The organism is Vibrio sp. M60_M70, from assembly GCF_037162085.1.
GTDB classification, from domain to species: Bacteria; Pseudomonadota; Gammaproteobacteria; order Enterobacterales; family Vibrionaceae; genus Vibrio; species Vibrio diabolicus.
Genome location: NZ_JARLUL010000001.1, coordinates 2,133,846 through 2,364,531 on the forward strand (window position 1 = coordinate 2,133,846; position 230,686 = coordinate 2,364,531).

The window sequence follows — 230,686 nt, forward strand, 5'->3', positions numbered from 1 at the left end:
TGAAAGCTTGTACCACTTTCTACAGTAAACAGCTGAGGTTGTTCCAATAGAATAGGCTTTTCAACGTATTGTTTAGCCTGTGAAATTATATAAAAAACAGCTGCTGCGCCTATCACTGCGATCAGCACAACAAAAGCCAACAGTTTTTTAATCACGTAGTTAAATTCCCTTGCAGTCGTTGAGTCAATTTTCCTATCGGAAATATAGTCTTAGAGTTAGATGCCACTATGCTGCGAATTGGTGCGACACCTAATATTGAGTTACACATGAAAGCCTCGTCTGCGCTCAGCAAATCTGGAAGTATAAAACGCCCCTCGATGACTTCAATATGACTTACTTTTAGTAACTCAAGCACCTTACGACGCATTACGCCCGCAACGCCAGATAAGGTCAGTTCCGGTGTAAATACTTTATTACCTTTAACCCAAAAAAGGTTGGCCATTGTAGTTTCAATGACATGGTTTTGCACATTTAACGTTATTGCATCTGCAAACTCGGTATCGTCGATTTCAGCCTTGGCGAGAATCTGCTCTAAACGGTTGTTGTGCTTGTGTCCAGCAAGTAAAGGTTGGATCCCGAGACGAGTCTCACAAACGCCCAAATCCACGCCTTTTTCTTGCCAAGAAGAGTAATGAGAAGGAAACGCAAAATTGGAGATCGTCACGATAGGGCCTTCAATCCCATTAGGACTATACCCTCGCCCACCAATACCACGGCTAACGTGAATTTTCACCCCCGCTTGTGCGTCAGATAAAGCCGCTTTGCTTGCCCAATCATGCACAACTTGCCAGTCAGGGGAAGAGATCTTCAATGCGTCAAGGCAGGACTTCATACGCTCAATGTGTTCTTGCCAGTAAACCAACTCTCCGTTTTGGGTCAGGATGGTGGTAAAACCTCCATCGCCGTATTGGAATGAGCGATCACCCAGTTCTACATGCGTTTGTGGAACTCCATTTACCCAAAACATTCGCGTACCTTCAAATTAGCAGACAACAAATAAAACAAAACGGCTCAATGCTAAGCATCGAGCCGTTAGAATACAAGTTTCGCTTATCTAAATAAGGTTAGATAGTGTTACTCAGCGAACTTTTTGAAGATCAAAGAACCGTTTGTACCACCAAAGCCAAACGAGTTACAGATAGCGTATTCCATACCTTCAACTTTGCGCGCAGTGTGTGGCACAAGGTCGATGTCTAGACCTTCTTCTGGATCATCAAGGTTAATCGTTGGTGGAACGATTTGGTCAACCAAAGACATAACCGTGATAATTGCTTCAACAGAGCCTGCTGCACCTAATAGGTGACCAGTCATAGACTTAGTTGATGATACAAGTACTTGCTTCGCACCTTCTTCACCAAGAGCACGTTTCACGCCCTTGATTTCTGCAACGTCACCAGCAGGAGTAGATGTACCGTGAGCATTCACATAACCTACTTGGGTGCCTGTGATGTTGGCGTCACGCATTGCCGCTTCCATCGCAAGTGCACCACCCGAGCCATCTTCGCTTGGAGAAGTCATGTGGTAAGCATCGCCAGACATACCAAAACCAACCAGTTCTGCGTAAATCTTCGCGCCACGTGCTTTCGCGTGTTCGTACTCTTCAAGCACCATCATGCCAGCACCATCGCCTAGAACAAAGCCATCACGGCCTTTATCCCATGGACGAGACGCTTTTTGAGGTTCTTCATTACGAGTAGATAGCGCTTTAGCTGCACCGAAGCCAGCCATGCCAAGAGGCGTAGACGCTTTTTCTGCGCCACCAGCAACCATCGCATCTGCATCGCCGTACGCAATCATTCGTGCAGCATGACCGATGTTATGTAGGCCAGTAGTACATGCTGTAGAAATCGCGATATTTGGACCACGAAGACCACGCATGATAGATAGGTTACCTGCAACCATATTTACGATGGTCGAAGGAACAAAAAATGGGCTAACTTTGCGAGGGCCTTTTTCTACTAATGCAGTGTGACCTGTTTCGATCAGATCTAGACCGCCAATGCCTGAGCCGATAGCAACACCAACTCGAGCCGCATTTTCTTCGGTAATTTGTAAGCCAGAGTTATCAAGAGCTTGAATACCCGCTGCAATGCCGTACTGGATGAAAAGATCCATCTTACGAGCATCTTTTTTAGACATGTACTCTGTGCAATCGAAATCTTTAACAAGACCTGCAAAACGAGTTGAGAAGTTCGTAGCATCAAAGTGCTCGATATTCACGATACCACTTTGACCTTCTAGCAGGGCTTTCCAAGATGATTCTACTGTGTTGCCTACCGGTGACAACATACCCATGCCAGTGACAACTACACGACGCTTGGACACGATATAATTCTCCGGGAATTGAATATTTCTATGAGAGGATAGAAGAAGTTAGAAAGAACACAGGCGGTCTAGGAGACCGCCTGGGAGAGCTAATTACTGAGCGCTGTTTACGTAGTCGATTGCAGCTTGAACAGTAGTGATCTTCTCAGCTTCTTCGTCAGGAATCTCAGTGTCGAATTCCTCTTCTAGAGCCATAACTAGTTCTACAGTGTCTAGAGAATCAGCACCTAGATCGTCAACGAAAGAAGCTTCGTTTTTAACTTCTGCTTCGTCTACACCTAGCTGTTCAACAATGATTTTCTTTACGCGTTCTTCGATGTTGCTCATTTTTCTTTTCCTTTACAGATTTCGCCTAATGCGATGATTCCGTAGTTTATTCGAACTATTGAAAGTTGCAAGGGGGTCCTTGCTGGTCAAACCACAAAATTAGCGAATTTAACCGAATTTCAATACATTTTTGACTTAAATCATGCACAAATCTTGCGCATAAGCATGACAAGTTCATGACAGTTAACTGCAACTATAGGCTATTTTTCACAATGTAAAATAGCTTATTTTGCACAAACTGTCTCATTAAACCATGTACATGCCACCATTTACATGCAAAGTTTCACCAGTAATGTACGCCGCTTCAGGAGAAGCAAGGAAAACTACTGCTGATGCAATTTCACGTGGGTCACCTAAACGACCAGCTGGTACGTTCGACAACGTTGCCGCACGTTGCTCATCATTTAGTGCCTTTGTCATGTCAGTTTCGATGAAACCAGGGGCAACAGTGTTCACTGTTACACCACGAGACGCAACTTCACGAGCCATTGATTTAGTAAAACCAATCACGCCCGCTTTCGCTGCTGCGTAGTTAGTTTGACCTGCGTTACCCATGGTACCAACAACCGAGCCTACGTTGATGATACGACCCGCACGTTTTTTCATCATGCCGCGTAAAACCGCTTTAGACATGCGGTAGATAGGCGTTAGGTTGGTATCGATGATGTCGTTCCACTCATCATCTTTCATACGCATCAATAGGTTGTCACGAGTAATACCAGCGTTATTCACCAGAATATCGATCACACCAAATTCTTCGTTGATCGTTTTTAGTGTCGCTTCGATAGACTCGACATCGGTCACGTTAAGAGCTAGACCTTTACCGTTATCACCAAGATACTCGCTGATAGCAGCTGCGCCACTTTCAGAAGTAGCCGTACCGATAACCGTCGCACCGCGCTCTACAAGAAGTTCCGCGATCGCGCGGCCAATACCACGGCTTGCGCCGGTAACTAGCGCGATCTTACCTTCTAGATTCATCATGTTGTGTTTCCTTTTCTTATCGCAAGTTTTATCGCTTGATGGATTACTTCGCCGCGTCTAGCGACGCAACATCATTCACTGCTGCTGCAGTTAGCGTTTTCACGATACGTTTTGTTAGACCTGTTAAAACCTTACCAGGACCAAGCTCAAGAAGCTGTTCTACCCCTTGCTCGTGCATAAGCTCGACTGTTTCAGTCCAGCGAACTGGGCTATGTAGCTGACGAACAAGCGCATCTTTGATTTTTGCAGGATCTGTCTCAGCGACCACATCAACGTTGTTGATAACTGGAAGCTGTGGTGAGTTAAATTCGATAGACTCAAGAGCTACTGCAAGTTTTTCCGCTGCTGGCTTCATAAGCGCACAGTGTGATGGAACTGAAACAGGAAGAGGAAGCGCACGTTTCGCACCAGCTTCTTTACATAGCGCTCCCGCACGCTCTACTGCGTCTTTGCTACCCGCGATAACTACCTGACCAGGCGAGTTAAAGTTTACTGGAGAGACCACTTCACCTTGCGCTGCGTCTTCACACGCTTTTGCAATCGCATCATCAGCCAAACCGATAATCGCGAACATAGCGCCAGTACCTGCTGGTACCGCCTCTTGCATTAGCTTACCGCGTAATTCAACCAGCTTGATTGCTTCTTTAAAGTCAATGACACCCGCACATACAAGTGCTGAATACTCACCTAGGCTGTGACCGGCTAGGTTTGCTGGTTGCTCTAAACCGAGCTCCTGCCATACACGCCAGATTGCAACAGATGAAGCTAGCAAAGCTGGTTGAGTGCGGAAAGTCTCGTTTAAATCTTCTGCAGGTCCATTTTGAACAAGCGCCCATAGATCGTAACCTAGTGCGTCAGATGCTTCTGCAAATGTTTGTTTTACTACGTCATATTGTTCGCCTAGTTCTGCAAGCATACCTACAGCTTGAGAACCTTGACCTGGAAATACGATAGCAAACTTGCTCATGTTGTTTTCCTTTAAGCAAAGTAAAAAGAAATAAGATGCACCAAGTGCACCTTAAATTTTGAATTCTCGTGAAACTTAGAACTTCACCAGAGCAGAGCCCCAAGTGAAACCGCCACCAAACGCCTCTAGCAATAAAGTCTGCCCGCGTTTAATGCGACCATCGCGCACAGCTTCATCCAGCGCAGACGGTACTGTCGCCGCAGAAGTGTTCCCGTGTCGGTCTAATGTCACTACGACTTGGTCTAAAGACATTGAAAGCTTTTTCGCTGTTGCCGAAATAATTCGATAGTTCGCTTGATGCGGTACTAGCCAGTCTAGTTCAGACTTATGCATGTTGTTGGCTTCAAGCGTATCTTTTACTAGTTTCGATAACTGAGTGACAGCGACTTTGAATACTTCGTTACCTGCCATATGAAGCCATTTGTCAGCATCTTGACCACGCTCAGGTACAGGTAGGCTTAGTAGCTCACCGAATTGACCATCCGAGTATATGTGGGTAGAAATAATACCTGGCTCTTGGCTAGCGCCTACGACAACGGCTCCAGCACCATCACCAAATAGGATAATGGTTGAACGGTCTGTCGGATCACACGTTTTAGACAAAGCATCTGAACCAATAACAAGTACGTTTTTACACATACCCGATTTAATATGTTGGTCTGCAACAGATAATGCGTACACAAAACCAGAACAAGCAGCGGCTAAGTCAAAAGCTGGACAACCTTTAATGCCAAGCTTTGCCTGCACCTGACACGCAGATGAAGGGAAAGTATGGCTACTGCTCGTTGTGGCTACGATAATCAGGTCGATATCGTTTTTATCAATACCCGCCATATCGATAGCGTTTTCAGCTGCGTAGAATGCCATGTCCGCTACAGTCTCATTTTCTGCAGCAATTCGACGCTCTTTAATACCCGTGCGAGCAACGATCCACTCATCACTTGTATCTACCATTTTCTCTAGATCTGCGTTTGTACGCACCTGAGATGGCAGGTAGCTGCCAGTACCTAAAATTTTGCTATACATGAAGACTAATAATGCCTCTCGAGTAAAACCGCTTCCAAACGATCGCTAATACGGCTTGGTACTTGTCGTTTGACCTCGTGTACTGCCTCGCCAAGTGCATTGACAATCGCAGATACATCCGCACTTCCATGGCTTTTTATGACAATGCCGCGCAATCCTAGCAAACTTGCGCCGTTATACTGGTCGGGGTTCAGTGTTTTTAGTTCATTAAATAGCCGAGAAAACAACTTTCTAGCAATCCAACCCTTTATCGTTGACGCCATCATACTGGTTTTAATTTTTTCGATAAAAAGTTGAGCTGTTCCCTCACTGGCTTTTAAGCATACGTTGCCGACAAACCCATCACATACAATGACGTCTGCAACATCATGCAAAATTTGATTACCTTCAATATAACCAACAAAGTTAATCGCGTCGGTCTGAGAAAGCATTTCTGCGCAACGTTTGACTAAATCGTTACCTTTAATCTCTTCTGCGCCAATATTGAGTACAGCAACGCGAGGAGGACAACCTAAGTGTTCTTCTGCTAATGCACTGCCCATTACAGCAAATTGGAACAAACTATCAGCATCGCACGATACATTCGCACCTAGATCTAGCATCCAAGTCCGCTTTCCAGTAATCGTCGGTAAAGCTGAAACTAAAGCAGGACGTTCAATACCAGGAAGTAACTTAAGAATGAAACGCGATAGTGCCATTAATGCACCGGTGTTGCCACCACTAACACAAGCATCCGCCTTCTGCTCAGAAACCAAATCGATAGCCATACGCATGGAACTATTTTGGCTATTACGTAGTGCCAATGAAGGTTTTTCTGAGTTCGAGATAACTTTCTCACTATGAAGAATAGTCAAGCGGGAACTGGTCGAGGTACCGAGTTGAAATAATTGAGACGTGATCAGAGATTGATCACCTATAAGAATCACTTTTAGCTCTGGGAAATGAGACAGTGCCTGCACGGCGGCAGGCACTGTTACGCGTGGACCGAAATCCCCGCCCATTGCATCAAGTGCAACGGTAATACTTTGCAAAGGTTCAACCTTACTTGTTGATAACCTTTTGACCACGGTAGTAACCTTCAGCAGTTACGTTGTGGCGTAGGTGAGTTTCACCAGAAGTCGCGTCTACAGATAGAGCAGCTGTAGTTAGCGCATCGTGTGAACGACGCATACCGCGCTTAGAACGAGTTTTACGGTTTTTCTGTACGGCCATTGACCCTACTCCTATACTATTGGGTTAAAAACCTGAAGAAGAATCGGTTACCACACCTATTACTTTTTCAGACTTTTCAAAACGTCGAATGGATTCGGTTTTTCTTCCTCAATTTCTTCAGGAATCTCACCAAAAACCATGTTATTTGAATCAACGCTACAATCCGCTTCATCGTGCATCGCAATTTGAGGTAATGCTAAGATGAACTCGTCTTCAACCAGTTGTATAAGGTCTAATTCACCATATTCATTTAGATCTACCAAATCATAAATTTCTGGTGCTTCCTGTTCCGTTTTCTCACCGTAGTAAGGAGTAGAAAGGAATTCGACTTCGCACTCATGTGCGAATACCTCATTACAACGCTGACACTCTAAATCGACTTCGATGTTAGCTTTACCAGAGATAACAACGAGTCGCTGTTCATCCATCCCAAATGACAATGAGACTTCTGCGTCGCGTTTTACGCCTTCAGTTGTTTCCGCTAAGCGCTTGAAAAGACTAGCTTGGATGATTCCATCGTAATCTAATCGTTTCTGTGCAGCTTTCGCTGGGTCAACCGTTCGCGGTATTTTTACCTTTTGCATAGGGCGCGAATATTATCTTCCAAATCAAAATTAGTCAAAGAAAAAGGCAAAAAAGTTGTACTTTTTTACGCTTAACATACAGAGCATTAGCCAGAATCATTTTTGATCGATTATCCTATCGGAAATGCTCCCACGAATTGTAATTCAAAATGAAAAATTACCAACTGGTTTTAGCTTCAACCTCCCCTTTTCGTAAACAACTGCTTGAAAAGCTTTCACTACCGTTCATTTGTTTATCACCTGATTGCGATGAAACACCGTTTGACCAGGAAACGCCTCTTGAACTGGTGCAAAGATTGGCCCAAGAGAAAGCAACATCTTGCCAGACGGATAAAGCAAGTTTAGTTATCGGCAGTGACCAGGTTTGTGTCATTAATGGTGAAATCGTTGGCAAACCTTTAAATAGAGACAACGCAATAAATCAACTTTTGTCTCAAAGTGGAAAAGTCATCACTTTCTATACTGGTCTTGCGGTACATAACACCGTCACAAACCATACAGAAGTCGGCTTTGATTCTTTCGAAGTACACTTTAGAGATTTGACGCTTGAACAAATCGAGCGCTACGTCGACAGGGAAGAACCTTTTTACTGCGCAGGCAGCTTTAAAAGCGAAGGAATGGGAATTTGTTTGTTTAACAAATTAGTGGGGAAAGACCCGAACACACTTGTCGGACTACCATTGATTGATTTGATTGATATGTTGCATGTTCAAGGACTCGATGTCCTTTGACCAAAATATGATAAAAGGGAGCCACAGGCTCCCTTCTTGCATCCGCGAGGAAAACATGGTTACGCGTTTCTTAAACCCGCCAACACTTTTTCTAGCTTCGGTTCCATCGGTGCGTTGATTTCCATCCACTCATCATTTGATGGGTGTTGGAACTTGATGTTTGCCGCGTGTAGGAACAAACGATCTAAACCAACTTGACCTGTGTAAGCATCAAAGCGGCGGTCACCGTAGCGATCATCCCAAGCGATTGGGTGGCCCGTATATTGTGTATGAACTCGGATTTGGTGAGTTCGACCAGTAATCGGACTCGCTTGAATCAATGTTGCTTGTTCAAACTTTTCCAAAATCTTAAAACGCGTTTCAGACGGCTTACCGTTAGGGTTAACACGAACAATACTGTTCACTTCGTTTTTAAGCAGTGGCGCGTTCACAACCTTACAACTGCTTTTCCATTGTCCCATGACAAGAGCTAAGTAAAACTTCTTCACTGTCTTTTCACGAAACTGGGCTTGCAAGTGACGAAGTGCAGAACGCTTCTTAGCAACCAGCAAGATACCTGAAGTATCACGGTCAATACGATGCACAAGTTCAAGAAAGCGAGCTTGAGGACGCAGAGCTCTAAGCGCTTCAATCGCGCCAAACTTTAAGCCACTGCCACCATGCACAGCGGTACCAGATGGTTTGTTTAGAATCAACATATGATCATCTTCGAAGATGATCATATCTTCCAACTCTGCGACTTTGTTTAGTTTCGTACTTGGCGCAACATCGTCATCTTTTTTCTCGACTGTCACCGGTGGAATACGAACGAGATCGCCTGCTTTTAACTTGTACTCTGCTTTTATACGCTTTTTATTTACACGTACTTCGCCCTTACGCACGATTCGGTAAATCATGCTTTTAGGGATGTCTTTTAATTGGTTGCGCAAAAAATTATCAATGCGCTGACCCGCCATATCTTCGTCAATGTCGACGAACTGGACTTTTGTTCTTATTTCGCTCATGGGCGGTATTGTAAACTCAATTTCGCGCGACTTCACATTATTCTTGTCGTAAAAGAAACACTTGATAGTACAAACTGGTCTAAATTTCGCCAAGCTTTTGTTTAAATTATTAAAACTCTCAATCGAGTTCTCAATTTGTTTTCTGTCTTGATCAGTTTACACATCTCAATTGCTTATGAAACAGCCAGTTATAAATTAGAAATTTTGAGTTTAGCGGCAAATTTTCTATCGTTTGCGTGAAAGCAGATTGCTGATAGCCACGCGCACTGCTATAGTTCACAGCTGCTAAGGAAGGTTTGGTTACATTTTATTCATTACCAATCATTTATCCTCAAGCAATGTGAGTAGATCGTTGAAGGTCGAGTGCAGCATTGGCGTGAGACACATCGAATTCAACACTCTTGCCACCCTACTCCTCGCATATTCACGTTGAGTACCTACCGCCCAAATAGCGGGTCACAAGTCTACGTTTCCAACAGAAACCACAAGAGGCTTGTGATGACTGAAGTGCCCGAGAGCATCCCCTTCCAGCCGGGAGGCTGCAAAATACAAGCCATGGGATCAGGCACCGTGAAAGAGCGAAAAAACAGTGGCAAGTCGACAAGAAAGATATAAAAGAAAAGACAACGAGAATTTTCAATGAAAAGAATGTTAATTAACGCAACTCAAAAAGAAGAGTTGCGTGTCGCTCTGGTTGATGGCCAGCGACTTTTCGATCTTGATATCGAGAGTCCAGGTCATGAATCTAAAAAAGCGAATATCTACAAAGGACGTATCACACGTATCGAACCAAGCTTAGAAGCCGCATTTGTTGATTACGGCGCCGAGCGTCACGGTTTCCTCCCTCTCAAAGAAATTGCCCGCGAATATTTCCCTGAAGGTTACACCTACCAAGGTCGTCCAAGCATCAAAGAAGTGCTAACGGAAGGCCAAGAAGTTATCGTTCAAGTGGAAAAAGAAGAACGTGGAAGCAAGGGCGCAGCTCTTACTACTTTCATTTCTCTTGCTGGTAGTTACCTTGTTCTTATGCCTAACAACCCTCGTGCTGGCGGTATTTCTCGCCGAATCGAAGGTGACGAGCGTACTCAACTAAAAGCCGCATTAAGTACTTTGGAACTGCCTCAGGGCATGGGCCTAATCGTACGTACTGCTGGCGTTGGCAAGAGTGCTGAAGAACTTGAGTGGGATTTGAATGTACTACTTAACCACTGGGGTGCAATCAAAGGTGCAGCGGACTCTAACCCTGCTCCATTCTTAATCCACCAAGAAAGTAACGTTATCGTTCGTGCAATCCGTGACTATTTACGTCGTGATATTGGCGAAATCTTAATTGACAGCAACACCATCTACGAACGTGCAAAAGAGCACATTCAATTGGTGCGCCCTGATTTCCTTAACCGCGTTAAGAAATATGAAGGCGAAGTTCCACTATTCAGCCACTACCAAATCGAAAGCCAAATTGAATCAGCTTTCCAACGTGAAGTGCGTCTGCCATCTGGTGGTTCTATTGTTATTGACCCAACCGAAGCACTAACGTCTATCGATATCAACTCTGCTCGTGCAACCAAGGGCGGCGATATTGAAGAAACAGCTCTAAACACGAACCTAGAAGCAGCCGACGAAATTGCTCGCCAGTTACGTCTACGTGACTTGGGTGGCTTAGTGGTTATCGACTTTATCGATATGACACCTGTTCGCCACCAACGAGAAGTAGAAAACCGTCTACGTGAAGCCGTTCGTCTTGATCGCGCTCGTGTACAAATCGGTCGTATTTCTCGCTTTGGTTTGTTGGAGATGTCACGTCAACGTTTAAGCCCTTCTCTAGCAGAAGCAAGCCACCACATCTGTCCTCGCTGTAGCGGTACTGGAGTCGTTCGCGACAACGAATCTCTAGCACTTTCTGTACTTCGTTTAATCGAAGAGGAAGCACTGAAAGACAATACAGCGCAAGTTCTCGCAGTTGTACCTGTGCCAATCGCTTCTTACTTGTTGAACGAAAAACGTCGTTCAGTTAACCATATCGAACGCATTCAAGAAGTGAAGATTACGGTTGTTCCAAACTCTGACATGGAAACGCCGCACTTCGAAGTTATCCGTGTTCGTGAAGGTGAAGAGTTCGATCTGATTTCTTACCTACTTCCTAAAAAACTGGAAGCAATGAAAGAAGCGGAAGGTAAAGAGCCAGCGGAAGTTGACGTAAAACCTAAACGAATCGAAGAACCTGTTCTTAAAGGCTTTGCGGCTCCTTCTCAAACGGCACCTGCACCAGCAGCTAAACCTGCCCCTGAGGCGAAGAAGAAAGAACAAAAAGTTGAACAAGAAGAAAAACCTGGACTGTTCAGCCGTTTGTTTAAAGCACTTGGTAGTTTCCTATTCGGCGGTTCTGAAGAAGTAAAAGAAGAACCGAAACCTCAGGAAGAGAAAAAGCCAAATCGCGATAATCGACGCAACAAACGTGATCGCAATGATCGTCGTCGCAATAACAACCAACGCGATAATCGTGAGAACCGCGACAATCGTGATAACCGTGATAACCGACGTCGTCGTAAGCCTCGTGATGAGCAAGCGAATGAGCAAAACGAAGCTCAACAACAAACCAATAAACAGCAAAACCGCAACCAAAAGCGTAAGCCTAAAACTCAACAAGCAGATAAAGCCCAAGAGCAAAAAGCAAATGCAAAAGTAGCGGAAAAAGGCCTGCAGCTAGCGGCAGAAGCTCGAACTGAAACAAAACCAGAAGAGAGCAAACCAAAGCAACAAAACGCGAAAGCAGAAAAAGTGAAGGAGCGTCGTCAACGTCGCAAACTGAACAAGTCTGTACGCGTTAAAGACCAAGAAGCGGTTGAGAAGAAAGCAGAAGAAACGGCGGTTAAGACTCAAGAAACGGTTGAAACCAAAGTTGAGAAGCAAACAGAAGCAGCGGTAGAAGCACAACAAGACAACAAGCAAGCAGAGTCTAAGCAACGTCGTAACCGTCGTTCGCCACGTCACCTGCGTGCAAGCGGCCAGCGCCGTCGCCGTGGTCGCGATCGCCGTCCTAACCCGTTCCGCCTGCGTAAAGGTGGTGTAGCTTCTCCTGAGATGGCTATGGGTAAAGTAATGCCACGCTACATTCCGAAACCTGCACCTAAGAAAGAAGAGCAAGTTAAGGAAGAAGCAGTAGCAGTACCTACAATGCAAGGTGGTTTTGCTTGCCCAGAGATGGCTATGGGTAAAGTGATTATTCGCCGCGAGCAACCTGTTGTAACAGAAGCGCCAGTTGTTGAATCAAAGGTTCAAGAAACAGTTGAAGCGAAAGTGGAAGCTCCAGTAGTAGAAGCACCTGTTGTGGAAGCAGTAATCGCAGAAAAAGCTGAATCGGCAGTAGTAGAAACAGCTTCGGTAGAGCCTATCGTTGAAACTCCTGCAACTGAACATGCTGAACCGGTTGATGCCATTGTAGAAACGGCACCAGCTGAAGAGCCTGTCGTTGAAGCGGCAAAAGAGGTTGCAGCCGAAGCGCCAGTAGCTAAACCAGAGCCTAAAGTCGAAGCCATTAAAGTTGCGGCTAAGCTAAACGCTAGCGCACCGATGACGAAAGCACCTGGCCCTCAAGAGCTACGCGAAATCACTGTTGCAGCAGCACCGTTCAAAACCGAACGTTACCAAGCTAAAGGTGCGGGTAGCCAAGTGGCTAAAAACCGCGCATCGGCAGAGATGACAAAGCCTAACTTTAACTAGGCTAAATCATTACGTTCAACTGCTTAACGGCATAAATAAATTAAAGGCTACCATCTGGTAGCCTTTTTTATCTTCATATTTGCCCAATAAATTGTTCATATAAATACCAATTCGTGATCACATTTGTACGCCATTATTCGTATCATTCTTGAACTTAATCACACTTTTCGGTAGCATGCGCCGACTCAAGTTTTCGACACCATTCTGATGCTGCTCTTTTAATACTACGGTTTACACTGCAATGCTTGATTAGAAATCAACCACTCAGTGGCTTGTGCAAATACGAATATGTGTCGGGTTTAACTCATTGCAAAGAGAACTTAAAAACAAACATGTTCGAATTTCCCCAATTTTCTAAGCACTCCGTAAAAAATGATGTGCTATCAGGCTTAACCGTTGCGCTAGCATTGGTTCCTGAAGCTGTCGCATTTGCGTTCGTCGCAGGCGTAGATCCGATGGTCGGTCTTTACGCTGCATTCATCGTTGGTCTTATTACTTCCATTTTCGGTGGTCGTCCCGGCATGATCTCTGGTGCAACAGGTGCCATGGCAGTCGTAATGGTTTCGCTTGTCGCGACTCACGGTGTCCAGTACCTATTCGCAGCCATCATGCTCGCTGGTATACTTCAAATTGCCGCTGGTATGTTTAAATTGGGTAAGTTCATCCGTATCGTGCCTCACCCTGTGATGATTGGTTTTGTGAACGGTCTGGCTATTGTTATCTTCCTAGCTCAGTTGGGTCAGTTTAAAGCGCCAGATATCAACGGCATGCTTACTTGGCTACCACAAGACCAAATGCTGCTAATGCTTGGTTTGGTTGCGCTAACTATGGCAATCATTCACTTTCTACCAAAAATCACAACGGCTGTACCCTCTTCACTTGTTGCAATCGTAACGGTGACTGCTTTAGTGGTTGGTTTGGATCTGGAAACTCGCACTGTTGTTGACTTCCTGCGTACAATGTCTGGTGATGAAGCGGCAACACTCGCAGGTTCACTGCCGACCTTCTCTATTCCGGCGGTGCCATTTACGCTAGAAACTCTACAAATCATTCTTCCATACGCGATCATTCTAGCGGCCATTGGTCTAATTGAATCTCTGCTAACGCTGACAGTTTTAGATGAGATGACGAACACTCGTGGTCAATCTAACCGCGAATGTATAGGTCAAGGTATGGCAAACATGACGTGTTCTGTGTTTGGCGCGATGGGTGGTTGTGCAATGATTGGTCAGTCGATGATCAACGTAAACTCAGGTGGTCGCGGCCGTCTATCTGGTATCGTTGCGGCTATCGCTCTATTGATGTTTATCTTATTCGCTTCTTCGCTAATTGAAATGATCCCACTCGCTGCTCTGGTTGGTGTGATGTTCATGGTTGTCATTGGTACATTCGAATGGGCAACATTTAAGCTAGCACGCCGCGTACCGAAGCAAGACTTCTTCGTTATTGTTCTTGTGACCGTTGTTACTGTTCTTACTGACCTTGCTGTTGCCGTAGCGGTTGGTGTTATCGTTTCTGCATTAATGTTTGCATGGCAACACGCTAAGCACATCTATGCCGACACGTGCTTAAACGAGGAAGGTTCAAAAGAGTACAAGATTCACGGTCCTATTTTCTTTGGTTCTGCCGCTAACTTCTTGGAGTTGTTTAACGCGCCTGAAGATCCAAAAGATGTGATTGTCGATTTTGCAGACTCTCGCGTGACTGATCACTCTGCAATTGAAGCGATTGAAACACTAGCAGAGCGTTACAATGCTCAAGGTAAAACGCTGCACCTTCGTCACCTAAGCCCAGATTGTCGTAAACTTTTGGACAAAGCTGGCAGCTTGGTTGAAATTAACGTGAAGGAAGACCCAAGCTACAAAGTCGCAACCGACATACTAGCGGGTTAACACGAATAAAAAGGGATGAGCTCAGCTCATCCCTTTTTCTATTGTCTTCAAGCCCGGCGATTATAGCTTCTTCAAAATCGCATCTGATGCCTCTTCGATTAAATCAAGCACCAGTTCAAAGCCATCTTCTCCACCATAATATGGATCAGGGACTTCGTCGTAACCTGACCCAGAATGACTTAAAAATAACGATACTTTGTGTCGATACTTCAACGGACAAATATCCAATAAATCGGCCAAATTTGCTTTATCCGCGGCTAATATAAGGTCAAACTTGTCAAAGTCATCAATGGTGACTTGGCGCGCTTGCATTCCTTTAAAAGAATAACCTCGCAGCTTTCCTGCTGCCGTCGCTCTTGAATCCGGCCGGTTTCCTGCGTGATAGCCAATTGTACCTGCCGAATCAACCTCTACTTCAACGCCTAGTTTTTGAGCTTTCGCTCTTAACACTGCCTCTCCAGTTGGTGACCGACAAATGTTTCCCATACAAACAACAAGTATTTTCTTCATTTTATTCCCTGAATTATCGGTGGTTTTTCTTCACGATATGTTGGTCTATCATAGCGAGATAAATCAATGAACCCAAATTAGCTTGGGCACAGCACGAAAAGGAATTGAAGGAAGTATTATGTCTATCGAAGAAAATAAAGAAGCACGCCATAAGGCTCGCCAACAAAAAGTCAAAGAACAGGTAGACGCAAAAATTGCTGCTGCTCAAGAGGAAAAAGGTCTGCTACTGATCATTACCGGAAATGGTAAAGGTAAATCGACATCAGGATTCGGTACGATCGCACGCGCAGTGGGTCATGGTTTGAATTGTGCTGTCGCGCAGTTTATTAAAGGTACTTGGGACAACGGTGAGCGCAACCTACTTGAGAAACTCGGCGTTGAATTCCAAGTAATGGCGACCGGCTTTACATGGGAAACTCAAAACAAAGCCGCTGATACCGAAGCAGCGCAAGGCGTATGGCAAGAATGTAAGCGCATGCTCAAAGATGAATCTATCGATGTGGTTCTTTTTGACGAGCTGACGTACATGGTGAGCTACGGCTACATTGATTTAGACGATGTCGTTGAAGCGCTGAACAACCGCCCTAAAATGCAGTCGGTTGTCATTACTGGTCGTGGCGCTCATCGCACTCTGATTGAAATGGCTGATACCGTTTCTGAAGTGAAGAATGTAAAGCATGCATTTGAGTCAGGCGTCAAAGCGCTGAAAGGTGTCGACTGGTAAAGCTCACCAGCAGAATTAAAAAAGGGTTGGCTAATGCCAACCCTTTTTGCTTTGGCTCGAATCTAATTGAATAGATTCTTTATCAAACCATCGACTGCTTCTTTGGTTTTTTCGTCTTTGATCTTGTCCGTTAGCTTCTCTACGCCACGATCGATTTCTTTCTGAGCTTTCTGCTTCAGAACATCATCGAATACGAGCTTGAATTTAGGATCCGCCCACTTACCAGACACATTGATTGGAATCGTGATATCTTTCAGCTCATCTATATCTTTGCCGCCTTGGCCTTCTAGGCTGCCTACAACTGACGTGCTAATAGTAAAGTCGACAGTTTCATTGATGTAGTTTGCGGTGCCTTTACCACGAACACGTAGCAATGGAGACTGAGCTTGCATATTATCCGTTGATACGACACCTTTATTGAGCTTCAATGTCGCCGTCATCGCACTAAAATCTGTTTTCTTAACTTCATTGGTGCCTTCGACTTTTTGCCCTTTAAATTTCGCGTAGTTTTCACGAATCAATTGAGCAACGTTGATGCCATTTACCGCACCGTCAGCAAAATTGATAACAACCGTACCAGAAAGATTCTTCTTGATACCGGTAGGCGTTAGACTCTTACCGGTAACATTCACATCAATGTTACCCGTCCCTTCAAGCTTGTCGTTATCAGCGACATCAATAAGTAACGGTTGAACTTTCACGCCTTTGATTGACTTTTTCACACTGTAAGTCGCTGGTGACTTGCGTGCATCTAACTTTGCTGTCGCTGAGATTGTGCCTTGGTACAGCTTCGAACTAAATGAAGTAAGCTCAAATACGCCACGATTTACAGTGAAGCTCGTTTTTACCGCTTCCATCTTCGCATTTGCCGCTTTGAATTTGTCGATGGTAATGTCACCCTTTACATCTAACGTTTTCAACGCAGACAAATCAGGCTCAACCTCAGACCCAGCTGGAGCACTCTCGCCACCAGAAGCAGGCTTATTACCTTCAGCAGCTTGCTTATCTAACCCTAAGAACTCATCAAGATCGATATTTGGGCTATGGAGAGCAAAGCGTACTTTAGGAATATCACCGAGTGTCACATCTGCCTTACCATCTAAGGCGATAGCATTCGCTGTTAACTTCTCTAGGACAAAACTCAGGTGGTTTTTCGTTAGGTCGAAAGACAGATCAGACACCATGTCGACTTTCATCGGTGACTGAGGTAATGCATCACCCTCAAAAGTCGATTTAAGAGTTAACTTATCCAACTGCACGTTGCTAATAGCCTTGTCTACACTAAGTTGACCAGCACCCTGCATATCTAACTTCATACCACCAGCGTCGCCCTTCATGGCATAAGTCAGGTTATTTACTTTATCGAATTCAAACGTATCTAAACCGATCGTTGCCGATTCGATCTTATTGGCAGGGTCAGAGTATGTCGCATCAAAGTTGATGTTCTTTAGCGCGTAATTTGCCAAACCTTTTTCTAGCCTAAAGTCGGCCTGACCTTTCGCTGTGAACTTTTGGTCATTCATTTCGCCCTTCACGCCAAAATCAGCCGTTGTCCAGTTGTCAAAAGCGAATTCGGAAAGGTTTAATGAGATATCATAAAGTTTGGTGTAACTACCGGCTTGCTTATCCTGCATTTCTAATGAGCCATTAGAAACCGTAACACCAGCAAGATTAATGCTCCAATCAGAGCCAGAAGGCTGCGTTTCACCATTTTGCGTAGGCGCAGTATCGCTCGCTTGCTCTGCTTGTTGTGTTTGGGCTTTCGTCAATGCATCAATATTCTTGCTGCCATCTTTCTTGGTTTCGATATAGAACTCAGCCCCATCAAGCGTGACGTTTCCAATTTCAAGCTGTTGACTAAAAAGTGGCATGACAGAGATATCTACACCAACGGTATCAACTTTGAATAAATTGGGTTTACTAAAGCCTTGTGGGTTTCGCAATTCTGTATGTCCCAACTCAAAGCCGATCGATGGGAAAAATTGCCAACTGATATCTCCTTCAATCACTAGCTCTAAACCGGTTTGCTTTTGCGCTTGCTCAACAATAAGGGGCTTAAACTGGTTAGGATTGACGAAGATGGTTAACGCTAAAATTGCGACCAAAATGACCACAATCGGTATTGCTAGAATTAAGAGCAGTTTCTTCATTTGTTTTTCCTTGCTCGAGTGTTTTTACAATTATAAGCGCAGACTCCATTTACCGCTGACAGTTCCACAAAAGCGTGAAAAATGTCTGGTTTTAACCTGCAACTGACTAATTTAAAAACAAAAAAAGAAGTGGCACTTAAGGTGCCACTTCTTCTCTTAAAAATAAAGCGATATAGCCGTCTAAAGGCTTAAGCTTTCAAAAGTCTTGCAATGTGAGCTTTTAATACATCGATTGCGATACGGTTTTTACCACCGCGAGGAACAATAATGTCCGCATATTGCTTAGAAGGTTCGATAAACTGCATGAACATCGGACGTACTGTTTGTTGATACTGCTTAAGAACAGATTCCATAGTTCGGCCTCGTTCTTCCACGTCACGCTTAACACGACGAAGTAAGCAAATATCTAACGGTGTATCCATAAATACTGTCGCGTGCATCAAATCACGAAGACGAGGGTCAGTAAGAAGAAGGATGCCTTCTAGAATGATCACCTTTTTAGGCGTCATTGTAGTCGTGTTACTTGTTCTTGTGTGTTCAGTGTAGCTGTACTCAGGTACTTCTACTGCTTCACCACGTACCAATTTTTCAAGGTGCTCACACAGTAGGTCGTGGTCCAACGCACTCGGGTGATCGTAGTTCGTCTTTACTCGCTCTTCCATGCTTAGGTGGCTTTGGTCGTTGTAGTAGCAATCTTCCGTGATGACACCGATTTGATGATCGCCTACTTTCGCGCGAAGCTCATTATAAATAGTGCTCGCGATCAGACTTTTTCCAGAAGCAGAAGCGCCAGCAATACCTACGATGACGCATTGATTATTATCAGACATTAGTTTGCACCCGATGATGATTTCTAGTCACATAAAAAGATAAACTGCCTGATTATAGGGAGTTCACCCCATAGTTACTAGCTGGAATTAGGGTTTAGTCATAAGTTTCTGCCTGCTCAGAGGATTAACCTCCGAGCAAACGTTAAAATGTGCAATTATCAACCAATAGGCATAGTAAACTTAGTTCACCATTGTAAAGCTAATCGCATCTGGTTTTGCTTTGCCTTGCCAAAACATCGTGCTACATACGCGATCGGCAAGCTGCTTGTAATACCCTGCATGCTCACTTTCTGGGCGCCTTGCTACTGTTGGCACGCCAGCGTCAATATCTTCTCGCATAGAGATATGAAGCGGAATTTGTCCTAGCAGTGCTAAGCCAAACTCTTGCGACATTTTTTCTGCACCACCCATGCCAAAAATATGCTCTTTCGCGCCACATTGACTACAAATGTGATAACTCATGTTTTCCACAACACCGATAACCGGGACATGGACTTTGTTAAACATTGCCGCTCCCTTTCTTGCATCGGCAAGCGCCAAGTCTTGCGGTGTCGTGACTAACACACTACCTGTCACCGGAATCTGTTGTGACAACGTCAACTGTATATCACCCGTACCTGGCGGCATATCAATCACCAAATAATCTAAATCGGGCCAGTCTGTTTCCGTTAATAACTGCGACAACGCTTTTGAAGCCATTGGACCGCGCCATATTGCCGCTTCTGATTTGTCCACTAAATAGCCGATAGAGTGAGTATAGATGCCGTGAGCGAAAATGGGCTCCATCCACTTGCCATCACGAACTTCTGGTTTTGCATCTTCTTGCCCCAACATCATAGGTACAGACGGGCCATAGATATCCGCATCCAACAATCCCACTTTCGCCCCAGATTGAGCAATCGCCAACGCTAAGTTAACCGCAGTCGTTGATTTACCGACCCCACCTTTCGCAGAACTAACGGCAATGATGTTCTTAACACCTTTAACCGGATTGGCCACTTGAGTTTCTAATGCTTTAACTCCAAGGCGAATATTGAATGGGAATTCAGGCACTTTATCTGCGGTTTGTTGCTGTTTAATCCAGTCATGCAATATGGTTTGAAGCTCATTACTTGCGAATGGTAACGTTATCTCAACAGAACCTTGTGCCGTAATCGAAATTGCGCCATGAATATCTGCCCAATTTTCCACCAACTGTGGATGCTGGAATTGGTTAAACCAGTGACAAAAATCTTGTTTTGAAGTGAACTGATGCATAAGTCCTCCTTTTAGATGTCATGCTAACACCGTCCTGCCTCAACCAGAACCCCAAAAAAACTAAGGCATTCCGCAGTTTGACACCTTGGAGTTAGTGAGTTCATGGGGTAGTATTATCCATCAAAATTTATTTATACCTATCAAGAAAAGCGAATATTAAGTATGGCAAACGATCCAAGAAACTTTCCGTCAAGGAAAATGCTGGTAACTTGTGCCCTTCCGTACGCTAACGGTTCGATCCACCTTGGTCATATGCTTGAGCATATCCAAGCGGACATTTGGGTTCGTTACCAACGCCTACGCGGCAACACTGTAAACTTCATCTGTGCTGACGATGCTCACGGCACGCCAATCATGCTTAAAGCGCAACAGATGGGTATTACTCCTGAAGAAATGATTGCCGCAGTTAGCGAAGAGCACCAGAAAGACTTTGCTGGCTTTGATATCAGCTTTGATAACTACCACAGCACACACTCAGATGAGAACCGTGAGCTAGCGTCACACATTTATCTTGAGCTGAAGAAAAACGGCTTTATCTCTAGCCGCACTATCTCTCAGCTGTTCGACCCAGAAAAAGAGATGTTCTTACCGGACCGTTTCGTAAAAGGTACGTGTCCAAAATGTAAGTCAGAAGACCAGTACGGTGACAACTGTGACAACTGTGGCGAGACTTACAGCCCAACAGAACTGATCAATCCTAAATCTGCGGTTTCTGGTGCGACGCCAGTAATGAAAGATTCTGAGCACTTCTTCTTCGACCTGCCTCAGTTTGAAAGCATGCTAAAAGAGTGGACTCGCTCTGGCTCGCTACAAGCTGAAACCGCGAACAAGATGCAAGAATGGTTCGAATCTGGTTTGCAGCAATGGGATATCTCACGTGATGCGCCATACTTTGGCTTCGAAATCCCAGGAGAGAAGAACAAATTCTTCTACGTATGGCTAGACGCACCTATCGGCTACATGGGCTCTTTCAAAAACCTATGTGACAAGCGCGACGACCTAGATTTCGACGAGTACTGGAAAAAAGACAGCTCAGCAGAGCTGTACCACTTCATCGGTAAAGACATCGTTTACTTCCACAGCCTATTTTGGCCAGCAATGCTAGAAGGTTCTGGCTTCCGCAAGCCTAACAACGTATTCGTACACGGTTACGTAACCGTAAACGGCGCGAAAATGTCTAAGTCTAAAGGTACTTTCGTAAAAGCAAGCACTTACCTAGAGCACCTAGACCCTGAGTGTCTACGTTACTACTACGCTGCGAAGCTAAACAGCCGTATCGACGATCTAGATCTTAACCTTGAAGACTTCACTCAGCGCGTAAACGCTGACGTTGTTAACAAGATCGTTAACCTGGCATCTCGTAACGCAGGTTTCATCGCAAAACGTTTTGAAGGCAAACTGTCTGACAACTTTGCAGAGCCTGAGCTTTACAACGAATTTGTTGCTGCGGCTGACCGTATCGCTGAGCTTTACGAAACACGTGAATTTGGTCGTGCAATCCGTGAAATCACTGCACTGGCAGACAAAGCTAACCAATACGTTGATGAAAAAGCACCGTGGGTTGTAGCAAAAGAAGAAGGCAAAGATCAGGAGCTACAAGACATCTGTTCTGTCGGTATCAACCTGTTCCGTGTACTGATGACTTACCTGAAACCAGTGATGCCTGCACTTGCTGCACGTACTGAAGCATTCCTAAACCAAGAGCTGACTTGGGAAAACATCGCTGCGCCACTAACAGGCCACGAGATCACTAAGTTCAAAGCACTGTTCAACCGTATTGATCCGAAGAATGTTGAAGCGATGATCGAAGCATCTAAAGAAGATGCGGCGGCAGAAATGGCGGCGAAAGAGAAAGCAGAAGCGGAAAAGAACAAGGCTAGCCAAACTGAGCTAGACAAAGAGCCAATCGCTGAAGAGATTGAGTTCGACGCTTTTGCAGCAGTAGATATGCGTATCGCTCGTATCATCTCTTGTGAAGAAGTGCCAAAAGCAAACAAACTGCTTAAGTTCCAACTGGACATCGGTGGTGAAACTCGTCAAGTGTTCTCTGGCATCAAGTCAGCGTACAAACCTGAAGAGCTAGAAGGCAAACTAACGGTAATGGTAGCAAACCTAAAACCTCGTAAGATGAAGTTTGGTATGTCAGAAGGCATGATCCTAGCAGCGGGCCCTGGTGGCAGCGACTTATGGATTCTTGAGCCACACGAAGGCGCTCAACCTGGCATGCGCGTAATGTAATGCTCTTCGCATAATAGAAAGGCTTAACTATTTCAGTTAAGCCTTTTTTACAACAAGATAAAATTACTTAATGCAACCTATACTCTTCCGGTCCCCAAGTAATGGTCGCGCCACACACAAGGAAAAGTACAAAACTGATGCTTACAACATACGCAAGTATTCTATCAAACGTTGTTGCGTATTTTAGTATTAGTTGGTCATCCACTAGTGATAATTTGACTGGCTTTCCTCGTATCAATACTGATGCGTACATGGGAAATCTAAAACCCCACCCATTTCTGTCCCAACCAATAGGGTCATGACCATCCCGCAACATTTTTTTCTCAATCCGCTTTACCGATACACGAATGAAAAGCAAAGTACTAACTAACCAAGTACATCCGATAATCATATTTGCAATATCAAAATAAGACACGTTGCTCCCTTTATCAGGATTTGGCTTTTCAACTAGACTTGTATTCACCGTTCTACAGAGCCCTGCGCTTAACTGGTTTTCACTCTGTACTCTTCAGGCCCCAACCCCATTACTGCTCCCAAAGCAAGTGCCATCACGAAGCTTATTGTGACAATATACGCAAGCACTCGGTCAAAGACTGTCGCGTACTTTAGAATAAGTTTGTCTTCTACCAGCGATACTTTCGCAGGTTTACCTCGCATCAACACTGAGGCGTACATGGGAAATCTAAAACCCCACCCATTTCTGTCCCAGCCAATTGGATCATGACCATCCTGCAATATTTTTGTCTCAATCCGCTTTGCTGATACACGAATAAAAACCAATGTGCTCAGTAACCATGTCCAACCAACAATCATCACTATAAGATCGAAACAAAACACAATTACTCCTTTAAAACCAATTTACTTTAGAGCTAGTTTCATAGGTTTTTTCTGCTAAACCTTGCCCAAACCAATCACCCATTTTTGCAGCCGCATAACCAGCCCCTAAACCAACACCTATTAATACGACTACTCCAAATGGGCCAGCAGCTAAAGCGATTCCCATTCCAGATGCAATCACTTTGGATGTGGTCCAAACGCCAGCAGCGTTGCTCGCACCAAACCCAGCAACTTCCATTGCCGCTCTTTTTTCCAATTTTCTCCGTTATTCTTGGCATTTCGAACATTGTTAAAGCGAACACCAGCATCAATCATGATGATCTTTTTACCTACAATACTAGAGCTTTGTTCAAGAACTCGAATTGAGCGGATGTTAGCTATAGATGTTAAATGTAACTAAGTTATATCCCTACCGCTTCGCGCGATATTGACAGCCCTATTCGGGTTGCTCCAAATGTTACCGCGGCTACTTTTAATTCACCCTGCATAATGGGCAAGCTCTTTTGTAAATTTTGCATTCAAAGAACTATGAGCTTCTTTAACTCTATATCCAAGCTTCACAAGCTCCTTTTTCTGCGCACCACTTCGTGACACTGTCCGTACATCTAGTAAGGCGTTTTGATATTTGAGCAAAGCTTTCCCGAAATTACTCAATCTGACTTACTTTTCATTAACCGCCGTAGCGGCAGCACCTACTGCAGTATACTCATCGATTTCCCCCCCATAGTATGATTAGTAGCATCTAAAAAAGGCTTAATCTCTTTTTCATAGAGGAGGGCTACCGCTTGTAAGTTTTCATCGCCAAACTCACTTGTTAGATTGGCTACATTTCTTTTGGTTTCTTGTGACCAACTTTTTACAGTATCAAGAGCACAAGCTATATCAGGTCTCTCGCTACGCAACTTAGCTATGTTGATCACAGAGCCTTCGTTCAGTATGAAAGGAGTACCTGCGGGAATAAAACTACCAAATATATGTGGGTTGTCCTTACGAAACTGAAGGTACCTATCCTCATCATTTGTATCGATAGGGAGCGTTATCTTTGAGTGAGTACTGAAGCATAGGTCGAATTTATTAGACAAATTAATTACCTCGAACAATCAACAAAATAGACAACTTATATCATATGAAGTGTCCGAGTATTTTAATTTCTAAACATTGTGACTTGAATCAGACTACAAAAAGTAAGCAATATGTAACTCACAAAGAATAACGCGTACACCAAGCATCGACACCGAATAATCAACCATATTCACAAATTTGGTGAATCCATGCACCAATAACGACCGTCCCAAAAGAACATTTAATATAACCAATTGTTTTAATTTAATTTTTGTTTGGCATCAAAACTGCAAACCTTCCTTGCTAGGTCCAAACACTAACAAGGCGTTGGTTATGTTTGTTTTGATTTCCACATTATTATCTATCGCTATTTTAGCCGGAATATATCACTTATCTTCTAAACGAGAGCAGCAACACGCGCGTAAATATCAGCTGTTAACATTATTGAGAGATGTTGTTCATCTGCTGAGACGCCATCGAGCCGCGACGCACTACTCACTTCAATTTCAACAAAATAACGAACAAGAATTAGAAGTCCTTCATAACGATCTCACCAACAAACTGCATCTTTTGGTCGAAACCTCACGCTTTGAAAATAAACCCATGTATCGCGTGCTGCAGATCAAAGTAGGAAAACTGCTTGAACAATGGAACGATCACAGCGTTGCAAGGAACCAGATGGAGCATGGTAAGTTAATTCGTCATTGCTTGTTCTTGATGGATGAAGTCACGATTGCTTGGTTAGCGGTAGAACAACGAGATGATCTACATAATGAGTACCACATGAACTGGCAAAACATCATGGATAGCTTAGAAACCCTGACTCAATTGAGAATTAGCATTCAAGACTTGGGAGAGCAAGGGGGAATGAGCGTTTCAAAAATTACGCATCGGTTATGACACGTAAGCTAAATCAATTAGCAGTTATCGCTCCGCTTAGTATCGTTTCTCCTGCTTCCACACGCTCAATACAGACGTTAAATAACTATGTGACAGGAAGTCATGTCGATTTAACAGAAGCAGAGCTTTATGGAGTCACATCAGACTTATCGTTGACCATCTTCAATACTTACGACCACGTCCTTTCAGACATCGTTGAAGCATTGTATCTACCGTTGCCCAAGCTCTCTGTAGCAAGATAAGCTCTATACAGTGCCGTGCCAATTGTCACAACAGGAACGTAACTGGTATCTATAGGTAAAAACAAAAAACCGCAGACCTTAGGTTCTGCGGTTTTTCATTCATCTAACTTCTCAGCGCTTAGCTGTCATCTTCTGTGAAGTTCGTTGGTAATTGCTTTTTCATCTCGTTCCAGATTAGCGCGCTTTCCATACCATAGTGACGAATCACAACTGGCAGTTGTTCACGCTGACCACTTTCACAAGTTTCTAGCAACTGATGGTAAAACTTCAGCGCTAGCTCACGAGAAGCTGGGTTTGAGAAGTAATAGCTACCAACGCGATCATAGAGCTTCTTCAAGCCATTAAAAATCAAACCGTAAATCTGATTCCCTGAATGGAATGCTAGGCGTTGGAACAACATGTAGTCGTAAAAGTTGAACGTTTTAGCAATCAAGATTTCTTGACGCTTCGCTTCATCTTTCTCGTTGTCTTCTTTCACGTTCTGTAAGACTTTCTCAGCATAAGGTGAAGAAGCGATGAAATCGTCCCAAGAAGCAGCATTCATTAAAGCTTCACAAGATTCAATTACATTCTTGATGGTGCGCTCAGAGTTCTCTTTATTTGCTTTAAATGCATAACGCATAAAGATAGGGCTGATGTTGGTACGTGCTGCAAGCAAATCTTCTACAATGTTTGTTGCGTTATCTACGTCCAACGTCATCAACGTATCCAAAATATGCAGACCAGAGGTCTCCATAAATTGGTTTACCTTCGTTGGTTTACCGTGTTGGATTGTTAACCAACCATCACGGGCTAGTCGTTGAAGAACCTCTCGTAAAGTCGTTCGAGTAACACCAATTAGCTCAGACAGCTCGCGTTCAGCAGGTAAAATAGAGCCAGGAGGAAAACGGCCGTTCCAAATGCTCTCGATAATATATTTTTCTGCGAATCCCGCAGGGCTTTTCGCCTTTATGACCATTCTACTTTTTATCCAATATTGATTTCTGAGGGTCGATACTACTCATCATACCACTACTTAACGGTTTGAGAAAATTTACGATCAATAATTGAAACGATTCTACAATATAGAGTTAATACTCTATATTTTATGTCAATCTAGGACGGTCTGACGTGCGAGTGAAAGCGGTAAAATCTGAATTTTCGTTTAATTAAACAGCTCACAAATTGCGGAGAAATAAAGACAACTGCGTCACAATTTTATATTCAAAATATGAAAAATTACTTTGTATATCACAGTTAATATTCTTTCTTAATTTGCCTTTTCTCGTCACTGACCGTCATTTAAAATCCAAGAGGATTTTTTTGAGCCTTTCATGATATAGTAACGCCGTTTTGATCGCGTTATTACATTTAAAAAGTCATTTTAGTCGGTAGCATCACGTTTTGTTATTGACTAATAAATGCCTGAGTGTAGAGTTTGCGGTCGAAAGTGAGCGGTGCTTGAGTTCAGGGGAAGTAACTTGGCAAGACTGCAATAAACAAAGGATTGTTGTTTTACTAAGTTATTGTTTTAAAAGACTAGTTAATAAGTTTAACAAACAGATACTTAAGCACTATTGTAGTGTCTATTCATAATTTTGTTATAAAGAGAATTATCATGCCGATATCGCTCGGAAACGCTTTTATCAAGAACTTTCTTGGTAAAGCGCCTGATTGGTACAAAGTTGCCATTATAGCCTTCTTAATAATTAACCCGATTGTATTCTTCCTAATAAACCCATTTGTTGCGGGGTGGTTGCTGGTTGCTGAATTTATTTTCACGCTTGCAATGGCATTAAAATGCTACCCATTACAACCTGGTGGTTTACTTGCTATTGAAGCCATCGCTATCGGCATGACTAGCCCTGCGCAAGTTAAGCACGAGTTGGTGGCAAATATTGAAGTATTACTGCTTCTGGTATTTATGGTTGCGGGCATCTACTTCATGAAGCATTTATTGCTGTTCATTTTTACCAAAATTTTACTTGGTATTCGCTCCAAAACCCTTCTATCACTTGCGTTTTGCTTTGCCGCTGCATTTTTATCTGCGTTTTTGGATGCTTTGACGGTTATCGCCGTTGTTATCAGTGTGGCGATCGGTTTCTACTCTATCTACCACAAAGTGGCGTCAGGTAACCCGATTGGTGACCATGACCACACACAAGATGACACGATCACTGAGCTAACGCGTGATGACTTAGAAAATTACCGCGCCTTTTTACGCTCATTGTTGATGCACGCTGGTGTAGGTACTGCGTTAGGTGGCGTAACCACTATGGTGGGTGAACCTCAGAACTTAATTATTGCAGACCAAGCGGGTTGGTTATTTGGTGAATTCCTAATCCGTATGTCTCCAGTGACGCTACCCGTATTTTTCTGCGGTCTCATCACTTGTGCTCTAGTCGAAAAGCTTAAAGTGTTTGGCTACGGTGCAAAACTTCCTAACAACGTTCGTCAAATCCTCGTTGACTTTGACAATGAAGAGCGCAAAACGCGTACCAATCAAGACGTTGCAAAGCTATGGGTTCAAGGGCTTATTGCTGTTTGGTTGATCGTGGCATTAGCCTTGCATTTGGCAGCGGTAGGCTTAATTGGTCTTTCAGTGATCATCTTAGCGACGGCTTTCACTGGCGTCATTGAAGAGCATTCCATGGGTAAAGCGTTTGAAGAGGCTCTGCCTTTCACTGCACTACTTGCGGTATTTTTCTCGATCGTTGCGGTAATCATCGACCAAGAGTTGTTTAAACCAGTTATCGACGCGGTGCTTGCCGTTGAAGATAAAGGCACTCAGTTAGCTTTGTTCTATGTCGCGAATGGCTTACTATCAATGGTGTCGGATAACGTATTCGTCGGTACGGTTTACATCAATGAAGTAAAAACAGCACTCATTGAGGGTCTCATTACTCGCGAGCAGTTCGACTTACTGGCAGTTGCTATCAACACTGGTACTAACCTACCATCTGTTGCTACGCCAAACGGTCAAGCAGCATTCCTATTCCTACTCACCTCGGCTCTCGCTCCATTAATTCGTCTGTCTTACGGTCGAATGGTTATCATGGCGCTGCCTTACACCATCGTTCTTGCGATTGTCGGGCTAATGGGCATTATGTTCTTCCTAGAGCCTGCAACGGCTTCTTTCTACGATGCAGGCTGGATTTTACCTCATAGTGGTGATCTGACTCCCGTAGTCTCTGGCGGTCACTAAAATTTGAGTTGATTAGGAAACTTATCCACGTTAAAAAGCTCTGAGTATTCAGAGCTTTTTCTATTTCAGACAGGAACAAAAACGTGACTATTTTAAATTCACTTAACCAGTTTTCGAAGGGACGCTTATCGTGGCTGCTGCTTCTGCTATTCGTCGTTTTCTTTGAAGCATGTGCCCTCTATTTTCAGCACGTCATGATGCTTGCACCATGTGTCATGTGTATCTACGAACGAGTCGCGATGATGGGAGTGGGTGTCGCTGCAATCGTTGGTCTTATGGCACCAAATAACCCAGTTTTCCGTTGGCTAGGTTTGATTGGCTGGGGATTAAGCTCTTACAAAGGACTGTTGCTTGCTCAGCAGCACGTTGATTATCAGTTTAACCCATCACCATTCGCGACTTGTGATTTATTCGTAACATTCCCTAGCTGGGCTCCGCTTAATCAGTGGGCTCCTTGGATATTCGAAGCATACGGTGATTGCTCGAAGATTGTTTGGCAATTCCTCGATTTATCAATGCCACAATGGTTAGTAGTTATTTTCGCGGGCAATTTAATTGCTTTAGCATTAATTGTGATCGCACAATTCTTCCCAGCAAGACGCACTAATCCGATTCGTTAATCCTTCCGAGAAATGATAACGAAAAAAGCCGACCAGATGGTCGGCTTTTTACTGAGTAAACATCGCGGCTATTTAACTTAACCACGTTAACTCAACCACGTGATTGACCACAACACTGCTTGAACTTTTTGCCGCTCTCACAAGGACAAGGATCATTGCGCCCGATACCTTTGAATGGGTTTAGGCTTTGAGCCTTATTGCCTACCATCAACTCATCCGCGCCTAACGCCACTTCACCGACCATCAAATCAAGCTGGTCGATCAAGTCTGCTAGAGCAGGAGGCGTTTCAATACCGGCGTCGCGCATCTGTTGCTGCGTTGCCGACTCATCGATAGCCAGCATCAAAGTGGTCAGTAATGCTTGTAGCATACGCTGCAATCCATCATTGAGCTCAACGTCTTGCCATTGTTCTTCAATCATTGGCCAAACAGACATAAAGCCTTCGGCAAAATCAGCAAGTTGTTCAGGTTCTTTGCCTGTTAGCTCTAGCACGGAATATTCGTTTCGTTGAATTCGGTTGTGCTGCTTGTGAATTTGCTCTTCTACTGCCGGTTGAATCGCTTTGAATCCTTCACCTAATAGCGGCTCTAACCACTTTTCAGGAGCGAGTGGTTTTGTCGTCAGATTAGCAGCGAGCACTGCGCCTTCGATAAATAGGCAAGATTCATCGATGTGAATTTCGCCTTTCTCAATCAATGTGTATTGCATGACATCTGGTTTCCCATAAATTTGGCGGCATTATACCTCAGAGCATAAAAGCACGTAACCGGGAGTTGCGAGTTTGACTGTATTGAGTGCTTTGAGTCTTTTAATGACAAACTTAGCTGACATCGCTACAATCGCCCTCCTTTTTATCACCAAACTGTATTAGGTAAACTATGCGAGTTGTACTAGGCCCAATGGAAGGCGTTTTAGACCATTTGATGCGCCAAATCCTGACCGAGATAAACGACTATGACCTATGTGTTACGGAATTTGTTCGAGTCATCGACCAGTTATTGCCCGATCATGTATTTCACCGTTTATGCCCGGAGCTGTTGCAAGGTTCTCAAACCGCATCAGGTGTGCCAGTACATGTGCAATTGTTAGGACAAGAACCAAACTGGATGGCTGAGAACGCAATTAAAGCGGCGAGCCTAGGCGCCAGAGGCATCGACATAAATTTTGGTTGCCCAGCCAAAATGGTCAATAAAAGTAAGGGTGGTGCTGCTCTACTTCAGCATCCTGAGCTAATTCACCGTGTGGTTAAAGCTTGTCGAGAAGCTGTTCCAGAGGCTATTCCTGTGACCGCAAAAATTCGTCTTGGCTGGGAAAACCCTGAAGATTGCTTTGAAATTGTTGATGCCATTCAATCTGCTGGTGCAAATGAACTCACCGTTCACGCTCGGACTAAGCAGGGTGGTTACAAAGCGTCTGAGATAAAATGGGATTACATCAACCAAATTCGCGAACGTTTTGATATTCCGCTTATTGCGAATGGCGAAATTTGGAATTATGAAGATGGTCAACGTTGCATTGAAACGACTGGCGTTGACTCTTTGATGGTGTGCCGCGGCGCTTTCAATATCCCTAACTTGGGCAACATGGTAAAACACAACCACCAGCCAATGTCATGGCCCGAGGTGGTTGAGCTACTGATCTACTACTCCAAGTTTGAGATGAAAGGCGACAAAGGCTTGTACTATCCAAACCGCGTAAAACAATGGTTCTCTTACTTACGTCAGGCCTATCCTGAAGCAAAAGATCTATTCAGAGAAATCCGAACGTTTAACAAAGCCGCGCCGATTGTTGAGCATATTCAACGTTATCGTGATGAGTTAAATTCTCAGGTTGCATAAAATCTGAGCATTGCAAAGGGCGAACTGCTCGCCCTTTAAGCGCTTAGATCTTCGTAGCAAATCTTATTTTTGCCTGTACTCTTGGCTTGATATAACTTTTCATCCGCCGCTTTAAATAACTCATCAAAGCTTTCCACTCGGTTCTCTTTACTGAACACCACACCGCCAGAGATCGTAAAGCCTTCTTTAGTCACGCGTGTCGAGCGTTCGTCTATGGCTTTTTTTACCCGCTCTAAAATTAGCTTAATGCCTTCCGAGTCTTCGTCGTAAATCGCCAACACAAACTCTTCGCCACCAAATCTTGAGGCGACATCTGTGTGGCGAATATTTTCACGTATACATTTTGCAACTAGCTGAATCGCAGAATCGCCGACATCATGACCATAGGTATCATTGATCTTCTTGAAGTTATCAATATCGAACACTGCTAATGCAACCTGTTTTTTCGTCATCTTATTGCGCCACACGGTTTGCATTCCTCGACGGTTCAACAAGCTCGTCATCGGATCTCTGGCGGCGAGATCTTTAAAATAACGTCGCTCACTATGCATATTCACATAGAACAATACGACTGTGCTCAAAACGTAAATAGAGATCGCAACAATAAGGCTGTATTTTTCGAACACCGCTAGGTTCTTAGCTTCATCCCAAAGGTTGTACTCGTAATACATGCTGTGATTCGCACTCAATCGCTCTAACTCGACTGGTTTGATTCGTGTACTGTTTGAAGGAATGGATTGTAAATTGGAAACCAAATGAAACTTACCAACAAGACCTAGCGACGAAGCCATCAACGCATTGACATCAAAATCAATGGACAGCACACCTTGATGCCTCCCTTTTTCGTAAACAGGCACCGTCATACTAATGATTTGACCTTCCATCGAATCCAACATCGGCCCAGGTCCGGCCAATGTGATGTTCACTTTATCTTGTGCGGTTTTTTGCCAAAATGGGCGCGCTTTTAGCGTTGACCAAAGCTCTCTAGTGAAGTTTTTCGCGTACGTGTCAGGAGACGAAATGACGTAACCACGCTTATCGATGTAATGAATACCAACGATATGGGATTCAATATCGTGCAGAAAAGACAATGACGGTGCAAAACCCGCCTTTTGTTCAGCTAATCGGTTAATCGTTGAACCTTGCTGACATAAGCTTTCATCGCCCACAATCATGTAATCAAGATCAACCGCAGGTAACCCCTCACTGTAGACACTCTCTAGCAACAAGACGTCTATCGGCCAAATATAACAAAGCCCCTTTTTGACTAAAGAATTGTGCTCTTCAGACAATGGGTTAGCGTAATTCGTATAGTTAGTAAAACTATAATCTAAGGCGGTGAGGACTTTAATACCACGGGACATGGCACGATCAATACGTGCATACTCAGAATCAATATAGCGATTGACCGCATCGTAGTAGTTTTTTGTCGTAACAAGCAAAACCACTACAAATAATGCGAGGGGAAAAAAGATGACAAATGAGAGACTAAATCGCCTTTGGTTAACCATTGAGTACCATGTATGTGAAAGGTAGATCGTCTCTTATCAAACAATGGGATTACGCTATCTTATCAACTGGCAATGCGTAGTGCGTAGTGCGCATTGCCAGATAATCAGATAACCAACAAATGTGTACGCATTGTAGGAGACTGTTTATATATTAAAGAAGTTTAATCAATATAGAATGTAGTGTCACTTCAGTTGCCACAATTTGAAGCTCTGTGCAGGTATATTGACAGAAAGATGACCCTTATAATCAATAAGTTCGCGTACATCCAGAAGTGACGAAAGATGGGTAGCCTCCAAACCAAGTTGCCACAGAGGCAAGTCAATTGAACACTCATCGCCACTTAGATTCATCACAACAACGATCGCTTCACTTCCAAGTACGCGCGCATAAGCCAGCACGTTGGTATCACAATGCAGCCATTGAATACTACCAGACTGTAAAGACTTGTACTGTTTACGTATCGAAATCCATTGCTTGTAAATCGACAGCCATGCTGAGTTTTCGATTTCATTCCAAGGGAAACAGCGACGATTATCCGGGTCCAGCCCTCCCTCTAGTCCGACTTCACTCCCATAGTAAATACAAGGTGTACCGACGTATGTCATGAGCAGAGCAAGTGCGATGTTCATTTTACGCTTATCACCATCAACCAGTGTGATAAAACGAGCAGTATCATGACTATCGAGTTGATTTAGCTGCGATAGCTGATTCGAAAATGGAATTTTTGCTCTGGCTTCGTCCAACCATGCTTTAAACTCCAAACCATCAATGTTGATTGGTTCATACATAATATCTTGCTGCGCGATAAAAGCTCGAACTGGATGAGCAAAACCGTAGTAGTTCATCGCCCCATCCTCTTGATCACCTTGCAACCACTGCGTTGCTTCAAAAAAGTGCTCACCTAGCACATAGGCATTCGGATTGACTGACTTCGTCGCATGACGAAACGCTTCAACATAACGAGCATTGTTTTTTGCTCCCTCTCCTTCGCCAAGCATATGAATGACATCAAACCGCCAGCCATCAACCAAGTACGGTGGCTTCAGCCAATACTTGATGACAGACTCTTCACTTTGGTAGATATAGTCGCGCACATGTTCATTTTCAAAGTTCAGAACCGGTAAGTTACCAATGCCTTTCCAACCAATGTAGTGGTTGGTTTCGCCTTCGAAAAAGTAGTAATCGCGGAACTTTGACTGCGGATTGCCATACGCCCCTTCTCCTTTTTGTTGGATATCAAACCAAGGATGATGGACTGACGTGTGGTTAAACACCGCGTCTAAGACAATCTTCATATTCTTAACACGGATTTTCTCACACAGTTCAGCAAACTGATCATTGGTGCCGAACATAGGGTCAACAGTGAAGTAATCCGTAGTGTCGTATTTGTGGTTACTTGGTGAAGAAAAAATCGGATTAAAATAAAGCGCAGTAACGCCGAGCTGTTCAAGATAGTCCAACTTTTGTTCCACACCTTTGAGATCGCCGCCAAAAAACTCTCTTGCTCCTGTATTTTTGTGAGACCCCACCGCTTCTCCCCACGATTTAATGATCGCTTCTGAATCATGCTGAGCATAAGCTTTACGAATGTCAGATTCACTTTTACTAGCAAAAAAACGGTCAGGAAAGATTTGATAGAACACTTGCTCTTGGACCCAGCTTGGTGGTTGATGGTTTACATTCAACTTAAAGTGGAACTCTTTGGGTGGAATACGCTTTTGTACGCCTCGTGCATCGAGCCAGTATTGTTGTCCGTCTTTGAGGAGCTTCAACACATAATGTGTGACATCTCGATCTCGATTTGGTCGGAACGATGCTTCCCATAGTAACAATTCCCCAGTTGTTCCAATTTGAGCCATGTCGACCAGATATTCTTCATTGTCCGGCTCAAGACGCACATATACGGAATCAAAATCCAATGTCTCGGTTTTCAGTCTGACTGTGACTTGCTCGTGATTAAAAGCTAAACCATCAATGGTTTGACTATGAAAAATAAATGGCAGGTTCATTATGGGCACTCCTCGTCATTGGATATGCCACTATGTTATTGAAGAATGAGAGACAAGAAATCCTCCTTGCGAGTTGACATATAAGCCAATTTTCCCAAGGAGGATCACACTTAGTAGGCGTAGTGACTTGTCGATACCGCTTAGTTCAACAAGAGACTGTCATCTGCAAGCTCTTCACCACGCACTTTGGAGAACATATCCAACAAGTCTGGTACCTGCATGTTAGCGCGCTGCTCTCCAGCCACATCAAGCACAATTTCACCTTGGTGAAGCATTACGGTCCTATCGCCACATGCTAATGCGTCTTTCATCGAATGCGTCACCATCATCACGGTTAAATCGAACTCATCGACAATACGTTTAGTTAAGTCGATAACAAACGCCGCCATACGAGGATCAAGCGCAGCCGTGTGTTCATCAAGCAGTAACAACTTACTCTCCGATAACGTCGCCATCACAAGGCTAACAGCTTGTCGTTGTCCACCGGACAGTAAGCCAATGCTATCGCCCAGACGATCTTCTAAGCCAAGCCCTAGGATGCTAATTCGCTCTTGGAACAGCTTGCGACGTTTAGTTGAAAGCGCCAAACCCCAACTGCGTTTTTTACCACGCATGTACGCTAAAGCCATGTTCTCTTCTATCGTTAGCTCTCCACAGGTTCCGGCCAATGGATCTTGAAACACTCGTGCGCATTGCGTCGCACGCTGGGCTACCGTCTGCTTGGTGACGTCTTTGCCATCAATGATCACCTGACCACCTATCATCGGCGTCTCACCTGTCACCGCACCAAGCAACGTCGATTTTCCTGCGCCATTAGAACCAATCACGGTAAGAAATTGATGCTCTGGAACCTCTAAAGAGACGCCTTTCAATGCACGATTTTCTAAAATCGTCCCTGGGTTGAACGTGACCTGAATGTTATTAAGTTCAATCATAACGCCTCCCCCGAACCATTTTTTGATGCCGCTTGTTTAGCATCGGTAACGCGTTGTTTCGCTCTCATGCTCTGTTTTAATTTTGGAGCAATAAGCGCGACAGCCACCAATACTGCGGTGACAAGGTTGAGGTCTGATGCTTGCAAACCAAACATGCCAGAGCTCAAAGCGAAAGCTACAGCAAGACGATAAAGCACCGAACCGATGATGACAGCAAATACCGCAACCCAAATTTTTCGCCCCGGAATGAGGGTCTGGCCCAAAATCACAGCAGCCAAACCAACCACAATGGTGCCCACGCCAGAGGTCACATCTGCAAAGCTGTTCGTTTGTGCAAACAACGCGCCTGCGAATCCGACAAAACCGTTAGATAAAGCCAACCCAAAGTAGGTATAAAAACCAGTGCTCGCCCCTTGCGCAGAAACCATACGCGCATTAACGCCCGTGGCCCGTAAACCAAGACCAAAGTCGCTGTTCAGCAGGCGAATGACAAAGAAAGCGGACAAAAGAACTAAGACCCCAACAACCAGAGGACGAATGAACATCGGATCGCCCAAGGCTTCAAACGGAGTGAGAATCGTATCCTCTCCAAGCAACGCCATATTAGGTTTGCCCATAATACGAATATTGATTGAAAATGCCGCGATCATGGTAAGAATGGAAGCTAACAGGTGCAAAATACCACACCGAACAGCCAGAAAAGCGGTTACCCACCCCGTCATACTACCAGCTATCATCGCCATTATTGTCGCAAGCCAAGGATTAATACCTGCGACAATCGCCGTTGCAGCCACCGCAGCTCCCATTGGAAAGCTGCCATCCACACTCAAATCGGGGAAATCGAGAACACGAAATGTAAGATACACACCCAAGGCAACTAGGCCATAAATTAAGCCAATTTCGAGTGCGCCAAAAAAAGCAAATGCAGACATAACTGCTCCTTTCTGCATGTTCAGGCTGACGAATACCAACCTGAACTTAAGACTTCTAACGTATACTCCCATTCTTCTCTAGCAGAATGCTCTACACGAGAAGTCCGGCGAGTATCAATTTTGGGGCAAGCCTCTATCAACAGACGTGACGGCCCTAACCCCAAAAAAGAGCGTTACTTATTGCATGCTTGTCGCACGTTCAACCACAGAACTTGGCAGCTTGATACCGAGCTTAGATGCCGCGCTTTCATTAATTACGAGGTCAGAGCCCGTCGCGACTTTTACATCCAATTTGCCTGGTTCTTGACCATCAAGAATCGCCGCCACGTAATCAGCGGTTTGCACACCAACCTGGTAGTAGTCAAAACCTAAGCCTGCAATTGCTCCTTTTTCGACATATGACGTCGCACCACCAAATACAGGTTTTTTCGCTTGATTCGCTGCCACAATCATCCCTTCAATCGCGCTTGCAACTGTATTGTCTGTTGGGGCGTAAAGAATGTCTGATTTCGCTGCAATCGCTTGAGTCGCAGACTGAACATCAGCACTTTTTAGTGCGGTCGCTTCAACCACTTGTATGCCTTTTGCTTCTGCGCTTTCTTTTAGCAGTTCAACCAAAGTCACGGCATTAGCTTCACCGGGATTAAATACAACCCCGATGCTTTTCACCTGAGGGAGAATTTCTTGGATGAGGTCGACATGCTGAGCAACGGGTGAAAGATCAGACAGGCCAGTTACGTTTTTGCCTGGTTGTTCCATCGACTTAACCAATTTCGCACCGACCGGATCTGTTACCGCAGTAAAGACAACAGGAATAGAGCGCGTTGCCGACACCAAGGCTTGTGCCGAAGGCGTCGCGATACCCACTAACACATCAGGATTTTCGCCGACATACTGACGGGCAATTTGCACTGCAATCGCAGGGTTACCCTGTGCGGTCTTATAATCAAATTCTAGATTTTTGCCTTCTTCGTAGCCTTTCGCTTTTAAACCATCAAGCAATCCTTGACGCGTCGCGTCTAACGCGGGGTGTTCGACAATTTGTGAAACTGCAACGGTTGCAGTGGCGGCCAGTACATTGGCAGAAGAGAAAATAGCAGTAGCAGATAGAACGGCAGTGGCTAATAAACGTTTCGTTTTCATCATAACTCCTTGATGTGACTTCGTCCTTGTTTCGCGAGCATTCAACATGAATATCGACTCGTGAATTCAAATGTTTGAAGGGGGTAATGTTGTGTTCGTATAACTGTGCACTTCTTGCGCATCTTGTTTTTATTATTACTACTAAGTCTTAGTAAAGAAAAGAAAGATTTAACACTAAAGCAACATTTGTGATCGGGGGACTTCTTCATCCGGAAAGAATCTTTGGTAAACAAAGCTTCGCTCGCTTCATCAACGACCGTCAAAGTAGGTAATAGAGGCAGGATCAAAAATGGAGCGGCTAGTGCACACTCCATTTCAAACAATTTAAATTAGAACCAACGCTCTAGTGACGATTTATCGAGCTGGCGAAACGCTCGGTTCAGTATTATCGCAAGCTCTTTATAACGAGGGCGAGCTTTAACAGGCTCTAGTGCAAAACCTGTTTCCACAATTTTTTGATGCAGCTCCCGATACCAAGATGCCAGAGAAGGCGGCAGTTTCGTGTTGGATCGAGCACCAAGCCACCAAATCCCTTGGAGTGGCAAGCTAATCGCAAACAAGGCGACAACAATAGACTGAGGTAACGCGTGGTAATTGTTGAATGCCATTTGAGTGAGTACGCTGATCGCAGCGACGGCTGGCATGACTTTAATGCCAAAGCGAGTCGCCTTAATGATACGCTGTTCCGGAAATATGGCGCTTAGCTCTTTACGAACCGGCCAGATCTCCATGTAATTCTGGCCATCTTTCAGGCTATGGATCAATCCGACTTTATTACTCATACCGCTCTCTCACTAAAAAATAGTTGAACATTTCAACTGAAGGTACAAAAAATTGATGAAAGTTAATATTCTTTCAAATTTTTTTTGTTATCATTGCTTATTATCGCTATCCTTTGCAGACCCTCAATCTCATTGTTGCTGTTATTTACAATTTAAGCAACTCCGAGATATCTATCTGCACGGATCGCATCATAGTGATGGATGGGTTCATCACTATTTTCTTTATATGGAATTAGAACAATTTTTGACCAGGATTAGTACGCAGCCTTCTGGGTATCGGCTATTCTTGTGATTAATTTTTCATTCTTTAACTGATTTTTTATCAGACGAATAACAGGTAGTCATACATGTCTAAGCTAGTTTTAGTTTTAAACTGCGGTAGTTCTTCTCTTAAATTTGCCGTTGTTGATGCCGAGAACGGCGACGAGCACTTATCAGGTCTTGCTGAGTGTCTTCACCTTCCTGAAGCTCGCATCAAGTGGAAACTTGATGGCAAGCACGAAGCTCAACTAGGCAATGGTGCAGCTCACGAAGAAGCACTAGCGTTTATGGTAGAAACTATTCTTGCTTCTAAGCCAGAGCTTAAAGCTAACCTAGGCGCAATCGGTCACCGTATCGTTCACGGCGGCGAGCAGTTCACTCAATCTGCACTAATCACTGATGAAGTTCTAAAAGGTATTCAAGACGCTGCAACATTTGCACCTCTTCACAACCCTGCTCACATCATCGGTATCGAAGCGGCTAAGAAAAACTTCCCAGAGCTGAAAAACGTTGCTGTATTTGACACTGCGTTCCACCAAACTATGCCTGAAGAGTCTTACCTATACGCTCTTCCATACAACCTATACAAAGAACACGGTATCCGTCGTTATGGTATGCACGGTACTTCTCACTTGTTCATCACTCGTGAAGTTGCTGGCCTACTAAATAAACCAGTTGAAGAAGTAAACATCATCAACTGCCACCTAGGTAACGGCGCGTCTGTATGTGCAATCAAGAACGGTCAATCTGTAGACACTTCTATGGGTCTTACTCCACTTGAAGGTCTAGTAATGGGTACTCGCTGTGGCGACATCGACCCTGCGATCATCTTCCACCTGCACGACGCTCTAGGTTACTCTGTTGATCAAATCAACACGATGCTAACTAAAGAGTCTGGTCTTCAAGGTCTAACTGAAGTGACTTCTGATTGTCGTTTCGTTGAAGACAACTACGGTGAGAAAGAAGAAGCAACACGCGCAATGGACGTGTTCTGCCACCGTCTAGCTAAGTACGTAGCTGGCTACACTGCTTCAATGGACGGTCGTCTAGACGCAATCACTTTCACTGGCGGTATCGGCGAGAACTCTGGCCCTATCCGTGAAATGGTTCTAAACCGTCTTGGCATCTTCGGTATCGAAGTAGATAGCGAAGCTAACCTTAAAGCTCGCTTCGGCGGCGAAGGCGTTATCACGACTGAAAACAGCCGTATCCCTGCAATGGTTATCTCTACTAACGAAGAGCTAGTCATCGCTGAAGACACTGCACGCCTGACAGGTCTTTAATTGAATTACTGGCTAGCCACTCGGCTAGCCAGATTTTCATTCAAACGAATTTCTTAGGGGCTCAACTCCTATTCTTCGAGCTTCATGGAATAAGAGTTGAGCTTTTATCCCCCAAATAGCTAAAGGTACTCTACGAATGTCTCGTACTATTATGCTTATCCCTACTAGCGCAGGCGTTGGCCTAACAAGCGTTAGCATGGGTGTTCTTCGCGCTATGGAGCGTAAAGGCGTTAAAGTTTCTTTCTACAAGCCAATCTGTCAGCCACGTTCAGGTGGTGATCAGCCAGATCTGACTTCAACTATCGTTGGCCACAACAGCGATATGAAGATCGGTGAACCAATGGCGATGTCTGTTGCTGAAAGCCTAATCGGTAACGACAACATGGACGAGCTGCTAGAAACCGTTGTTGAACGTTACAACCAAATCAACAAAGACGCAGACGTTACGCTAATCGAAGGTCTTGTACCTACTCGTAAGCACCCATTTGCAAACCAAGTAAACGCGGAAATCGCGGCAACACTTGGTGCAGAAATCGTGCTAGTTGCGACTCCAGGTACTGATAACCCAGCGCAACTGAAAGAGCGTATCGAAGTAGCATGTTCTAACTTCGGCGGCACTAAGAACAAAAACATCTCTGGCGTTATCATCAACAAGCTAAACGCTCCTGTTGACGAAGCTGGCCGTACTCGCCCTGACCTATCTGAAATCTTTGACGATGCAGATAGCGCGAAACAAAACGAATTGAAAGTGATGGAAATCTTCAACACTTCTCCAATTCGTGTACTAGGTTGCGTGCCATGGAGCATTGATCTGATTGCGACTCGTGCAATCGACATGGCTAAGCACCTGAAAGCAGATATCATCAACGAAGGTGACATCAACACTCGTCGCATCAAGAGCATCACTTTCTGTGCACGTTCTCTGCCAAACATGATTGAGCATTTCAAACCTGGCTCTCTACTTGTTACTTCTGCAGACCGTCCTGATGTTATCGTTGCTGCTTCTCTTGCTGCAATGAACGGTGTGGATATTGGTGCTGTACTGCTAACTGGCGGTTACGACATCCCTCGCGAAATCGAAGGTCTATGTAAACCAGCGTTCGACACTGGTCTACCTATCTTCAAAGCACAAGGTAACACTTGGCAGACATCTCTAAACCTACAGAGCTTCAGCATCGAAGTACCTGCAGACGATAAAGAGCGTATCGAGTTCATCAACGAGCACGTTGCTGGTCACATCGACGGTAACTGGATCGAGTCAATGACTGAAGGTACTCAGAAGTCTCGTCGTCTAAGCCCACCAGCGTTCCGTTACCAGCTAACTGAACTTGCTCGTAAAGCAGGCAAGCGTATCGTTCTTCCAGAAGGTGACGAACCTCGTACTGTTAAAGCGGCAGCAATCTGTGCTGAACGCGGTATTGCAGACTGTGTGCTTCTAGGTAACCCAGATGAAATCCGTCGCGTAGCAGCTCAACAAGGCGTTGAGCTAGGTACTGGCGTAACCATCATCGATGCCGATGCTGTTCGTGAAAACTACGTTGCTCGTCTAGTTGAGCTGCGCGGTGCGAAAGGCATGACTGAAGTTGTGGCTCGTGAGAAGCTACAAGATTCAGTATTCCTAGGCACAATGATGCTTGAGAACGACGAAGTTGACGGCCTAGTTTCTGGTGCTGTTCATACTACGGCGAACACTATCGTTCCTCCGTTCCAAATCATCAAGACTGCACCAAATGCGTCTATCGTATCTTCAGTATTCTTCATGCTTTTGCCTGATCAAGTACTGGTTTACGGTGACTGTGCGATCAACCCAGATCCAACCGCTGAACAGCTTGCTGAAATCGCTATCCAATCTGCTGACTCTGCAGCAGCATTCGGTATCGACCCTCGCGTTGCTATGATCTCTTACTCTACTGGTGAATCTGGTAAGGGTGCAGACGTTGATAAAGTACGTGAAGCAACTCGCATCGCGAAAGAGAAGCGTCCTGATCTAGTGATCGACGGTCCTCTGCAGTACGACGCAGCTATCATGGAAAACGTGGCAGCGTCTAAAGCGCCTAACTCTCCAGTAGCAGGTAAAGCGACAGTATTCGTATTCCCAGACCTAAACACGGGTAACACGACTTACAAAGCGGTACAACGTTCAGCTGACCTAGTTTCTATCGGTCCAATGCTGCAAGGTATGCGCAAGCCTGTAAACGACTTGTCTCGTGGCGCGCTAGTAGACGATATCGTGTACACAATCGCTCTAACAGCAATCCAAGCAGACCAAGAAGCTAAATAATCGCTTCTGACATCTAGTTGGACAACTATCCAAAGCCCTCGATTCGTCGAGGGCTTTTTCTATTGTTGGCCACACAGCAAAGAGGCTATTAGCAATAGCACTAATACGCTCTTACGAATACAGCGCCATAAATACCCCAGCCCCAACCACAACACAACCTGTCATCACTGGTGCGATTCGGCGCCAAAGCTTCTTATCCCCTATCGCGATGACCATCCCCATTTTCACAATGGTATTAACCGAAGCGGCAATCAAAATGCCTAACGCAGCAGTGGTCACGCTTAATGTTTGCGTACTTTGACGTCCGAGGGTTAACGAGATCGCATCAACGTCAGTAATCCCTGATAAAGCAGAAAGGATCAACACACCCGCGTTGCCGAACCAGTCAGACAAAGCATGAGCAAGCAGCATAATCACCGCCAACACGAGGCCAAAGAACAGTGCCGACTGCAAAGCAAGAGGGTTCGTTTGCTTATTTGATTGCTCAATCTGCTCAACTTCACTTCTGCGCCAAATCCACCATGCCGGAATGTACAGCGCAACCATCATCGCCATCACAATTGGCCAAAGCAGTTTCACTAATTGTGGATTGATAACAGACAGTACGATAAGTAAACGAGGGAACATGGTTCCGCAGCTCAAAAGAATACCACTAGCGAGTAACGGGCTGATGCTCGCTTGCTCACGAGAAAGATGGGAAAACTGCAACGTTAATGCTGTCGAAGAGCTAAGCCCCGCAAATACAGACGTAAACAAAATACCTCGCTTCGCCCCGCCGATCTTTATCGCAAAATAACCGACAAACGAGATACTAGCGATCAGCACAACCATCCACCAAATCTCATACGGGTTAAGTGCATTCCAAGGGCCGTAAGATTGATTTGGTAACAGTGGTAACATGACTATCGAGATAAGTAATAAACGCAGTGCTGCGTCTAACTCATACTCTTGCAGTTTTTGTAGCGCTTGATGTAGCTCTCTTTTGTTATCGAGCACTACCGCGGTTATGACGGCCGCTGCTGCTGCCAAAACAGCCTCACCCGACACGGCAAGGTTACCCAGAACAAACACCACCATGATACTAACCACGCCAGTGATGCTCACATCTCCGCTCTTTTTCTGCTGTATAACAAAAGCGATGCAAGTGAGGATGACTAAAGCGATAAGCGCAAAACCAATGAGTAAAGGTGAATAGATGTTGGCGAGAATACCAACTAAACCACCGAGTAAACCGACTAAAGAAAAAGTACGAATGCCCGCGACACGACTGCCTTCTACGCTATTGCGCATCACCCAGCCACGTTGGGTGCCAACAATTGCCCCCAGTAATAGAGCAATAAGCAGATTCCAAATTAGATGCTCGCCACTGACAAACTCATTGATATCCATGCATCACCCCCGTTAAAAAGCGGTTGTTATATCATTAGTTTATTTCAATATGGGTAAGAAGCTGTGACGATGAGAGGATAATCAGAAAATGGCCCCGGCTCCCGGCTTACCATTGCGTCTTATAATTTCATTATTCTTTTACCTACCACCAAAACGTAATAGAACGAAGCGATCCTCCCTGTTCAATTTATCAGCATTATTTACATTCATTATTTACATTTCAACTGAACTTTCTTACTAGAACTACGTAACGAAGATGGACCGCTATTAAGCAAACTCACACATAAGTAAGGAATACATATGAACAACTCCATCAACAACTCACTGCTAAAGCTTGGTTTAGCTGCATTTCTGTTCAGTTTTTCTTCATTCAGCTTTTCTGCCCCAAGCATTAAAGGCGTTGATCAAGATATGTCCGGAGGAACGGTAACCGCAAAAATGACTCATGCTGACGACAACGGATGGATGGTAGTCCACCGAACAGACGAATCAATGAAGCCTGGCCCTGTTATCGGCTATGCCCCACTAAAGATGGGACAGAATGAGAACGTGAATGCAATTTTGATGGAACCGGTTGAGTCTGGGGACATGCTGATGCTAATGGTCCACGGAGAAAAAGGGGGAATGAAGACTGGCGTATTTGAATATACACTAGGAGCCAAAGAAGATGGCCCTGTAAAAGTCGACGGAAAACTAGTGATGGACGTCGTACGCGCTAAGTAGACGAGCGCACACTTAAGAGTCACTCTCCTGCTCCTAGTATTTAGTTGGCATCAAAGTACTTAACGACATTGCTAACCGTTAAGTACTTTTTCATTTCTGATAGAGGCAGCAAACTAGCCAATTATTTCTCTTCCATGAGGAGAGTTTAAGTCTAAATCAGGCCCTTTGGGTACGACTTGCGTCGGGTTAATACCAGTGTGGCTGAAATAATAGTGACGTTTAATATGGTAGAAATCCGTGGTTTCTTCGACGCCTTCGACTTGATACAACTCTTTTAAGTATCCTTGAATATTCTCGTAGTCTGCGATGCGCTGCTTGTTACATTTGAAGTGACCCACATACACGACATCGAAACGGATCAGAGTCGTAAACAAACGCCAATCAGCCTCAGTAATCGTATTCCCTGCTAAATAACGATGAGTCGCTAGGTGCGAATCGATTTTATCTAGCGCAGCAAATAAAGAATCGAATGCTTCTTCATATGCCTCTTGCGTGGTCGCAAAACCACAGCGATACACTCCATTATTGACGTTTGGATAAACAAAATCGTTCCACTCGTCAATAACATGCTTTAGCTGTTCTGGATAATAGTCATCGTGGTTTCCTGTTAACGCATTGAACTCCGAGTTAAACATACGAATAATTTCTGACGACTCATTCGACACTATCGTATTGGTCTTTTTATCCCAAAGCACAGGCACAGTTACACGGCCTGTGTAATCTGGTTTGGCCTGCGTGTAGATTTGGTGCATACGAGTGTGACCAAATAGTGGCTCAGGAAGCCCCATTTGCCAGCCTTGGCTTAACATATCAGGGCAAACAACCGTGACATCAATATGGGGTTCTAAGCCTTTCAGCTTTCGGAAGATGAGCGTTCGGTGTGCCCAAGGACAAGCAAGAGAGACATACAAATGGTATCGACCAGACTCTGGTTTAAACTCCGCATCAGGTTCGTTTTTAACCCAGTTACGGAATCCAGCATCTTCACGCACAAATTTGCCACCATTTGATTTTGTGTCATACCAGACGTCATGCCAAACACCTTCGACCAACTTACCCATGATTGCGCTCCTCTCATTCTGTTTATGTCTATATTAGCGTTTCCTATCAAACAGAAAATCACTGAACTTAGGACATCATGTTCAAGAAATTCGAATGTATAAATCAGATGCATAAAAAAAGCGCGACCCGATGAAGGTGTCGCGCTTAAGCCCGTCACAGGCTGAATTTATACACTAACGTGCAAACAAGATACCGCGTGAACGTCGTTACCTTGAATCGTTGGCTTCGTCTTCGCACACTCTTCGGTTGCTTGTGGGCAACGAGTGCGGAACACACAACCCGATGGTGGGCTGATCGGCGAAGGAAGGTCGCCTTCCAGCATTTGGATTTTCTTACTGCGTTCAATGTTCGGGTCCGGAATCGGAACCGCTGACATCAATGCGCGTGTATATGGGTGCTTAGGATCAGCAAACAGCGCCTCCGCCTCACCGAGCTCGACAGCATTACCCAAGTACATGACCAAAACACGATCTGAGATATGTTTAACCACTGACAAGTCATGCGCAATGAATACCAGAGAAAGGCCTAGTTCTTTTTGAATCTCTTTAAGCAGGTTAACAACCTGAGCTTGAATAGATACATCAAGCGCCGATACTGGCTCGTCACAAATGATCATCTTAGGCTTAAGGATAAGCGCACGCGCAATCCCGATACGCTGACACTGACCACCCGAGAACTCGTGTGGGTAACGGTTAATAACGTTAGGTAATAGGCCAACTTTCGCCATCATCTCTTTAACGCGGTCTTTCACTTCCTGCTTAGACAGTTCTGGGTAGAACGTTTCAAGAGGCTCAGCAATAATGTCGCCAACCGTCATACGTGGGTTAAGAGATGCCAAAGGATCTTGGAAAATCATTTGGATTTCTTTACGCGTTTCACGACGTTGGACGTCTTTCATCTTAGTTAGATCTTGACCCAACCAAACTACTTCTCCATCCGTCGCTTCAACAAGACCGATGATGGCGCGCGCAAACGTCGATTTACCACAACCTGACTCACCTACTACACCAAGCGTTTCCCCTTCGTATAGTCGAACGTTCACCCCATCAACCGCTTTTAGGCTTGAAGGCTTTGACCAAGGCCATGCCGATTTTGACGCAATGCTGAAGTGAACTTTCAGCTCTGAAATGTCCAGAATTAGCTTTTTATCTACTGCGTTCATTTGTTCCAAGCCTCCCATTCAGAAAAACATGCGCGCTGACGGCCATCACCAAATGGAGTCAGAATTGGCGCTTCACGCTTACAACGATCCATCACTCGGTGACAACGCTCTTGATAAGGGCAGCCCGGTGGTAGACGAAGCAAGTTTGGTGGATTACCAGGAATGGTTGGCAGAATTTCACCTTCCGTATCAAGGCGAGGGATCGCTTTCAACAGACCCTCTGCATAAGGGTGGCTTGGATTATAGAAGATTTCGTTTACGTTGCCGTACTCCATCGTACGACCTGCATACATCACCAGCACTTTGTCACACGAACCTGCAACAACACCAAGGTCGTGCGTGATCATGATGATCGCCGTGTTGAACTCGTCTTTAAGCTCATTAAGCAGGTCCATGATCTGTGCTTGAACCGTCACATCAAGTGCTGTTGTTGGCTCATCGGCAATAAGCAGTTTAGGACGACATAACAACGCCATCGCGATCATTACACGCTGACGCATACCGCCTGAAAACTCATGCGGGTACATCGTGATACGCTTACGCGCTTCAGGGATTTTCACCGCTTCCAGCATGCGTACTGATTCTTCAAATGCTTCCGCTTTGCCCATGCCTTTATGCAGCATAAGCACTTCCATCAACTGGTCACTTACCTTCATGTAAGGGTTCAGCGATGTCATTGGGTCTTGGAAGATCATTGCGATCTGTTCAGCGCGAACTTTGTTCAGTTCTTTTTCTGGTAAGTTTAAGATTTCTTTGCCTTCAAACTTTGCGCTACCAGAGATAATACCGTTTTTAGCCAAAAGACCCATGATTGCGAATACGGTTTGAGATTTACCTGACCCCGACTCTCCAACGATACCTAAGGTTTCGCCTTGGGTGAGAGAGAAGTTCAAATCGTTTACTGCGGTTACGATACCATCTTGCGTGGTAAATTCGACGCGCAGATCTTTGACATCTAATAAGCTCATCATTGCTTCCTTAATCTTATCTTTTAATTATCTGTCTTTTGGATCCAGCGCATCGCGCAGGCCGTCACCAACGTAGTTGAAGCAGAATAGCGTCACAACCATGAACACTGCTGGGAATGCCAGCTGCCAGATTGCTACTTCCATTGTCTGTGCACCTTCTTGTAGAAGAGCGCCCCAACTTGTCATTGGTTCCTGGACACCAAGACCAAGGAATGATAAGAATGACTCCGTCAGGATCATGCTCGGGATAAGCAGCGTAGAGTAAACCGCTACGATACCCAGTACGTTCGGCACGATATGACGAGTGATAATTTTCCAGTTGCTAACACCACACACATGTGCAGCTTCGATGAACTCTTTGCTACGTAAGCTGAGTGTCTGACCACGTACGATACGCGCCATATCTAGCCATGCGATAGCACCAATCGCGACAAAGATCAGCATGATGTTACGACCGAAGAATGTCACAAGTACGATAACTAGGAACATAAACGGTACCGCGTACAAAATCTCTAGAATACGCATCATCACACGGTCAACTTTACCGCCGATAAAACCAGATGCTGCGCCGTAGAGCGTACCAATCAGTACCGCTACAAATGCGCCCATAACACCCACCATTAAAGAAATACGCCCCCCAATTAGCGTACGCACGTATAAATCACGGCCTAGGCTGTCAGTACCAAACCAATGGTCAGCATTCGGTGCAATGTGCATCGCGTACCAGTCAGTATCATCAAAGGTGTGCGGTGCGATCATTGGCAGAATAATCACCGCCAACGTCATTAGAACAAGAAGGAATAAGCTCACCATTGCCGCTTTGTTGCGCATAAAACGGATACGAGCATCTTGCCAAAGACTGCGACCTTCAATCTCCAAGTTTTCGGAGAATTTCTCAATCGCTTCTAGGTTTTCTTTTTTCGTTAACATAACCAAACGTCCCTGTTAGTAGCGAATTTTCGGGTCAATCATTGCAAGTAGAATATCTACAACCGCGTTGAATAAAATGAATAGGAAACCAATCAGGATGGTTACACCCATTACTAGCGAGTAGTCACGGTTAAACGCAGCATTAACGAATAGCTTACCAATACCTGGTAGACCAAAAATGGTTTCGATAACAACAGAACCGGTGATGATACCTACGAAAGCAGGACCCATGTAAGAAACAACAGGGAGAAGTGCCGGCTTAAGAGCGTGCTTGATGATAATGTAACGGTAGCTTAGACCTTTAGCACGAGCCGTACGAATAAAGTTACTGTTTAGGGTTTCGATCATCGAACCACGCGTAATACGAGCGAAAGTTGCAACATACAGTAGTGACATACCAATGACAGGAAGCACTAAATACTGCCAGCTACCATCTTGCCAACCGCCCGCAGGGAAGATATTCCAGTGAAGCGAGAACAGATAGATAAGAGCAGGTGCCAATACAAAAGAAGGCATTACCACACCGAGCATCGCTGTCGACATGATGGTGTAATCAATCCAAGTATTCTGCTTGAGCGCAGCAATGGTACCGACGGTAACCCCCATAATCAGGGTAAAGATAAAGGCGATGAAGCCCACTTTAGCCGAAACAGGTAAGGCAACCGCGATCAGCTCGTTAACCGAGTAATCAAGGTATTTAAATGACGGCCCGAAATCCCCTTGGATAACATTGGTCAAATACGTAGTGTATTGTTCAAATACAGGTTTATCCAAGCCATATTTAGCTTCGATATTTGCCATTACTTCGGGTGGCAATGGACGCTCTGTCGAGAAAGGGTTTCCCGGTGCAAAGCGCATAAGAAAGAAAGATACGGTGATCAAAACCAACATTGTTGGGATCGCCTCAAATATCCTTTTTGCGATGAATTTAAGCATAAACTCACTCTTTCAGTCTGTGACAGTTAAATTAAAGAAGTCGTCCAATTCTTTTGGACTAAAGATAGGCGCTACATGCAATTTCTCACATGTAGAGCCTCATTTTTATAGTTCTATCGAGTTACGAATTACTCTGTGATGTAGAGATCTTTAGAGTAAATCTTGTCTTCCGCGTTATTGACTGGGAAGCCACCAACTTTCGGTGATAGTAGACGTGATTTCACGTACTGGTAGATAGGTGCGATTGGCATATCTTTTGCCATCAACTTCTCTGCTTCTAGGTAAAGCGCTTGACGCTCTTCGTCAGAAGTTGAAGCAAATGCTTTGTTCATGATTGCATCGTACTCTTTGCTGTCGTAGTGAATACCACCAGTAGTGTTATTACTCATCATCAGCGTTAGGAAAGATGAAGCTTCGTTGTAGTCGCCACACCAACCTGCACGAGCAACCTCAAAGTTGCCAGAATCTTTGGTAGATAGGTAAGTTTTCCACTCTTGGTTTTCTAGCGTAACGTCTAGACCAAGCGTCTTCTTCCACATTGAACCCAGTGCAACCGCAAGTTTCTTGTGGTTCTCTGACGTGTTGTATAGAAGGTTAAATTCAAGAGGGTTGTCTGCGCCGTAACCCGCTTCTTCCAATAGACGCGCCGCTTCAGCGTTACGCTCTTCTTGCGTCATTTTGCCGTATGCAGGGATTTCTGGGTTGAAACCCGCCGTGATTTCAGGCGTTAGGAAATAAGCTGGCTTTTGACCCTGTGCTAGGATCGCATCAGTCACGATATTACGGTCAATCGCATAAGAAATCGCTTTACGTACGCGAACATCATCAAACGGCTTTTTCTTCGTGTTGAAGATGTAGTAGTAAGTACACAAGTTACCCGATACAGACACGTCTTCTGGATGCTCTTGCTTCAAACGCTTGAAGTGCTCTGTAGGCAGTTCATTCGTGAAGTCAATTTCACCTGCTAGGAAGCGGTTCATTTCCGCTACTTGGTTTTCGATTGGCAGGAAAGTAACTTGATCAAGCGTCGTGTTTTCGTTGTCCCAGTATTGTTCGTTACGTTTTAGAACTAAACGCTCGTTTACAACCCAGTTGTCAACAACATAAGCACCGTTACCTACAAAGTTCTCAGGCTTCGTCCATTGATCGCCGAACTTTTCAACGGTTGCTTGGTGAACAGGCTTCACTGTTGTGTGGCCCATCATCATCACAAAGTATGGTACAGCAGTGTCTAGCTCAACCACTAACGTGTGGTCGTCAACCGCTTTAACACCCAACTCACTCTTGTCTTTTTTACCCGCAACAATGTCTTTTGCGTTCTTCATCTTGGTGTATTCCATGTACCAAGCGTATGGAGAAGCGGTTGCTGGGTCGACTGCGCGTTGGAAGCTGTATACAAAATCACCTGCAGTAACAGGATCACCGTTAGACCATTTTGCGTCTTCACGTAGGTGGAAAGTGTATGTTTTGTTGTCTTCAGTTTCCCAAGATTCTGCAACACCAGGGATAGTGTTACCGTCCGCATCTTGGTTTACTAGGCCTTCAAGAAGATCGCGAATCACGTGGGATTCTGGAACACCTTGAGATTTATGAGGGTCTATTGTCGCAACTTCTGTACCGTTACCACGCACCAATTCTTGAACAGCAGCAAGTTTTGGCTCTTTAGAATCAGATTTAGCTTCAGGGGCTGGAGCCGGAGCAGGCTCAGCAGCTTGTTTCTCTACAGGCTTTTCGCCACAACCAGCTAAAGCGAGAGAAAGACCAGCACCAATAAATAAAGCGCGCGTGATTTTATTCTTATACATGCGTAAAACTCCAAATTTTTTCGTTAGCATCCATGACTTCTTTGTAAGGGCCTGGAACGGTCAGAGTTTTAGATTTTTTTAGTGCATTTTCTGAGCACAAAAGCCTAAAACCTTACAAAGACTGCGGCACACATTAGCAATCATTGAAGTAATTTGCCATAAAAATGTAGCAAAAAAACCAATAATCCTGACTAAACCACACATATCTAGCAGTAAACTCTAATCAAAAAGTATTCACCAGCCAAATGGAGACCAGAAGCGACATTCCACAGACAAAACTTTCGATTAATCTACATTTAAACCATTTGATAGCATCTTATGCTAGATATTTACATATTATTTAACATTTATGACAAATGAAGTCTAACAAATAATTGTTTATATATTGGGCTAAAAACTTTTATTGTGAAGAATATCACCAGAGCGAGTACGGGTTGTGTTGAAGTCAAATGAGCAGAATTATGAAGATAAGTACAAAAAAAGCTAAGTGCCATTGACACTTAGCTTTTTTCACTAGAATGAGGAGTGGGTTCTATTTTTCCCAACGCCGTGCAGCTTGGTGATCAGTATCGCGCGACTCAATCCAACGATCTTCATTCGTCGTGCGTTCTTTCTTCCAAAATGGTGCTTTGGTTTTCAAGTAGTCCATAATGAACTCGCAAGCATCAAATGCTGCTCCGCGGTGTGCACTTGAAACACCAACAAAGACGATTTGATCACCACTATCCATGTCACCAACGCGATGAATCACGCGTACGCCCAATAATGGCCAACGTGATTCAGCTTGATCGCAAATGTCGCTCAAGCTCTTCTCAGTCATGCCTGGGTAGTGTTCCAAGTGCAAACCAACAACATTATCGCCAAGGTTCATATCTCGAACTTTACCAATGAATGTTACGACAGCACCAGCAGCCGTACCTTCGGATAAACGTTGATATTCGTGATCAACGGAAAAGTCTTCAACTTGTACAGAGACGCGTGGGTCCATCTTAACCTCCGGTTACCGGTGGGAAAAATGCAACTTCATCCCCCGATTTTACTTCGGTATCAAGTGGGACAATAGATTGATTAACAGCAGCAAGTAGCTTTCCTGGCTCTAAAGCCAAATCCCACTTACCATTTTTATCAGCGCCCTCTTCCACGAGATGTGCGCGAATCGCTTCAACCGTTTCAAATTGATCATCTAATTCGACACTGTCGATACCAATCAGCTCACGAGTCTGAGCAAAAAAAAGTACTTTAATCATGATTCCGCCTTGAAGTGTCCAGATTTTCCACCCGTCTTTTCTAGGAGACGAACTTGACCGATAACCATGTCTTTTTGCACCGCTTTACACATATCGTAAATCGTCAGTGCAGCAACAGAAGCCGCCGTGAGCGCTTCCATTTCTACGCCCGTTTTACCTGCAAGCTTACAAACAGATTCAATACGAACTTTGTTTTCTGACTCAATAGCCTCCAACTGAACTTCGACTTTAGAAAGCAGCAGAGGATGACAAAGTGGAATCAAATCCCACGTTTTCTTTGCAGCTTGGATACCAGCAATTCGAGCCGTCGCGAACACATCACCTTTATGATGCTGCCCGGAAACAATCAGTTGCAAGGTTTCTGGGGCCATGTGAACAAATGCTTCTGCACGTGCTTCACGAACCGTTTCAGCTTTTGCAGACACGTCGACCATGTTGGCTTCGCCAGACGCGTTGATATGGGTAAATTGAGTCATTGTTTTTCCTTCGCTTTTAGGAAAGGTTATACAGATAGGTGCGGCATGAAGTTACAAGGGCGATGGCTTGCATCTAACTGCTGCTTGATGATCTTCGTCCAGCCAGTGCGGCACGCGCCTGTTGAACCAGGCATTGCGAAGATAACTGTATGGTTAGCAAAACCTGCAATTGCACGCGATTGGATCGTTGACGTACCAATTTCTTCGTAAGACACCATGCGGAATAACTCACCAAAACCTTCTACTTCTTTATCAAACAGAGGCTTCAGCGCTTCTGGCGTGCTGTCACGTGACGTGAACCCTGTACCACCAGTAATCATGATCGCTTGGACATTGTCGTCCGCAATCCACTGAGAAACAATTGCGCGAATTTTGTACATGTCATCAATAACAATTTGCTTATCGACAACATTGTGACCCGCTTCTTGAGCGTGTTCAACAAGGTAGCGACCAGAGGTATCGTTTTCTTCGGTACGAGTGTCAGATACCGTTAGAACGGCAATATTTGCAGGTTGAAATTTGCTTTCAGCGTGACCCATGTGTTCACCTATTCTCTTTTAACTTTGATACGTTTGGTATCGATTCTAGAAAAGCGAGGGAAAGCTAGCCTATAAATAAGCTTTCCCTACAAAATTTGAGTTGATTTAGCCGCCGATAGACGCCAGATGCGGCGTCATACCCGTATTACCATCGTGCAAGAAGTGGCTCACCGACTTAGTTTGTAACTGCGATTGGATGCGTTCAATAAGCTCACTTTCTTGCTCATCACGTTCCAGTAGATCACGCAGTTCTACACCGTGGTCTCCAAACAAACACAGATGCAGCTTACCCATCGCAGAGACGCGTAGTCGGTTGCAGCTCTCACAAAAGTCTTTTTCATAAGGCATGATCAGGCCAATTTCACCCTTGTAATCTGGATGAACAAACACTTGCGCGGGGCCGTCATTATGAGAGCGCACTTTAAGCAGCCAACCGTTTGCAATCAACTGATTACGAATTGCTACGCCTGACACATGATGCTTATTGAATAAATCATCCATCTCACCCGTTTGCATCAATTCGATGAAGCGCAGTTGGATTGGACGATCTTTTATCCAGTTAAGAAACGCTGGCAGCTCGTGATGGTTCAGATCTTTCATCAACACCACATTAACTTTGACTTGCTCATAACCAACTTCAAACGCGCGCTCGATACCATTCATCACCTCAGTGAACTTATTTTCACCCGTGATTTGATGGAACATGCGCGGATCAAGGCTGTCCACGCTGACGTTGATGTGAGTTAAGCCCGCTTCACGCCAGTCTGCGACTTGCTTCGCCATGCGGTAACCATTGGTCGTCGTTGCAACTTTTTGGATACCAGGCGTCGTCGCCACTGAGTGGATAATGTCGGTAAAATCTTTGCGTAAACTTGGTTCACCGCCAGTAATGCGCACTTTTGACGTGCCACAATCAGCAAACGCTTTTACGACCCGTTTGATTTCAGGAAGAGATAAAAAAGACGAGTTTTTATTGCCCGAAGGCTTATAGCCATCAGGAAGGCAATAGGTACATTTGAAATTACATACGTCGGTCACAGACAGACGCAAGTAATAGAACTTACGATGAAATTTGTCTTCGAATTGTTGCGCCACGGAACACCTTTCCAAACACGGGAGGCATGGCCATTTCCAATCATGCCCTTGTGACAGTACGCCACTGGCTCAAAACGCTTATCCTCGGACTTAGCAATAGTGAGCTCGGAGTTATGGCAACCAGAGATATGAAACCTCTGATAGCTTTGCGGTGTAAAATACTTAATATTTGTACTGGAATCCAGACTTGAGTGATAAAAAACTCTCTAGAGACACAATTTACCGCTAAGTGAGTACCTTTCAAGCACTCCTTAAGATAAATTGTAGCCGTTTTTTAAAAGATTATTAGAAGAACGTAATGAATATCTACACGGATAAAAAAGTGGTCGCTGTTGGCGGTGGTCATGGCTTAGGTCGAATGTTGGCCGCACTACGGGATTTTGGCGGCAATGCAACTGGCATTGTCGCCACAACAGACAATGGTGGCTCAACAGGAAGAATTCGTCACTGCCAAGGTGGAATCGCCTGGGGCGACACACGGAACTGCATTAATCAGCTGATCACAGAGCCGTCGATCAGTTCAATGATGTTTGAATATCGCTTCAAAGGTACTGGCGAGCTTGATGGTCATAACCTCGGTAACTTGATGCTTACGGCGCTCGATAACTTATCGGTCAGACCGTTAGATGCCATCAATCTGATTCGAAACATGTTAAAAGTCGACGTTAACATTCTTCCTATGTCTGAACACCCTTCCGATCTTTCCGCGTTATCCGTGGATGGAAAATGGGTCACGGGAGAAACGAATGTAGACGAGATGGACACCGATTTACGTCGTCTCGATCTATCACCAGAAGTTCCTGCAACTAAAGAAGCAGTGACTGCACTGGCAGAAGCAGACGCTATTATTCTTGGTCCTGGCAGCTTTTTAACCAGCATCATGCCTCCTTTGCTGTTGCCTGAGCTCGGCAAAGCCATTGCCGCCAATGAGAAAGCAAAAGTCATTTTCGTTGCCAACTTGAGCCCGGAGTACGGCCCAGCCGGACGAATGACCATGGCACAAAAATTAGAATGGTGTGAACGTGCCTGCCAAGGTAGGAAGATAGACGTGGTTCTAGCAGAGGAAACCGAGCAAGAAGTCTTGAGCCAGTGGAATGTAGTGACGGAATCGTTAGCTTCGTCGAACCGAGATTGGCGTCACGACCGAGATAAACTCAAGCTCGCTATTGAAAGCCAGCTAAGGCTTTCAATTTAAAAAAACGCCCTCTAAAGCTAGGGGATGGCTTCAAGTTTACTCGCTGTCAGCAATGAAAAAACCCTTCACTTACGTGAAGGGTTTTGTGTAAGAACCTCATCAGAACAACGCATTACTGCTGCCAATCACGATAAGCGTCGCGTGTTTCGTGCAAAAGATCGAACATCGTTTTTAACTCGTCTGACTCTTCAGCTAACTCACCTGCTTTGGCTTTTTTATCTATCGACATCGCCAATTGACAAAGACGGTCTGCTCCAAAGCTCGCTGCACTGCTTTTTAACGCGTGACTGATTTCTTTTAGGTAACGCAATCGCTCTGTCCCTTGAAACTGAGATAAATTCTCGATGTAGGTATCCATCTCCCCTAAGAAAATATCGAGTAAAACAGGAACATTATCACTACCAATCTCCATCGACAGTTCATCGATTTTTTGCTGATTTAATACATTCACACTCATACTTTTTGCCGCTCTTCCTTGCCATTCCAAGCCTGTAACTTGCGGTAAATCGTCGACGGACTGACATCAAGGTATCCCGCCGCTCGGGGGATATTGCCATCACACGCTTCAATCGCTTGCTCTATCGCCATTTTTTCTGTCATCCACAACGGCATAATCTCAGACGCAGTCATCACTTTCGGCTCAATAAATTTCGCCACAGAAGACGGACGGTCAAGCGGTTGATTCAGCGGTGGCGGTAACATATCCAACGTGATTTCTTTACCGTTGTTTAGAACAACGATATTGCGCAGCACGTTTTGTAACTGACGAACGTTGCCTGGCCACTCATAGCTATTAAATCGGTCGATTACATCAGGCGCAAAACGCACGAAGCTTTTTCCTTCCTCGTGCGACATATAGCCTAACAGTGAGTATGCAATTTCAATGACATCTTCACCTCGTTCACGTAAAGGCGGCAAATGCAAAGGAATGACATACAAACGATAGTACAAATCTTCACGGAATCGACCTTCTTGTACCTCTTTCCATGGATCACGGTTAGTTGCACAAACAAAGCGAACATCCACGCTCTTCATTTTTGATGAGCCCACTTTTTGGAACGTGCCGGTTTGAATAAATCGTAGCAATTTGGTTTGCAAATCTAAATCCATCTCACACAATTCATCAAGGAAAAGTGTGCCACCATCCGCTAATTCCGCTGCACCCTGACGATCATTTGCTGCACCGGTAAAAGCACCTTTCACGTGACCAAACAGTTCACTCTCAATCAAATCTTTTGGAATTGCAGCACAGTTAATCGCAATAAAAGGCTTGTCACCACGCTTGCTTGCCGCATGGATTGCCTCGGCACATACCTCTTTACCCGTACCACTTTCACCAGTGATGAAGATACTCGCTTTACTGCTCGCTGCTGAATCAATCGTGCGGTAAACCTGTTGCATAGTTTGGCTGCTGCCAATAAAGCCTTGATAGCTTTGATTGCCCGGGTTATCAGCCTCGTTTTTTAACTTAGTCGCTTTACGAATCGCATTGTTAACCGTGACACGTAAACGGTCTGCTTCACACGGTTTGATCAAAAAGTCTTGAGAGCCATGACGCATTGCTTCTACCGCGGTATCGATAGAACCGTGAGCGGTCATAAAAATAATAGGTACGTCTGGATGACTCTTTTTTACAGCGTGTAAAACGTCCATCCCCGTCATATCTGGCAGACGAAGATCGAGCAGAATAAGATCTGGAATTCTATGGTTGAGACTTTCAATGGCATCCCTACCTGTACCGACAATATTGATATCTATACCAAGCGGTGTCAGGTATGAGCGGTACAGTGCCGCAACAGATGCGGTATCCTCAACCATTAAAAGGTAACGAGATTTAGGACCTTCAGATTTTTGTTGCATAACCTAGCTAATATTTTGTTGTGTTTTAAACAATAATCGCATTACGCTTTGCATTTTGCAAATAACATTAGCTAAATTATGGGTAAGAGAAAGGATTCAAAAATAATATCAATTATTTAAAAAATGGCATAAACCATGCTGATAGTTTAGTGACCCCTCGGGTCACCTAGCCAACTGACGTTGTTAGTGAACGAGATGTTCACAAAACAAGCCAATAGACCCGACTGCCTATTGGCTTCTTTTTTTGCAAGCAATCTAAAACACTTGGCTAAGCTAGATCATTAAGCTTATTTTTAACTATTTGCGATGAACTGCGCTCTTAGTTTTTCAATCTCGTCACGCTTTTGCGCCGCCAATTCAAACTCTAAATCTTGCGCGTGCTGATACATTGCCGCCTCAAGTCGACTGATTTCTTTTTCCAACTGTTGAGGAGACATGACCTCGTATGTTTGCGAAGGCTCCGCCACTTTCGACAACGGTACCTGTTTAGTATTACGCTGACGTTTAGACTTGGTAATATCGCCCAATTCCATAATATCTTTGATATTTCGTTTGAGCGCTTGCGGCGAAATGCCCATTTCTTCGTTGTACGCTTTCTGCTTCTCGCGGCGGCGGTTGGTTTCATCCATCGCCTTTTTCATGGAGTTGGTGATTCGGTCAGCATACAAAATCGCCTTACCTTCAAGATTTCGCGCAGCACGACCAATGGTCTGAATCAGTGAACGCTCGGAGCGCAAGAAGCCCTCTTTATCTGCATCCAATATTGCAACCAGCGAAACTTCAGGCATGTCCAAGCCTTCTCGTAGCAAGTTAATTCCCACCAGCACGTCAAACTCGCCAAGACGAAGATCGCGGATGATCTCCACACGTTCTACGGTATCAATATCTGAATGTAAGTAACGTACCCTAACATCATGTTCGTGCAAGTACTCGGTGAGATCTTCGGCCATTCGTTTAGTCAATGTTGTCACTAGAACTCGCTCATCTTTAGCAGAACGGAGGCGAATTTCAGACAACAAGTCGTCTACTTGGGTCGCCACTGGGCGAACTTCCAATTCTGGGTCAAGCAAGCCTGTTGGACGAACAACTTGATCCGCTACATCACCAGCCGATTTTTCTAGTTCATAATTTCCTGGCGTCGCAGAGACAAAAATCGTCTGCGGTGCTAACGCTTCAAACTCTTCAAACTTGAGGGGACGATTATCTAACGCAGAAGGTAAGCGAAAACCAAACTCTACCAGCGTTTCTTTACGAGAGCGGTCACCTTTATACATGGCACCAATCTGCGGCACCGTCACGTGGGATTCATCGATGATCAACAAACCGTCATGAGGCAAGTAATCAAACAATGTCGGTGGCGGCTCGCCTTCCGATCGTCCGCTGAGATAACGAGAATAGTTTTCGATACCTGAGCAAAAACCTAACTCATTCATCATCTCGATATCGAATTGAGTCCGCTGGCTAATACGCTGTTCTTCCAGTAGCTTGTTGTTATCTAGAAGCTGTTTTTTGCGTACTTCTAATTCAACCTTAATATTTTCAATCGCTTCAAGAATACGATCTCTTGGTGTCACGTAGTGCGTCTTAGGATAAATGGTGTAGCGTGGTAAATCTCGCTGTTTCACCACACCAGTCAATGGATCAAAAACACTTATGCAGTCAATTTCATCATCAAACATTTCGACACGAACTGCGTCTTGGTCAGATTCCGCTGGAAAGATATCAATCACTTCGCCACGAACCCGAAACTGTCCTCGCTCAAATGCCACGTCATTTCTCGAATATTGTAACTCTGCCAAACGTCGTAGCATGTCCCGTTGATCAATCACGTCACCACGACGTAAATGCAACATCATTTGCAAGTAAGATTCTGGGTCACCCAAACCATAGATAGCAGAAACAGACGCAACGATAATCGCGTCTTTACGTTCCAATAGTGCTTTCGTTGCGGAAAGGCGCATTTGCTCTATGTGAGCGTTAACCGATGCGTCTTTTTCAATGAAAGTATCCGTCGTCGGGACATAAGCTTCAGGCTGGTAGTAATCGTAGTAGGAAACAAAGTACTCCACCGCATTATTGGGAAAGAATGATTTCATCTCGCCATATAATTGCGCTGCGAGCGTTTTGTTTGGAGCAAGTAATATTGCAGGTCGTTGGGCTTGAGCGATAACATTCGCTAGTGTGAACGTTTTACCCGATCCCGTTACCCCCAATAGTGTTTGATGTGCCAGTCCAGCATCGAGCCCCTCAAGCAGCTGCTTGATCGCTCCCGGCTGGTCACCCGATGCCTGATAATCGGAGACCAATTCATAGACTTTACTCATACCCTTCCTCAACTTTACTGCGCTTTGGCTGTATATATATACACCTTGGCCAATGAAATCTACGTCTATTGAAAATTTACCCACCATTGTTAATAAATTTTCTTGTTTGTCTAGAATGCTGTAGCCATACAAAACCTACTCTGATATAGTACTTCGCCCTAGCTGAAGAGCCACACCCATTCTTCACATTGCAGTTTCCACAACTTTTCCCCAAAAATTGGCCTAAACACTCTTTATCCCCAAAAGCTAGATTTTTATCCACCTTGAATACATTTTGCTTAACATCAATAAATCTATGTTTTAATTGCATATTCTCTGTATAACTCTGATTAAAAATTCACTAAATAAAAACCAGGTTGCATATAAAAGATCTTTACTCAGATCTCATCAACATAGTTATCCACAAAATTAGTGGATAAGTAACCTCACCCCTTTGCTGACAAGCAGTACAGAAAAGTAAAGCCCTTCCCTCAATATTTTTTGCTAAAAATGTATTTTTTTACTGTTGACAGTAGTTTGTGTAGCCCGTCGCGCGGTTTGAAAAACAAAACCGCACAAAATAAAAAACATAGCCGTTTTCAATTTGCGCGGTTTATAGTTGGAGCTGTATCTCAGCACTCAGCTGCAGGAGCTGAATTTAAACACCTGCTTTTACTAAGTTAACTACATTAACTAGGTTGTTTTCCCGTTGTGGTTTAACGTCTTTATATCCATTTTTACCATAAAAGCGGATAGTTATTTCCTCGTAGTTAGCATTGGCAATTTTCTCAGCCTGTTCGACCGAAATAACATCTCTAACCGTTTCAATCTTTTCATGCTCTTGAGCAGCATCATTCCAAGTACCAACATAACTGTTCTTGGTGCCTGAGATTTTCGCTACCATATCTTTGCCGACATAAATTTCTGCGCTATCAGAGAAGTTCCACGTTCCATACAATGTAACGTTAAAGACTTCCGCTATAATTTGGTTACTGTTACTAACCCAAGTAAATTCTATAGTTCGGGACTCAATACCACTCAAGGCGAACATGATGTTCTGGTCATTTGCGGTTGCTTGAACATTATCTTTTAATTGGTCGTAAACACAGGTTATTTGCTCACAGTTAGCCTTTAGCGCTTGCTCTGATAAACCACTACTCACACTCATTTGTTTGTAGTCATTTGAAGCACACCCAGCCAAGGCTGCCACAGCTATTAGAAGGGTTGTTTTTTTCATTGTTATCTCTGAATAATTTGATGATTAATTGTTTTTTTAATGCGTATATGCAACTACGCATCATCAAAATATCATACTTTTATTAAATAAACCGTAAAGGCGCAACAAAGAACGTCTTTACCATCTCGCCTATACGTTTCCTCTTAAGGACGTAACTTACTCCCACCACGTAACTCCTTCCGCAGGCGGGGTATTGTTATCGTCTTTAAACATATCAGCCACGTAGTTCGTCGCCTTAACGCTGCATTTAGTTTGCTCGTTGTTGATGTTGGGTGTTATCGAGGTAATCACCGCTGGCTCTGAATAGCGGGTCGCATCACCAAAAAGCCACAATGGACGCTCTATTTGTCCCGTAAGATTTGGGATAAAGTCCAGCTGGCCATCGAGCATCACCACCCTGTTACTGACCTTAGTCGCGACAAAAGGCCCGTTGCCCGTGCCATCATGGCGTCGAACGGTCATATAGTGAGCTTCACCCTCTGTCCATTCTAACTCCCGATCCACGGTAATTTGAGCCACTAATTCATCGTTGCTATTGCGGACCACCTGCCAGTCGACTACCTCACCGAACTGGCCAAAGTTTGGAAGGTCATCACACAACTCCGCATAGTCCAGATAGGTACTGTTGAGCGCGTCCATTTCCGTCGTGAACGAGTAATTGATTTTTTCACCCTGAGTGCGACGCAGCATGCGCATGCCAATGCGCCAGGCGCGCGTTCTTGAGGTGACGCCTTTGGTCAGCTCCAATTCTCCCCATTTACTGATCGCGTTCTTATCGCCTAGCCAGCACTTGACGCTGCTGGTTGTCCAGTCGGTCGGGTCCATGTAATACACTATTAACCCCTCGTTCTGGTCGGGATCATACAGTGTGGTGGTGATGGTTAAACCTTCACCCTGCATGACGTCCGGCGTGTAGACATGACCTGCGCTGGTTTTCTCAAACAGGCGCTTAGGCAGAATTTTGCCAATGTCGAAACAAAACTCAGCCATACCAGACTGCAGGACCGTTTTTAATGCCGAGTAGATGGTTCCGTCATCAACAAAGCCACCGTCGAAATATTCCTCGTTTGGCGACCACACGTTGTCGTGCATCCAAAGTAGTTCATCCATATCGATGTCATCATCCGACCCGCCAGACTGGTGCACGATATAGCGCACGGCTGGGGCAATATCTCGGGTAGCGTATAGCTCTTCAGTCCAGCCGCCCGCCCCATCGGGTACCGGCAGTTTTCGGGTTTGCAATACCTTGAACTTGTTGGTGGCCGATGAGGAAAGGTTGGAATCGGAACGAATCGAGATGGCCAGCGTGGTGCTGGTCTCGTAGCTGCTCGCCGTTGGCAGTTTACTCTTTAAACGCATCCACTGCAGTTTGTCCAGGTACTTGGTGTCATCATACGATTTTGTTTTCCTGACCAGCATCACCTCGGGGCGTATCGGGCTTGGTAGCGTGATCGGGTGAGTTTGGCCAACCTGGTCGAAACTCTTATCGGTATAGGTGAACGGGAACACCTGCCAGGTATCGAGTTCTCCTACATCGGCATCGCGTACCCAAACTTCCCAGTCCACCGTGTGATTTTGCAACCGGCCTTTCTTGTCGTATCGTCCCCATCCAGAACTGCGCAGCATGTCAATTTCGATATAATCGGTGGTGTATCCTTCAGGGCATCCAACATAAGGGCCCAGCTGGTAATCGGGCAGCGTGTCGCTGGTTACATCCAGTGAGATACCGCTCGTATACGTTCCGCCAATAAAGCCGGTCCAATCTTCATCCCCGACGCGCTTCACCGTCATCTGATAATTAGCGTCGGTAGAAACGACTTCGTAAAGACCATCATCCGTGCTGGTTGTGGTGATCTTAATTGTTACACTTGGCGCGGGCGTTAGGTCGGTAACGTCATTACCTTCCAGATCTTTGAAAGTCAGCTCCGTGTCTGACAGAGGCACAGCCAAATAAGTCGAATCATTCGAGCCTGCGCCAGATAGCTGAACCTCCTGATTGACGCTAAGGACGCTAAAACCTTTTCCGATAATCTTATCCGGCAGGGGTTCCCCTGTCGTGCCATCGTTACCGCTGTCAACAATCTCCACAATGTCATCAATTAGGACCGATGTGGATGAAATGCCAGTAATCGTAAACGTGGTACCGGCTTCCCATTCTAAGTTTTTGTTCTTCCAGTAATAGGTGGTCTCTCGGTCGCCATCACCGTAATAACTTGTGCGTAAAAAGCGATCCTGAACAAGCACCGTTTTTTCACTCAGAATAACGGACTTATCATCTTCAGCGCTTACGGTTACTGAGGCGATAGGGCCGATAAAATCCAGACCACTGGAGCTGTCCGTCCCGCCGACCTCTTCAGCGGTGTAGATGTTCTTATGGGCCTCATGAGTCGTGACATCCTCACCAGGGCTAAACAATTGCCAGTTCGCGTCGTCACTCAGGCGACTGATTGGCGTGCCAGCTATGGTTAATCCGGTTGAAGATATCTGATAATGCCCTTCACCAACGTGCAACATTAACGCAAGGACCTGTTCATTATCATCGTTGTAATACTTATACGGGCTGCAAAGGTAACTCGGCACGGACTGGTGACGGCCAAACCACTCAGGGCGGACACCCATTAATTCCGCCTTGTTCACCTGGACGTTAATGTCATAGATGTTCTTTCCGGTGGGTACCGTCGAGGAATTGGAGCCCAGCTGGTTCATGTTGTTCATGGTGTAAACGGAATACGCCGCGGTCAGCGCCGCGACTGCGATATACGCCCATGAGACCGGATCAAGTCCTTTGGGTGGGATCACAACATCAATGGTGTCACTGTCCATCAACACCCTGTAGCCCCAGTCTTTCGGGTTAAATGCCTGGCCATTAATCGTGGCTACAAAGCGAGGCGTTTTTAACTTATGCCCTGTTGGCCCTTTATCCCAGCCAGGGACATGACGGTCGAGATAGGCTTTGAATGTGAGTTCATGAATAGGGTTTTCTTCTCGAACTGTCACATCGGCAGCGTCAGGATAAACAATCAGGGTGGCCATCTTGGTCTTTCCATTGGTAATACTTGGTAACAGGCGCGAGCATTTCAAACATGCTGCGCCGGTGGATAGTGGTTTTGCTGCTGTTGTCATAAGCGTGAATGATGCGACGGTCAGGCAGCACAAATCCGGTATGAACCCAAAGGCGGCCTTTGTATTGTGCCGCCAACGCCAATGGCTGAAAATTGCATTCATCAACGCAATCATGCAGGGACCAGGCTGCACGCTGGGTAACCAGAACATCTTTATGGCTGAGCGCGGGAAACTCCGGCATTAAAATGCCATTGAATTGATCATTCAGCCAACGAACAGCGCCGTAGCAATCCCAACCATCTAGATCGCGACCGCCTGGCAAATAAGGGACACGCAGCGCTGTGCTGATAATTTCCTCTGCGTTCATAGAAAACCTTTTGATTCGTTACGAGATGGTCGCCAGTCCAGGGGCGTACTCAACGGTAAATCGAGGACGCGGCCAAGCGCTATTGCTGAGATAGCCGATACCAGCAGAAACCGAACAATTGGTGCGCGTGGTCGCCGCTTTGGTTGCTTTGAATTTTATCGGTTTGGAAGCGGGCGCCGTTAGGTCCGAAGCCATGTACTCGCGCAAGGTAATATACACATCCGCGCCAGCTTGGCGCGCCGCCTCTATCATCTGACGCGCTTCACCGGTGATGTTATCGAGACCAAATTGCAGCTCCATTTCCGCGCCGGAGGCGGACTTAGGCAAGTTCACTGACAACCCATACGCCTCGAAAGTCACCAGTCTGGCATCTTCGAGGGCGGCAGTAACATCCTCAAACGCCGAAACCAGATAACGAGTTTCAAAGGCGGTTGAGGATAATTGCAGGGTGATCAGTTTGTCGTCAGGTCCAGCACTGGCGTGATATTGTTTTAGGGCTTGAGACATAGGTTAAATCTCGTTTTAAGAATGGACTGGCTCATGATTGCCATGGCGATTCGCTACGCGTCATCTGCATCGGTGGCGCTGCGAATGCTAGATAATAGTTGAAACACCATCAGATACATTACCGTAGGTAATTTCATTGGCTTTCATTACAGGATATCGACACCAATAGCAGAGAAGTAGTTGAGCATCTGATAGTGAATTCGATTGATTTCCTCATCAGACAATAAACGGTTGTATACAAGGATCGCATTACAGTGTGATTTGTAATCTTCATTACTGGTTGAAGAGCCTATAAAGAGATTACCATCAACCATTCTAAGCGCAGTTTTAGCAGGCTGGGAGGTCGTTTGATTGAGGCCAGGCACTTGCAATGACACCCCATTAATATCACGCTTACCGACATACATTGTGGGTTTTGTCGCATCCAAAAAAATCGCAGGTGTCTGAACTTGCGAACCGTCACCGTCATCTTTAGCGTACATCATCGCTTTTCCTGACTGAGCATAAAGTGACAGTGAGTCGGCAAATCGACCAACAAAGTGGGTATTGGTTGAGGCGCTTGGCAGTATCTTACCTATGTAAATCATCGTAATTGATGGGACATCAGCATCTTTCACTGGTATCTCAACCTGATCGTTCAGGTTGTCAATCGTGACCCCGTACGGGTCAAATTCTAATGTCCCAGTGACTTCAAGCGCGCTACCCGTAAGCGTATTTGCTCGCTGATCAAACGTATAGGCAGCAAGAAGCCCATTTGAATCAACAGGAATAAATTTTGGTAAATTTGGATTGTCAAAATCCGCATTGTTCAATTGAATTACAGTCGTCACAATTACACCTCGGCTTTAAATGCGATCAAATAGTTATGAAGGTCATAGCGTTGACCTGAAATAGTTACGTATTCATGTTCAGTGGCGGTATCACGCACACAGCCAATATGATTTTCTCCGTAGACAATCGTGGCTCTGGCTGCATTTCTAGACAGTTCGATCCGAATGGTATCGCCAGCAACCGACACACTAGTAACCGGCACATCATCACCATCATTTACACGGAATCCTGCATGAACCTCATCCGGCTCAATAACAATGGGTGGGTTTGGGACATGCAGTTTAATGCTGATAATCCGACCTGAACGGCTAATCGATATAGGACTTAACGGGCGCCATTTGACTTTATCGATCATGACTCGCTTCCAAGCCTTACCCATGTAAGCGCCAAGTAATTTCGAACCGACATTCGATAGGTGGATCATGTCTTCAGCGAACTGAAGGTGATACGTTGGCGTGGCCAAAAAGATAAGCGGGTCCAGTTCAGTGGCTAACATCTGCCCATCAGGTACACCATACTGATTTTCAAGCAATGTCAGGCGTGGGGCTGTCTGGTAGGTTATCAATGGCAAATCCGCACTCTGAGAATCTCGCTGAGATTGGATGTCATGGCGCAACTGAACCAACTTATCCGCATAATCTTTAGTGTCTGGAGACCGCGAGGCGTTGTTTTCTCCTTGCACCCAAAAGACACCACCGAGAGACACACCCACTTCGTCAAGTTTGGCGACATCCTCACCTTGACTAAGCATGGTGGAAAGACGGTTGAAATGCACCGTTCCCTTGGAAAGCTCCTCAATCGTCTTTGAACCCTGACCACATCCCCCCATAAGAAAAGTCGGGGGCGCGATGCCATTTTCACGCTGCACAAGGTCCGTGATCATTTCTAGAATTCCCGCCTGGGGCGTTTCCCTGTCTTGATTACCTTCTTGATATGGCACTATCGGATGATATGCTTCCATATCTGTTAAGTTTGTTGCGAACGAGCCGTAGCCAAACATGTAGTGTTGCTGGCTTGGTGCTGTTGATAGAGCAGGTTCAGCCTCAACACCAATAGATAGCGACTGGCCATACATAGCTAACTGAGTGAAATCTGCAAACGGTGGCAAATCCAAATGAGACGGTGTGAGCATTCGATTAACTCTGACACTGTCAACGCTTTGGTTTGGCGCGTCATCTTTGATTAGTTCAGGGATCTCGACACGTCCATCTGACAATATTTTTAAGGCAACGTTACCTCGCTTATCGACAATGACTAGACTCTCACCACCATTTTCTGCTTTGAAATCAACATTCGCAAACCCCACATCCCCTTCGCTGGATATTTTAAATAGCAACTGAGAGAGCTTGTTGATAAAGACCAAATCACCTTCGTCTGATGGCGAAGAAAAGTTTAACCCCGCGTAATCCACGCTGCCCGATGAGGTAATAGCAAAAGCCAACTGAGCAAACCGGTCAATGATGGCCAACTCAACATCGCTATCCGACTCGGTGTGACCCAGCCCAGCTTTCGCTATTTCTAATAGCGTTTTTTTATTTAACTCGTTGATAAGAACACTAGTATCGTAGGATGACTTTTCCCAGGCAGAGTCAGCCCAACCGTAAAGACCGTTATATTCCTCTGTTGGATCGCGCCACACTTTAGCTAATGGATAAAAACCATTAGCATCAGCGGTTGGTACATGGGTATCCATCAAAGCTTTGGTTTCAAACACAATGGCTGAATCAACCAAAGCCTGAACCGCCGCCCATTTATCATCAATGTCTTTAGCGATTGACTGAATAGATTCACCGTTATAGTTGGTGTTGGCACTGGTGTCCTGGCTCAGTTTGACTTTTAGTGCTTCCACCGCTTCTTCAAAATCGGCTAATAAATCCGGAAAACTGGACATTAAGGTAACTCCATCATGGTGGTTTCTAGTTGAGCAATCAGTTCAACAAAGGTGTTCGGGGCCAGCATAGTGTCCAGCAGAATGCCTTCATCAAGTTGTGGCACTTTCTTGATCTGCACTGTTGCTGTGTACTCCCAGAACTTGGCATTGACTGGTTTGCGCTTGTCTCTAGGGTCCTGGGTGATTAAAACTTCGCATTGCTGCAGGTCATCGCTGAACGGCGTTTTAATATCCATTAAAAACCAGCGACCGAGCAGCCAGTTATCCAGAGCCGATTCAAATAAATTTGCCATGCTGGTTTTCATCTTCCAGGTGGCTTTCATTTCAGATGGCCGGTTCGGTAGCTTTCTGGCGCGCTTTCGTCCAGTACTAAACTCGGTGACCAATACGCCCGTGGACTGGTTCAGGCTCATATCGGAGAGCAGTGGTCGCGGTAACCCTTCAGGGTAAGAGAACTTAGCCGCCATATTGCTGTATCCTGTATCGGGTTTGCATGACCTGAGCGGTTTGCGTGGATGACGATTGCATTAGCTTCGCGACCTTGATATCTAAGGTGGTCATGTCACCATCACTGGACTGCTCCACAGTACCGGCACGAGAAGCATCCTCAACCAGATTGAGGGTAAGGTATAAATCACTTCCAACATTGTTAGTCGATCTATTATCAGAACGGTCAACGCCAGAGACATTGACTGCTACCGCATTGTCGTTCGCCGCAGGTGCGCCAGCAGATGCAGTCATCGCAGCTCCCATCATGGCTTTCATCTGCTGCATCATGTCGACCATCCAGCGAAAGTTATCGGCCTGAGTTGGGTTGAGTACCATCTCGTTTGCTTTGAGTAGCCAAGTACCTTCGTTTTCTCTTGGTACAAGGTTAATACCGTCATGGGCTTGGCCTAGAATTCCACTAAAAGCCAGTGCTGATACCGACGCAGCCATAGGAGCAGTGGCAGTTAGTGCTAATGACATTGCTCCTGGAGCCATTAATGGACCAGTAATTGGTATTGCAGCAGTAGAGGCGTAGGCGTTTAAACCAGCCATCAGCGACATAGCCTGCGCTTGCGTCGACACGGCCATAGCACTCGCAGTCGCCGTTTCCATACCAACAAGTTTTTGCACCAACTGATAAGCAAGCCACTCTGATGCCATACGACCTAAGGCATTAACAAAGCTTCGGCTCATGCCATCAGCTAAATTAGTCATGGCATCACCCAGATTCTCAGAGTCAAACAACATTCGCTCGAAAGCTGTTCCCATCCCTGAAGAAAAGCTATCTATCGTGTTTGCGGCCAACTGGTCGACATTCATCAGATTGCTTTGCATTGACTCAAGATAACGCTCCCAAAAGCCTTGGTTATCTTCTTCTCGTTGTGCTTGAATCTCGTTTTCTATTTCTCGTAATCGAGTTTGGTGATCGGCTTCCGCGATCTCCTGCTGTAGTCGATACTCTTGTTTCAGCTCAGATAGTGTTTCTTGGTTGTTTTGTGCATGAGTAACCGCTTTTTGATAGTGAGCTTCCATATCTTCCAAGCGAGCCTGATAGGCATATTGCTCCTGGATAACCGCCCTATTTTCGTAATCAGCTTCAATCGCTAGCCTTTGCAACCAAGCATTCTCTAATTCGTCGGTTTGAGCGTAAAACGCATCAATTGCGGCAGTGTCTTTTTTGTCCTTTTTAGTCGTTTCTTTAGCGTCAAGCGATTGCGCTTCAAGCATTAGCTTTTTAGCTAACTCTTCGTTGATGCCTTTTAGGGAGCCATGTTCCAACTCGTACTTAAGCTTTGCTGCGTGGGTCGTTTGGCCATAAAGTGCATTTTGCTTCTGCAGGTTGGCAAGCATCTTATTGGCAGATTCGGTTACCTTCTCGTCTTGAAGATCTTCGGGGTCAGGCTTATCGAGTGGTCGAGTTCGAATTTCGTCGAGTTCTTCTTCAAGACTGATAATCTCTTTACGTAGCTGGCTTTCTTCGCTTCTTAACTCCGCAAGCTGCTTGTTGCGTTGTTCTATTTTATTCGTGCCGCGCTGATTATTGAGCGTCTCAATTTTTAGTTGAACTTCAGTAAGCTTGGCCATGCGCTCGGCCATACCTTGATTAAGTCTCTTGGCTTCGAGCTTATCCATTTGACCAAGCAAGGATTCAATACTTTCGGAGAAACGCCCTGTTTCGTCTGCAGCATCTGAATTGGACAACGCAAAATAACCGATAGCCCCTGCCGCCATCATGGCAATACCAGCCGGGCCACCCAATATTCCTAATAACGCAGAGCCAGCACGACTCGCAACATTCAGACGGCTTTGTGCAGCGGCAAGCGCACCTGTCGTCGTCACCAGACGCTGACGAGCTGCAGTTAATTGAGACTCTGCCCCGATAGCGCGAAATTTTTGGTTATTCGATTGGCGTAGCGTTTCAAGGTAACGAACTTCAATTTGCTGTTTAGCTGCAAGCGATTTCAACTCAGCATAGTTGGCCTGTTCTTGTTTGTGAGTTGCCGCAATAGCTTGAAGTTTTGCTGTTGTGAGTACATAGACGGCAGCTGCACCTCGGCCCATCGCAGCAGACATGGACACACCCACAATCATGGTTACCAGGTCAGCATTTTCTGCGAGTAACGTTAATGCGCCTGCACTGCTTTCTGCGAATACGGTGAAGGAATCAGAAATAGGTTGCTCAAACGCGACGACGGCCTGTTGGTAAGCACGGGCCATTTCTGCCGATTTCGCACTAACGTTGTCTGCCGTTCTGGCGGCTGCGCCATCGTATTGTTCAAGCGCCTGAACCAGTAACTCACCAAACTGCTTACTGCTCATTTTCCCGGAGTTAACCATCTCACGCAGTCCGCCAACGGTGGTGTTGGCTGCTTGGGCGATTTTGATCAACAAATCCGGCATTGGTTCAGTGACCTGGTTAAACTCCTCAGCTCTAACCGTGCCACTTGCCATGGCTTGCTGTAAGCCATACATCACATTGCCGAGGTTTTCACTGCTGGCACCGTTCGCACTGGCGGCATTACTCATGCCTTCAAAGAGAGCGATGGTTTGCTCGTGTGAAATCAGACCACCGTTTTCGAGTGCAAGTAAGCGAGCGTATGTGCCTGACAACGTATCAAGCGTTTTATTGTGTTCATCAGCGACTTGATTGAGGTACTGCTCCGTTTCAATCCATTCTTGTTGGCCGCCAACGAGGGCGGTGATTTGAGTGCGGATATCTTGATACTGAGCTAGTGAGTCTTTGGCTTGCTGGGCAGCAAATAGAGCAGAGAACCCACCGGCTAAACCGAGCACCTGATTTTTCAGGCTCCCAAGTTCTCCGGTGAGCTTATCGGATTCTCGACTAAGGCCCGATAGCTTGCTTTGTGTTTTACCCGCATCTCCACCGAGCTGATCAACGGCAACGCCAGCTTGTTTTACCTGACCGATAAACTGCTTGTTTTCAGCGTCAAAGCGCAGGGTGAATTTAAGATCATTGTTCACGTTGGTTCAGCTCCTCGGCCAAGGTTCGGGCGATCACTTTGAGCTTCTGATATTGCTCTGGAGAGTAAGTAGAGTCGGACAACTCCATATCGGCTTTAACGGCCAGCACATCCATACCCAGACATGCGGTGCCGTTAAACTTGAGAAAACCAGGAATGGAAATCCACCACTGCACCACTTCTAGGTGCTCTTCCCAAAGTTCAATGGGTTCGTCGTGGGCGTCCTGAACATTCTGAACGCCCCACAGTGCTAGCTCTTCTTCCCAGCTGTCTTCATCTCTTTTGGTGGCATTACGGCGGCGCATCAACGTGCGCACCGCCTCTATGAGTTTTTTCAGCTGCCTGCCCTGAGTTGGCCTGCAAGTAAGCATCGACAACCGCTTTGATAAAAGCAGGATCGCCCAGCAAGATATCGAGATTCTCTTCACTGAACGTCATCACCTCGCCGTCTGCGTCACCAATACCAGACCAGCCTTTAACGACCTGCTTAACGTTCTCTTTGAAATAGCGCAAGACTTTGTCACTTTTGTCGACATCGAGCAGGAGTAAATCGAGCGTAATGTTGTGGGTTTCAACCTTGCCGTCATCGACGGCCACCGATACCTTGGCAGGCCAGTTTTTAACAAGGCGTTCCTTTTGAACTTTAAACATGGAGTGCTCCTTTAAACAGTCAGTTAAATGCGTTTAAACGGTGTTTAACGCGTGGTGATTAAGTCCACATTGCCAATTGGAATAAGTGGAATCGATAAGGTTTGAGTGCCATCTTGCTCACCATACGTTGGGCGGCCTAATTGCACTTTTGAACTGGACCACTCGACCTGGTTACCTACCGGACCATTGGCAAACGTAATGCTGTGCGTTGCCCCTGCCTCTGCTTTGGCGAACGCATCCCACGTTGTCTGGTCTGGTGCTTCAATAACGATGGTTCCCGTTGGTGCGTAATCCGTAATAATGATTTCTTCGTGCCCAACGTACTCCTGATACACCACCGAGTTTGCCTGGTCATATTCGAGGCTAATCATCTTGAGTGGCGTACCATCAATGGCGAACGAGGAGTTTTGCACACCAATCTTGAGTGGGGTCTGCCAGACATCGAAGTTCGCCGCAGGTAATACGGCACTTTCAACCGGGCTAAACAGACCGCTGAAGGTGAACTTGATACCACCGAAGTTTTTCGCCTGGGCAGTGATGGACATCGAACCTCGAGCGCCCGTGACTTTATGCAGCGCACCAGACTGGTAGAAATACAAGGTGAGGGATTTAGTCGAGTCTTCATCAATCACATAACGACATTCCGCGACATCGGTCTCGGTCTTACGCAAACATGCTGATAGTAAGTCTGCATAAGGTGCAGCTGCAGCGACAGCACTGCTCGCTGACAAGTCGACAGTGAACTCCACCGTGACATACAGCTCTGTCACAATCTGTTGTGAGTTACCAAGCTGGCCGTTGTCATATTCCAGTGATTGCGATTCACCAGCCATCGGTGTGATGGAGAACTCACGCCCAAGCAAATATTGAGGAGAACCAGCAGCAATGGCATCAACGCCATAGGTGGATTCCACAGCAAAGGCGAGAATTTTCTTTCGTTCTTTACGAGCCATAACGATTCTGATCCTCTGTGTATTCAGTAATAAATTGGTCGAACCAATCTGCCCGACCATTCGAGATGCCCATGAGTCGCCCTGGTCCTAACCAGAAAGGCTCATATTCATCATCCGGTGTCCAACCAAACAGACGCTGGCGCAGTTCTTTTCGCAGCGGCTGCCAGTCAATGGGTTTGCTGTTGGTGCTTTTGGTGACGATAACCACGCCGACCGTGGCTACGCAGTCTTGAAGGTAAAGCCCACTGCCACGCACATCCGGCTTAGGGCTGTCACTGACCAAAAACACAAACAAGGCTGGCGTTCTTAGCAGCGCAGACTTCTTCTCATGAAGCTGAGTGAGCGAATCAATCTCTTTCACATCGATCCAAGGTGGCTTGCCGTCACTTTGGTCTTTAAGCCGCTCAATGGTGAGTTGAATTAAATCGCTGTCCATCAGATAAAGCCCTTGCTGTTTTCGCGAGAGAAGACACTGCCAGATGAAACCATCTGCGCGGTACTTGTCGGCGCTGGGCGCTCACTATTGGCATTAATCCCCAGTTGCACTTTGCCGTTACCCACTTGTTTCAGGTATTCAATCGCATCTCGATAGCGCTTGGTGACTTGGTGCTCATCGCCCAGTTGGTCGTCATACAAGAAGTAGCGAGCCAAATCGCAAGCCATGCGCAGCAAGATGGAAGGCACGCTAGACAATGGCAGTTGATAGCGGCCTCCAATGTAACCATCAATAGTGGCACTCGCGTCGACAATGGCTTGGTCAAGAACGGCATCGACAATGGCACCTGTGCTACCGTCCTTATCCGTTAGCTCAATCAACTCTTCGATACTGAAGCGAGTGATCATGTCGTCGCGAGTGCAGTACTTCATCGGTTACTCACCTTTCTCTTCGTCGTCAGGCTGACCATCAAGGTTTGCTTCATTTGCCTGGAAGGTTTCCCAGGCTTCGTCGCGCTCTGCAGCAGACACTTTGGTTTGCATCAGTTCACTCAGCGCTTCCGTGGTTGGCTTACCGCTTGTAGTGAAATGCTCAGTGTTGCTTGGGTCGAGTCGCTGGATGGCTTCGACTAAATTGGCAGGAAGAGCGCTATCGCCCAGGTTGCCGTCGGATTGGTTACCACCCGTTGGCTCATTAAGCGAGGCACTTGAAAGCGCATCTTCAGCCAAAGTGACTTTAAGTCGTGGATCGGCCTTAAGCTGAGCCAATTGAGTTTGGGTAATGGAATCAGGTTTGAGGGTGTTTTCCCCTTTAGAAAACGCCATACCTGCACGGCGATAGCCTGTATGTGCGTGACAGATGACACTAACCAAAGAGGCGATAAGAGTTTTTTCAGCCATGACATAAGCTCTCCATAATTCAATGACAAAAGGAAAGCTGGCAAAGGTGACTAAGCCAGCTTAAATCTGACTTACGGCAACCAAGGCACCACAAGCACTTCCACCGCTTTGAAGTTGGTGTTGCTTTCACCTTGTGCTTTGTTTTCCGCTTCAACGACTTTCTTCGCCGCACTGCGATTCGATGGACCAACAATCAACAGGTTCGGCATGATGCCCAGTGGACGGCCTTTGTCGGACTTAAAGCCCATCATGGTTTCCATCGCGGTATCGAAGTTCGCGTCCGTTAAATCCGCTTTAGAGGCAAATGCCTGCTGCCAGAACCCAAAGCCCCAGTTACCGCGAGCATCCACTCCGTACAGGAACTCATCCATCATGTAGACGTGATCACTGTTGGAAGCATCGGTCTTGTTATTCAGGTTGTAGTCTTTGCGCTGCTGATAAATCAGAGGTTTCAGAGGGCGCGTAGTATCCAACAGGAACCATGCTTCTCCAGCGCCTGCCTGCATGTTAGAGACTGAAGCTTCTTGACCTTCATCCCCTACTGGGTGGTCAGTATCGAAGAAGTTCTGGCCGTCGTAACATAGGTTGTCAAAACCAGCCAACAGCAATGCAAAGGTCATTTCATCTGGGTGCGTCGCTGCTGCGTAGCCCATGTCCTGGAACTTCGGCATCAACACGCCATAGGTATCGTCTTCTACGTACTCACGACCAATGGCTTCTGTACCTTCGAACTTTTTGTTCGCCAAGGTGTAGCCATGCGCTTTCATACGGTTGATTTGACGCTCACCAATCCACTCACGCAGGCGGGTAAATTCACCTAGCCAGGCATAAGTTTCCACGGCTGTGGTTGACGGCACTAACGTGGCGATTTTCGGCCAAAGTTGGGTATAGGTTTGTCGACCAATCTGGAAGTTGGTCTTTACCGCCGTATAGAGAACGCTGAGATTCGCTCCGCTTGTTTTCATCTTTCTCTCCTGAGAACTAATTCACTAAAGGATCACGCGTTAAGCGCTATACCACTGCAGGTTGCACCCACACCAAATCGCCATCGACTTCACTCACCACACCCGCTGTTGCGCGTGACGCGGTAGCGGCATCAATGGACACGCTGTTTTCCGTACTGAAGTACACGGTGGTGCCAACGTGGCTGTCATCGATGTCGCCCGAGTTAAGCAATGCGATTTGTTGCTTCTCGACTTCGACTTTCAATTCACCATCAGCGCCAGCGCTGTTGTCGGCGTTAAACGTGGCGATACCAGCAAACTTGGACGTACCATCTGCGCTAGCAAACGGTACAGCTAAGCCTGCTGTGAGAAACACTGGAGTGCAGGCCATCACCACGGCAGCTGCCGCTAGTGGGTAGGCACCTTTTAAACCTGAACGACGTGCGAAAACTGAGCTCATTTATGCTTCCTCTTGCTTGGTGGCGAGGTACTGCTCTTTGGTTAAGCCAGTGGCTTTGAGCACCGCCAATTCGGTTTCAGTTAGGTCATCTTTATTGACCTGATCTTGAGGTGGCTTTTTGCCTTGGGTTTGAGTGGCTTTTAATGCCGCGATAGCTGGACGTGCCTCAATCATCGCTTTGAGGGACGCGACACCTTGCTGCTCACCAAACTGGATTAAATATTCGGTTTCAGCTTCAACGACTTTGCCTTCTTGCTTGGCGGTATCAATCAATGAGCTGATGCTGGTTTGGTCTGTGCCAGCTTTTAGAACAGCCAGCTCGCCAACCACACCGTTATAGGCATCAATCGGGACGTACTTGGACAAATCGACTTTGCCATCTTGCGCAGAGAGCGTTGCCACTTTCGTTTCCAGACCATCGACCTTATCGGCTTTTGTCTGCAGCGCATCGATGGCCGATAACGCCGCCGTTGCCATTTCATCAGTGAGTTCGCCGTCGACCGTGATACCCAGTCGGGCTAACAGCTTTTTGAGTGCTTCGTTCACGAATGCATCCTCCGTTTCGCCATAGAGATTTACGTCTACTCCGTTCTTAGAGAGACGCACATTGAAATCCGCTGCCAGCGCTGCGACCGATTCCATCTTGGTAATACCAGGATCGTTGGTGATGGCTGCCATACGTAAATAGAGAGGTTTGCCCGATTTGTCGTAAGGGAAAACTGCCGAGAGAAACGCATACTCTTTCTCGTCAATCATTGACTGGGCTTTGGATGTCCATTCCGGACGGATGTAGATACCTTGACCTTCACGCCACTCAATATCGGTAGAGGCGGTTAGCCAGGCTGCAGCAGGGGCTCTTTTTCCTGTCTGTTCGACATAAAGGGTTTGGTGGTCATAATCGACCAGGACCTTATCGCGAAGCGCTTTAGTCGCTGCGATAAAAGCTTGTGCACCATCAGCATCTAAATGCCAGTGACCGTCTGCAGTATCAGAAGGTCGACCATCCGGCGCTTTGAACTTGCCAGCTGGCAGCAGTTGATACCAACCATCATCATGCGTTGATAAATCGGCAGTCAGTATCGCTAACGGCTCATTGCCCTTGTTGGCAGAGAGTACCGCTTGTGCGATTGGGTGAGGTGTAAAGGTATGTGTTTTCATGCCCTCCATAGTGAAGGGCATGCGGGGTTAGTTGAGATTCACGGGGGTTGTTGTATTAGTCTTGCTCGTCCGGCTCAGGAACTCTAGCTTCCAATACCGTTGCATGTGAAATCTCATTGTCTTTGCTCTTAGCTGATACAACTAAATTAATAGGAGTCTTGCTCCACTCGCCATACTGCAGTGCTTTGATGTATTTAGAATCCAACGAGTAATCTTGTACCTTAGCGTTGAACTCCTCTTTTGTTTCAATGTTTCTGAGACGAACCTTAAATGTTTCAGGGTCGGTAGAGTCCACTGTCAAGATTCTAAAACGAGCGTTAAATGCAACATCAATGGATTTGCGTCGAGCATTTTTTGCTAGCTCTGCTGCCATTTCTCCGTCAACAGAAATACCTTGTATTGTTGAAGACGCGGTAGTACCAAGCTCTTTGATTAATGCGGCTTTAGTGTCGTCAGCTACTTTGGACACATTACTTACAGCGTTATTGCTCAGCATCACTTGAGTTAGCAAACGAGTACGTTCCGTTTCTTGCTCTGACATAAACTGCTGGGATTTTAACATCTCTCGCGTTTCTTCAGACTTAACTTCATTCTCACGAGTCTGACGTCGGTTTTCTAAATACGCCGCATAAGAAGTCTTACCAGCCCAAATCAACCCAAGGCTTACCAGCGTTATAGCTAATGTTGTTGGATCCATTTTATCGATCACCTTCGTTCCAATGTTCGTCAATAAAGATTGTAAATCGACACCCGTTGTCGTGCTGCCACCTTCGACCTTGACTTTAATCTCTAGCTCTTCACGTTCTGTCTTAGTTAAAACGTTAGTATTTGGTGTTCCATATTTGACCAAACAGTATGAGCGATTGATGCCTTTTTGAAGCTCTAAAAAGCCTTTCATTAACGAGGGAGTTAGAGACGAATCAAATTTGCTGCCCTTAATATACAAACTTAAATAGGGCCAACCATCGAAGCGGATGGTATCTTTCTCTAAATCGATGCCGTGATCAATAATTTTCTGAAGGTACTCGAAAGCATCGTCTTCATTCTTAATGACGTATTCCATTGCCAACCTATTGCTTTTCTTAGTTTAAGATTTAATTCTAACTTTATGATGGACGGATAATCTAAATAAAAAAAGCAATATGATTCACACTTCTACTAAATCGCGGCACTCACAAACAACCACGCCCTGTTTAAACCATGTTTAAATTCGTTTAATTTCAATTTTAGACTACTCATATGAGGCATTGCACCAATTATGCCGTTAACGCGCTTAGAATCGCTTACAGCGCGTTTTAGTCTTGGAGTAAAAAGTCAGACAGGATGTCGTAGATTTCGGCTTTATCATCATCGTCCACACCTAACCAGGGACGGGCAGGAATCGCAGCATTGGCAGGTCGCATATCTTCACTGCCACCAAAGTGGTGAATAGCGCCGTATTCGGTCGGTGTACCAAAGAACAGGTTAGAGCCGGTGGCAATGTAGCTGAGGTTACCACTTAAGATACTGTTCAGGGTTAAGATATCGTTTTGGCGCTTGGGCTTTCTGGCTTGGTAGTCTGGAGATAACGGTGCCCACGGCTCACCATCTGGGCTAACCTGATCACGAAAGCGTTGGTCGTGGCTGAGCAGTAGCATTTCACCAATGTCTTGAAAGGCAGGTAGCAGGCTGCTGCCCTGCTTTAAAAGCTGATTAAAGCGACGCTGTAGCTTTTGGCTCTCTTCAAACTTAAGGGTGTAATTCACACCAGCCATTAGATTTCACCCATCGAAAGCAAAACGTACTGCTCATAAACTTCTGGATCAGCCTGGCTAATCAATACCGTGTATAAATCACCAATACGATTCGCCTCTTCGCCTTTTGCTTTGGATAGCAGCGCATCGTACTGCTGAAGGTTTTCAAGAGTCACTGGCGGTCTGGTGAGTTCGAGTGCTTGTTCGTAGATATTCATAATATAACTTTAAATCGCCTTGTTAACCGTGTCTGTAATGAAGCTAAAGATTTCTGGATAGCTGTCATTTAGTGCCTCTGGCGCAAACAGCCATACTACAAAGTGCTCCGCAAACCATTCAAACTCATTCTGCTCGGAATACTGAGTAATGCCATAAGCGACAGGTGCTGCAGGTGAACCGGCTTTAAAGTGGATTTGGTGGCCCATCTCATGCGCCCAGGTATTCACCACCCTTGCCGAATCGCCATACATCGCTTTCACTATAGTAGACAAACTGTATTGCTGGCTTGTTGCACTCAGAACCATGGCGCGTTCCATGGCTTCTCTTAGTTGCTCTGCCGTGACTCGCTTTAGCGTATCTGTGCTCTTCGCTTTTACCACCACATGGTTCCAGTGCTTACTGGTAAAGCCATTGGTGCGAGTTGCATTGCGATGAAAGAAGTTCAGAATTGGCGCTCTTTGCCCTGACTGCAGATACTCTTCAATCGGTTCGACAAGTGACCGGCCTTTCGCCTTTCCAGATAGTTCGCTCTGTTTGAGTACCAGGGTTTTGACTTCATGCTTGCTTAGAAACTCAGTAAAGGCCGTGAGCTGTGGGCTTGCTGTTTGCTCCAGAACGCGGCTGATTTCCGAAGCATTAACACCTTTAATGGTAGAAAAAGTACTTTCGACTGATCGCGTTGGTAAGCGCTCTTCAAGAGGTGGCTTGGCCTGAACGAGCGTTTTAGCCTTCTCGGTTAACTCTGCGCTGGACTTGGGTGTGTAGTCAAAGCCTGGATCAACACCTTTCGGTACTCGATGCACTTCACCAGTGACTTTATCCACCCAATCATAATGTTCAATCTTTGGTGCCTGGCTTACCTCAAGGCCAAGGCGCTCCAAGGTTCGCTTGCTGGCGGTAAGCTTTTTGCACTTACAACCGAAGCCGTTAATTGGAGTGTGCGTCTTCCACCACGGGTCATCCAATGGCAGCACCATGTTGTTCCAGGAAAGGTGATCGTGTCGCGGGTGCTCAGAGCCGGAATGTTTATAGATGCCATACGGACGGCGATGTTTAATTTGTTCGATTTGTTGCTCACGGCCAGCGGTGTAGCTTTGGCGAAGGTTGGTTTCATAAATGACCTGGCTACGCCAATTCGCATGGCCGTTATGCTCCCAACCATACTTGGCAACAATGTGTTTAAACTCGCTTTTAAACCAGTTTAAACTCTTGCCTTCACTAATGGCTTTATCGACCGCTGAGCGAAAATCTGCCAGCAAATCGTCTTTCATCGCGCCTGCGACGATAAAGCTGCGGTCGTGGGCTTGCTTCCACATATCCGCCCAACGCTCAGTGGGCACATTGACCTTATTGCGAAAGTAGGCAATCTGCTCTTCGAATGGGAGCGAGTCGTAGTTAGCTATCCCGACCATTATTCACTCCACTTTTCTCTGTATTGCTCTATGAATTCCTTTTCAAAGCTTGAGCGCCAGCCACAACAAGGACACTCGAACTGCCCTTGCTTAAACAATGTTCTTGGCATCACACTACACTTGTGGTTACCACAATACGGAGAATAGTTACGTTGAGTCATGAGGTTATCCCTTACAATAGACACTACTTCCCATCCTCCACATCATTGATACCTGCCAGCTCTGCTGCAGCCATGGCCTGTGCCATCATTTCACCCAACTCATCGATACTGATTTGCCCCTGTAAACCAAGGATGTCGTCGCGCAGCTGCTTGAGCGATGTGGCGTTTTCTACTAACTCACGTACCGGCTCAATCATGCCTTCCAACAAGGTTGCGGACTGGCTGTGTAGATTGGCGAGCTGGTCATCGACGACATCTTTATCTGACTGAGCTTTTAGCGCGGCTTGATTGGTGGCCTTGCCTGGAGCATTTGGCTCTGGTGGTGTTGATGCTGATACACTTAGTACTGCTTCGCCATCTTTCGCCATTGGGATTTGGGTTTTATCGTGTGCCCACTGCAGTGGAACTCGCATACCAAGACCAACCAAGCCAGGTAACGAATCGGATAGATGCTTCAAATCTTCCGGCTCGGTTAGGTCAAACTCGAAGCGAGGCATGCGGCGTTGGTGCTGATAACTCTTACCGTTTAACGCATAAAGTGGATACACCACATCACGAGTCAGCGTGGCCGCGAGTCTGGTCAAATCAAAGTCGCGGATCTCTTCTCTTACTTCGTTGTGCACATTACCCAGCGCATTGGTACTGCTCTTGCCATCGGCCTGAGAGGTCAACGTACCGCCTAGAATCGCTTTGGATTGCGATTTCTCACACCAACTTATCATCGCCATAAACGGATCAGATTGCCCATCTGCCGCGTTTTGGAAATCAATATCCATGCCTTTAGGAATGATGCCACCAGCGTTATGGCCAATGCTCATGACAGCGCGCATCAGCGTGGCTTTCTCTGGCTCAGTTGCGCCCTCTGGATATTTACCCAGACGGATTGGTAAGCCATAAATCTCAAGGAACTCGGCCAAATCGCGCACACTGTAGTTCTTAAACAAGAACGGCCATGCCAGCACACGCACTAAGCCACGACGCGTAAGGTAACCAGATTTCGCTTTAGCGGTATGGCGTATCCAGCCAAACGGCTGCAACTCAGCACCCTCATGGCTTCCGTCTCGTAAGCGCAGTTGGTTACGGTCGTCAGGGTGAGTTTTGAACCAGGAAGGATCGCGATGATGCACGTTTTGGATATAGTGCACTCCACCTTCATATTCCCAATCCAGCTCAATGTTGGAAAAGCTCTTTAATGTCGCGTCACTCAGATCAAAAATGGCATCTTCAAGCCAGGTCGCATCTTCCAATATTTCCTGAATCAATTCGGCATCGGCTTTTTCTTGGGCTGTGGCGTTACGTGGTGGTTTGATATTCCAGTCCATACCCTGCAGCGCCATACGACGCTTACCTAATTCGCTTTGGATATGGGCGTCTTTCTCTTCCATATCTTCCGCTAATTCACACTGCGCTTTTAAATCACCTTGCTCCGCATCGCGCATCAGTCGAGCCAGTTTAGCCGGTGTTAAACCAGAAGACGGATGGTCTGCAAATTCACGATGCAGCGTTGCCAGCTTGGCATCTGTTTTGGTTTGTGGCTCATCAAGCACATCCATCTCAATAGGACGGCCCCATAAGTCCACGATATTTGATTGTCGTTTAGCCATAAGTAATCCTTGCCTGTTTGCTACCAGGCACCACGCTCAAAGGCATGGTAGTCGTCATAGTCATCGTCGTTAGAATTGGGGATCGGAGTAAATTCGATGGCACTGCCTTCCATCCAGCTGGCGCGAACGGCCATGGCAAGCGCAACCGCAAAGTCACCGTGGCGCTGTTTGCCGTCCTGGCCTTTGGTCTTGCCTTTGTCGATTTTCGGCACACCGTTTACTACCTGGATATGGCAAAGGTCGCCTTTGACATCTTCATTACGAGGCAGCTCTATGTTCTGGCTCTCGAATTCGGCTTTCAGTTTCGGCATCCATTCTCGATACCAAGGGTCATTGAGTGAGACCTGATCAACCATCTCTGTCCCGTAGCGGAGTGCTGCTGCTTCTGCTAAGTAGCCACCGTTACCTGTCGCATCGAACGCCATACCACGCTTACGAGGCAGACGGTCCAACAGATAAAACATCACCTGACGCTGGGCGTCATAGGTCATGTTGCGAAGTTCGATATAGAAAGGAACGTACTTGGTCAGGTCACGACGCTCACCTAATGGAACAAAGTCTGACAAGTCACCACGGCGTGCAAAGTCTTCCCCAAACGAGAAACGATGCTGGGGATTGAGCTTGTCCAGCTCTGGCTGTAATACGGTTTCATTCCAGTGCTGCACAAACAGATTTCGCGCACTCTCCGGCCACTCCATGAAGTTCTTGGGCGCTTCAATCTCAAGGCATGGCGCACCGCTCTTCATCGCAGCATCGATAAGAACGATAGGCACATACTGCCCACTGGAGGCTTTCGGTACACAGTAGTACTCTTCGAGCGCATCATCTTCGGTGGCAGTATCTTTGAGTAGGTTCGCTTTCCACTCGTCTTCTTTTTCTTGGGTCCACTCAACCTTTTGGATCTGACAAATTCGCTGATACAAACCTTCCGCACAGGCGTCATCGAGCGTGATGGTGTGCACGCTATAGCGTTTTTTCCCTGCCCGGCTGTCTTGAATAAGTTGGTTAAATAGGTTGTTTACGCCGTTGTGGGTGGAGATTAAGCGGACTTTTGCACCCCACATGGTCAGAGCCAGTGCGGCTTTTAACACTTCGGCTAAGCGATCATGAAACGCTGCCTCATCGATAATAACCGTGCCCTGCATACCACGCAGGTTGGATGGGTTACTTGATAGCGCCTGAACTTTAAAGCCTGATTCGAAGTAGATGACAAAGGTAAGGATGTCTTTGTCTTCATCACTCAGAACATCTTCCTGCACTTCGCCTGCGGCTTTATCGAACATCTTGGCCCACATGGCGACAGCATCAATGAACTCTCGCGCCATCTCTTTGTTCGAGCCAACGTAAAATACGTTAGAGCCGCCATCGGTCTTGCTTGTGCCTGCCGTTAATGCCGAGTCTGCCGCTTCCGCAAAAGTTAAACCTGTACGGCGAGACTTCTCCGCAATCTTGAGCACTGAGTCATCTTGAATCCAACGCTTTTGGTAACCGAGCAGCAACTCATCTGGATCAAACTCAATCAGAATCCCTTTGGTTGCTTCGTTGAGTTCTGGCAGGTTGGCAATGGTCATTATTCAATCCCCAGCAATTCGGCTTTGAGCATCTTGACAGTATCGCTTGTCATGCCTGCTTTCTTCGCAACCGCCTCAGCTTTGTCGGCAGCTTCAGTAAAGGCTTGCTTGCGGATCTCCTGCTCTAACTTCACGCTGCCCGTTTGTGCTTCTTGCAGACGTTTAATCGCGAGAGCCAGCTGCCCCATCGTTTTAGGATCGATAGGTTTATTTTCCTCAAGCTTGTCCATCTGAAATTCAAAGATGTGTGACTTGCCAATCTCAATCAGAGCGCGGGAAATATCGGTTTGGGGCATCTCACCAAACTGGCCTACCCACTGCTTGGTCAGCTCTTGTGCCTGGGCGTAACGCTCCATCCCTTTGCGAAAGGACTGGGCATAGCGGCTCATCGCATTGCGCTTGATGTATTCAGGGTCTTCGGATAATCCTTTCTGATCGATTTCATCATTAATCAGCGTACGGATACGCTCCTGACTCATTCGGCCATCACGCAACAGCATGTTTAACTGGCTTTTAAGTTCATCAGGCAGTTGGTCAATTTTACTGACGCGGTGCTTAGTGTGTTTCTTTGAATCGCTCATAAAGCCCTCTTAAACGACGAGTAAACGATGACAACGCCGGGCGAATAATCGGGCGACAGCGAATGTAATAACGAAACTTCACGTATTGGAACGCGGTATAAGACGCCACCCACAGCAAGTAAATCTTCATTGGTTCTGACATAGACACACCTACTGTTTATGGACTTGGACGTTTCACACCAGGATGAACCGCTTGCCCTGTGGCAATATCAATTCCACGCTGTTTGATTGTGGCGACTAAGGTGCCATTGATGTCTTTGGTAGAGATTAAGCCTTGCTCTTCGAGCCAGTAGATTTCGGCGCGAACGGTATCGCGACTGACCAGATGACCATACGCATCCAAGCTGTGGTCGAGCACACTGTCATTGGCGGTGTAGCCCACCGATTCATTGAGAATGCGCAGCATCACCAGCCGTCGGTCTTGCTGCAGAAGTTCAGCCATTGCCATTGTTTCTTTCCTTTAGTTCGTTTTCGAGTAGCAACTGAGCCAGATGGTTAACGGGTTTAAGCTCAGCCCTGAGTTCTCGGATTTCTGCCTTTGCATCAGAGAGTTCGATGCGCAGCTGGGTTACTTCTTCATGACCAGGTAAGGCATCCACTTTCGCGTGCATGGCTGTCATTTCCTGCCTGACTGCAATCAGGTCTTCGGTTTTGGCGTAGGTCTTTTTGAGCACAAACACCACGATGATCCAGCCAAGCGTGATGCCGCTCATCACCCAAGGGGTAAAGGTTCGGATTAGCTCCAACGATTCAGGCTTCACGGTGCCTCCATTTCAGCCAGGCATTCCACGCAGTGCGTCGCGTCCGGCTTAATCGCTAATCGCGCTTTCGGAATTGGCTCCAGGCATTCAGCGCAAATCACTACATCCGCAATTTTCTTTTGAATGCCCCGACCACGCTGCGTTCTCGCGTTATTGATACACCGCTCCAACTCGCTGTGTTGCTTCTCGACCGACTTGTCGATCCAATCGCTCATTGAGTCAGCCCTTTATCTTTCTCACGGTGGCGTAAGCCCATGTAAGTCGCACCCAGTGCAAACAGAATGCTGGCAACTGTGAGATCGGGAGAGTCATTCGTGATGACGTAATAACTGCCCGCGCAGGTACTAATGAGCGCTATGAGTGGACGGGTGACACGAACAACCCAATGCTGGGCGTTGTCACCACTTTGAATGGTGTTTTGTGTGGTTTTATGTTCAGCCTGACGGTCTTCTGCTGCGATGCGCTGGCGTTCGGTGAGTTCTTTTTCAAACTGGATACGCAACGTGCCAAGTTCTTTTTGTTGCTCTGGAGGGAGCGCATCTAGAACGTGACGAACGGCCGCTTGTTTTGACTCCACGTTGGTAAATTCACGGTGAGCAACTTCTACAGCATCCGCAACTTTGTCAGCCGCGTTGTTGCCCCCAAGCAACGCAGAAATGCCACGAATGGCGGCAGGGCCGACCTGTAAAGCCAGTGCAGCTATTGTTGAAAGTGACATGAGCGTATCTCCCTGAGTTTATCTAACGGGCTTGACGAACGTGGTGCTTTCACCAGGCCCAAATGGATGTGAATGTCGGCTGACGTAATGCTCTTCCAACCGCGATTAAAATAGGATTGCAAGGTGGCATCGTGACTGTGTAACGGTGGACGTGATGGCACAGCAGCGTTGTTGTGTTGAGCTTGCTCTTCAGCCTCTAGCCGTTTTTCTCGCCCACGTTGATATGACCAATCCCAATTGCGCCCCATGTTGCACCTACGACTTAATGATCAGCTTGGCTGGCTTGCCACCCAGCTTGTGCATGAGATGATTGAAGGCTGAGCGAGAATCGAGTACTGCCCACTGATTGCGGCCTTGTTTGTCTTTAAGGACTCCGAAATCAAACCCCACACCGATACAGCCCTGCAGTTGGTCAACTCGGTTCGCCACATGGATAAGGATGTGAGTGCGTTGAGATGGTCCCCAGATAGTGACGCCTTGCTCTTCGCCATCTAGGGCGTAGCATTTGCCGAACTTAGGACTCTGGTGAGGCACCAGGTCATAGTGACCATCAGGAACGCAAGAGATCATGGGCGCGTTGTCCTTCCACGGGCGCTCAATGGTTTTACAGATTTCATTGCCAAACTCATCACACAGCACACCAAAGGTGCCGTGTTCAAAGCCTCGACGATGAAGAACTAAAGTTTGTGGGCTTTCAGGCATGCTCATATCCTCACGAATTGCATAGATTCCGTTGATTGTTATGAACATTTTGATTGGGGTTGGTGCGGAGCAGGAATTCACCCGCAACAATGGAGAGTTGAAAAAAGATCAGGTAAAAAAACGCCCCCAGAGTTGGAGGCGTTGGTTATTCAAATAGGCTGAATTGACGGCGCTGGATTTCTACTTGTCTCATCCTGGCAATGATTTCGTAGATGGTTTTGCTGGTCAGGTGGTGACGTTTGGCTAACTGCGGAACGTTACGGCCATTGAACTCGTTGAAAATCTCCATATCGCGGATTTGCTGCTTGAGTTTGTCACCACGTGGCAAGTACACCTGCATGCCGCCCATGTATTCACCAATGCTCATCACCACTTTTAACGGTAAGTCAGGGGTTTCAATGCCAGCTTGCTTGAGCTCGTTGGCCACAACACCATGCAGTTCCAAAAGCATTGCAGGCCAAGCTGCACTGCCTTCTGGTAAGTCACCAATATGGTCTAGCACCTTGCTATCGATTTCTTCGTCACTGAACATTTCTCGTTGAGCCATCTTCACACCCTCCCACTTCATATGGGAAGTATGAAACAGTGAAAATGATCCTCAAGAGGAAGTTACGTGTGAAAAGATCATCAAAGGTTATTTTAGTTAACCATCTTTGTCGGCCTTCTTGTCCTCAATTAGTTTTAGCTCGGATTTATCCTGAAGTTGATGATACGACTCGTTGAGTTGCTTAATTGACTCTTCATTAAAAGTCTCATCATTACTGGCAAGACACTGCATGGTTCCCCCTTGAGCATTGAACTTGTACATTTCTTTAATCGCACGAGCTAGTTCGTTCTTAGCTTCTGGGTTTTTAATTAGTTTTTTTGCCAGCAAAGTTTCGATAACCCTTTCAACGATCCGCTGCTCTTCTGCCTCAATATTATTCTTAGCTTCTTCAACAAATTGGTTGTAAATATCATTTGATACTGAGTTTTTCAGCCCCTTGACTTGCTTTAATTTGATGGTCAGGTCCGTTACAGAAATAGCTAAGTCAGTGAATGATTTTAACGCTTCAAAAACTATTTTCATCGCTGCTGCACCAGCAACTAGGTCTATGATAAAAGACCCTCTATCAGCATTCACTACTTCAAAAGTTTCCGGGGATTCTCCTATGGACATAGAGAACCCCCTTGCAATCATGTTCCAACTCTTAGCCCAATGATTAAACTCCACTAGGTTATTGATAGTTGCTTCATTATGGAACGTAATACGAGTTAATACCTTTCCTTCTGGTACTTCTAAAGGCAATAACGTCTTGCTATCAATAACTACAGGTAGTTGACTATTAATTTGACTAAACGCAGCATTAGCTTTTTGTAATATTTTTATATAACTGTCTAGGGTTGTAAGAACATAATTGGGATCGTCTTCGGCCATCGAAAACAAAAGCTCAAAATGACTAAATGCATTCTCTGTCACTATTGAACTCAAGTTGAGATGGTTTAGGCAACGCCTTTGATTTGATGTCAGGCCACTATAATCGATTTGCTCTAGCAAACCTTTCAATTCGGAAAGCCTTGTTTGTATGTGTGGTTTATACGACTTAGAATTTTTTTGCGCTTGTATATTTTTAGTAACGGTAACTACGTTGGACAGAGTAGTATTCAAGTTCAAACTACTCACGTTTTCCAAATACCACTTCGACAAAGTATATAATTCATCAATTTGCATGTTTCAATCTCCATGTAGCTCTTCCAGTAGACATACCAAGTACTCAAGAGCTAATCACTAATTTACTAAACTCTAATCCCACAACTCTTCAACGCAGCAGCCAAGGATTCGTCCAACTCATACTTTCCTGTTGTACCTGAGTTTGTCACACCTTCAGTGCGGTAAATGATTGTCTTACCTTGCAGCATTTCATTGAGAATTGATCTGGCTTTGTCGCCAGTCGTCGCGGTATAGGGCTGGAACATTTGGTTAGTTGCCTGTTTTGAGGTCTCGATAGCAGACTTAACAATTTGTTGTTGGTCTTCAGGCAGGTTTTCGTAGTAGCTGCTCATCGAGGTGAAGTCGAGACTCTTGTCTACTGGCGTCTCTGAATTAGTGATTGTCCAAGCTTTGTTGCTATCAATTCGCAGTTGTACCGTGCCAACCGGAACTTGGTATTTACCGCCGCTCATAACACCAACTCGCAGTTCTCCATCCACTTGCTCAACAAATGGATACAGCTTACCAACCTCAGTGTAAACACTATTACTCGTATAGACAGAACCGACCGTCACTTTACAGCGAGATTCATCGGTAAACTCATCAATTGAACTATCTGCGACCCAATGGACGCTTGGTGAGGTTGCACATGCAGATAAGAATACAGGCAAAAGTAATATTGACTTTTTCATTAAAACACATCCATTTGAATAGTAACCGAATGCATAGTAACTGATTTGAGCGTGACAATAGAACGCGTTCCAAGAAAACAAGAATTCAACCACAAAAAAACCACTCCGAAGAGTGGTTTGGGTAAAAGGTAGATGCATTTTTAAGGTTGCCACCTAAGTTCCTTTAATCGACTAGCAATAGAGCTTTCCTTACCTAACGGGTCTTGTCCTGCCTTAAGCATGCGTTCTGCCTGTTCAAAGTACCAAGCTGAACCATCATCTTTTGTCTGATTCACTTGCGGCCCTGATTGCTTGCCATCTGGAGAGCCACCTAAACGCGTGGCTGCAGACTGATAGACCTGCTTTAGGTAGTTGTGGTTTGCCAAGGGTTTTGAATCGCTATAGCTAAAACGTTTTTCATGAATCTTGCTTACCGTTTCCGCTAAGGCCGACGCCAGGACGTGGTCTGCTCGATACTTCTCCAAGACTTCTCGCAACAGCTTCACCGCGCGCGCATTGGATAAATCCTGCTTGGCCGGACGAAACAGCCCCAAGTAACTCAACATAGGTTTGGCGACAAAATCTGGCAACTTTGCCACCTCTCCCAAAAGCTCTCGACCTGCATCATCCTGAACCAGCGCTTCTAAGTGCAGGTTGGCATGACAGACAGGACATCTCGATAACTTCATTCAACTTCCCCTGTACCTAATGATTTTATTCTTTTAGCCCTTGGTAATGGTGTGTTTCGCCAATCTCCACAATGCCGATCAAGGTAAGCTATCGCTTCTTCCTCCGTTTTACTTCCATGGGTTCGGACGTGCTTAATAAGCTCCTTGGCCTTGCGATTCAAATTGCTCACTCGGCCTCCTTGCGTAAATTCAGCATCCAGTTGTAATGCTCGGCAATAGCGTCATAACCCATGGGTTTGTTGGTGCGCTCATTCCACGGAACGGTCCAACCTTTATCTTTCATCTCGTCAATCATTACACGACGGTGCCAGCGTTTGAGTGCTTCTAGTACCTGTGTGGCATGGTCTTCATCACACCAGGCAATGCAGTCCACTTTGTCTTTTTGATTTTTGAGGATGCGCTGAGTGTATTTATCCAGCGCACTTTCAGAGCGGTCACGAACGAAGCCATGGATTGCCATCGAGATCCAAACAGCGCGGCACTTATCAATAATGGTGTTTTTCGACTTACCTGACTTAGGGCTTAAACGCTTTTTAAATGGTGTTTTACCTTTAGGTAAACTGCGTTTAAATCCTTTGGCTTCTAGTGCTGAAAGTACTTGTTCCAGCTCTTTGATGTTCATTTTGCTGCAGGAAGCTTTGCCTGTTTCGCTTTCCAACAGCAGGCGGTAAACATCGTCCTCCAGAGCCAGTTCGCGCTTGGCGACGTGAATGATTTGAATAAGGCGGTTGCGTTGGTTCATGCTTTGCCCTCCCTACGAGAGCGCCAAATCATGCGCCTAAGCACCCCATTGATGTAATTTGATGCCTTCTGAGCAAGGTCATATTTTGCTCCGCGGCGACGATTTATATAAAAAGCGGTATTGAGGTATGGATTACGCTCTCTAGAGTCAATGACAACATGCCTTTCACTCCAAGGTTGGCTATTCGATTTGTACATCTACAAAGCCTCCAACTTTTTACTTTCTTGTCCTGGAACACCATGATTGAGCACTACGTTCTTTGATTCTTTGAAGCCTTGGTATCGAGCTTCGTTACCTTTCTGTCCTGCACTTTTAGCCGCTCTAACATTTGCTTTTTCAAGGCTTGTGGATTTTTTAAAGCTTTCGATCTGAAGCTTCTCATCATCGCTTAAGGAAAAAGCTTCAACTTTTTTATAAACACCGATGACCCACCCCTCACAGAACTGATCGGCACGAATTGTCTTATTCGCCTTTTTCATCCTCTTGCTCAACGTAGACATAAATTCTTTACGTGCAGCCGTAAGTTGACGCTCAAGGACGGTGTACACATAGCCTGCAATCTCTGGGCGTTGATCGTGGCCAATAAAGACCATCTCCATACGTGTAAATGTTGGCTGAAAATACCCATCACAACCAAAGGCCAACTTAACTACGTTAAACAGCCCCGATAGGTAAGCAGGCGGTGTCTGTATTCTCAATTGAGAAGTAATGATCTCATCACAAACGCCATTCAACTCAGGATTGTCAGCGCCAATGTTGTGCTCAATCATGAGCTTTTGAGCGCGAGACAATGCTAGAGATGCTTCATGCGGGTTTGAGGATTTCGCGAGGCGAAGCAGTTTTTTAATCTTATCCAAAACTTTGTCGTTCATTACTCATCCTCCAAACTAACCAATTAAATGATCAACAGACACGCAGCCACGCACACCTGTCACCTTTACTACGACTTCACCGCTGACAACCCAAGGTTCGCTACAGACTTCTACCGTTTTGAAGTTATCTACCCCTCTAATTGGGTAGTATTTCACTAGCTTTCCTATTGGGAACTTTCGTTTTGCTATTTCAATTTTCATGTTTGATTCCTAAATTTTGGGTAAAAAAATCCCCGCGATAGCGGGGATATACATCTGTTGGCTACCGTTCTAAGTGCTCTATGGCATCACTGGTTGGGGCGGACCATCGCCCTTGAACCCATCGCAGAGCGGCTATCACACCATCTTCATAGGTATCGTCTGGGTATCCCGTTCCTTCGATTTCAATCAGTGTCTGCGCTAGGTCGATTTCTTTCTCGACGGCCTCTTGGTCATGAGGGCTGGTAAACTGTGTCATGCTGCCTCCTTCTCGTAACGCCAAGCCCACTTCTGACAAAACTGAGAGCGGCTTTCTGCCCAGTGACGGTTCTCTGGCTTAACTGCATAGTTTGCTGCTACCTGCCAGGCAAAAGCGGCGTCCTTGAGGTAGCCTACTCTTTCTAAACTGACAGCATGCTTGGCATAGTCTGGATAACTACTCTTTTCCTTTATCATTGAGTCCTTCCTTAGAGCTTTGAGATATCGAGGGGAAACTGCTTGTACTGGCCGTTCTCCTGACGCTCATAAATACGCAGGTAAGCACTGGTTCCCGTGACTTGTACTGAATCAGCAATCGCTTCCATGGCTTCCATCCAGTCAGGCTCATCGATATTGAGTGAGCGTAAAGAGAGCACGGAGTTCAAATCAATGTGGCCTTGCTTGTTGACTCGAAACGCATGCTCCACCAGCGCTTTAATGTGATCATTTGCGCCTTCTGACCAACGACTGATACAGCTGTCAATCTTGCTCTTCGCCACTTGAATACGCTCATCAAATACGCGGTGCTCACCCACAGCGCGCATCAACTTGTACTTGCCATCAAACGACAGCAACGAAACGTTGCCTTTGGTACCGCCATACTTCACGTCGTATTCTTCTGCAGACAGGTCAACAAAATCACGAATCTGGCTCATTGCTATGGCTTTGAATTCAGCTAATGCTTGTTGAGCGGCCTTGGCCTTCTCCACGATTCCAGTGACCAAATCATCACGTAAGATATCAATATCTTTAACCTGTGATTCAGGCACTAACGTGCCGTTCGCTTTTAGGCGATAGCCTTCTGGTACTGCTACTTCTGACATTTGGTAATTCCTTGTGGTTTAGCGCATTCAGGAAGCGCAAGTAAGATTCTTTCGGTGAGCTTTTCAGCCAGTTGGTTAATGCCGCTGCAGTCACCTTCGTTGGTGATAACCGCATAACGCACTTTGTCGTTTTCTGTATCCAGCGATACATCGATAACCACTTGAGCACTTAATGCAGTCGACATGGCAGATCCCCTTGCTTCCAGTTCACGGTGCAACCATCAACCTGCAGTGTGTAAACCGTGGAATAAACGCCCTTTAAAAACTGTTTAATCTCGATGGCTTTAGCTTTCATTTCAGGCGTTGGCTGTTCGATATTAATAATCACGCCGCGTGGTGTTTTCATTGCTACTACTACTTTGCAACCGTAGTGGCGAAGCTTCTTGATAACGTGGGAAGCCTGTCTTTCTTGGTTGCTGATTGTGTTCGTTGTAATGGTCATAAAGTCACCTTCCTTGTGAACCAGTTTCCTCCTTTATATAGGAGGAAGCTGATTCACTTCGGTTATTGTTTTGGCTATTTTTTATACTTCGATGCCCAAAGTAGCTGGTTGTATTTGGCTGCGAGTTTTATTAACTCCGCCTCCAGCAATTCGTTTAAGCGAAGCGAGTTGCCTTTTGCTTCTCTCTTCAAAAACGCCAATTGGTTATCTAGGTTGTATATGTCGTTTTCTTCCGAAACTACGCTGATAGCTTTAGTGTTGGTGGTTTGCTCCAATTTCGAATGAGGACAACCTGAACGACAAGCCTTGTACAACCGTACTCGCTCCCTGTTGGACGAAGAAAACGGACGCTGCTGGTTATCTGCACACTCGTGTATTGGAATGTCACCTTTGACAGGACAAGTCACTGTCCGTGTCAGGTACATACCCTCAACTTTAATTCGGATATCCTCCACGGAACCTGGATAAACACCCCGAAGTGTTTGGCTGAGTTTAGATGTACTAATCCCCAGTTCCTTAGCAACTTTGTTCTGAGAGTTACCAGGCTTTTCTATCTCTGCTTTTAACGCATCCAACCAAGTTTTTTCACTCATCAGGTTTCCTCCTGAAAAGGAAAGAAGCGCCCTTTAATCATCACTCCATCGGCCGTAATTTCTGGACATGTGCTACTCAAGTTAGCGTTCAAGCGGTAAAGCTCTCCGTCTGGGCCATTAACCTTGCGGATGATCTTCGCTTTCATCAACGGACGTAAAAAATTGCGTCCTGTTGATAGAGCAGCTGAAGACGTCGCGCATAAGTCATGAAGAGAAAAGACTTTGAGTACTCGACATGAATTCCATAACCGTTGATTTACTTTGGGGCGATTCGGTCTTTTCTTTTTTAAGAACCGATTAGGAATTGGACTAGAATCGACAACGCGATATCGATTCTTTAAAAGGCTTGGCCCTTTATCCACTAACTCCACTCGCCCTAACTCAACTAGCATTGAAATAAGGCTCTTGGTTCTTGAATTGTTTAACTCTACTGCCTGCACTATCTGCATCCCGGTGAACTCTTTTCCGCCGAGCTGCTTGATATACGACCAAGCAAGCTGTCGCTCTGTCATAACACCCTCGCTAAACTCTCATACCGTGGAAAGGCTGATCGCCCCACGCATCGAGCGTGACAAGATCGAGGTCATTAGCGACTGCTAGAGATTCAATTTTTTGCAGACCAATAGTGATTCGACGTAGCTCACCACCAGTCGCCATACGGAGGTGCTCTAATAAGTCATCCTCAACTTGAATATCATGCTCAAGCAGAGATTCAGCCATGGTTCTGACGTCACTAATGTCGGCAGGTTTGAATTCCACCCATTCAGAAATACGGTTGTAAAACTGTTTATGGCTGCTAATACGACGTGCAATTTGGTCCATCCCGATGAGGATGATTGGTACCTCAGTACCATCATATAAATCACGAATGGTTTCGAGCAGGCGCTTGTCATTCATCAAGTAATCCGCTTCATCAATGAACAAAGGGCGCTCGTGCATACTCATCTGCTCAATGATGAAATCTACGTTTTTGCTGATACGGTGCATTGGCTGTGCGCCAAGTTCTTCAACAATTCGTTGCAGCAAGCTGCTTGTCGAATCATGCGCTCGGGTACTGACATAAATGCCATTGACCTGATTGTAGAGGTAGGTTGTTGTTGTGGTCTTTCCTAGCCCGCTGGGTCCATGCAGCAAACCGATACCAGGAACGCCATATGAGCGTTGTAACAACATCTCTAATGCGATCTGTGTAGCAAGAAGGTTTTTAACTGGTGCAACTACTGGTTTCATTGCTAAACTCCTTTATAGCACTTTTAAGTTTGAACTTTTACTGACGGTGTTTATATGGCGCATCATGCTTGGCGGCGGTGCGCCATAATATTTTCAATAGCCTTACGGCTGAATTTGTTCTCTGGGTTCTTCAAATACTTCGTTAAAAACTCCTCCTCTTTTTCAGTTAACTCACGTTCAAGAGATTGACTGGCAATGTATTTCGCCTTCTCATGAATGTTTCTGATTGCCATGCCTTTCTGTTCTCGAACCTGTTCTTCTTGTTGAATTAGGTGCTGCCTTGCTATCTCTAAGCGCTCCAGCTCATCTTCACTTCGAGAGGTGTCTTTCTGCTTCGCTTTGTTGGCTTTTGATAGTGCGCCTAATACTTGGTTGTCTACCGTTTCAGCTGGTAGGTCCAAACCTGCCAGGTTGTTTTTGGCTTTATCAGCAGCCAGAGATTCAGCGTATTGAGTGTCAATACCGAACTCACTCTGCAGACGCTTCGCGCTCCTACGGAAGTTGCTAATTTCTTTGTTGAACTTCTTACGAGCGGCTCTGAACGCTTCAGGTGAAATGCTCTTACCGACCAACTCATCGTTAACCGCTTCAACGTAAGTACCGATGTCTTCCAACGAGTAAAGCGTTGCGGAACCAACATCAGATGGGTCCAAAAATACTCGTACTTTTTTGCGGTCCCAGTCTGGATTCATTAGCTCTGGAGCTGTGTACCTAACTGACTGTGCTTTCACTCCACCGCGTACTACGGTTGCTTCACCAACAAAGTTGAGTAGAAGGTCGATACTGTGCGGGTCTGAAAGTTTTCTTGGTTTGTAGCCACTAGATACATAACGGTTAAATGGCGTATCACCTTTAAGCCCTTCGTGCGCAGTGTGGTTGTATCGATGCTCTAGCCAATCGTTCATCACCTCCTCTAATTGAGCAGGTGTTAATGCCAACTCTAACGCTTCTCTTTCTAGCTTCTTCTTGCCTTCACCAATTCTCTGAGCAAAAGCTTTTGCTGCTTCAATCTGCTGTCTATCAGAGACACTGTGACCAATGTAGCCAGGCAGTAGCTCAAATAGAGCTCGGCTTAGCGTCCCGAAAAAGCGCTCGACGTATGGCTTTTCCCAACCAGAGAACGGGTTTGCTCTCGACTGGTCCAAATCCAGCATCTGCATTACCGTACTTACTCGATTCGAAACGTAGTCAGACCCGTTATCGGTACGAGCGACACCACCAGGGTTAAGGATGCCCCAATCGAGGATACATTTACGCAGTAGCAGACAAATGCCTTCTGACGATGATGTAGGAGCAAGCAATAGTTTCACTCTGCGGCTGTAGACATCAATCGCAGCAATGATGCTGTGTCTAACCAGCTTGCCATCTACGTTTAACTGAACGTCTGTTGGTGTACTATCGAACTCCCAGCAATCATTAGGAGCTGAGATCCATGGGTACATTTTCCCGTATAGAGGTCGATGCTTGTTGTTGTATGCATCGGGGTTGGTCAAGTTGGTAAACTTCGCCCCATTACCCGCAAGCCACTTATCTCGCCAACGGCAAACAGAGCTGGCCGAAGGAATATTCCAATGCGGGAACGCAGACGACTTTTCCTTTAGCATTCTGTGCATCACATTTGGTCGCTTCGCTAAGTGAGGTTTGTTAGTAATCAGCGCAATTAGGTAATTTTGAATTTCTGGTTGTTGCTCGATAAGCCCTGATTTTTTATTGGACTCATACTTACCAGCTAAACGTGCAATACCTTCCTGCTCTAACTGCTTTTTCCAACGGCGCAACGTACTAAAACTGACTTGAGATACCTCTCTTAGAATCCAGTTATCCAGTTCAAGCAGCCCGCTGTTGTATGCATTAACGAACTCGTGCTCTCCTGCAACTAAGTTGTTGGCCAGTTTGAATGGTTCCAGAAACATAGCTCTCAACTCTACAATCCGTGCTCTGGCGTTAGCTCGGTTCTGCTGAGACTCAGGCAAGCTATTTAAGGCAATAGCTGACTTCATTCTCGCTTGACGAGTCGAAGCAACAGACTGCTTCTCACCACCTTCGAATAATGCAACGTCTTTTACGGCTTCTTGTGTGGCTTTATCAGACTTAGCCAACTTAGAAACCATCATTTTTTGCAGGTAAGATCTGGTTTCTAGTGGTAGTGAAGATATGTGATATTCACTGCCCTTACCTTTGGTACGCTTCTGAGATTTCCATAGCTCCTTCTGTGCTTTTGTTCTTACATTCCTATCGGTACTAGGTAACCCTGGTAGCCCAGCTAGCTCAGTTGGAGTAAACCATTCCTTATTCATGCGGACCTCCAACCAAATCATGCCCAATCGTTTCAGACAGCTTTTTCATAATATTCATGTAAATTCTGCCCTTAATTTTCTTTTGGGATTCCGGTGCATGTATTTGAATACACTTCTGCACCGTCCTAGGCGAGTAACCCTGCTCGATAGCCCAACTGCGACAGCTATAACCTTTGCGGATTAAAGCTGCATGTATGTCTCTTGCAGTGACTATATCCATGCTTTCAGTTACACTCTTGTTCTCGTTCGCACTGCGAACTCTTAATTAAAACGAACCACAGTACGCACTGCGCACTGTGGTAATGATAATAGTGCGTACCGGAGTTAATTTCAACACCAAAGTACGCATCCGTTTCAATTAATGCGATCTTTAGCTATTAAAGAAATATATATCTTTGATTTGATTGGATATTTTTAAAAACGGATCTTCACATGACAAAACGGATCGATGATCCGATTCAGCCAGAAGGAATCGGATCGGTAGCTGTGCGCCTGGAACAATTGATTGGCGAAGAAAGCTTACGCCAGTTCGCAAAGCGTACTGAAGTAACAGAAGGAGCTTTAAGAAAGATACTTAAAGGCTCGATACCCAACCTTGAAACAGCATTTAAGATAGCCTCAGCCTGTGGTGTATCTATTGATTGGTTGGCAACAGGCAAAGAAAGCAGTCAAGATGGAAAAGTAGCTGAGGCTACTCCAGTTAAACCTTCTCCTATCAATCCAGTGGAAGTGTTTGAAGAGGAGTTTTGCTTAGTCCCAGGCTTCCATATCCAGGTTTCAGCTGGTAATGGGTGTGATGCATTTGACCAGGAACCTAAGCGCTGGCTGGCTTTCAGAAAGAAATACCTTAAGTTCAAGAGATTAAACCCTGAGCGCTGTGCTGTTGTGTTCGTGAGAGGCGACTCAATGGCCGACACGATCACGGACAATGATTCATTGTTGGTTGATAGGGATTCAACAACCCCTATTGACGGCAAAATATACGTGGTTCGCCTGGGTGATGAGCTTTATGCCAAAAGAATCCAGAAAAGCTATGACGGCTCACTGACTCTTATCAGTGACAACAAGGATTACGCTCCAATCGAAGTACCAAAGGACAAGCTAGATCAGCTGTGCATCGTAGGACGTGTGGTTCAGAGAGCTACGGACATTTAAATGAGCTTTAAACGCCAAATCGGATGCTCTTTATCAATTTGAGCGTTTTCTCATTTTTTGCGCTAACTAGGAAAATTTCAGCAGATTTTTTTCATTTCTAGTGGATTTTGTTTTTTCGAGCTGATAGTATCCTCAGCCGTTGAAAGACGTGGCCTTCCGACTTATTTCGGCCAAATCCTATCTATTCCTTATGTTTTTCATATTAGATGGTAGGTTACAGTTTGGCTGCTCGGTAAGATTCGTCCCGCTTTCAAGCAAAGCAATTCCTCCTTAGCTCAGTTGGTAGAGCGACGGACTGTTAATCCGCAGGTCGCTGGTTCGAGCCCAGCAGGAGGAGCCAAATTCCAGAAAAGCCGTGTTGCAAGACACGGCTTTTTTCGTTTTGAAATAAAAAACTTCTTTCACCATCAATATCTCAAGTGACGACTTAAAATTACTCGCTAAATGTAATTCCCGCCTTCTGAGCAAAAGATTCTTTGAGGAAAGACAGCACCAGCGTCTTTGTAAAATCCATTCAGCAAGCTGTTCAATTTCTTATTGATTCATCAAAATACCTCACATAGACGACTATTTTTCCATCGTGTATGTAAAACCACATCGTTCACTGGTTGTTATTGGTGTCACAAAACACGATAATATCAAGATCGGATTTTAAGAACGTAATAACTATGACCGAATATGTTTTGTTGTTGGTCGGCACTGTGCTGGTGAACAACTTTGTACTGGTGAAGTTTTTGGGCCTCTGTCCTTTTATGGGTGTGTCCAAAAAACTGGAAACAGCAATAGGTATGGGCTTAGCGACAACTTTTGTGCTAACGCTCGCGTCAGTGTGTGCGTATTTAGTGGAAAGCTACATTCTTCGTCCACTGGGTATTGAGTACCTTCGAACCATGAGTTTTATTTTGGTGATAGCCGTTGTGGTGCAGTTCACCGAAATGGTTGTGCACAAAACAAGTCCAACACTTTATCGCTTGCTTGGTATTTTCTTACCACTGATCACTACAAACTGCGCGGTATTAGGCGTCGCGCTTCTTAATATTAATGAGAACCATAACTTTATCGAATCGATTATCTACGGCTTCGGCGCCGCTGTTGGTTTCTCATTGGTGTTGATACTTTTTGCATCCATGCGTGAGCGCATAGCTGCCGCCGACGTACCAGTGCCTTTTAAAGGTGCATCGATTGCAATGATTACAGCGGGTTTAATGTCACTAGCCTTTATGGGCTTTACAGGTTTGGTGAAGTAAACAATGAGTACGATTTTAATTGCGATCATCGCGTTAGCAGTTCTTGCTGCGATTTTCGGCGCGATACTTGGTTTTGCTTCTATTCGCTTCAAAGTCGAGGCAGACCCAATTGTGGATCAAATCGACGCAATCTTACCTCAAACTCAATGCGGTCAATGTGGCTATCCTGGTTGCCGCCCTTATGCTGAAGCGATTGCAAATGGCGACCACATCAACAAATGTCCACCTGGCGGTCAGGCAACAATCGAAAAGCTCGCCGACTTAATGGGTGTTGAGCCAGAAGAATCTGCGCACGATCTCGACAACAAAATTCCAACCGTTGCGTTTATCCATGAAGATATGTGCATTGGCTGTACTAAGTGTATTCAAGCGTGTCCAGTGGATGCAATTGTAGGCGGTACAAAAGCGGTCCATACCGTAATTAAAGACGAATGTACGGGGTGTGACTTATGTGTTGCACCATGTCCAACTGATTGTATTGAAATGATTCCTGTGGCAACCACCACGGAAAGCTGGAAGTGGCAACTTAACTCCATTCCAGTACTCAACATTACGGATGCTGCCGACGATGCAGCGAACGTGAAAGATTCAATTAAGTAAGGTTTCGCATGTTGTCTTTGATTGAACAAATTCGTACAGGCTCGCTTTGGGATTTCCCTGGTGGTGTGCATCCGGCAGAAAACAAAAAGCAGTCCAACAAAACTGAGCTCGTTCACGCGGCTATCCCATCAGAAATTGTATTACCGCTAAAACAGCACATTGGTAAGGCTGGTAACTTATTGGTTGCCGAAGGTGACCACGTATTAAAAGGTCAGCCATTAACGCAATCCGAAACTGGTTTTACCGTTCCAGTGCATGCTCCTACATCGGGTACGATCACCGCAATTGAGCCTAGAACCGTTGCTCACCCTTCAGGTCTGAGTGAACTCTGTGCGGTCATCACACCTGATGGTAACGATACATGGTGTGACAGAAAACCCGTAGCGGATTACAAACAAGAAACACCTGACGCACTGATCGATATTATTCGTCTCGCAGGCATTTCAGGTATGGGTGGCGCAGGTTTCCCTACCGCAAAAAAATCCAATCAGGTTTTGCTCGCACAGAGATTCTTATCGTCAACGCAGCTGAGTGTGAGCCATACATCACATCTGATGACAAGCTCATGCAAGAGCATGCCGAGGAGCTCATCCAAGGTATCGAGATTGTCGAACATATCCTGACACCAAAGCTCACGATTATTGGTATTGAAGATAACAAACCAGAGGCAATCAAAGCGTTAGAAGCTGCGGCTCTAAACAAAGATATAGTTATTCGCGTTATCCCGACTAAATACCCTTCTGGTGGTGAAAAACAGCTGATCAAAATTTTGACCAATAAAGAAGTACCAAGCGGCGCAATCCCAGCCGATATTGGTATTTTGGTTCAAAATGTCGGTTCTCTTTACTCAATCAAACGCGCAATCATCGATGGTGAACCGATGATAAAACGCGTGGTGACTCTCACCGGTAAAACATTCAAACAACCACGCAATGTTTGGGCATTATTAGGTACACCAGTACAAGCGTTATTGGATGAGTTTGGCTATAAAGCCGATAAAAAGTTACAACGTTTAATCATGGGTGGACCAATGATGGGCTTCACCCTTCCCCACTCTCAAGTGCCGATTACCAAGACAGCAAACTGTATCCTTGCCCCGACTCGTCGTGAGATCTCTCCACACCAACATGAGATGGAATGTATTCGCTGTAGCCAATGTGCTGAAGCTTGCCCTGCTTCACTACTACCTCAGCAACTGCAATGGCATGCAAAAGCTGAAGAGTATGACAAACTCGAAGAACTAAACCTAAAGGATTGTATCGAGTGCGGTGCTTGCGCGTTTGTGTGTCCAAGTGAAATTCCTCTCGTACAGTACTACCGCCAAGCAAAAGCGGAAATTCGCACCAGAGCACAAGAAGCGGAAGCTGCGGAGCGAGCGAAGCTGCGTTTTGAAGAGAAGAAAGCGCGTATGGAGCGCGAAAAAGCAGAACGTGAAAATCGCTTTAAGAAAGCAGCCGATCAGCGCCGTAAAGACATGAAATCTTCTGGTGGTGATGATGCGATTGCAGCAGCGATCGCACGAGTGAAAGCTCAGAAGACAGAAACAACAGAAAAAGCAGAGCCAGCCGTGAAACCTGCCGTCGCTGCAGCCATTGCCAAAGCGAAGGCAAAACAGGCCGCAGCCGCTAAAGCAGGCTCTAGTGAACCTGATAACTCAGAAATGGCAAAACTGCGCGAAGAACGCAAACGTCTAGCCCGCGAACGTAAAGCACAAAAAGAACAAGGCGAAACGCCAGATAACAACGCTGATGATAAGAAATCGGCAGTTGCAGCAGCCATCGCCCGAGCTAAAGCGAAAAAAGCACAACAAGAAAATTCAACTGAATCTGTAGAATCAGAAACGTCTGCACAGCAAGACGGCGATCCGAAAAAAGCCGCGGTTGCTGCTGCGATTGCACGTGCCAAAGCGCGTAAAGCGAAGCAAGCAGACTCAACTGAAGCGGAAGAAGCTGAAGCACCTGCTGAGCAAACCGACGATCCGAAGAAAGCCGCGGTTGCTGCTGCCATTGCACGTGCCAAAGCACGTAAAGCGAAACAAGCAGACTCAACTGAAGCGGAAGAAGCTGAAGCACCTGCCGAGCAAACTGACGATCCGAAAAAAGCCGCCGTGGCTGCTGCGATTGCACGTGCCAAAGCGCGTAAAGCGAAGCAAGCAGACTCAACTGAAGCGGTAGAAGCAGAAGCACCTGCTGAGCAAACCGACGATCCGAAAAAAGCCGCAGTTGCCGCTGCAATTGCTCGAGCCAAAGCGCACAAAGCGAAACAAGCAGACTCAACTGAAGCGGAAAAAGCTGAAGCACCTGCCGAGCAAACCGAAGATCCGAAAAAAGCCGCCGTGGCTGCTGCCATTGCACGTGCCAAAGCGCGTAAAGCTAAGCAAGAAACGCAAACAGAGCCTGTTGAAGAAGCAACTTCCGAAGAACCAGAAGTGGATCCGAAGAAAGCCGCGGTTGCCGCAGCAATTGCGCGCGCGAAAGCTCGTAAAGCGCAACAAGCAGACTCAACTGAAGCGAAAGAAGCTGAAGCACCTGCCGAGCAAACCGAAGATCCGAAAAAAGCGGCTGTTGCTGCGGCTATTGCGCGTGCCAAAGCGCGTAAAGCTAAGCAAGAAGAACCAGCCGAAACGGTAGAAGCTGAAACGCCTGCTGAACAAACTGAAGATCCGAAAAAAGCGGCTGTCGCTGCTGCTATTGCGCGCGCGAAGGCTCGCAAAGCGCAGCAAGAAGCTAATAAAAATAATACTGAGGAGAACGAGTAGTGTCGTTTTTTATTGCCAGTTCACCGCATACCCACAGCCGTCGTAGTACACCTGACTTAATGAAATGGGTGGCACTTTGTGCTCTCCCAGGTTTAGCGGCTCAGACCTACTTCTTTGGGTGGGGAACGCTTATTCAGCTGATTTTTGCCATCGCAGTCGCTGTATCACTTGAAGCCTTAGTTATGGTCTTCCGTAAACGTTCGCCGATGCGAGCACTACGTGATAACAGTGCGATCGTTACCGCTTGGTTATTAGCCGTGGCTATCCCACCATGGTCTCCGTGGTGGATTATGGTGATCGGACTTATTTTCGCGATCGTAATCGCTAAACACCTATATGGTGGCCTTGGTCAAAACTTATTCAATCCTGCCATGGTCGCTTATGTGGTCTTGTTGATCTCATTCCCAGTGCAAATGACGAGTTGGAGTGCCCCGACGTCACTCATACCTGATCACGTAAATTTTGCAGATACACTCTCTTTAATTTTTACGGGCTATGATTACGACGGCTTATCGCTTCAGCAAGTTCGAACGGGGGTTGACGGTGTGACAATGGCGACGCCACTTGATGCATTTAAGACCGGCATTCATACAGGTGCAACCCCAAGCGAAGTACTGTCGCAGCCAATATTCGATGGATTAGCTGGCATTGGTTGGCAATGGGTAAATCTTGCCTACTTACTTGGTGGTTTAGTGATGATCAAAAAACGCATCATCCAATGGTATATCCCCGTAGGTTTCCTAGCGAGCCTGACGCTATTTAGCGTCGTGTTCAGCTTGCTGACCCCAGGGGAAACTGCGTCGCCAATCTTCCACTTGTTATCAGGTGCAACCATGCTTGGCGCATTCTTTATTGCAACCGATCCCGTGTCGGCGTCTACCACCGTTAAAGGACGTTTGATCTTTGGCGCGCTTATTGGTGCTTTGGTCTTTATCATTCGCAGTTGGGGCGGCTTCCCTGATGGTGTTGCATTCGCAGTGTTACTTGCAAATATGTGTGTGCCACTGATCGATTACTACACCAAACCTAGAACTTACGGTCACTGAGGTAAACATGTTAACCGCTATTAGAAAAAATGGTCTGACACTTGCGATCTTTGCCTGTGCAACAACCGGATTAGTCGCCTTTACTCAGTACCTAACAAAAGACCAAATCAAGATACAAGAACAACAACAATTGCTTTCTGTTTTGAATCAAGTCATTCCAGAAAACATGCATGACAACGCACTCACGCAAGCCTGCACTATGGTCACGTCACCAGAACTGGGGACATTGCGTGCGATGCCAGCCTACCTCGCCACGAAGAATGGTGAACCGACAGCAATCGCAATAGAATCCATCGCGCCAGATGGCTACAATGGTGAGATAAAAGTTATTACTGGGATTGACAATCAGGGCAATATTTTGGGGACACGCGTCTTAAGCCATCAAGAAACACCTGGCCTGGGCGACAAAATTGATCTTCGTGTCACCGACTGGATCCTGAGCTTTACGGGCAAACAAGTCACGGAAAGTAACTGGAACTCATGGAAAGTTCGTAAAGATGGTGGTGATTTCGATCAATTTACTGGTGCAACGATCACGCCTAGAGCCGTCGTAAAAGTGGTGCGAAATACCGTTAACTACGTAAACCAGTCTCGTGAAGACATTCTTAGCCAGCCTTTGGGCTGTGAAGGAGAGCAGTAATGAGTGAAAATAAATTGCTGATGAAAAACGGTATGTGGAGCAATAACCCTGCTCTCGTACAACTGCTGGGCTTATGTCCACTGTTAGCGGTTTCTTCCACGATCACCAATGCCTTAGGTCTTGGTATTGCAACCTTATTAGTGCTGGTCGGCTCCAACGTCACGGTTTCTCTTATTCGTAATTACGTACCAAAAGAGATCCGCATTCCTGTGTTCGTGATGATCATTGCCTCTCTCGTTACCTGTGTTCAGTTATTGATGAATGCCTATGCGTATGGTTTATACCTATCTCTTGGTATCTTTATTCCTCTGATTGTAACGAACTGCATCATTATTGGTCGAGCTGAAGCATATGCTTCAAAAAATGATGTTGCGCCTGCAGCATTAGACGGTTTATGGATGGGGCTTGGTATGACAAGCGTTTTGGTCGTGCTAGGTGCCATGCGTGAGTTAATTGGTAATGGCACGCTATTCGACGGGGCAGATCTGCTATTAGGAGACTGGGCATCCGCTCTCCGCATTCAAGTTTTCCAATTTGACAACAGCTTTCTGCTAGCGCTTCTTCCACCCGGTGCATTTATCGGTGTTGGTCTGTTGATAGCGCTTAAAAATGTCATCGATAATTCAGTCCAGGCACGTCAACCAAAAGAAGAAAAACCAACCATAGAACGTGCTCGCGTCACCAACGCATAACAAAATAAGGCTCTGTCATAGGAGCCTTTTTCATAAACCGCAGAGACGGTATTGGAAGTCAGCAATGAACAAAATAAAAAGAATCGAAATTCTTGAGCGATTACGAGAAAACAATCCGAATCCTCAAACTGAGCTTAACTGGAGCTCCCCTTTTGAGCTGCTAATCGCGGTATTACTATCAGCGCAAGCAACCGATGTAAGTGTCAATAAAGCCACCGACAAGCTTTTCCCTGTCGCTAATACACCGAAAAGTATTCTCGATTTGGGAGTTGATGGCTTAAAAGAATACATAAAGACCATCGGCTTATTTAACTCAAAAGCAGAAAACACTATCAAGACTTGTAAGATCTTGTTGGAAAAACACAATGGTGAAGTTCCTGAAGATCGTGCAGCGTTAGAAGCGCTACCAGGCGTAGGTCGCAAGACCGCAAACGTCGTGCTCAACACCGCTTTTGGTTGGCCAACCATTGCCGTCGATACGCACATTTATCGCGTGTCGAATCGTACTAAGTTTGCAATGGGCAAAACGGTTGATGATGTCGAGCAAAAGCTATTAAAAGTTGTGCCAAAAGAGTTCAAACTCGATGTGCACCACTGGCTCATTCTTCATGGCCGCTACACGTGCTTGGCGAGAAAGCCTCGCTGCGGTAGCTGCATTATTGAAGATTTGTGCGAATATAAAGAGAAAGTATATCCAGATAGCTAACGCTATTTGAAAATCAAAGCTAGGAGCAAAAAATGTCAAATGGTCGAATTCTCCACACTATGCTTCGCGTAGGTGATCTAGACAAATCCATCAAGTTTTACACTGAAGTTATGGGCATGCAGTTGCTTCGTACGAACGAGAATAAAGAGTACGAATACACACTGGCGTTTCTTGGTTACGGTGACGAATCCCAAGGTGCTGTGATCGAGCTAACTTACAACTGGGGTAAAACTGAATATGACCTAGGTACTGCTTTTGGTCATATCGCCATTGGTGTTGATGATATCTACACAACTTGCGACGCTATCAAAGCGGCGGGCGGTAATGTGACGCGTGAACCAGGTCCAGTAAAAGGCGGCAGCACGCACATTGCATTCGTAAAAGACCCAGATGGTTATATGATTGAGCTTATCCAAAACAAGCAAGCTTCAGCAGGTCTTGAAGGCTAAGTAGCACTTCTGATAATTACTTGTGCTGCAAGTTGAACATCTATTACAGGCAGGTCTGCGATCTGCCTGTCCTTTTATAAACAAAACACTTTACTTGATAATAATTATCGTTTAGATTTGTTCGCAACTTCGATATGCGGGATTACGATAATGATCAGTGAATGGGAAAAACACACACTTCTAGCCGATACGGCACTTCAACTAGATGACCCTGTTCGCAGCATTCTTCATTACCAGCAAGCCCTAAGCCTGAGTGAAGATATTAGCGAATGTGTGGAAATTGAAGCAGACGAGCGATTATTAATTTCTGTGATTTCTTGTCATAACTTAGCTCAGTTCTGGCGTTGGGCCGGAGACACTGACTATGAACTCAAATACCTTCAGCTGGCTTCAGAGAAAGTCTTAACACTCATCCCACAATGCCCAAATAAAGAATGTGCAAGCTTTATCGACTCAATAGGATGTTGCACTAAAGCATTAATAGACTTCATGAAACGTCATCCTAATCCGGCTATTGCCAAACAGGTTGAAAAAATAGATACCGCAACCAATTGCGAAGTCATTGCCAAATTCCGATTAAACTAACATCCAAATTATACAGCCGGAATCACCGAAAGGTACTTGGCAAAATCCCATTAAAATATTATTAACAACGTCAGTAAATCAAAAACGCCGAAGCTTTGAGCTTCGGCGTTTTTATATGCATTAGACTTGGGTTCGCCCTAGAGATATTACGACTCGGCGGTTTTTGTCTTTTCCTATTGGTGAGCCATTATCTGCAATAGGACGACGCTTGCCGTACCCTTGCACTTGAATTCGATCTTCCGGTAGCCCTAGAGACTGAAAATAATCACGAAGTGACTCTGCACGTCGCTCAGATAAACTTTGGCTCGCACTTTTGCCATCGGTTGAATCGGTGTACGTCGCCACCAGCACGAGATCGATATCTTGATTATGTCGGATATAATCTGCAATTTGTGATAAACGCTTTTTGGAAGCCTTGGTTAACTGATCGCCTTGTCTTTCGTAGTGCAAAATCGTAAAGGCAATGTCTTCAAAACTGTATTTCAATAAATTGGAAATACAGTCGCTAAACGCGTTGTACTTATTTTGAAACAGCACGGATGACAATGCGACTTCAATTCTCTGATCTCGGCTCTGCCAATCCTGATAACTAAAGGTCGGATAACGCCCTTTTTCCAGCTCAGACAAAATGCCCCATGCTGTTTGCCCTCCGACATAACCATCAAACTGTTTAAAAAACTTTAGGTTTGTAATTCGATCGGCGTGTTCACCTGGTCGCCAAGGTGGCGGCATAGAGATGAGACTGACGTTACGTGTTTCTCCCATCGGACGACGCATTTTTAACTCAAAGTCTAAATTGATTTTTTTATTCGCACGAGATGAAAATACCGCATCTCCAAAACTTGGAATAGGGTGAACAAGTTGGCATTCTAACGGTGTGTTGACCACCATTTCCCATTGAGATTGCTGTGGAGTGGCAACATAACGTTTGCCCATCACAGCAAAACTGCTTGTGCTAAACAACGAAAATACAACGCCACTAGTAATCAGCCATTTCTTCATCTAAGTACTGTCTCTTAAACGGCAGTCTGTTGCCGTCAATTTGAATCAATAAAACCACTTCACCTGGCATGCAAAAACCTCGCCAACGTGCGAAATATCGTGATATTACGATTAACGTTAATCATGGTAACTCAATCACCCGAAATGCGATCGAGCGTATTGATGAGATGCAAAATAGAATTCCGTTTTTCTCCTAAATTGCGGTTTTTCTCGTCGGTATAATCTGCAATAATGCAGCCTTCGTCACACAAAAATAAGCCGACATGACAATAGAAAATGAAGCTCTGACCTTGAAAAAACGCTTTCGTGGTTATTTCCCTGTGGTAGTAGACGTTGAGACCGCAGGTTTCAATGCTCAAACTGATGCACTTTTAGAAATTTGCGCCGTTACGTTAAAAATGGACGAAGATGGCGTGTTGCATCCAGCCTCCACCATTCATTTTCATGTTGAGCCATTTGAGGGCGCTAACTTAGAAAAAGAAGCGCTAGAATTCAATGGTATTCGTGACCCATATAGCCCTCTTCGTGGTGCAGTTTCTGAGCAAGAAGCGTTAAAAGAGATTTATAAACTTATTCGCAAAGAACAAAAAGCCGCAGATTGCTCGCGCGCAATTATGGTTGCCCATAACGCAGCATTCGACTTAGGTTTTGTAAATGCAGCCAATGAGCGCTGTAAACTAAAAAGAGTCCCTTTTCATCCCTTTGCTACTTTTGACACGGCAACATTGAGTGGCCTTGCTTATGGTCAAACGGTTCTCGCGAAAGCATGCAAAACGGCCGGGATGGAATTCGATAATCGTGAAGCACACTCAGCGCTTTACGATACACAAAAAACAGCAGAATTATTCTGCGGTATTGTCAACAAATGGAAGGCCCTCGGCGGTTGGCCGCTTGTTGACGAAGAATAATAAGTAAACACAACATATTAGGAAAAGTATGAATCCTGTCGTTATATCAGTGTGCGTCATGCTCGTGTTAGCATTGATGCGCGTAAACGTGGTGGTTGCCCTCACGTTTAGTGCCATCGTTGGTGGCCTTGTCGCAGGCATGAGCCTTGGAGACACAGTTGCCGCGTTCGAAAGTGGTTTAGGTGGCGGTGCGACTATCGCTCTAAGCTACGCAATGTTAGGTACTTTCGCCGTTGCTATCTCTAAATCTGGCATCACGGATCTACTGGCAAAAAGTGTTATCAAGCGCTTAAATGGTAAAGAAAACTCGGCGTCAACTACCGGGTTAAAGTACGCGGTGTTAGTCGCGCTCGTTCTTGTCACTATGTCATCTCAGAACGTAATTCCGGTCCATATCGCCTTTATTCCAATTTTGATTCCACCTCTTTTGGGCGTATTCGCGAAACTTAAGCTCGATCGACGTTTGGTCGCGTGTGTTCTTACTTTTGGTTTGATCACACCTTACATGATCTTACCTGTTGGTTTCGGCGGTATTTTCTTAAACAACATTCTATTAAAGAACCTACATGACAACGGTTTGGAAAACGTGGTTGCAAGCCAAGTTCCAACGGCAATGTTACTGCCAGGTGCTGGTATGTTGTTTGGTCTATTGCTGGCGATCTTTGTTAGCTACCGTAAACCGCGCATCTACGAAGAAACGGAGTTGACTGTCGTTCACGAGACAGATCATGCTATCAATAAAAAGCACATCTTGGTGGCCGCTCTTGGCATTGTCGCCGCATTGGGTGTTCAGCTTTACACTGGCTCAATGATTATTGGTGCTCTAGCTGGCTTTATGGTGTTTACTTTTGGCGGTGTGATTGCTTGGAAAGAAACGCACGATGTCTTCACAAAAGGCGTGCATATGATGGCTATGATTGGTTTCATCATGATCGCTGCCGCAGGTTTTGCTGCGGTAATGAAGCAAACAGGTGGCGTTGAGACATTAGTACAGTCTCTCTCTACCAGCATTGGTGATAATAAGCCGCTTGCGGCGCTATTAATGCTAATTGTTGGTCTGTTGGTAACAATGGGTATCGGTTCATCGTTTTCAACCATTCCAATCTTGGCGACAATCTACGTTCCACTCGCGTTGGCATTTGGTTTTTCGCCAATGGCAACAATAGCGCTAGTTGGTACTGCTGCCGCTTTGGGTGATGCTGGTTCTCCAGCGTCCGACTCTACGTTAGGCCCTACATCTGGTCTAAATGCCGACGGTCAGCATGAGCACATTTGGGAAACGGTTGTTCCAACCTTTATCCACTACAACATCCCACTGATCATCTTTGGTTGGATTGCTGCAATGGTGCTTTAGTACCGTTGTTTGATGGATATACTTAGTTACGAAAAAGCCGCTCATTGAGCGGCTTTTTGTTATTTGAAATCGCGATTATTGCGCTGGCATATTGTCAATAATACGCTCACGTATCAGTTTCAAGGTAGGCTCTGTTGACAGATAATCCACGGCAATCGGGAAATAAGCGTCGTTAATTTGAAGAACCAAGCTAGGGTAAGAATCCACGCCTAGGCTCTTTGCAAGACTCAGTTGATCTTGGAACACACCTTCTAAGAAAGAACCGTCCATATCGTTCTTGAACTGCTGAACATTCAAACCAATTTCTTTAGCTAGCTGCAAGTGAGTTGCTTCTTCATGGGGAGGCATCGCACGTAAGTAATACGCATGTTGAATCGCTTCTAGCATCTGCTCATAAGAATCTTGAAAGCCCGCTGCGATAACTGCGCGACAAGATTGGTAAGTGCTTCTTACTGGCGTACAAAGCTTCCAGAAATCGTAGTTAAACTTGGTGCCCAACTGACGCTCAATCTGCTTCCAAATACCTTCGAGTTTTTGTTGCATCTCTGGTGGCATCGGCAAACTAGTATCTGGCGCAAGACCACCCACCACATACTCAAACTGAATAACGCCTGGCAGTTGCTGTTTCAATTTATCAAGCGTCGGTTTGTAACCCCAACACCAACTGCACATTGGGTCATGCACGTAGTAAAGCTTTATATCCACTTTAATAATTAAACCTTTAAAATCATTTAGTTAAATCAAACAAAAACATTAAGTGGCGATGAAGTGGCGACACATTTAAATCTAATTGCTTGGTTTGGACTTCGAAGTTAAGAAGCTGTCCGACAAATCCGGCAAAGAAGCAGGCTTTGGCTCTTCTCACGCACTCCCCACGAAAACAGCAATTTCTTACTGTTAACTTCAAAGTCATTTCAAAATCTCAAAGTAATTATACAGTCTCATAAATTGAAAAACTTATTTATCTTGGCAATTCGCCTTCAAGCCAATCTATACAAGGCTTCGTAAGCATCACCATTGATCGCCCCTTTCTTCTTTTGATCGTCTTCATTTATGACGAAAAACACACTCACCCTATGATTTTCAAACACTTACTAATTACTACCTGATCTTTCCAGATCATTAAAATTGCAATTTCCTGAAAATCTTTTCAACTTTTGAAATCTATAAAACGGCCCCAGTAGCGATTTTTAGAGGTCTGCGGGATTCTCGAACCCCGCTATGGCTAAGGCTTCGCTTGATACCGAGCGTGCCACACGGGTAGGCATATTTCGACATTTGAGAATTGCGAAAAAACCAAGTCGAATAGCTACGTATTGCATTAGGCACGATCCCCTCGCTCGGAGATGGCCTTCATTTCTAAACCCGCTTGTCGCCGAATATCTTGCCAAAGACGAATGTTTGAGTTTTGCTGGCACTCTTGCCCTTCGACTGGGTTCTGTTGGTACTTGCTGATGTTCAGCGCAGCAACGTTCTGTATGTGTAAAGCTTCTTCTAGGGTGTTTAGTTCAATCGTTATCATGTGGAAATATCCTTACTATTCTCTGGAGTTAACTCAGTCCAGGAACCGGTGCACCACTGGCGATGAAATCCACGCTCATACTTAGTAATGGCGTGATGCCCGTTGTGCGACTTTCAAGATCAGAAATAAGCGCGACCAGATTGCTGATACTGCAATGCGCCTTGTCGATGATGGTTTGCTTGTGTGAACGGCTAATGCGGCTGCTTCCGCTATGTTCCAGCGCCATGCGAGATAGATCGCCAGAGTGCACCGCGCTTTCGAGCGCCCGCTTGATGAAGGTTTCTTCACTCGCTTCACTTGGGATATGCGCCATCACCACACCAAGGCCAAGCAAAAGGATATTAAGAATGGTATAGTTGCCACTCGCTTTGGTTATCAGCACAAGTTCTACGTTGGTTAGAATGTGCGGCTGCTCTGGGTTGAGCTTATTGCGCAGCATAGTGGCATTCATTCCTATGGCTTTTGCTAACTTGGTCATGTTCTCCGAGTTCGCAAATGCACAACACGCTTCGTTAAATGCCTTTTGTTTAGAGCCACGGAATTCGCACATTGAGTCAATTTCGTTCATAGCGAATACTCAATTGAAGAAATACGGTACGAAAACGAAACCCCAACCAAGGATGTTTAGCCACCAAGGACAATGCTCTTTGGTTGGAGTTAAGGAAGATAAGCGCATGATCACCTACCCCAAGTTTTCCATTGCTTCTCGTGTAGCAATTTCAAGTAACGCCACCATGTTGATAAGCGGTGTTTCTTTACCTTTTGCTTTAGTTTTAATAGGTAAGCGACCATCTGCTACCCAATCCATGATGGTGCGCTTTGGCATACCAGAGAACTGGGAATATTGGTCATACGTCATGAAAGGTGTATTTAGGACTACTTGATATGAAAGCATAATGCTATCCTTGTAAGTTATTGATTGTTTATATTCGGGTGATTGAGTTGCAGCTCGCGCCCGATTTCATCTGGAATTATTAATCGCACATGAAACCCTGTCAATTCCCAATTCAACCGCCCAAGTACGTTGGCGGGAAAGAAGTTATCGAAAGGTTGATGCAGGCCACGAATACCAGCTCCAACCAAGCGTTAGCTGATGCCTTTGGTTTACCTAAATCAACCGTTGGCACGTGGCGACATAGAAACTTAGTCCCGTACGAAATTGTAATTCGATTGCATTTGGAAACAGGAATCTCTATAAAATGGCTAACACTTGGCCAGGGTGAGCCATATGAAAGCCCAAGTGAGCACACTCATATTTCAAAGAAAAACGAAACTAAACAGATTTTCGATGCCGACTGTTTTCGAATAGAGGAAGGAAAACTAGTTAACCAAGGGAGTCTTGCTTTGGATAAAGCGATGCTTGATGAACTTGGTGTTGTCAATGTAATGGCAATAAAAGGCGAGTCCGCTACCTATTTCGTAAACAAAGAATCTCGGCAGGCAGTAAGCGGCACGTACCTAGTCGACATGGATGGCCTGTTCTCCCTAAACGAAATTCAACGCTTACCAGGCAAGAAACTAGCGATCAGCTTTAATGGCTCCACTCTAACGGTTGAGGAAGATGAAGTAAGAGTTGTGGGTAGAGTTGCGTTGGTGATGGAGAGGAAGTGATGGAGAATGTGATAACTCGACATATCGAGTTATTGACGATTTAAAGTCATATCAATAAGGTTGCTAAATGACAAAAATAATAGTTGACGACTCTTTAGATAAAGTAATCGATTCATATAAAGAGCTCATTGAAATTATCAAAGCAATAGATTTTGAACAAAAAAATCATGTTACTTCACAACTAAATGATCTATTAAAAAAACTTGAAGTTAATATTCTTACAATAGAAGATGAGTGGTCGTTGGCAAGTAAGAAGTTTTTCAAAGCTATAATAGACTCTATATCAATACTGACTAATATATATGTTCTACCAGAGAGCAGCGGTTTAAAATTTAACACCGATTTAATATTAGATAGTGAAACCATAAATAGAGATCTTCTCGATAAAAAAGTACAAGCGCTGTTACTGGCAATAAAGTCATATGGTATTGTCTTCACCGTTGAAGGTATTGATATGCTTGGTAACGATGTTACTAAGTTAATAAAAAGTGAAGAAATCACCGTAAAGAAAGTGGCCTCTTTTCAAGAAGATATTGATAAGTTAAAAGATACAAACCTCCAAGAGATAGAAAATAAAGCTAAAGAGATTGAAGAAATCATATCTAATAGAATAGTCGAGTCCGATCACCAAATCGTTCAAAAAATAAACAACAACACAAATGAGGCGACAAAAAAATTAGATAATTTATCTAAACAATTCACAGAGAGTTATAGTACCTGGTCAAATAAGCTTTCCGAAGAACGTGAAGAAATCATATTTAAAGCAGAGATGGAAATTAGTAAACTACAAGCTAAAATTGAAAGCTTATCCTTCGTACTAGAAAGCAACATAAGAAAAGAAGTCAATTCGTTTGCAAACCAGAAGAAGAAGCTCACTGATATATTGGGCTCACTAAGCGAATTTCGTCGTTCTAAATCTGACATAGATCAAGCAGAGAAAGAAAAGAAAACTGCAAACCAATTTCGATGGCTTGGTTTATTTATGATGCTGCTTCCCTTAGCGGCATTTATTCTTTTCTTTGTTGGTTTTACGGCTAACAATAATGGTGTTTCATCTCTTACATTCGTATTCCCAGACGAAGTGACAGGCTACTTCCTTCGGTTTCTAACTATAATTTTATTTAGTTCGCCTTCTGTATATCTTCTCAAAGAGTCAGCTTACCACCGAGGTCAAGAAAGACACTACAGAGAACGGGGGCTACAGCTAGCTTCTATCGGTCCATACCTTGAAGAATTCACGCCAGAAAAGCGTATAGAGGCCAAGCAGCAGCTTATGGATAATTTTTATAGGCATAATGAAGGGAAAGCCGATACTAGTAATGTTCCCGATTTTATCAAGAACATGAATGAAGCGGTTAAGTTGGCGCATGCGATAAAAACACCGTCAGCAAATGAGCCAAGCAAGAAAGAACAAACGAATACCGTTAACGGTTAAATAATTATTTTTAGGTTCCGAGACTCGGAGCGTATTTGTTAATAAATAGCTCAACAATTCAGATGAGTGTAAAGGTTGTCGGTAGAGTTGCGCTAGAAATTATAAAAAATGATGTAAATGATAAAAAGCTAGGTTCAGAAGAATGGATAAAAGTGTATTTGATTTTGAATTAAAACAACCAGTATCGGTCTGGAACAGAGAAGTCTCAATAGACTTTAAGGAATTTTTCACTGCTCTAGGTAAGAGCGTTGTGTCAGGTGTATTTCTTGACTACAAGGGGGTATGCGAAAACCTTGTAGATAGTGCGAAATCTGCTGGACTCACTGAACAGCCGGCGCCTGTACTTGCATGGGAGTTGATTAACGTCGCTCTTTTAAAATCAATTTCAGAACTCGTCTGCGAGTCAAAAGAGTTGTTCGAAGAAGTTGAAAACTCGAGTAGCAATGCAGAAGAAATAGCACAGATACTATTTGCTGCAATCAAAAATCATAAAGTCGCCATCAATAGTGAATTCTTTGATAAGCCTCAAGAGCTAGAGCTTCTCGATAAGCTGGAGCAACCAATCACAGATTGGCTAAGACTTCTTGGTATACCACAAGCCTCAAGTTACGCGATATATCTTCGCTTAAAAGATAGATTCGCAATGAACTTACATTCCGAATGGGTTTCAGAACCAGCTAAATATGCAGCAATTGAAGAAGCATTAGTAAGCCCATTTTTAACTGCTAACCAAGAAATCAGAAACTGGACAAGGTACAAACTTTGGCTTCAACAAGAAGCAAACAAGCCCGTATTTTCTGAAGCGTTTGGTTTGCAGCAAGTATATATTCCTCTTAGAGGCTATTACAATACAACGGAGTGCCTTTCCGATGAAGAACTCGATAACGAATTAGTAAACATCAGTTCATCGAAAAAACTAGTTGTAGATATGCATAAAGAAATCTCCAGATGGGTTTTTGACGGCGATATAGATGACCCTCTTAAGGTTATAAGTGGTGGGCCAGGTTCTGGGAAATCTTCATTCGCGAAGATTTTAGCGGCTCAGATAGCAAAAGAAACACCAGAATTACCAGTTCTGTTTATACCGCTGCATCACTTTGATATCGATGGAGATTTAAATGAAGCGGTAGATAAATTTATCGTTGGTGACAGATACCTAACTTCTAACCCACTCGATAGTAGCAATGGATGCTCTAGACTCCTGGTGATTTTTGATGGATTAGATGAACTGTCAATGCGAGGGAAGGCGGCTGCGGACTCCGCCAAAGCTTTCGTAGAAGAAGTGCTCAACCAGTTCAATCGCTATAATGCCCAAGGGCACAAAAGACAAGCTATTATTACTGGCCGAGATATGGCAGTACAATCATCTTCGGTTAAGCTTAGAAAACCTAAGCAAGTACTTCATCTGCTACCATACTTTATAGAAAAAACTGGCGATTATCTTGACCCTGACAAGCTCCTTAACAATGACCAAAGAAATGATTGGTGGGTTAAATATGGTTGTGCGAAAGGACTCGACTACCACGAGTATCCTGCTCAACTTAATACACAAAAGTTAGACCCGATTACAACAGAACCTCTTCTAAACTATCTAGTCGCTCTAACGTTCGAAGGTGGCCGAGTAGACTTTTCCAATGACGTCACATTAAATACTATTTACAATGATTTATTGGAAGCTGTTCACAACCGACAGTGGGATCACGGCAATCATAAAAGTATCGATCATTTAGAAAAAAAGATTTTTTGAGAATATTGGAAGAAATTGCGCTGGCTGTTTGGCATGGTCACGGCAGGACGGCTACCTCCACCAGTATTTTCAACGCATGTGAAAACGCTAAACTAACACCCCATCTAGATAAATTTCAAGAAGGTTCAAAAAAAGGTATTTCAAGGCTACTTACAGCGTTTTATTTCCGCGAAAGTGACGCATCTTTAGGTACTGACAATTCATTCGAGTTTACTCATAAGAGCTTCGGAGAGTATTTGATTTCAAAACGGATTGTGCGTCAGCTGGGTGTGACGTGCCAACTTCTTATGCAGCATGATGAAGAACCTGACCTTGGAAAGGATGAAACTGAACTTTTGTTAAAATGGACGGAAATTTGTGGTCCCAACCCTATAGATGAATACATTTACGAATTTTTGAAGAATGAGGTCATAAGCAAGGGAGAAATACGCTTTGAGTGGTTTTCCTATTTGAATAGGTTAATAGAGTTTGCATTAACTAAAGGAATCCCCGTTGATAAAGTACCTAAGCTCAGCTTTGATGAAATGAAGCGATACTCCGATAATGCGTTGGAATCTCTATTCATTTTGCAACATTTTTGCAAGATTGGAATTGATAAACAAAAATCAATTTTACGTTTACGCGCCAAGAAACGCGACTCTTTCAATAGAGTTAGCGAACTGTTAACCTCACTTCTAAATATAAATAGTTCTAGAATGCGTCAAGCTTTACTTAGTTCACTGACTGGCTGTGACTTTTCTTTTCTTCAGCTTAATCAACAACACCTTTCGAGAGCTAACATATCCATGTCTATCTTCGATCGGACATCTATGAACTATACGTATGCTAATGGTTTAACTGCCAAGGACTGCAGTTTTATCTCAGCTTATATGACCGGTTCCGTCTTGGACAGAGGCGACTTTACTGGTAGTAATTTTAGAAACGCTCATCTGAGAGAATCTAAACTGAGGAAATGTAATATTAGTTTCGCCGATTTCAGCGAAACTAATCTGGAGAATTCCCAGTTTGTTGAAGTCACCGCTCGCGAAACGAATTTCTCGAATTCTCAAGCTGTATATATCAATTTAGCATTTTCAGACCTTCGACACGCAAAGTTTTACAAGTCAAACCTAACTGGAGCAGATCTAAGTAATGCTGACTTACGTGGTGCCGACCTAACGGGTGCCCGGATTGAAGGAATAAAGCTTGCTGGCGTGATAGTTGATGAGAATACAATTCTTGATGTCGATACTAAAGGTTTAACAAAATCAACACTAATGAAATTAGAAAAACTAAAAGAGAAGCAAAAATCACTCAAAAGTTAATGCGGCCTTTTTGTGTCCCCCACTAAGAAGGTTAAAACTTGCAAGGGAACACATCTTAGTCGACGCGCATAAAAGCTCCGTTATTCGGGGCTTTACTTTAATAACAAGCTGACTGCTCAAATAAGAAATGACACTTGAACTAGATAAAGCCGGACGAATCACTAGATTGATAACAATCTCTAAGCCTCTCACTACAACCCACATCAATGATGCTGTGGATGTTTTCGATAGCTTGAATGGACAAATTGATTCCTATCTCCCGTCCACTGGTTACGATTTACTAGTTAACGGTAAACGTTATCCTCCTAAAACTATTTTTGGCTTAGCGCTGAGTAACCTACTAGGTGAACCTGTGCTCTCTAGCCACTTTACTGGGGGAGCAGGCAGTGACTGCTTTAAGGTACTGGAAAGGTTAGGCTTTGATATCGTACCTAAGCCAAGGCCATCAAATGGTGATGGTCTAGTGCTTTATCAAAAATACTCTCGTCAACAACTCAACGATATCTTTGACCCTGACATGAAATTCTCAACAGGCTCGGGCCGTTGGGGTGGTACCGGATCGTTCCTCATACGCCACGTGAAAACGATTTTACCTTTATTGTTACCTTAGAAGATAAAAAGACCTACGAAGATTATTTGACCCAAGATGGCGTCATCTTTTGGGAGTCACAAGAAAGACATGATCATAGTAGTGAATGGATAAAGTCTTTTTGCACACACGATGAAAACATCAATACAATCTATCTGTTTATGCGTGTGGCTAATACTGATGACTATACCTTTTTTGGGCCGCTCTCTTTCAAACACTGTGACGAAAATACGCAATACCCTGTCCATTTCCAGTGGACATTACTAGATTGGCCTTTGCCCGAGAGTGTACGCCAAGAGTTTGTTGACCATATCAAAGGAGATACGGTTGAAACTCCTGCGACGTTTGAGCCTCGAAATGTATCACTAACTCAAACTGAACCTCCAAAGCCGCGCTCTAAGAAGCCAGCTAGTAATGGAGGTTATAAACAGGGTGAAGTCGACTGGGCCAAACGGGGGCAGAACAACCGAAAACTAGGTTCAGCTGGTGAGAAGCTCGTAATACATTATGAGATTGAACAGTTAAAAGGGCCTCGTAAGCGTCCAGATTTAGCAGATAAGGTTGAACATATTACTCTAACCGACCCCGCTGCTGGTTACGATATCCGCTCTTTTGATAAAGACGGCAACGAGACTTTTATTGAAGTCAAAACGACCCGAGGCAGTAAAGGTAGTGCCTTTTACATATCGCGAAACGAAGTCGAAGTTTCCAAATATTTAGGCGAACAATTTTTAATCTATCGTCTATATAACTTCGATTTTGATTCCGGTACCGCAGAGTTTTATTGCGAGAAAGGCTCAGTCGAAGATAACTTTGACCTCATTCCGGAGACTTACAAAGCTTACTCACGATAAAAGATGGGGGCTTCTGTCAAAGATCCCCTTCTAGCTCAAAGTCTACAACTTTATCCAAGCTGATAGCTCTGCTAACAATTCATCAGTAGGCTCAGGAGAGCAATACTCAAATAGCTTAGAACTCGAGCTAGCTCTATAACTATTGGAGCGATCGGCCTCATGCTTTTGTAGTTCAACTATTTTGTCTAGGTCCAAAACATGGCCGCCACGCTGCTTTAAACGTTGATGTATCGTTGCTTCTTCGCAAGTCACAAGCAAAATAGCGGATGGTGAAATTGCATCAAATACATCAAATGTAAGTTCGATGATTTGCTCTTCCTTATCTAGCAAACAAAAGTGCCCATCGAGTAGAACCACTTCTTCAGTCAATTGGCTAAGCCCTTTGAGTAGCGCCTGCTGGTTCTTATCAGCGGTAGAGACAAGCTTTGAACTCTCAATATAGTCCGAGTTCTGCTTAATCAAATCGCTACAGGAATAGTGAGCCCATCCAAACGTCTCTGATAGCTTTCCACACAATGTAGATTTACCTACTCCATGCACTCCTGAAACAAATATTATCTTTGACATATATCCTTCCTAACAACACTTACATCGCCCAATACTAAACCTTTACCACTAAAATGAATTTGAACCACTAAACATTTATGCAACTTATTTGTCTGCATCACTGTTTTATCTTATCAAACAAGTAAACTGTTTCTTGTATTAGTCAATTAAGTTGGTGGAATAATGGACAACCTATTAATTCAGAAATTCTCTGAAATTAACCTCGGCGATCAATTCTTTGACTCTTTGAAGAAAGGTTACTCTGAGTTTTCGGATTGGTTTAATAAAAAAGCTGATGATCAAGCACTAGTGTTATACGGCGAAGAAGGGACCATAGAAGGGTTTCTTTACTGCAAGTTCGAATCAGGTCCTGGCGATGATACTACCCCTCTTCTCCCGAATACAGAGCACATGAAAGTTGGTACTTTCAAGTTCAACCCCAAAGGTACAAGAAGAGGTGACCGTTATTTAAAAAAGATTTTTGACTATGCGCTAGCTCATCCTTCAAAGCCTAACGATATCTATGTCACAGTGTTCGAAAAAGAGCATGGGTACTTGGTAGAGTTATTTGAACGTTATGGTTTTGAGAGGTATGGGACAAAAGATAGTCAGAACGGTACTGAGTTAGTTCTTCTTCGAGATTTGAATAAGCAGTTTGGTGACATTAACAAAGACTACCCTTTTATTTACACAGAGGGCCACAAAAAGTATCTACTCAGTGTCTATCCAAAATATCACACTGTTCTATTCCCAGACTCCAAACTTCTTACAGAGTCTCCGAACATTGTACAAGATATCTCGCACTCCAATAGCATACATAAAATATATATTTGTGGTATGGATGGTGTAACGGCGATGAAGTCTGGCGATATTCTCGTAATATACCGGACGGGTGATGGACAAGGAGCCGCTGAATTCAGAGCTGTAGCAACTTCATTATGTATAGTTGAGGATGTACATACCATTGGCGATTATGATAACGAAGAGCACTTTGTTAACGAATGCGTAAAATATAGTGTCTTTACAGAAAAAGAATTAAGAGGCTTTTATAGGTGCCAGAAATACCCTTATGTCATTAAATTTACATATAACGCAGCCTTACCCAAACGTCCAATCAGACGCAAAATAGCTGATGATGCGGGTGTATCAAGAGATGACTATTGGGAGTACTGGAACTGTCAGATAGACAGTTCCAGAAAATAGTCGAAATCTCAGAGGTTAAGAAAGAGCTAATTCGGCGCTAAGTTAAGCAAAGATTTGAATTAATGTCGATGTACTTAAACGATTGAGGGGCTTTAAAGCCTCTCTCTTTTTGGTATGGGTCTATTGGATTCTCATACTTTTTGAAGTCTTTAATTTGAATTGCGTAAGCCACTTCTCTGTTTGAGAAGTACTCATCAAAGAACGACTTTTTAATACCAGATGCTGATTTGGTCTCTTCCCACAACTCCTCAGGGTGTTTGGCCAAGATTTCACCAATTGTAAACTCACCAATAATCTTACCTTCGGGCATTGTGGAATAAATCACTACAGACTCTACATCTGGCCTTTTGAAGATAGCTTTGCGGTACTCGAACAACTTCTCGCCCGAGATTATCTTTTCTACGAATTCTGGTTTGATCGACAATAACGCTTTCATGGTATAGCTCTTAATTTTTCTAGGTGCGAATATTAAACCCAAATACACATGATTTCATCAGAAAATCTGACAATGTGCGAGTTTGTACCAACTAAACATTGAACGTACCAAAATGAATGATACTGTATTAATATACAGTGTTTTTAGTAATTTATCTATGTCTATCCGCAACTTAAAAGATGGTTCAACGAAGCCCTGGCTTTGTGAATGTTATCCAAATGGTCGAACTGGTAAACGAGTTCGTAAGAGGTTCGCGACCAAAGGTGAAGCAGCCGCTTTCGAACGATTCACCATGCGAGAAGTAGACGATAAGCCCTGGCTAGGTGCTAAACCTGATCATCGCCGTTTGTCTGAGCTAGTTGCATTGTGGTTTAAGTTACATGGCAAGAATCTAAAATCCGGTGATCATACTCGCCTTCGTTTAGAAAGCATGGTTTCAGATTTAAACAACCCTATTGCTTCACATCTCAATGCGCAGCAACTCGCCTTGTACAGAGCTAGTCGCTCGAATAGAGGTGCGTATTTCGGTGATTGCGAACGCTTGTTTCGGTTTATTCCGAACACCTTAACCAGCACTTTTTCTCTTTCCCTATTTTTACTCTAAGTGTTCGGATTGCGCCAGTTTTCTCATTGATTCTCCTCCCAGTTCTATTCGATGACTATTGTGAACTAGACGATCCATTAGAGCGTCAGCGACAGTGGCGTTGCCGATCATGTTGTACCATTCTTTTACTGGTAACTGGCTGATGACGATTGTGCTGCTGTTTTGGTAACGATCTTCAAGTACTTCTAACAAGTGACCAGCATGCTCTTGAGTCAGTTTTTCCATCCCCCAGTCGTCGAGGAGTAGTAAGCCTTTCTTAGCCAGCGACTGAAGTTGTTTTTGATAACTACCATCCAGACGACCTGCGGTCAGGTCATCGAGCAAGCGAGTTAATCGGTAGTATCTGACCGTTTGCTGTTGGTCGCAGGCGCTGGTTGCCAGTGCGCAACCAAGATACGTTTTACCTGCGCCTGTTGGGCCTGTGATCAAGATGTTCTGGTGCTTGTGCAGATAGCCACCCGTTAGCAGTTCGCTCATCTGCTTGCGGTTGAGGTTTCGTCCCTCCTTGTAAATAAGTTGGCTCGGCTGAGCATCCACTCTCAGCTTGGCTTGTCGTTTCAGGCGTTGGATTTTGGTTTGATTGCGATTCAAGATTTCACTTTCCAGAAGTAGGCTTAACCTCTCCTCGAAGTCCAGCTCTGCGTAGGTGGTCAGTTGCTCTTGTTGCTGCTCTAACGCTTTCGCCGCATGACTTAAGCGCAGGGTTTTGAGTTGGTCATTCAGTGCGTTCATATCCTTTCTCCTAGTGATAACAGTTCGGGCCACGAACATTGCTGTGAACAAGGTTCGGCGTATTCGCTTTATCTTTACTCAGGTGCCCCTCACGATTGTTCTTGAGTAGATTGTTGACGAAGGTGTAATTGGGTTTTGTCAGCATCAATGCATCTTTACAGGCTTGTTCTAGGCGCGACTCGCCATAGGTTTTACTCAGATTGAGCAGCCCAAGACAGGAACGATAGGCCTGCTCTGGATGAGGTTTGGCGTTCAGCATCTTATTGACGACTTCTCGGGTGGCTGGGCCGATATTGGCTCCCCAGTTGAGCAAGCGTCCAGGCGACCACTTTTGATGTTGATGGTTACTCGGCATGTGCTCTGGTTGAGTGCTGTTTCCACGTTCCCTTTGGCTGCGTGGATGTTGAGCGATCAAGTTACCTTGGTGGTAGATCTGCACCAGACGGTTGGAGGCTTCCAGCTCGACATGGTGGCCAACCAGTTGATGGGGAACCGAGTAGTAGTGACGGCGATATTCGATGTGATAATCAGGCCCAACTTTGGCTCGCTTGGTTTCGGTATAGAGATATCGCTGTTTAGGAAGGGGCTTTAACGCGGGTTTATCGAGTTTGTCGAACAGTGCTTTGCGGCTCGCACCATACTGCTTCATCTCACGTTCGTTTAAGTCATTCATAAGCTCACGGATGGCGAGGTTCAGCTCTTTAAAGGTATGGAAGGTTTGATGGCGAAGTCGCATCATGATCCAACGTTCCACTAGGAGGACGGCATTTTCTGCTTTGGCTTTGTCTTTCGGTTTGTAGGGGCGAGCTGGCATCACGGCAGTTTGATAATGATTTGCCAGTTTTTGATAGCTTTCATTAAGCCTCGGTTCATAACGGTTAGGTTTGCTGACCGCGCTGCGTAGATTATCGGGAACCAAGAGATGGGGGACGCCACCGAAGTGCTCGAAGGCATTGGCATGCGCCTCTAACCAGTAAGACTTCCCTTGGCTGGGGAAGGCTTCCACATAGGTGTAGTTGGACGCGCCTAAGCTTGCTACGAACACTTCTGCTTCGCGCACTTCACCTGTATCAGGGTTGACCACTTGAAGCCGAGGCCCACAGTAATCGATAAACAGCTTATCACCTGCAACATGGAGCTGACGCATACTGCGCTTTTGGGTTTTGAACCAACGAGTGAAGTGCTCGCAGAACTGAGTGTAAGCGTAAGCTTGCTCTTGATATTGCTCATGGTACTCCTGCCACAATAACATCTTTGTCATGCCTTTACGTTTGAGTTCGACAGCGTACTGAGCGAAGTCTGGCATAACCTTGTCTCGACTGGCTTGCTTCGAATGATATAGGGCTTTGGTAAGGTCCGTATCACTGCAACCTTCTGGGAGAGGCCAGCCTATCTGACTTTGCTTAAAGCGAGCGACAAGCTCTGAGACTGTTGCAAGGCTGACATTGAGACAACTAGCAATACTACGGTAGGACAACCCACACTCGTACTTAAGGCGTAATATCTCTTTGATTTTGTTCATTGGAGTTCTCTTTTTAGCCATTGTCGCTTCCTTACGTTCTTGTTTAAGAAGTAAAGAATAGCGAGCTATTGATTTAAAAGAGAAAAAGGAAGGATTTCGGGCATTCCGAACGCGGTTTTCGCTATTCCGAACGCTGATTTCGGAGTTCGCTTAAAAGTGTTCGGATAATCGCGGAATGTACGTTCGGATTAAACCGAAATAGGTGTTCGGGTCATACCGAAATGGCTGTTCGGAATGCTCCGAAATACGCATAGAGGACGAGGCAAACAGCACAAAGATTTGTCTATCGCTTCTAACAATGTGGATTTCGGTTTGCTCAAAGCAATGTTCAACAAGCTGATTAAACTAGGCGAATGGAAATTGCCGAATCCGGCTGATGGTATCGAAGCAATCAAAAAGCCTCAATCCGAGCTGGCATTCCTAACCGAGCAAGAAATTCACCACTTGTTTAAAGTAGCGAGACAAAGCCCAATTGGTGACGAACTGATTAAGGTGTACAAGGTTTGTTTGGCGACTGGTGCACGAGTAGGGGAAGCCATTTATCTGAAGGGTTCTAACCTGACGAAATACCGCATTACTTACAGCAATACCAAAGGCAAACGAAACCGCACGGTGCCTATTTCTGAAGAGTTGTATCACCAGATATATAAGCCGACCAATGACCGCCTGTTCACCTGTAGTTACAACGTGGTGTATAAGTGGCTAACGATCGCCCTTCCCCATTTACCAGAAGGCCAAGCCACTCACGTTTTACGCCATACATTTGCAAGTCATTTTATGTCGAATGGCGGCAACATTCTTGTATTGAAAGAAATCCTCGGCCATCAGCATATCGATCACACGATGATTTATGCGCACTTTTCCCCAAACCATTTGAGTGATGCGGTGGGGTTTAATCCTGTGACAGTACTAGATATCTAGCCGCCATAAGTGGCGACAAAATGGCGACATACATCGTAATTAAGCGTTATTCTGCGTTAAAATTCGGACAAGATATTTTGAATAAATTAGGTAGGACAAGGGTTTACAAGGCTTCATGAGGGTTAGAGATATTACCGGATATAATAAAGCTTTATGTTCATTCCACTAACCTAAAAAGAAAAAGGAGCCAGTACGGCTCCTTCGTATTCTATCGCTAAATGTGAGTATTTACGAATTACTCAGCTTGATCTTCAGCGCGCGCTGCAGCTTCTTTGATTAGAGGCTGAAGTTCACCTTTTTGGAACATTTCTAGAATGATGTCGCAACCGCCGATAAGCTCGCCTTCAACCCATAGTTGAGGGAATGTTGGCCATTGTGCGTATTTTGGTAGCTCAGCACGGATATCTGGGTTTTGCAGAATGTCTACGTAAGCGAACTTCTCACCACATGCCATTAGAGCCTGTGACGCTTGAGAAGAGAAACCACAGCTTGGCAGTTTCGGTGATCCTTTCATGTACAGCAGGATTGAGTTTTCAGAGATCTGCTGTTTGATTTTGTCGATAGTTTCCATCGCTTCCTCATTCATGGGTTTGAACTTTGTTTATTTGCCACATTCTACTCAATAACGACAGAATAAAAACCATATAATTAATAAGGCTTAAATTCAGGTTGCTTGATGGCGAACAATTCAGCACTTCACAGCCGCTAACCCCTTAAAATATTTTCATATCGGGGTTTTAATAAAGTAAAAACTTGCTAAAATACTTAGCAAGTCAGCCTTAAAGGCTACATAGCTATAAAAAACACTGGAAGCAATCGAAAGGTCATCCTTTCAAATCAATGGAGAATCGAGTAATGGCATTTGAACTACCAGCTCTTCCTTACGCGAAAGACGCACTAGAACCACACATCTCAGCAGAGACTCTAGACTACCACCACGGTAAGCACCACAACACTTACGTTGTTAAGCTAAATGGTCTTATCCCTGGCACTGAGTTCGAAGGCAAAACTCTAGAAGAGATCATCAAGACTTCTACTGGTGGCGTATTCAACAACGCAGCGCAAATCTGGAACCACACGTTCTACTGGCACTGTCTTGCTCCAAACGCGGGCGGCGAACCAACTGGCGCAGTTGCTGACGCAATCAACGCAGCATTCGGTTCTTTCGAAGAATTCAAAGCGAAGTTTACTGATTCAGCAATCAACAACTTCGGTTCTTCATGGACTTGGCTTGTTAAGAAAGCTGACGGCTCTCTAGAGATCGTTAACACTTCTAACGCTGCTACTCCTCTAACAGAAGAAGGTACAACACCACTTCTAACTGTTGACCTGTGGGAACACGCATACTACATCGATTACCGCAACGTACGTCCTGATTACATGAACGGCTTCTGGGCACTTGTAAACTGGGACTTCGTAGCTGAGAACCTAGCGAAGTAATTTTACTTCCCCCTAAGTTCAATTTAGTCTTATTTTAAAAGCTCGCTGAACCAGCGAGCTTTTTATTTTTCGCTTAAAAACTCCAATTTAATCTCTTCTTTTTCCTAAAGTTCTTCTCAGACACGCCGTTAAAATGGCATCGAGCGAGGAACATCATGCAAATTCATACTTTAGACAAAGCGGCAATTATTAACGAACTTCAGTTCGGCAATGGTATCAACCATGCTGTCCACGAAGGACGTCGTGCTGATTTTGCACTGATTTTGTCGATGTTTTCTAACGATGTACGCGACGTTGTACCTGTAGAGGAAATCAAAGAAGTAGCCACTAGCGAAGATATACTCCGTCAACAACTTGAATTGTCAACGCCTCAAGCTCTTCGTTCTGATAGCAGCAGCTATGAGCTAGCAGCGCAGCAAGCAAAACAATTCCACGGTGCAGGTCTACCCTCAGCGAAACTGAGTCACTACTTGAAACCAGATGCCCTGACCTACTTGCCGGAAGATACGTTTAATCTTCCTGAAGACGTTTATCACAACCTATCCGGTCATGAGCGACGCAAATTGGGCGAGCGCAACAAAAACCTCATCCCAGATGCAGGGCTATGCAATCAACTAGTGACGGCTCAACGTCAGTATCAAATTCAACTGCAAGTATAGAGATCATTGTTCAACCAACAGCTTGCAGTATCCACAGTCAGAAATGTGACGCCTTACAAATTACCGAACAATAGTCCTCATCCAAAAGCGTTAGTTTGAAGTCTTTCACACTGAGCCTTTCTAATTTCAACCATGCTAATAGCACAAACCACTGGTGTATTTTTTTCACACAGGGATACAGTGAAGGTGTTATGGATATTAAAGAATCAATTATTCTCGTCACGTCTGCAGGTTCTGTTATAGGAAGGACTTGTGCTAGTCACTTTGCTCACCTTGGAGCGACGTTGATTCTTTGTGACCAAAACTCTAGCGCTCTAAAATCGAGCTATGAGCAGATTAGTGCCTTCACAGATAAAGTCTATGCGATGAATGTGTGCAGTGATAACACAACGTCCATTAACTTACTGTTTGATCAGATAGAATCGCAGCTGCGTGCGACACCAGACGTGATAGTCAATTGCTGGACGAGCTCTCCCATGCCAGGCTTGATGGCTCCCGAACCTATGAGTACTTACATTGATCACTTGTCTTCTGCAGCACGTTTCCTCTACACCTATGGCCAGGTGGGAGCCGAACGATTTCGCGCTAGAAATAAGAAAGGGGTAATTGTTAACGTCATTTCCCATGACAGCCATGAAGATTTAACGGGAGTCGAAAGCATGGCTGCTTTGGTGTCAGGTTTTACTCACAGTTGGGCAAAAGAGCTCACTCCATTTAATATTCGGGTGGGTGGCGTCATTCCTTCGGTAAACCATACAAGAGAAGAACTTAACGAAAGACACTGGGCCGAGATCCAAGATGAATTGGTTCGCAATACCGCATATATCGTATCAAATGAGTATTTTAGTGGCAGAGTGGTTGCTACAGAAATATGAATGGACAACGTGTTTGTTGCGTAAACGGATCGCTATTACTCAACTCTTTCAACAAAAAAAGCCCCAGTCAAATGACTGGGGCTTTACTTTTTCCCGGTTAAGGTTTCGTGCTAGCGAAAACCTTACTCACACGACTCTTAATTACGCGTCAGCTTTTTCTTTCTTTGCTTTAGGCGCCGCTTTCGCTGCTTCTTGGTCTGCTTTCTTCTTGATAACTGTTGTACCTTCGAAAGTTTCACCTTCAACGAATGCTTTACCGTAGTAAGAAGCCATTAACACATCTTTAAGTTCGCTAATTAGTGGGTAGCGAGGGTTCGCACCAGTACATTGGTCATCGAACGCTTCAACTGCTAGCTCATCAAGTTTCGCGATAAAGTCTGCTTCAGCTACGCCTGCCGCTTGGATAGACATTGGGATGTCTAGGTTCACTTTTAGCTCATCCAACCATGCTAGTAGACGTTCAATTTTCTGAGCAGTACGGTCACCAGCTTGGCTTAGACCTAAGTGGTCAGCAACTTCAGCGTAACGACGACGTGCTTGTGGGCGGTCGTATTGAGAGAACGCAGTTTGTTTAGTTGGGTTATCGTTCGCGTTGTAACGTACAACGTTAGAGATAAGTAATGCGTTTGCTAGGCCATGTGGAATGTGGAACTCAGCACCTAGTTTGTGCGCCATTGAGTGACAAACACCTAGGAATGCGTTAGCAAATGCCACACCAGCGATAGTTGCTGCGTTGTGTACTTTCTCACGAGCGATTGGGTCGTTAGCGCCGTTCGCGTAGCTTGAAGGTAGGTATTCTTTTAGCATCTTAAGTGCTTGTAGGGCCTGACCATCTGAGTATTCGTTCGCAAGAACAGATACGTAAGCTTCTAGAGCGTGAGTTACTGCATCGTAACCACCAAATGCTGTTAGAGACTTAGGCATGTTCATCACTAGGTTAGCATCAACGATAGCCATGTTTGGCGTGATTTCGTAGTCAGCTAGTGGGTATTTAGCGCCAGTCTTGTCGTCAGTAACAACCGCAAATGGTGTAACTTCTGAACCAGTACCTGAAGTTGTAGTGATACATACAAGCTCAGCTTTTTGACCCATTTTAGGGAACTTGTAAATACGTTTACGGATGTCCATAAAGCGCATTGCTAGTTCTTCGAAGTGAGTTTCTGGGTGCTCATACATTACCCACATGATCTTCGCAGCATCCATTGGTGAACCACCACCTAACGCTAGGATAACATCTGGTTGGTAGCTAGCCATTTGAGCCGCACCTTTCTCTACAACAGAAAGCGTTGGGTCAGCTTCAACATCGAAGAATGTTTGAACTTCCATGCCTTGAGCTTTCAGTAGGCTTACTACGTCATCTGCGTAACCGTTGTTGAATAGGAAACGGTCAGTTACTAAGAATGCGCGTTTCTTACCTTCTAGGTCGCCTAGAGCAATTGGAAGGCTACCACGACGGAAGTAGATTGACTTAGGTAGTTTATGCCACAACATGTTTTCAGCTCGCTTCGCTACAGTTTTCTTGTTGATTAGGTGTTTAGGACCTACGTTCTCAGAGATAGAGTTACCACCCCATGAACCACAACCTAGAGTTAGAGAAGGCGCAACGTTGAAGTTGTACAAGTCACCGATACCACCGTGAGTAGTCGGGATGTTGATTAGGATACGAGCTGTCTTCATCTTGTCACCGAAGTAACGGATACGGTCAGCGTTAGTATCTTGGTTAGTGTAAAGACCAGATGTGTGGCCGATACCACCAATCTCAACCATAGTTACCGCTTGAGCAACCGCGTCTTCGAAGTTGTCAGCACGGAATAGACCTAGTGTTGGAGATAGTTTCTCGTGAGCGAATGCGTCATCGTGAGACACCTTACCTAGACCTTCACCAACAAGGACTTTCGTGTCTGCTGGAACTTTAACGCCTGCCATTTCAGCGATTGCCGCTGCTGGCTGACCTACGATTTTCGCGTTTAGCGCGCCATCGATAAGAAGAACTTTACGAACTTTTTCTGCTTCTGCTTTGCTTAGTACATAAGCTTTGTGAGAAGCAAAACGCTCTTTCACTTCATCGTAAACTTCATCAACGACGATTGCAGCCTGCTCAGAAGCACATACTACGCCGTTGTCGAAAGTCTTAGACATAAGGATAGAAGCTACTGCACGTTTGATGTCAGCAGTTTCGTCGATAACAACAGGAACGTTACCTGCACCTACACCGATTGCTGGTTTACCAGAAGAGTAAGCTGCTTTAACCATGCCTGGACCACCAGTTGCAAGGATAAGCGCGATGTCATCGTGTTTCATTAGAGCGTTTGATAGCTCAACTGAAGGTTGGTCGATCCAACCGATGATGTCTTTTGGTGCACCTGCTGCTACTGCTGCATCTAGAACAAGTTTAGCTGCATCGTTAGTCGAGTTTTTCGCACGTGGGTGTGGTGAGAAGATGATACCGTTACGAGTCTTCAGAGAGATTAGAGATTTGAAGATCGCTGTAGATGTAGGGTTAGTCGTTGGTACGATACCGCAGATGATACCTACAGGTTCAGCGATAGTCATAGTACCTAGGTTGTCATCCTCTTCTAGGATGCCACACGTTTGTTCGTCTTTGTATTTGTTGTAGATAAACTCAGAAGCGAAGTGGTTCTTGATTACTTTATCTTCAACAATACCCATACCAGATTCTTCAACCGCTTGTTGAGCTAGCGGGATACGGGCTTGGTTAGCTGCAAGCGATGCTGCACGAAAGATTTTGTCTACTTGCTCTTGAGAGTAAGTAGCGAACTCTTCTTGCGCTTTCTTAACGCGAGCAATCATTGCATCTAGTTCAGCCATATTAGTTACAGGCATAGGGAATCTCCTAAAATTAACAAATATTAAAAACTTTTTACTAAGGCTATTACTTATCGTTTTTACTGTTTATCAGTCACTTAGAAAACAAACGTCTTAGTAAATTGCTTTCAGGACTGAGTATAATATTTCAGAGTGTGAAAAAAATTGACTTGGATCAGTTCTCACGACCTAAATACCACCAAAGTGGTGCCTCATCACACTAAAACGACATAACTCACTGATAAACAAATAAATTAATCTTCACTTTTTATTGAACAAAAAAGAAGCAAATAGACAAATAAATAAAAGAAACTACAACAACCTGTAAAAAAGTTTCATTTTTAGCCAACAAAATTACATGTAAGCCCAATTCCTTGTGCTACTGAGAGTATATCGAACCGAATACATCTCTCTACAAACCACCTTAGTTTTTATCAAAAGTGTGCGAATGTTAACGTTTATGTAAAACAGCACGCTTTGACAGCAACTTTATACGCAACAATTCTTTTCCAGATTAGATACACTTTATTAAAGAATTAGTTTTTCTCACTAAAACAGTAGGAAATGCGTTAGTTTTTTTCATTTCTTCCAACACAACTTTTGCCTTACATTACGCCCAAATTACCCCTTCGCCTTTTCACTAATGTGAACTTTAATGAGTACGCAACATGCAAACTTTTGAACTTGCTATCTTCTTGCAGTTTTTTCTTGGTTTGGTCGCCGCAGTAAACCCTGTTGGTATCATGCCTGTGTTTGTGTCACTAACCGGACATATGACACCAGACGAAAAGCGCAATACGGCAACCACTGCGAACGTGGCTGTTGCTATCATTCTAATCATTTCGCTCTTTGCTGGTCAGTTACTATTAGATATGTTCAGCATTTCTCTGGATTCGTTTCGTGTTGCAGGTGGGCTACTGCTGCTTAGCATCGCGTTCTCGATGATGAGCGGTAAACTGGGGGAAGATAAACAAAACAAACAGGAAAAATCAGAATACGTGAGTCGCGAGCAGATCGGTGTTGTTCCTCTTGCGATGCCGCTAATGGCAGGACCAGGCGCAATCAGTTCGACTATTGTTTACGGAGCACGCTACCCAAGCATGTTTGATACGGTAGGCATCAGCATTACAATTGGCTTGTTCTGTCTATGCTCGTGGCTGTTGTTCCGCTCTGCCCCACTGATCGTGCGATTTTTGGGCCAAACTGGTATCAACGTCATTACCCGTATCATGGGTTTGATATTAGGCGCATTGGGTATTGAGTTTATCGCCAATGGTTTACGTAACTTATTTCCAGGATTAGCCTGAGTTTCTATAAAATTGTATGATAGAGCGATTCAACAATGGATCGCTTTGTCATGACGACTGACTCTCTCAAACATACTCTTTATGTCACCATTTTTGGTACTCATACCAAAGCTGGTCGAACCTTCGATATTGCACTCATTATCGCAATTATCAGTTCTCTAATCGTACTGGTATTAGACTCAATACCATCCGTACGCGCCGAGTGGGCAAAAGAGCTGAAATACTTGGAGTACACTTTTACCGGTTTATTCACTATTGAGTATTTTCTCCGACTTTATTGCTCTCCAAAACCAGCGGCCTATGCGAAGAGCTTTTATGGCGTCGTTGATTTACTCGCGATTTTACCTACTTACTTAGCACTGTTTTTCCCTTCTGCCTCCTTTATGGGCGTAATAAGAGCACTACGAGTCATGCGAATATTCCGCATACTCAAGTTGGTCCGCTATCTTCAAGAGTCCAACATCCTCTTACGCTCTCTACTGATGGCGCGCAGAAAGATTTTTATCTTCTTTAGCTCTGTCGCCATTATGGTCACGATCTTTGGGTCACTGATTTTTGTCATTGAGGGGCCTGAAAACGGATTTACTAGTATTCCGAAAAGTATTTATTGGGCTATTGTGACCATCACAACGGTTGGATATGGCGACTTGGTACCTCAAACGGACCTCGGAAAAGGGCTTGCCTCACTCACCATGTTGTTGGGTTATTCAATTTTGGCGGTCCCTACTGGTATTTTCACAGCAGAGCTTCACCAAGAAATGCAATCGCACAAAGTATTAGTGAAGTGTCCGAACTGTTCTCACGCCGGGCACGACTCTGATGCGACTTACTGTAAACACTGTGGTAGTGAACTGGCCGATCCTGACAAACGCGTTGTTCGTGGAGAAGACGAAGCATAAAAAAGAGCTCCCTAGGGAGCTCTTTTATTTTGTCATCAAACAAAGATTGATGTGATTATGCTTTCTCAGAAAGAATAATGCGTAACGTACGACGCAATGGTTCTGCTGCGCCCCAAAGTAGTTGGTCACCAACAGTGAAAGCATTTAGGAAGTCATCACCCATTGCCATCTTACGTAGACGACCTACTGGTACGGACATAGTGCCTGTTACTTTTGCAGGTGTAAGTTCTTGCGCGGTAATATCACGATCGTTAGGAATCACTTTAACCCAGTCGTTATGAGTGGCGATGATTTCTTCGATTTCATCCATTGGGACATTTTGCTTAAGCTTGATAGTGAGTGCTTGAGAGTGACAGCGCATCGCACCAATACGGACACAAGTACCATCGATTGGCACAGGCGAGCTTTGTGAGCCCAAAATTTTGTTTGCCTCTGCGCCCGCTTTCCACTCTTCTTTACTCTGACCGTTATCACGTTTCACATCGATCCACGGAATAAGCGAGCCAGCTAGTGGTACACCGAATTTATCGGTAGGGAAAGAACCGCTGCGCATTGTGTCTGCAACTTTTTTATCAATATCTAGGATAGAGCTTGATGGGTTTGCAAGCTCGGAACTTACAGAGTCATTGATAACGCCCATTTGCGAGATCAGTTCACGCATGTTTTGCGCGCCAGCACCAGAAGCGGCTTGGTATGTCATGGCGCTTGTCCACTCAACAAGGCCTTTTTCGAATAAGCCACCTAGACCCATTAGCATTAAACTAACCGTACAGTTACCACCAACAAATGTGTTCGTGCCACCGTGGATGCCTTGTTGGATTTGCTTTAAGTTCACAGGATCAAGCGTGATGATGGAATCTTCCGCCATACGTAACGTAGATGCTGCGTCAATCCAGTAGCCTTTCCAACCGGCTTGTCGAAGTGCTGGGTAAACTTTTTCTGTGTAGCTACCACCTTGACATGTAATTACCGCATCAAGCTGTTTTAAGCTTTCAATATCATACGCGTCTTGCAGTAAGCCTGCGTCTTTTCCTAAGTTAGGAGCAGGAATACCAACTTGAGAAGTACTGTAGAATACTGGTTCGATTAGGTCGAAGTCTTTCTCTTCAACCATACGCTGCATAAGGACTGAACCAACCATACCGCGCCAACCAACTAAACCAACTCTCATCGTATTAACTCTCCATGTATTAAAAAACCTACCCCATAGTTAATTTTTCGCATCAAAATCTCAACCCCTATTTTGTAAATAAGCCTATTTTTTAACCTTTTCCTATGAAAATTCGTGTTAAACGAGATTTTTTAGTGTTTGGTTTGCGATTTCGGCCATTTTTCAAGTAGGGAAAGCCCTGTTACTCCAAATTGGTCTTACCACCCAGTGATAAAATAACACATGAAGCACAATAATTTCACATTACACAACATTTAAAACCAAAAAAGTTAAAACAAACTAACAGTTAATTTCACAAGCAAACGTTTTTGCCGACGAACATCAAGATAAAACACCAAATATTCGAAATATAATTTTTGTTAATGTATGTTATGCGCGATTACAACAAGGAGCGCCTTCCTCTATTGCTCCAAGATTGACAGAGGCACATATGAAGCAAGTTACACCACGCCTACCAAGCTTGATACAGGTATTTATCTCGCTCGGTTTATTTCTACTGCTGGCATTTTCGTTCACTGCCAAACTAGACCTACCGATCCAGCTAGCGCTGTACATCGGTTGGTTCATTATCATGATATTAGGCATTAAGCTTGGTCATCAGTACAAAGATCTGGAAAAAGCTGCGCTAAATGGCATTTCCAATGGACTTGGAGCCGTCTTAATTCTTCTTGCCGTTGGCGCGCTTGTTGGTACGTGGATCTCTGGTGGTATTGTTCCAACCATTATTTACTATGGCCTTAAAGCAATTCACCCTTCTATCTTTTTGCTCGCTACCATGATCATCTGTTCATTGACTGCGCTAGCGACTGGCACCTCTTGGGGCGCTGCTGGTACTGCTGGTATTGCGATGATGGGTATTGGCCAAGGCCTTGGCGTTCCTGCACCAATTACAGCTGGCGCAGTGCTTTCAGGTTGTTACTTCGGTGACAAAATGTCGCCTCTATCGGACTCCGTCATCCTTGCTTCATCTATGTCTAACGTTGAAGTGATGGAACATATTAAAGGCATGCTGCCGATCGCACTCATTAGCTACATTATTACAGGCATTATGTTTACTGCATTTGGTTTCCACTACGCTGGTCAAGTTGACATGAGCCAGGTAGACTCTGTAATTAAAGCGATGGAGCAGCAATTCTACATCACGCCTTACTCATTTGTTCCTGTGATCATCGTATTGTCACTTCTAGCAATGCGTATGCCTTCATTCCCAGTGATCAGTTTTGGTTCTCTGCTCGGTATTATTTGGGCAGTAATGATTCAAGATGTGGACTTCCTAACCGCGTTCAACACCGCTTGGGCTCCGTTTGCGATTTCTTCAGGCGTAGATTTCATTGACTCCATTCTTAACCGTGGCGGCATGTCTTCAATGCTTGGCTCGGTAGCAGTTATCGTATTCGGCCTTGGTTTTGGTGGTCTACTAGATAAAGTGGGTGTGTTAGAAACTATCGCTAAGCTGTTTGAAAAACGCGTTCAAAGTGCAGGTTCACTGGCAACAAGTACAATCGGTACAGCCTTTATGGGGAACGTATTTGGTTCAGCGATGTACGTTTCACTTATCCTGACACCAAAAATCTGTGCGAAGAACTACGATCGCCTAGGCTACAAACGTAAGAACTTGTCTCGTAACGCAGAGTTCGGCGGCACATTAACATCTGGTATGGTTCCATGGAGTGACAATGGTATCTACATGGCAAGTATTCTGGGTGTTGCGACACTATCTTACGCACCGTTCATGTGGCTAAGCTTTGTATGTATCATCGTGACTATCATCAGCTCCTACATGGGTTGGTTTGTTGATAAATGCGAACCAACAGCGGAAGCAGTTGAACAAGCAGAAGGTGAACTGAAGCAGCAAACCGCTTGAGTTCGCATAGATAGGAAGAATCTCTCTTCCGAGTGAAAGACAAAGAAAAAGAGCGCATTAGCGCTCTTTTTTATATCTCAACCAAACGTTAACTTTGTTTGACTTGCGTTTTCACTGCTGCACGCTTACCAAACCAATAGCCCAAGCCAAGTGGTGCAAAGAATATAACGGCAATGAACAAGATGAAGTAGATAATGGTACTTTTAACGAGCTCAATCAGCTTGGTCATCGCTAAACTGACCACTTCCTGCGAGACTCGGTCCATATCTTGAGCAAACTTCTCACGCTCATGGGCAATGATCTGCGCGATTTCTTGGCGCTCTCTGGCTACCATCAACTCTAAAGCTTGGCGCTCCTCACCCAATTGAGATAAACGCGCTTGCGTTTTTTGGTCAATATCGTCAACCAAAGGTTGTAACTCCACCGCCATTTGCTCTGCCAAATAGCGCATGTACTCTGGATTGTTATCAATAAAGTCCTTCATCGAATCAGCCGTAACTTGTAGGCTATTTAGCGCAGCATTAACTTTTTCGATGCTGGCAGAGCTATTTAATGCTAATAACTGCGCCTTCCAAGTCATAATTTTGGGGGTCTGTTCTGATACAAGGCTTAGACGATCCGAGACATCCCCTAATGCTTCTGGCATTGTACCTAGCGTAGTCACTGCCTCTTCCTCGCTAATTTGATTCGCATCTAACCACCCACGGTAAGCTGGCGTCCTGATCATACTTAAGTCCGCGAATGGATGTTGCTTAACGAACTCTGCAACAAACGCTTGTGTCTTGATGTACGCTTCTTGTTTCAACAGAGATTGAGCCAGTTTATCCACCTCTTTCGCTAAGTGAGCAGAAACTAACTTTGCCTCCTCTGTCGCAAATAGTTCATTACCAGGGCCAGTCGTAAAGAATTGATCCATCTGTAGCGTAAAAGTCCAAGTATCAATCAGTGCTGCCATTGGCGAGACTTGGTATGCTGCGGCTTGAAGACCTTCTTCAGCATTTATCTTCCAAAGCAAAATATAAGATTGATGGACTTTATCATGCGGCTCATATTGATCGTGCAATGCATCAGCAGCTTGCTCTACCTGAGCAAAAAACTGTTGCGCATACTCACGAGTCAGGAGACGCATATTAAGCTCTTGTTTGGTAAGAGGGACGGTTTGACTCTCGATTTTCACTTCTAACAGGGAGCACCCTGAAAGCATCATAACCAACCCTATCAACATCATTGAAGACAATCGACGAACGGACATGAAAGTACCTTTAACAAATTCTATGGAACAGGAATAAAGCGAACTAAGCCATATAGTTCGAGCCTTTAATACCCCAACTCTGATGATTGTAAGTCAGAGCAATATCAATCTGTTAGCGCTTCTTGTATCTTTTCACTATTGAGAACGTGGTTAGCGAAAAGTATGGTTTGCTTTAGGACATCATCTAAACGTGTCAGTTTCTCTTCCGGCACTTTTTGCCCTTGTTTAATCAACAGTTCAATATCACCCGAAATGCAGTGCAATGGCATTGCCCCTAAACTTCCCGAGACCCCTTTAAGACTATGAGCCGCTCTTTGCGCTTGCTCTTTATCCTCTTCTAATAGCCGATGCATTTTTGAACCATCGCCAGAGTGATCCTGAATAAAGACTTCAAGTAACATTCGCACCGCGCTTTCATCTCCCGATAGCGAGTCCAGCATCTTATTGATATCTATATACGGCTCACGTTCCACGACTTCCACTTGCGATATGTTCGGCTCATTAGGGCTCTGTTCGTTAACTTGGCTGCTTTGAGAGATTTCGGACTGAGCAGAAAAAACAACGTAAGACCCACCAACTTGCTCAGACTCTTTATCCTCTGCTCTTGATGGTATTAGCGGCTGAACGGTTCTTTGGGAGAAAAGCCCCCATGAAATAAGAGAAAGAAATAAACCACTGATTACTGACAACCAAGTAACAAAGGTCATCAACTTTTGTTCCAACTGGTCATTTATCGAAGTTAACTGGTTCGGGAAATCAGGATTAAGCAGTTGATTAACTAGATAGCTGCCTTGCGCCTTGGCAGATAGCGCGCTTGAAGTCTGGGCAAGTTGACGCTGAAAAGCACTTCGCTCTTGAGGAGAAAGCGTGTCCGACTCGATAAAAAGTCGGTCTAAATCACGATAAGTATCGCTATTCGTTGCTGAGTCACTAAAAATAGACTCCAAAACAAGTGCGCCTAAGCGATAGTACATTGATTGAATTTGCTCAGAGTTTTCAGCTCGGGCACGGCTCCTTCGCAACTGCTCGGCTAATGAGACTAGCTCACTGTCACTTCCTACAAAGGCTCGAGCACTTTCTAAAAATCGATCGGTCGCATAAAGCAATTGAGTAATATCTGGTGTGATTTTTCCTTCAGAAAACTCACTTTCAAGCTGTAAGCGAACTGCATAGGCTAACTGAAGTTTTAGTGAAACTTGGTCGACGTGCTTAACACGATAAGGCAGATCGAAGTTAAAAAAATGTCTGACTTCTTCGACTTTGCTTCCTAGCTCATTCACTGTTGAAATGGTTTGAATCGTTTGTTTGGCTTGCAACCAAATCCCTAGCGCTAAAACACACCATAAAACGAACCAGAACCAAACAAACCGCCTCATTCCTTCTTTTAGCTTCAGCAACACTCGCCCCTCGCATATCTCCATTAATTACAAGCATATACTATGGATGTTTCTTATTCACATAAAAAAAGAGAGCCATTGGCTCTCTTAATTTGACGATATGGTTTTAGTTGCGACTCAACTGATCTTTTAGATTTGGTGGCGTACCTTTAATCGTTAAGGTATCCGTCTCTGGGTCATAAAAAATACGCTCGCCAAGCAATAGGCTATCAAAGCTAATATTCAAGCCACCGCCAGCGCCAACAAATTTAGTCAGTTTGCGAACCGTCGCACGGTCACCTGGGAAAGATTCTTCAAGTTCGTACCCTTGCTCTTTGGTAAAATCCATAAAGCTTGTGCCATCTTGGCTTGGAGGAAGCTCTCCAGAAAGCTCTGAGATTTGAACCTCATCACCGGATTTAATTTGCTCATTGCAGTAATCGTAAACTTGTTTCTTGTACTCATTCACTTCTTGCTTTTCTAGCTTCGAATCAGCACAAAAATCATCCACCGCCTGCATTAACACTAAGTTTTGTTGTTTAGTATCTAAGCCGATGTCCGCTTGCAGGAAATCTAGGAAGAAATCCGCCACTTTACGGCCGACGCGTCCCTTGATGTATTGCAAGTAACGATTAGATTCCTTGTCAGTGTCGTAGCTCGACAAGTCAATGCGTGCCGCAATATCCATTTTGGTGATATCTAGGTAATCCGTCGCACTGATGTCCAAACCTTCGGTCACTTTTAAACTTTGGTTCATTGGTAAGATACCGATGAACAAGTAGTCCGTTGCTAAACTCTGATACTCAGCGAAAACCAAAATACCTTCATCCGCAAATGGGTACTTAATCAACTCTTCTTTCAAGCGATTTGCACTAATTTGTGAGAAGTCGTAAAAATCTCGCTCTCCTTTGCGCATTTCTTGAAGCCAAAATTGAAATTCGCTGTCTGACTGGAAAGAGCCAAAACCTTTACCAGCTTTAGAATGGAATACTCGGTGAAGCTCAGCGACTAAGTTTTCAGTAGATGCATCGTTCTCTAATGATGCTGGACGAAAGTTTACAACTAGCTCGTCCTGATCGTTTTTGCACAGTTGATGCAGAATAACGTTTGAAAGATGAAGGCTCATAGTGATTTTATCTTGCTACAAGGTTTTAGTTGATGGGCATTGTAGGTTATCATAAGCCGCTTTTACTATCATTATTAGAGTCTTTATGCCGATTACATCTAAATATACTGACGAGCAAGTAGAGAAAATTCTTGCTGAAGTAGCAACAGTTCTTGAAAAACACGCTGCTTCTCCTGAGTTGACGCTAATGATTGCCGGAAATATCGCAACCAATGTCTTAAATCAACGTGTTGCTGCTTCACAACGCAAAGCGATTGCTGAAAAATTTGCTCAGGCGCTGATGTCTTCTTTAGAAACACCAAAAACACACTAATAACGGACAATAGAACACATACATGGTAGACAGCGGAAACTCATACGGCGAACGTGTATCTCGACTGGTTGGTTGGGGTCACTGGTTTGCATTCTTCAATATCGTCGCATCGATGTTGATAGGCACACGCTACATTGTTCAGTCTCCTTGGCCCGAGACGTTACTTGGTCAGTTTTATCTGGCGGTTTCTTGGGTTGGTCACTTTGGCTTTCTAGTTTTCGCGCTTTACTTGCTCGTTCTATTCCCGTTAACGTTTATCCTGCCATCGCGGAAATTGTTCCGTTTGGTGGCAGTGATTTTCGCGACCGTTGGGCAAACCATATTATTGATTGATACCCAAGCGTATCAGTCTATCAATTTGCACTTAACTCCTGTCGTTTGGGAGTTACTATTCAGCGAAGATAAAAGTGCACTCAGTACTGATCTACAGCATCTCTTTGTTGTAATGCCGCTGATCTTCCTTATTCAGCTCGCTCTATCGGAATGGGTATGGCGAAAACAGCGCAAACTTTCTCATAAGCACGTAGGACGTCCTCTAGCAGCTGTATTTTTCCTCAGTTTTATGACCAGCCATTTGGTTTATATTTGGGCAGATGCATACTTCTACAATCCAATTACCAGTCAGCGTTCAAACTTCCCATTGTCTTACCCGATGACGGCGAAGAGTTTTATGGAAAAACATGGTCTACTTGACCGTGAGGAATACCTAAAACGCTTAGCGGAAAATGAAGGCAACGTAGAGTTAGTCAATTACCCTCTGGAAAAGCTAGAGTTTAACCGTCGAGTCAATAAGCTCAACGTGTTGATGATCAGCGTAAACAACCTGCGTGCAGACGCGCTGAATCCAGAAGAGATGCCTAACCTCTATGAGTTTGCCGAAAACAATCAGAACTTCCGTAATCATTACAGCTCAAGTAATGATACATACGGGGCCTTTGGTTTGTTTTATGGCTTACCGACCAGTTATGCATCAAGCATCAAGGCGCAAGGTGCGTCCCCAGTATTGCTTGATGTACTGAAAGATCAGGGCTACAACTTTGGTTTATTCAGTGGCAGTGGGTTTGAAGATGATCTCTACTCAGAAATTATTTTCCGCGACTTGAACTTAGCGGAAGACCTCGATGGCACGCAAGCTCATACCGATAAACAATCTATCGCAAACTGGAATACATGGTTAGCAGAGAAAGCAAGTCAGCCATGGTTTAGTTACATCGAAGTCACCACCGTTGATAATTTTGAATCGATTCCTTCAAATAATGACGAAGAAATGTCCGCAAGTGAGCGATTCAAAAAAGCTTATGAATATGCGGTGAAATCAGCGGATAAAACCGTCGCTAGTATTATTGATGAGCTTGAAAAAAATGGACTATTGACAAACACCATCGTGATTATCACTTCTAATCACGGTAGTGAGTTTAACGAAACCAATACGAACAGCTGGGGCGCAAACAGCAACTACAGCCGTTATCAGTTACAAGTTCCTATGGTAATCCAATGGCCAGGAATGTTGGCTGGTGAATTTAATCACAGCACAAGCCACTTGGACCTTTCGGTCACGTTGTTGCAGGATATGCTCGGTGTATCTTCCAACCCATATGATTACAGTAGTGGTCGTAACCTATTTGACGAAAGTCGTCGCCGTTGGATCCTAGCGGGTGACACTCGTGAGCTTGCCTTAATTACTAGCTCACAAACCACAGTGATCGATAAGTTTGGCAACTACAAGTTGTATGACAAAAATTACAAACGACTTCGAGATGATGCACCGAAGTTGCCAGTTTTGATGCAAGGTTTAACTGAGTTACAGCGTTTTTATTCTAAAAACGATTAATACCTAGCAATCCATATACTATTCAAACTCCCCTTTTTGGGGAGTTTTTGTTTATTTAAACAACACAAACCACAAATTTGCGCAGTAAACATCCAATCAGTTCAACTAGGGGTTTACAACATTTTCAAAGCCTTATATTATGCGCCTCAACAACGGAGAGATGGCTGAGTGGTTGAAAGCACCGGTCTTGAAAACCGGCATACGTTAATAGCGTATCTAGGGTTCAAATCCCTATCTCTCCGCCACATTTAGAAAAAGCCCGCTAAGAAATTAGCGGGCTTTTTCGTATATCCAGATTTGAAAAGATTTGTACAAATCCCTCCTTGAATACAAGCCAAGCAATCGCCACATTCAGAAAGAACCCATTAGAAAATTAGCGCCCTTTTCGTTCCAGTGTCCCGTTATGAATCAGGTTGATACTCACGTCTAGTTGTATTTACTTACCAACAAAAACTTCTTTAGCGGCATTAATGAGCTGTAAATGGATTGGGACGAGGTCTGAATGATTCGTTCGATATCCACCTCCGACGACAGCTGCGACAGGGATACCTCGCGATTTCATTGTTTGCATTAAAAATCTATCACGCTCTAAAATCCCTTGCGTCGACACATCAAAATATCCCAACTCATCGTCTTGATGTATATCAACACCAGCATCGTAGATAACCAAATCAGGACGATGAAGATTAAGCGCCATATCGACCACTTCCTTAAACGCTATTAAAAAGTCCTCATCACCTGTTCCTCGCACCAATGGCACATCTAGATCAGACTGAGGCTTTCTAGCCGGGAAGTTTTTGTCACAGTGGAAAGAAAGCGTGATGATATCTGGCTCATCGTGACACAAAGTTGCTGTTCCATCCCCATGGTGAACATCACTATCAATGATCAATACTTTATCGACATGTTCGACTTCGAGCGCTTGCCTGGCCGCGATCACTAAGTCATTAAATAAACAAAAACCACTGCCAAACTCTTTGTGTGCGTGGTGATACCCGCCACTCAAATGAATGGCAACACCATACTCAAGTGCTTTATTTGCGGTCAAAGCCGTGCCCGCTGCTGAAGTTAGCGTTCTGGTAATGAGAGACTCACTCCAAGGAAAACCTATTCGGCGCATCTTCGCAGCTGGCATGTTTCCATTCACAAGTAAGTCGACGTATTCCTGGTCATGAACACTTTTTACTTCCTCAACAGTTAATGCTTCTGGCTGGAAAAACTGCACGTGTTCTTTCCAGTTATCTTTCTCCATATGTACCAATACCGATTCATAGAGGTACTGGTACTTCATAATTGGGTAACGATGCCCCTCTGGCAACTCAAGTTGAGAATAAATCGGGTGGTAGATAAATGGCAGCATGAGAAATTCTTAATAACAATGGTAACGAAATAGTATCAACTTCAAGGGTTGAATAAAAAGCAATTTAATTGATAATGATTTTCAATATCAATTAAATTTAATATACATATGAATTCTACTTTCTTTGCTATTCTCGGCGCACTGTTTGGCTCTCTTTGTGCTCTGTCCCTATTTTCATCTCTCGTTGTTGGTGCGTGGTGGTTGGTTGATTTTATTGCACTTAGCTAACACAATGACTTTCAACTGAAATCAAAAAAAATAGGTGTTTGTATGAGTCAAACCGTCTTTATTACCGGAGCAAATCGCGGCATTGGCCTTAGCTTAACTGAGCTGTACCTGAAGCAAGGCCATCAAGTACACGCTACTAGCCGTTCCTTAGAGAACAGTTCTGAACTACAAACTCTAGCCTCACATTACAGCAATCTAGTTTTGCACGAACTGGATGTCACTCACTACGAACAAGTCGCTCTGCTTGCAGATAAGCTCCCCGCCATCGACTTACTCATTAACAATGCGGGATATTACGGCCCCAAGGGATATGGCTTTGGAAACACTGACGTAGAAGAATGGCGTAAAGTCTTCGAAGTAAACACCATTGCACCGTTAAAACTGGTTGAGCACTGTTACCCTCGCTTACAACAAGGCAAGATAAAAAAGATTGCTTGTATCTCATCAAAAGTGGGGAGCATGACCGAAAATACGTCCGGTGGCGGTTATATTTATCGTTCATCGAAAGCGGCGCTAAACTCGGTTGTTAAAAGCTTGAGTAATGATTTAACACCTGAAGGATTTACCGTTTTAGCGCTTCATCCTGGTTGGGTAAAAACGGCAATGGGCGGACCAAATGCATTGATAGATACGCAAACCTCCGCACAGGGCCTCGCGAACGTGATAGAGCTGAGTACACCGCAACTTTCAGGTCGATTTATTAACTACGATGGTACTGAGTTACCTTGGTAGCAGCATTAAGACACAACCATCACTAAACCAAATACCATCAAAGCCAGGCTTCATAATCGTGACTTGGTTGGCAAACATAATGTTCATCAGTGATCCACCAGCATAATTCGCGCAATCTAACTTGAATTTATCTACATCCAATCCAGACTTAGGAAAAAGTAGAACAAATAAGGAGAAAGCACGATGGCAGCAGATAGGGATTTGGTTAATTTTAGCGAAGAGCACGAACTAAATTACTGCTTGAGAAGTGCTGGTAAACGCCAAACTCAAGCGAATCGAGATACATTAGTTGACTTGGGCAACCAGGTGAAAGAGGTACTGGACAAACGCGTGTTAACTCAAGGTGAAGTAAGAGGCGCGATCCAAAACCACGGCGATCTGTTCGAGTAATCTATTTTCAAGCATGCGCGGAGTTTAATTACGCCGCGCTTGTCCTATGCCTGCTTACCTTTGGTTGCACGAGATTTAGTCGCGCCACCATTCTTTGAATAACTGCGCTTTTTACGTTTAAACGCAGGACGTTCCACCTTGGGTAGATGACGTAATGAATCAGGGATAGGCCCTGCTTTTACTTGTGCCATCAAGCTATCAATGCGTTGTTCCAGTGCTTGCATGAACGGCTGATATGCTTGATTTCTCTCTGCCATACCTTGTAACTGGTGCTCCCAATGAGCCGTCATATCAGGGTATGTTGAATCTTCTGGCAAAGCATGAATGAGACCTCTTCCCGCAGGAGAACTGAGAATTGACTTACCTTGACGCGTGAGCAGTTGGCGTTTGAACAGCGTGTCCAAAATACCAGCGCGAGTCGCTTCCGTACCTAGCCCATCAGTATCACGAAGGATTTTTTTCAGTTCTTTATCCGCAACGTAACGGGCGATCCCGGTCATCGCTTGCAACAGCGATGCTTCGGTAAAGTGCTTTGGTGGCTCGGTTTTTCGGTCTTTTATTTCCCCTTCACGACAAGTTAACACGGTGCCTTCTGGTAACGGTGGTACGGCATCAATACCTTCATCTTCCTTGTCAGTTTTGCCCATTAGCGCTTTCCAACCCGGCGAAACTAACTGACGACCTTTCGCGATAAACGTACCACCAGCGATATCGAAAACCAATTTCGCTTCTGCGTAAACCGCCGCCGGATAAAACTGCATGAGATACTGGCGCGCAATCAATTGATACACTTTCATCTCATTGCCCGAAAGCACATTCACATTAGCTTGTTTTGGTGTAGGGATAATCGCATGGTGCGCATCCACTTTTTTATCGTTCCAGGCTTTGGACTTTAATGTTAAGTCTGCTCCCTGAACGGCACCTTGCAGCTCTTTTGCGTTATTCGCAATAGCTGTTGTCACCGTCCCTGCTTGTGAGTAGTGTTCCATCGGTAAATAGCGACAATCTGAACGTGGATAAGTGATCAGCTTGTGCTTTTCATACAATGCCTGACAAGTATCTAGTACTTGTTGCGCACTCATACCATAGCGCTTCGCTGCATCGATCTGTAAAGCAGATAATGAATAAGGTAGTGGTGCGGATTGCTTGGTTTGCTTTTGTTCCGACTCCGTCACTTTCGCGGGTTGATTTGCAATGCGGTTTGCAACGTTTTCCACTAACTTACGGTTTAACACTCGCCCTTCTTCATCCTGCCAAGGCTTGCATGCCTCACTTGGCTTCCAACGAGCACGAATATCAAAAGTACCATTGGCATCTTGATACGGAATCAGAGCATGTAGGGTAAAATAGTCCTTCGGGACAAAGTTTTCGATTTCCTCATCACGACGCACCACTAAGCCAAGAACTGGCGTTTGCACTCGCCCTACCGAGAGAACACCTTGATACCCTGCTTTTTGACCAAGCAAGGTATAAGCACGAGACATGTTCATACCATACAGCCAATCAGCCCGAGAGCGAGCCAATGCAGAAACTGAAAGTGGGATAAACTCGCGATTACTGCGCATAGAACTGAGTGCGCGTTTAACCGCAGGTAAGTTCAAGTCGGAAATCAGCAAACGCTGTGTGGATTCCTTCTTGGTTTTAGATAACTTGCAATAGTCGAGAACTTCATCAACTAACAGCTGACCCTCTCGGTCTGGGTCTCCTGCATGAATGACTTCGTTAGCTTCTTTGAGCAATTTACGAATCACTGTTAATTGCTTACTTGCGCTTTTCCTCGGTCTGAGCTGCCATTGCTGCGGAACAATTGGTAAATCTGCCATATTCCACTTTTTATAACGCTCATCGTAAGCGTCAGGTTCGACTTGTTCGAGCAAATGGCCGATACACCAAGTAACGATATCCCCGTTCCCACAGCGGATGAATCCTTGATCTTTCTTTTGAGGGTTTGGCAGTGCAGCGGCAATCGCACGGCCTAAGCTTGGTTTTTCAGCAATAAACAGACGAGACATAACGTTTTGGAAATAAATATAATTAGGGCCACATTAACGAATGTAGCCCTAATAAATCAAGAAAAACTGTATAAATAAACAGTCAATTTGCCTAGATGCTCAGTTATAGAAACTCAACAAACTGAGAAAGGTCACGCTCAGGAACTTTCATCGGTGTGCAACCAGGCGTACCTAGGTACAAGAAACCAACAATCTCATCGTCGCCTTCTAAACCAAACGCTTGATGAACTTCTGGATGGAACATCCACTTACCTGAGCGCCAAAACCCTTGAAAGCCTTGCGCTACCGCTGCCATCTGCATGGATTGTACGGCACATCCCGCAGATAAGTGTTGCTCTAGTGCAGGCACTTTCTCATGTTCCGTTACTTTAGCAATCACCGTGATCACCATTGGCGCACGAAATGGCGAATTTTTCACCTTTTCGACCACCGCTTCATCACTCTTTTCAGCTTCTGCCGCTTTTACCAAGATATCTGACAGTTTTTTCAAACCATCGCCCTGTGCGATAACGAAACGCCAAGGGGTTAATCCCGCATGGTCAGGCGCACGAAGGCCTGCACGAATGATGTTCTCAAGCGCTTTACCTTCTGGTGCAGGCGCAGATAACTTCGCGATAGATCGGCGATTGAGCAAAAGATCGAGAGCGTCCATGAAAGAATCCTTATCGAATATCGTTGTTATTTTGTTTACGCCACTTTAGCACAATCTGTTCCTACGAATAACAACCGGTTTTCTGTGGGCTTGATAACGTGCTTCACTTAACATCAAACTGGATTTAATGTTAATTTATTCGCGAAATGAATAAGTTGAACATAGGCAGGTTGATGAACAAGGACAAACAAAACAGCATTTACGAAAAGATCGTTAATGACGAAGATGCCCGTGCCTGTAAGGCGATTCCTGAATCAGCTTGTCATCAAGTTCCCGGCAACTTTCTTAAAATCATTCTTGCTCAGTTTTTAACGAAGGTCGGCGATGCGTTAATCAACCCTAAAGTCACGTTGCCGTGGATACTACAAAGTCTTGGGGCACCGGTTTACTTAATTGGTTGGCTGGTTCCTATTCGTGAGTCAGGTTCCCTTATCCCACAACTTAGTATTGCGCACTATATTCGTCGCCTCCCAGTAAGAAAATGGGTCTGGGTAATTGGCAGCATCTTGCAGGCTCTTTCCATATTTGCAATCGGAGTGGTCGCATTAACTCTGACAGGAGCTGCTGCGGGTTATGGTGTAATTGCATGTCTTGTGATCTTCAGCCTCTCACGCGGTTTAAATTCCGTCGCATCAAAAGATGTATTGGGCAAAACCATCCCTAAAAACCAACGAGGTCAAGTCAACGGCTGGTCTTCAAGCGCTGCTGGCCTTGTTACACTACTTTTCGCTAGCCTTCTGGCACTAGCCTGGTTATGGGACGTAGAGCCGACGGAGCGCTTTTACAGTCTGAGTTTAGGGTTAGCGGGCGCCATATGGCTTATTGCGGCATTAGTTTATGCACGAATTAATGAGTATGCCGGTGAGGTAGACGGTGGTCGAAATGGCGTCCTCGAAGCATTTAAACAACTCGCGTTACTTAAGACAGACGTGACCTTTCGTCGATTCGTTATCACGCGGACACTATTTTTATGTTCTGCGCTGAGTGCTCCGTACTACGTTGTGCTGGCACAGCAATCTCTCGGTGGACAGCTCTGGGTGCTAGCTCTCTTTATGTTTGCGAGTGGCTTGGCCTCCTTTGTGTCAGGTCCTTTCTGGGGAAGAATGTCCGATCGCTCTAGCCGCAGTGTTATGGTCATCGGCGCAACGATGAGCGCGCTACTTGGCGTTGTTTTATTTTTTTACGATACGTGGGTCACCGCTAGCCAAAGCTTCCTATTCGTGATTCCTCTACTCTACTTTTGTGTGTGCATTGCCCACGACGGAATACGAGTCGGACGAAAAACCTACTTAGTTGATATCGCAGAAGGTGACAAGCGGACAAGCTATGTAGCCGTGAGTAACACGGTGGTTGGAATAATGCTGCTTCTAATGAGTTCTCTTGGTGTTATGTCGAACTTTTTGAGCCTTTCAGCAGTGGTGTTAGTGTTCTCTTTTATTACTCTTGCTGGCGTAGTAATGGCCAAACAACTGCCAGATATCAGTGACTAGTTCTATACAAAAAAAGCTGCGCTCAAAGCGCAGCTTTCATGGTAAACACACATTAAAAAGCTAGAGTTTTACCGCCAATTTAACACCTTGACGAATCGCACGCACAGCATCAAGTTCACCCGCATGGTCAGCTCCGCCAATGATATGAATCTTCTCTCCGAGTTCAGACCATTTATCTTCAAATGGACGAACAGACTCTTGCCCCGCACAAATGATAACTTTGTCTGCATTAAGTAACTGCGCGCTTCCGTCTACATGTATGTGCAAACCTTGATCATCAATTTTATCGTAAGACACGCCACCGACTAAATGTACGCCCCGTTTTTCAAGGGTACGTTTATGGATCCAACCTGTCGTTTTACCCGGACCTTTACCTACACGACCTTTACGACGCTGAAGCACCCAGACTTCTTTATCGCTGACCGCATCAGGGTAAGGGTATAAACCACCCGGTTGAGACATCTCTTTGTCGATTCCCCATTCATGCAACCAGTCATCCAACGTTTGTCCAACCGGCTCTGTGAGCATGGTCGCGACATCTACGCCAATACCGCCAGCACCAACGATAGCCACTTTCTCACCGACTGGCGTTTTGTCTCGAATGAGTGTTTGATAGTCGACGACTTTTTCTGGGTTCTCAATTCCATCAATATTGACTTTACGTGGCTCGACACCCGACGCCATCACGATCTCATCGTATTCTGTTAGTAGGTCATAGTTCGCTTCCGTCGATAAGTGCAGATTCACGCCTGTTTCATCAATACGATTAGCGAAATATCGTATCGTCTCTCGAAACTCTTCCTTACCAGGGATCTGCATAGCAAGACGGAACTGACCGCCGATGCGGTCGTTCTTTTCGAACAAATCAACCTTATGGCCACGTTCAGCCAGTGTAGTCGCACAAGCCAAGCCCGCAGGGCCTGCACCAACAACGGCAATGTTTTTCTTCTTAAAGGCTGGTTCAACAACAATTTCGGTTTCATAGCACGCAAGTGGGTTCACTAAGCAACTGGCGCGCTTACCTTTAAACACGTTATCTAGACACGCCTGATTACAACCAATACACGTATTAATAAGCTGCGCTTTTTCCTGTTCGGCTTTAGCAACAAAGTAAGGATCGGCCAAGAATGGGCGCGCCATCGATACCATGTCGGCATGACCTGAAGATAAAATACGTTCTGCTTCGTCTGGCGTATTTATACGGTTGCAAGTGATGATAGGAACCGAAACGTGAGGTTTAACTTTTTCCGTAACCCACGTAAACGCACCGCGTGGTACTTGAGTCGCAATGGTCGGAATTCGAGCCTCGTGCCAACCAATGCCAGTGTTAATAATCGTGACGCCAGCCTCTTCAAGCGCTTTCGCCAATTCGATAACGTCTTCAAATGTGCTGCCCTGCTCGACAAGATCCAGCATAGAGAGACGGAAAATGATGATGAACTTGTCGCCCACCGCCTTACGAACCGCTTTGACAATTTCTAGCGGAAAACGCATACGTTTTTTGTAACTGCCACCCCATTCGTCGTAACGCATGTTCGTGCGCTTACATAAGAATTGGTTTATCAGGTAACCTTCCGAGCCCATTAACTCGACGCCATCATAACCAGCAAGCTGGGCTAACTCAGCGCTGTTCGCAAAGGCATCAATGGTTTTCTTAATCTGGCGGTCGCTCATTTCACTCGGAGCAAACTTTGCAATTGGCGCTTTAATGCCAGACGCACTTTGCGAGAATGGATGCATGGCATAACGCCCAGCATGAAGAATTTGTAGGGCAATTTTGCCACCGTGCTTGTGCACCGCTTCTGTCACAACTTTGTGGGCCTTGGCATGCTTTGGCTTGCTGAACTCAGCACTCAATGGGTGCAAACGACCGCGTAAGTTCGGAGAAAAACCTCCGGTTACAATCAGTCCAACACCGCCTTTCACGCGTTCTTCATAGAAAGCCGCGAGCTTCTGTAATCCTTCTTTGTGCTCTTCTAAGCCCGTGTGCATTGATCCCATCAGGACTCGGTTTCGTAATTGTGTAAAACCGAGATCCAGTGGCTTTAATAGGTTTGGGTACATGGCAGACATCACTTAACATCCATTGTTATTATCATGGTCTGACCAGATTAAGCCCACTCAACCAAAAAATCAAACAAGCGTTTACATTTTTGTAACACCGATCAATCTCGCGTGAAAATATGCCAATTGTTGAGTGGTCGTGATAAGCTAAAAAAATGTTATCTTTTGAGATCTTAGAGATAAGAACCCATACTTTGTTAGACTCGGCGTAACTATCTCGTTATGGAGACAAGATGAAAAAACTCTTCAAATTTATTGGTTTGATATTTAAAGGGATATGGAAGAGCATCACCTTTATCAGACTCGCACTGGCAAACCTGATCTTCTTGCTGATGATTGCCGTTTTCTACTTTGCTTTTACTTATACCGGAGACGGTCAACCCGTCGTCGAAAAAGAGTCGGCATTGGTGATGAATCTTTCAGGTCCGATTGTCGAACAAAGACGCTATGTAAATCCAATGGACTCTTTTGCTGGTTCCCTTTTGGGCAATGAGTTACCGAAAGAAAACGTCCTTTTCGATATCGTTGATACTATTCGCTACGCGAAAGACGATCCTAAAGTGTCTGGATTAGTGCTAGCACTGCGAGACATGCCAGAAACAAATCTCACGAAATTACGTTACATCGCGAAAGCGTTGAACGAATTTAAAGCGTCAGGTAAACCAGTTTACGCTGTAGGTGATTTCTACAACCAAAGCCAATATTACTTGGCAAGTTACGCTGATAAAGTTTACCTGGCACCGGATGGCGGCGTATTGATTAAAGGTTACAGTGCCTATTCAATGTACTACAAAACGTTATTGGAAAAGCTTGATGTTTCTACTCATGTTTTTCGCGTAGGTACTTATAAATCCGCTGTCGAACCGTTTATTCGTGATGACATGTCCGATGCGGCGAAAGAGTCTGCAACACGTTGGGTTACTCAATTGTGGAGTGCTTTTGTTGATGACGTAACGACAAACCGAAATATTGATGCGAAAGTGCTTAACCCAACCATGGATGAGCTGATTGACGAAATGAAGTCAGTGGACGGTGATCTTGCTCAGCTCGCGGTTAAACTGGGCTTGGTTGATGAACTCGCGACACGCCAAGACATTCGCACTCTATTTGCAAAGCAGTTTGGTAGTGACGGCAAAGACAGCTACAACGCGATTGGTTACTACGACTACCTTGCAACGATTCGCCCTGATTACACACTACCTCAGCACGATATCGCCGTTGTTCTAGCCAGTGGCGCGATTATGGATGGTCAACAACCTCGTGGTACTGTCGGAGGTGACACCGTCGCAAGCTTGTTGCGTCAAGCACGCAATGATGAAAAGGTGAAAGCGGTCGTGTTGCGAGTAGATAGCCCTGGGGGTAGTGCCTTTGCCTCTGAAGTGATTCGCAACGAAGTCGAAGCACTGAAACAAGCAGGCAAGCCAGTTGTTGTATCCATGTCGAGTTTAGCCGCTTCTGGTGGTTATTGGATTTCAATGAGCGCAGACAAGATCGTTGCTCAGCCAACAACACTGACGGGTTCCATTGGTATTTTTAGTGTCATCACCACGTTTGAAAAAGGCTTTAGCAAGTTAGGCATTAATACTGATGGCGTTGGCACATCGCCGTTCTCTGGTGACGGTATTACCACTGGCCTTTCTGACGGCGCGTCTCAAGTATTCCAATTAGGTATCGAGCACGGTTATAAGCGCTTTATTTCTTTGGTTGGCGAGAATCGCGATATGTCTCTAGAGGAAGTCGACAACGTCGCTCAAGGTCGAGTTTGGACAGGACAAGACGCACTATCCTTTGGTCTTGTCGACCAGATGGGTGACTTTGATGATGCCGTAGAACTAGCGGCAAAACTGGCGAATGTGACTGATTACGGCATTTACTGGGTAGAAGAACCGCTTTCTCCCACTGAACTATTTTTACAAGAGTTCATGAAACAGGTGAAAGTCTCTCTAGGTATTGATGCAACCAGCTTGCTACCAAAAAGTCTTCAACCCGTAGCTCAACAGTTCGAACAAGACGCAAGCTTGCTACAAAGCTTTAACGATCCTAAAGGTCAATACGCATTTTGTTTGAACTGCCAAGTGCAGTAGCTTTTTCATTAATATTACAAAGGGTATCTCTACTTGAGGTGCCCTTTTTATTACGCTCAACATCTCCTCAGATGACTTTCTGATGCTGTGCGCATAGCCTCGCATCTCAAGGTTATTTAGGTATATAATCCCCGCCTCTGTTCCCCTACATGAAAGAAAAAACGATGACTAGAAAACACATCTACATCGCTTACACCGGTGGCACCATCGGAATGCAAAAATCGGATCACGGCTATGTGCCTGTTGCTGGCTTTATGGAAAAGCAACTAGCAAGCATGCCAGAGTTTCACCGTCCTGAAATGCCGGATTACACTATCCACGAATACGACCCTCTGATTGACTCATCAGATATGACGCCTGCCGACTGGCAGCAGATTGCGGATGATATTCGTGACAACTATGACAAATACGATGGTTTCGTCATCCTACATGGTACTGACACCATGGCATATACAGCATCTGCATTGTCTTTCATGCTTGAAAATCTTGGCAAGCCAGTGATTGTTACAGGTTCACAGATCCCTCTTGCGGAGCTGCGTTCTGACGGTCAAGCAAACCTATTGAATGCTCTGCATATTGCCGCAAACTACCCGATCAACGAAGTTACTTTGTTCTTCAATAATCAGTTGATGCGTGGTAACCGCAGCACAAAATCTCATGCGGACGGTTTTAATGCTTTTACTTCACCAAACCTTCCTCCACTACTGGAAGCTGGGATCAATATTCAAGTAAGCAACAGCGTAACCGTTGGTGCACAACCAGAAGGTGAGTTTAAGGTTCACAACATCACGCCACAACCAATCGGTGTGATCACCATGTATCCTGGTATATCACATGAAGTTATTCGTAATACGCTTCGTCAGCCTGTAAATGCGATGATTCTTCTGACTTTTGGTGTCGGCAACGCGCCTCAAAACCCTGAGCTACTGGGCCACCTAAAAGAAGCCTCTGAGCGCGGCGTTATTGTCGTGAACCTAACTCAATGTTTGGCAGGCAAAGTGAATATGGGCGGCTACGCCACGGGTTGTGCACTGGCAGACTCTGGAGTTATCAGCGGCTTTGACATGACGCCAGAAGCGGCACTAGCAAAACTGCATTACCTTCTAAGCCAAAACCTTTCTTACGAAGAAGTGAAAGAGAGAATGCAGCAAGTACTGCGTGGTGAGATGAGCCTGTAAATTCAAACTTACTACGATCTAAAAAGCCCAATAGAGATTGGGCTTTTTTCTTTTAAAGTCAAAGTAGTAGCGGTAAACGACACCCTGCAAAAATCAAAGGTTCACTTAATCAATGTTCGGATTGACACGAACAATGTCGCTCTCTTCTCCGCTAAATTGTTTTTTAAGTTCTTGCTTCGATTTAAAGCTGATTTCACCGCCAGCTGCAACCGTCATATGCTGCGCATCAGTATTATGTTTTGATTGATACAACATCACAGCTTGCATACACGAATCTCGCTGCTCTTTAGAAAGTGTTGTACCCTCAGGCCATCTTCCCGTTTCTACTGCATAGACTAAGCGATCATAAACTTCTGGAGTCATCGCTTGTAATAGTTGTTCTGCGTCCATAATGTACCTTCTTATTACATTCTATTTACAGAACATAACGGGTTAAGAAACTGAGTCAAGAATACGAAAATGAATTGGTGTAACGGATCACAAGCAAAGCCATGAAAAGAACACACTGGTTACTTCTCAGCCTCACAAGTCTCGCACTAACGGGGTGTTTCGAAGGTAACGTGACAACCGAAGAGTTGTGCCAAAAAACACCAGATCTGCGCTGCAAACAGCTCAATATGGATGACGGGCAATGTCGAGTTCCCAGAACAAATTTAGTATGGCATCGGTTTGAGCAATTGAAAAAACCATCAGAAGCCAACCAAATCATCGAATACGGTCTGGTCGCTGAATATAGAAAATGCTTAGAACTCGCCTCTCAGATCACACCTATTGATCAAAGTGCTCTCAAGAGACAGCGTTTTAACGCTTTGGTACACAGTATTGATGAGCTAGAACGCATCGTAAACGAGTTAAAAGGCTCAGAAGACCCCGCTACTTTGTATTTTTTGTGGTCTCAAACGGGTGACATCCAAGCTCGTCGCGCATTTTTACAAATGGAAGGCTCACCTAAGTTAAATACTGCTGAGATGCAATATGCATTAGCTACTTTCTATACTAATCGAGATGCTAAGAAAACGTTGATACTGCTGAATAAAGCGTTGTCTTTATCGGATGAAGACAACCTTAATCCGATCATTCTCAAATCAATGGCAAGCATTCATCAAGGGCTTGGAGAAAAAGAGCGCGCGTATCTGTGGGCAATGGTTGCAAAAAGATTCGACGTCCCGCTTGCTGATGAAAAGCAGCTCAAGCGTATGTTTAATTTTAGTCATGCAGAGCAATATCAGCTGCTAGATGAATTAGCTGAATCGGTGGCAAAAGCCATAGAGAGAGGGAACTACTCTCCAACAATGATACCCAAAGAGATATAAACGAAAGAACTCCCGCAATTGGCGGGAGTTTTTCTTTGGGTCAAACTACACTCTGTTTTCTACTTACAACAAATCGTATTGAAAGGATAAAACACTATCGAGCACAATTTTGTCGTTATTGTTCTGATTTGTTGAAAATTAACGACACTGAATTAACACAAAAACGCTCACCCGTGGTCTGTGGGCCATCTTCAAAAACGTGCCCTAGATGGCTATCACATGTGGCACAACGAATCTCTGTACGTACCATTCCGTGACTCAGATCTTCTAAATAGCGCACCGCTTGATCATTGATGGGCGCATCAAAACTTGGCCAACCACAGCCAGAGTCATACTTGTTATCAGAGACAAAGAGAGGGGCATTGCAACAGGTACAAGCATAAACACCCGTCTCTTTATTATGCAGTAGTTTACCGCTGAAAGGCGGTTCTGTACCTTGCTCTCGGCAGACACGAAACTCTTCTTCAGAAAGTTGCTCACGCCACTGCTCATCTGACTTCGCCACTTTTTTCCCGTTTTGTTCCACGACTTTCTGCTCCTTCTTTACTGTTTTTGGTATTGACTTTTTTAGCAAAAAACTTGCTTCTCTTAACAGTTGTAGCACATACTTTCTCACCAGGACACCATGCGTAATTAATTTGATAAGAGCACTTATCTCACCAGTTATATTACGCCAACTGGACTACAGAAGAATCAGTTAAAAGTTTAAAAAACGAACATTTGCGAAGAATTGTTAAAAAAAGCGTCGCTTTTTTTGACTTTAAACAAGTTAAGTCCGATTATCACTTGCAGATGTTTACTGGATTCTGTAATTTTACTACCAGTTATCTTTAATCAGAAATTAAGTTGTGGAGCAACTATAATGACTATCAAAGTAGGTATTAACGGTTTTGGCCGTATCGGTCGTTTCGTATTCCGTGCAGCGCAAGAGCGTGCTGACATCGAAGTTGTAGGTATCAACGACCTTATCGACGTAGATTACATGGCATACATGCTTAAGTACGACTCAACTCACGGCCGTTTCAACGGTACTGTTGAAGTTGAAGGCGGTAACCTAATCGTTAACGGTAAAACTGTACGTGTTACTGCAGAGCGCAACCCAGCGGACCTTAAATGGGACGAAATCGGTGTTGACGTTGTTGCAGAAGCAACTGGTCTTTTCCTAACTGACGAGACTGCACGTAAGCACATCGAAGCTGGCGCGAAGAAAGTTGTTCTAACTGGTCCTTCAAAAGACGCTACTCCAATGTTCGTAATGGGCGTTAACCACGCTACTTACGCTGGTCAAGACATCGTTTCTAACGCTTCTTGTACTACTAACTGTCTAGCGCCTATCGCTAAAGTTCTTAACGACAAGTTCGGTATCGAATCTGGTCTTATGACTACAGTTCACGCTACTACAGCAACTCAAAAAACTGTAGACGGTCCTTCTGCTAAAGACTGGCGCGGTGGTCGTGGTGCTTCTCAAAACATCATCCCATCTTCAACTGGTGCTGCTAAAGCTGTAGGCGTTGTTCTTCCAGAACTAAACGGCAAACTAACTGGTATGGCTTTCCGCGTACCAGCAGCTAACGTTTCTGTAGTTGACCTAACAGTTAACCTAAAAGAAGGCGCATCTTACGAAGCTATCTGTGCAGCAATGAAAGAAGCTTCTGAAGGCGAGCTAAAAGGTGTTCTAGGTTACACTGAAGATGCAGTAGTATCTCAAGACTTCATCGGTGAAGTTCAAACTTCTGTATTCGATGCTAAAGCTGGTATCGCTCTAACTGATAACTTCGTTAAAGTTGTATCTTGGTACGACAACGAAATCGGTTACTCAAACAAAGTTCTAGACCTAATCGCTCACATCTCTAAGTAATTAGATAGTTAGCAATTAGCGAATAACTTCGTTAAAGAAAAGGCGGCTCTAGAGTCGCCTTTTTTGTATCTGGAATTTGAGAGAATACCTCGGCGCTGTTGCATTGTATTTGCGACGGATGTCGAAACCCTATTTTCCCCAATGATAGGAAACAGCACATGGATTTAAAAACTCTCCCAGCTCTAACCGTGTTATCTGATAACGTTACTGTCGTTGAAATTGATCAGGTCAAAGTAGTACGTGTTATTCATGAGAAAGCGACAGCAGGCATCTCCTTACATGGTGGTCACGTTGTTTCGTTCACTCCTGCTGGTCATGAAGATTTGATTTGGATGAGCGAGAAGGCGATTTTCGACGGGAAAAAAGCCCTGCGAGGCGGCATTCCCGTTTGCTGGCCATGGTTTGGGCGTATTGCAGCACCGGCTCATGGTTTCGCACGTACTGCTGAATGGGAGCTGGTTGAACATCGCGAGAACGATAACGGCGTGATTGTTGAACTTGCTCTGTTCCCGACAGAAGAAATCCACGATATTTGGCCACATATGTTTGACGCTCGTTTGGTGGTTGAAGTTGGCGATGAGCTAAAAGTGACACTCAAAGTCATGAACATCGATGACGAAGCTTGGACCTTCTCTGGCGCGTTACATACTTACCTAAACGTTGGAGACATTAAGCAAGCACAAACGACAGGCATGGGTGCCGAGTACATTGATAGCTTGAAAGCTGATGCGGTATGCCAAGGTGGTGATGTTCTGCAACTCACAGACACCATTGATCGCGTTTACACGCAACCAGAAGCGAAAATTTTGGTAAAAGATCCGGAACTGAATCGTACATTAAGCGTGGAAAACCATGGTCATAACTCCGCGGTACTTTGGAACCCTTGGGCAGAAGGTGCACAAGGTATGGCTGATATGGCTGACGATGGTTACCAAACCATGCTGTGTGTTGAATCTACTGTTCACGCTCCAAGTATCGAGCAAGGTAAAACGCTCCAGCCAGGTGAGACTCATGAACTTGTCACTGTAATTTCAGTGCAGTAGTTATAACCAGATCAAAGGTCGGGAATACCCGACCTTTTTTGTAATAAAAGCCCCACCTAGATGGTCCTCTCTCAACTAACTTATTGGTTATCAGTCACTTTTGACTATTTCATTAATAAATATCAAAAAATTCGATCATATAAACCGATAGCATGCCGATACAAAACTCATAAATAATAAAAATATCAGGAACTGATCTATGTTAGAGAGATACCGAAATCAAAGTGTCGGATTCCAGTTAAAGCTGGTTATCACTTTGTGTCTATTCATTGCTTTCAGCAGTATTGCTGCGCTTGTTTACCGTAACGCTTCCGATGTTCTATTGGAAAGCACCCTTAAAGAGCACCAATCTAAAGTAGAGTCGATGGCTAAAACCATTGCTGGCCAATTCGATGCTTATCTGCATACCGCTAAAGTGCTCGAGTCCACTTTTCGTAATGGCTACCTTGCCGGTGTTTATGTCGAAAACTATACGGTTGATTTCATGGGGCATGAAATACCAAACATCACTCAATACAGTGAAAGCTTAATTAACGACACAAAGCTGGTCGATAGCTTCACACGTGATACCGGTGCTATCGCGACTTTATTCGCGCCTTTGGGAGATGACTTTATCCGTGTATCTACCTCACTAAAAGATCCTCAAGGTCAACGAGCAGTGGGAACCACACTAGGTCTCGACCACCCAGGTTATCAGCAACTAAAAGCTGGTCAGCCATATTACGCTCAAATAAAGTTGTACGGCGAACGCTACATTACCTATTACTCTCCAATTAAAGATGCAACAGGAAAAGTTGCAGGGTTATCGTTTATTGGTTTGCCCGTAGATCAAGCAACACAAACGCTATTCGATGCGCTAGAGGAGATTAAATGGGGCGATACTGGCTATACCATCATTGTCGACAACGACGACAACAATCTTGGTAAGTACCTACTCCATCCGACTAAAAGTGCAACCGACCCTTCAATCACAGAAGTTCGTGACTACGAGGGTAATAAGCCTTTCCATAAAATTTTTGAACAAAAGAGCGGATTAATTCTCTACCCTTACCAATTCGGCTCAACAGTCGGCGAAAAGTACTTAGTGTTTACCGAAGTACCAGGCTGGAACTGGAAACTACTGGGTGGTACGTTCATCAAAGAAGTGACCAAAGGCAGTGATACACTACTCAAACTTATCGCCATCATTTCTTCGGTAGCAGCAATCATTACTTTTGTTGTACTGACACTTTTCTTGAATCGCAGCTTACAACCTCTGACCGTTCTAAACTCCTATATGACTCGCTTGGCGGGCGGAGAGGTCAGCTTGAACGTCCCATCGTCTCGTAAGGCATCAAAAAATGAAATTACGAACCTGAATACGGGTGTCGCCAGTATGGCAAGTCAACTCAATGAACTTGTTGGTAAGATCCGTTCCACAAGCGACTTAGTAGAGAGCTACTCCAACAGCGTTGCCAATGATGCCCATAGCAATTTAACCCAAGCTGACCGCCAACAAGAAGAAGTAGAACAAGTGGTAACAGCAATCGAAGAGATGGCCTCTTCGGCTCAATCGGTTGCCCAACAAGTCGAAAGTATTGCGGAAAACGTACGCTCAGCGAATACCGATAGTCAATCTGGTCTCGCGATTGTGGAAGGCGTATGTATCGATGTTGCTCAACTTAACGATCAGTTGGATCAATCAGCAGCGGCTATCGAGCAAGTCAATCGCGATAGTGAGAGTATTCAAACCGTCACGAAGATGATTGATGAGATTGCAGAGCAAACCAACCTACTTGCGTTGAATGCAGCCATTGAAGCCGCACGAGCAGGAGAGCAAGGTCGTGGCTTCGCAGTTGTAGCAGATGAAGTGCGCACACTTGCGCACCGTACACAAAGCTCAGTTCAGGATGTAGTTGAAATTATTGAGAAGCTAAAAGGCTCTACTCATAATGCAGTTAATATGATGACTGACAGCCAACGCAGTGCCAATCAGGTCTTAGACAAAGCACAAGACGCGGGTACAGCATTAGAAGCTATCGCAGTACAAGTCCAGTCGATAGCGTCTCAAGCCGACGCCATTGCTGCGACCTCAGAAGAGCAAGCGCAAGTATCCCAAGAAATTGCTGCAAATGCCCATTCTATCAGTGAGCTAAACCGAGAAAGCCGCGACACCAGCGCGAAAACCTCGCAAAGTGCCATTGAACTGCAACAACAAGCTCGGAACTTGAAAGAGCAAGTCGACTTCTTCCACTAATACTTAATAAGAGCCGATTCCATCGGCTCTTTTTGTTTCACTTGAGACCACGCTTTTTGATAGAATTTGCCGCCCTACTTTCTGTTCGAGATCGTCATGAACTATCAATGCCCTTTATGCCACCAAGCTCTAGCGTTAAATGAAAAAACGTTTAAGTGCGAAAACAATCATCAGTTTGACTTAGCAAAAGAAGGCTACGTTAACTTGATGCCAGCGCACCACAAACGTTCTAAAGATCCTGGTGACAATAAAGAGATGATGCAAGCTCGTCGTCGATTCCTTGAGGGGAATTACTACAACCCAATGCGCCAAGAGGTTGCGCAGCTGTGTGCGAAATACACAGAGGGAACCGATCATCAATTATTAGATATTGGTTGCGGCGAGGGTTACTACACGGATCAAGTGCAGAAAACGATACAAACGCAAACGGACGATGCGACGATATATGGATTGGACATTTCAAAAGTTGCGATTCGTTATGCGGCGAAGCGCTACACACAGTGTCACTTTAGCGTCGCTTCTAGCCATCGGCTTCCTTTCGCGAATGAATCCTTAGATGCTATTTTGCGCATTTATGCCCCTTGCAAGGCAGAAGAGCTTCAGCGCGTTGTAAAAGAGAACGGTGTGGTCATCACGGTGACACCTGCAAGCCGTCACTTATACCAACTACGTGAACGCATTTATCAAGATGTTCGTCTTCACAGTGAAGAGCCAGAACATATTGAAGGATATGAATTAGAGCATCAACAACATCTTAACTATGTTATGAATTTGAAGGACGGGGCCGCATTCGATTTATTGCAAATGACGCCATTCGCATGGAAAGCAACCGATGCACTTCGTGAAGAGTTGAAGTCCGCTACACTCTATCAATGTGAGGCTGATTTTATGCTACGCGTATATCGCAAAAAGTCCACTCAGTAATAATAGTGGCAGGCAACAAACGCAAATAGTTATCATTTATATTGATTCATTGTTCAGCCTCCATTAATATCATCCGGACATTTTTGGAGGCTTTTCAATGCGCTTTTCTATTTTAAGCTTGCTCTTTGCTGGCTTACTTACTGGTTGTTCTTCTGTTCCATCAACCAACTCTGACCCTACCTCTGCGGAAGTCACTACTTTTTACGACTACCAACTTTACACCCCTTCTGGCGAACATATCGCTCTAAGCGAAATACCAAAAGAGCTGCAACAAGCAGATGTCATTCTTATTGGTGAATGGCACACACATGCTGGCGTTCATCGCTTTCAAACCGATATGCTCAAACAACTTTCATCTTATGGCCGCCCACTCGCGTTATCAATGGAACAATTTACCCGCGACAAACAACCTGTTGTTGACGCTTACCTGCGTGGGGAAATCGGTGAACAGTACTTGATGAAACAAGCCAATGCTTGGCCCAATTATGAGAGCGACTATCGCCCTCTCGTTGAGTTTGCTAAGCAGAAAAATCTCCCGGTGATTGCTGCGAATGCACCAAAGGGCATTGTCCGATGTATTGGTCGTCAGGGGATAGACTACGTTAACAAGCTCGATGATGAGCAGCGAACGTTTATTGCAGAATCCATCAACACGGCCAGTAGTCCATACAAAGAGAAGTTTATGGCATCCATGCATCATGGGAAGCCAGAACAAACCGAGAAACAGTTTGCAGCTCAAGTAACTTGGGATGAAACCATGGCAGAATCTATCGTTAACTACCTAACCGCCACACCAGGTGCCCAGGTTGTTCATGTTGCGGGCAAGTTTCATACCGAGCAAGGATTAGGTACGGCTGCATCCATCTTAAGCCGCAACCCGAGCTTAAAAGTGGTTGTAATTAGCCCAACAGATAATGTGCTTGCTGATAATACTGACTATCAGTTAGAGGTTCTTGCACCACCAGTACGGTATGTACAAGATGCTCACCGCATGGCGGCATATCAACACCTCACTAAGCGCAATAGCGATCTTCAATGTAAGTAGCTGGTCTCCAATTTAAGTTACTACCTTGTCGTTGCGCTGCATCATCACACTGCTCCGAGTTCATAGAGTGACAACGGTCTGCTTCCTGCTGGTCTATTTTTTGCTAATGATCACGAATAGAAACCAGAAGCGGCAAAAGCAGACCTGTTTTTATCCAAATAGCTTCAGAAATAGACTTTGCCGCCGATAGTAATATAACTGCTTTTTACCCGCACTCAGTGACCGAGTGTCGATGTTCCAAGGAGTATTCGATGAATCCAGTAGGAAGCACTTCTGTTAATAGCTATGCCAAACAATCTGTCGCCTCTAAGCAAACAAGTATTGCACAAGAGGAAGGCAACGCTTCGCCGCTAAAAGTCGAACACAATAAGGTGACACTGTCTACGGAGGGCAAAGCGCTCCTTGCCGCTCTGCAGCAAATCGAGCACGACAGTAAGAAAGTAGAAGCAGAAGATAAATCTGTTGGTGAAAAAGTGGAGTCCTTTACACATGGCGCACTTGGCATGGATCACCCTGACAAAATCGAGGAAGAAGACGGCTCATACTCTGCGGGTCAATACCTTTCTGCGGCCCTCACTGTCGGTGGCATCATATTAGCGTTGGTCTAATAATCGTTACGACAATAAATCCTATTTGAATAAATCACTAACTGCAGCCCATAATTTGATACGTCAAAGAACGATATGTCGTAAACGTAGGTTATATACTCCTCAATTCGACCGCTCTTATGACCTTAAAACGCATACTCGTTTATTGCTCCCTAAACTAGGTTTCTTGTGAAGGCGCTGAATGGATAACTTTAGTCCATGCTTTCAACTCCTAAGCGTAATCCAAGCCCACGTTTGTGGGCTTTCTTCTTTCTAAATTCACAAACGTTAGAGGTTGATTCACTTTTTCTACAAACCCAAGCAAAGACGACAATTTAGTTAAACTTTTATTACCGACACAAAATCGTCATAAATCATTGTTTTAATGCCAGCGCTTTTAATAAACAAGGAAAATATAATGAAGCGCTTAGTATCTCCAATCGTTACCGCAGTGGCAGCATCAACCCTCTCTTTTAATGCACTCTCGGCCGAAATCAAAAACGTTATTTTGATGATCGGCGATGGCATGGGGCCTCAACAAGTTGGTCTACTAGAGACCTACGCCAAACACGCACCTAACTCGATTTACCAAGGCGAAACTACCGCTTTGTATAAACTCGCTCAAGAAGGTGTGATTGGATCATCACTGACTAATCCAGAAGACGCGATTGTCGTCGACTCTGCGTGCTCCGCAACGATGCTAGCAACAGGAATACCTACCGCTTCTGAAGTCATTGGCATTGATAGCCAAGGCAACCACGTTGAAACCATTTTGGAAAAAGCCAAAAGCAAAGGTAAGGCTACGGGTCTCGTCTCTGATACACGTATGACTCATGCAACGCCAGCCGCATTTGCCGCTCATCAACCACACCGTTCTCTAGAAAACAGTATTGCGGCGGACATGCTAGAAACTGGCGTTGACGTGATGATGTCTGGCGGACTTCGTCATTGGATTCCAAAGTCGACAAACGACAAGGGAGAGACATACGAGCAACTTGAAAAGCTCACTGAAGGTAATGTCTACCTAAAGTCGAAACGTAAAGATGAGCGCAACTTGCTTACTGAGGCGCAAGACCAAGGTTACAACCTGGCTTTCAGCCGCGATATGCTCACACAAGCTAAAGGTGACAAATTACTTGGACTTTTTGCTTACTCGGGCATGAACGATGGTATTGCCTACAGCCAAAGCAAAAACGATCCAAAACGTACGCAGCCATCACTGGAAGAAATGACCACCAAAGCAATCGACATTCTTTCAAAAGACAAAGACGGCTTTTTCTTAATGGTTGAAGGCGGTCAAATTGACTGGGCTGGCCACAGTAACGATGCGGGTACGATGCTGCATGAAATGATCAAGTTCGACGAAGCGGTAGACTCGGTTTATGAGTGGGCAAAAGGCCGTGATGACACACTGATCATTGTTACCGCTGACCACGAGACCGGTTCTTTCGGCTTTAGTTACTCATCAGCAAACTTGCCTAAACCGCAAAAACGCGACGGCGAAGCATTCAAAAATCAAGATTACGCGCCAAACTTCAACTTTGGTCAGTTCGAAATCCTCGATGGTTTATACAACCAGAAGAAAAGCTACTACGGTATGATCAGCGAATTCCAAGCGCTTGATAAGAAAGCTCAAACACCAGAGAAGTTTGCAGAAATTGTGAATGCAAATAGCGCTTTTTCGATTACGCCTGAGCAAGCAGAACGCGTATTAGCAAGTAAACCAAATCCATACCGACTCGCTGGACACAAATACTTAAGCGAAGAGAACGTTCCGACAATCAATGACTTTGATGCGTTCTTTCCTTACAACGACCGTGGCAACTTGCTAGCTCGTGAGCATGCAACAAAGCAAAACACAGTATGGGGAACGGGTACTCATACGCATACCCCAGTCAACGTATTTGCTTGGGGGCCGGCAGAAACTATCCTTCCGGTATCAAAAATCATGCACCACTCTCAGTTAGGCGAGTACTTAAAGCAACAAATCAAATAATCGGCTTGCACTTACTTCACGACTCGTGATGTTCAAACGCTCTCGTAAGGGAGCGTTTTTTTATGCATGAAAATAGTTGACGTTTTAAACAATAAACCTCAATAATTATAGGTCTTTGATTATATGAATGAAGAAAATGTGCGAAATATTTGCTAAGCAGCCCCAAGACAACTATCAGTTCATCACCCGCTCTATCCGTATTGATGGTCACGCCACAAGTGTAAAACTTGAAGCAAGCTTTTGGACGATTCTTGAGGAAATTGCTAACGCTCAAAACATGACTGTTCCTAAGTTTATTAGTACGGTCTATCAAGAAGCGCTCGAATACAATGGTGAAGTAAACAACTTTGCCTCCCTACTCCGCTGCGCCTGTCTCACTTACGCTCGCCAGCCTAAAGAGACGATTCGTCAAGCACTGACACAACTAAACACTTAATAACAACCAACCTCTGACCAACCTACCAATAACCCTCATAGGCTATGCAACAGAGTTGTAAGCCATTGAGCATGTTCTAATTTGTCGTACTAGAGTACTACCCAGACTCCTTTTGAACTCGCTAACCTATGCGGACTATCAAGGAGTACCCATGACAAAAATGATTCACACCATGATCCGAGTCTGCGATCTGGACCGTTCTCTACAATTTTACCGCGACGTACTTGAGCTAGAAATCAAAGACCAATACATCTTTGATGGTTTTTCTCTGACCTATCTAGCCAACGAAGAAACTGGCTTTGAATTAGAGCTAACACACAATCACGATCAAACTGAGCCTTACACTCACGGCTCAGGCTACGGTCACCTTGCTGTCAGCGTAGAGGACATCGAACAAACTCACAAACGCATTAAATCTCTCGGTATTGAAGCGGGTGACATCAAAGCTTTTGATCACCAACAAAAGCATTTGGCAACGTTCTTTTTTGTGACTGATCCTGATGGTTACAAAATTGAGTTCTTACAACGCCAAGGGCGTTACCTATAACAAAAAGAGTAAACATCATGATTCACTTGACTGCTACCTTTCACGCACAACCAGGAAAAGAACAAGAACTGAAAGCAGTGCTCACCCGAGCACTTGAACCCACTCGCAATGAGGAAGGTTGTGTTCGTTATCAGTTATTCCAAGATAAAGACAATGCGTGCCACTTCGTTTTTCAAGAGCAATTTAAAGACCAACAAGCGTTCGATCTTCATGGTAAAACAGAACACTTTTCTCTTTTGATTAGCCAAATCGACAACTTGTTAGAATGCGAACCGAAATTGGCGTTCTTTAACGAACTGTAAAAACACCGCTTAATGCAAATAAAAAGGCACTCTTTACTAGAGTGCCTTTTCGTACTGTTGTGGCTGTGATTACGCGTCTTGCTTCTCTACCATGTGCAAATGCACATCTTGTTGTGGGAAAGGAATCGAAATGCCTTCTCGGTCAAAGCGCAGTTTCACTTCTTTTGTCACATCCCAATACACGTCCCAATAATCATCAGTTTTTACCCAAGGACGAACAATAAAGTCTACAGATGATGTGTTTAACGTATGCACTTTGATCATCGGCTCGGGTGTACGAAGTACTGCAGGGTGAGAAGTAATGATATCAGACAGCACTGACTCGGCTTTCAGCAAGTCATCCGCATAGCCAATGCCAAACACCATATCCACACGGCGAATGCGCTCGTGTGTGACGTTCTTAATGACATCTCCCCAAATTTTACTGTTAGGTACAATAATAATTTGGTTATCAAACGTACGGATTGTGGTGTTCACCAAGCTCATATGGCTTACCTTACCATCCACGCCACCAGCATACACAAAGTCACCAACATCAAATGGGCGGTAAATAAGCAACATCATACCCGCCGCGAAGTTGGACAAGGTGTCTTGTAAGGCGAAGCCGATAATCACACCAGCAATACCAAAACCGGTTAGGATCGGTGCTAGGTTCAATCCAAGCTGAGATAGGCCCACCATGATACCAATCACCCACACGAACTTGCCGGACATTGAGATAAAGAAATCCTGCATCAAGTGTGAGAGCTTTAAGTTTTTCGATGAAACCGCCTTGCTGACCACTTTGCGCGTTAACTTCGCGAGCCCACGAGCGATCAATAAAATCAGCGCAAATACAAACAACTGGAAAATGTGCTGCGGCGCATTTTCGGCAAACCAGTCTAGCGCAGAGTTGGACCAATGGCTCAGTATTGACCACACTACTTTGGTATTCAGCAAGTCATGGGTGATATTCCCTGTCACTTCGAAAATTTGGCGTTTGTATTCGGACGTTTCTAAACCGACTTTATCGCCAATCGAAATTAAATTGCGTAGGCTTTCTGTCGCAATATTCAGTCTTTGCTTAGTAATAAGCTGACTTAACTGCAGTGACGCTTTTTCCGATTCAGGGCTTGACGAAAGTTGAGAGCCGATGATCTCACTTTGCTGACTCAAGTACTCAATTGAGGCAGACAGCAAACGCATGCGTTTATCAACTTTATCCTTTAGTTCCGCTTCTGCGCGCTCATTTTGAGCCCCTAACTCTTTCAGCCAAGCAAGGTTTTGCCAACTTGAATCGAAGCTGACATCGAGGTAATGCTGTAACTCTCGGTAATCATTAACAAGAGCAAGTTTCTCTTCATCCTTGGCTTTATTTAAATCTTCAACGACTTTCTTTATTTTTTCCGACAGATAGTTCGTGGCGTCCTCAGAGTATTTTTCCTGCTTTTTAACCAAGGAGATCAATTTGTCGTGAGGGATAGTTTCACGTTCAATCGCTGATGCTAACTGACTTCTTAACTCTTCATTTTTTGGAACAGCTGTAGTTGAAGCGCGTCGCGCTCATCACCACTCGCTTGCGAGAGACCTTGGGATAAATCCACAATTTCTCGATTCAAGTTATCAATAGAAGTTTCGGCAGCAGAGGGCTCTGGCGTATCCTGAATATCTTTCGCATTGATGACCATAGGGGCCATCATACCGAGGATGAGCGTGAATAATGCCACCCAAGATGTCAGGCGTATTTTCTGGGGGAAATGAAACGTCATGTTTACCTCTTAGGGAACAGTTCTGATCAAAACGACCAAGAATAGAAGTGTAAAGCCTTGAAATTATATACCTAAGTTTACAACACTAAATAATAAACTGAGCAGCATTTCGTTAGTTGGGCGTCAAAGTTGAGAAACCCAATAACAAACAAGCCTTTCATTATTAGATGAAAGGCTTGTGTAAATTTAACTACGGGCGATTGGGGTGATTCAGAATATGGTCTTCCCAATCCACCACATCAATCTCGTATACCACTTTATTGCGGACACTTTCGCCCGCCGCGTGCATCGCAGATTTCGAGCCCGTAATCAACGGATGCCATTCTGGTAAAGGCTGCTTTTCAGCCAACAGGCGGTAAGCGCACGTATGCGGCAGCCAAGTAAAATCGTCGATGTCTTCGCGCGTCAGCTTGGTGCACTCTTCACCCGAAGTAAAACGATTTGCGTAATCCTTACAAGAACACGTTTTGCTATTTAGCCAGCTACAGGCCACATTGGTGTAATAGATTTCATCGGTATCTTCGTCCATTAGCTTATGCAGGCAACATTTACCACAACCATCACAGAGAGATTCCCATTCCTCTTCTGTCATCTGCTCTAACGATTTACTTTGCCAAAATGGAGTGCTCATACTTCAGGTCTCACCAAGGGAATTTAGGGGGCGATTTATACCCCTCTCGACGCAAAAGTTCAAGTTTTGAGAAGATCTCGAATCATTCACACATAACAGTAGAGATATTCAACTACTTTCGCTTTACTGTTCTATCCTTAAACAAGTTTCCATTACTCAATTGATCAAGAAGGCATTAAGGAGTTTTCATGGGTATTATTTCTTGGATTATTTTGGGCTTAATCGCCGGTGCACTCGCAAAATGGCTCATGCCAGGAAAAGATGGGGGTGGCTGGATTGCGACAATGCTACTCGGTATTGCTGGGGCGTTTGTCGGCGGCTTTCTTGGCGGTATTCTGGGTTTCGGCGGGGCAACTGGCGTAAATATCGGTAGCATAATCACCGCAACGCTAGGCGCATTTATTCTGCTGTTTGTTTACAACCGCTTCTTGAGATGATCACAACGGTTTAGAAGCCAAAAGGAGCACTCTATTGAGTGCTCCTTTTTATTTTTTTCTTAGGCGACTCTTCCAATCCACGTCAAAATGACCATAATTGCCCCTCAATTTTTAAGAGGTTTACATTATGGATTGTCGACTAGGATGCGGAGCTTGCTGTATTGCGCCAAGTATCTCTTCACCGATACCTGGAATGCCCAAGGGCAAACCAGCAGGTGTTCGTTGCGTACAACTCAACGATGATAATTTGTGTAAGCTGTTTGGTAAGCCTGAGCGCCCTAACGTTTGTCACGATTTTAAACCGTGTCCGGTTGTGTGTGGCAAAACCAACCAAGAAGCGCTCGACAACATCACTGAGCTAGAGCAACTTACTTAATCTATTCAGAGCCCCCGTTTAGTCGTTACCAAGCTCTCGTAAGTACAAGTAGATGGTATCGCGCGAAATGCCAAGATGGTTTGCAACCATTAAAACAGCATCTTTGTATTTAAAAATGCCTAAGCCGTGCAGTCGCGTCACCAGTTCACGGTTACGTTTAGAAGGCGCAATGGCTTCATTTTCCCACACTTCTGTTTGCACGGTTTCTATCGTACTGATGATGGTTTCATCGATATTACGCGCAAACGTTTCTGGTGATCGAGCGCCACCAACACAACACTCGGTGTGTTGCTGAGGCAGCATTGCCTTTAAAAACGCCTGCATCGGTGCATCCATATCTACGTTGATACACAGCAAACCAATCGGTTTGTTTTTTGGATTTCTGACAATGGTCGTAATGGAGCGCAAGGTCTTTCCGTTCGACGTTTTCGTCAGGTACGAATCAGAAACGTCCTTGCCCTCTCTTAACTTCATTCTCGCTAAGTTGGTAATTGGGGCACCTTCACTGCGTTCCGTCACGTGCCCATTTGCGATTTTGATGATTTCCGGCGCTTCGGCATCTAAGCTGTGGAGAACCACTTCAGTGTGTTCACCATACATACGTGCAATGCCATCCACGACGTTTTTCATAGAGTTCAAAATATCGAGATCACTCTTGGTGAGTTTCTTTAGTAGCAATGTTACTTCCCTTAGCAAAAACTGGAGGTTAGGCCGACATAATATCGATAATAGATTTGTCAGTATACGGCATACCGAAACGAACCATTGAGCCAACATTTCTTATCGTTTGCTCAACTTCTTCGCCTACTATACCTTGATTCTTAACACTGTGGTTACCCATCGCCATCAAATATGAGCGCACCGCCGTTGTCGACGAAGTACACACTTTCATCGCACAAGAGGACTTCGCACCATCGCACACCATACCTGAACTGTCGCTGATGACGTTTTGAATGGCGTAGCATGATTGCTCGAATGTACCACCAGCTAAATACACCAGCGCCATAGATGCCGCCGCACTGGTAACAGTGTTGCCACAAAATGCGGATAACGGTGGGTAATAAGATTTGATGTAAATAGCCCCTAAATGACTCATGATCAACGCGCGAGCCAGCTGTTCTTCGTCGTTTTGAAATGCTTCTGCGGCAACTACAACTGGCATTGTAGCGGCAATACCTTGGTTCCCACTGCCGAAATTGCTCATGGCTGGCAACGTTGCCCCTCCCATGCGAGCATCAGACGCCGCTGATGTCATCATCTGTATACGACTCATTAAGTCATTGCCCAATAAGCCTTGCTCGATGTTGCCTTTTAGCGTGCGTCCAATTTCTAGGCCGTAACCTCGGTCGATCCCCTCTTGAGCCAACAAGGTATTAAGCTCTGCAGCTTGGAGAATGAATTTGATCTCTTCAAAAGGCGCTTGAGTGGCAAACTCATAGATTTGTTTGATCGAAATATCCACACCTTCACAAACGGAAGCGGTTGCAACGCGTTGCTGTGGTGGTGCATCAAAAATCAAGTCGCCATTACGCATGATTTGGAGAATGTTGGTGTGACCGCCACTGATCGTGACCGAAACAACATCGCCACCAGAGGTGAGCGTTACGCTGCAATAAATGAATTCTTGCGTATCCATGCGCGCTACAGTTACCCGCTCTTCATCTATCAATTGTTGCGCAGCAGCGACATCCTGCTCATTAATCCGAGCCAACACTTCCAGTTCTGCTGTTGGGTCACCGGCTAATGCACCAACTGAGGCGGCAATTTTGAGGCCTATCTTGCCCGTTCCGGGTACGAAAACACCCATCGAGTTTTTAAATAGGTTGTCTGAAACACGCACCTCTATCGCATCAACATCGGATGTGCCTAACTCTTTTCTAGCAACTGCTGCCGCGTACGCAGCAGCAATGGGTTCTGTACATCCTAATGCAGGTTTCACAACTTGCTTAATGATTTGGATATATTGTGTCCATTGCTGGTTCATGCTCTGTTCTCCGTATTACTTTTTATGAGCAATCGCTTCGACTTCAATTAACACGCCAAGAGGCAAATCTTTCACTGCGAAGCAACTGCGTGCCGGACAATCTTGTTGGAAAAACTCTGCGTAGACCTTGTTAAACTCGGCAAAGTCATTAATATTCGATAGGTAACACGTTGTTTTTAAAACAGTATCGATACTGCCACCACCAGCCTCTAAAACGTACTTCAAGTTAGTAAGAGATTGATGACTTTGTGCATTGATGCCGCCTTCAACTACTTTTCCTGTTGCCTTATCAACGGGTAATTGGCCAGAAGTAAAAATCAAATCGCCATAGCTAGTGCCATGTGAATAAGGTCCGATAGCAGCAGGCGCGTGTTCAGATGAAATCAATTTTTTCATTTTTAAATCCTCACATAAATTTTATTTTTTATTAAGAAGTTTCTAATTTAACTTCCGTATTAGCGTTATTTTTTCAATTAAATATGAATCAAACAACTAGATCAGATCACAAAATTCGTTAAAAACTCCAATTTATTTGAATTTATTCACCAAGATCTCAAATTTATCTGAATTTTCCACAAAAAAATTGTTGATATACATTTTCTCAATTAAATTTGAGAAAAATTCATACTAACAAGAGAAACAATAAAATGAGCGTGACAGCACCTACACAAACCTTACCTATCGGTAAAGAGCCACCGCACGTAAAAGCAGGCATGGCCCTAGACGAGTGGAAAGCCGCGATCAAGTTTGATAGCACAGACTGGGGATGGGTGATCATGAGTATCGGCATGGCAATCGGTGCCGGTATTGTCTTTTTACCAGTAAAAGTAGGCGTATTGGGCCTTTGGGTATTCTTGGCCTCTGCCGTGATCGGCTACCCAGCAATGTACTTATTCCAACGCCTTTTCATCAACACTCTCTCAAGTTCACCAAAGTGCCAAGATTACGCTGGCGTCATTTCCGGCTACCTTGGTAACAAATGGGGGGCGTTATTAGGTGTGCTCTACTTCATCATGTTGGTGATTTGGGTCTTTGTTTACTCAACAGCTATCAACAATGACTCGGCATCTTTCCTACATAGTTTTGGCATCACGGAAGGTTTATTGTCTGAAAACCCGCTATATGGTCTGGCTTTAGTGTGCGCGCTGGTCGCTATTGCATCTCGTGGTGAAAAGATTTTATTTAAGGTCAGTACTGGCCTTGTACTGATTAAACTCTGTACCGTTGCATTACTTGGCATCATGATGATCGAGAAATGGGATGTAGCGAATGTCGGTGCGATTCCAGAAACAGGCGCTGGTTTGAAAGATGCAATTGAGCTACTGCCGTTTACTCTAACGTCTATTCTCTTCATTCAAAGCTTGAGCCCAATGGTGATCTCATACCGCTCAAAAGAAAAATCGATTGAGGTTGCTCGCTTTAAAGCCATGCGCGCAATGAAAATTGCTTTCGGTATCTTGTTTGTGACCGTCTTCTTCTACGCGATTTCCTTTACGCTTGCGATGTCACATGAACAAGCGGTTAAAGCAGCAGAAGAGAACATCTCTGCTCTTGCGATGGTTGCGCAAGGTATGGACGGCACGACGCTAAAACTAATGAGTTTGATGCTGAATATTTTCTCAGTAATGACTGCGTTTTTTGGCGTGTACTTAGGTTTCCGCGATTCTTGCCAAGGTCTAGCGATGCTGGCTCTAAAAAAGGTCATGCCTGAAGAGAAAATCAACAAAGACTTGGTCACCAAGGGAATCATTCTCTTTGCGATTCTCATGGCGTGGGGTGCAATTGTATTGAATCTACCAGTTCTGAGCTTTACATCAGTATGTAGCCCTATCTTTGGTTTGATTGGCTGTTTGATTCCAGCTTACCTTGTCTACCAAGTGCCTTCTTTACACAAATACAAAGGCGCGTCGCTTTACTTGATTATTGCGACTGGTATTTTGTTGTGCGTATCACCTTTCGTCGCATTTAGCTAAAACCTACTTTGCCTTGGCTGTTACTCAGGTAGTGATGGCCAAGGCAACCTTAAGATTCAACCTCTCCTCTCCTTGCTTTTCTCTCATCCTTGAGAACTCTTGCCACATACCGTCCTATTTGCAGTCTTTACCCGATCTCCCTCACACTTAATTGACAATTCTCGACTATGTTCAGCGGGTCATTTAAGTAGAAATTAGGAAATAACATGAACAAGTATTTAGCAGAGGCTTTTGGTACGTTCTGGCTAGTATTAGGCGGTTGCGGTAGCGCAGTGTTGGCTGCAGGCTTTCCAGACGTTGGTATTGGTCTGCTGGGTGTCGCTCTGGCCTTTGGTTTAACCGTTTTAACCATGGCATTTGCAATCGGTCATATTTCAGGTTGCCATTTGAACCCTGCAGTGACGGTTGGCCTTTGGGCTGGCGGTCGTTTTGATACAAAAGACGTTGCGCCTTACATCATCGCACAAGTGCTCGGCGGGCTGATCGCTGGTAGCATTCTTTATGTCATCGCGACAGGACAAGCTGGATTCGATGTTGTGGGTTCTGGCTTTGCCGCCAATGGTTATGGTGAACACTCGCCGGGTCAGTACTCCATGCTTGCTGCGCTAGTTTCTGAAGTTGTAATGACGATGATGTTCCTTATCGTAATCATGGGGGCGACAGACAAACGTGCACCTCAAGGTTTTGCACCTATTGCGATAGGTTTGTGTCTGACTCTTATTCACCTGATAAGCATTCCTGTCACAAATACCTCAGTAAACCCGGCTCGTAGTACAGCAGTCGCGATATATGTGGGCGACTGGGCAGTTTCTCAATTATGGCTGTTCTGGGTTGCGCCTATTTTGGGTGGCGTACTTGGTGCAGTTATCTACAAAAATCTTCTTGGTAAAGAATCGAACGATTAATCGTTCCCAACTCCCAAAATCAAAAAAGCCGCTGAATTCAGCGGCTATTTATTAAATTCTGTGTCGACCTAACAGCGAGTGTGACAACGTCGTGCCATCGACAAGCTCAAGTTCTCCACCGACAGGCACACCATGCGCGATGCGGCTGGCATCAACTTGGTGTTCTTTACATAGCTCTGCGATGTAATGTGCAGTGGCTTCGCCTTCAACCGTCGGGTTTGTTGCTAAAATCACTTCGGCTATATCACCGCGACGTAAGCGGTAATCAAGCACATCCAGTCCAATATCACTTGGACCAATACCGTCTAGTGGTGACAAATGTCCCATAAGAACAAAGTATCGACCAGAATACTGGCCCGTTGCTTCGACTGCAGCAATGTCTGCCGGGCTTTCTACCACACAAATTTGACCATTTTCTTGGCGTTTTGGGTTAGTACAAATATGACAGACTTCTTCTTCGGTGAAGGTTCGACACTCAGTACAATGACCGATTTCTGTCATTGCCTGGCTAAGCGCATCTGCAAGTTGCAAACCGCCTTTTCTATCGCGCTGTAACAAATGAAAGGCCATACGCTGCGCCGACTTGGGGCCAACCCCAGGTAGACAACGTAAGGCCTCCATCAATTGCTCCAGCATATGACTGGTACGCATTAAAAGTCCGCTTAATTAAATATCAGCAGATTAGAATGGCATTTTCATACCTGGTGGTAGTTGCATACCGCCAGTTACAGAAGCCATTTTCTCTTTTTGAGTTTCTTCAACACGACGGGCCGCATCGTTGAACGCCGCAGCGATCAAATCTTCAAGCATTTCTTTGTCGTCTTCCATCAAACTTTCATCGATGTCAACACGACGTACGCTGTGACTACCAGTGATAGTAACTTTAACTAGGCCAGCACCAGACTCGCCAGTTACTTCCATATTCGCGATTTCTTCTTGAAGCTTTTGCATGCGATCTTGCATTTGCTGGGCTTGCTTCATTAGGTTGCCCATACCGCCTTTACCAAACATGTTTATCTCTCTGGTTTAATGAGGTGTTGCATCAATTAATGGGGTTATACCTTTGGGTTTTCAACCCCATTCCATTCGATTATTAGATAGGGCGCACACTATCTTTATCAAGCTCTGCAGCAAAACGACGTTCAATAAATTGAACATTTGGATCGTTTTCTAAACTGTTCAGCGCTTGCTGTAATTTCTCTTGGTAGAGCCTATCTCTCAGTTCAAGTGGTGTTTCTCCACTCTCCCCTATTTCGATGCTCATGTGGCACTCTTCACCTAACACGGTATTAAGTGCTTTAAGCAATTCGGCTTGAGCTCTATCAGTATTCAAATGAGCTTGGCTGCTTCTCAATAGTAACGAAACGGTTGTTCCTTCCTTACTATAATGAGAGTTTAGCGCAAGTTGCTCTACCAGCTTAGGGATCTCCATTAAGCTGATTAGCTTCGCCCATTCATTATGTTCTAACGATTCATCGATGAGCTTTTGTGCCATTTCAGGCGTTTTCTCATGCTCAAGTGCCTGCTTGAGCTGCGTAGGTGTCAGTTTTGTATTCACTTTTGTCTCAACAGGCTTGCTTGGACGCCAGCGATACGCTTCCTCAACTTGCGGCTCCGTCGACTTCGGAGCTGAGTTTGGCGACACCTGCGCGGAATTGCCATGCAATTGCGCTACTCGGTCGATAACCGATTCTGGTTGTGCAGATGCCGCTTTAGGCTTTTTTGAGCCACCATTTTGAGGAGTGTTCTGTTGTAGGCCTTGACGCTGAGAACGTAATTGGTGACGTAAACCGCTTAGACCACCGCGCGCCGGTGTTGAAACACTCTCTTGCACTTGTTGAGGTGGCGTTTCATGCTGCGGCGCTGGGTTTTCGCTCATCGGCGGCGCCATATCATACTGTGGCGGAACCGTCTCATATCCACTCGCGTGATACTCAGGTTGTGAATTGGATGAAGGTTGAGGCGCCACTTGTGGTGTGCTTTGCGCTGGACTCGGCTGCTGAGTTCGAGGAGCAGCTACTGTCTGAGCTGGTGCAGTCTTTGGCTGACTGGCACTTTGAGCTGGGGCTGAAGCTGGTTCGCAGTTACTAGAAACAACATTTGCCCCACTGTTATTTGATGGGCGGAACGCCATCATACGCAGCACAATCATTTCCAGACCGACTCGCCCATTTGGCGAGAGAGTCAAATCTTCACGACCTTTCAATGCAATTTGGTAGTAAAGCTGAACGTCTTGCGGACTTAGTGCTTTACTCAACAACTCGATTTTTTCTGCATCTGGCTGCGCTCGGTCTAGCGACGCTGGCAGCGCTTGATACATCGCAATTCGATGAAGCTGTGTTGCGACTTGCTGCAACAAACCATCCCACTCAACACCATTTGCTGCTAATTGCTGGATTTTATCCATGGCTTGTTGAGGTTGCTTGCTGCTGATTGACTCCAGTAAGTGAATCGCTTGGTCGGTATCAATCGTCCCCAACATGTGGCTGACAATATCGGTTTGCACCGCACCGTTACCTAACGCAATTGCTTGATCGGTCAAGCTGAGAGCATCACGCATACTGCCATCTGCAGCATGTGAAATCATACCCAGTGCTTTTGGTTCTGCCGATACTTGCTCTTGACCCAAAATGTAGTCAAGTTGCTGATGAATATCATCAACGCTGATCGGTTTGAGATGGAACTGTAGACAACGCGACAATATAGTAACTGGCAGCTTTTGTGGATCAGTTGTCGCGAGTAAGAACTTCACATACTCTGGCGGCTCTTCCAGGGTTTTCAACAACGCATTGAAAGAGTGACGCGATAGCATGTGCACCTCATCGATGAGGTACACTTTAAAACGTCCACGAGCAGGTTTGTATTGAACGTTGTCTAACAGTTCGCGAGTGTCTTCAACTTTAGTACGTGATGCCGCGTCGATTTCAAGAAGATCGACAAAGCGACCTTCATCAATTTCACGACAAGTATCGCACTTACCACAAGGTGTCGCGGTAATACCGGTTTCGCAGTTCAAGCCTTTGGCAAACAACCTACCGATACTCGTTTTACCCACACCACGAGTCCCGCTGAACAGATAAGCATGGTGTAAACGGTTTTGCGCCAGTGCGTTTTCCAACGCCGTCAGGACATGTTTTTGTCCGACAACTTGGTCAAACTGATTAGGACGCCATTTTCGCGCTAAAGCTAAATAACTCATTGAATGTATTAATGTCCTTCAAAATCGCAAATGCTGTATACGTTTAGACCTAGTGCTTCTAAACGTTTATCACCACCGATTTCTGGTAGGTTGATAACGAACGCAGCGTGCTCAACTTCACCGCCCAGTTGGCGAATCAGCTTAGTCGTCGCTTCAATAGTACCGCCCGTTGCCAATAAATCGTCGACAACCAGTACTTTGTCGCCTTCAACGATGGCATCTGTATGGATTTCCAGTGTATCAACGCCGTATTCAAGCTCATAAGATTGAGCAACAGTAGGACGTGGTAGCTTGCCTGGTTTACGCACTGGTACAAAACCAACGCCTAGCTCAAGCGCTAAAGGCGCACCAAATAAAAAGCCACGAGCTTCCGTACCCACAACCTTGGTAAAGCCCATATCTTTGTAACGTTCAACAAGAAGGTTGATCGTCGCTTGGTATGCTTTTGCGTCTTCAAGAAGGCTCGTCACATCACGAAATAGAATGCCTGGCTTTGGGTAGTCTTGGATGCTTTTGATGCTAGATTTGATCAGTGAAATTGTTTCTGTAGTCATAATACCGATTTACTTAGATTGGCTCATCGCCCTCTCTAATCGCAGTATCACGAGGGCAACGAACAATAGGTTTTCACCACTATGTGCTTATTTTCGTAACAGTCACAGGCGCTGAAAATACAAACGCCCACTCGAAGAGCGGGCACACTATTCTCTACAATCTTAGTGATTTTCTTCTCTGTCAGCAACCAACTCAATCACAGGCAGACGCATAAACCAGCCGAGTAAAACGATTAGCATCACTAAAAGACCAATTTTCACCCAAACAAGGGGAACAACAACGATTGAAACCATGAAACTAAGTGCAATAAAAATGGCGCCACGCTGTTTTACTTTTGAAGCAACAGCCCGGTGCTTATGCCAATTATCGAGAATCGGTCCAAACGTTTTGTGGTTATGTAGCCAATGATGAAATGCGGGGCTACCACGCATAAAACATGCACTAGCAAGTAGAATGAAAGGAGTGGTGGGTAAAAGCGGAAGGGCTATGCCGGCAATGCCGAGCACAATACAGAGTCCACCAACGGTATTGAAAAAGTAACGCTTAATACGAATGGTGAACTCCGGTACAAAATAGCTAGATTAAAAGCCTGCGTAACCATTCATTACACGAAGCCAGGTTAGCGTTGCAGGTAATGTTGGAATTAAAAGTACTGCAATGAAACCTAAAAAGTAAAAAATATTATAAGGCTCTTTAAAATCTTTGTCTGCCATGATGTATCTTCTCACTAGTTGACTTTGCTTCTCCCAAGGCACGGCGTTAAATTATCGTTGCACAAATGGGTCATTATTGTTTTAGGCGTTGACTATACCTTAAACAGCCAAATCTAAACACCAGCAAAAAGTAAGGTTATTGTTCGAGCATTTGTTGTTTTTTTTGTGGTTCTAAAAAGACAATAAGCAGCGCCAAGACGCTGCTTATTGTGTTATGAAGTCAGAATTATACCAGTCGTGATTTCCGGGCAATATTTAAGCTAAAACTTGAAGAGCCTAAACAACCGATGGATAACTGACCAGCAACACCTAGCGGTAAATCTCGGGTTATGAAGTTTTTCATACTTCCTGCCCCTAAACAGTTACCTGCCGCGATATGTTGATTAGTATTTCCGTCAGACCAATGGCTATCTAAACCCGCAGGCAGGATAGAAACGGAGGACGAAGCCAGATCGGCGACACCAAATACAGCATTAACCGCACCAGCGCACTCTGAACACTCGATTCCTTTTTCAATGATCCCTACCATATCCTTCAGATCAGCACTGAAACTCTTCAAATTACGCAGGTAATCGTCAAACAAAGCCCTAACAAGCAATGTCGTCGCGACACCATCATTACTCTGGGAAGCAGAGTCAACGAGATAGAACGCAAATTGCCCATTCATTAACCAACGATAATCGAACACCAGTGGCATAACGTCCGTCGATTGCAATAAACGGTATGAGCAGCGCCAATCACCTTGAGAAGCATCTTTCTCTGGCAATAGAGCATGCAGTAAATCTCTTGCAGCACTCGGGTTCTGCTGCAAATACTCTAGATGCCAGTGAAGCTCTTGCTCATCTGGGATTTCGCCACCGTCATCGACTCGGAACCACTGACTTGAAAAGTCTCGCTGTTCGGAGAAATGGCTATCGGTATCTTCGAGCGTATTGTCTATCGCCTGAGATAGGTGCTCATAATTACCTATCGGTTTAGGAAGAAAATCTTTAATACCAAATCGCAACGCTTTCGCGACATCGGACATTTCATCCGTGCCGGATACCACGATAAGCGGCAAGTATGGATATTCAAGACTGACTTCTTCGACGAATTCAATGCCATCTAATACCGGCATCGATAAATCACACAAGATAAGATCGGGTTGGCATTCCCTGAGTTGTTGAAGCGCCTCTAGGCCGTTTTCAGCTTCTACTACTTTAAAACCCTGACTTTCTAAATAAGCATTGGTTACTTTACGAAATATTGGATCATCATCCACCAACATAATTAGTTTTTGATTAACCACTTCCTGTGCCGAGACCATTGCCGTTTGACTGTGAGTCTTAAACATACCTTTACACCTCACAAAGCTAAGTCAAAAAACAGATTTATTATTAAGTCATTATTTTTGTTGTGTTTACATCCGGCGAAACGTTGCGCAGCAAGACTTGAGGCCGTTCCGCCTTGTTATAAAACGTAGCTTGAAAACGGCGTTTATACAAATATTACGGGGTATAACAGTATTTACTCAAACAGGGTTGCTGTGTTCAAATGATGCAACATGTTGACTTAAAGCAAGCTTTGATCACAAAGTTAATTATAAATTAGCCGTAATCGGTAATTTAATGTGTCTGGAAATATGAAATTAGATGACTTAAACCTGTTTCGACTGGTTGTCGAAAATGGGAGCTACACCGCAACTTCGCGAAAAACCATGATCCCGGTTGCGACCATCACCCGACGCATTCAAGCGCTAGAAGACTCTGTCAATCTTCGACTGTTGAACCGTCACGCTCGCAAACTCTCGCTTACAGAAGCCGGGGAACGTTTTTACCATGAGTGCTCTCCTTTGCTACAAAGGCTAACCACGGCAGCAGAGGAAATCACTGACGACTGCCGAGGAGCATCAGGCAAGATTAAGATATCGGCGCCTTATAACTTAACTAAGCGCATGATGATGCCGATGTTCAACAGCTTTATGAAGCAGTATCCGGACATCAATATCGAACTAACGACAGAAAATAATGCAGACAAGCTTGACCCTACTGAATGGGATGTCATTTTTCGAGTGGGGCCCCAACGTGATTCTAGCCTGATCGCACGCAAGATTGGCGAAGTGAAGGATATTCTTGTCGCAAGTCCTGACTACCTTGCCTCGAATCCGGCACCAAACCACGCAGAAGAGCTCTCTAACCATTCATTGCTAAAAGGCTACCCTCTTATCAAGTGGACCTTAATTAATAGCAAAGGCGAGTCTGTAGTAAACGTTGATCGTGGTCGCTTTCAGGCGAATGCACTAAATGTAGTACGCAGTGCTTGTTCCGAAGGTTTAGGCATCACGCTAATGCCAGATGTCATGATCAAAGAGTACATCGAAAGCGGCGATTTGGTACGCATACTGCCAGATTGGAGTGCAAACCCGCGCGACATTTATATGCTTTACAACCACAAAGATCACCTGCCAGAGAAAGTTCGTCTCTTTATCGACTTTGTGATCGCTTACAACATTCACTAATTCGATAGCGAATACAAAAAACCAGAGCCGGAGCTCTGGTTTTTTTACGCCTCAAGGAAACGCCTATTATGCGCCTTCGTTATGCAGCTCTAGGTTTGCTAAATCCTGTTGGATTTCAAGTTGTGTTTTCGCATCATCGTTACGAAGACCATCTAAGAAGTCTAGGTATTGTTGGTCAATATCACCCGTTACGTATTCGCCGTTAAACACGGATGTATCGAACTGAGTAATATCTTGGTTTCCAAGACCGACTGCCTCAACCAAGTCTTCTAGACGTTGATAAATCAATGCATCAGCACCAATCTGCTTACAAATTGTATCGTTGTCACGGCCATGAGCAATAAGCTCGGTAGCACTTGGCATATCAATGCCGTACACGTTCGGGAATCGAACTTCTGGTGCTGCTGATACCATGTACACTTTCTTCGCACCAGAATCACGTGCCATTTCGATGATTTGTTCTGACGTAGTACCACGAACGATAGAGTCATCCACCAGCAATACATTCTTATCTTTGAACTCCGAACGAATTGCATTCAACTTGCGACGTACAGATTTCTTACGTTGTTGCTGACCAGGCATGATAAACGTACGCCCCACGTAACGGTTTTTCACGAAGCCTTGGCGGTAAGGGATATCGATCGCTTGAGCGATTTGAAGTGCGATGTCGCACGATGTTTCAGGGATAGGAATAACGACATCAATATCAAGATTTGCGTAGTCTTCACGAATACGTTCGCCTAGCTTTTTACCCATTTCAACGCGAGCACTGTATACCGAAATTTTATCGATGAACGAGTCTGGACGAGCAAAGTACACGAACTCGAAAATACAAGGGTTCAGCTTAGGATTATCTGCACACTGCTTCGTGTACAGTTCACCATCAAACGTTGCGTAGATTACCTCACCAGGTGCAACATCACGGACAAAATCAAAACCGACGGCATCCAATGCTACCGATTCAGACGCAACCATGTACTCCGCTCTGCCATTAACTTCACGCTTACCTAAACACAGCGGGCGAATACCGTGTGGGTCACGAAACGCAATCATACCATGACCAATGATCATGGCAGTCACAGCGTAAGCACCACGAATTGTGCGATGCACATTGGTGACTGCGCGGAATACGTCTTCTGTCGTGACATTTCCTTTTACTGAGTCAATTTCGTGTGCCAGTACATTTAGTAATACTTCGGAGTCTGAAGTGGTATTGATATGACGGCGATCTTTTTCAAACAGCTTTTGACGAACTTCGTTAGCGTTGGTCAAGTTGCCATTGTGGGCAAGTGTAATACCGAAAGGAGAGTTTACGTAGAAAGGTTGAGCTTCTGAAGCGCTTGAACTGCCTGCTGTTGGGTAACGAACATGACCAATTCCGACCTCGCCTTGCAGGCGCTGCATATGTCTTGCTTCAAATACATCCTTGACTAAACCGTTCGCCTTGCGCAGACGAAAACGATTGCTTTCTATGGTACAAATACCAGCGGCATCTTGGCCACGATGCTGTAACACCGTTAACGCGTCATAAATAGACTGGTTTACAGGCGTTGTGCCCACGATTCCAACAATACCACACATGTCCTAATCCTCGATTTGCGACAGTAGCTGGCACTACTAGATAGTGCCAGACAGAAAACTTGATGTTGCTTGTAAATGCTCGAAGAATGGGGCGATGATACGGCTGAACTCAGGGATCAACTGTGAATCTTTCCACCAATCCGAGCTTGGGAATGCAGTAAACGCATCCATAAAAAACAGCACCGCAGAAACAATTAAGACTCCGCGTAGACCACCAAATACAATCCCAAGAATTCGGTCCGTACCTGATAGCCCTGTTTTTTGTACCAGTTGACCAATGACGTAATTCACCACTGCACCAACTACCAAGGTCGCGACAAATAAAGCCGCAATCGCCGCTCCGTTACGAAACATGTCATCTTCGATGTTGGTGAAGTACACCGCCAATTTGGCGTAGTAGTTGCTGGAGATAAAAAACGCTCCAAACCAAATCACCAAAGACAAAGCTTCTTTAGCAAAACCGCGAACTAAACTGATCAGAGCTGAAAATCCGATCACACCTAAAATGATAAAATCTATCCAATTCATGTTTTCTTCATCTTAAGTTGGCGCGCATTTTAACAGAAAAAATGCTGACGCAAACGTTTTCTTATGGATTTAATGGCTTAAATTTAAGCAATTGACCTTTTGAGCCTGTAATTTTTTGTAATTCCTTGACTTGTCGTTCAAGTTTACTTTTTGACACATCAGGGCCAACAATCACTCTCGTAAACTCGTTTTCTTTCTTTGTATGGGCTTGATAGCCACGCTTTTGCAAATCAGCGACAAGCGCGACCGCATTTTCGTGATTCTTAAGCGCCATCAACTGAATGATCCAAGCAGAATCTTCATATTGATTTTTTTCTTGCACAGGACGAGTGGCCACCTCAACTTGCTCTGGCTGTTTGATGACCTCTGGTTTAGGCGTCGGCGTTGGGTCAGGCTCAGAAGCAGCCACTTGGGCGCCCTCTTGCTCCTGCACCACCGCTTCAACTGGAGAGTCCGGTAACGCTATGTCGTCTTCCACTGGCTCTAATATTTCGAAGTTTTCCACATCACTATCAAGTTCAGGTTTGATAGGAATACTGGCAAATTCTTCTTTGTAGTGCAGTTTCTTACCATCTAGCACATCGGGAAGAACAATCACTCCGACTGCGACTAGAATGATGGTGCCGACTAAACGACTTTGGAATTTACTTGCCATCAAAATACCTTTGCTTATTTATTCTTTGATTGCCAATGTTCCAATACCTCTCCGACAGTATGGAATGAACCAACCACCAGAATGACGTCTTCTTGCTTTGCGTGGCTTCTTGCATTCTCAAAGGCGTCAACAGGGTTTTCAAAATGAACTTGCCCATCGGGTAAGTATTGGCACAACTCTCCAGCAGTCGCCGCTCTCGGTCCGGTTAGCGACGCTGGATACCATTGTGTTGCAATTGGAGTTAGCGCTTCAATGGTTGCTTTAATGTCTTTGTCATGCAGCATCGCGACTACAATATGGATATTCTTACCCAAATATTGGTGCTTCACTTTCTCTACCAAATACTCAGCAGAGTGCGGGTTGTGCGCGACATCAAGGATTATCTCTGGCTCGTGATGCAATATCTGCATGCGCCCTGCCAGCCGAGCATTATTCAAGCCATTGACAATGTTTATGTCAGTGATTTGCAATTCCGATGCTCCTAACGCCATCAATGCTGTTGCCGCATTTTGTAGCGGTAACGATGGGACAGGTAAATCCTCTAACGCAAATGCACCACTGCTCCACTTCCAACCATTATTAGTCAGTTGGTAATCATACTGAATACCCACTTGGAAGAACTCAGAGCCAATATCGTCAGCATGAGCCGCCACGGTCGCCGGTGGCGTTGGTTGACCACAAATTGCTGGCTTCCCTGGACGGTAAATGCCTGCCTTTTCAAAACCAATGACATTGATGTCATCACCAAGCCAATCCACATGATCGATAGCTAAGCTCGTAATAACAGAAACATCATGGTCAACAACGTTGGTGGCATCTAGACGGCCGCCAAGTCCTACTTCAAGTAAGACAACGTCAACTTTCTCTACTTGGAAAATACGTAGCGCAGCAAGCGTACCGAATTCAAAGAGGCTAAGGCTGATATCACCACGCTGCTTTTCTACATAGTCGAATGCTTCACAGTGCTTTGCATCTACAACGTCGACGCCATTAATGCGCACACGCTCGTTGTAACGAATCAGGTGCGGAGAGCTGTAAACACCGACTGAATAGCCAGCATCGAGTAAAATGGCTTCCATTAACGCACACGTTGAGCCTTTGCCATTGGTTCCGGCAACGGTGATTACGGTTGGAGCTGGTTTGGTAAGATTGGCTTTGTTTGCTACCGCTTGGACACGGTCTAAGCCTAGATCAATTGCTGAGGAATGAATATTTGCTAAATAATCAAGCCACATCTCTAATGAAGATGTGGCTTGAGGAATTGGGTTTTGGGTCATCTAACTTTAACCATTAAATTCTTTGGTTTTTATGTTAGTTGATACTTTACCCTTTTTCGTCCGCTTCTGGTACAGAATATGGTTCTTCATTTGGAGATTCGTTAACCGAAACCACCAAAGGAGACTTGTGGTTAGTCATCTTAGCGATTAGACCACCCACACGCTGACGCATTTCACGACGGTCAACGATCATATCAATCGCACCGTGATCAAGCAGGAACTCACTACGCTGGAAACCTTCAGGAAGATCTTCACGCACTGTTTGCTCGATAACACGACGACCAGCAAAGCCAATCAGCGCCTTAGGTTCACCGATGTTGATATCACCCAACATAGCCAAACTTGCTGATACACCACCCATTGTAGGGTCAGTTAGAACCGAAATAAACGGCAGACCTTTTTCTGATAGACGCTCAAGCGCAGCACTGGTTTTTGCCATTTGCATAAGAGACATCAATGCCTCTTGCATACGAGCGCCACCACTTGCTGAGAAACAAACAAGTGCGCAATTGTTTTCAATTGCTGCATCCACCGCTTTTACAAAGCGAGCACCAACAACTGACCCCATTGAACCGCCCATAAAGGAGAATTCAAACGCACACGCCACAAGCGGTAGACCAAGCAGTTCACCTTGCATCACAACTAGCGCATCTTTCTCTCCGCTGTTTTTTTGTGCTGCAGAGATACGCTCTTTGTATCGCTTAGAATCTTTAAATTTCAGTTTATCCTGTGGCTCAAGTTCGGTACCTAATTCAACTCGATTGCCTTCATCTAAAAACGTTTCCAAACGACGACGCGCTTTCATGCGCATGTGATGGTTACACTTTGGACAAACTTCTAGGTTACGCTCTAGTTCAGCATGGTATAAAACCTGTTCACAAGAGGTACATTTAGTCCACACACCTTCTGGGATAGAAGCTTTGCGTGAACTTACTAGGTTGCTTTTCTCTAAAATCTTTTCAAGCCAACTCATGGAAGACCTTTTCTCTCAACTCTTCCGCTTCATTGCGAAAGATGTAAATTCGACATAATACCGACGGATTAAACCATATCTTGCAGCTACTGTAGATAAAAAACTGGTTGTACCTATTTTTGATATCATAAATAGCGTATGTTTTCCGCTCACATTCAATGTAAACACTACCGATATTTTGAAATAAGTTTGTAAAATTAGTTCAAATTATCTGGCAAAAACAGTGGACCGATCGGCACTTCAGGTAACCCAAATTCTTCTGGATAGTCTACATCTACCAGGTACAGACCTTCCGCTTTCGCTGTCGCACCCGCTAGTTTGCGATCTTTAGCCTCTAGCAACCATTTGATCCATTCAGGGCTCTTTTCACCACGTCCAACCTTTATCAAGCTACCCGTGATGTTACGAACCATATGATGCACGAACGCATTAGCTTTAATATCAATAACCACATAGTTCCCATGGCGCGTAACGTTCAGATGCATCAAGTTTCGAAATGGGCTACGAGACTGACAATGCGCCGCACGAAACGACGTAAAATCATTTTCACCAAGCAGATACTGCCCTGCCTCATGCATTTTTTTCTCGTCGAGCTCACCATGATAGTGGCTCACACCAGAGTTTAAGATGCCAGGTCGTAAAGCATGATTGAAAATAATGTAACGATAACGGCGCGCTGTCGCTGAGAATCGTGCATGGAAATCATCTGGGACTTCCTTAGCCCAACGAACCGCTATATCACTCGGCATGTTCGCGTTTGCGCCCATGGTCCAAGCTACCATTTTTCGAGTAACGTTGGTATCAAAGTGCACAACTTGTCCTGTGCCATGCACGCCAGCGTCTGTCCGACCAGCACACTGCACTTCAACTGGGTGATTAGCAATAACGGACAATGCTTTCTCTAGCTCTTCTTGGACACTTTTCACTTCTCTTTGGCGCTGCCAACCAAAGTAGTTTGCACCGTTGTACTCGATACCTAATGCGATTCTCATCTTAACCTTCGAACTCTAAAATGGGGCGGGAAGTATATACTCAAGTCGCCTCAAGTTGCCAGTTTCAACAAGGATGACGTAGAGGTAGCATCATACTAGCGAGACACAAAAAGGGTAGCCAACGCTACCCTTTTCGATTTATCGGCCATTAATGGCATCAATCAGGCTCTTTGCTTCGCGGCGAATATCATCTTCACCGTAAACAATCGCCTCTTCTAGTAATTTTATCGCCCCTTGAGAATCGTTCATCTCGAGATAGATTTTAGCAAGGTCCAGTTTTCCAGCAGCTTCAGCGTTGCTATCTACGTCAACATCGCCGATCTCACCGATAACATCTGGAAACTCGTTCAATCCGACATCAAGCTTCAGATCTTCCTCTTCGAACTCACCACCTTCTTTATCGACCTGAGCCATCAATTCATCAATCGTCATAAATTGATTTTTCTTTGGGTCGAAGTCATCCAAGTCGCTTTGCTCTGCCCAGTTTTCTTGCGCTATCTCTGGCTGACTTAGTGCGTCACTCGAATTCCAAACATCACGCTGGTCCTCAGGCACATCTTCCGTAGAACTTACGCTATCGGCAGCGGGTTTAAAGCCATCCCAATCATCTCCAACATCAAGCATGGTTTCAAAATCCATACCTGCGCTTGCGATGGTGTCACTGTCTAACTGACCTTCAAATACCTCTGAACTTGCGTCTTCAGCAAGAAGGTTAGCCATTGAAGATTCATCATCTAAGTCACTTAGCGGCTCACCCTCTGCCGCCGTTGGCTGCACTTCTGGTTCAGTATCAAAACCGTTTTGCTGCGCAAAAACTTCAAACAAAGCATCATGATCGTTATCGGCTTGAAGAGTTGGTCTCGATGTCTCAGCTTCAACATTAGGAGTCTCTGGCGCACTCTCATTCATTGATGCGAGAACATCTTCCTCATTGAACTCAGGAAGATCTTGGTCGTCAAAACTTAGCTCTTCATCCTCACCGGAGATTGGTTCTATATCTGCGGTTTCAGAACTCGGTAATTCTGGCTCTTCTTCCATAGACGCCAATGCATCTTCTTCACTGAATTCTGGCAGTTCGAGTTCATCAAAATCGAACTCTTCTGCTTCAGTAGCAGACTCAGCTTCAGAGCGCTCAGGCTCGATAAATTCTGGTTCATCTAACGTAGGTTCGCCCGCCATAGACGCCAATGCGTCCTCTTCGCTGAACTCTGGTAGATCGAGTTCATCGAAATCGAACTCTTCTTCTGCTTCAGTCGCCGACTCAACTTCAGAGCGCTCAGGCTCGATAGATTCTGGTTCATCTAACGTAGGTTCGCCTGCCATGGACGCCAATGCGTCCTCTTCGCTGAACTCTGGCAGTTCGAGTTCGTCGAAATCGAACTCTTCTTCTGCTTCAGTCGCCGACTCAGCTTCAGAGCGCTCAGGCTCGATAGATTCTGGTTCATCTAACGTAGGTTCGCCTGCCATGGACGCCAATGCATCCTCTTCACTAAACTCTGGCAGTTCGAGTTCATCGAAATCGAACTCTTCTTCTGCTTCAGTCGCCGACTCAGCTTCAGAGCGCTCAGGCTCGATAGATTCTGGGTCATCTAACGCAGGTTCGCCCGCCATAGACGCCAATGCGTCCTCTTCGCTAAACTCTGGTAGATCGAGTTCATCAAAATTGAATTCATCTTCTGCTTCAGTGGCCGAATCAGCTTCAGAGCGCTCAGGCTCGACAGGCTCTGGTTCATCAAACGCAGGTTCGTCCGCCATGGACGCCAGTGCGTCTTCTTCACTGAACTCTGGTAGATCGAGTTCATCAAAATCGAACTCTTCTTCTGCATCGGTGGCCGAATCAGTTTCTGATGCTAGTTCTGAACTTTCTGGCTCACTTTTGTTACCCGAGTTTTGTTCTTGTTCTGGTTGAGTTTCACTTTCTAGTTCAGGCTCATCCAGTAGCCAATCTTCTTCTTGTGGAACACCAAATTCATTTTCTACTGTATTTGGTGTCGGAGTGAACGCTGGGGCGTCTTCTTCTGTATCAACTTGAGGCGGCACTTTAGCATCAGGCTCTACTGATGCATCTTGCGTTGACTTAGAATTGGCATCCTCTTCTTGTTGTGGCGAAGATTCCTCTATCTCAGCTTGCGGCTCTTCAACTTGTTGTTGCGTTAAATAATCTTCAGTATCAAATAGTGCATCCAGTTCAGCAGAAAAGTCCGCTTTTTCTTGCTCTGTAGGCTGAAGCTCTTCACTGTCTGACTCAAACAAGTCGTCTAGCTCGCTCATTAAAGGATCGTTCTCTGGTGAGAGGTCCTCTAAATCACCCAGAAACTCATCGCTGCTAAATGGCTCTGAAGCAGTTTCTGGCTCGGTTAATGGTTGCTCTGGCGCTGTTTGTTGCGGATCTGGTTGACTGTCACTTAATAAAGCGTCGATGTCCAAACCAGACTCAATTTCCGGCTCTTCATGAGCGGGCTCTGACTCGGCTATTGAAGATGGTTTTTCGTCGCCGTCTGGTTCGCCAAAACCAAGTGAAGCGAGTAACTCTTCCTCTTGCGATTTATTCTGTGCAGGGCTTTCGTCCTCTCGAATCAGATCATCAAACGGGTCTAACTCAGTCTCAGTTCCTGTCTCTTCATCCAGTTCGGATGTAACGTCATCAATGAGTTCATCTAGTAAATCTGTGCTATCTGCATCTAACTCTTCAATCGAGTCATCGCCTTCAAAACCAGAGAGTGCTTCTAGCTCATTCAGTGGGTCAAACTCGTCGTCTGTTTCATCTTCGTCAAAATCGATCAGTTCATCGAGTAAGTCCGTACTGTTTTCATCTAGAACGACGTCTTCGCTGGCGTCACCTTCAACTTCTGTCGACTCAGTAACAGGCTGCTCGTATTGAGCTAATAGCTTATCGATATCGTCATCAGATGCCTCTCCTGCGCTGAAATCATCATCCGATACGGGCTGTTTTAGTTCAGGTTCATCGGTATCTAGGTCGAAGTCGTCATTGCCAAGTTCCGCAAACAAGTCATCAAGCATATCCTGATCGACAGTGTCACTTGGTAACTCTTCTGACGGCTCATCTGCTGCAAGTAGTTCCGCAAACGCGTCGTCTGAAAGCGAGTCTGCTTTCTCGTTCGTATCATCTGAAAGATCGAAGCCAGCCTCATCGTCATCGAGCACTTCTAGTTCTGGAGCAACCTCATCTAAGGCTCGCTCCATCTCTTCTAAACCAAGCGCTTTTTCTTCGCCGTTAACTTGGATACCATTGTTCGATGACTCAAACTCATCCAGACCAACATCCAGGTCGCCGTCATCACCGATACCCGCAAATGGGTCATCATCCCCTTCTAGGTTGAAATCCAGTTCTTCATCGTCAAGGTTGGCAAAGACGTCTTCTTCTAAATCTGGCTTCTCTTCTTGTGTAGCCTGAGTATTTATATCTTCATCTGCGAACAACTCATCATCAAGTGTGAGTTCTTCATCCAGCTCGTCCGTCGCCGCTAAACCAATTGGCGCAGCTAATGGATCGGTTTCCTGCGGCGATTGCGCAGCAGGCTCTTCCTCTTTGTTTTTAGAACGGCGACCAAGCAACATCACAACCAACAGTGCCAGCAATGCACCTGGAATAAGCGCCGCTAAGCCGACAAGCCAACCATTAGACAAAATCTTGTCAATCGTACTTGGCTGCATGCGTTGTTGCTCAGCAAGGCGCTGGCGCTCTTCAGCAAGCAGTTTCTCGACTTCCGAGCGAATGCGTTCTTCGTCATTCAGCTCATTTTTCAAGGTTTCAACTTCGCTTTGCACTTCTGACAACATTAAGCGAAGACGATGGTTCTTCTCTTCCAATGACTCTAATTCACTTTGTGAGCCTTGAAGTTTGTCTTTTAACGCACTGACCTGCTTTTCACCCTGCGGAGAGGTGTTCACAGGTGGCGCAGGAATAACTGGTATTGTTTTTTGAACCGGTTTTGGTTCCGCAGCTACAGTGGTTTCTGGTTTAGGAGCAACAGGCTTGGGTTCTACTTTTATTTGTGGCTTTGGTTGCTCGGTGACGCGTTGCGCTGGCGTGGCTCTATTTGTCGGCTTCGGCTGTTTTAACTTAGCCTCGTGCGCCTTCATGATCGCAACAGCTTGCTCTGTAGTCGCGCTTTGCACTTGCTCTAGAGACGGTACTCGTAGTCGACTCCCTGGGATCAACTCATGAATGTTTTGGTTCTCAAACGCTTGAGGGTTAATTCGATAAATGGCAAGAAGCGTTTGTTGAACGGTAACACCGCGTGAAGGTCGTAATTCTGAAGCGATCGACCATAGTGTTTGATTTTCACCAGTCGGACCAAAGAAACGTGACGGCTGAGTATTTGCAGGAGGAGCAGGTAATGCTCGCTCAATATCTTCAGCATAGCTCGGAGATGATTGCACTTCACCAGATGGTCCAACAAGACGAATTCCTTCGGCTTGAACCACTGATGATGTCTGAGTCGCGCTCATCAACACAAGGGCTGCTAACAAACGCTTATAATTTTGACGCATAGAAGGCTCAGTTTTGTGCTAAATACAATTTGAAATGGTGATCGGTTAAATATATCGGATATCACATGCAAAACTATAGCGTTGAGAATAAAAAATGTGTGGCTCTCGCCATATTCGTACTAATCTCACACTATTTTGTTCCGTTCGTACAAAAAAGCCTCGCACAGTGCGAGGCTTTGAAATGAACTGTAAGTGACTTAGTAGTAATCGCGGATCAGAACTTCAGCGATTTGTACCGCGTTAGTTGCTGCGCCTTTACGCACGTTATCCGCCACAACCCACAAGTTTACCCCACTGTGGTGGCTGATATCGTTGCGGATACGACCAACCATAACATGATCTTTACCGCCCGCATCACGCACTTGTGTCGGGAAGTCATCACCGTGGTAGACTTCAATGCCTTCTGTTTGCTCAAGTAGATTAATGACTTCTTGTGCATCAATTGGAGAGCGAGTCTCAATGTGAAGCGCTTCAGCATGACCATAGAATACAGGCACACGCACACACGTTGGGTTTACTGTGATTGATGGATCGTTAAAGATCTTCTGTGTTTCCCACACCATTTTCATTTCTTCTTTGGTGTAGCCATTTTCCATCATCTGATCGATTTGCGGAATACAGTTAAACGCAATCTGTTGAGGGAATTGCTTCTTATCCGCTGGCAGACCGTTTAGAAGCTTAGCCGTTTGACCTGCTAGTTCGTCAATGCCCGCTTTACCCGCACCAGATACGGATTGGTATGTAGATACGTTAATACGCTCAATACCCACTGCATCGTGAATTGGTTTTAGTGCCACCAGCATTTGAATGGTCGAACAGTTTGGGTTCGCGATGATGTTACGGTTACGAAACTCTGCAATCGCTTCTGGGTTTACTTCTGGCACAACAAGAGGAATGTCGTACTCATAACGGAAGTGTGAAGTGTTGTCGATAACGATAACACCTTCATCTGCCGCGATTGGCGCCCATTTTTCAGATAGCTCACCACCAGCAGAGAACAACGCAATATGAGCTTGAGACCAATCAAACTCTTCAACGTTCTGTACACGAACCGTTTTGCCATTAAAGCGATAAGTCTTGCCTTCGCTACGCTCACTTGCCAATAAGTGAATGTCACCCACTGGGAATTTACGTTCTTGAAGCACTTCTAAAATTGTTTCACCGACCGCACCGGTCGCACCTAAAATGGCAACATTATATTGCTGGCTCATTGACTTACCTCAATCTGAAAACCTAGTTCTGCTAATGGAGCAAGGTTACATGTTTTGTTACCCACTAGCGTGACAGCGCTGTATTCACGGCGATCCCAGTAGTTTTTACGCATCAGGTCAAAAGCGCCTGGCTTACTGATCTCACGACGGAAAAGAGCGTCATCTCTACGCACATCATAGATTAACTGCGTGATGTTATGCAGTGTTGCTTCATCCCAAGCTCTGTCCAATACCATAGTAGGAACAGGCGCGGTTGGCAGTAAATCGCTGGCATGCGCACGTAATTCGTTATTTAAGAACTCACAGTAGCTGTTGAAAATCATCGTCGTACCGCGAGCTTTCCCTTCCAAGCCGTAGCCTGCAACGTGAGGGGTTGCGAATGCTAGCAGAGGCAGAAGCTCCATATCAACCTCTGGTTCAAATTCAAATACGTCAAGCGCTGCGGTAAAACCGTCGTTTTTCAAAAGACGTTGCTTCAATGCCTCGTTATCAACGATTGGACCTCGCGCGGCGTTAATCAAAATCTGATCACCACGAAGCGAGTTTAAAACCGTTTCATCAATTAAATGATAAGTTGGATATGGGCCATCTTTGGTGATTGGCGTATGTAGTGTAATGATGTCTGAGCTTTCAATCAGTTCTGTCAACGGAGTAAAACTACGAGGATCACCAGCCTCTTGTTTGAATGGGTCATTGATGAGAACTTTAATCCCCATGCCTTTCAAACATTTCTCTAGGTAGGTACCTACTTGGCCTGCACCAATAATACCTACCGTCTTGTCAAATACCGAGAAGCCTTGTTGCTGAGCGAGCACCATCATCACGCTGAACGCGTATTCCGCCACCCCCACTTTGTTACACCCTGGCGCCGCAGTGAATAAAATGCCTTTCTCTTTTAAAAGTGCTTGGTCAACATGATCCATACCTGCTGTTGCCGTACCAACAAACTTCAGCTTGTTTGCTTTGCTGATCAGGTCAGCATTTACTTTGGTGACTGAGCGAATCATTAGGGCATCAACATCCACTAAATCATCAGCCGTCAGTGTACGACCTGGTTTTAGAATTACGTTACCGAGTTGGCTGAATAGCTCTTCAGCGTACGGCATATTTTCATCAACAATAATTTTCATAGCGCCAGCGTTTTAACATCCATTTGTATGAGTTCGTTTATTCGCAAGATGCGAAACTAAAGCGATTGTGCCCTTTTCCCGAAAAATCTCAAGAAATAACCCTAATAAACCTCAAGGAGATTAGTTCCAAAAAAATCGTTTAACGGGAAGCAATGTAAAAAGCAGAAATTGAGAAAAGAAAAAGCCCGGCTAAATAGCCGGGCAAAGTTCCAGAACAAAAGGATCCTATCCCGCTCTCCATGGGATAGAGTCTGCGTCTGTTCGATCAGTGTGACTGATCAAGCTCTGGAAACTGGATTGTTGACGCTGTACTCACTCACGTGGCGCGCCAACAAATTCAGTTAACCTTGGTACTTTTTAATAACCAAAGTTGCGTTTGTGCCGCCAAAGCCAAAGCTGTTTGACATTACGGTTGTTAACTCTGCATCACGTGCTTCTGTCACGATGTCTAGACCTTGAGCTGCTTCGTCCAAGTTTTCAATATTGATGCTTGGAGCAATGAAGTTTTTGTCTAGCATAAGTGTTGAGTAAATCGCTTCGTGCACACCAGCGGCGCCTAGTGCGTGACCAGTCATTGCTTTTGTTGCAGAGATTGCTGGGCTGTTCTCACCAAACAATTGTTGGATCGCACCAAGCTCTTTCACGTCACCAACTGGTGTCGACGTGCCGTGCGTGTTGATGTAATCCACACCGTCAACGTCTTGCATCGCCATCTTCATACAACGGATCGCGCCTTCACCTGATGGTGCTACCATGTCATAGCCATCTGATGTCGCACCGTAACCTACGATCTCACCGTAGATTTTCGCGCCACGTGCTAGAGCGTGCTCAAGTTCTTCGATAACCAGCATGCCGCCACCGCCAGAGATAACGAAACCATCACGGTCCGCATCATACGTACGAGATGCTTTGTCTGGAGTGTCATTGTATTTCGTTGACAGCGCACCCATAGCGTCAAACATCATGGTTTGAGACCAATCAAGCTCTTCACCGCCACCAGCAAAAACAATGTCTTGTTTACCAAGTTGAATAAGCTCCATCGCGTGACCGATACAGTGTGCAGAAGTAGCACATGCAGAGCTCATTGAGTAGTTCACACCACGAATCTTAAATGGCGTAGCAAGACAAGCGGAAACCGTAGAAGACATAGTACGAGGAACCATGTAAGGGCCAACTCGTTTTACGCCTTTTGCGCGCATCGTGTCTGTCGCTACCGTTTGGTTGTATGCAGAAGCACCGCCAGAACCCGCAACGATACCGGTACGATCGTTTGAAACCTGATCCTCTGTAAGACCAGCGTCTGCGATTGCCTGCTCCATTGATAGGTATGCATAAGCAGCCGCATCACCCATAAAGCGCATCTGCTTACGGTCGATGTGTTCCGCCGGGTTGATTTTTAGGTCACCCCATACTTGCGAACGAAGACCGTGTTCTTTGAACTGCTCAGATGCAGTGATGCCAGATTTGCCCGCTTTAAGAGACGCTAGAACTTCTTCGACGTTGTTACCGATACTTGAAACAATACCCATACCGGTGATTACGACTCGTTTCATTATGACATTCCTATAATTCAAAAATCCGCTAGATGATAACTAAGATAGTCAACAAAAGTGGTCAGCTTTCCCATAAATTCGTACAATCGCCCCATTCTTACCGCGCCAAATCACAAATTTGCACCATTATGACTTCAATAAAAAACGCAGAACTTGGTTGGAACGAAGCTGGTACTCCGGTTTCAGACCAATTTGATGATGTTTACTTCTCTAACGTAAACGGTCTTGAAGAGACACGCTACGTTTTCTTAAAACAAAATCATCTCCCAGAAAGATGGCAGGAATTTGACCAAAAACGTTTTGTTATTGGTGAAACAGGATTTGGCACGGGATTAAACTTCTTAGCAGTATGCCAGTGGTTTAGTGAGTTTCGTCGTCAGCATCCAGACGCAGTATTGAAAGAGCTGCATTTTATTAGCTTTGAAAAATACCCGCTAAGCCAAGCGGATTTAAAGAAGGCGCATGAAGCTTGGCCTGAGCTAGCTGAGTACGCGGAAAAGTTACAAAAGCACTACCCTGTCGCCGTACCTGAGTGTCACCGCATTGTGCTTGAAGATGGCGCAATTACACTCGACCTTTGGTTTGGCGACATCAAAGACTGCATGCCGCAAGTCCCATACAACGAACAAGGTTTGATTGACGCTTGGTTTTTAGATGGATTCGCGCCAAGTAAAAACCCAGAAATGTGGAACCAAAATCTGTTCAACAACATGGCTAAGTTAGCCAAGCAAGACTGTACAGTCGCCACTTTTACCGCAGCGGGCTTTGTGCGTCGAGGGTTGAACGAAGCAGGCTTTGCAATGAAAAAGGTCAAAGGCTTTGGCACCAAGCGAGAAATGATCGCAGGTTCGATGGAACAACGTGAAAAGCAGTCGAACCATCTCCCTTGGTTCAATCGCACAGCATCTAGCAATCTTGATTCGATTGCTATCATTGGTGGTGGTATTGCCAGTGCAGCGTTGGCAAAATCGTTGGTTCGTCGTGGCCAAAACGTCACGCTTTACTGCAAAGACACTCAACCAGCCGAAGGAGCGTCGGGTAATCGTCAAGGGGCCGTGTATCCATTGTTGAACGGTCCTCATACTGGTGTTTCGCGTGTGTTTGCGCCTGCATTTTTGTTTGCAAGACAATTTATTGAACAAGCTGCGGAGTCGGTTACATTCGATCACGATTGGTGTGGTGTAACTCAGCTAATGTGGGATGAAAAATCTGCTGATAAGCTGGAAAAGATGCTTGCGGGTAATTTTCCTTCTGAATTGATTCAAAAACTGTCCGCCGAGGAAACTGCGAATACTATCGGATTACCTATCGATATGTCGTCTGTGTACTACCCAATGGGAGGGTGGTTGTGCCCTGCCGAGCTAACGCGTGGGTTAATCAAACAATTAGAACAGACATCGTTACTCTCAACGAAGTTTGAACATCACGTTGAAGCATTAAATTGGGATGAAGAGCATCAGCTTTGGACACTAACGGTCAATGGTCAAACATTTGAGCACTCAACCGTTGTGGTTGCGAATGGTCATGAGTTCCAGACATTGAGCCAAACCGCTTCCCTGCCGATGGGACAGGTGAAAGGGCAAGTCAGTCATGCTCCGGCAACCGAAACGCTGAGTAAATTGAAAACGGTATTGTGTTACGACGGCTACATGACGCCTGTTAACCCAAACAATCAGCACCTGTGCATAGGCGCGAGCTACGATCGCAGTCACCTAGACTACGAATTTGATGAAAACGCTCAGAAGGATAACGCAGAAAAGTTGGTTAAGTGCGTACCGAACCAAGAATGGCCAAAAGAGATAGATATCAGTGGCAATCGATCTCGCCAAGGTATTCGCTGCGTGAGCCGAGATCACTTACCATTTGTCGGAAATGTGGGTGACTTTGAGACGATCAAAACGCAATACGCCAACTTACAAAATCAAAAAGCAGAAGAGGTAGAAACCGTTCATCAGTTCACTAACCTATTCTGCTTCTTAGGTTTAGGATCTCGTGGGCTGAGCTCTGCACCATTGTTAGCTGAAGTGTTGGCCTCACAAATATGTGGGGACCCGCTGCCATTACCTGTTGATGTATTGACCGAACTTCATCCAAGTCGAATGTGGGTTCGTAAACTAAGAAAAGGCAAAGCCATTACCGAGCTGTAAGAGCCTTCTCTCGTTTAAATTCCCGACGCAGATGTGTGTCGGGAATCGCGAACTCATTAAGTCACTCGTGTTGAAATTACTTCAGCTGTGCAATTGCCTGTTTCACTTGTTCTGCCACTTCCGGATTTACCGCCTCACCAGACTCCACGTCAAAGTTCTCGTAGAAGCTCGGCACAGATAGCGATGCTTTCACATCTGCTCCGAAAAATTGCGCGGAACCTGTTGCCGCTGCAAGAACGCTCTGTGCGCCACCCGGACCAGGAGAAGTTGCTAAGTAAACGACCGGCTTGTTTTGGAATACGTTGCGCTCAATGCGCGTTGCCCAATCAAACAGGTTTTTATACGCTGCTGGGTATGAACCGTTATGCTCTGCAAAGGAAACAACAATAGCGTCAGCCTCAGCCAAATCACGTAAAAATGCGACAGCACCTTCAGCTTGACCAATTTCTTTTTCTTTGTCTTCGCTAAACATCGGTACTTGATAATTGTTTAAGTCTAAAACGTTCACGTGAGCGCCTTCGACTTGGTTTGCTGCGTAGGTAGCAAGTAATTTGTTGATTGAGGTAGAGCTGGTAGATGCACCAAATGCGACAATTTTCATGGTTGTAATCCTTTGTTCACGTTTTATGCTAACCAGAATAAAAGTTGAACAGTTTCGCTACAACCACAAAAATTTTATGGAGAGGTTCGAATTTTTCGAAGTAGTAAATGATTTGGACTAATAAATGGAGAACGACGTTCGGAGATTAAGCCTGAGCCTGCAGTTCTTGCCACAAGTCACTGACGATCGCGCGATCAGCCGGGCTTAATTCGGTACGAGCGTCTTCCAAACTGCTCTCAATGCGTGACTTCAGTTCAGTAATATCGCTAATGCCTTCTTCTTCACAAGATGCCGCAGACAAAGAGATGTGACCACGTAGATAACCACCAGCAAACAATTCATCGTCAGATGCTGTTTCAATTCGAGCATCAATCAGTTCCAGTAGTTTTTCTTCAAATTCAATAATCATGGTGTATCTCTGAGGTTATTTGAGGTTATTTAACGCAAAAGTCTGACGCTTCCAGCGGCTTGGTTTGGTAAAACGCACGCAGAGCATCCGAAAGCATTCTCACTCGCAAAGGCAAGCCAGCTTCCAAAATACCCAACACTTCTTTATGCACTTTCTGCATAAAGCCGAGCCTATCTGGTTCAAAATCGCCGTGTAGATTGTCACAACTCACCGTAAAAGGGAAGCCAGCACTTTGTGCCAGAATCCATTCATAAGCTTGCGGACGCACTTCAACTTTCTCAAACTCCGCTTGAACTTCTGCCGTGCGCCCATCAGGTTCATACCAATAGCCAAAATCTTCCAGCAAACGACGCTCAGGCCCTGCCACACACCAATGCGAGATTTCGTGTAATGCGGAGGCATAAAAACCCCGAGCAAAAATAATCCGATGATGAGGATGCTCATCATCAGCAGGAAGATAAATAGGCTCATCACCACCTAACTCCAATTTCGTATTAAATTGGTCTAAAAAGGTGTCATTGAAAATGGTGATAAGGTCTTGGTATTCGTGGGTCATCGTCGAGTTTGTACTTCAGTTTGACATGCGCTGCGTATTGTCGCTGTTTTTATCTATAAGGTAAAGGTGCTCCCACAGTTTTGGTTATTAGTTGAATTTATCTGAACATCGCTTTCTCCATATAATTTCTCATTCGTCAGCGTACTCATTTGCTACTACACTCTCGCCTTATTTTGATGCTGCTCAAACTGCTGTTTTTTAAGCGGTTTGATTACAGGCATGTTGCTGGTTTTAATCACTTTTTAAGAATGATAAAACCTTTTGTAAGTGTTGTTGCTGCGCCTACGATGATTCACGTAGAACGTAGTGACTTTTTACGTTGAGTGTCTCCCTATGTTGCTAAGTGTGTTGTATATCATTGGTATCACGGCTGAAGCCATGACAGGTGCGTTGAGTGCTGGTAGAAGAAAAATGGACTGGTTTGGTGTTATGTTGGTGGCCAGTGCAACGGCCATTGGTGGTGGCACCGTACGTGACATTTTACTGGGACACTACCCTCTTGGTTGGGTAAAAAACCCAGAGTTCCTAGCAATCACGTGTATTGCGGGTGTACTTACCACAGGCTTAGCGAAATGGGTGATTAAGCTAAAAGGTCTATTCATCCGCCTTGATGCATTAGGTCTAATCGTGTTCAGCATCATCGGAACTAAGATTGCGATGGGCATGGGCTTACACCCTGGGATCTGTATGGTTTCAGCGCTAGTAACGGGTGTATTCGGTGGGCTACTCCGCGACTTAATCTGTCGCCAAACACCGTTGGTGCTGCATGAAGAACTTTACGCTTCTGTCGCTCTTATCGCATCAGGAATGTACTTAGCGCTATTAGAATTTAATGTTCCCGATGTAACAGCCACTATCATTACACTGATCACCGGTTATATGCTGCGTATGGCCGCGGTACGTTTTAAGTGGCGTCTCCCTTCTTTCAATTTGGAAACGGAAGGCTCACCCCATTAATTTAAATCTAAACGCGTAATGAAAACACATTAAAAAGGCTGCTCATTGAGCAGCCTTTTGTCTCTTTATCAAGCTTATTTTTAAGCTTAAATCTTCGGTGTTTCAGTTGTTACGCCATGGTTTTGACCACGGTGGCGTAGTAAATGATCCATCACCACAATTGCCAGCATCGCTTCTGCGATAGGCACAGCACGAATACCCACACATGGGTCATGACGACCTTTGGTGATCAACTGAGTTGGTTCACCTTCTTTTGTGATGGTCTCACCCGGCACAGTGATACTTGATGTTGGCTTAAGCGCAATGTTAGCGACAATGTCTTGACCAGTCGAGATACCGCCAAGAATGCCACCCGCATGATTACTACCAAAACCTTCAGGAGCAAGCGTATCACGGTGCTGACTGCCTTTTTGGTTTACCACGTCGAAACCGTCTCCGATTTCCACGCCTTTCACCGCGTTTATGCTCATTAGTGCGTGCGCGATGTCTGCATCCAAACGGTCAAATACGGGTTCCCCAAGACCAACAGGCACGTTAGTTGCCACAACCTGGATTTTTGCGCCAATAGAGTCGCCTTCTTTTTTCAGGTCACGGATAAGTTGGTCAAATGCTTCTACTTTGTCAGCATCAGGGCAGAAGAATGCATTGTTCTCGATTTCGCTCCAATCTACCTTGTCGATAGATACATCACCCATTTGTGACAAGTAAGCACGAATCTCAACACCAAACTCATCTTTTAAGTATTTCTTCGCGATTGCACCAGCCGCCACACGCATTGCGGTTTCACGAGCTGAAGAACGGCCGCCACCGCGATAGTCGCGGATGCCATATTTTTGGTGGTAAGTGTAATCAGCATGACCCGGACGGAATTTATCTTTGATGTCCGAGTAATCTTTTGAGCGCTGATCGGTGTTTTCAATTAGCAAACCGATCGATGTGCCCGTGGTTTTGCCTTCAAAAACGCCAGAAAGAATTTTAACTTCATCCGGTTCACGACGTTGTGTGGTGTAACGTGATGTGCCTGGACGACGGCGGTCGAGATCGATTTGTAGATCTGCTTCTGTAATTTCCAACCCCGGAGGACATCCGTCTACGATACATCCCAGTGCGATACCGTGACTTTCCCCGAATGTCGTCACTCGGAAATGTTGTCCGATACTGTTTCCTGCCATTACTTCCTCAAGTTTTTATCGCCACGCTCTCTCAAAACAGAGCATAGCTGCTTTCCAATTCTTCGTGGATTCATAGTGGCTTTATTACGTTTTGATGTAAAGAGTTAATATCGGCGAGGTATGCATAAAAAAACACCGAGCATAAAGCTCGGTGTTTTAATGTTTAGTGTAAGACTCTATTAGTCTTTGTACAGTTTAAACTCTTCTGCACACTCAACCAGCTGGTCACGCGTTAGCATAAATACGCCATGACCGCCGTTCTCGAACTCAATCCAAGTAAATGGAATCTCTGGGTACTGTTCCATCATATGAATCATTGAGTTTCCGACTTCACAAATAAGAATGCCGTTATCTGTTAGATAATCTGGCGCGTTAGCAAGAATACGACGCACTAGTTTTAGACCATCCGTACCCGCAGCTAAACCAAGCTCAGGCTCATGCGTGAACTCATCTGGCAGGCTGTTCATGTCTTCTTCATCCACATATGGTGGGTTGGACACGATTAGATTGTATTTCTCTTTTGGAAGATCACGGAACAAATCAGAGCGAATTGGGAACACTTGCTGCTCCATGCCGTGATCTTGTACGTTTTGCTCAGCCACTTGTAGAGCATCTGTAGAGATGTCGATCGCATCCACTTCTGCTTCAGGGAAAGCGTGCGCACAAGCAATCGCGATACAACCAGAACCCGTACATAAGTCCATGATGCGCGTAGGTTCTTCCACCAACCAAGGTTGGAATTCCGCTTGAATCAATTCGCCGATAGGAGAACGTGGCACAAGTACACGCTCATCAACGAAGAACTCAAGACCGCAGAACCATGCTTTGTTTGTTAGGTATGCTGTTGGCGTACGCTCGTTGATGCGTTTTACTACGCGCTCAACAATACGCAGACGCTCGCTTGTCGTTAGGCGAGAGTTCAATACGTGCGGAGGCACATCAATCGGCAAGTATAAGGTTGGCAGGATAAGCTGAACTGCTTCATCCCACGCATTATCAGTACCATGACCGTAAAACAGGTTCGCTGCATTAAAGCGGCTTACCGTCCAACGAATCATATCTTGAAGGGTATGCAGCTCCGATACCGCTTCTTCTACAAAAATCTTATCCAAAATTGCCTCCGAAAAGCGCTACAATACTGCCAATAAAGTTTATTAATGAAATTGTTTACCTAATGAGCAAAAAAGACACCGAGAACGATGACGATTTCGCCTTGTTTCAGGAAGCAGTACAGGGCGTAAAAAAGTTGCGACAGGATACCATAATCCAGCAACCAAAAAAATACTAAGCAAAAAGAAATCAAGCGCTCCAACCGTGAAGCGAGTGACTCTGAATTTTACTTTTCAGACGAGTTTGTCCCTCTATTAAACGATGAAGGTCCAACTCGTTATGCACGTGACGACGTCTCCACTTATGAAGTCAAACGTCTACGTCGTGGAGTGTATGTACCGGACGTGTTCCTCGATATGCACGGCATGACACAGCAAGAAGCAAAACGCGAGCTTGGTGCGATGATAGCCTATTGCATCAAAAACGAGATTCATTGTGCGTGTGTGCAACATGGTATTGGGAAACACATCCTGAAACAGAAAGCCCCACTTTGGTTAGCACAGCATCCTGACGTTATGGCTTTTCACCAAGCGCCACTAGAATTTGGTGGTGATGGTGCGTTGTTAGTGTTGCTTTCAATTCCTGAAAAGTAACAAGCTTGCTGTAGACACGACGAAACGAAAAGGCAGGGATCTCCTGCCTTTCTTATTCTGTCTCTAATTTGCAAACGCTTATTTTGGTTTAGACACTTATGGCGTAATATGCCATAGCACTTCACCATTTTGTGTTTGTAAATCATATTCAATGCACACTAGGCCTGATGTAGGAAACATCGGAGGTGTCATGTCTTTTACAAACTCTGAAGTCAGATAACCGACCAAAGGCAAATGCGATACGAACAAAAGCGAGTCCAATTGTTCGACTTCGATTAACGCACTTGCGAAATCGAAGACATGCTCGGACTGGCCATAAGGTGTAATATCTTCACAAGTTTCAATGCTTTTTGCAGAGAAATACGCACTGATCTCTTGCCAAGTTTGTTGAGCTCTAATGTACGGACTCACCAACACTTTATCGAATTGCGCAAAACCCTGTTCTTTACAGGCTCTAGCAACCGCTTCTGATTCGACTCTGCCTCTTGGGGTCAATTGTCGTGCTGCGTCTGAATCTGCAAAATGCTCGGCTTCACCGTGACGCATGATGAATATTTTCATGTTATTTCCTAGGGATAGCTAACGCTACCAAAAGGTTGACTGCTATCTTTATTAGATAGACGGGGCTAACTTTAACAATGACGAAACAAAAATACTGATATAATTATCTGTTCATTATACCAATTCGCTTGTTAAAGATAGCGACTTTCTTAACAATCTATTAAAAGAATGTACTCAGTTCATCACACTATTTAACTGTGCAATGAGTTCAGAGCATTCACTCAAACAGTTCTTCCCCATACGCAAACGCGATGGGCCTGTGCAGAAGTCTACGAATAACAAAAATACGGCAAGCAGTATTTGTCGAAACGCAAACTTTGCGCCCCCCGCGAGGGGAGCCTAAATTACTGTAATGCGAAATCTGGAGACGCATCGTGCATCTAAGTCCTAACGATTCAAATCAATACCGCTACATTACCTTGAGCAATGAACTGCGTGTACTGCTGATTCATTCCGATACAGCTCAACAGTCGGCAGCTGCTCTGGCAGTGAACGTTGGACACTTCGACGACCCAAACGATCGCCAAGGTCTGGCACACTATTTAGAACACATGCTTTTTTTGGGTACGGAAAAATACCCTAAAGTGGGCGAGTTTCAAAGCTATATTAGCCAACACGGTGGAACAAACAACGCTTGGACTGGTACAGAGCACACTTGTTTCTTTTTCAATATTGCTCCAAATGCCTTTGAAAGTGCCTTAGATCGATTTAGCCAATTTTTTACCGCACCTTTGTTTAACGAAGAAGCATTAGACAAAGAACGCCAGGCTGTCGACTCCGAATACAAGCTCAAACTCAATGATGATTCTCGTCGCCTGTATCAAGTTAACAAAGAAGTCATCAATCCAGAGCACCCGTTTTCAAAATTCTCTGTCGGAAACTTAGATACTCTTGGCGACCGAGATGGTAAATCCATCCGCGACGAAATTGTGGAGTTTCACCACTCTCAGTATTCCGCCGATTTGATGACACTGACTCTATTTGGGCCACAGCCGCTCGATGAACAGCAAGCTTGGGTAGAAGCCATGTTTGCAGACATCCCAAATCACCATCTTCGTGGAAAATCGATTGATGTACCGATCGGCACTGAGGAAAGCACGGGCATTTTGGTTCAAGTCGAGCCGCTCAAAGAGTTCCGTAAACTGATTCTCACATTCCCCATGCCGGGAATGGATGCGCATTATAGCGTGAAGCCACTCTCCTACTTTGCTCACCTGTTGGGTTATGAAGGAGAAGGCAGTTTGATGCTTCAACTCAAAGAAAAAGGCTGGATTACTTCTCTCTCAGCGGGCGGCGGCGCGAGTGGCAGTAACTACCGAGACTTTACCGTAAGCTGCACCCTGACGCCAAACGGCTTAGATCATGTTGATGATATCGTTCAAGCAGTTTTTCAATACCTCTCGATGATCAAACAAGACGGGTTAGATGAATGGCGCTATCTCGAAAAACAAGCGGTATTAGAATCGGCTTTTCGCTTCCAAGAGCCATCGCGCCCAATGGATCTCGTCAGCCATCTGGTGATCAACATGCAGCACTATCAACCGGAAGACACGGTTTATGGTGACTACAAAATGGCGGGCTACGATGAAGAGTTACAGCGTTCATTGCTGCGATACTTAACCATCGATAATGTGCGCGTCACTTTGATTGCTAAAGGCCTGGAATACAATCGTACTGCCGAATGGTACTTTACCCCGTACTCCGTCACGCCTTTTAGTGAAGACCAACGTCGTTTCTATCAACAAATCGATCCAAGCTGGCAATTCGTCTTACCGGAAAAGAACCCTTATATTTGCTACGATCTAGACCCCATGCCACTCGAAAATGGTGATTCACTGCCAGAGTTGATTGAGGATCTCGAAGGGTTTCGGCTGTGGCATTTGCAAGATGACGAATTTCGCGTACCCAAAGGTGTCGTTTATGTCGCTATCGACAGCTCTCATGCCGTTGCATCACCAAAGAACATCGTCAAAACGCGCTTATGTGTAGAGATGTTCCTCGATTCGCTAGCAAAAGAAACCTATCAAGCAGAAATCGCAGGGATGGGTTACAACATGTATGCTCACCAAGGTGGCGTGACCTTAACCCTCTCAGGGTTCAGTCAAAAGCTGCCTCAGTTGCTAGAAATGATTCTGCACCGTTTTGCTTCTCGAGATTTCAGCCCTGCTCGCTTTGAAACCATCAAACAACAACTGTTACGAAACTGGAGAAATGCTTCACAAGATCGCCCTATTTCGCAGCTGTTTAACGCACTTACTGGGTTACTTCAACCCAATAACCCGCCTTTCGCAACCTTAGTCGAAGCGCTAGAAGAAATCGAAGTCGATGAACTCTCGGTATTCGTAGAATCCATTCTTGCAGAACTGCACGTTGAAATGTTTGTTTACGGAGACTGGCAACGCCAGCAAGCCCATGACATGGCAACGACCTTAAAGGATGCTCTAAGAGTTAACGAGCAACGTTATGAAGAGGCACTTCGTCCGCTCATTATGCTAGGTAAAAATGGCAGTTTTCAACGTGAGGTGCATTGTAACCAGCAAGATTCCGCGGTCGTTATTTACCACCAGTGCGAGGATATTGAACCTCGTAGTATCGCGCTATACTCATTGGCCAATCACCTTATGTCGGCAACGTTTTTCCACGAAATCCGTACCAAGCAGCAATTAGGTTACATGGTAGGCACTGGCAATATGCCGCTAAATCGTCACCCTGGTATTGTACTGTATGTGCAGTCACCTAATGCAGCACCTGCCGAGCTGGTTACCTCAATCGATGAGTTTTTAAATGCCTTTTATATGGTGTTGTTAGAGTTAAACGATTACCAATGGCACAGCAGTAAGCGCGGCTTGTGGAACCAAATAGCAACGCCGGACACCACACTTCGAGGTCGGGCTCAACGTCTTTGGGTTGCGATAGGAAATAAAGACACTGAGTTTAACCAACGTGACAAGGTACTGGCGGAGTTGAAGAAGCTGACGCGCGCAGACATGATTCGCTTCGTTGTGAACGAATTGAAACCTCGTACTGCAAATCGTTTGATCATGCACTCTCAAGGTCAAGCGCATTCGGAGGCTCCGCGCATCCATCTAGGACAAGAAATAGGATCGATTGAAGAGTTCCAACTTCGGCCAAAAGATTGCGGCTTGGGGTGATCTAGTTGCGCAGAAATAAAATTGTCGATTACTAGAATGAACCTACAAACCCATGAGGTTGTCGGTCTCATAGATTGAATCGGCACCATAATTGGCAGAAAATTGAAATTACGCCATTGCGGCTTATGCTCTAATTACCGCACTAAAAATAACTTAATGAGGTAATCATGAAAAAAGCACTTTTACTTGTGGCTCTTATACTGCCATTGGCATCTGCTCACGCTGAAATCTCGGTGAAAGGTGATGGCTTTGAGCTAAGTAACGACTGTGTCCGCCTAAGCGGAGACAATGTTTCCATCAAATCAGATGATTGCTCTTCAAAACAGTGGAAAGATAAAGACAACAAAGGCAACAGCAGCGTTCACGGGGACGACAACCCAGGAAAAGGCCACAATAAAGATAAGAAAGACAAGAAGAAGTAACTATTTCTTATTTATGAAAAAGGCTTGCCACTGGCAAGCCTTTTTCTTTACCGAAGCAACGTTTAATAGAATGTGGTTCCTTCTCCAGCTCGAGTAAGCAAACCATCACACGGTGCGTAACGATCGCCATACTTCGATGCAAACTCATTCATTTTCTCAACCAGTTCTTTAATGCCAAACTGATCCATATAACGGAATGGACCGCCCAAGAATGGAGGGAAACCAATGCCAAATATTGCACCAATATCACCATCACGTGGCGAGCGAATGATGCCGTCATCCAAACAACGTACCGCTTCATTCAGCATTGGTAGTACACAGCGCAACGCAATATCGTTATCGCTCAGCTTAGATTCAGGATCGAGCTTAAGCAGCTTGTAGATAGATTTATCGACTTCTTTCTTCTTACCTTTGTAAGTGTAGAAACCTTTCCCGCTCTTACGTCCTTTGCGACCGTCATTCAATAAGATATCGAACACGTCCGGGCCTTTGAATCGCTCACCTAACTCATTGACTAGAATCGGCATGATCTTCGCGCCAATGTCGACACCGACTTCATCCAGTAAGGTAATCGGGCCGACAGGGAAACCAAAATCAAGCAACGCCGTATCAATCTTTTCGATCGGTTCGTTAGCCAAAAGAATATGCGCCGCTTCGTTCATGTATGGCGCAAGAATGCGGTTCACGTAAAAGCCCGCTTTGTCTTTCACTACGATCGGGGTTTTACCTTGCTTTTTAGCAAGTGCAACGACTGTTGAAATGGTTTCATCTGAGGTCGTTTCATGCGGAATCACTTCCACCAACGGCATTTTTTCTACCGGGCTGAAGTAATGCAAACCCACTACGTTTTCTGGACGCTCCGCTTTTTCTGCAATTTTGTGGATTGGTAACGAAGAAGTATTAGTCGCAAAGATGGTTTCCGGCTTGGCATTCGCTTCAATATCCGCCACCATTTTTTGTTTAAGATCTAAGTCTTCAAAAACGGCTTCAATTACGACATCAATATGATTAAAGCTGGTAAAGTCGACACCGCCAGACAGTTGCAACATTTTCGCTTGCAGATCGGCTTTTGATAGAATGCGACGTTTACGCTGTTTCTCAAATAACTTGTAGTTGTAGTTGAGTGCGTTTAGAACGCCATCGTTGCTGACGTCTTTGATGCGGACAGGCACCTTCGCTTTTGCAACAGACACATGGCTGATTCCTGCGCCCATCAAGCCACCGCCAAGCACGCCAACTTTATGAACTGGCGCGGGTTTCGCATCCGTACCATTTTCTTTCTTCATTTCCGTTGTCGCAAAGAAGATAGAACGGAGCGCTTTTGATTCAGAGCTCATCACAAGCTCACCGAAGCGTTTCGCTTCAAGCTCTTGTCCTTGGGCGAAACCTTTCTCTAAACCATGCTGAATAACGTCTAAAATCGCGACCGTTGCAGGATAGTTACCACGGGTTTTCTGATTGGTTTTCTTCGCTGCCTGTTCAAACACAAACTTGCGCCCTAACCCACTACCCGACATCACTTTTTCTTTCGTCGATAGCTTTTTCGTACCCTTGTTTTTACCTTTGTCGATAAACTGTTTTGCTACGTCGAGCAAAATGGTGTCAGGGACACAGGCGTCAACCACACCCAGCTTTTTAGCTTTCTTTGCGCGAAGCTGTTTACCCGTCAGGATCAAGTCCAGTGAAGGTAACAGGCCAATCAAACGCGGCAGACGCTGCGTACCGCCGGAACCTGGCAGCAATCCAAGCTGTACTTCTGGTAGGCCTAAACGCGTTTTATCTGAATCCGTACAAACACGATAATCACATGCAAGAGCAAGCTCTAAACCACCGCCCAAACATGGACCGTGAATAGCGGCAACCACAGGATATGGTAAGTCCGATAGCTGCTGGAATAGCTCTTGACCTTGCCTCGCTAATGCTTCTGCTTCACTTGCGGTCGTGCACGCTTCTAGCATGCGAACATCGGCCCCCGCGACAAAGTTGTCCGGTTTTAGGGAATGAATGATCATCCCTTTGATGCCACTGGCGTCTTTTAGCTGAGCAAAGATTTCTTTCATTTCATCAGCAAAAGCCGCCTGTAGCGTATTCATTTTTTCATTAGGTACGTCAATCGCTAACCAAGCAATATTCTGCTCATCAACTTTTAGACTAAATGCTTTTTGCTCGCTCATTACTCAACCTCCAGAATCATTGCTGCACCAAGACCGCCAGCTGCACATGCGGTATTCAATGCAATACCGCCACCACGGCGTTTCAGTTCACGTAGGGTTTGCGTCATCATTCGTGCACCTGTCGCCGCGAATGGGTGACCGTAAGCGATTGAGCCACCAAGCACGTTAAACTTATCCATGTCGATTTCACCGATCGCTTTCGAACGACCTAGATTTTCTTGAGCAAACTTATCTGAAGCAAACATCTTCACATTCGCCAATGCTTGCGCAGCAAACGCTTCGTGCATGTCGATCAACGTCAGATCAGACAATTCCAAGCCTGTATTTTCTAGCACTTTCGCTGTGGCATAAGTCGGTCCCATCAGCATGTCCTTTTCCACACCGATCGCTGAAAATGCGTAGCCACGTATGTAGCCAAGAATCTCCATGCCAAGCTCTTTCGCTTTACCTTCGCGCATCAACATCACTGCCGCACCACCATCAGTCAGTGGCGTACTGTTAGCTGCCGTAACACTGCCATACTGGCGATCAAAGGCAGGTCGAAGTTTCGCGTACCCTTCTACGGTTGAGTCGTGACGGACATTGTTGTCTTCCGAAATCCATTTTTTGTATGGTTCTGGAAAGGCCGTCATCACTTCACCTTGGATCTTACCTTCTTTCCAAGCTTGGGAAGCCAGCGTATGAGAGCGATGTGCAAGCGCATCCTGCTCTGCACGAGAAATACCATGCGTCTTTGCCATTTGCTCCGCAGTTTGTCCCATCGACAAGCCCGTCGAGTATTCGGCTACTGCAGGAGGCACTGGCATAAGGTCTTTAAAGCTCAAGTTTTTGAGGATGCTAAGCTTCTGACCCATTGTTTTTGTCTTACTTAGAGCAAGCAGATTAGCGGCCAGTTTCTTAGATACGCCAATAGGCAGGACGGAAGAAGAGTCTGCACCACCAGCAATACCGATATCGATGGTTCCCGCCATGATGCTTTCTGCGACATTGACCGCCGCTTGAAAACTCGTTGCACACGCACGAGTCACACTGTAAGCATCAGTATGGATGTTCATACCGGTGCCTAACACAATTTCTCGTGCGATGTTTGGCGCTTCAGGCATTTGTACTACTTGTCCAAATACCACTTGTTCGATTAACTTCGGATCAATATCTGTTCGAGCAAGCATTTCGCTTACTACCATTTTCCCTAAATCGACCGCTGGCACTTTGCTAAATTCCGTGCTTTGACGAGCAAAGGGAGTTCGAAGCCCCGCGACAATAGCGACACGCTCACCATTGCGTGTTTTTACTTCCTGCTTGCCCATTGTTTCTCCTTAAATACAAGAGGTCTGACCTGATGCATTGTAATGAATTTGTTAAATTTATCAAACATGCGTTTAAATAAACGTGAAGCAAGTAGATCAATTACTCTACTTCTTTGATTCTTATGCGATTAATAATGATTAACTATAGAGAGTTAAAACGGTAAGAGGTATATGGAAGGTAAAATCGAAGCAAAAAAAACCACACATAACTGTGTGGTCGGAATATCTATAAAACAATTAACTTACGCCAATTGAAAATTAATCAGTTTCCTGATTAGGAGAAAGTAAAGTCAGCCTTCAAAAGGAAGTGTCATCTTGCTCAACATGTTAGTCGCAATGACTAACGAGATGACAAGATGTACTATAACCCCTTCACTGCTTGATATTTTGAAATAGATCAATTTTATAGTGATTTTACGAGCTTTAAGCACATCTAAAAGGCTCAGCAATGCAAACCGATTCAAAAATTCACCGCTAGCAGTCTCTTTTTATGTCCCATCGAATGAACTTATCCAAACCATTGATTACTAATGATGATATTGTTAACAATCTTTACCAATTCATGTTCGATGATATTTGGCATTTGCGTATACACTTTTAAGTAACCACATAGCTTATTGTGTCAGAGGTTATCTACGACACACGCTCAACCGAAACCGCGAGGCTATTGAAAAGTAAAGTCATGCTCAGAACAAATAAGAAACTCACAGAGCGAGGATGGAGGCTCCTGTGGCCATATTAAAAATGTTTGGAAAGAAAAATTCCAACAGTCCGGTCAACTCTGATATGGACAAGCAAAGAAAATACGAAGCGCTCGTCCGAGGGTACCATCGTGACTTATATCGCTACGCATACTGGTTGTGCAAAGATAAAGCGATAGCGGAAGATCTAGTTCAGGAAACCTGTCTTAGAGCTTGGAAGTCACTCGATAGCCTTCAGGACGAAAAAGCTGCCAAGTCTTGGCTCATCACAATATTGAGACGAGAAAATGCGCGCCGCTTCGAACGTAAACAATTTGATTTAGTTGATATCGATGATTACGGCAATGATGCTAAAGTCAGCGATGACCCACATCATCAGCAAGAATGGCTGCAAGCACAGATCATGAAACTCGATGTTGAATACCGCGAGCCTTTATTTCTCCAAGTTGTCGGTGGTTTCAGCGGAGAAGAGATTGGCGACATTCTTGATTTAAATAAAAATACAGTGATGACTCGATTATTTCGCGCTCGTAATCAACTCAAAGAGATGTTGGATTCTCAAGATACTAAGAGAGGACAAAAGAATGGATGATTTAGAATTTCGTCGTCGTATTTTGTCGGATCCAAAACAAAAGGATGAAGAGATTCTGCAAGCTTTAGCTGGTAGCGACGCCAACAATAAGTTTGTTGATGACGTTTTGGATCTCGACGTAAAAATTAAACAAGCCATGAATGTGGATGTACCTGAAGATCTCGCTGATAAGATTTTATTTAGTCAGACGTCGAGTGCACTTGATGAAGAGAAGGTCGTCAGACCAAACTTTGTGCGCAAAGCAATGGCACTTGCCGCTTCTATTGCGTTCACCGCAGGATTATTAGTTGGTCAAGTAAACTGGGGAAATGTTTTGGTGTCTCCAGCACAAGCCAGTTTAGCTGATACCGCGATGAAACACGTTATTCATGAAGAACCTTTTGTTCGTCATCTTGATGAGGATGTACCGAGCTCGCAAATTAATGCGAAAATGTCGCCATTTCATTACCAGTTTAGTGAAAACTTTCCGTATCACGTTTACTACCTAAACCACTGCGGTTTTGGCGAATCCAATGCGGTGCATATGGTATTCCAAGGTCCAAAAGGTAAAGTAACGTTATTTATTACTGGTATTCCTAGCGAACAAAGTACCGACTTTAATAAGGATGGCATGACCGGAATCGTTCAGCCCGTCGGGAGTTCAAGCCTGATTTTAGTCGGAGAAGAAGGTGAAAATATTGATGCTATCGCTACGACTCTTGCATCAATGATTAAACCGATGTAATAACTTCGACGATTTCCAGCCTTCAAAAGGTTAAATGCCGCTAAATGATCTTATTTAGCGGCATTTTTGTATAAATAGAACACAAAACATTCACCATCGCTATAGCATTTAGAGCTTAAACTCTAAATTATGCATTTTAAGTGCAATTTCCCGTCTTTTAGACATCATTTCTGCAATTTTTATTCAATTTTATCCAATGGTCGGATTTGTCCAAGCAACTATTGATACTACTATCTGCGCCACTGAGCAAAAGCTCAATTTATCGTCCAAAGAGACGAATCTAATAAGGAAAAACAAATGACTCAGAACACGCGTCTGTTTAAAAAGACTCTCCTAGCAGTAACGGTAGCTTTTGCCTCAGGTCAATCGATGGCAGCGGGTTTCCAAATCAACGCTCAATCAGCAACTGGCATCGGCCGTGCATTTGCTGGTGATGCAGTAATCGCAGATAACGCCGCGGTAATGGCTCGTAACCCAGCAGCAATGGCTCTATTTGATAAAATGGAACTTTCGCTAGGTTTCGAAAGCATTACTTCAATGATTGAAGTGAAAGATGCGAAATATTGTGGTTCAACGTGCCAAGTAGCACCAACACTATTCAAGCCTGTCGACTCAAACTATGACGACGCTGGCGATACTTCTATTGCACCGAACATTCATCTAATCGTTCCTGTAAATGACAAGTTTGCATGGGGCGTAAACGCATACTCTAATTTCGGTACTAAGACAGAATTCGACAATAGCTTTGCGGCAAAAGAATATGGCGGCTTAACTGATGTTAAGAGCGTAAACTTTGGCCTTGCAGGTTCTTACCGTCTCAATGAACAATGGAGCTTTGGTGCTGGTTTAGATTTAATCTACGGCCAAGGTACAATGAAGCGTGAACATGCTGCAATAGGCACACTTGTCGATGTAGACGAAGCTGATGGTTGGGCTGTAGGTTTCAATGTTGGTACTGTGTACGAGCTAGATGAAAACAATCGATTTGGTCTTGCATACCGCCATAGCCCAGAAATGGAAGCAAAAGACGATAAAGGTCAAAAAATCACACTACCTTTACCAGATATGGCCGAGTTCTCTGGCTTCCACAAAATCCAAGACACTAAGTTTGCTGTACACTACAGCATCCAATACATTGGCTGGGAAACTTTCGATCAAATTGAATTCTCTAACTTAAAAGGCTCTCCTCTTGGCTCATCGTACGATAAACAGTACCAGTGGCAAGATGGTTGGCACTACTCGATTGGTGGTACATATTACCTAAGTAATAACTGGACACTTCGTGCTGGTTACATGTACGACACGAGCGCTCAAGCTGACTTAACGTCTGTTTCCGTTCCTGACTCAGATCGCCAATGGTTCTCTACCGGCTTTACTTATCACATTGATAGTAAATCAAATGTCGACTTTGGCTTTACGTACCTAATGGGTAAAGATGTTGAGGTAAATGAATCAACACCAAACCCAATGTACAACCCAGGTGACGCTCAAAGCCCTCAAAATATCTCGAGCTTGTCAGCAACAACACGCGCTGATGCAATTCTATTCGGCTTACAATACAGCCGTAGCTTCTAAACGCTTCGCTGTTAGTTAGTAGAAAAATACTTTATATAAAAGGCTGGATTTCCAGCCTTTTTTCATATCTGCGATTTATTGCCCACTCAATTTGAGTGAACACGTGTATCTAAATCTCACAATTAGGACGCACAGCTGTTCGCTGAATTTCGTTTACAAGCCTTTCACAGTTAGATTATTAAACCACCCAAGCAACACTTGAAAGAATAATATTCCAAATGACTACTTATGTTGGATTTTCATTTCTAAAGTAAAAACTCTACCTTTAAACTTTCGTCCCACGTTATAAACAAATCAGCGAACATTCGAATGAAAACCAACAAGACTCTTCTATCAACAGCAGTGGCATTAAGCCTACTTGGCACAACGGGCATGGCTAACGCTGCAGGTTTCCAACTTGCTGAATATTCTGCAACAGGCCTAGGTCGAGCATATGCTGGTGAAGCAGCAATGGCTGACAACGCAAGTGCACAATGGCGTAACCCAGCAATGCTAACTTATTTGGAAGGCACTCAAGTGTCCGTTGGTGCAATCTATGTGAACCCAAATATTGATATTGAAGGTGATGTAAACTTCCACGGTAGTACTTCTTCTGCATCTTCAGATGATTTCGCACATGATGCAATCATTCCAAACTTCTACCTATCACACCAATACAATGAGAAATTCGCGATTGGTTTGGCATTTGGCACCAACTACGGCATGGAAACCGATTTAGGTAAAGGCTTTGGTGCTTCACACTTCGGTAACGAAGCAAGCGTAACGACAATGGAAGCGAACTTAAACGCAGCTTACAAAGTCAATGAATCAATCAGCGTTGGTGGTGGTATCCGTTACATCATCGGCGAAGGCAGCTTTGGCGCAGCCGCACCTAAGAATAACGTTGTAGGACAGCACCCTGTCACTGGCGATCCTATCAGTGTTCCTCAAGGTACCGCTCTAAAATACATGGAAGGTGACGATACCGCTTGGGGCTGGCAAGTTGGTACTGCATGGCAGATCAATGAAAATAACCGTATCGGCTTCGCGTACAAATCTGAAGTTGAACTGAAGCTTGAAGGCCATGCTGAAGGTCTAGGTTTTGGCTTCGGTACTAAGCTTTCACAACTACGTGACAACGGCTACATGTACCTAAACCTGCCTGCAACGGCTGAGTTGGCAAGCTTCCACCAAGTAACAGACCAACTTGCGTTACACGCAAGCTTTAACTGGACGGATTGGAGCTCTTTCGAGAAATTGGAAGCACGTTTAGATACTGCTGGCACGCATATGGTTAAAGTAGAAAACTGGGAAGATAACTACCGCTTTGCTGTTGGTGCTACTTACCAGCTTGATCCTAAGATAGCGCTACGTGCTGGTATTGCATACGATACTTCAGCGGTAAGCGACAAAAACCGTACGATCACTATTCCAGAAACTGACCGTACTTGGCTAAGTATTGGCGCAACGTACGATTGGACGAAAGACTTCAGCCTAGACGCTGGCTTCACCTATATTTTCGCGAAAGACGCGCCAATCGTTGAGTCTCGTGGTTATAAGTCAGACGACGCTGCGGAACAAGTCGGCGGCCAATTCGTAGGCGAAACTACGGGTAATGTTTGGCTAATCGGTGTTCAAGCAAACTACCGTTTCTAACCAAACAGCAAAAATACAAAAAAGGCTTAGCATCAGCTAAGCCTTTTTTATTTGTATATTGTAAGGAACAGCGCTTAAAAGTCTTCTAGGTATTCGTCTAAATACTCTTCTTCTTCGATGTTAACTTCTTCAACGGTTTCAACTTCTGCTTTAAAGTTTTGACGCTGAATATAAACATCGCGAGTAAGAATATATGGATCCGGCGACGAGTCTAACTGTGCTTCTTGCGGTACTAATAAAGCACGCTTCTCCATGCCTTCAAACGCCCACTTGCCCAAACTCGCCCAGAAGTTGAGGTAAGAGAGGGGTAAATACGTACTATCTACGGTATCTGTCACTTCACGTAAGGTATACGGGCCATAACCTGGAATCATGAAGTAAGGGCCATTTCCAACACCGTAGTGGCCTACTGCATCACTGAACGCTTTCTCGTCGTATTTCGTAATACCCGCGGCACTTGCAATATCGAATAAACCGAAAATACCAAACGTCGAGTTAATCCAAAAACGATTAAAGTGGTCCACGGCTTTCGTGCCGTTACCCATGACTAAGTTATTAACCATGCTGGCTGGCTCATCTAAGTTCGACAAGAAGTTAGCAATACCGGAACGAATAGGAACTGGCGTGTATTCCACATACGCAAGTGATACAGGACGAACCAAATACGGATCTAAATATTCGTAGTTGATTTCCCACATGGTTCGGTTAAAGCCTTCCAACGGGTCATACACATCAGAAGTCGTTTGATTTGTTTCTTGTCCTGTTACTGCTTCATCAGGCGCACTTGAACAGCCAACCAGTCCAACTGCAAGCAGTAACAAGAAGGTAGATTTACCCTTGTTATACATTTTATTTTCCATAACGACTATTAATGTACCTAAGTCACCCAATGAACATTTGTACGTATGTTGAGCAGTATACGTAGTAAAGATGACTCAGATATGGGAATAAATAAAGGCCAGCAGTCGCTGGCCTTCGGTATTCTACTCGATCGTTTAAAGTCATACCACTAAAGGCAACAGACTCTACCCCGTTGTCATATTTCAGAGACAGACGCTAACGATTAATATTGCTGGTCAATGGTCACTTCTACTGGTGCGCCAAATTCAACGACGTCACTTTCTCCGTGCCAATCTTGATCACGCGTTGCTACGTTACCGTCAGAGTCCACACGCACACGGACGATTAACTTGTCGAGTGAAGATAGTTTTTGCCCTTGCATCATGGCATTACCATCATCTAATACGACTGTACGAGGGAAAGTACCCAGCGGATAGCGAGCTGCAGCAACAGGCATTGGTGAGCCATCTGAACGATGTACCGATACGATGAGAACTGCGTTTGGATCTAACTGAGCATTTGGTGCCACATTAATTGTCACAGCGACACTCTTATCTGGTGAAACCGCTTCGCCCATTTGCTTACGAGCACTCTCAATACTGCGTGACAACATCTCGTAGCGGCTATCTTCTGGACCAATCATTTGCTGCATGATTCCCCAGTACTTGATCGCTGCCGGAAAGTCTTGACGCTCAAACGCATCGAACGCTAACAAAGAAAACACACGCAGATCGACATAGTCTTGCTGCATCAGCTTGCCGAGTAATGAGCGAGCCGTCGCTTGATCCATTTCCTCTTGAGACAGCATCAGAGCTTGTGCATAACCCAACATCACATCAGGATCTTTGGGCTCTAGGCGATATGACTTTTCCATCGCATCGATAGCAGTCGTGACATCACGATTTGCTAACGCAATACGACCTAGCAGTAACCAACCTGTCGAGTCTTCCGGCTGGTAATGTAAGCGAGTTCGAAGGGCTAGGGTCAAGTCCGCCATTTCGTCGTCGCTCAACGGCTCAGAAGAAGCCGACATCAGCTTTTTCGATAACTCAGGTAGATTAGCAGACACTTCTTGCCATTGGACGATATCGTCTGACGCGCCAAATTTATAATACAAACCATAGCTCAGCACCACCGTCAGAATTACCGATGGAACTAAAACCGCGATTGGGGAAACCTTGGTTTCTTTTTGCGCTTTATCACCAGGGATATCGTCAAGCAGTGATTGCTTTAGATCAGAAATCAGTTCGTCTTCGCTTTCAACCAGGCCTTCGTCAGTTTCTTCTGCAAGCTCAGATAGTCGGTCTTTATAAAATGCCTTGTTGAGCTCATCGCGTAACACATCATCGTTGTTCGCTTTTTGTTTAAGCAGCGGCAAAGCCACCAGCGCACAAGCAATAAGCGTAAGAGCAACGGTGGAAATCCAAAATAGTGTCATTACTTCTTATCTCCGTTGTTCTCTTCTTCAAGCAATGCTTTTAAACGAGCTTCTTTTTGCTCATCCCATTGCTCGTCACTGCTCGCTTTTGCCTTAACTTTAGATTTACGGCTACGCAGTACAATCAAACCAAAACCACCCAATACTACAGCGAGTGGCCCTAGCCACAAGATCGCAGTCGCAACCGTAAATGGTGGGTTGTAAGTCACGAAGTTACCGTAACGGGCGATCATGTAATCAACAATCTCATCTTTGGACTTACCTTCTTTGGTCATTTCGTACACCTTATGGCGTAAGTCTTGAGCAAGTTCAGCGTTAGAATCCGAGATCGTGTTGTTCTGACATTTAGGGCAACGGAGCGTATGGCTTAGCTCTTTGAACTGCTGTTCTTGTTCCAAGTTATCGAACTCGTATACTTCAATGGCCGCATGAGCAGCAAGAGATAATGTCATCGCAGCAAAAACGGCAAGAATTAGCTTTCTCATTGCTTCGCCTCCTCAACCAATTTGTTGTAAAGCGGCTCCAGTGTTTCTGACCAATTACGTGGGTTTACATCCCCTACATGGCGATAGCGAATCACACCATTTGCATCAATAATGAATGTTTCTGGAGCACCATAAACGCCAAGGTCAAGACCAAGCATACCGCTACCATCAAATAGGCTAATTAAGTAAGGGTTGCCGAGATCATTCAACCAGCCTACCGCTTTGTTACGATCATCTTTGTAATTCATACCGATGATCTTAACGCCCTTACCCGCCAATTCGTTTAGGTATTTATGCTCTGCATAACATGTTGGACACCACGTTGCCCAAACGTTCAAGAGCAACGGCTCACCTTTAAAAATTGACTGGTCGTATTGTTTTCCAGGTTCAGCTAAGTCTTCTAAGTGAAACTCAGGAACTGGCTTACCAACCAAAACCGACTCCAATTTCGTTGGATCATCGCCCTCTTGGTTGCGCATTAACTGGGTTGCGAAAATGCCCGCCAAAATCATGAAAGCGACGAGCGGAATAAATAAGATTTTCTTATTCATGTTATGCCTCCTGCTCTTTTGACTTCGCGTTTTTCTTTGAAGATTTACGGAAGCGATAACGCTTATCTGAAATCGCTAGTGCACCGCCTAACGCCATAATCAAAGAGCCAGCCCAAATCCAACGAACGAACGGTTTATAGTAAATACGAACAGCCCAAGATCGGTTGTCGTCTAAACGTTCACCCATTGCAATGTATAAGTCACGACTAATGCCACGGTCAATGGCAGCTTCGGTCATCATAGACTTAGCCGTACGGTAGAAGCGCTTCTCAGCGTGAAGCGTATTCACGTATTTGCCATCATGTGTGATCTCAAAATCCGCGATGTAGCCATCGTAGTTTGGACCATCTTTATCACGCAGGCCTGAGAAGTAGAAATCATAACCTTGAATTTGGAAGTGTTCGCCAGGTGCTAAACGTACATCACGCTCGATGCTGTAGTTCTGTACCATCGCAATACCGATAACAGATACCGCCAGACCAACATGACCCAACATCATCGCCCAATGGCTACGCTGCAGCTTACGAACACCTTCACTAAAGCTATGACGGTGCGTTGCACGCTCATATAGTTCAAAGCCATGCATTGCAATAATCCAAATCGCCATTACCCAGCCAATGTAAGCCATAGTTGAGAAGAAGTCGGCAAACAGGTATACGCATACCGCGGCCAAAGCAAAAGCAAGCACACCTGAAACGAGCATTGGTTTCACAAGTTTAGATAAATTGTCTCGCTTCCAACGGATAAGTGGACCAATACCAAGTAGGAAAGCAAATGGCATCATCAACCACGCAAACAGCATGTCGAAGAATGGCGCACCGATAGAAACCGACCCCAAACCAAGCTGCTTATGTACGAGCGGCAATAATGTCCCCACTAACACCACAACAAGTGCTGCGATAAGTAATACGTTATTGGCTAGGAGCGCGTTTTCACGAGAGACTAAGTCGAAGTTACCTCGTACACGCACTGCCGCCCCTTTCACGGCAAACAGCAGTAAAGAACCACCGATAACGAAAACTAAGAAACCTAGAATAAACATACCGCGCGACGGGTCAGACGCGAACGCGTGCACCGATACTAAAATACCGGAACGGACTAAGAATGTGCCCAACAAACTCAACGAAAATGCAGAGATTGCCAATAGTACCGTCCACGCTTTAAATGTGCCGCGTTTTTCTGTCACTGCAAGAGAGTGCATTAATGCGGTACCCGCTAACCAAGGCATGAATGATGCGTTTTCTACTGGATCCCAGAACCACCAGCCACCCCAGCCAAGTTCGTAGTAAGCCCACCAAGAGCCTAGTGCGATACCGAGTGTTAAAAATACCCATGCAGCGGTTGTCCAAGGACGAGACCAACGGGCCCAAGCCGTATCAAGGCGTCCGGTCATTAGGGATGCGATCGCAAAGGAGAAGGCAACCGAGAAACCAACGTAGCCCATGTAAAGCATTGGCGGATGAACAATCAAACCAGGGTCTTGAAGCAGAGGGTTCAAATCACGTCCGTCAACCGGGAAGAACGGTAACGTACGTAGGAATGGGTTTGACGTTAGGATGATAAACAGTAGGAAACCCACTGAGATCATGCCCATTACGGCAAGTACACGTGCAACCGACTCTTGCGGCATACCACGACTGAATGTCGCTACAGCGACAGTCCAAGCAGCTTGGATTAACACCCATAGCAACAGTGAACCTTCGTGTGCACCCCATACTGCGGTTAAACGGTAGTACCAAGGAAGCTGACTATTCGAGTTGCTCGCTACATACTGTAACGTGAAGTCGTTGGTATAAAATCCCCAACATAAAATGGCGAAAGAGAACAACAGCATCAGGAACATAGACCAAGATAGCGGTCGCGCTGTGTTCATGAGCATGGTGTTATTATTCGATGCTCCCCACAATGGCAATACGCTCAGCAGCACAGCCATTGCAAGCGAAAGAATGAGAGCAAAGTGACCGATTTCAGCAATCATTGGCCGCTTCCTTGTTTCTGTTCGGTGCTGTATTGAAGCGGTTCATGCGTTTTCTTCATCGCTTCTGCAATTTCTGGTGGCATGTATTCTTCATCGTGCTTCGCTAGGACCTCAAATGCCTCAACTGTCGTGGCATCTTTCAGTACACCTTGAGCCACAATACCCTGCCCTTCACGGAACAAGTCAGGAAGAATACCGTCATAAGTAATCGTCACTTTAGGACCGACATCGTGCAGGTCAAAACTCACTTTCAAAGAATTAGGATCTCGACGAACCGAGCCCACAACCACCATACCACCAATACGCAGACGCTGGCCTACTTCTGGCTTGGTGCCATCTGGCTTACCATTAACCAATTCCGTTGGAGTGTAGAAAAGGTCCATATTTTGGTTAAGCGCATAAAGTATCAAACCAATGGTGGCACTAATACCGATAAAGATCGCTAGTACGATACCTAGCCTCTTTTTACGTCTCGGGTTCATAAGGTGTTCTCCATGTTCTTCGCTGCGTCGATACGAGCTTGACGGTCAATTTTTGCTTTCACTTCTTTCAATAATGCATCACCGCGGCGAAGGCTAGTGATCAGAAGAATCAGCATGGATAAGAAAGTAATACCAAACGCACTCCATACGTATGATGCGTAGCCACCCATGGCAAAAAAGTCGCTCAGAGATTCAAAATGCATAATCAATTACCTCACTGAGTTTGTTCTGTTGCGAGTTTGCGCACCCAAGGGCGGTGACTTTCTTTACTGATGATTTCGTTACGAAAACGTACCATCGTCACTGCACCAAAGAAGAACGCAAAGCCAAAGATGTTTAGCAATAACGGCCAAAGCATGTCGGATGAAATAGAAGGTTGTTCAAATTTCGTGATCGTCGCGCCTTGGTGAAGCGTGTTCCACCATTCTACGGAAAAGTGAATGATAGGTAGGTTCACGACGCCTACGATCGCTAAAATACCCGCCGCTTTTGCGGCTGTTTTCTGATCGTCAAACGCGTGATAAAGCGCAATAACACCAAGGTAGAGAAATAGAAGAATCAATTCTGAAGTAAGACGGGCGTCCCATACCCACCAAGTGCCCCACATTGGCTTACCCCAAACGGCACCAGTAAGTAGAGCAATGAAGGTAAATACCGCACCAATCGGCGCCATCGCAAGCGCCGCCATATCAGATAGACGTACTTGCCATACTAAGCCAATAAATGCCGCAATCGCCATCGACATATAAACGCCCATAGACCAAATAGCTGATGGGACGTGAATATAGATGATTCGGAAACTGTCACCTTGTTGGTAATCTGAAGGCGCAAATGCAAGCCCCCAAACCGTACCAACCGATAAGCATACGAGGGCCAATACAGAAAACCAAGGCAGAAACTTACCACTCAAACGGTAAGCGGTTTCTGGCTTGGCATAAGGATGTAGCCATTTCCACATGTTTTGTTCTCACTCTTACTTCAGGGACACTGTCTAAAGGGTTGAGACCGTAGCAGTGCTTTAATAATAATTCTTTGATCAAGCGCCGCTTCATTGGCACTTTATTGAGTTAGTTAACACTAACTCTCAATGCGGCACTAATGGCAAAAGGCGTTAACGTCATCGCTCCCATTAGCATCGCACCTAAAATTGCTAGTTGACCGTTATACGCCATACCAAGCGCGGCGGCATCAATTGCTGATGTTGCGAAAATCAAAATTGGGATGTAGAGCGGAAGAATAAGCAAACTCAAAAGAACGCCCCCTTTTGCAACCCAACCGTCAAAGCCACACCAATAGCTCCAATAAAACTTAGTGTCGGTGTACCGATCATCAAGGTTAGTACAACAGATAGCCAAGTATTGAAATCGAGCGAAAGTAAAACCGCCAATAATGGGCTAATTAGGATCAGAGGTAACCCTGTTAACAACCAATGTGCTATGACCTTTGAAACCACTACAAGTTGCAATGGAATCGGCATTAGCATCATTTGTTCCAATGCACCGTCTTGAAAATCATCACGAAATAGACGCTCTAATGATAATAAGGCGGATAGCAATGCGGCAACCCAAACAATGCCCGCTGCAATACGTGCTAACAAATTTGGTTCAGGCCCGATACTAAGAGGAAACAGAGTAATAACAATAATAAAGAACCAAAGCGGGTTCAGAATGTCTGCCTGACGGCGAAATGCTATCAATAGCTCGCGGCGAATGATGGTGGTCATAGATGGAATCATATCAATCACCCAACTTTATTTTTCTAAGTTTCGGGCTGTCCGAAAACATATCTTGATGCGTCGTCAACACGACAATACCGCCATTATCAGCGTGACTTGCGAACAAAGATTCAAGCACTTTGACGCCTTGCTTATCGATGGCGGTCAACGGTTCATCTAAAATCCATAAAATTTGCTTACTGAGCCATAACCTTGCTAGTGCCACTCGTCGTTGCTGACCTGCGGAAAGCTGTGCTACAGGCACATCTTCTCGACCAGCTAAACCAACTTGAGTTAAAGCAGTGAAGATTTCTTCGTCAGAAGAGCGGTTATTTTGAATAGATTGGTAAAAACGTAAGTTTTCTAGTGCGGTAAGCTCTCGTTTCACTCCAGTTTGATGCCCTAAGAACAGCAGATCTTGATGGAAAACATCACGAGATTTTTCAACCTCTTCTCCTTTCCACTTAATGATGCCTTCTTCTCTATCACCTAAACCTGTCACAATACGTAGTAACGTAGTTTTGCCAGTACCATTGCGCCCTTCTATCTGGACCAATTCACCAGGCTTAATTTCAAACTGCAGGTTTTCAAACAGGACCCTCTCATCACGGATCGCTGTCAGGTTAGATACTTCTAACATAGAGCTTCAACTAAAAAATGAACGAAGCGCTATATTAGCACAGCTTAGTTATGACAAAACAGGATAAGAGGGCTGGGATGTATGTAAGTTCATGTATTTTTGTTAATTAATCATCACACTTTAATAAAATTAACTATAAGTAGTTATAAGCTCTCATTTTAACTTGGGGAGCGAGTGCTAAGAATGAAAAGAGCTTAAGGTAATCTAGGGCTGTATTGCAAAAAGATAATTAGTAACCGAACACAAAAAAAGAGGCTTATCGCCTCTTTTTATCGCTTTAAAACCTTTAGCGTCGACGACGTCCACGCGTCGGGTATTCTGCATCATCTGATGGCTGACCGCTTAGTGGTGGAATTTTCTCTTTTCCCGCCAGTTTTTTCTGTAGTGAAAGCATCAATTCCGCTTCAGCTTTTGGCAGTTCACACTCTTCAATGAGCTCATTGATATCTGCACCAAGCTGTACCATTTTAGAAGCTCGACTGTACAAGCGACCATCAGTATCAGCGTGCTCGAGTTCACGAATTCTCTCGTTTAGGTGCTGAATAATGTCTTGTTGTTCCGTTACTTTTTGTCCAAGACCAACGACAACCGAACGCACTTCGAGTAACTGCTTACTCAACTTTTGTACTTCTTTATCTACATGTCGAGACTGTGCTCGTTGCTGGTCTACTTGCTTTTGCAACCCCGAGCGAATGCGCAGTTGCAAAACAACCAACACCAACACGATAAAAGCGACGCCACCCGCAAGGAATGGAACAGATAAAAGAGTCTCTTCAGCCATCATTATTCAGCCCATTATAGGTGAGCCATCTCGTCCCATTCGTCATCCGTTAGGAGCTTGTTCAAATCCACAAGGATAAGAAGTTTGCCGTCACGGTTGCTCACACCTTGGATGAACTTCGCGCTTTCATCAGTACCAACAGAAGGCGTCGTGTCAATTTCAGAAGAACGTAGGTAAACCACTTCTGCCACACTATCTACCAAAATACCAATCACTTGACGCTCTGACTCGATCACAATAATACGAGTATTATCTGTAACTTCGCCTTCCATCAGGCCGAAACGCGAACGCGTGTCGATAACAGTAACCACGTTACCACGCAGGTTGATGATACCCAGAACATAATCTGGCGCACCTGGAACGGGTGCAATTTCAGTATAACGAAGTACTTCACGAACTTGCATTACGTTGATGCCGTACGTTTCTTCTTCTAGCTGGAACGTCACCCACTGAAGAACTTCGTCATTCGATGCATCTTTCTTCACTTCTACTTCAAAAGCTTGAGACATAGTTAATCCTCGTTAATGTCGTTCCCGACTTAAATCTAATTCAGTGATTTGACATCTAAACCGGCGTTTAGCATGTCAATGAGCGCCTGGACATGAATTAAGGCGCACATTTTTTCTTTTACCATGCCCGCTAGCCAAGGGCGCTTACCCGCCTGTTCACGCCAGCGAACCTTGTCGATATTGAGCGTTTCGGTCCCCATTAGTTGGTTACTGGCCAGCCCCCACATGCTCTCTCCAAGCATGACAACGTATTGGTAATTATCTTTGTAACTGTCATCGCGAAGCTTATCTGCCATCACCCATTTCGCGGTATCGACGACATCAAACTGTTGCTCACGATTTGTTTGTAGCCCCAAATACCAGGCGGGCTTTCCTATCAAATGGTTAAGCTCGCTGATGCGATGAATACCACCTAACTCATCAAGCGGTACGGCAAACGTGACATCATTCACATCAAAGTAAAGCACTTGAAAATCTTCACTTCGCTTCGTGCTTTCCCAGTCAGTTGGTATTTCGGAACCTGTTTGTGTCTCGAGCTCGGTATCAACGTTCGATTCTATATTGACATCATGCTCAATCACCGATTGAGGTTCAACCAGTTCTGGCTGAGTTCCCTCAAAAACTGGCGCATCAATCACCCAGTCTTGTATCTCTTCAACTGTTTGTAACTCGGACGCCTCACTAACGGTTTGCACTTCTGGCTCAGCCGCTTTTATTTCTGCTGCAATATCAATCGTATTTTGTTCAAGAATACTATCAATATCTAACTCGGCTAAAGGGTTGCTTGCTTCAAGCTGACTTAATAACCTTTGCACATCTTCCAGATTTGGGGCTTCCAATTCTGGCGGGTACGCTTCTTGAAACTGGTAAGTTTCCGGCTCCGAGTATTGAAACTGCAATTCTGGCTCTGGCTCTGGCTCTGGCTCTGGCTCTGGCTCTGGCTCTGGCTCTGGCTCTGGCTCTGGCTCTGGCTCTGGCTCTGGCTCTGGCTCTGCAGATGATATTTCTTGAGCCAGCAAGTCAAGCTCTTCCTCAAGAGTCGTTGCTTCAGCCTCATCACCCAATAGCGCATTAAAGTAGTCATCAAGCGCTTGTTCACTGGAAAGCACGTCGTTACTGCTCATCGAACGCTAACCTCTCCAGGTAAATCAATAACTGTTTATACGCAAACACACCGCGACTACCAGATGCAAAATGCGATGCTGGCAAATGCTTTAAACTAGCATCACGGAACTTGGTATCAATCGGCACCGCAGAGGTCCATACTTGATTTGGGTAATCTTTCTTCAGTTGCATCAATGTCTGCAAAGACGCTTTGGTGCGCTTGTCATACATCGTTGGAACGATAGTCACTTTGAAACCACCCGGACGAGACTTTTGCATAATGGTTAACGTGCGCATCATGCGTTCCAAGCCTTTCATCGCCAAAAACTCGGTTTGAACGGGAATCAAAATTCGGTCACTGGCGGCCAGTGCGTTCACCATCATCACACCAAGAATTGGCGGGCAGTCAATCAACACATAATCATAGTCTTGTGAGACCGCTTGTAGAGCTCGTTTTAAGATCAGCCCCATCCCACTGCGATTCCCCATTACGCGATCAAGCGTGGCAAGGGACATATGCGCGGGAATGATATCCATCCCTTCCAGTTTTGTCTCTAGGATTAACGGCCTCACCGTTTCACGAGAGAATGTCTTCAACTGGAATAAATCAAACAGGCTCGAAGTTACTGCGTCAGGATCATAACCAAGATAGGTAGTCAGTGATGCGTGAGGGTCAGTATCGACCATCAGTACGCGATGACCTTTTTGACTCAGCAAACCCGCTAATGTCACTGTTGAGGTGGTTTTACCCACGCCACCTTTCTGGTTAGCTACACTCCAAACAATCATGATGAATCCTACGCTAGGCCAACTTCCACCAACATGCGTTCAGCAATGCGGTCAAGCGGTAAATCTTCTGAAGAAATGCCTGCTTTAGCAACAGCTTGGGGCATACCATAAACAACACAACTTTCTTCATCTTGAGCCCAAATAGTTGAGCCTGCAGACTTCAACATACGAGCGCCTTCACGACCGTCTGCACCCATGCCAGTCAGCACTAAAGAGAGTACTTTGTCACCGTATACTTTGGCTGCAGAACCAAAAGTCACATCCACACATGGTTTGTAGTTCATGCGGTCGCCGCCATCAATGATACGAAGACGAGCAGCCCCCGCTCGACCATCCACCATCATTTGCTTACCACCTGGAGCAAGGTATGCCACACCAGGCTGTAAGACATCGCCGTCTTGGGCTTCTTTCACTTGAATCTTACACAAGGTATTCAAACGGCTGGCAAATGCAGCAGTAAAGGTTGCTGGCATATGTTGGATCAACACGATCGGATGCGGGTAGTTCATCGGTAAACGCGTCAGAATTTTTTGCAAAGCAACCGGACCACCAGTCGACGTGCCAATTGCGGTCAGTTGATACTTCTTACCAGAGGCTCGGAACTTTGCCGCAGCCGGTCGAGCAGGAGCTGGAGTCGCTGGCGAAGCCGTTCTTGAACCTAGTGGACGAGCTGCCGCATTGGTACTCGCAGCAGCACGAGTGATTGGTCGACGCATAAAAGCGCGCTTCGAAGCAATCTGAATAACACGTTGCTGAAGCAGTGACACCGCTTCTTCGCGGTTACGTGCGATGTCTTCAAACTTTTTCGGTAAGAAATCCAATGCGCCCGCATCAAGCGCATCAAGCGTGGCTTTCGCCCCGTCATGAGTCAGGGACGAAAACATTAGGATTGGCGTTGGAGCCGCTGCCATGATTTCACGTACAGCGGTAATGCCATCCATCACTGGCATTTCAATATCCATCGTGATGACGTCCGGTTTAAGAGATTTGGCTTTCTCAACCGCCTCTCTGCCATTTACCGCAACGTCAATCACTTCTAGGCGCGATTCTGAGTTGATGATTTCGCTCACGCGACGTCGAAAAAAACTCGAATCATCAACGACTAGTACTTTAATCGCCATCTTATTCCTTTTAATAACGTCAGCTTTGCTTAAAGGCGTGAAGCCGCAGCATATCGCTTAAGTAAATCAGGCACATCTAGAATTAATGCAATATGGCCATCGCTAGTGATTGTTGCACCAGCCATGCCCGGAGTGCCTTGCAATAGATTATCGAGTGGCTTAATAACCACTTCTTCTTGACCAATAAGCGTATCCACAACAAAACCAACGCGCTGGTTACCGATCTGTACAATAACCACATGACCGTGACCAGTACGCTCTTCGACGTTTTGTGATTTGGATGCTAACCAGTTCTGTAGATAGAATAGCGGGATAGATTTTTCACGCACAATGATCGTCAACTGACCATCTACCACGTTTGTGCGACTCAGATCCAAGTGGAAGATTTCGCTCACCGAAGCCAGTGGTAGTGCAAACGGATGACCGCCAACACCAACCATCAGTGTTGGTAGGATCGCAAGCGTCAGTGGTACTTTGATGGTGATCTTAGTGCCTTTACCTAGCTCAGAATCGATATCGATTGAACCATTTAAGGTGTTGATCGCCGTCTTAACCACATCCATGCCAACGCCACGGCCAGAGATGTCAGAAATTTTATCTTTACTTGAGAAACCTGGCGCAAAGATAAGGTTGAAGCACTCTTTGTCTGTTAGACGGGCCGCCGCATCTTCGTCCATCATGCCGCGCTTAACCGCGATACCACGCAGTTTGTTCGGGTCCATACCGCCGCCATCATCTACGATGGATAGCTCAATGTGATCCCCTTCTTGTGATGCAGACAAAATCACTTTACCTGTGCGCGATTTACCTGCTTTCGCACGGTCGTCTGGCATTTCAATGCCGTGGTCAACCGAGTTACGAACCAAGTGAATCAATGGATCAGCCAATGCTTCTACAAGGTTTTTATCGAGGTCGGTTTCTTCACCGCGCATTTCCAGCACGATGTCTTTATTTAGGTTACGCGCCAAGTCACGGACAACGCGTGGGAAACGGCCAAATACTTTCTTGATTGGCTGCATACGCGTTTTCATTACCGCGCCTTGCAGATCCGCCGTTACGACATCAAGGTTGGCGACCGCTTTGGACATTTCTTCATTGTCACTGTTCAAACCAAGGCTTAATAGACGGTTTCGGACCAATACTAGCTCACCTACCATGTTCATGATGGTATCAAGCGTCGAGGTATCGACACGAACAGTTGCCTCGGCCTGAGGCTTTTTAACCGCTGGCGCTTTCGCCTCTTCTTTCACCGCGACAGGTTTAGATTCTGGTTTTGGTGCTGGAGCCGGAGTTGGCGCTGCTGGTGCTGGCTTAACCGCAGGCTCAGGTTTCGCAGGGCTTTCCTCTACGTTTGCTGATGCCGGCTTCGTTGCCATATCCAGTTCTTCCAGCGTAGGACCTTTGCCCGCACCATGTAGCTCGTCGAGTAACTTTTCGAACTCTTCGTCCGTCATTAAGTCACTATCTTGATTTGCTGACGATGCAACTGGCGCAGCTGGTTCTGCCGCTTTAGGAGGTTCTACTGGTGCAGATGCTGCAGCCTCTGCCGCTGATGGACTTTTGCCAACGCCGTGAAGTTCGTCAAGTAGACGCTCAAATTCATCGTCAGTGATATCGCCACTTTCAACTGATGGCGCACTTGATTGAGGGGCTCTGATGGCGTTGTTGGTGCCGCAGGTTCTGAAGCGCCTGGAGCTGAGCCTTTACCATGAAGCTCATCCAGCAGCTTTTCGAATTCGTCTTGGGTAATTTCATCAACAGAGCCGACACTTGACGCTGGCGCGGCAGGTTCTTCAATAACAGGCTCAGGAATGACAGGTTCAGGAGTAACCACTGGTTCTTCAACCACGGTTGCAGCGACTTCATCTTCTGATTCAGGTTTACATAGACGATGAAGTTCTTCAAGAAGGGCAGGATCCGCAGCTTCCAATGGCTCACGATCTTGAACAGCTTGGAATTGGGTATTGACCGTATCCAACGCTTTTAGCATCGTATCCATTAAGTTTTGCGTAACCGTGCGT

The 230,686-nt window shown here is 45.1% G+C and carries 221 protein-coding genes, 2 tRNA genes, 7 pseudogenes and 1 riboswitch (2 of these 231 only partly in view); of the genes and pseudogenes, 74 read left to right on the forward strand and 156 right to left on the reverse strand.

Annotated elements, in window-relative coordinates:
* The 10 genes from mltG to yceD form a co-directional block, all read right to left on the reverse strand.
* On the reverse strand, nt 1-155 hold the 5' portion of the coding sequence (gene mltG / locus P4S59_RS09800) for an endolytic transglycosylase MltG (RefSeq protein WP_337168326.1). 862 nt of this gene lie to the left of the window's left edge; the window shows 155 of its 1,017 coding nt (coding positions 1-155); its start codon is at nt 153-155; its stop codon lies beyond the left edge, outside the window.
* Nucleotides 152-967 (reverse strand): aminodeoxychorismate lyase, encoded by an 816-nt coding sequence (pabC, locus tag P4S59_RS09805; RefSeq protein ID WP_085343543.1) that lies wholly within the window; start codon nt 965-967, stop codon nt 152-154. Before pabC ends, mltG begins: the two co-directional genes overlap by 4 nt.
* 107 nt (nt 968-1,074) lie before the next feature.
* Nucleotides 1,075-2,325 carry a beta-ketoacyl-ACP synthase II gene (gene fabF / locus P4S59_RS09810; protein ID WP_167426379.1) on the reverse strand — a complete coding sequence of 417 codons (1,251 nt, stop codon included), beginning with the start codon at nt 2,323-2,325 and terminating at the stop codon, nt 1,075-1,077.
* Between the two features lie 93 nt (nt 2,326-2,418).
* Nucleotides 2,419-2,652 carry an acyl carrier protein gene (gene acpP, locus P4S59_RS09815; RefSeq protein WP_004406112.1) on the reverse strand — a complete coding sequence of 78 codons (234 nt, stop codon included), beginning with the start codon at nt 2,650-2,652 and terminating at the stop codon, nt 2,419-2,421.
* A gap of 246 nt (nt 2,653-2,898) precedes the next feature.
* Nucleotides 2,899-3,633, reverse strand: a complete 735-nt coding sequence (gene fabG, locus P4S59_RS09820; RefSeq protein ID WP_031780596.1) for a 3-oxoacyl-ACP reductase FabG — start codon at nt 3,631-3,633, stop codon at nt 2,899-2,901.
* Between the two features lie 46 nt (nt 3,634-3,679).
* On the reverse strand, nt 3,680-4,603 hold the full coding sequence (gene fabD, locus P4S59_RS09825; RefSeq protein WP_005396981.1) for an ACP S-malonyltransferase: 924 nt from the start codon (nt 4,601-4,603) through the stop codon (nt 3,680-3,682).
* 75 nt (nt 4,604-4,678) lie between these two features.
* A complete protein-coding gene (locus tag P4S59_RS09830; protein WP_005396980.1) occupies nt 4,679-5,629 on the reverse strand; it encodes a beta-ketoacyl-ACP synthase III in 951 nt (316 codons plus the stop codon).
* A gap of 5 nt (nt 5,630-5,634) precedes the next feature.
* The gene (plsX, locus tag P4S59_RS09835; protein WP_104974988.1) at nt 5,635-6,660 is read right to left on the reverse strand and encodes a phosphate acyltransferase PlsX; all 1,026 of its coding nucleotides are present in this window, start codon (nt 6,658-6,660) and stop codon (nt 5,635-5,637) included.
* A 10-nt stretch (nt 6,661-6,670) separates the two neighbouring features.
* Entirely contained in the window at nt 6,671-6,841 is a 171-nt protein-coding gene (gene rpmF, locus P4S59_RS09840; protein WP_005396978.1) for a 50S ribosomal protein L32, read from the reverse strand.
* Between the two features lie 59 nt (nt 6,842-6,900).
* Entirely contained in the window at nt 6,901-7,425 is a 525-nt protein-coding gene (yceD, locus tag P4S59_RS09845; protein WP_005396977.1) for a 23S rRNA accumulation protein YceD, read from the reverse strand.
* Nucleotides 7,426-7,574: 149 nt separating this feature from the next.
* Between yceD and P4S59_RS09850 the strand changes: the two genes are divergently transcribed.
* Nucleotides 7,575-8,156, forward strand: coding sequence for a Maf family protein (locus P4S59_RS09850; protein ID WP_005396976.1), 582 nt, complete (start codon nt 7,575-7,577; stop codon nt 8,154-8,156).
* A 59-nt stretch (nt 8,157-8,215) separates the two neighbouring features.
* Here the strand turns inward: P4S59_RS09850 and rluC are convergent, their stop codons facing one another.
* Entirely contained in the window at nt 8,216-9,160 is a 945-nt protein-coding gene (rluC, locus tag P4S59_RS09855; RefSeq protein WP_005396975.1) for a 23S rRNA pseudouridine(955/2504/2580) synthase RluC, read from the reverse strand.
* A 639-nt stretch (nt 9,161-9,799) separates the two neighbouring features.
* Here rluC and rne point away from each other — a divergent pair.
* Together rne and P4S59_RS09865 are read left to right on the forward strand one after the other, a co-directional pair.
* Nucleotides 9,800-12,880 carry a ribonuclease E gene (rne, locus tag P4S59_RS09860; protein ID WP_337168327.1) on the forward strand — a complete coding sequence of 1,027 codons (3,081 nt, stop codon included), beginning with the start codon at nt 9,800-9,802 and terminating at the stop codon, nt 12,878-12,880.
* Between the two features lie 332 nt (nt 12,881-13,212).
* Nucleotides 13,213-14,772, forward strand: coding sequence for a SulP family inorganic anion transporter (locus P4S59_RS09865; protein WP_005380840.1), 1,560 nt, complete (start codon nt 13,213-13,215; stop codon nt 14,770-14,772).
* 60 nt (nt 14,773-14,832) lie between these two features.
* Here the strand turns inward: P4S59_RS09865 and P4S59_RS09870 are convergent, their stop codons facing one another.
* Nucleotides 14,833-15,282 carry a low molecular weight protein-tyrosine-phosphatase gene (locus P4S59_RS09870; RefSeq protein ID WP_337168328.1) on the reverse strand — a complete coding sequence of 150 codons (450 nt, stop codon included), beginning with the start codon at nt 15,280-15,282 and terminating at the stop codon, nt 14,833-14,835.
* A gap of 118 nt (nt 15,283-15,400) precedes the next feature.
* Here P4S59_RS09870 and cobO point away from each other — a divergent pair, with 118 nt between their 5' ends.
* Entirely contained in the window at nt 15,401-16,006 is a 606-nt protein-coding gene (gene cobO / locus P4S59_RS09875; RefSeq protein ID WP_337168329.1) for a cob(I)yrinic acid a,c-diamide adenosyltransferase, read from the forward strand.
* Between the two features lie 62 nt (nt 16,007-16,068).
* Here cobO and P4S59_RS09880 read toward each other — a convergent pair whose 3' ends face one another.
* The 3 genes from P4S59_RS09880 to apbC form a co-directional block, all read right to left on the reverse strand.
* A complete protein-coding gene (locus P4S59_RS09880; protein ID WP_337168330.1) occupies nt 16,069-18,156 on the reverse strand; it encodes an AsmA family protein in 2,088 nt (695 codons plus the stop codon).
* A 188-nt stretch (nt 18,157-18,344) separates the two neighbouring features.
* Nucleotides 18,345-18,986, reverse strand: coding sequence for a uridine kinase (gene udk, locus P4S59_RS09885; RefSeq protein WP_005396962.1), 642 nt, complete (start codon nt 18,984-18,986; stop codon nt 18,345-18,347).
* A 180-nt stretch (nt 18,987-19,166) separates the two neighbouring features.
* On the reverse strand, nt 19,167-20,243 hold the full coding sequence (gene apbC, locus P4S59_RS09890; protein WP_046874416.1) for an iron-sulfur cluster carrier protein ApbC: 1,077 nt from the start codon (nt 20,241-20,243) through the stop codon (nt 19,167-19,169).
* Between the two features lie 162 nt (nt 20,244-20,405).
* Between apbC and metG the strand changes: the two genes are divergently transcribed.
* Nucleotides 20,406-22,481 (forward strand): methionine--tRNA ligase, encoded by a 2,076-nt coding sequence (metG, locus tag P4S59_RS09895; RefSeq protein ID WP_046874415.1) that lies wholly within the window; start codon nt 20,406-20,408, stop codon nt 22,479-22,481.
* A 483-nt stretch (nt 22,482-22,964) separates the two neighbouring features.
* Here metG and P4S59_RS09900 read toward each other — a convergent pair whose 3' ends face one another.
* From P4S59_RS09900 to P4S59_RS09910, 3 genes are all read right to left on the reverse strand, one after another.
* Nucleotides 22,965-23,318, reverse strand: coding sequence for a hypothetical protein (locus P4S59_RS09900; RefSeq protein ID WP_074191586.1), 354 nt, complete (start codon nt 23,316-23,318; stop codon nt 22,965-22,967).
* A 10-nt stretch (nt 23,319-23,328) separates the two neighbouring features.
* On the reverse strand, nt 23,329-23,574 hold the full coding sequence (locus tag P4S59_RS09905) for a hypothetical protein (protein WP_337168331.1): 246 nt from the start codon (nt 23,572-23,574) through the stop codon (nt 23,329-23,331).
* A 436-nt stretch (nt 23,575-24,010) separates the two neighbouring features.
* Nucleotides 24,011-24,400 carry a hypothetical protein gene (locus tag P4S59_RS09910; protein ID WP_238975097.1) on the reverse strand — a complete coding sequence of 130 codons (390 nt, stop codon included), beginning with the start codon at nt 24,398-24,400 and terminating at the stop codon, nt 24,011-24,013.
* A 313-nt stretch (nt 24,401-24,713) separates the two neighbouring features.
* On the opposite strand from P4S59_RS09910, the pseudogene P4S59_RS09915 reads away from it, so the two are divergent.
* Nucleotides 24,714-25,522: pseudogene (locus P4S59_RS09915) on the forward strand (hypothetical protein).
* Nucleotides 25,523-25,640: 118 nt separating this feature from the next.
* Here the strand turns inward: P4S59_RS09915 and fadR are convergent.
* The gene (gene fadR / locus P4S59_RS09920) at nt 25,641-26,480 is read right to left on the reverse strand and encodes a fatty acid metabolism transcriptional regulator FadR (protein WP_005396954.1); all 840 of its coding nucleotides are present in this window, start codon (nt 26,478-26,480) and stop codon (nt 25,641-25,643) included.
* Nucleotides 26,481-27,119: 639 nt separating this feature from the next.
* Between fadR and nhaB the strand changes: the two genes are divergently transcribed.
* Nucleotides 27,120-28,706 carry a Na(+)/H(+) antiporter NhaB gene (nhaB, locus tag P4S59_RS09925; protein WP_005396952.1) on the forward strand — a complete coding sequence of 529 codons (1,587 nt, stop codon included), beginning with the start codon at nt 27,120-27,122 and terminating at the stop codon, nt 28,704-28,706.
* Between the two features lie 83 nt (nt 28,707-28,789).
* Complete coding sequence (dsbB, locus tag P4S59_RS09930; RefSeq protein WP_065646638.1) at nt 28,790-29,326, forward strand: disulfide bond formation protein DsbB; 537 nt, start codon at nt 28,790-28,792, stop codon at nt 29,324-29,326.
* 91 nt (nt 29,327-29,417) lie between these two features.
* Here the strand turns inward: dsbB and P4S59_RS09935 are convergent, their stop codons facing one another.
* Nucleotides 29,418-30,035: a YecA family protein gene (locus P4S59_RS09935; protein WP_048625767.1), complete on the reverse strand. Its 618-nt coding sequence runs from the start codon at nt 30,033-30,035 to the stop codon at nt 29,418-29,420.
* Between the two features lie 170 nt (nt 30,036-30,205).
* On the opposite strand from P4S59_RS09935, the gene dusC reads away from it, so the two are divergent.
* Nucleotides 30,206-31,165, forward strand: coding sequence for a tRNA dihydrouridine(16) synthase DusC (dusC, locus tag P4S59_RS09940; RefSeq protein WP_006742820.1), 960 nt, complete (start codon nt 30,206-30,208; stop codon nt 31,163-31,165).
* A gap of 35 nt (nt 31,166-31,200) precedes the next feature.
* Here the strand turns inward: dusC and P4S59_RS09945 are convergent, their stop codons facing one another.
* The 6 genes from P4S59_RS09945 to yfbV all read right to left on the reverse strand — a co-directional run bounded on the left by P4S59_RS09945 (nt 31,201) and on the right by yfbV (nt 38,478).
* Complete coding sequence (locus P4S59_RS09945) at nt 31,201-32,676, reverse strand: sensor domain-containing diguanylate cyclase (protein ID WP_152811883.1); 1,476 nt, start codon at nt 32,674-32,676, stop codon at nt 31,201-31,203.
* A gap of 183 nt (nt 32,677-32,859) precedes the next feature.
* On the reverse strand, nt 32,860-34,686 hold the full coding sequence (gene malZ / locus P4S59_RS09950; RefSeq protein ID WP_337168332.1) for a maltodextrin glucosidase: 1,827 nt from the start codon (nt 34,684-34,686) through the stop codon (nt 32,860-32,862).
* A 140-nt stretch (nt 34,687-34,826) separates the two neighbouring features.
* On the reverse strand, nt 34,827-35,621 hold the full coding sequence (locus P4S59_RS09955) for an ABC transporter ATP-binding protein (RefSeq protein WP_114323289.1): 795 nt from the start codon (nt 35,619-35,621) through the stop codon (nt 34,827-34,829).
* Nucleotides 35,618-36,553, reverse strand: coding sequence for an ABC transporter permease (locus tag P4S59_RS09960; protein ID WP_054574798.1), 936 nt, complete (start codon nt 36,551-36,553; stop codon nt 35,618-35,620). The genes P4S59_RS09955 and P4S59_RS09960 overlap by 4 nt, the downstream gene beginning before the upstream one ends.
* Nucleotides 36,554-36,730: 177 nt before the next feature.
* Nucleotides 36,731-37,696, reverse strand: coding sequence for an ABC transporter substrate-binding protein (locus P4S59_RS09965; RefSeq protein WP_047010059.1), 966 nt, complete (start codon nt 37,694-37,696; stop codon nt 36,731-36,733).
* Between the two features lie 329 nt (nt 37,697-38,025).
* A complete protein-coding gene (gene yfbV / locus P4S59_RS09970) occupies nt 38,026-38,478 on the reverse strand; it encodes a terminus macrodomain insulation protein YfbV (RefSeq protein WP_005380809.1) in 453 nt (150 codons plus the stop codon).
* A 347-nt stretch (nt 38,479-38,825) separates the two neighbouring features.
* Here yfbV and P4S59_RS09975 point away from each other — a divergent pair, with 347 nt between their 5' ends.
* Together P4S59_RS09975 and pta are read left to right on the forward strand one after the other, a co-directional pair.
* Nucleotides 38,826-40,022, forward strand: coding sequence for an acetate kinase (locus P4S59_RS09975; protein ID WP_005396635.1), 1,197 nt, complete (start codon nt 38,826-38,828; stop codon nt 40,020-40,022).
* A 136-nt stretch (nt 40,023-40,158) separates the two neighbouring features.
* Complete coding sequence (gene pta, locus P4S59_RS09980) at nt 40,159-42,303, forward strand: phosphate acetyltransferase (RefSeq protein ID WP_005396636.1); 2,145 nt, start codon at nt 40,159-40,161, stop codon at nt 42,301-42,303.
* A gap of 111 nt (nt 42,304-42,414) precedes the next feature.
* On the opposite strand, the gene P4S59_RS09985 is transcribed toward pta, so the two are convergent.
* Nucleotides 42,415-43,692: an MgtC/SapB family protein gene (locus P4S59_RS09985; RefSeq protein ID WP_258692838.1), complete on the reverse strand. Its 1,278-nt coding sequence runs from the start codon at nt 43,690-43,692 to the stop codon at nt 42,415-42,417.
* A 300-nt stretch (nt 43,693-43,992) separates the two neighbouring features.
* Here P4S59_RS09985 and P4S59_RS09990 point away from each other — a divergent pair, with 300 nt between their 5' ends.
* On the forward strand, nt 43,993-44,415 hold the full coding sequence (locus P4S59_RS09990; RefSeq protein ID WP_337168333.1) for a DUF7282 domain-containing protein: 423 nt from the start codon (nt 43,993-43,995) through the stop codon (nt 44,413-44,415).
* A 113-nt stretch (nt 44,416-44,528) separates the two neighbouring features.
* On the opposite strand, the gene P4S59_RS09995 is transcribed toward P4S59_RS09990, so the two are convergent.
* The 11 genes from P4S59_RS09995 to moaA form a co-directional block, all read right to left on the reverse strand.
* On the reverse strand, nt 44,529-45,476 hold the full coding sequence (locus tag P4S59_RS09995; RefSeq protein ID WP_253644422.1) for a glutathione S-transferase family protein: 948 nt from the start codon (nt 45,474-45,476) through the stop codon (nt 44,529-44,531).
* Nucleotides 45,477-45,643: 167 nt separating this feature from the next.
* Nucleotides 45,644-46,657, reverse strand: coding sequence for a murein tripeptide/oligopeptide ABC transporter ATP binding protein OppF (oppF, locus tag P4S59_RS10000; protein WP_006742812.1), 1,014 nt, complete (start codon nt 46,655-46,657; stop codon nt 45,644-45,646).
* Nucleotides 46,636-47,607 (reverse strand): ABC transporter ATP-binding protein, encoded by a 972-nt coding sequence (locus tag P4S59_RS10005; protein ID WP_337168334.1) that lies wholly within the window; start codon nt 47,605-47,607, stop codon nt 46,636-46,638. Before P4S59_RS10005 ends, oppF begins: the two co-directional genes overlap by 22 nt.
* 27 nt (nt 47,608-47,634) lie before the next feature.
* A complete protein-coding gene (gene oppC, locus P4S59_RS10010; RefSeq protein ID WP_337168335.1) occupies nt 47,635-48,537 on the reverse strand; it encodes an oligopeptide ABC transporter permease OppC in 903 nt (300 codons plus the stop codon).
* 15 nt (nt 48,538-48,552) lie between these two features.
* Entirely contained in the window at nt 48,553-49,473 is a 921-nt protein-coding gene (oppB, locus tag P4S59_RS10015; protein WP_337168336.1) for an oligopeptide ABC transporter permease OppB, read from the reverse strand.
* Between the two features lie 128 nt (nt 49,474-49,601).
* Nucleotides 49,602-51,278, reverse strand: coding sequence for an ABC transporter substrate-binding protein (locus tag P4S59_RS10020; protein WP_150919154.1), 1,677 nt, complete (start codon nt 51,276-51,278; stop codon nt 49,602-49,604).
* Nucleotides 51,279-51,810: 532 nt separating this feature from the next.
* The gene (gene moaE / locus P4S59_RS10025) at nt 51,811-52,266 is read right to left on the reverse strand and encodes a molybdopterin synthase catalytic subunit MoaE (protein WP_005396645.1); all 456 of its coding nucleotides are present in this window, start codon (nt 52,264-52,266) and stop codon (nt 51,811-51,813) included.
* A 1-nt stretch (nt 52,267) separates the two neighbouring features.
* Nucleotides 52,268-52,525: a molybdopterin synthase sulfur carrier subunit gene (gene moaD, locus P4S59_RS10030; RefSeq protein WP_053808842.1), complete on the reverse strand. Its 258-nt coding sequence runs from the start codon at nt 52,523-52,525 to the stop codon at nt 52,268-52,270.
* Nucleotides 52,522-53,001, reverse strand: a complete 480-nt coding sequence (gene moaC / locus P4S59_RS10035) for a cyclic pyranopterin monophosphate synthase MoaC (RefSeq protein ID WP_005396647.1) — start codon at nt 52,999-53,001, stop codon at nt 52,522-52,524. Before moaC ends, moaD begins: the two co-directional genes overlap by 4 nt.
* Nucleotides 53,002-53,027: 26 nt before the next feature.
* Nucleotides 53,028-53,540, reverse strand: a complete 513-nt coding sequence (moaB, locus tag P4S59_RS10040) for a molybdenum cofactor biosynthesis protein B (RefSeq protein WP_005396648.1) — start codon at nt 53,538-53,540, stop codon at nt 53,028-53,030.
* 105 nt (nt 53,541-53,645) lie between these two features.
* Nucleotides 53,646-54,635 carry a GTP 3',8-cyclase MoaA gene (gene moaA / locus P4S59_RS10045; protein WP_337168337.1) on the reverse strand — a complete coding sequence of 330 codons (990 nt, stop codon included), beginning with the start codon at nt 54,633-54,635 and terminating at the stop codon, nt 53,646-53,648.
* Nucleotides 54,624-54,758: riboswitch (molybdenum cofactor riboswitch) on the reverse strand. It overlaps the preceding gene by 12 nt.
* A gap of 175 nt (nt 54,759-54,933) precedes the next feature.
* Here moaA and P4S59_RS10050 point away from each other — a divergent pair.
* Nucleotides 54,934-55,830, forward strand: coding sequence for a YvcK family protein (locus P4S59_RS10050; protein ID WP_006742807.1), 897 nt, complete (start codon nt 54,934-54,936; stop codon nt 55,828-55,830).
* A gap of 112 nt (nt 55,831-55,942) precedes the next feature.
* Here P4S59_RS10050 and luxU read toward each other — a convergent pair whose 3' ends face one another.
* The 51 genes from luxU to P4S59_RS10305 all read right to left on the reverse strand — a co-directional run bounded on the left by luxU (nt 55,943) and on the right by P4S59_RS10305 (nt 96,828).
* On the reverse strand, nt 55,943-56,287 hold the full coding sequence (luxU, locus tag P4S59_RS10055; RefSeq protein ID WP_012841577.1) for a quorum-sensing phosphorelay protein LuxU: 345 nt from the start codon (nt 56,285-56,287) through the stop codon (nt 55,943-55,945).
* Nucleotides 56,284-57,690, reverse strand: coding sequence for a quorum-sensing sigma-54 dependent transcriptional regulator LuxO (gene luxO / locus P4S59_RS10060; RefSeq protein ID WP_005396653.1), 1,407 nt, complete (start codon nt 57,688-57,690; stop codon nt 56,284-56,286). The genes luxU and luxO overlap by 4 nt, the downstream gene beginning before the upstream one ends.
* A gap of 293 nt (nt 57,691-57,983) precedes the next feature.
* Nucleotides 57,984-60,014: an excinuclease ABC subunit UvrB gene (uvrB, locus tag P4S59_RS10065; protein ID WP_337168338.1), complete on the reverse strand. Its 2,031-nt coding sequence runs from the start codon at nt 60,012-60,014 to the stop codon at nt 57,984-57,986.
* A 637-nt stretch (nt 60,015-60,651) separates the two neighbouring features.
* Entirely contained in the window at nt 60,652-61,230 is a 579-nt protein-coding gene (locus P4S59_RS10070; RefSeq protein ID WP_337168339.1) for a hypothetical protein, read from the reverse strand.
* 156 nt (nt 61,231-61,386) lie between these two features.
* Nucleotides 61,387-64,263, reverse strand: coding sequence for a host specificity factor TipJ family phage tail protein (locus tag P4S59_RS10075; protein ID WP_337168340.1), 2,877 nt, complete (start codon nt 64,261-64,263; stop codon nt 61,387-61,389).
* Nucleotides 64,238-64,660, reverse strand: coding sequence for a hypothetical protein (locus tag P4S59_RS10080; protein WP_337168341.1), 423 nt, complete (start codon nt 64,658-64,660; stop codon nt 64,238-64,240). Before P4S59_RS10080 ends, P4S59_RS10075 begins: the two co-directional genes overlap by 26 nt.
* Nucleotides 64,661-64,678: 18 nt before the next feature.
* On the reverse strand, nt 64,679-65,167 hold the full coding sequence (locus tag P4S59_RS10085) for a DUF1833 family protein (RefSeq protein ID WP_337168342.1): 489 nt from the start codon (nt 65,165-65,167) through the stop codon (nt 64,679-64,681).
* 146 nt (nt 65,168-65,313) lie between these two features.
* Nucleotides 65,314-65,997, reverse strand: coding sequence for a hypothetical protein (locus tag P4S59_RS10090; RefSeq protein ID WP_337168343.1), 684 nt, complete (start codon nt 65,995-65,997; stop codon nt 65,314-65,316).
* Nucleotides 65,998-65,999: 2 nt separating this feature from the next.
* Nucleotides 66,000-67,889 (reverse strand): sialate O-acetylesterase, encoded by a 1,890-nt coding sequence (locus tag P4S59_RS10095; protein ID WP_337168344.1) that lies wholly within the window; start codon nt 67,887-67,889, stop codon nt 66,000-66,002.
* The gene (locus P4S59_RS10100; protein WP_337168345.1) at nt 67,889-68,356 is read right to left on the reverse strand and encodes a hypothetical protein; all 468 of its coding nucleotides are present in this window, start codon (nt 68,354-68,356) and stop codon (nt 67,889-67,891) included. The genes P4S59_RS10095 and P4S59_RS10100 overlap by 1 nt, the downstream gene beginning before the upstream one ends.
* Nucleotides 68,346-71,360, reverse strand: coding sequence for a tape measure protein (locus P4S59_RS10105; RefSeq protein ID WP_337168346.1), 3,015 nt, complete (start codon nt 71,358-71,360; stop codon nt 68,346-68,348). Before P4S59_RS10105 ends, P4S59_RS10100 begins: the two co-directional genes overlap by 11 nt.
* Complete coding sequence (locus P4S59_RS10110) at nt 71,350-71,664, reverse strand: DUF1799 domain-containing protein (protein WP_276430820.1); 315 nt, start codon at nt 71,662-71,664, stop codon at nt 71,350-71,352. Before P4S59_RS10110 ends, P4S59_RS10105 begins: the two co-directional genes overlap by 11 nt.
* The gene (locus P4S59_RS10115; protein ID WP_337168347.1) at nt 71,651-72,010 is read right to left on the reverse strand and encodes a hypothetical protein; all 360 of its coding nucleotides are present in this window, start codon (nt 72,008-72,010) and stop codon (nt 71,651-71,653) included. The genes P4S59_RS10110 and P4S59_RS10115 overlap by 14 nt, the downstream gene beginning before the upstream one ends.
* Nucleotides 72,011-72,054: 44 nt before the next feature.
* Nucleotides 72,055-72,963, reverse strand: coding sequence for a hypothetical protein (locus P4S59_RS10120; protein ID WP_337168348.1), 909 nt, complete (start codon nt 72,961-72,963; stop codon nt 72,055-72,057).
* Entirely contained in the window at nt 72,953-73,399 is a 447-nt protein-coding gene (locus P4S59_RS10125) for a phage tail terminator protein (RefSeq protein ID WP_276443667.1), read from the reverse strand. The genes P4S59_RS10120 and P4S59_RS10125 overlap by 11 nt, the downstream gene beginning before the upstream one ends.
* Entirely contained in the window at nt 73,399-73,830 is a 432-nt protein-coding gene (locus P4S59_RS10130; RefSeq protein WP_337168349.1) for a gp436 family protein, read from the reverse strand. Before P4S59_RS10130 ends, P4S59_RS10125 begins: the two co-directional genes overlap by 1 nt.
* A gap of 3 nt (nt 73,831-73,833) precedes the next feature.
* On the reverse strand, nt 73,834-74,298 hold the full coding sequence (locus P4S59_RS10135; RefSeq protein ID WP_337168350.1) for an HI1506-related protein: 465 nt from the start codon (nt 74,296-74,298) through the stop codon (nt 73,834-73,836).
* Nucleotides 74,299-74,369: 71 nt separating this feature from the next.
* Nucleotides 74,370-75,263 carry a Mu-like prophage major head subunit gpT family protein gene (locus P4S59_RS10140; RefSeq protein WP_153645810.1) on the reverse strand — a complete coding sequence of 298 codons (894 nt, stop codon included), beginning with the start codon at nt 75,261-75,263 and terminating at the stop codon, nt 74,370-74,372.
* Nucleotides 75,264-75,309: 46 nt separating this feature from the next.
* A complete protein-coding gene (locus P4S59_RS10145) occupies nt 75,310-75,702 on the reverse strand; it encodes a hypothetical protein (protein WP_337168351.1) in 393 nt (130 codons plus the stop codon).
* Entirely contained in the window at nt 75,703-76,860 is a 1,158-nt protein-coding gene (locus P4S59_RS10150) for a phage protease (RefSeq protein WP_337168352.1), read from the reverse strand.
* A gap of 55 nt (nt 76,861-76,915) precedes the next feature.
* Entirely contained in the window at nt 76,916-77,923 is a 1,008-nt protein-coding gene (locus P4S59_RS10155; protein WP_237308125.1) for a hypothetical protein, read from the reverse strand.
* A gap of 232 nt (nt 77,924-78,155) precedes the next feature.
* Nucleotides 78,156-78,614, reverse strand: coding sequence for a phage virion morphogenesis protein (locus P4S59_RS10160; protein ID WP_337168353.1), 459 nt, complete (start codon nt 78,612-78,614; stop codon nt 78,156-78,158).
* On the reverse strand, nt 78,614-78,811 hold the full coding sequence (locus tag P4S59_RS10165) for a hypothetical protein (protein WP_337168354.1): 198 nt from the start codon (nt 78,809-78,811) through the stop codon (nt 78,614-78,616). Before P4S59_RS10165 ends, P4S59_RS10160 begins: the two co-directional genes overlap by 1 nt.
* 9 nt (nt 78,812-78,820) lie before the next feature.
* Entirely contained in the window at nt 78,821-80,224 is a 1,404-nt protein-coding gene (locus P4S59_RS10170; RefSeq protein WP_337168355.1) for a phage minor head protein, read from the reverse strand.
* Nucleotides 80,224-80,385, reverse strand: a complete 162-nt coding sequence (locus P4S59_RS10175) for a hypothetical protein (RefSeq protein WP_222133055.1) — start codon at nt 80,383-80,385, stop codon at nt 80,224-80,226. The genes P4S59_RS10170 and P4S59_RS10175 overlap by 1 nt, the downstream gene beginning before the upstream one ends.
* 23 nt (nt 80,386-80,408) lie before the next feature.
* A complete protein-coding gene (locus P4S59_RS10180; RefSeq protein ID WP_337168356.1) occupies nt 80,409-81,989 on the reverse strand; it encodes a DUF935 domain-containing protein in 1,581 nt (526 codons plus the stop codon).
* A 20-nt stretch (nt 81,990-82,009) separates the two neighbouring features.
* A complete protein-coding gene (locus P4S59_RS10185) occupies nt 82,010-83,560 on the reverse strand; it encodes a terminase large subunit domain-containing protein (RefSeq protein WP_337168357.1) in 1,551 nt (516 codons plus the stop codon).
* Nucleotides 83,560-84,141: a DUF3486 family protein gene (locus P4S59_RS10190; RefSeq protein WP_115206369.1), complete on the reverse strand. Its 582-nt coding sequence runs from the start codon at nt 84,139-84,141 to the stop codon at nt 83,560-83,562. Before P4S59_RS10190 ends, P4S59_RS10185 begins: the two co-directional genes overlap by 1 nt.
* Nucleotides 84,116-84,283, reverse strand: a complete 168-nt coding sequence (locus P4S59_RS10195; protein WP_337168358.1) for a hypothetical protein — start codon at nt 84,281-84,283, stop codon at nt 84,116-84,118. Before P4S59_RS10195 ends, P4S59_RS10190 begins: the two co-directional genes overlap by 26 nt.
* A gap of 15 nt (nt 84,284-84,298) precedes the next feature.
* Nucleotides 84,299-84,583 carry a VpaChn25_0724 family phage protein gene (locus tag P4S59_RS10200; RefSeq protein ID WP_301611893.1) on the reverse strand — a complete coding sequence of 95 codons (285 nt, stop codon included), beginning with the start codon at nt 84,581-84,583 and terminating at the stop codon, nt 84,299-84,301.
* Complete coding sequence (locus P4S59_RS10205) at nt 84,576-84,902, reverse strand: DUF2730 family protein (RefSeq protein WP_081280737.1); 327 nt, start codon at nt 84,900-84,902, stop codon at nt 84,576-84,578. The genes P4S59_RS10200 and P4S59_RS10205 overlap by 8 nt, the downstream gene beginning before the upstream one ends.
* Complete coding sequence (locus P4S59_RS10210; protein ID WP_065297127.1) at nt 84,899-85,117, reverse strand: TraR/DksA C4-type zinc finger protein; 219 nt, start codon at nt 85,115-85,117, stop codon at nt 84,899-84,901. Before P4S59_RS10210 ends, P4S59_RS10205 begins: the two co-directional genes overlap by 4 nt.
* Nucleotides 85,114-85,620, reverse strand: a complete 507-nt coding sequence (locus P4S59_RS10215; RefSeq protein WP_337168359.1) for a hypothetical protein — start codon at nt 85,618-85,620, stop codon at nt 85,114-85,116. The genes P4S59_RS10210 and P4S59_RS10215 overlap by 4 nt, the downstream gene beginning before the upstream one ends.
* Nucleotides 85,602-85,868 carry a hypothetical protein gene (locus tag P4S59_RS10220; RefSeq protein WP_337168360.1) on the reverse strand — a complete coding sequence of 89 codons (267 nt, stop codon included), beginning with the start codon at nt 85,866-85,868 and terminating at the stop codon, nt 85,602-85,604. The genes P4S59_RS10215 and P4S59_RS10220 overlap by 19 nt, the downstream gene beginning before the upstream one ends.
* Before the next feature lie 7 nt (nt 85,869-85,875).
* Complete coding sequence (locus P4S59_RS10225) at nt 85,876-86,322, reverse strand: DUF5675 family protein (RefSeq protein ID WP_337168361.1); 447 nt, start codon at nt 86,320-86,322, stop codon at nt 85,876-85,878.
* Between the two features lie 145 nt (nt 86,323-86,467).
* On the reverse strand, nt 86,468-86,869 hold the full coding sequence (locus P4S59_RS10230) for a Mor transcription activator family protein (protein WP_031831645.1): 402 nt from the start codon (nt 86,867-86,869) through the stop codon (nt 86,468-86,470).
* Between the two features lie 96 nt (nt 86,870-86,965).
* Nucleotides 86,966-88,033, reverse strand: coding sequence for a hypothetical protein (locus P4S59_RS10235; protein WP_276406588.1), 1,068 nt, complete (start codon nt 88,031-88,033; stop codon nt 86,966-86,968).
* A 65-nt stretch (nt 88,034-88,098) separates the two neighbouring features.
* A complete protein-coding gene (locus P4S59_RS10240; protein ID WP_276406589.1) occupies nt 88,099-88,704 on the reverse strand; it encodes a hypothetical protein in 606 nt (201 codons plus the stop codon).
* 140 nt (nt 88,705-88,844) lie between these two features.
* The gene (locus P4S59_RS10245) at nt 88,845-89,372 is read right to left on the reverse strand and encodes a hypothetical protein (RefSeq protein WP_337168362.1); all 528 of its coding nucleotides are present in this window, start codon (nt 89,370-89,372) and stop codon (nt 88,845-88,847) included.
* Nucleotides 89,373-89,538: 166 nt separating this feature from the next.
* Nucleotides 89,539-90,114, reverse strand: coding sequence for a gp16 family protein (locus P4S59_RS10250; RefSeq protein WP_337168363.1), 576 nt, complete (start codon nt 90,112-90,114; stop codon nt 89,539-89,541).
* Between the two features lie 197 nt (nt 90,115-90,311).
* A complete protein-coding gene (locus P4S59_RS10255; RefSeq protein WP_337168364.1) occupies nt 90,312-90,986 on the reverse strand; it encodes a DUF2786 domain-containing protein in 675 nt (224 codons plus the stop codon).
* Between the two features lie 15 nt (nt 90,987-91,001).
* Nucleotides 91,002-91,187, reverse strand: a complete 186-nt coding sequence (locus P4S59_RS10260) for a hypothetical protein (protein ID WP_337168365.1) — start codon at nt 91,185-91,187, stop codon at nt 91,002-91,004.
* A gap of 61 nt (nt 91,188-91,248) precedes the next feature.
* Entirely contained in the window at nt 91,249-91,443 is a 195-nt protein-coding gene (locus tag P4S59_RS10265; RefSeq protein ID WP_115206381.1) for a hypothetical protein, read from the reverse strand.
* Nucleotides 91,440-91,640, reverse strand: a complete 201-nt coding sequence (locus P4S59_RS10270) for an ANR family transcriptional regulator (RefSeq protein WP_337168366.1) — start codon at nt 91,638-91,640, stop codon at nt 91,440-91,442. The genes P4S59_RS10265 and P4S59_RS10270 overlap by 4 nt, the downstream gene beginning before the upstream one ends.
* Nucleotides 91,641-91,651: 11 nt before the next feature.
* Entirely contained in the window at nt 91,652-92,266 is a 615-nt protein-coding gene (locus P4S59_RS10275; protein ID WP_025636975.1) for a DUF3164 family protein, read from the reverse strand.
* Nucleotides 92,254-92,451 carry a hypothetical protein gene (locus P4S59_RS10280; RefSeq protein ID WP_337168367.1) on the reverse strand — a complete coding sequence of 66 codons (198 nt, stop codon included), beginning with the start codon at nt 92,449-92,451 and terminating at the stop codon, nt 92,254-92,256. The genes P4S59_RS10275 and P4S59_RS10280 overlap by 13 nt, the downstream gene beginning before the upstream one ends.
* Nucleotides 92,436-92,708 (reverse strand): hypothetical protein, encoded by a 273-nt coding sequence (locus P4S59_RS10285; RefSeq protein WP_276443714.1) that lies wholly within the window; start codon nt 92,706-92,708, stop codon nt 92,436-92,438. Before P4S59_RS10285 ends, P4S59_RS10280 begins: the two co-directional genes overlap by 16 nt.
* 74 nt (nt 92,709-92,782) lie before the next feature.
* Nucleotides 92,783-93,301, reverse strand: a complete 519-nt coding sequence (locus tag P4S59_RS10290; protein WP_025636972.1) for a helix-turn-helix domain-containing protein — start codon at nt 93,299-93,301, stop codon at nt 92,783-92,785.
* Nucleotides 93,301-93,813 carry a hypothetical protein gene (locus P4S59_RS10295; protein ID WP_276406593.1) on the reverse strand — a complete coding sequence of 171 codons (513 nt, stop codon included), beginning with the start codon at nt 93,811-93,813 and terminating at the stop codon, nt 93,301-93,303. The genes P4S59_RS10290 and P4S59_RS10295 overlap by 1 nt, the downstream gene beginning before the upstream one ends.
* A gap of 10 nt (nt 93,814-93,823) precedes the next feature.
* On the reverse strand, nt 93,824-94,531 hold the full coding sequence (locus P4S59_RS10300) for an AAA family ATPase (RefSeq protein WP_025636970.1): 708 nt from the start codon (nt 94,529-94,531) through the stop codon (nt 93,824-93,826).
* Between the two features lie 62 nt (nt 94,532-94,593).
* Nucleotides 94,594-96,828 carry a DNA-binding protein gene (locus P4S59_RS10305; RefSeq protein ID WP_337168368.1) on the reverse strand — a complete coding sequence of 745 codons (2,235 nt, stop codon included), beginning with the start codon at nt 96,826-96,828 and terminating at the stop codon, nt 94,594-94,596.
* Nucleotides 96,829-97,260: 432 nt separating this feature from the next.
* Here P4S59_RS10305 and P4S59_RS10310 point away from each other — a divergent pair, with 432 nt between their 5' ends.
* The 11 genes and pseudogenes from P4S59_RS10310 to P4S59_RS10360 all read left to right on the forward strand — a co-directional run bounded on the left by P4S59_RS10310 (nt 97,261) and on the right by P4S59_RS10360 (nt 106,706).
* Nucleotides 97,261-97,983 carry an XRE family transcriptional regulator gene (locus P4S59_RS10310; RefSeq protein WP_170890461.1) on the forward strand — a complete coding sequence of 241 codons (723 nt, stop codon included), beginning with the start codon at nt 97,261-97,263 and terminating at the stop codon, nt 97,981-97,983.
* Nucleotides 97,984-98,247: 264 nt separating this feature from the next.
* A tRNA-Asn gene (locus tag P4S59_RS10315) sits at nt 98,248-98,323 on the forward strand.
* Nucleotides 98,324-98,651: 328 nt separating this feature from the next.
* Nucleotides 98,652-99,230, forward strand: coding sequence for an electron transport complex subunit RsxA (rsxA, locus tag P4S59_RS10320; RefSeq protein WP_005380762.1), 579 nt, complete (start codon nt 98,652-98,654; stop codon nt 99,228-99,230).
* 3 nt (nt 99,231-99,233) lie between these two features.
* Nucleotides 99,234-99,830 (forward strand): electron transport complex subunit RsxB, encoded by a 597-nt coding sequence (gene rsxB / locus P4S59_RS10325; RefSeq protein ID WP_012841575.1) that lies wholly within the window; start codon nt 99,234-99,236, stop codon nt 99,828-99,830.
* Nucleotides 99,831-99,838: 8 nt separating this feature from the next.
* Nucleotides 99,839-102,588 (forward strand): annotated as a pseudogene (gene rsxC / locus P4S59_RS10330) (electron transport complex subunit RsxC).
* Nucleotides 102,588-103,634, forward strand: coding sequence for an electron transport complex subunit RsxD (rsxD, locus tag P4S59_RS10335; protein ID WP_047010069.1), 1,047 nt, complete (start codon nt 102,588-102,590; stop codon nt 103,632-103,634). Before rsxC ends, rsxD begins: the two are co-directional and overlap by 1 nt.
* A 7-nt stretch (nt 103,635-103,641) precedes the next feature.
* Nucleotides 103,642-104,274: an electron transport complex subunit RsxG gene (rsxG, locus tag P4S59_RS10340; RefSeq protein ID WP_006743364.1), complete on the forward strand. Its 633-nt coding sequence runs from the start codon at nt 103,642-103,644 to the stop codon at nt 104,272-104,274.
* On the forward strand, nt 104,274-104,966 hold the full coding sequence (locus tag P4S59_RS10345; RefSeq protein WP_005396543.1) for an electron transport complex subunit E: 693 nt from the start codon (nt 104,274-104,276) through the stop codon (nt 104,964-104,966). Before rsxG ends, P4S59_RS10345 begins: the two co-directional genes overlap by 1 nt.
* 64 nt (nt 104,967-105,030) lie before the next feature.
* The gene (gene nth, locus P4S59_RS10350) at nt 105,031-105,672 is read left to right on the forward strand and encodes an endonuclease III (protein WP_005396542.1); all 642 of its coding nucleotides are present in this window, start codon (nt 105,031-105,033) and stop codon (nt 105,670-105,672) included.
* Nucleotides 105,673-105,704: 32 nt separating this feature from the next.
* Nucleotides 105,705-106,121: a lactoylglutathione lyase gene (gloA, locus tag P4S59_RS10355; RefSeq protein ID WP_005380739.1), complete on the forward strand. Its 417-nt coding sequence runs from the start codon at nt 105,705-105,707 to the stop codon at nt 106,119-106,121.
* Nucleotides 106,122-106,271: 150 nt separating this feature from the next.
* Entirely contained in the window at nt 106,272-106,706 is a 435-nt protein-coding gene (locus tag P4S59_RS10360; RefSeq protein WP_005384886.1) for a DUF2753 domain-containing protein, read from the forward strand.
* 120 nt (nt 106,707-106,826) lie between these two features.
* On the opposite strand, the gene motY is transcribed toward P4S59_RS10360, so the two are convergent.
* Nucleotides 106,827-107,708, reverse strand: coding sequence for a flagellar protein MotY (gene motY / locus P4S59_RS10365; RefSeq protein ID WP_012841571.1), 882 nt, complete (start codon nt 107,706-107,708; stop codon nt 106,827-106,829).
* Nucleotides 107,709-107,971: 263 nt separating this feature from the next.
* Between motY and rnt the strand changes: the two genes are divergently transcribed.
* Together rnt and P4S59_RS10375 are read left to right on the forward strand one after the other, a co-directional pair.
* The gene (gene rnt, locus P4S59_RS10370) at nt 107,972-108,616 is read left to right on the forward strand and encodes a ribonuclease T (protein WP_012841569.1); all 645 of its coding nucleotides are present in this window, start codon (nt 107,972-107,974) and stop codon (nt 108,614-108,616) included.
* Between the two features lie 28 nt (nt 108,617-108,644).
* Complete coding sequence (locus tag P4S59_RS10375; protein WP_005396535.1) at nt 108,645-109,970, forward strand: Na+/H+ antiporter family protein; 1,326 nt, start codon at nt 108,645-108,647, stop codon at nt 109,968-109,970.
* A gap of 75 nt (nt 109,971-110,045) precedes the next feature.
* On the opposite strand, the gene P4S59_RS10380 is transcribed toward P4S59_RS10375, so the two are convergent.
* The 4 genes from P4S59_RS10380 to P4S59_RS10395 form a co-directional block, all read right to left on the reverse strand.
* The gene (locus P4S59_RS10380; protein WP_047010070.1) at nt 110,046-110,675 is read right to left on the reverse strand and encodes a DsbA family protein; all 630 of its coding nucleotides are present in this window, start codon (nt 110,673-110,675) and stop codon (nt 110,046-110,048) included.
* Nucleotides 110,676-111,291: 616 nt separating this feature from the next.
* Nucleotides 111,292-111,492: a hypothetical protein gene (locus P4S59_RS10385; RefSeq protein WP_318082385.1), complete on the reverse strand. Its 201-nt coding sequence runs from the start codon at nt 111,490-111,492 to the stop codon at nt 111,292-111,294.
* A 28-nt stretch (nt 111,493-111,520) separates the two neighbouring features.
* Entirely contained in the window at nt 111,521-112,060 is a 540-nt protein-coding gene (locus tag P4S59_RS10390; RefSeq protein ID WP_337168369.1) for a phage regulatory CII family protein, read from the reverse strand.
* Nucleotides 112,061-112,174: 114 nt separating this feature from the next.
* Entirely contained in the window at nt 112,175-112,387 is a 213-nt protein-coding gene (locus P4S59_RS10395) for a hypothetical protein (RefSeq protein WP_045607456.1), read from the reverse strand.
* Between the two features lie 89 nt (nt 112,388-112,476).
* Between P4S59_RS10395 and P4S59_RS10400 the strand changes: the two genes are divergently transcribed.
* The 6 genes from P4S59_RS10400 (at nt 112,477) to P4S59_RS10425 (ending at nt 119,032) form a co-directional block, all read left to right on the forward strand.
* Nucleotides 112,477-113,103: a phage repressor protein CI gene (locus P4S59_RS10400; protein WP_337168370.1), complete on the forward strand. Its 627-nt coding sequence runs from the start codon at nt 112,477-112,479 to the stop codon at nt 113,101-113,103.
* A gap of 67 nt (nt 113,104-113,170) precedes the next feature.
* Complete coding sequence (locus P4S59_RS10405; protein ID WP_337168371.1) at nt 113,171-114,538, forward strand: nucleoside recognition domain-containing protein; 1,368 nt, start codon at nt 113,171-113,173, stop codon at nt 114,536-114,538.
* A 142-nt stretch (nt 114,539-114,680) separates the two neighbouring features.
* Entirely contained in the window at nt 114,681-116,285 is a 1,605-nt protein-coding gene (locus P4S59_RS10410; RefSeq protein ID WP_337168372.1) for an NACHT domain-containing protein, read from the forward strand.
* 5 nt (nt 116,286-116,290) lie between these two features.
* Nucleotides 116,291-117,589, forward strand: coding sequence for a pentapeptide repeat-containing protein (locus P4S59_RS10415; RefSeq protein WP_337168373.1), 1,299 nt, complete (start codon nt 116,291-116,293; stop codon nt 117,587-117,589).
* Nucleotides 117,590-117,716: 127 nt separating this feature from the next.
* Nucleotides 117,717-118,199 (forward strand): hypothetical protein, encoded by a 483-nt coding sequence (locus P4S59_RS10420; RefSeq protein ID WP_337168374.1) that lies wholly within the window; start codon nt 117,717-117,719, stop codon nt 118,197-118,199.
* A complete protein-coding gene (locus P4S59_RS10425) occupies nt 118,133-119,032 on the forward strand; it encodes a DUF3883 domain-containing protein (RefSeq protein WP_337168375.1) in 900 nt (299 codons plus the stop codon). Before P4S59_RS10420 ends, P4S59_RS10425 begins: the two co-directional genes overlap by 67 nt.
* A gap of 42 nt (nt 119,033-119,074) precedes the next feature.
* On the opposite strand, the gene P4S59_RS10430 is transcribed toward P4S59_RS10425, so the two are convergent.
* Nucleotides 119,075-119,599, reverse strand: coding sequence for an ATP-binding protein (locus tag P4S59_RS10430; protein WP_337168376.1), 525 nt, complete (start codon nt 119,597-119,599; stop codon nt 119,075-119,077).
* Between the two features lie 162 nt (nt 119,600-119,761).
* On the opposite strand from P4S59_RS10430, the gene P4S59_RS10435 reads away from it, so the two are divergent.
* A complete protein-coding gene (locus P4S59_RS10435) occupies nt 119,762-120,781 on the forward strand; it encodes an N-acetyltransferase (protein WP_337168377.1) in 1,020 nt (339 codons plus the stop codon).
* A 37-nt stretch (nt 120,782-120,818) separates the two neighbouring features.
* On the opposite strand, the gene P4S59_RS10440 is transcribed toward P4S59_RS10435, so the two are convergent.
* Nucleotides 120,819-121,217, reverse strand: a complete 399-nt coding sequence (locus P4S59_RS10440) for an ASCH domain-containing protein (RefSeq protein ID WP_262637107.1) — start codon at nt 121,215-121,217, stop codon at nt 120,819-120,821.
* Between the two features lie 157 nt (nt 121,218-121,374).
* Here P4S59_RS10440 and P4S59_RS10445 point away from each other — a divergent pair.
* Nucleotides 121,375-121,722, forward strand: a pseudogene (locus P4S59_RS10445) (phage integrase); the annotation flags it as partial.
* A 90-nt stretch (nt 121,723-121,812) separates the two neighbouring features.
* On the opposite strand, the gene istB reads toward P4S59_RS10445, so the two are convergent.
* Together istB and istA are read right to left on the reverse strand one after the other, a co-directional pair.
* Nucleotides 121,813-122,553 carry an IS21-like element ISVch3 family helper ATPase IstB gene (gene istB, locus P4S59_RS10450; protein WP_238131037.1) on the reverse strand — a complete coding sequence of 247 codons (741 nt, stop codon included), beginning with the start codon at nt 122,551-122,553 and terminating at the stop codon, nt 121,813-121,815.
* Nucleotides 122,554-122,563: 10 nt separating this feature from the next.
* A complete protein-coding gene (gene istA / locus P4S59_RS10455; protein WP_337167981.1) occupies nt 122,564-124,096 on the reverse strand; it encodes an IS21 family transposase in 1,533 nt (510 codons plus the stop codon).
* 213 nt (nt 124,097-124,309) lie between these two features.
* Here istA and P4S59_RS10460 point away from each other — a divergent pair, with 213 nt between their 5' ends.
* Complete coding sequence (locus P4S59_RS10460) at nt 124,310-124,996, forward strand: phage integrase (RefSeq protein ID WP_337168378.1); 687 nt, start codon at nt 124,310-124,312, stop codon at nt 124,994-124,996.
* 235 nt (nt 124,997-125,231) lie between these two features.
* On the opposite strand, the gene P4S59_RS10465 is transcribed toward P4S59_RS10460, so the two are convergent.
* Nucleotides 125,232-125,567 (reverse strand): Grx4 family monothiol glutaredoxin, encoded by a 336-nt coding sequence (locus P4S59_RS10465; protein ID WP_017635833.1) that lies wholly within the window; start codon nt 125,565-125,567, stop codon nt 125,232-125,234.
* 284 nt (nt 125,568-125,851) lie between these two features.
* Between P4S59_RS10465 and sodB the strand changes: the two genes are divergently transcribed.
* The 3 genes from sodB to P4S59_RS10480 all read left to right on the forward strand — a co-directional run bounded on the left by sodB (nt 125,852) and on the right by P4S59_RS10480 (nt 127,970).
* Nucleotides 125,852-126,436, forward strand: coding sequence for a superoxide dismutase [Fe] (sodB, locus tag P4S59_RS10470; protein WP_005396533.1), 585 nt, complete (start codon nt 125,852-125,854; stop codon nt 126,434-126,436).
* A gap of 155 nt (nt 126,437-126,591) precedes the next feature.
* Nucleotides 126,592-127,095, forward strand: coding sequence for a VC2046/SO_2500 family protein (locus P4S59_RS10475; RefSeq protein ID WP_337168379.1), 504 nt, complete (start codon nt 126,592-126,594; stop codon nt 127,093-127,095).
* Nucleotides 127,096-127,286: 191 nt separating this feature from the next.
* Nucleotides 127,287-127,970, forward strand: a complete 684-nt coding sequence (locus P4S59_RS10480; RefSeq protein WP_005396530.1) for an SDR family oxidoreductase — start codon at nt 127,287-127,289, stop codon at nt 127,968-127,970.
* Nucleotides 127,971-128,111: 141 nt separating this feature from the next.
* Here P4S59_RS10480 and adhE read toward each other — a convergent pair whose 3' ends face one another.
* Complete coding sequence (adhE, locus tag P4S59_RS10485) at nt 128,112-130,814, reverse strand: bifunctional acetaldehyde-CoA/alcohol dehydrogenase (RefSeq protein ID WP_012841564.1); 2,703 nt, start codon at nt 130,812-130,814, stop codon at nt 128,112-128,114.
* A gap of 650 nt (nt 130,815-131,464) precedes the next feature.
* On the opposite strand from adhE, the gene P4S59_RS10490 reads away from it, so the two are divergent.
* Together P4S59_RS10490 and P4S59_RS10495 are read left to right on the forward strand one after the other, a co-directional pair.
* Nucleotides 131,465-132,103, forward strand: coding sequence for a YchE family NAAT transporter (locus P4S59_RS10490; protein ID WP_005396528.1), 639 nt, complete (start codon nt 131,465-131,467; stop codon nt 132,101-132,103).
* A gap of 35 nt (nt 132,104-132,138) precedes the next feature.
* Complete coding sequence (locus P4S59_RS10495; RefSeq protein WP_005396527.1) at nt 132,139-133,002, forward strand: ion transporter; 864 nt, start codon at nt 132,139-132,141, stop codon at nt 133,000-133,002.
* A 55-nt stretch (nt 133,003-133,057) separates the two neighbouring features.
* Here P4S59_RS10495 and asd read toward each other — a convergent pair whose 3' ends face one another.
* The gene (asd, locus tag P4S59_RS10500; protein WP_005396526.1) at nt 133,058-134,173 is read right to left on the reverse strand and encodes an aspartate-semialdehyde dehydrogenase; all 1,116 of its coding nucleotides are present in this window, start codon (nt 134,171-134,173) and stop codon (nt 133,058-133,060) included.
* A gap of 430 nt (nt 134,174-134,603) precedes the next feature.
* On the opposite strand from asd, the gene nhaC reads away from it, so the two are divergent.
* Nucleotides 134,604-136,037 carry a Na+/H+ antiporter NhaC gene (gene nhaC, locus P4S59_RS10505; RefSeq protein WP_005396525.1) on the forward strand — a complete coding sequence of 478 codons (1,434 nt, stop codon included), beginning with the start codon at nt 134,604-134,606 and terminating at the stop codon, nt 136,035-136,037.
* Between the two features lie 88 nt (nt 136,038-136,125).
* On the opposite strand, the gene P4S59_RS10510 is transcribed toward nhaC, so the two are convergent.
* From P4S59_RS10510 to yejK, 3 genes are all read right to left on the reverse strand, one after another.
* Nucleotides 136,126-137,289, reverse strand: coding sequence for a chemotaxis protein (locus tag P4S59_RS10510; RefSeq protein ID WP_337168380.1), 1,164 nt, complete (start codon nt 137,287-137,289; stop codon nt 136,126-136,128).
* Between the two features lie 104 nt (nt 137,290-137,393).
* The gene (locus P4S59_RS10515) at nt 137,394-138,710 is read right to left on the reverse strand and encodes an Hpt domain-containing protein (protein WP_337168381.1); all 1,317 of its coding nucleotides are present in this window, start codon (nt 138,708-138,710) and stop codon (nt 137,394-137,396) included.
* An 82-nt stretch (nt 138,711-138,792) separates the two neighbouring features.
* Complete coding sequence (gene yejK, locus P4S59_RS10520; RefSeq protein ID WP_005396521.1) at nt 138,793-139,791, reverse strand: nucleoid-associated protein YejK; 999 nt, start codon at nt 139,789-139,791, stop codon at nt 138,793-138,795.
* Between the two features lie 85 nt (nt 139,792-139,876).
* Here yejK and P4S59_RS10525 point away from each other — a divergent pair, with 85 nt between their 5' ends.
* The 3 genes from P4S59_RS10525 (at nt 139,877) to P4S59_RS10535 (ending at nt 142,180) form a co-directional block, all read left to right on the forward strand.
* Entirely contained in the window at nt 139,877-140,104 is a 228-nt protein-coding gene (locus tag P4S59_RS10525; protein ID WP_005380722.1) for a YejL family protein, read from the forward strand.
* A gap of 22 nt (nt 140,105-140,126) precedes the next feature.
* Nucleotides 140,127-141,935 (forward strand): DUF3413 domain-containing protein, encoded by a 1,809-nt coding sequence (locus tag P4S59_RS10530; RefSeq protein WP_337168382.1) that lies wholly within the window; start codon nt 140,127-140,129, stop codon nt 141,933-141,935.
* A 154-nt stretch (nt 141,936-142,089) separates the two neighbouring features.
* Nucleotides 142,090-142,180: transfer RNA gene (locus tag P4S59_RS10535), tRNA-Ser, on the forward strand.
* A gap of 191 nt (nt 142,181-142,371) precedes the next feature.
* Here P4S59_RS10535 and P4S59_RS10540 read toward each other — a convergent pair.
* Complete coding sequence (locus P4S59_RS10540) at nt 142,372-143,295, reverse strand: histone deacetylase family protein (RefSeq protein WP_337168383.1); 924 nt, start codon at nt 143,293-143,295, stop codon at nt 142,372-142,374.
* A 270-nt stretch (nt 143,296-143,565) separates the two neighbouring features.
* Here P4S59_RS10540 and P4S59_RS10545 point away from each other — a divergent pair, with 270 nt between their 5' ends.
* Both P4S59_RS10545 and P4S59_RS10550 read left to right on the forward strand, forming a co-directional pair.
* Nucleotides 143,566-144,255: an SDR family oxidoreductase gene (locus P4S59_RS10545; RefSeq protein WP_258640822.1), complete on the forward strand. Its 690-nt coding sequence runs from the start codon at nt 143,566-143,568 to the stop codon at nt 144,253-144,255.
* Nucleotides 144,256-144,438: 183 nt separating this feature from the next.
* The gene (locus P4S59_RS10550; protein ID WP_005380717.1) at nt 144,439-144,645 is read left to right on the forward strand and encodes a hypothetical protein; all 207 of its coding nucleotides are present in this window, start codon (nt 144,439-144,441) and stop codon (nt 144,643-144,645) included.
* Between the two features lie 44 nt (nt 144,646-144,689).
* Here the strand turns inward: P4S59_RS10550 and P4S59_RS10555 are convergent, their stop codons facing one another.
* Nucleotides 144,690-146,657 carry a DNA topoisomerase III gene (locus P4S59_RS10555; RefSeq protein WP_337168384.1) on the reverse strand — a complete coding sequence of 656 codons (1,968 nt, stop codon included), beginning with the start codon at nt 146,655-146,657 and terminating at the stop codon, nt 144,690-144,692.
* A 103-nt stretch (nt 146,658-146,760) separates the two neighbouring features.
* Nucleotides 146,761-147,309, reverse strand: a complete 549-nt coding sequence (locus P4S59_RS10560; protein ID WP_337168385.1) for an NAD(P)H nitroreductase — start codon at nt 147,307-147,309, stop codon at nt 146,761-146,763.
* Between the two features lie 173 nt (nt 147,310-147,482).
* Between P4S59_RS10560 and P4S59_RS10565 the strand changes: the two genes are divergently transcribed.
* Nucleotides 147,483-148,799 (forward strand): MFS transporter, encoded by a 1,317-nt coding sequence (locus P4S59_RS10565; RefSeq protein ID WP_337168386.1) that lies wholly within the window; start codon nt 147,483-147,485, stop codon nt 148,797-148,799.
* 60 nt (nt 148,800-148,859) lie between these two features.
* Here P4S59_RS10565 and P4S59_RS10570 read toward each other — a convergent pair whose 3' ends face one another.
* Nucleotides 148,860-150,872 (reverse strand): NADPH-dependent 2,4-dienoyl-CoA reductase, encoded by a 2,013-nt coding sequence (locus P4S59_RS10570; RefSeq protein WP_256957561.1) that lies wholly within the window; start codon nt 150,870-150,872, stop codon nt 148,860-148,862.
* A gap of 224 nt (nt 150,873-151,096) precedes the next feature.
* Here P4S59_RS10570 and sppA point away from each other — a divergent pair, with 224 nt between their 5' ends.
* A complete protein-coding gene (sppA, locus tag P4S59_RS10575) occupies nt 151,097-152,947 on the forward strand; it encodes a signal peptide peptidase SppA (RefSeq protein WP_337168387.1) in 1,851 nt (616 codons plus the stop codon).
* Between the two features lie 164 nt (nt 152,948-153,111).
* A complete protein-coding gene (ansA, locus tag P4S59_RS10580) occupies nt 153,112-154,125 on the forward strand; it encodes an asparaginase (RefSeq protein WP_046874512.1) in 1,014 nt (337 codons plus the stop codon).
* 105 nt (nt 154,126-154,230) lie between these two features.
* Here ansA and P4S59_RS10585 read toward each other — a convergent pair whose 3' ends face one another.
* On the reverse strand, nt 154,231-154,515 hold the full coding sequence (locus P4S59_RS10585; RefSeq protein ID WP_005380700.1) for a YeaC family protein: 285 nt from the start codon (nt 154,513-154,515) through the stop codon (nt 154,231-154,233).
* A 101-nt stretch (nt 154,516-154,616) separates the two neighbouring features.
* Here P4S59_RS10585 and P4S59_RS10590 point away from each other — a divergent pair, with 101 nt between their 5' ends.
* Entirely contained in the window at nt 154,617-155,438 is an 822-nt protein-coding gene (locus tag P4S59_RS10590; protein ID WP_337168388.1) for a DUF2989 domain-containing protein, read from the forward strand.
* Between the two features lie 115 nt (nt 155,439-155,553).
* On the opposite strand, the gene msrB is transcribed toward P4S59_RS10590, so the two are convergent.
* Complete coding sequence (gene msrB, locus P4S59_RS10595) at nt 155,554-155,964, reverse strand: peptide-methionine (R)-S-oxide reductase MsrB (protein ID WP_005396508.1); 411 nt, start codon at nt 155,962-155,964, stop codon at nt 155,554-155,556.
* Between the two features lie 336 nt (nt 155,965-156,300).
* Here msrB and gap point away from each other — a divergent pair, with 336 nt between their 5' ends.
* From gap to P4S59_RS10645, 10 genes are all read left to right on the forward strand, one after another.
* A complete protein-coding gene (gene gap, locus P4S59_RS10600) occupies nt 156,301-157,296 on the forward strand; it encodes a type I glyceraldehyde-3-phosphate dehydrogenase (protein WP_337168389.1) in 996 nt (331 codons plus the stop codon).
* A 158-nt stretch (nt 157,297-157,454) separates the two neighbouring features.
* Nucleotides 157,455-158,339 (forward strand): D-hexose-6-phosphate mutarotase, encoded by an 885-nt coding sequence (locus tag P4S59_RS10605; protein ID WP_012841555.1) that lies wholly within the window; start codon nt 157,455-157,457, stop codon nt 158,337-158,339.
* A 199-nt stretch (nt 158,340-158,538) separates the two neighbouring features.
* A complete protein-coding gene (locus P4S59_RS10610) occupies nt 158,539-160,575 on the forward strand; it encodes a methyl-accepting chemotaxis protein (RefSeq protein ID WP_337168390.1) in 2,037 nt (678 codons plus the stop codon).
* Nucleotides 160,576-160,671: 96 nt separating this feature from the next.
* The gene (rlmA, locus tag P4S59_RS10615; protein ID WP_006741742.1) at nt 160,672-161,499 is read left to right on the forward strand and encodes a 23S rRNA (guanine(745)-N(1))-methyltransferase; all 828 of its coding nucleotides are present in this window, start codon (nt 160,672-160,674) and stop codon (nt 161,497-161,499) included.
* A 97-nt stretch (nt 161,500-161,596) separates the two neighbouring features.
* Complete coding sequence (locus P4S59_RS10620) at nt 161,597-162,544, forward strand: ChaN family lipoprotein (RefSeq protein WP_150919176.1); 948 nt, start codon at nt 161,597-161,599, stop codon at nt 162,542-162,544.
* A 251-nt stretch (nt 162,545-162,795) separates the two neighbouring features.
* Nucleotides 162,796-163,152 (forward strand): hypothetical protein, encoded by a 357-nt coding sequence (locus tag P4S59_RS10625; RefSeq protein ID WP_337168391.1) that lies wholly within the window; start codon nt 162,796-162,798, stop codon nt 163,150-163,152.
* Nucleotides 163,153-163,549: 397 nt separating this feature from the next.
* On the forward strand, nt 163,550-165,127 hold the full coding sequence (locus P4S59_RS10630; RefSeq protein WP_150919178.1) for an alkaline phosphatase: 1,578 nt from the start codon (nt 163,550-163,552) through the stop codon (nt 165,125-165,127).
* A gap of 136 nt (nt 165,128-165,263) precedes the next feature.
* Entirely contained in the window at nt 165,264-165,563 is a 300-nt protein-coding gene (locus P4S59_RS10635; RefSeq protein ID WP_031780613.1) for a ribbon-helix-helix domain-containing protein, read from the forward strand.
* 151 nt (nt 165,564-165,714) lie between these two features.
* Nucleotides 165,715-166,110, forward strand: a complete 396-nt coding sequence (locus P4S59_RS10640) for a VOC family protein (protein WP_054868006.1) — start codon at nt 165,715-165,717, stop codon at nt 166,108-166,110.
* Nucleotides 166,111-166,127: 17 nt separating this feature from the next.
* Nucleotides 166,128-166,412: a putative quinol monooxygenase gene (locus P4S59_RS10645; RefSeq protein ID WP_065645039.1), complete on the forward strand. Its 285-nt coding sequence runs from the start codon at nt 166,128-166,130 to the stop codon at nt 166,410-166,412.
* A gap of 69 nt (nt 166,413-166,481) precedes the next feature.
* On the opposite strand, the pseudogene P4S59_RS10650 reads toward P4S59_RS10645, so the two are convergent.
* A pseudogene (locus P4S59_RS10650) lies at nt 166,482-168,079 on the reverse strand (mechanosensitive ion channel domain-containing protein).
* A gap of 271 nt (nt 168,080-168,350) precedes the next feature.
* Nucleotides 168,351-168,791: a YcgN family cysteine cluster protein gene (locus P4S59_RS10655; RefSeq protein WP_114323315.1), complete on the reverse strand. Its 441-nt coding sequence runs from the start codon at nt 168,789-168,791 to the stop codon at nt 168,351-168,353.
* Nucleotides 168,792-168,979: 188 nt separating this feature from the next.
* On the opposite strand from P4S59_RS10655, the gene P4S59_RS10660 reads away from it, so the two are divergent.
* Nucleotides 168,980-169,228 carry a GlsB/YeaQ/YmgE family stress response membrane protein gene (locus P4S59_RS10660; protein ID WP_005397239.1) on the forward strand — a complete coding sequence of 83 codons (249 nt, stop codon included), beginning with the start codon at nt 168,980-168,982 and terminating at the stop codon, nt 169,226-169,228.
* A gap of 127 nt (nt 169,229-169,355) precedes the next feature.
* On the forward strand, nt 169,356-169,604 hold the full coding sequence (locus P4S59_RS10665) for a YkgJ family cysteine cluster protein (protein ID WP_025574470.1): 249 nt from the start codon (nt 169,356-169,358) through the stop codon (nt 169,602-169,604).
* A gap of 18 nt (nt 169,605-169,622) precedes the next feature.
* Here P4S59_RS10665 and P4S59_RS10670 read toward each other — a convergent pair whose 3' ends face one another.
* From P4S59_RS10670 to P4S59_RS10680, 3 genes are read right to left on the reverse strand one after another with little or no spacing between them, the layout of a single operon-like run.
* Entirely contained in the window at nt 169,623-170,282 is a 660-nt protein-coding gene (locus P4S59_RS10670; protein WP_069518591.1) for a helix-turn-helix transcriptional regulator, read from the reverse strand.
* 28 nt (nt 170,283-170,310) lie between these two features.
* Nucleotides 170,311-171,588: an L-cysteine desulfidase family protein gene (locus P4S59_RS10675; protein WP_337168392.1), complete on the reverse strand. Its 1,278-nt coding sequence runs from the start codon at nt 171,586-171,588 to the stop codon at nt 170,311-170,313.
* A 15-nt stretch (nt 171,589-171,603) separates the two neighbouring features.
* Nucleotides 171,604-171,984 carry a RidA family protein gene (locus P4S59_RS10680; protein ID WP_258658934.1) on the reverse strand — a complete coding sequence of 127 codons (381 nt, stop codon included), beginning with the start codon at nt 171,982-171,984 and terminating at the stop codon, nt 171,604-171,606.
* Between the two features lie 317 nt (nt 171,985-172,301).
* Here P4S59_RS10680 and P4S59_RS10685 point away from each other — a divergent pair, with 317 nt between their 5' ends.
* Together P4S59_RS10685 and aqpZ are read left to right on the forward strand one after the other, a co-directional pair.
* Entirely contained in the window at nt 172,302-173,561 is a 1,260-nt protein-coding gene (locus P4S59_RS10685) for an amino acid permease (protein ID WP_047010135.1), read from the forward strand.
* A gap of 206 nt (nt 173,562-173,767) precedes the next feature.
* On the forward strand, nt 173,768-174,466 hold the full coding sequence (aqpZ, locus tag P4S59_RS10690; RefSeq protein ID WP_258658935.1) for an aquaporin Z: 699 nt from the start codon (nt 173,768-173,770) through the stop codon (nt 174,464-174,466).
* A gap of 51 nt (nt 174,467-174,517) precedes the next feature.
* On the opposite strand, the gene recR is transcribed toward aqpZ, so the two are convergent.
* The 7 genes from recR to P4S59_RS10725 form a co-directional block, all read right to left on the reverse strand.
* Nucleotides 174,518-175,117: a recombination mediator RecR gene (gene recR, locus P4S59_RS10695; RefSeq protein ID WP_031780610.1), complete on the reverse strand. Its 600-nt coding sequence runs from the start codon at nt 175,115-175,117 to the stop codon at nt 174,518-174,520.
* A gap of 30 nt (nt 175,118-175,147) precedes the next feature.
* The gene (locus P4S59_RS10700) at nt 175,148-175,477 is read right to left on the reverse strand and encodes a YbaB/EbfC family nucleoid-associated protein (protein ID WP_005380618.1); all 330 of its coding nucleotides are present in this window, start codon (nt 175,475-175,477) and stop codon (nt 175,148-175,150) included.
* An 82-nt stretch (nt 175,478-175,559) separates the two neighbouring features.
* Entirely contained in the window at nt 175,560-177,665 is a 2,106-nt protein-coding gene (dnaX, locus tag P4S59_RS10705; RefSeq protein ID WP_152811815.1) for a DNA polymerase III subunit gamma/tau, read from the reverse strand.
* 8 nt (nt 177,666-177,673) lie between these two features.
* On the reverse strand, nt 177,674-178,219 hold the full coding sequence (apt, locus tag P4S59_RS10710; RefSeq protein ID WP_005380615.1) for an adenine phosphoribosyltransferase: 546 nt from the start codon (nt 178,217-178,219) through the stop codon (nt 177,674-177,676).
* Between the two features lie 162 nt (nt 178,220-178,381).
* A complete protein-coding gene (locus P4S59_RS10715) occupies nt 178,382-178,768 on the reverse strand; it encodes a YbaN family protein (RefSeq protein WP_443089045.1) in 387 nt (128 codons plus the stop codon).
* A 33-nt stretch (nt 178,769-178,801) separates the two neighbouring features.
* Complete coding sequence (locus P4S59_RS10720) at nt 178,802-178,933, reverse strand: hypothetical protein (protein WP_005380608.1); 132 nt, start codon at nt 178,931-178,933, stop codon at nt 178,802-178,804.
* Nucleotides 178,934-179,159: 226 nt separating this feature from the next.
* The gene (locus P4S59_RS10725; protein WP_005397213.1) at nt 179,160-180,266 is read right to left on the reverse strand and encodes a response regulator; all 1,107 of its coding nucleotides are present in this window, start codon (nt 180,264-180,266) and stop codon (nt 179,160-179,162) included.
* A 288-nt stretch (nt 180,267-180,554) separates the two neighbouring features.
* On the opposite strand from P4S59_RS10725, the gene P4S59_RS10730 reads away from it, so the two are divergent.
* Nucleotides 180,555-181,430, forward strand: a complete 876-nt coding sequence (locus tag P4S59_RS10730) for a LysR family transcriptional regulator (RefSeq protein WP_005397211.1) — start codon at nt 180,555-180,557, stop codon at nt 181,428-181,430.
* A 66-nt stretch (nt 181,431-181,496) separates the two neighbouring features.
* Here P4S59_RS10730 and purF read toward each other — a convergent pair whose 3' ends face one another.
* From purF to fabB, 10 genes are all read right to left on the reverse strand, one after another.
* Nucleotides 181,497-183,011 (reverse strand): amidophosphoribosyltransferase, encoded by a 1,515-nt coding sequence (gene purF / locus P4S59_RS10735; protein WP_337168393.1) that lies wholly within the window; start codon nt 183,009-183,011, stop codon nt 181,497-181,499.
* Between the two features lie 36 nt (nt 183,012-183,047).
* Nucleotides 183,048-183,539: a CvpA family protein gene (locus tag P4S59_RS10740; RefSeq protein ID WP_005380590.1), complete on the reverse strand. Its 492-nt coding sequence runs from the start codon at nt 183,537-183,539 to the stop codon at nt 183,048-183,050.
* Nucleotides 183,540-183,600: 61 nt separating this feature from the next.
* On the reverse strand, nt 183,601-184,194 hold the full coding sequence (locus P4S59_RS10745; protein ID WP_005397207.1) for an SPOR domain-containing protein: 594 nt from the start codon (nt 184,192-184,194) through the stop codon (nt 183,601-183,603).
* 14 nt (nt 184,195-184,208) lie between these two features.
* The gene (gene folC, locus P4S59_RS10750) at nt 184,209-185,471 is read right to left on the reverse strand and encodes a bifunctional tetrahydrofolate synthase/dihydrofolate synthase (protein ID WP_337168394.1); all 1,263 of its coding nucleotides are present in this window, start codon (nt 185,469-185,471) and stop codon (nt 184,209-184,211) included.
* A gap of 46 nt (nt 185,472-185,517) precedes the next feature.
* A complete protein-coding gene (gene accD, locus P4S59_RS10755; RefSeq protein ID WP_005397203.1) occupies nt 185,518-186,444 on the reverse strand; it encodes an acetyl-CoA carboxylase, carboxyltransferase subunit beta in 927 nt (308 codons plus the stop codon).
* A gap of 197 nt (nt 186,445-186,641) precedes the next feature.
* A complete protein-coding gene (gene truA / locus P4S59_RS10760) occupies nt 186,642-187,436 on the reverse strand; it encodes a tRNA pseudouridine(38-40) synthase TruA (protein WP_337168395.1) in 795 nt (264 codons plus the stop codon).
* A gap of 138 nt (nt 187,437-187,574) precedes the next feature.
* Complete coding sequence (locus tag P4S59_RS10765; RefSeq protein WP_337168396.1) at nt 187,575-191,951, reverse strand: FimV/HubP family polar landmark protein; 4,377 nt, start codon at nt 191,949-191,951, stop codon at nt 187,575-187,577.
* Nucleotides 191,952-192,148: 197 nt separating this feature from the next.
* A complete protein-coding gene (locus tag P4S59_RS10770; protein WP_337168397.1) occupies nt 192,149-193,162 on the reverse strand; it encodes an aspartate-semialdehyde dehydrogenase in 1,014 nt (337 codons plus the stop codon).
* Nucleotides 193,159-194,292, reverse strand: a complete 1,134-nt coding sequence (locus P4S59_RS10775; protein ID WP_337168398.1) for a 4-phosphoerythronate dehydrogenase — start codon at nt 194,290-194,292, stop codon at nt 193,159-193,161. The genes P4S59_RS10770 and P4S59_RS10775 overlap by 4 nt, the downstream gene beginning before the upstream one ends.
* A gap of 341 nt (nt 194,293-194,633) precedes the next feature.
* Nucleotides 194,634-195,845 (reverse strand): beta-ketoacyl-ACP synthase I, encoded by a 1,212-nt coding sequence (gene fabB, locus P4S59_RS10780; RefSeq protein ID WP_006741726.1) that lies wholly within the window; start codon nt 195,843-195,845, stop codon nt 194,634-194,636.
* Nucleotides 195,846-195,973: 128 nt separating this feature from the next.
* Here fabB and mnmC point away from each other — a divergent pair, with 128 nt between their 5' ends.
* On the forward strand, nt 195,974-197,992 hold the full coding sequence (gene mnmC / locus P4S59_RS10785; protein ID WP_337168399.1) for a bifunctional tRNA (5-methylaminomethyl-2-thiouridine)(34)-methyltransferase MnmD/FAD-dependent 5-carboxymethylaminomethyl-2-thiouridine(34) oxidoreductase MnmC: 2,019 nt from the start codon (nt 195,974-195,976) through the stop codon (nt 197,990-197,992).
* Nucleotides 197,993-198,068: 76 nt separating this feature from the next.
* On the opposite strand, the gene P4S59_RS10790 is transcribed toward mnmC, so the two are convergent.
* The 3 genes from P4S59_RS10790 to P4S59_RS10800 form a co-directional block, all read right to left on the reverse strand.
* Entirely contained in the window at nt 198,069-198,593 is a 525-nt protein-coding gene (locus P4S59_RS10790; RefSeq protein ID WP_012841544.1) for an NADPH-dependent FMN reductase, read from the reverse strand.
* Between the two features lie 145 nt (nt 198,594-198,738).
* A complete protein-coding gene (locus P4S59_RS10795; protein ID WP_005397926.1) occupies nt 198,739-199,002 on the reverse strand; it encodes a YfcL family protein in 264 nt (87 codons plus the stop codon).
* Nucleotides 199,003-199,027: 25 nt separating this feature from the next.
* Entirely contained in the window at nt 199,028-199,558 is a 531-nt protein-coding gene (locus tag P4S59_RS10800; RefSeq protein ID WP_005397924.1) for an elongation factor P hydroxylase, read from the reverse strand.
* A gap of 333 nt (nt 199,559-199,891) precedes the next feature.
* On the opposite strand from P4S59_RS10800, the gene P4S59_RS10805 reads away from it, so the two are divergent.
* A complete protein-coding gene (locus tag P4S59_RS10805) occupies nt 199,892-200,515 on the forward strand; it encodes a trimeric intracellular cation channel family protein (protein ID WP_337168647.1) in 624 nt (207 codons plus the stop codon).
* A gap of 86 nt (nt 200,516-200,601) precedes the next feature.
* Here P4S59_RS10805 and aroC read toward each other — a convergent pair whose 3' ends face one another.
* Both aroC and prmB read right to left on the reverse strand, forming a co-directional pair.
* Nucleotides 200,602-201,687, reverse strand: a complete 1,086-nt coding sequence (gene aroC, locus P4S59_RS10810) for a chorismate synthase (protein WP_130545946.1) — start codon at nt 201,685-201,687, stop codon at nt 200,602-200,604.
* Between the two features lie 179 nt (nt 201,688-201,866).
* Entirely contained in the window at nt 201,867-202,799 is a 933-nt protein-coding gene (gene prmB / locus P4S59_RS10815) for a 50S ribosomal protein L3 N(5)-glutamine methyltransferase (protein WP_005380541.1), read from the reverse strand.
* Between the two features lie 62 nt (nt 202,800-202,861).
* Between prmB and smrB the strand changes: the two are divergent.
* A pseudogene (smrB, locus tag P4S59_RS10820) lies at nt 202,862-203,390 on the forward strand (endonuclease SmrB).
* 96 nt (nt 203,391-203,486) lie between these two features.
* On the opposite strand, the gene sixA reads toward smrB, so the two are convergent.
* Nucleotides 203,487-203,951, reverse strand: coding sequence for a phosphohistidine phosphatase SixA (gene sixA / locus P4S59_RS10825; protein ID WP_005380537.1), 465 nt, complete (start codon nt 203,949-203,951; stop codon nt 203,487-203,489).
* Nucleotides 203,952-204,325: 374 nt separating this feature from the next.
* Between sixA and P4S59_RS10830 the strand changes: the two genes are divergently transcribed.
* Both P4S59_RS10830 and P4S59_RS10835 read left to right on the forward strand, forming a co-directional pair.
* Nucleotides 204,326-207,103: an insulinase family protein gene (locus P4S59_RS10830; protein ID WP_047104372.1), complete on the forward strand. Its 2,778-nt coding sequence runs from the start codon at nt 204,326-204,328 to the stop codon at nt 207,101-207,103.
* 167 nt (nt 207,104-207,270) lie between these two features.
* Nucleotides 207,271-207,525: a CG2 omega domain protein gene (locus tag P4S59_RS10835; protein WP_337168400.1), complete on the forward strand. Its 255-nt coding sequence runs from the start codon at nt 207,271-207,273 to the stop codon at nt 207,523-207,525.
* 62 nt (nt 207,526-207,587) lie between these two features.
* On the opposite strand, the gene fadJ is transcribed toward P4S59_RS10835, so the two are convergent.
* Both fadJ and fadI read right to left on the reverse strand, forming a co-directional pair.
* Nucleotides 207,588-209,699 carry a fatty acid oxidation complex subunit alpha FadJ gene (gene fadJ / locus P4S59_RS10840; RefSeq protein WP_005394283.1) on the reverse strand — a complete coding sequence of 704 codons (2,112 nt, stop codon included), beginning with the start codon at nt 209,697-209,699 and terminating at the stop codon, nt 207,588-207,590.
* Nucleotides 209,699-211,006 carry an acetyl-CoA C-acyltransferase FadI gene (fadI, locus tag P4S59_RS10845; RefSeq protein WP_337168401.1) on the reverse strand — a complete coding sequence of 436 codons (1,308 nt, stop codon included), beginning with the start codon at nt 211,004-211,006 and terminating at the stop codon, nt 209,699-209,701. The genes fadJ and fadI overlap by 1 nt, the downstream gene beginning before the upstream one ends.
* Before the next feature lie 717 nt (nt 211,007-211,723).
* On the opposite strand from fadI, the gene P4S59_RS10850 reads away from it, so the two are divergent.
* The 4 genes from P4S59_RS10850 (at nt 211,724) to P4S59_RS10865 (ending at nt 216,233) form a co-directional block, all read left to right on the forward strand.
* A complete protein-coding gene (locus P4S59_RS10850; RefSeq protein WP_029836529.1) occupies nt 211,724-212,299 on the forward strand; it encodes a sigma-70 family RNA polymerase sigma factor in 576 nt (191 codons plus the stop codon).
* A complete protein-coding gene (locus P4S59_RS10855; RefSeq protein ID WP_005380527.1) occupies nt 212,292-213,023 on the forward strand; it encodes a DUF3379 domain-containing protein in 732 nt (243 codons plus the stop codon). The genes P4S59_RS10850 and P4S59_RS10855 overlap by 8 nt, the downstream gene beginning before the upstream one ends.
* Nucleotides 213,024-213,320: 297 nt before the next feature.
* The gene (locus P4S59_RS10860; RefSeq protein ID WP_085342876.1) at nt 213,321-214,598 is read left to right on the forward strand and encodes an outer membrane protein transport protein; all 1,278 of its coding nucleotides are present in this window, start codon (nt 213,321-213,323) and stop codon (nt 214,596-214,598) included.
* A 309-nt stretch (nt 214,599-214,907) separates the two neighbouring features.
* Nucleotides 214,908-216,233, forward strand: coding sequence for an outer membrane protein transport protein (locus tag P4S59_RS10865; protein ID WP_256949124.1), 1,326 nt, complete (start codon nt 214,908-214,910; stop codon nt 216,231-216,233).
* Nucleotides 216,234-216,307: 74 nt separating this feature from the next.
* Here the strand turns inward: P4S59_RS10865 and P4S59_RS10870 are convergent, their stop codons facing one another.
* From P4S59_RS10870 to P4S59_RS10945, 16 genes and pseudogenes are all read right to left on the reverse strand, one after another.
* Nucleotides 216,308-217,081, reverse strand: coding sequence for an MlaA family lipoprotein (locus tag P4S59_RS10870; protein WP_005394290.1), 774 nt, complete (start codon nt 217,079-217,081; stop codon nt 216,308-216,310).
* A gap of 215 nt (nt 217,082-217,296) precedes the next feature.
* Complete coding sequence (gene ccmI, locus P4S59_RS10875; RefSeq protein ID WP_017820807.1) at nt 217,297-218,511, reverse strand: c-type cytochrome biogenesis protein CcmI; 1,215 nt, start codon at nt 218,509-218,511, stop codon at nt 217,297-217,299.
* On the reverse strand, nt 218,511-218,996 hold the full coding sequence (locus P4S59_RS10880; RefSeq protein WP_005380519.1) for a cytochrome c-type biogenesis protein: 486 nt from the start codon (nt 218,994-218,996) through the stop codon (nt 218,511-218,513). The genes ccmI and P4S59_RS10880 overlap by 1 nt, the downstream gene beginning before the upstream one ends.
* On the reverse strand, nt 218,993-219,547 hold the full coding sequence (locus P4S59_RS10885; protein ID WP_012841537.1) for a DsbE family thiol:disulfide interchange protein: 555 nt from the start codon (nt 219,545-219,547) through the stop codon (nt 218,993-218,995). Before P4S59_RS10885 ends, P4S59_RS10880 begins: the two co-directional genes overlap by 4 nt.
* A gap of 1 nt (nt 219,548) precedes the next feature.
* Nucleotides 219,549-221,525 (reverse strand): heme lyase CcmF/NrfE family subunit, encoded by a 1,977-nt coding sequence (locus P4S59_RS10890; RefSeq protein WP_005394299.1) that lies wholly within the window; start codon nt 221,523-221,525, stop codon nt 219,549-219,551.
* Nucleotides 221,522-222,007, reverse strand: a complete 486-nt coding sequence (gene ccmE, locus P4S59_RS10895) for a cytochrome c maturation protein CcmE (protein WP_005380516.1) — start codon at nt 222,005-222,007, stop codon at nt 221,522-221,524. Before ccmE ends, P4S59_RS10890 begins: the two co-directional genes overlap by 4 nt.
* The gene (gene ccmD / locus P4S59_RS10900; RefSeq protein ID WP_005380515.1) at nt 222,004-222,210 is read right to left on the reverse strand and encodes a heme exporter protein CcmD; all 207 of its coding nucleotides are present in this window, start codon (nt 222,208-222,210) and stop codon (nt 222,004-222,006) included. Before ccmD ends, ccmE begins: the two co-directional genes overlap by 4 nt.
* Before the next feature lie 11 nt (nt 222,211-222,221).
* Nucleotides 222,222-222,965: a heme ABC transporter permease gene (locus P4S59_RS10905; protein ID WP_005394301.1), complete on the reverse strand. Its 744-nt coding sequence runs from the start codon at nt 222,963-222,965 to the stop codon at nt 222,222-222,224.
* A 109-nt stretch (nt 222,966-223,074) separates the two neighbouring features.
* Nucleotides 223,075-223,742 (reverse strand): annotated as a pseudogene (ccmB, locus tag P4S59_RS10910) (heme exporter protein CcmB).
* Nucleotide 223,743: 1 nt separating this feature from the next.
* Complete coding sequence (ccmA, locus tag P4S59_RS10915) at nt 223,744-224,361, reverse strand: cytochrome c biogenesis heme-transporting ATPase CcmA (RefSeq protein WP_012841536.1); 618 nt, start codon at nt 224,359-224,361, stop codon at nt 223,744-223,746.
* A gap of 286 nt (nt 224,362-224,647) precedes the next feature.
* The gene (locus P4S59_RS10920; RefSeq protein ID WP_046875563.1) at nt 224,648-225,142 is read right to left on the reverse strand and encodes a DUF2802 domain-containing protein; all 495 of its coding nucleotides are present in this window, start codon (nt 225,140-225,142) and stop codon (nt 224,648-224,650) included.
* Between the two features lie 14 nt (nt 225,143-225,156).
* A complete protein-coding gene (locus tag P4S59_RS10925; protein ID WP_005380507.1) occupies nt 225,157-225,651 on the reverse strand; it encodes a chemotaxis protein CheW in 495 nt (164 codons plus the stop codon).
* A gap of 35 nt (nt 225,652-225,686) precedes the next feature.
* A complete protein-coding gene (locus tag P4S59_RS10930; protein WP_337168402.1) occupies nt 225,687-226,775 on the reverse strand; it encodes a chemotaxis protein CheW in 1,089 nt (362 codons plus the stop codon).
* Nucleotides 226,765-227,544 (reverse strand): ParA family protein, encoded by a 780-nt coding sequence (locus tag P4S59_RS10935; protein WP_006741712.1) that lies wholly within the window; start codon nt 227,542-227,544, stop codon nt 226,765-226,767. The genes P4S59_RS10930 and P4S59_RS10935 overlap by 11 nt, the downstream gene beginning before the upstream one ends.
* An 8-nt stretch (nt 227,545-227,552) precedes the next feature.
* Nucleotides 227,553-228,665 carry a protein-glutamate methylesterase/protein-glutamine glutaminase gene (locus P4S59_RS10940; RefSeq protein WP_109169796.1) on the reverse strand — a complete coding sequence of 371 codons (1,113 nt, stop codon included), beginning with the start codon at nt 228,663-228,665 and terminating at the stop codon, nt 227,553-227,555.
* A 29-nt stretch (nt 228,666-228,694) separates the two neighbouring features.
* Nucleotides 228,695-230,686 (reverse strand): annotated as a pseudogene (locus tag P4S59_RS10945) (chemotaxis protein CheW); it runs 242 nt beyond the window's last position.

Excerpts from the sequence above, each read along its gene's own strand:
- pabC (WP_085343543.1), bottom strand. The coding sequence starts at position 967 with ATGTTTTGGGTAAATGGAGTTCCACAAACGCATGTAGAACTGGGTGAT.
- acpP (WP_004406112.1), bottom strand. The coding sequence starts at position 2,652 with ATGAGCAACATCGAAGAACGCGTAAAGAAAATCATTGTTGAACAGCTA.
- fabG (WP_031780596.1), bottom strand. The coding sequence starts at position 3,633 with ATGAATCTAGAAGGTAAGATCGCGCTAGTTACCGGCGCAAGCCGTGGT.
- fabD (WP_005396981.1), bottom strand. The coding sequence starts at position 4,603 with ATGAGCAAGTTTGCTATCGTATTTCCAGGTCAAGGTTCTCAAGCTGTA.
- P4S59_RS09830 (WP_005396980.1), bottom strand. The coding sequence starts at position 5,629 with ATGTATAGCAAAATTTTAGGTACTGGCAGCTACCTGCCATCTCAGGTG.
- rpmF (WP_005396978.1), bottom strand. The coding sequence starts at position 6,841 with ATGGCCGTACAGAAAAACCGTAAAACTCGTTCTAAGCGCGGTATGCGT.
- yceD (WP_005396977.1), bottom strand. The coding sequence starts at position 7,425 with ATGCAAAAGGTAAAAATACCGCGAACGGTTGACCCAGCGAAAGCTGCA.
- P4S59_RS09850 (WP_005396976.1), top strand. The coding sequence starts at position 7,575 with ATGAAAAATTACCAACTGGTTTTAGCTTCAACCTCCCCTTTTCGTAAA.
- rluC (WP_005396975.1), bottom strand. The coding sequence starts at position 9,160 with ATGAGCGAAATAAGAACAAAAGTCCAGTTCGTCGACATTGACGAAGAT.
- rne (WP_337168327.1), top strand. The coding sequence starts at position 9,800 with ATGAAAAGAATGTTAATTAACGCAACTCAAAAAGAAGAGTTGCGTGTC.
- P4S59_RS09865 (WP_005380840.1), top strand. The coding sequence starts at position 13,213 with ATGTTCGAATTTCCCCAATTTTCTAAGCACTCCGTAAAAAATGATGTG.
- P4S59_RS09870 (WP_337168328.1), bottom strand. The coding sequence starts at position 15,282 with ATGAAGAAAATACTTGTTGTTTGTATGGGAAACATTTGTCGGTCACCA.
- cobO (WP_337168329.1), top strand. The coding sequence starts at position 15,401 with ATGTCTATCGAAGAAAATAAAGAAGCACGCCATAAGGCTCGCCAACAA.
- P4S59_RS09880 (WP_337168330.1), bottom strand. The coding sequence starts at position 18,156 with ATGAAGAAACTGCTCTTAATTCTAGCAATACCGATTGTGGTCATTTTG.
- udk (WP_005396962.1), bottom strand. The coding sequence starts at position 18,986 with ATGTCTGATAATAATCAATGCGTCATCGTAGGTATTGCTGGCGCTTCT.
- apbC (WP_046874416.1), bottom strand. The coding sequence starts at position 20,243 with ATGCATCAGTTCACTTCAAAACAAGATTTTTGTCACTGGTTTAACCAA.
- metG (WP_046874415.1), top strand. The coding sequence starts at position 20,406 with ATGGCAAACGATCCAAGAAACTTTCCGTCAAGGAAAATGCTGGTAACT.
- fadR (WP_005396954.1), bottom strand. The coding sequence starts at position 26,480 with ATGGTCATAAAGGCGAAAAGCCCTGCGGGATTCGCAGAAAAATATATT.
- nhaB (WP_005396952.1), top strand. The coding sequence starts at position 27,120 with ATGCCGATATCGCTCGGAAACGCTTTTATCAAGAACTTTCTTGGTAAA.
- P4S59_RS09935 (WP_048625767.1), bottom strand. The coding sequence starts at position 30,035 with ATGCAATACACATTGATTGAGAAAGGCGAAATTCACATCGATGAATCT.
- dusC (WP_006742820.1), top strand. The coding sequence starts at position 30,206 with ATGCGAGTTGTACTAGGCCCAATGGAAGGCGTTTTAGACCATTTGATG.
- P4S59_RS09945 (WP_152811883.1), bottom strand. The coding sequence starts at position 32,676 with ATGGTTAACCAAAGGCGATTTAGTCTCTCATTTGTCATCTTTTTTCCC.
- malZ (WP_337168332.1), bottom strand. The coding sequence starts at position 34,686 with ATGAACCTGCCATTTATTTTTCATAGTCAAACCATTGATGGTTTAGCT.
- P4S59_RS09955 (WP_114323289.1), bottom strand. The coding sequence starts at position 35,621 with ATGATTGAACTTAATAACATTCAGGTCACGTTCAACCCAGGGACGATT.
- P4S59_RS09960 (WP_054574798.1), bottom strand. The coding sequence starts at position 36,553 with ATGTCTGCATTTGCTTTTTTTGGCGCACTCGAAATTGGCTTAATTTAT.
- P4S59_RS09965 (WP_047010059.1), bottom strand. The coding sequence starts at position 37,696 with ATGAAAACGAAACGTTTATTAGCCACTGCCGTTCTATCTGCTACTGCT.
- yfbV (WP_005380809.1), bottom strand. The coding sequence starts at position 38,478 with ATGAGTAATAAAGTCGGATTGATCCATAGCCTGAAAGATGGCCAGAAT.
- P4S59_RS09975 (WP_005396635.1), top strand. The coding sequence starts at position 38,826 with ATGTCTAAGCTAGTTTTAGTTTTAAACTGCGGTAGTTCTTCTCTTAAA.
- pta (WP_005396636.1), top strand. The coding sequence starts at position 40,159 with ATGTCTCGTACTATTATGCTTATCCCTACTAGCGCAGGCGTTGGCCTA.
- P4S59_RS09985 (WP_258692838.1), bottom strand. The coding sequence starts at position 43,692 with ATGGATATCAATGAGTTTGTCAGTGGCGAGCATCTAATTTGGAATCTG.
- P4S59_RS09990 (WP_337168333.1), top strand. The coding sequence starts at position 43,993 with ATGAACAACTCCATCAACAACTCACTGCTAAAGCTTGGTTTAGCTGCA.
- P4S59_RS09995 (WP_253644422.1), bottom strand. The coding sequence starts at position 45,476 with ATGGGTAAGTTGGTCGAAGGTGTTTGGCATGACGTCTGGTATGACACA.
- oppF (WP_006742812.1), bottom strand. The coding sequence starts at position 46,657 with ATGGGAGGCTTGGAACAAATGAACGCAGTAGATAAAAAGCTAATTCTG.
- P4S59_RS10005 (WP_337168334.1), bottom strand. The coding sequence starts at position 47,607 with ATGAGCTTATTAGATGTCAAAGATCTGCGCGTCGAATTTACCACGCAA.
- oppC (WP_337168335.1), bottom strand. The coding sequence starts at position 48,537 with ATGTTAACGAAAAAAGAAAACCTAGAAGCGATTGAGAAATTCTCCGAA.
- oppB (WP_337168336.1), bottom strand. The coding sequence starts at position 49,473 with ATGCTTAAATTCATCGCAAAAAGGATATTTGAGGCGATCCCAACAATG.
- P4S59_RS10020 (WP_150919154.1), bottom strand. The coding sequence starts at position 51,278 with ATGTATAAGAATAAAATCACGCGCGCTTTATTTATTGGTGCTGGTCTT.
- moaE (WP_005396645.1), bottom strand. The coding sequence starts at position 52,266 with ATGGACCCACGCGTCTCTGTACAAGTTGAAGACTTTTCCGTTGATCAC.
- moaD (WP_053808842.1), bottom strand. The coding sequence starts at position 52,525 with ATGATTAAAGTACTTTTTTTTGCTCAGACTCGTGAGCTGATTGGTATC.
- moaC (WP_005396647.1), bottom strand. The coding sequence starts at position 53,001 with ATGACTCAATTTACCCATATCAACGCGTCTGGCGAAGCCAACATGGTC.
- moaB (WP_005396648.1), bottom strand. The coding sequence starts at position 53,540 with ATGGGTCACGCTGAAAGCAAATTTCAACCTGCAAATATTGCCGTTCTA.
- P4S59_RS10050 (WP_006742807.1), top strand. The coding sequence starts at position 54,934 with ATGAATATCTACACGGATAAAAAAGTGGTCGCTGTTGGCGGTGGTCAT.
- luxU (WP_012841577.1), bottom strand. The coding sequence starts at position 56,287 with ATGAGTGTGAATGTATTAAATCAGCAAAAAATCGATGAACTGTCGATG.
- luxO (WP_005396653.1), bottom strand. The coding sequence starts at position 57,690 with ATGCAACAAAAATCTGAAGGTCCTAAATCTCGTTACCTTTTAATGGTT.
- uvrB (WP_337168338.1), bottom strand. The coding sequence starts at position 60,014 with ATGAGTAAAGTCTATGAATTGGTCTCCGATTATCAGGCATCGGGTGAC.
- P4S59_RS10070 (WP_337168339.1), bottom strand. The coding sequence starts at position 61,230 with ATGAAAAAAACAACCCTTCTAATAGCTGTGGCAGCCTTGGCTGGGTGT.
- P4S59_RS10075 (WP_337168340.1), bottom strand. The coding sequence starts at position 64,263 with ATGGCCACCCTGATTGTTTATCCTGACGCTGCCGATGTGACAGTTCGA.
- P4S59_RS10080 (WP_337168341.1), bottom strand. The coding sequence starts at position 64,660 with ATGAACGCAGAGGAAATTATCAGCACAGCGCTGCGTGTCCCTTATTTG.
- P4S59_RS10085 (WP_337168342.1), bottom strand. The coding sequence starts at position 65,167 with ATGTCTCAAGCCCTAAAACAATATCACGCCAGTGCTGGACCTGACGAC.
- P4S59_RS10095 (WP_337168344.1), bottom strand. The coding sequence starts at position 67,889 with ATGTCCAGTTTTCCGGATTTATTAGCCGATTTTGAAGAAGCGGTGGAA.
- P4S59_RS10100 (WP_337168345.1), bottom strand. The coding sequence starts at position 68,356 with ATGGCGGCTAAGTTCTCTTACCCTGAAGGGTTACCGCGACCACTGCTC.
- P4S59_RS10110 (WP_276430820.1), bottom strand. The coding sequence starts at position 71,664 with ATGCGCCGCCGTAATGCCACCAAAAGAGATGAAGACAGCTGGGAAGAA.
- P4S59_RS10115 (WP_337168347.1), bottom strand. The coding sequence starts at position 72,010 with ATGTTTAAAGTTCAAAAGGAACGCCTTGTTAAAAACTGGCCTGCCAAG.
- P4S59_RS10120 (WP_337168348.1), bottom strand. The coding sequence starts at position 72,963 with ATGGCTCGTAAAGAACGAAAGAAAATTCTCGCCTTTGCTGTGGAATCC.
- P4S59_RS10125 (WP_276443667.1), bottom strand. The coding sequence starts at position 73,399 with ATGGACAGCGATTTAATTCAACTCACCATTGAGCGGCTTAAAGACCAA.
- P4S59_RS10130 (WP_337168349.1), bottom strand. The coding sequence starts at position 73,830 with ATGAAGTACTGCACTCGCGACGACATGATCACTCGCTTCAGTATCGAA.
- P4S59_RS10135 (WP_337168350.1), bottom strand. The coding sequence starts at position 74,298 with ATGGCTGAAAAAACTCTTATCGCCTCTTTGGTTAGTGTCATCTGTCAC.
- P4S59_RS10140 (WP_153645810.1), bottom strand. The coding sequence starts at position 75,263 with ATGAAAACAAGCGGAGCGAATCTCAGCGTTCTCTATACGGCGGTAAAG.
- P4S59_RS10145 (WP_337168351.1), bottom strand. The coding sequence starts at position 75,702 with ATGAGCTCAGTTTTCGCACGTCGTTCAGGTTTAAAAGGTGCCTACCCA.
- P4S59_RS10150 (WP_337168352.1), bottom strand. The coding sequence starts at position 76,860 with ATGAAAACACATACCTTTACACCTCACCCAATCGCACAAGCGGTACTC.
- P4S59_RS10155 (WP_237308125.1), bottom strand. The coding sequence starts at position 77,923 with ATGGAATACGTCATTAAGAATGAAGACGATGCTTTCGAGTACCTTCAG.
- P4S59_RS10160 (WP_337168353.1), bottom strand. The coding sequence starts at position 78,614 with ATGGCTGGTGTGAATTACACCCTTAAGTTTGAAGAGAGCCAAAAGCTA.
- P4S59_RS10165 (WP_337168354.1), bottom strand. The coding sequence starts at position 78,811 with ATGAATATCTACGAACAAGCACTCGAACTCACCAGACCGCCAGTGACT.
- P4S59_RS10170 (WP_337168355.1), bottom strand. The coding sequence starts at position 80,224 with ATGGTCGGGATAGCTAACTACGACTCGCTCCCATTCGAAGAGCAGATT.
- P4S59_RS10175 (WP_222133055.1), bottom strand. The coding sequence starts at position 80,385 with ATGACTCAACGTAACTATTCTCCGTATTGTGGTAACCACAAGTGTAGT.
- P4S59_RS10180 (WP_337168356.1), bottom strand. The coding sequence starts at position 81,989 with ATGGCTAAACGACAATCAAATATCGTGGACTTATGGGGCCGTCCTATT.
- P4S59_RS10185 (WP_337168357.1), bottom strand. The coding sequence starts at position 83,560 with ATGACCATTGCCAACCTGCCAGAACTCAACGAAGCAACCAAAGGGATT.
- P4S59_RS10190 (WP_115206369.1), bottom strand. The coding sequence starts at position 84,141 with ATGAGCGATTCAAAGAAACACACTAAGCACCGCGTCAGTAAAATTGAC.
- P4S59_RS10195 (WP_337168358.1), bottom strand. The coding sequence starts at position 84,283 with ATGTCAGAACCAATGAAGATTTACTTGCTGTGGGTGGCGTCTTATACC.
- P4S59_RS10200 (WP_301611893.1), bottom strand. The coding sequence starts at position 84,583 with ATGGCTGAACTTCTGCAGCAAGACCGACGGCTGGTGATGCTGCGCATT.
- P4S59_RS10210 (WP_065297127.1), bottom strand. The coding sequence starts at position 85,117 with ATGAGCGATTGGATCGACAAGTCGGTCGAGAAGCAACACAGCGAGTTG.
- P4S59_RS10215 (WP_337168359.1), bottom strand. The coding sequence starts at position 85,620 with ATGTCACTTTCAACAATAGCTGCACTGGCTTTACAGGTCGGCCCTGCC.
- P4S59_RS10220 (WP_337168360.1), bottom strand. The coding sequence starts at position 85,868 with ATGGGGCGCAATTGGGATTGGTCATATCAACGTGGGCGAGAAAAACGG.
- P4S59_RS10225 (WP_337168361.1), bottom strand. The coding sequence starts at position 86,322 with ATGCCTGAAAGCCCACAAACTTTAGTTCTTCATCGTCGAGGCTTTGAA.
- P4S59_RS10230 (WP_031831645.1), bottom strand. The coding sequence starts at position 86,869 with ATGGCTCAACGAGAAATGTTCAGTGACGAAGAAATCGATAGCAAGGTG.
- P4S59_RS10235 (WP_276406588.1), bottom strand. The coding sequence starts at position 88,033 with ATGCAAATTGATGAATTATATACTTTGTCGAAGTGGTATTTGGAAAAC.
- P4S59_RS10240 (WP_276406589.1), bottom strand. The coding sequence starts at position 88,704 with ATGAAAAAGTCAATATTACTTTTGCCTGTATTCTTATCTGCATGTGCA.
- P4S59_RS10245 (WP_337168362.1), bottom strand. The coding sequence starts at position 89,372 with ATGAAGTTATCGAGATGTCCTGTCTGTCATGCCAACCTGCACTTAGAA.
- P4S59_RS10250 (WP_337168363.1), bottom strand. The coding sequence starts at position 90,114 with ATGAACCAACGCAACCGCCTTATTCAAATCATTCACGTCGCCAAGCGC.
- P4S59_RS10255 (WP_337168364.1), bottom strand. The coding sequence starts at position 90,986 with ATGAACGACAAAGTTTTGGATAAGATTAAAAAACTGCTTCGCCTCGCG.
- P4S59_RS10260 (WP_337168365.1), bottom strand. The coding sequence starts at position 91,187 with ATGAAAATTGAAATAGCAAAACGAAAGTTCCCAATAGGAAAGCTAGTG.
- P4S59_RS10265 (WP_115206381.1), bottom strand. The coding sequence starts at position 91,443 with ATGACACAGTTTACCAGCCCTCATGACCAAGAGGCCGTCGAGAAAGAA.
- P4S59_RS10270 (WP_337168366.1), bottom strand. The coding sequence starts at position 91,640 with ATGATAAAGGAAAAGAGTAGTTATCCAGACTATGCCAAGCATGCTGTC.
- P4S59_RS10275 (WP_025636975.1), bottom strand. The coding sequence starts at position 92,266 with ATGTCAGAAGTAGCAGTACCAGAAGGCTATCGCCTAAAAGCGAACGGC.
- P4S59_RS10280 (WP_337168367.1), bottom strand. The coding sequence starts at position 92,451 with ATGTCGACTGCATTAAGTGCTCAAGTGGTTATCGATGTATCGCTGGAT.
- P4S59_RS10285 (WP_276443714.1), bottom strand. The coding sequence starts at position 92,708 with ATGACCATTACAACGAACACAATCAGCAACCAAGAAAGACAGGCTTCC.
- P4S59_RS10290 (WP_025636972.1), bottom strand. The coding sequence starts at position 93,301 with ATGAGTGAAAAAACTTGGTTGGATGCGTTAAAAGCAGAGATAGAAAAG.
- P4S59_RS10295 (WP_276406593.1), bottom strand. The coding sequence starts at position 93,813 with ATGACAGAGCGACAGCTTGCTTGGTCGTATATCAAGCAGCTCGGCGGA.
- P4S59_RS10300 (WP_025636970.1), bottom strand. The coding sequence starts at position 94,531 with ATGAAACCAGTAGTTGCACCAGTTAAAAACCTTCTTGCTACACAGATC.
- P4S59_RS10305 (WP_337168368.1), bottom strand. The coding sequence starts at position 96,828 with ATGAATAAGGAATGGTTTACTCCAACTGAGCTAGCTGGGCTACCAGGG.
- P4S59_RS10310 (WP_170890461.1), top strand. The coding sequence starts at position 97,261 with ATGACAAAACGGATCGATGATCCGATTCAGCCAGAAGGAATCGGATCG.
- rsxA (WP_005380762.1), top strand. The coding sequence starts at position 98,652 with ATGACCGAATATGTTTTGTTGTTGGTCGGCACTGTGCTGGTGAACAAC.
- rsxB (WP_012841575.1), top strand. The coding sequence starts at position 99,234 with ATGAGTACGATTTTAATTGCGATCATCGCGTTAGCAGTTCTTGCTGCG.
- rsxG (WP_006743364.1), top strand. The coding sequence starts at position 103,642 with ATGTTAACCGCTATTAGAAAAAATGGTCTGACACTTGCGATCTTTGCC.
- P4S59_RS10345 (WP_005396543.1), top strand. The coding sequence starts at position 104,274 with ATGAGTGAAAATAAATTGCTGATGAAAAACGGTATGTGGAGCAATAAC.
- nth (WP_005396542.1), top strand. The coding sequence starts at position 105,031 with ATGAACAAAATAAAAAGAATCGAAATTCTTGAGCGATTACGAGAAAAC.
- gloA (WP_005380739.1), top strand. The coding sequence starts at position 105,705 with ATGTCAAATGGTCGAATTCTCCACACTATGCTTCGCGTAGGTGATCTA.
- P4S59_RS10360 (WP_005384886.1), top strand. The coding sequence starts at position 106,272 with ATGATCAGTGAATGGGAAAAACACACACTTCTAGCCGATACGGCACTT.
- motY (WP_012841571.1), bottom strand. The coding sequence starts at position 107,708 with ATGAAGAAATGGCTGATTACTAGTGGCGTTGTATTTTCGTTGTTTAGC.
- rnt (WP_012841569.1), top strand. The coding sequence starts at position 107,972 with ATGACAATAGAAAATGAAGCTCTGACCTTGAAAAAACGCTTTCGTGGT.
- P4S59_RS10375 (WP_005396535.1), top strand. The coding sequence starts at position 108,645 with ATGAATCCTGTCGTTATATCAGTGTGCGTCATGCTCGTGTTAGCATTG.
- P4S59_RS10385 (WP_318082385.1), bottom strand. The coding sequence starts at position 111,492 with ATGATAACGATTGAACTAAACACCCTAGAAGAAGCTTTACACATACAG.
- P4S59_RS10390 (WP_337168369.1), bottom strand. The coding sequence starts at position 112,060 with ATGAACGAAATTGACTCAATGTGCGAATTCCGTGGCTCTAAACAAAAG.
- P4S59_RS10395 (WP_045607456.1), bottom strand. The coding sequence starts at position 112,387 with ATGCTTTCATATCAAGTAGTCCTAAATACACCTTTCATGACGTATGAC.
- P4S59_RS10400 (WP_337168370.1), top strand. The coding sequence starts at position 112,477 with ATGAAACCCTGTCAATTCCCAATTCAACCGCCCAAGTACGTTGGCGGG.
- P4S59_RS10405 (WP_337168371.1), top strand. The coding sequence starts at position 113,171 with ATGACAAAAATAATAGTTGACGACTCTTTAGATAAAGTAATCGATTCA.
- P4S59_RS10410 (WP_337168372.1), top strand. The coding sequence starts at position 114,681 with ATGGATAAAAGTGTATTTGATTTTGAATTAAAACAACCAGTATCGGTC.
- P4S59_RS10420 (WP_337168374.1), top strand. The coding sequence starts at position 117,717 with ATGACACTTGAACTAGATAAAGCCGGACGAATCACTAGATTGATAACA.
- P4S59_RS10430 (WP_337168376.1), bottom strand. The coding sequence starts at position 119,599 with ATGTCAAAGATAATATTTGTTTCAGGAGTGCATGGAGTAGGTAAATCT.
- P4S59_RS10435 (WP_337168377.1), top strand. The coding sequence starts at position 119,762 with ATGGACAACCTATTAATTCAGAAATTCTCTGAAATTAACCTCGGCGAT.
- P4S59_RS10440 (WP_262637107.1), bottom strand. The coding sequence starts at position 121,217 with ATGAAAGCGTTATTGTCGATCAAACCAGAATTCGTAGAAAAGATAATC.
- istB (WP_238131037.1), bottom strand. The coding sequence starts at position 122,553 with ATGAACGCACTGAATGACCAACTCAAAACCCTGCGCTTAAGTCATGCG.
- istA (WP_337167981.1), bottom strand. The coding sequence starts at position 124,096 with ATGGCTAAAAAGAGAACTCCAATGAACAAAATCAAAGAGATATTACGC.
- P4S59_RS10460 (WP_337168378.1), top strand. The coding sequence starts at position 124,310 with ATGCTCCGAAATACGCATAGAGGACGAGGCAAACAGCACAAAGATTTG.
- P4S59_RS10465 (WP_017635833.1), bottom strand. The coding sequence starts at position 125,567 with ATGGAAACTATCGACAAAATCAAACAGCAGATCTCTGAAAACTCAATC.
- sodB (WP_005396533.1), top strand. The coding sequence starts at position 125,852 with ATGGCATTTGAACTACCAGCTCTTCCTTACGCGAAAGACGCACTAGAA.
- P4S59_RS10475 (WP_337168379.1), top strand. The coding sequence starts at position 126,592 with ATGCAAATTCATACTTTAGACAAAGCGGCAATTATTAACGAACTTCAG.
- P4S59_RS10480 (WP_005396530.1), top strand. The coding sequence starts at position 127,287 with ATGGATATTAAAGAATCAATTATTCTCGTCACGTCTGCAGGTTCTGTT.
- adhE (WP_012841564.1), bottom strand. The coding sequence starts at position 130,814 with ATGCCTGTAACTAATATGGCTGAACTAGATGCAATGATTGCTCGCGTT.
- P4S59_RS10490 (WP_005396528.1), top strand. The coding sequence starts at position 131,465 with ATGCAAACTTTTGAACTTGCTATCTTCTTGCAGTTTTTTCTTGGTTTG.
- P4S59_RS10495 (WP_005396527.1), top strand. The coding sequence starts at position 132,139 with ATGGATCGCTTTGTCATGACGACTGACTCTCTCAAACATACTCTTTAT.
- asd (WP_005396526.1), bottom strand. The coding sequence starts at position 134,173 with ATGAGAGTTGGTTTAGTTGGTTGGCGCGGTATGGTTGGTTCAGTCCTT.
- nhaC (WP_005396525.1), top strand. The coding sequence starts at position 134,604 with ATGAAGCAAGTTACACCACGCCTACCAAGCTTGATACAGGTATTTATC.
- P4S59_RS10510 (WP_337168380.1), bottom strand. The coding sequence starts at position 137,289 with ATGTCCGTTCGTCGATTGTCTTCAATGATGTTGATAGGGTTGGTTATG.
- P4S59_RS10515 (WP_337168381.1), bottom strand. The coding sequence starts at position 138,710 with ATGGAGATATGCGAGGGGCGAGTGTTGCTGAAGCTAAAAGAAGGAATG.
- yejK (WP_005396521.1), bottom strand. The coding sequence starts at position 139,791 with ATGAGCCTTCATCTTTCAAACGTTATTCTGCATCAACTGTGCAAAAAC.
- P4S59_RS10525 (WP_005380722.1), top strand. The coding sequence starts at position 139,877 with ATGCCGATTACATCTAAATATACTGACGAGCAAGTAGAGAAAATTCTT.
- P4S59_RS10530 (WP_337168382.1), top strand. The coding sequence starts at position 140,127 with ATGGTAGACAGCGGAAACTCATACGGCGAACGTGTATCTCGACTGGTT.
- P4S59_RS10540 (WP_337168383.1), bottom strand. The coding sequence starts at position 143,295 with ATGCTGCCATTTATCTACCACCCGATTTATTCTCAACTTGAGTTGCCA.
- P4S59_RS10545 (WP_258640822.1), top strand. The coding sequence starts at position 143,566 with ATGAGTCAAACCGTCTTTATTACCGGAGCAAATCGCGGCATTGGCCTT.
- P4S59_RS10550 (WP_005380717.1), top strand. The coding sequence starts at position 144,439 with ATGGCAGCAGATAGGGATTTGGTTAATTTTAGCGAAGAGCACGAACTA.
- P4S59_RS10555 (WP_337168384.1), bottom strand. The coding sequence starts at position 146,657 with ATGTCTCGTCTGTTTATTGCTGAAAAACCAAGCTTAGGCCGTGCGATT.
- P4S59_RS10560 (WP_337168385.1), bottom strand. The coding sequence starts at position 147,309 with ATGGACGCTCTCGATCTTTTGCTCAATCGCCGATCTATCGCGAAGTTA.
- P4S59_RS10565 (WP_337168386.1), top strand. The coding sequence starts at position 147,483 with ATGAACAAGGACAAACAAAACAGCATTTACGAAAAGATCGTTAATGAC.
- P4S59_RS10570 (WP_256957561.1), bottom strand. The coding sequence starts at position 150,872 with ATGTCTGCCATGTACCCAAACCTATTAAAGCCACTGGATCTCGGTTTT.
- sppA (WP_337168387.1), top strand. The coding sequence starts at position 151,097 with ATGAAAAAACTCTTCAAATTTATTGGTTTGATATTTAAAGGGATATGG.
- ansA (WP_046874512.1), top strand. The coding sequence starts at position 153,112 with ATGACTAGAAAACACATCTACATCGCTTACACCGGTGGCACCATCGGA.
- P4S59_RS10585 (WP_005380700.1), bottom strand. The coding sequence starts at position 154,515 with ATGGACGCAGAACAACTATTACAAGCGATGACTCCAGAAGTTTATGAT.
- P4S59_RS10590 (WP_337168388.1), top strand. The coding sequence starts at position 154,617 with ATGAAAAGAACACACTGGTTACTTCTCAGCCTCACAAGTCTCGCACTA.
- gap (WP_337168389.1), top strand. The coding sequence starts at position 156,301 with ATGACTATCAAAGTAGGTATTAACGGTTTTGGCCGTATCGGTCGTTTC.
- P4S59_RS10605 (WP_012841555.1), top strand. The coding sequence starts at position 157,455 with ATGGATTTAAAAACTCTCCCAGCTCTAACCGTGTTATCTGATAACGTT.
- P4S59_RS10610 (WP_337168390.1), top strand. The coding sequence starts at position 158,539 with ATGTTAGAGAGATACCGAAATCAAAGTGTCGGATTCCAGTTAAAGCTG.
- rlmA (WP_006741742.1), top strand. The coding sequence starts at position 160,672 with ATGAACTATCAATGCCCTTTATGCCACCAAGCTCTAGCGTTAAATGAA.
- P4S59_RS10620 (WP_150919176.1), top strand. The coding sequence starts at position 161,597 with ATGCGCTTTTCTATTTTAAGCTTGCTCTTTGCTGGCTTACTTACTGGT.
- P4S59_RS10625 (WP_337168391.1), top strand. The coding sequence starts at position 162,796 with ATGAATCCAGTAGGAAGCACTTCTGTTAATAGCTATGCCAAACAATCT.
- P4S59_RS10630 (WP_150919178.1), top strand. The coding sequence starts at position 163,550 with ATGAAGCGCTTAGTATCTCCAATCGTTACCGCAGTGGCAGCATCAACC.
- P4S59_RS10635 (WP_031780613.1), top strand. The coding sequence starts at position 165,264 with ATGTGCGAAATATTTGCTAAGCAGCCCCAAGACAACTATCAGTTCATC.
- P4S59_RS10640 (WP_054868006.1), top strand. The coding sequence starts at position 165,715 with ATGACAAAAATGATTCACACCATGATCCGAGTCTGCGATCTGGACCGT.
- P4S59_RS10645 (WP_065645039.1), top strand. The coding sequence starts at position 166,128 with ATGATTCACTTGACTGCTACCTTTCACGCACAACCAGGAAAAGAACAA.
- P4S59_RS10655 (WP_114323315.1), bottom strand. The coding sequence starts at position 168,791 with ATGAGCACTCCATTTTGGCAAAGTAAATCGTTAGAGCAGATGACAGAA.
- P4S59_RS10660 (WP_005397239.1), top strand. The coding sequence starts at position 168,980 with ATGGGTATTATTTCTTGGATTATTTTGGGCTTAATCGCCGGTGCACTC.
- P4S59_RS10665 (WP_025574470.1), top strand. The coding sequence starts at position 169,356 with ATGGATTGTCGACTAGGATGCGGAGCTTGCTGTATTGCGCCAAGTATC.
- P4S59_RS10675 (WP_337168392.1), bottom strand. The coding sequence starts at position 171,588 with ATGAACCAGCAATGGACACAATATATCCAAATCATTAAGCAAGTTGTG.
- P4S59_RS10680 (WP_258658934.1), bottom strand. The coding sequence starts at position 171,984 with ATGAAAAAATTGATTTCATCTGAACACGCGCCTGCTGCTATCGGACCT.
- P4S59_RS10685 (WP_047010135.1), top strand. The coding sequence starts at position 172,302 with ATGGCCCTAGACGAGTGGAAAGCCGCGATCAAGTTTGATAGCACAGAC.
- aqpZ (WP_258658935.1), top strand. The coding sequence starts at position 173,768 with ATGAACAAGTATTTAGCAGAGGCTTTTGGTACGTTCTGGCTAGTATTA.
- recR (WP_031780610.1), bottom strand. The coding sequence starts at position 175,117 with ATGCGTACCAGTCATATGCTGGAGCAATTGATGGAGGCCTTACGTTGT.
- P4S59_RS10700 (WP_005380618.1), bottom strand. The coding sequence starts at position 175,477 with ATGTTTGGTAAAGGCGGTATGGGCAACCTAATGAAGCAAGCCCAGCAA.
- dnaX (WP_152811815.1), bottom strand. The coding sequence starts at position 177,665 with ATGAGTTATTTAGCTTTAGCGCGAAAATGGCGTCCTAATCAGTTTGAC.
- apt (WP_005380615.1), bottom strand. The coding sequence starts at position 178,219 with ATGACTACAGAAACAATTTCACTGATCAAATCTAGCATCAAAAGCATC.
- P4S59_RS10720 (WP_005380608.1), bottom strand. The coding sequence starts at position 178,933 with ATGGCAGACAAAGATTTTAAAGAGCCTTATAATATTTTTTACTTTTTA.
- P4S59_RS10725 (WP_005397213.1), bottom strand. The coding sequence starts at position 180,266 with ATGTTTAAGACTCACAGTCAAACGGCAATGGTCTCGGCACAGGAAGTG.
- P4S59_RS10730 (WP_005397211.1), top strand. The coding sequence starts at position 180,555 with ATGAAATTAGATGACTTAAACCTGTTTCGACTGGTTGTCGAAAATGGG.
- purF (WP_337168393.1), bottom strand. The coding sequence starts at position 183,011 with ATGTGTGGTATTGTTGGAATCGTGGGCACAACGCCTGTAAACCAGTCT.
- P4S59_RS10740 (WP_005380590.1), bottom strand. The coding sequence starts at position 183,539 with ATGAATTGGATAGATTTTATCATTTTAGGTGTGATCGGATTTTCAGCT.
- P4S59_RS10745 (WP_005397207.1), bottom strand. The coding sequence starts at position 184,194 with ATGGCAAGTAAATTCCAAAGTCGTTTAGTCGGCACCATCATTCTAGTC.
- folC (WP_337168394.1), bottom strand. The coding sequence starts at position 185,471 with ATGACCCAAAACCCAATTCCTCAAGCCACATCTTCATTAGAGATGTGG.
- accD (WP_005397203.1), bottom strand. The coding sequence starts at position 186,444 with ATGAGTTGGCTTGAAAAGATTTTAGAGAAAAGCAACCTAGTAAGTTCA.
- truA (WP_337168395.1), bottom strand. The coding sequence starts at position 187,436 with ATGAGAATCGCATTAGGTATCGAGTACAACGGTGCAAACTACTTTGGT.
- P4S59_RS10765 (WP_337168396.1), bottom strand. The coding sequence starts at position 191,951 with ATGCGTCAAAATTATAAGCGTTTGTTAGCAGCCCTTGTGTTGATGAGC.
- P4S59_RS10770 (WP_337168397.1), bottom strand. The coding sequence starts at position 193,162 with ATGAGCCAGCAATATAATGTTGCCATTTTAGGTGCGACCGGTGCGGTC.
- P4S59_RS10775 (WP_337168398.1), bottom strand. The coding sequence starts at position 194,292 with ATGAAAATTATTGTTGATGAAAATATGCCGTACGCTGAAGAGCTATTC.
- fabB (WP_006741726.1), bottom strand. The coding sequence starts at position 195,845 with ATGAAACGAGTCGTAATCACCGGTATGGGTATTGTTTCAAGTATCGGT.
- mnmC (WP_337168399.1), top strand. The coding sequence starts at position 195,974 with ATGACTTCAATAAAAAACGCAGAACTTGGTTGGAACGAAGCTGGTACT.
- P4S59_RS10790 (WP_012841544.1), bottom strand. The coding sequence starts at position 198,593 with ATGAAAATTGTCGCATTTGGTGCATCTACCAGCTCTACCTCAATCAAC.
- P4S59_RS10795 (WP_005397926.1), bottom strand. The coding sequence starts at position 199,002 with ATGATTATTGAATTTGAAGAAAAACTACTGGAACTGATTGATGCTCGA.
- P4S59_RS10800 (WP_005397924.1), bottom strand. The coding sequence starts at position 199,558 with ATGACCCACGAATACCAAGACCTTATCACCATTTTCAATGACACCTTT.
- P4S59_RS10805 (WP_337168647.1), top strand. The coding sequence starts at position 199,892 with ATGTTGCTAAGTGTGTTGTATATCATTGGTATCACGGCTGAAGCCATG.
- aroC (WP_130545946.1), bottom strand. The coding sequence starts at position 201,687 with ATGGCAGGAAACAGTATCGGACAACATTTCCGAGTGACGACATTCGGG.
- sixA (WP_005380537.1), bottom strand. The coding sequence starts at position 203,951 with ATGAAAATATTCATCATGCGTCACGGTGAAGCCGAGCATTTTGCAGAT.
- P4S59_RS10835 (WP_337168400.1), top strand. The coding sequence starts at position 207,271 with ATGAAAAAAGCACTTTTACTTGTGGCTCTTATACTGCCATTGGCATCT.
- fadJ (WP_005394283.1), bottom strand. The coding sequence starts at position 209,699 with ATGAGCGAGCAAAAAGCATTTAGTCTAAAAGTTGATGAGCAGAATATT.
- fadI (WP_337168401.1), bottom strand. The coding sequence starts at position 211,006 with ATGGGCAAGCAGGAAGTAAAAACACGCAATGGTGAGCGTGTCGCTATT.
- P4S59_RS10850 (WP_029836529.1), top strand. The coding sequence starts at position 211,724 with ATGGAGGCTCCTGTGGCCATATTAAAAATGTTTGGAAAGAAAAATTCC.
- P4S59_RS10855 (WP_005380527.1), top strand. The coding sequence starts at position 212,292 with ATGGATGATTTAGAATTTCGTCGTCGTATTTTGTCGGATCCAAAACAA.
- P4S59_RS10860 (WP_085342876.1), top strand. The coding sequence starts at position 213,321 with ATGACTCAGAACACGCGTCTGTTTAAAAAGACTCTCCTAGCAGTAACG.
- P4S59_RS10865 (WP_256949124.1), top strand. The coding sequence starts at position 214,908 with ATGAAAACCAACAAGACTCTTCTATCAACAGCAGTGGCATTAAGCCTA.
- P4S59_RS10870 (WP_005394290.1), bottom strand. The coding sequence starts at position 217,081 with ATGTATAACAAGGGTAAATCTACCTTCTTGTTACTGCTTGCAGTTGGA.
- ccmI (WP_017820807.1), bottom strand. The coding sequence starts at position 218,511 with ATGACACTATTTTGGATTTCCACCGTTGCTCTTACGCTTATTGCTTGT.
- P4S59_RS10880 (WP_005380519.1), bottom strand. The coding sequence starts at position 218,996 with ATGAGAAAGCTAATTCTTGCCGTTTTTGCTGCGATGACATTATCTCTT.
- P4S59_RS10885 (WP_012841537.1), bottom strand. The coding sequence starts at position 219,547 with ATGAATAAGAAAATCTTATTTATTCCGCTCGTCGCTTTCATGATTTTG.
- P4S59_RS10890 (WP_005394299.1), bottom strand. The coding sequence starts at position 221,525 with ATGATTGCTGAAATCGGTCACTTTGCTCTCATTCTTTCGCTTGCAATG.
- ccmE (WP_005380516.1), bottom strand. The coding sequence starts at position 222,007 with ATGAACCCGAGACGTAAAAAGAGGCTAGGTATCGTACTAGCGATCTTT.
- ccmD (WP_005380515.1), bottom strand. The coding sequence starts at position 222,210 with ATGCATTTTGAATCTCTGAGCGACTTTTTTGCCATGGGTGGCTACGCA.
- P4S59_RS10905 (WP_005394301.1), bottom strand. The coding sequence starts at position 222,965 with ATGTGGAAATGGCTACATCCTTATGCCAAGCCAGAAACCGCTTACCGT.
- ccmA (WP_012841536.1), bottom strand. The coding sequence starts at position 224,361 with ATGTTAGAAGTATCTAACCTGACAGCGATCCGTGATGAGAGGGTCCTG.
- P4S59_RS10920 (WP_046875563.1), bottom strand. The coding sequence starts at position 225,142 with ATGGCTGAAGAGACTCTTTTATCTGTTCCATTCCTTGCGGGTGGCGTC.
- P4S59_RS10925 (WP_005380507.1), bottom strand. The coding sequence starts at position 225,651 with ATGTCTCAAGCTTTTGAAGTAGAAGTGAAGAAAGATGCATCGAATGAC.
- P4S59_RS10930 (WP_337168402.1), bottom strand. The coding sequence starts at position 226,775 with ATGAGCAGTAACGACGTGCTTTCCAGTGAACAAGCGCTTGATGACTAC.
- P4S59_RS10935 (WP_006741712.1), bottom strand. The coding sequence starts at position 227,544 with ATGATTGTTTGGAGTGTAGCTAACCAGAAAGGTGGCGTGGGTAAAACC.
- P4S59_RS10940 (WP_109169796.1), bottom strand. The coding sequence starts at position 228,665 with ATGGCGATTAAAGTACTAGTCGTTGATGATTCGAGTTTTTTTCGACGT.